This is a genomic window from Marinobacter sp. HL-58, assembly GCF_001314605.1.
Lineage (GTDB): Bacteria > Pseudomonadota > Gammaproteobacteria > Pseudomonadales > Oleiphilaceae > Marinobacter.
The window spans coordinates 56,183-284,033 of record NZ_LIHP01000010.1; the positions used below are offsets into that span (position 1 = coordinate 56,183).

A 227,851-nucleotide genomic window follows, 5' to 3' on the forward strand; every position below is an offset into this window, starting at 1 on the left:
CCCCTGTCGAAACTGGCGGATCTTTATATCGACACCACCGGGCTGTCCATGTACGAGCTGCGGGACATGGTCAAGCAGCGTGTGGCCGGCAGGCGTCATCAGGAACTGGCATTGCTTTTCCAGTCCTTCGGCTTCAAACACGGCGTGCCACTGGACTCGGATTACGTATTCGACGTGCGCTGCCTGCCCAATCCCTACTGGGATACCAGCCTGCGCCAGTTTGTGGGAACCGACCAGCCGGTCATCGACTTTCTGGAGAAAGAACCGCTGAGCCGGAAAATGGTGGACGACCTGACCCATTTCCTGGAAACCTGGCTGCCCTCTTTTGCCGACAGCAACCGCAGCTACATGACCATTTCCATCGGCTGCACCGGGGGCCAGCATCGTTCGGTCTATATCTGCGAACAGCTAGGCCGGCACTTCTCGGGGAAATACACCAACGTACAGGTACGTCACACCGAACTGCCGCACCTGCAGAGCCGGGAAGGCTGAACCTTTTATGATTCGCCGCCCCATCACCATCATCAACAAGCTCGGCCTTCACGCCCGGGCCGCGGCCAAATTGGTTGCCACGGCTTCGGAATTCGAGAGCAGCGTGCATATCAGCCGTAACGACCGCAAGGTGGATGCGAAAAGCATCATGCCTGTGATGATGCTGGCCGCCAGCCAGGGTACAGAGGTAGAACTGATAGCAGACGGGCCTGATGAAGCCGAGGCCATTGAAGCGCTGGTCGAGCTGATCAACAATTATTTCGGCGAAGGCGAGTAACTGTCGGCCCGGGGGCAGCCCTTCTACGACATTCACCTATAACTCTTTCTCACCGGTGGCACCTAACTCCGCTATAATACAAGAGTTTTCTGACTGTGGGTGATCCATGACCGATATTCTGGAGAAAAGCCAGGCTCGCCAACGCCTTCGCTCCCTGAGCGAAGCGCTGGACAGTGGCGCCCTGAAACAGGTCGCCCGCATTCTCAATGGCGGCCTGAGCCCCAGCGATATCGCGCACCTGCTGGAATCCTCGCCTCCCCGTCAGCGGGCGTTACTCTGGAACCTGGTCGACAAACAACTGGAAGGCGAAGTCCTCCAGTACCTCAATGATGATATTCGGGGCTATTTCCTGAGCCAGCTGAATGCCCAGGAACTCGCGGACATCATTGAGGATTTCGAGTCGGACGACCTTGCCGACTTGCTGCAACAGCTGCCGGATACGGTAATCCAGGAAGTCCTGGATACCATGGATGAACAGGACCGCCAGCGGGTTGAAGAAGTGCTCTCCTACCCGGAGGACACCGCCGGCGGCCTGATGAACACGGACACCATCACGGTGCGCCCGGATATCAGTATCGATGTGGTCCTGCGCTACCTGCGCCGTCACCGCAACCTGCCACCCATGACGGACAGCCTGATCGTGGTGAGCCGGCGGGATGAATTCATCGGCATGCTGCCAATTACCAAAATGCTGGTGTCGAATCCCGCGGCGACCGTACGGGAGGTGATGGACACGGATATCGAGCCGATACCGGTTGCCCTGTCCGACGCCAAGGTGGCCACCCTGTTCGAGCGCTACGACCTGATTTCGGCACCGGTGGTCAACGAGGAAGGCAGGCTCCTCGGCCGCATCACCATCGATGACGTGGTTGACGTTATTCGTGAGGACGCCGACCACTCCCTTATGAGCATGGCTGGCCTGGATGAAGATGAGGATACCTTTGCCCCCATTTTCAAGACCACCCGGCGCCGGGCTGTCTGGCTGGGTATCAACCTGATTACTGCCTTTACCGCCTCCGCGGTGATCGGCCTCTTTGAAGCCACCATCGAGAAAGTGGTGGCGCTGGCCGTGCTGATGCCTATCGTGGCTTCCATGGGCGGTATCGCCGGCAGCCAGACCCTGACCCTGGTCATTCGCGGCATGGCCGTCGGGCAGATCAGCGGCGCCAACGTGGGCTGGCTGCTGAACCGTGAATTTGTGGCAGGCGCCCTGAATGGTCTGCTCTGGGCAGTGGTGGTGGCCTCCGCCGCGACACTGTGGTTCAAGGATATAATGATCGGGGCCATTATAGCCGCGGCGCTCATTATCAACCTGATTGCCGCCGCGCTGGTGGGCACCGTGTTGCCACTGTTCCTGAAATCCCGGAACATTGATCCTGCGCTGGCGGGGAGCGTTATACTGACGACGGTGACAGATGTGGTCGGATTTATGGCGTTTCTTGGCCTGGCTACGATATTTTATGGATGACAGGTCTGTCGGATTACGCCTTCGGCTAGTCCGACCTACGGGTCGGCCACTTAATTTAATGTAGGTCGGATTAGGCGAAGCCGTCATCCGACAAAACGGACACTTCATGAACGATATTCAAGACGACCGCCCCGAATACTCCGGCCCCAGCAAATCCCAGCTCAAACGGGAGATGCACCAGCTTCAGGACCTGGGCAAGCGCATGCTGGACCTGAGTAATGATCAGCTCGACACCCTGCCCATCAGCGGGACCCTGCGTGCGGCCATTGAGGAATCCCGTCGCATTCGTCAGAACGAAGCCCGCCGGCGGCATTTGCAGTATATCGGCAAGATCATTCGCCAGGAGGATGACACGGAAGGCCTGACCCGTGCCATTGATGCCTTCGATGCCGGCAGCGAGGAACACACCCGCCGGCATCACCTGGCAGAGCGCTGGCGCGACCGGATGATCGAGGAGGGCGACTCGGCCGTGGGAGAATTCCTGAACTATTGCACCACCGCCGATATCCAGCATCTGCGCAACCTGGCCCGTAATGCCCGCCGGGATGTACAGAAAGAGAAAAACACCGGCCAGCCGCGAAAGCTGTTCCGCTACCTGCGGGAGTGCATTGACGACGCGGAGTCCGCCGGCGGCTGACCGGCGGTTTACCTAGAGCTTCCGGTGCTCCCAGACCGGCATGCGCGCCCGTATCTCGCGGAGCCGCTCCTGGTCCAGATCTGCGGTGACCACCCCCGGCCCTTCGCCAATCTCCGACACCACCCGGCCCCAGGGATCGACGATCATGCTGTGGCCGTAGGTCCGCCGCCGCTCACTGTTCTGGCCACCCTGCCCCGGCGCCACCATCCAGATCTGGTTCTCGATGGCCCTGGCCCGCAGCAGCGGGTGCCAGTGGGCATCACCGGTGTTCCAGGTGAAAGCACTGGGCAGGGACACCCACTCGGCGCCCTGCTCCCGTAACTTGCGGAACAGCTCGGGAAAACGCAGGTCGTAGCAGATTGCCAGTCCAAGCCGGCCGGCGGGGGTGTCGACCACAACCACGTCTTCACCGGGCTCAAAGGTATCAGATTCCCGGTACTGGCCCTGGGCGTCTTCCACAGTGGCATCGAACAAATGGATCTTGTCGTATCGGGCAACTTCCTCGCCCTCGCTGTTGTAGACAAGGCAACAGGCCCTGACACGATCCCTGACTGTGGAGCCGTCAGGCCGGGAGGCGATGGGCAGTGAGCCGCCGACAATCCAGATACCCAGCCGGGCGGACTGCTCGGCCAGGAAATGGCGTATCAGGTTATCCGGGTCAGCCTCGCGACGGCCACACCCGATCATCTGCTTTGTCGCCAGAACGGCAAAATTTTCCGGCAGTACCGCCATGCCGGCCCCCGATGCCGCTGCCTCGGCCAGCAAACGCTCGGCCTCCCTGAGGTTGCCGGCAATGTCATGGGTGCTCACCATCTGAATGGCCGAAACCCTGTTTGCCTGCCTGTCCACTGCCTGATTCACCTGCGCTGACATCGATTGTCCTCCGGATCACTATTACTGGCCGGTATCAAATACCCGCCTGAGCCGAACCTCGGGTTCGTCCCAGTTTCCACTGACACTATAGGTTGCACTGGTCAGTTTACTCAATGGGTCGCCCAATACTTTGTCCAGGACAAAGAGAGCGCCACCGATGGGGGCACCGGCGCCCATCAGCAATGCGGCCAGTGGCAGGTTCTGTGTCAGCGGCAGCACCACCACCATATTCATGTCGAGGGTTTCCTCAATCATGTTGGTTGTGCCGGTAAGCTTGAAAGCGCCGGATGGGCCGACAACCTGGAGCTCGGGATCAAGGGTCAACAGGCCGTTGACCATACTCGCCTTTCCAGAGATTGCATCAAACGCCACCCCGGCCTCGTACAGGTCCGAGAAATCCAGCTGCAACCGGCGCCAGAGGGTGTCGGAGTTCAGCAGATTGAACACCCGGAACAGTTGTGCCGTATTGTTGCCCTCGAGGATAACGCCATCGTCGAAGCGCGCACTCACCGAACCGCTGAGCGCGGACAGATCAAACTCATTGGGTCGCCCCGACCAGTCAATATCCATATTGACCGCCGTGTTCTCGCTGCGGAACGGTATCTCTGTGCCGAACAGATTGCCCAGATCCGCCAGGGACTCGCCGCTGATGTCGCCCAGGAACCGCGTGGTTTCACGATTGCCGGCGATACTCCAGGTCAGCTCTCCGCCCAGGGTCAGAGACTTCAGCGTTCCGGCGATATCCTGTACCCGGAGCTGGGTGGCCTCCGGGCGGATTCCAAGGGACCAGGTTCCCGCATCATCATCGTCCAGCTGAAGACTGGCAATTCGAAGGTCAATATCCGGCCAGTTTTCCATTCCCAGTTCCCGGAAAGCGCGTATCTGTTCTTCCGAATCCGGCAACAACGGTATCTCCTCGTCCGCCCTGTCGTCACCCCGGGCGAGCTTCAGCCGGGCAAGATCAACAGTGATCGGTCTGTCGTCGGGCGGCCAGTTAAGGGTTCCGGCAAGCCATTCAGACTCTGTGTCAACGGACCAGAATCCGTTGTCCCGGCGGGCGGAAACGTCAATATCGGTCAGCTTCTGGTCCCCCAGAAACAGAGTGTCCAGGGCCAACTCCAGGTTATCCGGCTGCCAGAACAGATCCAGTTTCAGGCGATCCGGCCAGTCAACAGACACATTCACTCCAGTGTCATCTCCCGGCTCTATTCGTGCACTGATGGGTGCTTCCGCGTCGGCTTCCTTGGCCAGGGGTTCGGGCCAGCCGACGGCGAGTCCGGACAGATCCGAATACACTTTGACGGCCGAAGTCCTGCCCGGCGAAACATCCAGGGTTGCCTGGTAGCCAAAATCGCCACTCAGCCCCAGGTCCATTCCCTCGGGAAGCGCGCTCCCGGCCACAAGGTTACTGATACCGAGACGGCCGTACTGGCGGATATTCAAGGCGTTACCTGAATCGCCCCGGCGCAACAACACGGTCACCGGAGACCCCATGAAGTTCGCCCGCACGGGCTGGTCAGAGAATCCGTCCTCTGTACTGTATGAGAGTTCCCCGTTGATCTGCGTCCACTGCAGATCGGCCGGGGTGTAACTCAATGAACCTTCATTGGCCTGTACGGTGGCCCGGATGTCAGCTGGCGAGTCTGAATCCAGTGGCAGTCCCAGCCCGAGGTCAAGGTAATAGTTACCCTCCAGCCGTATACTCCTGCCGGCCTCCCCGGCCATCTCCCCCAGCGGACTGTTTTCCAGCCAGTACGCGACCGCCTCACCGGGAACCGGCGCCGCGGCATCCACATAGACAAGGACATCCTCTTCGCCGGGCTCGACCCTAACCTGCCCCGGCTCGAGTTCAAGTCCTCCGGTACGGCCGGATGCCACATCCACCCGGGTCTGACCATTCTGGACGTGGACCGTGCCGGAGGCGTCTGTGACCTCAGGCCACCGTTCATCGTATTCAACGGTGCCGTTCTCGAAGTGGTAGACCATGGAGGACACAAAAGAGCCCCTCGGGGCATCCCGATTGATCAGCCCATGGCCGAAGTATTCACCACTGGTTACATCGGCCTCTTTGATGGCAGTTGTCAGCCACTCGTACAGCCCCGGGTCGACGGCCCTGACCGGCACAAAGTCTGCCAGCATGTCGGCGGTTCCGTCGCGGACGCCCACTCTCAGGCCAAGGTTGTCTTCGCCCTGCCGGTCCATACGCAGGTCAAACGCACCTGTCAGGCCAGTATTACCTCCATAAACCATGCTGATATCATCCGAGAAGACTCGCAGAATATCCCCCTCGGATTGCCACGCCACACCGGCGTGGAAATCTTCCAGTTCCCAGAACCCCCGGAACAGATCGGGAAAACCCAGTGTCAGCTCATCACTCCGGGCATCGACAAAGCCTCCCTCATTGTTCATGACAAAGCGGCCATCGAGGCCTGACACTCCCGGCGCACCGCCATAGGCACGGATATCCACATCGTTCAGCAACGCCGTCAGTTCAAACCGTCCTTTCCCGTCCGGTGGCAGATCGAGCATCAGCTGGTTGAGCTTGCCGGCCGGCCGATAGTTCCCGAGTGCCCTGCTGGCCCCGTCCGGCAGCAGGCCAAGACCGGACACCAGGTGGCGCAGCGGCTGGAGCGGAAGTTCGTCGGCGATGATTCTGGGGCCTGCCTCGCCATGCCGGAAACGTACGCTGAACGGAGGAACCGGCTCACCGTTCCACTGCCATTGCAGATTCCTGAGGTGGAACGCGCCGGTGGTATACCAGGGTCTGTCGGCTGGCTCACCCTCCGGGCCGCCGGGTGCATCCTGCCTGCGCCAGCCAAAACTGGCCCGGATGTCCTCCAGTGGCGCCAGGGATTCGCTGCCGGCGCCGATCTGCAGGTAAGGTGTCGCAACGTTACCGCTGACTTGCTCCATCAGGCCGTCGCGGAATGTCAGCCACACCTGGCCACCCAGATCAAAGCCTTCCACCCGGATATCCTGCCAGGCGTATTCTTCGACCAGCCCGTCAAACAGGCGCCCGGAGTTGATGTCAGCGTATATCTGGCCGGTAAAATCACCCCGGAAGAAGTGCCTGCCAACCAGACCGAAACTGGCCAGCTGCTCAGTAGTGCCCGGGCGCATGGCCCGGCCAGAGGCATGGAAAAGTCCCCGCTGGTAAACCAGATCCAGCTGCGGAATTTCCACGTGTCGCAACTGGTCGTTATTATCCCGGACCCCCAGATCCAGACGGGTTATTTTGACAGAAGGGTCAGACAGCCATTTGCCTGCCAGATCCAGCCAGACCTCGATATCGTTGGCCACAGGTTCGGGGATATCGACCCCCTCGACCATTACCTCGCCTCGGCGGGTCTGGTTGACCGTCAGTTCAAGGCCATCGGCTTCAAAGTTGGCAAACACGATGCGCTGGCGTGCCATGGATGCCAGGAAATCCAGGCCGATCCGGACACTTTGCAGGGAACCTGCCACGTCATTACCCTCGCCATCAGACAGTACGACGATTTCACGGGCGATAATTGTCGGGTTCAGCCAGTTCCAGCTGGACGACAGGGAGCCGATTCGGATTTCCTGGCCAAGCTCCGATGACAGCCGCTGCTCGATAACAGCACGGTAATCGTTGATATTCTGCGTGAGTTGCCGGCCAAGCCCGGCGTATAAGGCGAGCAGGACAATCACCACCAGCAGCAACCACCAGATCAGGCTGGCGAGGCGGGATAATAATCGCACAAAGAAAGGTCCGGATTCTGGATCAGCCACTCGGGATGTCATCAGTCACAACCGCCACGCCTAGTCAATGCCTGTCGTTTCGGCGTTACAACAGCACCACATCATACTGCTCCTGACTGTAGAATGGCTCAACCTGGAAGCGAATGGTTTTACTGATGAAGGTTTCGAGATCCGCAACGTTATCGGATTCCTCATCCAGCAAACGGTCCACCACGCTCTGGGAAGCCATGACAAGATAGCTTTCCGCATCATAGGCGCGATTCACCCGCAGAATTTCCCGGAACACTTCGTAGCAGACGGTTTCCGTGGTTTTAAGGAAACCGCGGCCATCGCAGATCGGGCAGGGTTCACAGAGGATCTGGCCCAGGCTTTCGGTGGTGCGTTTGCGGGTCATTTCCACCAGGCCCAGCTCCGAGACTCCGGTAATCTTGGTTTTGGCATGATCCCGTTCCAGCATCTTTTCCAGCATGCGGTGCACCTGGCGTTGATGCTCGGAATCGTCCATATCAATAAAGTCGATGATGATAATACCGCCAAGGTTACGCAACCGAAGCTGGCGGCTGATGGCCCGGGCCGCCTCCAGGTTGGTCTTGAAGATGGTTTCCTCGAGGTTGCGATGGCCCACAAACGCGCCGGTGTTGATATCGATGGTGGTCATCGCCTCGGTCTGGTCGATGATGACGTAACCACCCGACTTCAGCTGAACTTTCCGGCTGAGGGCCTTCTGGATTTCATCCTCTACGGAATACAGGTCGAAAATCGGCCTTTCTCCGGGGTAATACTCGACCTTATCGGAAAACTCGGTGACAAATTCGTTCACAAACTCCATGACCCGCTGGTGACTTTCCCGGCTGTCGATGCGCACTTTTTCTGTCTGGGGACGAATCAGGTCACGAATGGTGCGGATAAACAGGGGTAGGTCCTGATAGACCACCGCCGGTGCCTGGCTGCGGGAAAGGCGCTCCTCGATCGCCTGATTGAGGCGATGCAGGTAGTTCATATCACCCAGCAGATCCTCCGCCGAGGCTGCTTCTGCCGCGGTACGGATGATATAACCCCCGCTCACCTCCGGGTCCGCCGCTGCACCCTCTTCCACCAGGGATTTCAGCCGCGAGCGCTCGTTTTCATCCTCGATGCGCTGGGAAATACCCACATGACTGACACCGGGCATAAACACCAGGTAGCGAGAGGGGATGGATAACTGGGTGGTCAGCCGCGCGCCCTTGGTTCCGATAGGGTCCTTGGTAACCTGTACCACGAGGGATTGCCCTTCCCGGAGCAGTGTACGGATGTCCGGGACGGTTTTCGGGGCATCGGCGGGCTCATTGGGCGGTTGCTGAACCGGCACCACATCGGATGCATGAATAAAGGCGGCCCTTTCGAGACCGATATCAACAAACGCCGCTTCCATACCGGGCAGCACGCGAACCACCTTGCCCTTGTAGATGTTGCCAACGATCCCCTTGCGGCTGGTGCGCTCAATGTAGGCCTCCTGGAGCATGCCGTTCTCCACGAGAGCCACCCGGGTTTCCACCGGCGTAACATTGATCAGGATTTCTTCACTCATTGCGGCTCTCCTGCCTGCTGTTCCAGGTTTCCCATACCGGGTATCCGGCGTCGGCAAGTAATTCTGCGGTTTCCCGCAGGGGCAGACCCACTACAGCGCTGTAGCTGCCCCGGAGTTCTTCTACAAAAATACCACCCCGGCCCTGAATACCATAGCCGCCGGCCTTGTCCATTGGCTCACCGGTGGCCACGTAGGCGTCTATCTCCTCGTCTGACAACCACCGGAAGCGAACATCCGTAACGGCCACCAATGAATCACAGGCATTCTTGTGAGCAATGGCAACGGCGGTCATAACCTCATGGCTGGCGCCAGACAGTTGCCGCAGCATGTCAGCGGCGTCCTGTCTGTCGGCGGGCTTGCCCAGAATACGACCATCAAGGACTACGGAAGTATCCGAGCCGATAACAATGGCGCCGGGCTCTGCTGCCTGAACCGCCAACGCCTTTCCCCGAGCCAGCCGCTCCACATAATGGCGCGCCGACTCCCCGGCAGCCGGTGTTTCATCTATGTCGGCCGCGCAGACCCGGAATGACAGCCCGATCTGCCTGAGCAGTTCGGCCCTGCGCGGCGAGGCGGAGGCAAGAACAATCGATGCCATGAATAGTCCGGGCCTCCGCTATCCCAGTTTCCGGTTCAGGTTATCCAGCAGCACGCAAACAATCGGCCAGAGAAGGGCGCTGGTCAGAGCCGGCCACAGGTAGCTGAACCCCGAGTCATCTGCCCCGAGGGTCTGCTTTATGAAATGCACTAGCATCTGGTTGATGCCCAGCAGCAGGAATACCATCAGGCATTGTTGGGGTAAGGGGTACATGCGCAGCCGCTGATGGATCGTCAGCACCAGGAATGCAATGACCCCCATGGCCAGGGCATTCACGCCCAGAGGCGTTGCTTCCAGGACATCCAGCAACAGGCCAAGGCACCAGGCCAGCAGAATGCCAAACTGGCCAGGGGCCCGGAATGTCCAGTAGAACACCATCAGACCCAGCCACTCCGGGCGGAATTCGAACCAGTCCACCGGAAACAGGGAACTACTCAGCACCAGCGCCAGTATAATGCTCAGCGCGAAAACGGGATAACTGATCACTGACAGCATCAGCGCACCTCATCCTGTTCCGCCGGACCCATTTCAGTGGCAGGGGCTGCCTCCCCGGCTTCGTCATTGGCATCCTGCTCGGGTGAGAATACAACCAGAACGAGCCGACTCTTGTTCAGTTCCGCCAGGGGGGTGGCCTCAATTTTCACAAAGGGTTCGCCCTGTTCCTTGGTAATACTGCCGACTTTTGCAACCGGGTAGCCTTTCGGGAAGCGCCCGCCGAGGCCGGAGCTGACCAGCAAATCCTCCTCCCGGATATCCGCTGTATCCGGCACATGCACCAGTTCCAGGGCACTGGCATCGCCATTACCCAGAAGAACGGCCCGCAAGCCATTACGAACCACTTCCACCGGCACCGCGTGGCTGCTGTCCGACACCAGCAATACCCTGGAGGTAAAACTGCTGGTCTGTTCAACCTGCCCCATCAGGCCATTGGCATCCAGAATCGCCTGACCGACTTCCACGCCATCACGGCTACCCTTGTTGATAACAATTTCATGGGAGAAGGGATCCGGAGAGACCGCCACCACTTCACCGACAATCACGCGGTCGTCCAGGACTTCAGAGGAATTCATCAGCTTGCGCAGTTCGTTGTTCTCGGACGCCAGGGCAGCGTATTTCAGGGCCCGACGCTCCAGTATCAGCAGCCGGGCACGAAGGGCCTCGTTTTCTTCCTGGAGATCTTCCTTGCTGGTAAACAGGCTCGCGACCCACTCATTGAATTGGGAGGGAGCATTGCCCAACCAGTGGATCGGGGCAAGACCCGTGCCGATTGCGCTGCGAACCTGGGTGAGTTGATCAAAGCGGCTGTCCGCTACAATCAACACCACCGACAGCACAATAACCAGCAGCAGCCTGAATCCGGGAACGGGGCTTTGTACGAAAATGGTTTTAATGGCACAACCTCCCGCAGGACCGGCAGGAGTCCATACGACAACCGCCGCCGTGAGGTTTCACGAGCGGCGGCCGGGTTGAGGCGATGTCGGGGCGCAAAGCCGGGGTCAAGGTCAGCCCTCCTGGGAGAACATTCCGATTCCACCGCGGTCAATCACTTCCAGCGCCTTGCCGCCGCCACGGGCGACACAGGTGAGCGGGTCTTCGGCGATAATAACCGGCAGGCCGGTTTCCTCACTGATCAGTTTGTCCAGGCCCCGCAGCAGGGCACCGCCGCCGGTCAGCACAATGCCACGTTCGGCAATGTCGGACGCCAGTTCAGGCGGCGACTGTTCCAGGGCACTCTTGACCGTCTGGACAATCTGGGCCAGGGATTCCTGGAGTGCGTCGAGGATTTCCTCGCTGTTCAGGGTAAACGCCCTGGGCACGCCCTCGGCCAGGTTGCGACCCCGTACGTCGATCTCGCGGATCTCCAGGCCTTCATAGGCACAGCCGATTTCATGCTTGATGCGCTCTGCGGTGGAATCACCAATGAGGCTGCCATAGTTGCGGCGCACATAGGTAACAATGGCTTCGTCGAACTTATCACCCCCGGTGCGAACCGATTCGGCGTAAACGATGCCGTTGAGGGAGATAATGGCAATCTCTGTGGTACCACCGCCGATGTCAACGATCATGGAGCCGCTGGCTTCTTCCACCGGCAGGCCGGCACCAATGGCGGCGGCCATGGGCTCTTCAATCAGGAAGACTTCCCTTGCACCGGCACCGAGGGCAGATTCACGGATGGCCTTGCGCTCTACCTGGGTGGATTTGCTGGGCACGCAGACCAGAACCCGGGGGCTCGGTGTGATAAAGCTGTTCTCGTGCACTTTGTGGATGAAGTGCTGGAGCATTTTCTCGGTAACGACAAAATCTGCGATAACGCCGTCTTTCATCGGGCGAATGGCAGTAATGTTGCCTGGGGTACGGCCCAGCATGCGCTTGGCTTCGGCGCCGACGGCGGCAACCATCTTCTGGGATCCGGATGTGCGTATGGCTACTACGGAGGGCTCGTTGAGTACAATGCCGCGCTCGCGTACGTAGATAAGGGTGTTGGCGGTGCCCAGGTCGATGGACAGGTCGCTGGAAAATAAACCTCGGAGTCTTTTAATCAACATTCGTGTAGTTTCAACCTGAGAGTTGCAGTCGCAGAAATGATGCGGCAACTTTAGCAGCGAGGCCCCCTGCAGGCAAGGCACCATCGGGGCTCCCGAGGGGCCTTTCACGCTTTTCCCCTTTGTTTTGGCCCCTCCCGCGATTGTTCGAATCTGTTACCATAGCTCTTTTGTTCCTGACTTGGGTGCAGGGGCGCCTGGGAGACTGCTTTCCAAAACACGCTCGAGCACATCCATGTGGCGCTTGAGCTCCGCCATCCATGGCTCCGCACAGTTTTGGAAAGCAGTCTCCCAGGCACCCCCATACCTCGTAATACCTGATACAAGTTCCAGCAACTGGCCACCGGTTCGTCGGGCTTGTAAATTACCCAAACTTCATATTACTGGGAGGCAATGTGACCATTTCCCGTAAAGATATTGAAAAAGTCGCTGTTCTTGCCCGCATTCGGGTGGATGACCAGCAGGTTTCGGCGCTGGAGAAGGATCTGGGCAATATTCTGGATCTGGTGGATCAGTTGAGTGCCGCGGATACGGATTCGGTAGAGCCCATGGCCCACCCACTGAATGCCGTCCAGCGCCTGCGCCCGGATGAGGTGACGGAGAGCAATCAGCGGGAGGCGTTCCAGGCGATTGCGCCGGCTACCGAGAATGGCCTTTATCTCGTGCCGCGCGTTATTGAGTGAACTGACGAACAGAGACTTAATCAGGAAGGATCATGCATAACAAGTCCGTAGCAGAGCTTTCCCGCGAGCTGGAAAGCGGCAAGATTTCCAGTGTGGAGCTGACCCGGGAGTACCTGGGCCGTCTCAGGAAAGAAGACGAGCAACTCAACAGTTTTATCTCCATTACCGAAGACCAGGCCCTGGCGGATGCCCGTGCGGCGGACGAGCAGCGGGCGGCGGGCAAGGCCACGCCGTGGACCGGCGTGCCGTTTGCCCACAAGGACATTTTCTGCACCAACGGTGTGGCGACGACCTGTGGCTCCAAGATGCTGGCCAATTTTGTGCCGCCATACGACGCCACGGTAACGTCCAACTTCCGCAACGCCGGCGCGGTTTGTCTTGGCAAGACCAACATGGACGAGTTCGCCATGGGTTCGTCCACTGAATCCAGTTACTTTGGTGCCACCACCAATCCCTGGGGGCTCAGCCGCGGTGAGAAGCGGGTTCCGGGTGGTTCGTCCGGCGGTTCGGCGGCTGCGGTTGCGGCGCGGCTGGTGCCGGCGGCTACGGCTACGGATACCGGCGGCTCAATCCGCCAGCCGGCAGCCCTGTGTGGCGTGACCGGGCTGAAGCCGACCTACGGCCGGGTATCCCGTTACGGCATGATTGCCTTTGCCTCCAGCCTGGACCAGGGCGGCACCATGGCCCGCACGGCGGAAGACAATGCGTTGATGCTGAACGTAATGGCCGGCTTTGATCCGAAGGATTCAACCTCCATAGACCGTGAGGTTCCTGACTATACCGCCACGCTCGACGAACCTCTTAAAGGCCTGAAGATCGGTTTGCCGAAGGAATACTTTACCGGCAATCTCAGTGCGGCCATGGAGGAGCAGGTTCGCGGTGCGATCCGGGAGTATGAAAAGCTGGGCGCCACGGTGAAGGAAGTCTCCCTGCCCCATGCCGACCTGGCCATTGCCGCCTATTATGTGATTGCGCCGGCGGAGGCCTCCGCCAACCTGTCCCGATTTGATGGCGCCCGCTACGGCTACCGCTGCAAAGACCCGAAAGATCTCCTGGACATGTACACCCGCACCCGGGCCGAGGGTTTTGGTGAGGAGGTCAAGCGGCGGATTCTGGTGGGCACCTATGCCCTCTCAGCCGGCTATTTCGATGCCTATTACCTCAAGGCCCAGAAGGTGCGCCGGCTGATCCAGCAGGATTTCATCAATGCTTTCAAGGAAGTGGATGTGCTGATGAGCCCGACCACGCCGTCACCGGCGTTCGTCCAGGGCGAGAAAACCAGTGACCCGGTCACCATGTACCTGGAAGACGTGTTCACCATTGCCATCAATCTGGCGGGTATTCCGGCCATGTCGGTGCCGGCCGGTTTCGTGGACGGCCTGCCGGTGGGTCTGCAGATTATCGGGGACTACTTTTCCGAAGCCCGGCTGCTTAACGCCGCCCATCAATTCCAGCAGGTGACCGACTGGCACCAGCGCGAGCCGCAATAAGCCCGAAAGAGGCCCCATACAGAGGAGAGAGCAACTATGCAGTGGGACATTGTGATCGGGCTGGAAATTCACGTTCAGCTCGCCACCAGGACCAAGATTTTTTCCGGCTCCAGCACCGCCTACGGCGCCGAGCCCAACACCCAGGCCAATGCCGTTGACCTGGCCATGCCCGGCACCCTGCCCGTACCCAACGAGCAGGCATTCCGCTATGCGGTGATGTTCGGCCTGGCGGTCAATGCGGAGATTGAGCGCCGCTCGGTGTTCGAACGCAAGAACTACTTCTACCCGGACCTGCCCAAAGGCTACCAGACCACCCAGCTGGAACGGCCCATCGTGGGCCCGGGCTACGTGGATATTGACCTGGCCAATGGTGAAACCAAACGGGTACGAATTCATCATGCCCACCTGGAAGAGGACGCTGGCAAGTCCTTGCATGAAGACTTCCACGGCATGACCGGTATCGACCTGAACCGCGCCGGCACCCCATTGATCGAGGTAGTGACCGAGCCGGACATGACCAACGCCGATGAGGCGGTCGCCTTTGCCAAAAAGCTTCACGGTATCGTGACCTCGCTGGGCATCTGCGACGGCGACATGTCCCAGGGTTCCATGCGCTTCGACGTCAACATATCTCTCAAGCCCAAGGGCTCCGAAACGCTGGGCACGCGCACCGAGACCAAGAACCTGAACTCCTTCCGCTTCATGGAGCAGGCCATCGCCCACGAAGTGGAGCGGCAGATGGATATCCTGGAAGACGGCGGTACTATCGTGCAGGAAACCCGCCTGTACAACGGCGACCGGGACGAGTCCCGCTCCATGCGCACCAAGGAAGAAGCCAACGACTACCGCTACTTCCCCTGCCCGGACCTGCTGCCGGTGGAAATCGACGACGCCTTCATCGACGAGGCCCGCAACAGCCTCCCGGAGCTGCCGGACGCCCGCAAGGCCCGCTTCATGGACCAGTACGGCCTGAACGACTACGACGCCGGCCTGTTGGCCGGCGACTCGAAGCTGGCTGCTTTCTTTGAAGCCGCTGCAGAGCGCGGAAAAGATGCCAAGCTGGCCTCCAACTGGGTCCAGGGCGAGTTCTCGGCGCGTCTGAATGCGGAGGAGAAGTCGGTTGCCCAGTCGCCGATCACTGGCGCCCAGCTGGGTGATTTGGTGGTGCGCATTGCTGATAACACCATTTCCTCGGCGGGCGCCAAGAAGGTATTCGAAGCTCTCTGGAGCGGTGAAAACGACAATGTGGACGCCATCATCGACGCCAAGGGCCTGAAGCAGGTGTCGGATACCGGCGAGCTGGAAAAGATGGTGGACGAAGTGCTCGCCTCCATGCCGGACCAGGTGGCCCAGTATCAGCAGGAGTCCGACCCCAAGAAGCAGAAGAAGATGCTCGGCGGGTTTATGGGGCCGCTGATGAAGGCCTCCAAGGGCCAGGGGAATCCGAAGCTGTTTAACGAGATACTGGTTCGGAAGCTTGGGGGGTAACCCTCGGGCTTTGGGCTTGGGCCCTAGCCTGGTTGTTTCGGAGTTCACGGCACGTGGCTGGAAGGGGGTTCCAAAACACGCTCCTTCGGCACATCCATGTGACGCTTGGGCTCCGCCATCCCTGGCTCCGCACAGTTTTGGAACCCCCTTCCAGCCCCGCGCCTGTTCGGCCTCGGAGTTATACCCGTAGGTCGGATTAGCGAAGCGTAATCCGACACCGCGTTAACGGTCGACCCCATTTGTCGGATTACGGCTTCGCCTAATCCGACCTACGTTCTACGCTCTAGGCGTTAACTCGGAGATAGACGGCGTTGGCGGATGCCCCCTCCCAAAAATGTGCGGAGCCATGGATGGCGGAGCCCAAGCGCCCATGGATGGGCTTGTAGCGTTTTTTGGGAGGGGGCATCCGCCAACGCCCTCCCCCGCAACAACCAGGCTAGAAAACCAGCACAAGGCCAATCACACAAGCCGGCCCCAAAGATCATGCTCATCCGCATGCTCAACCACCGCCTGGACAATCTGCCCGGGAACCAGGTCGGTTTCGTCGTTGAGGTAGACCATGCCGTCAATCTCCGGGGCATCCGCCTTGGAACGGCCGATGGCGCCCTCTTCGTCGACTTCGTCGATCAGCACATCAATGGTCTGGCCGATTTTCGCCTGCAGACGGGCGGCTGAGATCTCGGCCTGTTTTGCCATGAAACGGGCCAGGCGCTCCTCCTTGACCTCTTCCGGCACCGCACCTTCCAGCTCGTTGGCCTTCGCGCCTTCCACCGGGCTGTACTTGAACGCACCCACACGATCCAGCTGGGCCTCGTCCAGCCAGTCCAGCAGGTACTGGAAGTCTTCCTCGGTTTCACCCGGGAAGCCCACAATAAAGGTGGAACGGATAGTCAGTTCCGGGCAGATATCCCGCCACTTACGGATGCGCTCCAGGGTTTTGCTGTCATGGGCCGGGCGCTTCATGGCCTTGAGGACTCTCGGGCTGGCGTGCTGGAACGGGATATCCAGGTAAGGCAGGATCTTGCCTTCGGCCATCAGGGGGATGATGTCGTCCACGTGGGGATAGGGGTAAACATAGTGCAACCGCACCCACACGCCCATCTCACCCAGCGCCTCGCAAAGGGACTGCATCTTTGTTTTCAACGGGCGGCCCTGCCAGAAGCCGGTGCGGTATTTGGTATCCACACCATAGGCCGAGGTGTCCTGGGAAATCACCAGCAACTCCTTCACGCCGGCGTCCACCAGGCGCTGGGCTTCGTCCATCACATCGCCGATGGGACGGCTGACCAGGTCTCCCCTCATGGAAGGGATGATGCAGAAAGTGCAGCGGTGATTGCAGCCCTCGGAGATTTTCAAGTAGGCATAATGCCGGGGCGTCAGCTTGATGCCCTGGGGTGGAACCAGGTCGGTGAAGGGGTCGTGTTGCTTTTTCGGCGGCACAAACTGGTGCACCGCGCCGACGACTTCCTCATAGGCATGGGGGCCGGAAACGGCCAGTACGCCAGGATGGGTATCGCGGATCTTGTCAGCTTCAACGCCCATACAGCCGGTGACGATTACCTTGCCGTTTTCATTGATCGCTTCACCAATGGCATCGAGGGACTCCTGTTTGGCCGCATCAATAAAGCCGCAGGTATTGACCACAACAATGTCCGCATCGTTGTAGGTTGGTACCACGTCGTAACCATCCAGCCGAAGCTGGGTAAGGATGCGCTCTGAATCAACGAGCGCCTTGGGGCAGCCAAGGCTGATAAAGCCTACTTTGCCGCCACCCTGGGGAACGGTAGAAATTTTGTCTGTCATAACCTGCACGGAATCATGGCGCCGGCATCGGCTCCAGGTGAATGTTGGCGAGTAGTTTACCTCAGCCAGACCGCTGCCGTCAGTGACGTTGAGATGCAGAAGCCGGACATCGCGAACTGACATACATCAACATTGGTGACGCTTTGTTCACATTCAGTTCACAAAACTGACAGCTTTGGCGACAGGCAACTTGCTGATCACCGAACAAACAACTAGACTTTCAGGAAGTTAAGACCGAAACAATAAACGCTTGTTGTCAGCCCGCATCCGTCTTGTTACGAAATGATGACACTGTGCGGGATTTTATCGTGTATTTAATCAGCACAGCAGCGAGTATAAAAAGGACTGAACGATGGGTAAGGCAGCCTCCTTTGAAACCAGAGATGCCAGAAGAGTCACTATGAAACCAGTTGCCGCCAAGCCAAACCTTCGCAATCAGCAACGTGTTGATGTTGCCACTGAAGTCAGAATCGAAAAAAGCGATGGCAGCTGTCTTACCTGCGAAGTCTCCAACATCTCCCGAACCGGAATCATGATCCTTTGCGGGCAGGAAGCCGTGAAAAAGCTGGTCCCCGGCCAGAAAACACCGGCACCCGGCAACTGGATATCCGTTACCGCCACGTTCTCAGTCCCGGTGGTTGCCCAGCAACCGGTTTCCGTAATGGCCACCGGTCATATCGTCCATATGCGCCGCATTGCCCGCGACCAGTTCCAGCTGGGTATCCAGTTCGCGGAATTTGAAGGCAACGGATTCGACTACGTTAACAACTACGTCAGCAAACTGCTTGCCACCTCGGCGCCCTGAGCCTTTAAGCACTGCCCACCGCACTACCTCGCCGCTATATTGTTATAGCAGCAAACTCTAGTTACCCGTCTTCTTATGCCATGGCCTGATCTGGTATCATTACGGCATTCACACGCCCAGCCTCGATCTGACGCCAGAGGCACGCAAACGCGGTAACAGGATACGATGACCACTTACAACCTGACGCATCTCAAACAGCTGGAAGCTGAAAGCATCCACATCATCCGGGAAGTCGCAGCCGAATTCGACAACCCGGTCATGCTCTACTCCATTGGCAAGGACTCCGCGGTGATGCTGCACCTTGCCCGCAAGGCCTTCTATCCGGGCAAGCTACCTTTTCCCCTGATGCACATAGACACCACCTGGAAGTTCCGGGAAATGATCGAGTTCCGGGACCGCAAGGCCAAAGAGTACGGACTGGACCTGATCGTCCACAAAAACGAAGACGGTATCAAACAGGGCATCGGCCCCTTCACTCACGGCAGCGCCAAACACACTGACGTGATGAAAACCCAGGCCCTCAAGCAGGCCCTTACCAAGTACAAGTTCGATGCAGCCTTCGGTGGCGCGCGCCGGGATGAGGAAAAGTCCCGCGCCAAGGAACGGGTGTATTCCTTCCGCGACGAATACCATCGCTGGGATCCGAAAAACCAGCGCCCTGAGCTGTGGAACATCTATAACGGCAAGATCAACAAGGGCGAAAGCATCCGGGTTTTCCCGCTGTCCAACTGGACCGAGCTGGATATCTGGCAGTACATCTACCTGGAAAACATCGAGATCGTACCCCTGTACTACGCCGCCAAGCGCCCGGTGGTGGAGCGTGACGGCACGCTGATCATGGTGGACGACGACCGCATGCCTTTGAAGGAAGGCGAGAAGCCGGAGATGAAATACATCCGCTTCCGCACCCTGGGCTGCTACCCGCTGACCGGCGCCATTGAATCCGAGGCGGACACCCTGCCGGAGATCATCCAGGAAATGCTGCTGGCCACCAGCTCCGAACGTCAGGGCCGCGTGATTGACCACGACTCGGCCGGCTCCATGGAACAGAAAAAGCGGGAAGGGTACTTCTAAGATGTCACACCAGTCTGATCTGATTGCCGAAGATATTCAGGCCTACCTGAAGCAACACGAGAACAAGGAACTGCTGCGCCTGCTGACCTGCGGCAGCGTGGACGATGGCAAGAGCACCCTGATTGGCCGCCTGTTGCACGACACCAAGATGATCTACGAAGATCATATGGCGAGCCTCAAGACCGACAGCGCGAAGATGGGCACCACTGGCGAAAAGCTGGACCTGGCCCTGCTGGTGGACGGTCTGCAGGCGGAACGGGAACAGGGCATCACGATTGACGTGGCCTACCGCTATTTCTCTACCGACAAGCGCAAGTTCATCATTGCCGACACCCCGGGGCATGAGCAGTACACCCGCAACATGGCAACCGGCGCCTCGACTGCCCAGGTGGCGATCCTGATGATCGATGCCCGCCACGGGGTGCTCACACAGACCCGTCGTCATTCCTACATCGCGTCCCTGCTGGGCATCCGCCACATTGTGGTGGCCATCAACAAGATGGACCTGGTGGACTACAGCGAAGAGCGCTTCAACGAAATCAAGGACGACTACCTGGCCTTTGCCAACAAGCTGGGTCTGAAGGATATCCGCTTTGTGCCGATTTCCGCACTTGAGGGTGACAATGTCGTCAACAAGAGCGAGCACACGCCCTGGTTCACCGGCCAGCCGTTGATGGAAATCCTGGAGACGGTGGAAGTTTCCCACGACAAGAATCTGGAGCACTTCCGCTTCCCGGTGCAGTATGTGACCCGCCCGAACCTTAACTTTCGCGGGTTCTGCGGTACCATCGCCTCCGGCGTTGTGCGCCCCGGCGACAAGGTCATGGCCCTGCCCTCCCGTCGCACCAGTACCGTCAAGGAAGTGGTGACATTCGACGGCAATCTGGACGAGGCCTACATTGACCAGGCGGTCACCCTGACCCTGGCCGACGAGATCGACGTCAGCCGTGGCGACATGCTGGTCAAGGCCGAGGACGAGCCGGAAGTGGGTAACCGCTTTACCGCCAATATCGTGTGGATGACCGACGGGCCGCTGGAAACCGGCCGCCTCTATGACATCAAGCTCGGCCCCACGTTTACCTCCGGTACGGTGAAGAGGATCCTCCACCAGACCGATGTGAACACCCTGGAGAAGAACGACAATCCCTCTGCCCTGCAGCTGAACGAGATTGGCCTCTGCGAGCTGACACTGAGCCAGCCCATTGCCTTTGACGCCTATCCGCGCAATCACGCCACCGGCAGCTTTATCGTGATCGACCGGCTGACCAACGTGACCATTGGCGCGGGCATGATTGCCGGCACGGCCGGTACCGTTGAGTCTCTGGATCCGGTGACCAGCGAGGAGCGTGAGCGCCGTCTGGCCCAGAAGCCGGCGATTATTGCCTGTAACGGCAAGCAGGCTACGGCGCTGGCTTTGGCGGTGGAACGGGCGCTGTTTGATCAAGGCAAGACGTCTGTGGTTCTGACCGAGGACAACACCGGTAATGCCGACGACCGTCGCCGCTCGGCGCAGGTTATCAGCGCCCATGGTCTGATTGCCATTGTGGTGAACCTGGGTACCGATGTGGCTTCGGCGTCTGTTTCCGCCGATGACGATCAGCAGATTACCGATGCTGTTCAATCGCTGATTCAGGATCTGATGCGTAACAAACGGGTTTAAGACCGGGTTCTGGATTGCCCCTATGGCCTGAGAGTCTGGGGGCTGGTCCGGGGGTGGGGGTACCTTTTCTTTGGAAAAAGAACTCGCTGCGCTCAGACACCTTTTTCTGGCAGAAAAGGTACCCCCACCCCCAAACCGATCACACTGAATTCGGATGCTCCCCACGGTAAACCGTAGGTCGGATTAGGCCCAAAGGGCCGTAATCCGACAAACCCGTTTCGCCCCACACAAAGCCCCAACCTTCCCCAAAACCCCAAAAAATCCATTACAATCCCACCCCCTGAAGGTTTACCCTCACACCTCTTACGTTCTACCAACCAAGGGACCGATGACTCCATGGCCATCAAACACCTCCGCACCCTCTTTGCCAGCCAGCTTCAGCCCGGACAACCCGCCCAGGTTCGCCCCGGTGAGCCCCTGGCCGAGCCAGGCGGCGATTATGAGGCCCTCCACAAGCAGATGAAGCGCCTGTTCAACAGCAAACCGGGCAAGAAGTACGGTCGTTTCTCCGAGGACATTGGCGAATCACCTTTCAGCGCCTGGCTGAAGGATTACCTGGAGGACAAGCAGAGCTTCGCGTCCCTGACCGACCGGATTTTTGGCCAGTGGCAGGACCTGTTGAACGGCAGCCAGGAAGAACATCAGGGGCATCTGATGCTGGTGCACGAGGCGTTGGCGGATGGCGAGGTGATGTATCTGCTGGTGCTGGAGAGCGACAGTGCGTTGCGGTTTGACGGCCAGCAGTCTCTAGACACCACGGATGTGCTGAATCTTTCCCGGCTGAATCTGGCGGTGCGTATCGAGCTGGAGGACTGGCAGGGTGACAATGCCGGGGAGAATTACCTGACGCTGGTTCATGCCCGTGGTGCGGGGGAGCCCGGTGAGCTGTTTATCCGGCTTTGTGGTTTTACCAATCAGGTGGATGTGGAGAAGGAAACGCTGACGTTCATGGATGCGGTGGAGGCGTTTGCCAGGTCGTCCGAGCCGGAGGAAGCCGGCAAGATCCGGGCACGGGCCTATGAGTTCTCGAAAGAGCAGCATGCTTTGGGTGAGCCGGTGGCGATTGAGGCGCTGTCCGGCTATCTGGATGAGGATCAGCCCCAGCGGTTCAAGGAGTTTGCCAGCGAGACCGCCGAGTTGCCAGAGAGCGGGGTGCTGCATCCGGATCATCGCAAGGTCAAGAAGCTGGTGAGAATTGCGGGTTCTGGTGGCGGTATGAGTGTGTCGTTTTCGTCCGATCTGGTGAATCAGGCGGTCTACTATGACCGCGACAACGATGCGTTGACTATTACCAAGCTGCCCAAGGCTTTGCGGGAGCAGTTGCAGCGGTATCTTGAAGGCCGCGAGGAATAAACTTTCGGCCTGTTAAGTTAGGGGGCTGGCCCCGCCGCGGGGTAGCATTTTCTTCTGGAAAAAGAACTCGCTGCGCTCGGACACCTTTTTCCGGCAGAAAATGCTACCCCACACCGGGGCCGAGCACGCCACGAGTTATCTGGTCTATCAGGATTCCGTTGTTTCCGTGGAGACCTGATCGTCCCACCGGGGGCGGTTTGCCCGTAGTTTTCGGACTTCCCTCATCCAGCCAACGCCATCAACCAACTCACCGGTGTCCGGATCAATGGGCGGATATGGCAGGTTGCGGTCGTCGCAGTAGCGTTTGACCACCGGTTGGCACCAGCGGAACAGCAAGCGGTTGTATTCGTCGTCCGGCAGCCTCCGATAATCATACAGCCCCGCCAGTTTCCTCTGCCGCTGCGCCTCGGCGAGGATGATCGCGCAAGCTGAAGAGACGTTCAGGGACTCCACCATGCCCATCATGGGGATCACGATGTGTTCATCCGCCTGTTCGGCGGCGCTGTCGCTGACGCCGTCCACCTCATTGCCCATGATCACCGTGCAGGGCACGGTGAAGTCCGCATCCCGGTAGTCGATGGCCCGGTCTGACAGCTGCGCCGCATAGAGTTTGTGCCCCTGTCCTTTCAGCGAGGCCACCGCATCGTCCATGGAGGGATGGGTATGGGTGGTGACCCAGTGGTAGCTGCCGCCAGCGGTTTTCCGGAACGCCCGGAAGCCTTCCCGCGGCCACACCACGTGCATGTTGGCCAGGCCGAAGGCATCGCAGGAGCGGATGATGGCCGACAGATTGCGGGGCTTGTGGACCTGGTCGCTGAGGACGCTGAGGTCGGGTTGGCGGGTGTTGAGGGTTTGTTTGATTCTGGCCAGGCGTTCGGGGGTCATGGTTGATATTTTTTGTCGGATTACGGCTTCGCCTAATCCGACCTACGGATCAGGTTTGGCACATCGGTTCGGGAAGGGGTTGGGTGGGGCCTTTTGAAAACCGTGGAGGGCCATGGATGGCCCGACCGAGCCTACATGGACGTATTCACGGCGTGTTTTCAAAAGGCCCCACCCAACCCCTTCGTGCTCCAAAAACAAGAATAATACCACAAGCGATTTAGAGGATTGCCGAGACAAAGGTGGTTGCGGATTGATCACCCCGTTATAATGTGCGACTAAATTTTTTTCAGCGCCACTCCCAACCTCCCGGCGCAAACCATACACCACCGTCCACCAGACACGTTGAGAAACATGGCCAAGAAGCTGTACATCAAGACCCATGGCTGCCAGATGAACGAGTACGACTCATCCAGAATGGCAGACCTGCTGCGCACCGGGGAAACCGTCGAAATGACCGACTCCCCGGACGACGCCGACATCCTGCTGCTGAACACCTGCTCCATCCGCGAAAAAGCCCAGGAAAAAGTGTTCCACCAGCTGGGTCGCTGGAAAGGCCTGAAAAGCAAGAAGCCGGACCTGATTATCGGCGTGGGCGGCTGCGTGGCGAGCCAGGAAGGCCAGGCCATAATCGACCGTGCACCCTACGTGGACATGGTCTTCGGACCGCAGACTCTCCACCGCCTGCCGGACATGATTACCGAGGTGCGCGCCAAGGGTAACGGCGTCGGCGTGGTGGATGTGAGTTTCCCGGAGATCGAAAAGTTCGACAACCTCCCCGACCCCGGTGCCGACGGCCCTTCCGCGTTTGTCTCCATCATGGAAGGCTGCAGCAAGTACTGCACCTTCTGCGTGGTGCCCTACACCCGTGGCGAGGAAGTCAGCCGGCCAGTGGATGACGTCATTGCCGAAGTCGCGCATTTGGCAAGCCAGGGCGTGCGGGAAGTGAACCTGCTGGGCCAGAACGTGAACGCCTACCGTGGTGAAACCCACGATGGCGACACCATGGACATGGCCGAACTGGTCACCCTGATCGCCACCATCGACGGTATCGACCGTATCCGTTACACCACCTCCCACCCGGTGGAGTTCTCGGACTCGCTCATCGAGGCCTATGAACAGGTACCGGAGCTGGTCAGCCATCTCCACCTGCCGGTCCAGAGCGGCTCCGACCGCATCCTGGCTGCCATGAAGCGGGGCCACACGGCACTGGAGTATAAATCCAAGCTCCGCCGCCTGCGCAAGATCCGCCCGGACATCAGTTTCTCTTCGGACTTTATCATCGGCTTCCCGGGGGAAACCGAGAAGGACTTTGAAGACACCATGAAACTGATCAACGATATCGGCTTCGATGTGTCCTTCAGCTTCATCTACAGCGCCCGGCCGGGGACGCCGGCGGCGGATCTGCCGGACGATACGCCGATGGAGGTGAAGAAGCAGCGCCTGAGCATCCTGCAGCAGCGGATCAACCAGCAGGCTATGGACATCAGCCGCAAGATGGTGGGTACGACCCAGCGCATTCTGGTAACGGGCCTTTCCAAGAAAGACCCTGGCGAATATGCGGGCCGCACCGAGAACAACCGCATCGTGAACTTCCGGCATGAGAATCCGGAGGTGGTCGGGCACTTTATTGACGTGGAGATTCGGGAGGCTATGCCTAATTCTCTGCGCGGTGTGCCTGTTAATTCTGAGATGTATTAGAGCTGGGATCGTATGGGTCCGGGGTTGGTGCTTGGCGAGTGGTGGGGACACCCTCCCAAAAAACGCTTCAAGCACATCCCTGTGCGCTTGGGCTCCGCCATCCATGGCTCCGCACATTTTTGGGAGGGTGTCCCCACCACTCTTCGCAAACTCTGTTCGTGTCTACGGTCCAAACGGGATAAACGTAGGTTGGATTAAGCGAAGCGCAATCCAACACTAGCCGAGAACACGCAAATGGCCCGATATCTGTCGGATTACGACTTCGTCTAATCCGACCTACTTGTATTTGTGCATGCGGGCCTGCAAATAGATTGAAAAGGGCGCTGGCCGGAGGGGCTTTCCAAAAACGTGGAGCGCCAGGGATGGCGCGACCGAGCCCCCCATGGATGGGTTCACGGGCGTTTTTTGGAAAGCCCCTCCGGCCAGCGCCCGACAGCACCAAACATGATATGCGAACTCTCCTGAAACCAGGGGAGTCATCGAAACGGAGCACTTTTGAACGCCAACGACTCAAGACAATTCGACCTGCACCCGGTGGACCAGCACCGGCTGACCACCCTCTGCGGCCAGTTTGATGAGCACCTGAAGCACATCGAGCGGCGTATGAACGTGAAGATTGGTCGCCGCGGGCATCATTTCCGGGTGGAGGGTGAAACCGAGCATGTGGCCGCAGCCACGGAGGTTATCCGGCACCTGTACCGGGAAACCGAGGCCAACGATGATATCTCGCCGGATATGGTTCACCTGTTTATCCGGGAGACCGGTTTCGAGCGGCTGCCGGATGATGTTCCGTACAATGGCGCGGTCACGGTCATCAAAACGCCGAAGCTGCAGGCCAAGCCCCGGGGCGAGAACCAGCAGAAGTACGTGCACAACATCCGCACCCACGACGTGAACTTTGGCATTGGCCCGGCCGGTACCGGCAAGACCTGGCTTGCGGTGGCCTGTGCGGTGGAGGCACTGAAAGACGAGCAGGTGAAGCGCATCCTGCTGGTCCGGCCTGCCGTGGAGGCCGGCGAGAAGCTCGGCTTCCTGCCCGGTGATCTGGCCCAGAAGGTGGATCCCTATCTTCGCCCGCTGTACGACGCCCTTTACGAAATGCTGGGCTTCGATCATGTCACCCGGCTGATCGAGAAAAGCGTGATCGAGATCGCGCCGCTGGCGTTCATGCGGGGCCGTACCCTCAATAATTCGTTTATCATTCTGGACGAAAGCCAGAACACCACCCGTGAGCAGATGAAGATGTTTCTGACGCGGATCGGCTTCGGTTCCACCGCGGTGATTACCGGCGATACCACCCAGGTGGACCTGCCCCGGGGCCAGAATTCCGGCCTGATCCATGCTGCGGGGGTGCTGAGCAAGGTAGCCGGTATCGGCTTCACACGTTTCGAGGCCCGGGATGTGGTCCGTCATCCGCTGGTTCAGCGGATTGTAGAAGCTTATGATTCCCTGGATGATGGGAGTGCCACAGGCCAGTGAGCAAGTTGACAGTGGATTTGCAGAGGGTCGTTGAGGCCCCGGGTGTACCGGACGACACCGACTTTGAACGCTGGGCACAGGCGGCATGGCAGGGCGAGGATCCGTCCGAAGTGACCATACGTATCGTTTCCAGCGATGAGAGTGCCGGGATGAACCGTCAGTATCGCGGGAAATCAGGGCCAACCAATGTCCTGTCCTTCCCATTTGAAGCGCCAGCCGGTATAACAGTTCCGTTGGCGGGTGATCTGATTATCTGTGCCCCGGTGGTGGAGAAAGAAGCCACGGAACAGCACAAGACACTGAAGGAACACTGGGCCCATATGGTGGTGCACGGCATGTTGCACCTCCAGGGCTACGACCATATAGACAATGATGATGCCGAGGTCATGGAAGCCCTCGAGATCCGGTTGCTCCGGCAACTCGGGTTCAGCAATCCCTACGAGACAGAGGAAACGGAAACAGACTCATGAACGACGATCAGTCGAGTCGCAGTCAGGGCGGCAACAAGTCCTGGCTGGAGCGTATATCACAGGCCTTCTCCAGCGGGCCTGAGTCCGTTGAGGACGTGCTGGAAATCCTGCGGGACGCCGAGTCCCAGAACATCATCGACACCGATGCCATGAGCATCATCGAGGGTGCCATGCAGGTGATCGACATGCGGGTGGATGAGATCATGATCCCCCGCTCCCAGATGGTCACCGTCAAGGCATCCCAGGACCCGAAAGAATTCCTGGGCGAAATCATCTCCTCTGCCCACAGCCGGTTTCCGGTTATCGGCGACAGCCAGGACGATGTAATTGGCGTGCTGCTCGCCAAGGATCTGCTCCCCCTGGCCCTGAACAATGACCTCAACTGGAACCGCATCCGGGAGATTCTGCGTCCGCCCACGTTTGTGCCGGAAAGCAAGCGTCTCAACCAGTTGCTGAAAGAATTCAAGGAAACCCGCAATCACATGGCCATCGTGGTGGATGAGTATGGTGGCACCGCTGGCCTGATTACCATTGAGGATGTGCTGGAACAGATCGTGGGCGAGATTGAAGACGAGCACGATTTCGACGAGGAAACCCATATCAAGGCCCGGGGTGACGGTACCTACGCCGTCAAGGCAGTAACACCGGTGGACGATTTCAACGAATTCTTTGAAACCGAACTGGACGAGGAAGAGTTCGACACCATCGGTGGTGTGGTGCTCAAGGAGTTCGGCCACCTGCCCAGACGGGGCGAATCCGTGGAGTTTGGCGGCTTGCAGTTTACCATCGCCAATGCCGATAACCGTGTCATCCGTCTGTTGCAGGTAACCCGCGGCGATGACCAGTAGCACCACAACCGGTAACACCCTGCCCACATCGATCCTTTCAGAACAGCCCTGGTTGCGGGCCGTGGCTCTGCTGGTTGCCGGCGCCATGCAGACCCTGACCTTCTCGCCATTCAACTGGTGGTGGCTGGGGCCGTTGTCCATCGCCCTGATACTGCTGTGCTGCCTGCCGCTTGCACCAAAAAAGCTGTTCCGGTCAGGCTGGCTCGTGGGGCTGGGCTTGTTCGGGACCGGCGCCAGCTGGGTCTATATCAGTATCAGTGAACACGGCAATACGTCGGTACCACTGGCCATTGTTCTCACCATTATTTTTGTGGCGGGACTGGCGCTGTTCCATGGCCTGGCATTCTGGGCCTGGGGCAAGCTGGCCAAAGACAGTGCCGTCAGGCGCCTGTTACTGTTTCCGGCGGTCTGGATACTGGCAGACTGGGTTCGGGGCTGGTTGCTGACAGGTTTCCCCTGGCTCTACCTGGGTACGGCACACGTGGACGGCCCCCTGGGCGGATTTGCGCCTGTGGTGGGGGTTCATGGAGTGACTTTCTGGGTCCTTGCCACCGGGGTCGCGATGATCGCCTGTTGGTGGTTGGCCAGAAACACACGCTTTACCAGCGCTGCCATCGTCGCGGTCGTGGCTCTCCTGCCCTGGATCACCGGCCCGGCGGCCTCCGGCGCAAACTGGACCACGCTTGACGAGGAACCCACCACCTTTGCCTCCATGCAGGGCAATATTCCCCAGCAGATCAAGTGGGATCCCGATTTCCTCCGGGACCAGATTGTCGCCTATCTGGATCTGACGGAAGATCACTGGAACACTGACCTGATCCTGTGGCCTGAAACCGCCATCCCCATCCCCCAGGATCAGGCCGGAAAGGTGATTGACCGCATTGGTGAAGAGCTCGGTGATAACAGTACTTTGATTACCGGCATTCCCTGGTATGGCTTCAGTGACCGCATTGAAGACTTCACTTTTCACAACAGCATCATGGCCATAGGCAATGGTGACGGCATCTACCATAAACAGAAACTGGTGCCTTTTGGCGAGTACGTACCACTGCAGCAATGGCTCCGGGGCCTGATCGGTTTCTTTGACCTGCCCATGTCCAGCTTCAGCCGAGGCCCCTCCAACCAGGCACCTCTTGATGCCAACGGCACCAACATCATGCCTTTCATCTGCTATGAAGTGGCTTATCCGGATTTCGTGGCCACGAACGCCCGCGACTCCGGCCTGCTACTGACCATCAGCAACGACGGCTGGTTCGGCGACTCCATCGGGCCGTTGCAGCACCTGCAGATCGCCCGCATGCGGGCACTGGAAACCGGCCGATACATGCTGCGGGGCACCAACAACGGTGTCACCGCCATCATCGATCACAAGGGCCAGCTCCGGGAAACCATTCCCCAGTTCGAGCGTGCGGTGCTTACGGGTGAGGTCCATGCGGCCGAAGGAAGCACGCCATACATGCAGTCCGGCTCGTGGCCGGTGCTGACGCTGGCGGCCATCCTTATTGTGTTTGTTCGGGAGCGTGTGATTCCCAGGAACTGATCCCGGTTATCGTCCGGGTAGACTGGAGGTGAGTGCCTGGCCATGGGGTGGGGGTTCCCACCCCATGGCCGCTCTGGCTCGGTACTGAACTCCGTAGGTCGGATTAGCGAAGCGTAATCTGACAGATGGTGTCCCGTCTCTGGCTGGGTGTCGGATTACGACTTCGTCTAATCCGACCTACGCCAACTAATCCGACCTACAGCTACGCCTACTCCGATTTCCGGGGCCAACGGCTGGTGACCCGTTCGTAGTAATGGGATCCACAGGCGTCGCAGGGTTCCAGGTGGCTGGTTGCCGTCAGGCAACGCATGTGGCCGCAGTTGAGGCACTTGAACATGCCGGCGGTGGCCACTTCGCCACTGATGTACTGGCTGGCCTCATGGTTTTCAAGTTTCTGGTTCAGCTCCAGGGTATCGAGCCTGGTCTTGTCCGCCACCGAGAACAGCATGTCCGCCAGCTGGTGTTCCAGCAGCGAGATATCCAGTTGCAACCATTCCTTCAGGCCTTCGCCGGTCTCCTCCACGAAGTGCAGCAGGTGCTCAAGGTCCCGTTGGAGGTAGGCACCCAGCAGGTCTGCCTCCTCGCGGGTCATTTCTTCCAGTTCGTACTCGAACTCTACCGCCCGTTCAATTTCTTCCTGCAGGGTATCGCGGGTGGTTTCCTGCATTTCACTGAGCCGGGCCTGAACCCTTTCCAGCATTCGGTCATACGCTTCAAGGGCTTTGCCTGAGAGGTGATTGCGTTCTGGTTCGGTCATGGCCGCTCCCTATGGTGTACGGTGATAGTGGGGATAGCTGATCAGGGCACGCTGTGAATACGTCCATGTACGCTTGACAAAAACATCCCTGTTTTTGACATCCCTGATCAGCTATCCCCACTCTCCCCTATACCTGACTGTTTTGAAAACCTGCTACAAGAGTCCGGGCGGGCAGGTACGGGTGACCGGGACCGTAAAAAACATGGATGTTTTTTACGAGCCTACAGGGACGTATTCACGGCGTGTCCCGGTCACCCGTACCTGCCTGCCTTCACCACTAAGTCTGGCACAGGATGGAAAAATTGGCAGACTACCTGTTAAGCCTTGTGTGCGTTAGAATGTCCGGCCGCTTCGCACATCTTTTCTGATACAGGGTAACTTTGGTAATGGCAGGAATGGACCAGCAATACAATCCCCGCGATGTTGAACAGCAAGCCCGCACCTATTGGGAAGAAAATAACACCTTCACGGTGAAGGAAGAACCGGGCAAACCCAAATACTACTGCCTGTCCATGTTCCCCTACCCCAGCGGTAAACTCCACATGGGGCACGTACGCAATTACACCATCGGCGACGTGATCTCCCGTTACCAGCGCATGCAGGGCAAGAACGTGATGCAGCCCATGGGCTGGGATGCCTTCGGCCTGCCCGCTGAAAATGCTGCCATTGCCAACAAGACGGCGCCCGCGAAGTGGACTCACGCCAATATTGCCTACATGAAAAACCAGCTCAAACAACTGGGCTTCGGTTACGACTGGAACCGGGAGCTGGCCACCTGCAAGCCGGATTATTACCGCTGGGAACAGTGGTTTTTCGCACGCCTTTACGAGAAAGGCCTGGTTTACAAGAAGATGTCCACGGTGAACTGGGACCCGGTGGACCAGACGGTTCTGGCCAATGAGCAGGTGGTGGACGGCCGCGGCTGGCGTTCCGGGGCCCTGGTGGAGCAGAAAAAGATTCCCCAGTGGTTTATCCGCATTACCGACTACGCCGAAGAGTTGCTGAACGACCTCGACGAGCTGGAGGACTGGCCCGAGCAGGTCAAGACCATGCAGCGTAACTGGATCGGCAAGTCCGTGGGTACCGAACTGACGTTCCCGCTGAAAGGCCGTGATGACGCGCTGGATGTCTATACCACCCGCCCCGACACCCTGATGGGCGTGACCTACATGGCGGTGGCAGCCGAGCACCCCATCGCCAGGGCGGCGGCTGAGCGCTACCGGGAAGTTGCTGAATTCGTGGAGCAATGCCGCAACAGCAAGGTTGCCGAGGCGGATATGGCAACCATGGAAAAGAAAGGGATCGATACCGGCTACAAGGCGATTCACCCGCTGACCCAGGAAGAAATCCCAGTCTATGTCGCCAACTTTGTGCTGATGGAATACGGCACTGGCGCCCTCATGGCCGTGCCCGCCCATGACGATCGTGACCACGAGTTTGCACTCAAGTATCGGCTGCCCATCAAGCAGGTGATCGCGCCAAAGGAAAACCGGGAAGTGGACGTACAGGAAGAGGCCTTTACCGAAAAGGGCATCCTGGTGTCTTCCGGAAAGTACAACGGTCTGACCAGCGAAGATGCCTTCGAAGCGATCGCCGACTATCTGGAAGAGAATGGCATCGGCAAACGCACGGTCAATTATCGCCTCCGCGACTGGGGCGTTTCGCGCCAGCGGTACTGGGGCGCGCCGATTCCCATGATGACACTGGAAGATGGCACTGAGCGCCCGGTACCGGACGACCAGCTGCCGGTGACACTCCCGGAAGACGTCACCATGGATGGCGTCCAGTCGCCGATCAAGGCAGACCCGGAATGGGCAAAGACCAGCTATAAAGGCCAACCCGCCACACTGGAAACCGATACCTTCGACACCTTCATGGAATCGTCCTGGTATTACGCCCGGTTCTGCAGCCCCAACTACGACAAGGGCATGCTCGACCCCGCCGCTGCCAACTACTGGCTTCCGGTGGATCAGTACATTGGCGGTATAGAGCACGCCATTCTTCACCTCCTGTACGCCCGCTTCTTCCACAAACTGTTGCGGGACGTGGGGCTGGTCAACAGTTCCGAGCCGTTCAACCGTCTGTTGTGCCAGGGCATGGTGCTGGCGGAAACCTATTACCGGGAAGACGACAACGGCGGCAAGGTCTGGATCTCTCCGGCGGATGTGATTACCGAGAAAGACGAGAAAGGCCAGGTTATCCGGGCGGTGCACAAGGACGACGGGCAACCGGTGGTGGCCGGTGGCGTTACCAAGATGTCGAAGTCCAAGAACAACGGCATTGACCCCCAGGCGATCATCGACGAGCACGGCGCCGACACCGTACGCCTGTTCATGATGTTTGCGGCGCCCCCGGAACAGTCCCTGGAGTGGTCCGACAGCGGCGTAGAGGGCGCCCACCGCTTCCTCAAACGTCTGTGGCGCATGGTCAGCGAGCATGTTGAAAACGGGGCTGCCCCTGCCCTGGACAGTGCCAGCCTGAATGACAGCCAACGCAATCTTCGCCGCAAGACCCATGAAACCATCGCCAAGGTCAGTGACGATATCAGTCGCCGGCTGACGTTCAATACCTCGATTGCGGCGGTCATGGAGCTTCTCAATGAAGTCGGCAAGCTCGGCGATAACGAGCCACAAAGCCTGGCGGTTCGCCAGGAAGCGCTGGATACCGCCGTGCTGATGCTGTCGCCCATCGTTCCCCACATCTGTCACCGGTTGTGGCAGGCCCTGGGGCACGACGAACCGGTTGTGGATGCCCCCTGGCCCACGGCTGACAAAGACGCGATGGTTCGCAGCGAAATCCAGATCGTGCTTCAGGTTAACGGCAAGGTGCGCGCCAAGGCGGACGTTCCCGCCAATATTGAAAAAGACGCCCTGGAAGCGCTCGCCCTGGAAAACGAGAACGTGGTGCGCTTTACCGAAGGCAAAACCGTTCGCAAGGTTATCGTTGTACCCGGCAAACTGGTTAACGTGGTGGCCAACTGATATGAAAACGGCGGCGGGCTCCCTGTTTCGTCCCCTGGTGGCGGTGATCCTGTCCCTGCTGATGGCGGGGTGCGGGTTTCAGCTAAGAGGTGCTCCGCCAGTGTCGTCAGCGCTGCAGCCACTGGCTGTGGACTGTTCGGAAAATGTTCCGGGGCAACTGTGCGACGCCGTGCAGGAACAACTGGAGCTGGGCCGAATTCAGCTGAAGCCCGTTGAAGAAGCGGATTACGTGCTCAGGATTGGTAATTTCCGCCAGGAACGCCGGGCCAGCGCCATTACTTTGCGAGCAGCGGCAGCGGAATATACACTGAGGCATTCGGTGGATATCGAAGTGATCACCGCCGACAGGATTCCCCTCATAGAACCGACCGACCTCAACAGCAGTGAAACCTTCCGTTACGATGAATCCAACGTGCTTGCCAAGCAGCGGGAAGAAGACGCCCTGAGAGAACAGCTCCATGATCGCCTGGCACAACAGATCATCTTCCGCCTGGCCCCGCTCACCGAAGAACGCATAGAACGATTCAGGCAGGAAGCGGAAGAATCCCGGGAAGAGTCGCGTAAAGAAGACTCTGAGCCGTCGTCATGAAGACACAACCCCATCAGCTACCCCAACTGCTGCAGAAAGGCCTTTCCCCGGTCTATCTGATATCCGGTGACGAACCACTGCTGGTTCAGGAATGCTGCGACCAGATTCGCGCAGCCGCCCGCGAGGCAGGCTTTGAAGACCGGATTACCTTTCACGCGGATCAGCAGCTGGACTGGAACAGTGTCGGCGAGGAGTTTGGCGCGCTTTCCCTGTTCGCTGAAAAACGCCGCATCGAGATACGGCTTCCCACGGGCAAGCTCGGTGATGGCCGCAGTGTCCTGGAAACCGTGCTGCAGAATCCACCGGAAGACATCATCCTGTTGCTGATCAGCGCCCGCCTGGACGCGGCGGAAACCCGCCGCAAGTGGTACAAGGAGCTACAGAACAAAGGTGTGCATGTGCCGGTCTGGCCCATTGATGCGGACAAGTTTCCGGGATGGCTGCAGCAACGTGCCCGTAACCAGGGGCTGAGCCTGACCCGTGGTGCCCTGGATATCCTTGCCGAGCGGCTGGAAGGCAATCTGCTGGCAGCCAGCCAGGAGCTGGATCGTCTGGCACTGCTGGGTTCCGGCACCACTATCGATGAGGAAACCGTGGAACAGGCGGTTCAGGACAGCTCCCGGTTTAACGGCTTTGAACTGGTCACGGAACTGCTTGCCGGCAGGGCGGCCCATGCAAGAAAAATCATCGGTGTGCTGCAGCAGGAAGGCGAAAACCCGCTGGGCCTTCTGACTGTACTGTCCCGGGACCTGAACCTGACCATGGAACTGAACAGCGCATCAGCCAGGCGGGAAAACACCACCGGTTTCCTGAAAAAACGGGGAGTTTTCCAGCCCCAGCGTGCCCGGGCCGTGGAACAGGCGGCCAGACGGCTGAGCCGTCGCCAGCTGCTGACTGCCCTGGAACTTTGCAGCGCCACCGACCGTGCCGCCAAGGGCTTCGACAGCCTGTCGCCCTGGCATCACCTGCAGGACATGATCACCCTGCTTGCCCGCCCGGCCTGATCCATATCAAATCGTTTTCAATCCCCTGCTTTGCCACTTGACAGTTTTTCAGCTTCGGGAGCATGGTATAGCTGTCAACCATCAAAGGAGGTGTCTGATATGAGTTTCCAGGATGAACTTAAACAGTTGTCAGAAAAGATAAAACAGTATCGTGATGAAGCCCGTGTCCAGATGCATCTGGCCAGGGAAGACGTCAAGGACGAGTGGGATGATCTTGAAAAGGACTGGGAGCGGTTTCGCAACAAGCTCGATGGAGTTCTGCATGATTCCGAAGACGCAACCAAAGAAGCACGTCAGACTGCCCAGAAGCTTGGTGAAGACCTGAAGTCGGGCTACCAGAATATCCGTAGCCGATTGAAATAAAGTGTTAACCGGTTAACAGAATTCTACAAATACCCACCAAGAGGCTCTTTTCCGCAAGAGCCTCTGTGCCATACTTCTCATTATAAGTGAATGAAGCGTCATTTTTCTGTCTGGTACGGCCGCCGTTGTTTCATTCATGGCCCCATCAGCCAGTGCGCTTCTGAGCACTGAGAGGTATAAATGGCCTATGAGAACTCTGATTGTCTTTCTGATAGCATTGCCTGTATTTCTCCTTTCTACCCTGGCCAGTAGCCAGAATACCCGCTTCAGCGACCCGGACACGGTGGTCGAGAACGAATTCTGGGGCAAGCTTTATGCTCAGGGTGGAACCTCCTTCTTCTGCGAAACCCCCTTCACCAGCAAAGGCTTTCTGCTCACGGACGGTTATATCTACCCGCTGGCCCAGGTTCGCAGTGCCCTGGATTGCGGCACATCCAGCCAGTGCGCCAATGATAACCGGTACCGGCAAATCGCCTCGGACCTCCATAACATCGTACCGGTCCGCAGCCGCACGGAAATGAGACGGCGTAACGCACTGTATGAGGAGCTTGGCACGGCCAGCAAGGCTGATGAATGTGGTATCCGCGAAAGTGCCCAGTTCTTCGAGCCCCCTGAGAAGGTGAAAGGTGATATAGCCCGAACCGTAGCCTATATGGTGGATACCTATGACCTGCCCTGGGCGGGCGCGACGAGGGTTTTCAAGAGCTGGAACCGGATGGATCCCCCGGATGACCGGGAACTGACCCGTCATCGGCAGATTGCGGAGATTCAGGGCAACGAAAATCCCTTCGTACTCGATCCTGGCAAACTGGACAACCTTTAGCCACTGACGTCTCACCTACAAAAAAGGCAGGCCCACGGGCCTGCCTTTTCATATTACACGAGGAGGATCAGAACTCCTCGGCAGTCAGCGCCATCATTGAGGCGCTGCCGCTGCGGATGCCCTCGGCCAGTGCAACCGTCTTTGGCAACAGACGATCGAAATAGAAGCGTGCAGTCTTCACTTTGCCACTGTAGAAACCGGAAGTATCCCCCTCGGCTTTCGGAGCGGCCGCCTTTACCATTTTCGCCCACATGTACCCGAGGGCCGTGAGACCAAACAGATCGAGGTAATCAACCGACGCCGCGCCGACCGCATCGGGATTGTCAGCGGCCTGATTGATCACATGCTCGGTCACATCGGACAAACGCTCGAAGGCGGCAGCCAGCGGCTCTAGATAGAGGCGCAGATGCTCATCATCGCTGTTTGCCTCGATGAACCCGGCCACATCCTCGGCAAACAGTTCGTACAGTTTACCCTGGCTACCAACCACCTTACGGCCCATCAGATCCAGTGCCTGGATGCCATTGGTACCCTCGTAGATCTGGGTGATACGACAGTCACGAACCAGTTGCTCCTGGCCCCACTCCCGGATAAAGCCATGGCCACCAAACACCTGCTGCCCCATGATGCAGGCATCCAGGCCACGATCGGTCAGGAAGGCTTTTGCGACCGGCGTCAGCAACGCCACCATGCCCTCGGCATGCTTGCGGCGTTCTTCGTCGTCGGAGTACTTGGAAATATCCAGCCACTGCGCCACGTAAGTGGAGAAGGCACGGCCACCTTCCACATAACCCTTCATGGTCAGCAGCATACGGCGCACATCCGGGTGAACCAGGATCGGGTCAGCGGCTTTTTCAGGCTGCTGGGCACCAGTGGGTGCGCGACTCTGGATACGCTCCAGGGCGTATTCACGGGCACTCTGCAGAGACGCCTCCGCAGCTCCGATACCCTGAATGCCCACACCCAGGCGCTCGTAGTTCATCATGGTGAACATGGCCGCCAGGCCTTTGTTCTCTTCGCCAACCAGCCAGCCTTTGGCGCCGTCGAAGTTCATCACACAGGTAGCGGAGCCCTTGATGCCCATTTTCTTCTCGAGGGAACCACAGCTCAGGCTGTTGCGCTCGCCCAGTGAGCCATCTTCATTGACGTCAAACTTGGGCACCAGGAACAGGGAAATACCCTTGGGGCCCTTGGGCGCATCCGGCAGTTTCGCCAGCACCAGGTGGATGATATTCTCCGCCATATCGTGCTCGCCCCAGGTGATGAAAATCTTGGTGCCGGTCACGCTGAAGGAGCCGTCGCCATTGGGCTCGGCTTTGGTGCGGATAATGCCGAGGTCGGTACCGGCATGGGGCTCGGTCAGGTCCATGGCGCCGGACCAGACACCGGCATACATATTGGGCAGGTATTTTTCCTTCAGCTCCTGGCTGCCATGGGCATCCAGGGCCAGGCAGGCACCCGCTGTCAGCATCGGAGCCAGACCAAAGGCCATGTTGGCGGCCTGCATCATTTCCTCGAACTGGGCCACCAGGGTTTTCGGCATGCCCATACCACCGAATTCCGGGTTACCGCCGAGGCCGTTCCAGCCCCCTTCAACAATGGTCTGGTAGGCTTCGCGGAAGCCTTCCGGAGTAGACACTTCACCGTCATTCCACTTGCAGCCCTGCTCATCACCCTCGCGGTTCAGGGGCGCCAGTACGCCACTGGTAATCTTGCCGGCTTCTTCCAGAATGGCGTCGGCGGTGTCCGGGTCTACGTTCTCCGCCACTTTCGGCAGGGAAGCCCACAGGGCCGGCGCATCAAATACTTCATTCAGGACAAAGCGCATGTCACGTAAAGGTGCCTGATAATCAGCCATCTAAGATCTCTCCACAATTCCACAATTCGGTCAGTCTGCGAAGTGAACAAATACGGACCTTCGGTCCTGCTCACTTCCTCGGCTATGTGTCCGCTCAGGTTATTTTTATGGTGGCCCATTCTACCCTAATGACGCCCCCAACTCATGAGGTCCCGGCGGCCATTTCATGAAAAAAGCCCGCCTCCGGGGAGAGCGGGCTTTTTCGGTTCCTGAAACCCGCCTTAGAGGGCGAAGGCTTCTTCCGGCATATCCATCAGGCTGTCGGCACCAGCCAGCATACTTTCAGCATGCCCCCTGGCGCGCGGCAGCATACGCTTGAAGTAGAAGCGTGCTGTCTGGATCTTGGCGTTGTAGAACATTTCTTCGGTGGTACCTTCCACCATCTTGTCCAGCGCGACCTTGGCCATACGGGCCCAGAGGTAGGCAAACACGGCGTAACCGGAGTACATCAGGTAGTCCACGGAGGCGGCACCGACTTCCTCGCGGTTCTTCATGGCGGTCATGCCGATCTTCATGGTCAGATCGCCCCATTCCTTGTTCAGCGCGGCCAACGGTTCGATGAATTCCTTGAGCTGTTCGTTGTCGGCATTTTCCTTACAGAATACGTGCACCTGCTTGGTAAAGCCTTTCAGGGACTCGCCCTGGGTCATCAGCACCTTGCGGCCCAGCAGGTCCAGCGCCTGGATACCGGTTGTGCCTTCGTAAATCATGCCGATGCGGGCGTCACGAACGTTCTGCTCCATGCCCCACTCGGAGATGAAACCGTGACCACCGAATACCTGCATGCCCAGGTTGGCTGCTTCGTAGCCGATCTCGGTGAGGAAAGCCTTGGCGATCGGGGTGAGGAAACCGAGTGCTTCGTCCGCTGCCTTACGCTCTTCTTCAGTCTTGCCACTGTGAACAATATCAGCCTGCTGGGCAGTCAGATAGATCAGTGCACGTGCGCCTTCGGCAACCGCTTTCTGGGTCAGCAGCATGCGGCGGACATCCGGGTGAACGATGATCGGGTCGGCAATGCCTTCCGGATTCTTGGCGCCACTCAGGGAGCGCATGGCCAGACGCTCCTTGGCGTAGGCCAGGGATCCCTGGAAACCCAGCTCGGCAGCACCCAGACCCTGGATAGCGGTACCGATACGGGCGGTGTTCATGAAGGTGAACATGCAGTTCAGGCCCTTGTTCTCCGGACCGATCAGCCAGCCCCTGGCGCCGTCGAAGTTCATCACACAGGTGGCATTACCGTGGATACCCATCTTGTGTTCGATGGAGCCACAGGAAACCGCATTGCGCTCGCCGGAAGACCCGTCTTCGTTGGGCAGGTTCTTGGGCACGATAAACAGGGAGATACCCTTGGTGCCTTCAGGAGCACCCGGCAGGCGGGCCAGAACGATGTGGACAATATTCTCCGCCATGTCGTGCTCGCCGGCAGAGATAAAGATCTTGGTACCGGTGATGGAGTATGTACCGTCGGCGTTCGGCTCGGCCTTGGTACGCAGGGTACCCAGGTCTGAACCGCAGTGAGGCTCGGTCAGACACATGGTGCCGGTCCACTCGCCGCTGATCAGCTTGGTGAGGTAAGTCTGCTTCTGTTCTTCGGTGCCATGGGCCTCGATGGTGTTGGTAGCCCCATGGCTCAGGCCCGGGTACATGCCCCAGGACCAGTTGGCGGTACCAACCATTTCGCTCATCACCAGACCGAGGGAGTGCGGCAGGCCCTGGCCGCCGTAATTGGGGTCTGCAGTCATGGAGGGCCAGCCGCCTTCCACATACTGTTGATAGGCTTCCTTGAAGCCAGTCGGCGTTTTCACACCATCTTCACTCCAGGTACAGCCTTCGGTATCACCAACCTGGTTCAGCGGAGACAGCACCTGCTCACAGAATTTGGCACCTTCCCCGATAATGGCGTCGACCATGTCCGGAGTGGCGTCTTCGGCACCTTCCAGATTGGCGTAGTGCTGCTCGCTGTCCAGCAGCTCGGTCATTACGAATTTAATGTCACGCAGGGGCGCTTTGTATTCAGGCATGGGATCCACCTCAGGTTTTCGGTCACAGCTGCGAAACGGTCACAGCACTTTGCCTCGGGGTTTGAACATACGGCACAGCCAAGCAGGCTCTGCCGCAAATTAAACACTTGTTTGAAACATACGTTTAGAGGTACAGAATTGTCAATAGCCATGCTCAAAATTTGTGTTGCATTTTGTGGTGTGGTTTTACTGGAAAGGCGGAAAAATCAGCAGAAGCAGAACGGCAAAGGGATGGGTTATCAGGCAGTTGCCGCGAAACGGCGGGAGGTTTCTTCGGTGACAGCGGCAGACTCGCCGAGGCCGGAGATGGTTTGATAGGCACCGGCTGCACTGCGAGACTCCCGCGAATCCGTTTGACGATCACCCTCAGGCCCGGATTCCGCAGCTTCGGACTGACCGGGCTCCGAAGACAACTCCGAACGGGCCTGCAGCATCAGCTGCATTGCCTCGGCTGCCACCGCCCTGTCCTGGGGGGACGGTTCCGCCGGAGCAAGCGCCGCCGCCCTGACCACCCGCATCTTTTCGATGGTTGCCTGCGGATTCCCCTGAACCGGTGAGGTGTCGATGGAGACTTCCCCGCCCACTGCGTATTGAGCGCCATCAGGGCCACGTGCGTAGACATAGGAAATGGATCCGGCATACTGCCCGCCGACGGCCTGATGGGCTGCTTCGTGGGCTCGGACTTCCCGGTCACGGGCCTTCAGGTCAGCCAGTTCCTGCAGCTCTGCCTCTTCCAGACCCTGGGGGTTTTCAGGTTCCGAGCGTTGCGGGCGCGTACTCTCGCTGTCATTTCTGTCGCCATCGGCGACTCGGGTTGTGGTTTCCCGGTCGGAATCAGAAGAGGAAGGAGTAAGGCCGGAAACCCGGGCCGCGCCAGAGCCCCCGCCACCCGGGAGTGGATAAACTGGCGCCAGGGACGGAAGTGAACCGGAAATCATCATGTCGGCGATTCAGAAATAGCGGAAAACGACCGGACAGCCGCTCACCTGCAGTGTCAGGCCCGGATATCCAGCAGTGTGCCCAGGGTTTCATCGGCGGATTTCACAACCTGGGCCGAGGCTTCCACACTGCGCTCGTAGAACTTGAGATCGATAATGGGCTCAACCAGGCCACCGGAACCTTCAGCAGTACCCTGAGGGCCATCAGCGCCCCCGCGGGCAATACGGCGCGCGGCATTTTCCATGCCCTGCATGCCATCCTGAATACCCTGGATGCCGACTCCCAACGTGTTGTTGATCATAACTGCGCTGCCCAATGACCATTAATTGACTCAAGTAAGCCACATTTCTGGTCAATTTTCAAACAAACAATTCACGTTCAGGTGGGCCGACAGCACTTTGGGGTCTGCCTGCACCTGCCAGGGCAGGACGCCCATGCAGGGGGCGCCCAGGTGATTCACCAGGTAGTCCAGGGTTTCCTGCTCACAATCCATAACTGCTTCTGTCGGGCGGTTCGCAACCCAACCGGCCACGGCCAGGCCATCGCGGCGGATCGCTTCGGCGGACAACAGGGCATGATTGATGCATCCAAGTTTCAGTGGCACGACCAGTATCACAGGCATTTGCAGTGCTCCCGGCATGGCTGCATAGGTTTCGCGGTCATTGAGAGGCACCCGCCAGCCTCCGGCACCCTCAACCAGAAGCAGGTCTGCAGGCCGCATCTGCAGGCCACGGCAGAAGCCCACCAGGCGCTCGGCCGAAATGGTCCGGCCAGCCTGGACCGCCGCTACATGGGGAGCAATGGCCGGCTTCAGGGCGATGGGGTTGACCTGATCATAGCCCAGTGACTCCGACATGGCGGCCATCAGTATCAGTGCATCTTCATTGCGCAGGCCTTCCGGCGTCTCGTCGCATCCGGAAGCCACCGGCTTCATGGCCAGAGTGCGCTTTCCCATTGCCGCTGCCGCCTCGAGAATGGCTGCCGATACGATGGTTTTGCCAACCCCTGTGTCTGTCCCCGTCACGAAAAAACTTTTTCTGGCCATTGCCCGGTGAATTCCCATATCAGTCCGGCAGTTGGCACGTCAGCCATGCTGCCCGGTAAGTTGCATAAACCAGCCCATCATCCGCTTTCGGGTAATGATGGCACATGGCCCGTAAACGGCCCGGCGCCGTGGCCTTGCGCCGACGCGACGAACCCTTGAAACCGGCCCCGATGGCTTTCAGTTCTGCCAGCAAAGCCAGTGGTGAAGGATAATCCAGGACTATTGATTCGGTGGTGATCACCGGTGCCGGCAGTACCTCCCGGGCCTGCCGGCGAAAAGCGGCTTCACGGTCAAAGCGGTTCACATGTTCGTGCTCCGGGTCGGCTTGATGCCAGGCGTCTCTCAATTCCTCCAGGGTCCCGTCCAGCAGGGTGGATATGAACAGCTGCCCACCGGGCCGCAGAACCCGCCGGCACTCCGCCAGTACCGCGGCTGAATGACTGCACCACTGAATCATCAGGTTACTGAAAACCACGTCCAGACTGTTATCGTCCAGCGGCAGTGCCTCAGCATCCGCAACAAGCCAGCGTATCCCGGGGGCACCCGCTGCCCGCGCATACTCGAGCATACCCGGCGACAGGTCGGCCCCGGTTACCGTACCACCGGATCTGGCCGCCAGCCCTGCCAGCTGCCCGGTAAACCAGCCCGTGCCGCACCCCAGGTCAAGCAGTTGCCAGTCAGCCCCGGCTTGCGACCGGGGAGCCTGCTCCTGCAGCCAGTCAACCATCACCTGCCCCATGTAACGCTGTAACCGGGCAGCCGGATTGTAGGTTTTCGATGCGGCCCCGAAATCCCGCGCGATGGCGGATTTCAAAGGAGCGCGTGCCGGGATCCCGGTCAGATCAGCCATGAATTCCCCTTACAGAAAACAAACCGGCGAATCGCCGCCCGGCACAGCCGGGCCGCATGGCCCCGGGGCCAGTGAGTCATACCCGGTATCGAGACGGTTTCCGAGGTTTCCGACGGGATAAAGGTTTCCACCCAGGAACGGACTATAGCGTCATGTTCCGCCTGAAGATGGAGCGTGGGCACCCTGACTTGCTGCCACAAGCCGAGCTGGTCTTCCATCTCCAACCAGTCAAGGCCACGGATCAGGTTGGCCGGGGCTACCGAAGCACCCTGTTCCAGCCATGGCACCAGGTCCTTCCGGGCCTGCAACCGGTCATCACAGCCATGAATCAGTAACTGTTGGAATCGGCGCCATGCCTGGGGCGCCGTCGCCTCGCTGGCCACATCAGCCCTGAAACGGTTGAAAGTGTTAGCCGCCATGCCGACCGGCCAATCCGGTGAAGCCAAAAACCGGGGAAAGCCCGCCAGTGTAATCAGCCTGGATACCTGCACAGCGCTTTGTGAGGCGGCGGCCATGGCCACCTGCGCGCCCTGGGACCAGCCGGCCCAGACTGCAGGGCACGGATAACGGTCCAGAAGGTAGGCAGCAACTGCAGAAATCGAGCCACAGCGGGTCATGATCGAATCGTTCAGTGAAACCATGTGAATTTCACCCGGCCAGTTGTCGAACAGGGGCAACAACATGGCGGCATCGACGCCCCAGCCGCCGATCACAACCAACGGGGTCTGGTGAGCAACCTGACTCATACGGCCTCGGCGGACGACCCTTTCAGCAAATGCCGGCAGTCCGCAAGCGCGGTCAGCAGCGTCTCCAGATCCGCCTTTGAATGCGCGGCACTGAAGGTTACCCGCAATCGGGATTCACCTTCCGGCACCGTGGGCGGCCGGATGGCCGTCACCATCAGACCCTTCTGCTCCAGAGCGTGGCTCAGGGCGAGGGCGGTCCAGTTGTCACCAATCATGATTGGTTGTATGGGGGTGCGGGATGGCATCAGTTCATAACCCAGCAAGGAGGCCTGTCGCCGGAAGTCACGGATCAGCGATTGCAGATGGCTGCGGCGACAGTCCTGCCGTTCAATCAGATCAAGGCTGGTACAGGTGGCCAGGGCAAGAGCCGGAGGCATGGCGGTTGTGTAGATATAGGTACGGGCCTTCTGCACCAGATAGTCCATCAGCAGTGCGGGGCCGGCAACAAAGGCCCCGCTGGTGCCGACTGCCTTGCCAAGGGTTCCTATCAGCACCGGGACATCCTCTTCGCTCAGGCCCGACTCAGCCACGGTACCCCGCCCCTGGGGGCCAACAACCCCCACACCGTGGGCATCGTCTACCACAAGAAGGGCATCGTGGGCCCGGCAAAGGGCTGCGAGCTCCTTCAGGGGTGCGATGTCGCCATCCATGCTGAACACGCCGTCTGTCACCACCAGTTTGTGGCCGCCGGTTGTCGCGAGCATGTCTGCCAGAGTGTCCATATCCCCGTGGGGGTAGCGCCGGACCCGGGCACGGCTGAGGATGCAGCCGTCGATGATGGAGGCATGGTTGAGACGATCGGAAAAGATGGTGTCACCACGACCGGCCAGCGCGGATATCACCCCCATATTGGCCATGTAACCGGTGGAAAAAAACAGTGCTGAACTGCGGCGGGTAAACTCCGCCAGCCTGACTTCCAACTGGTGATGGCCCTGGTGATGACCGCAGATCAGGTGGGAGGCCGCACCGCCCAGGCCGGTATAGGGCATGGCATCGGTCGCGGCACGAATTATATCAGGATGGCTGGCCAACCCCAGGTAGTCGTTGCTGCAAAAACACAACAACGGCACACCGTCGGAAACCAGTTCCGGCTGCTGGGGGCCACTGATCAGCCGGCGGGTGCGGTAAAGCCCCGACTGCTTCCGGTCCTCAAGCTCGGCCGCGAAATCACGCATGATCAGTTCTCACCCACCGTGACTGGTTATGCGGATTCGCGGGTGGCGTCGTAGAACATATGACGGGTCTGCTCGTATTCCACCGCCTCGGCGATGGCTTCTTCCGCTGCCTCCTCGCTGCAGGCCTGCTCACGCATCTCCGGGCGAATACCCAGGCGATTGAACAGCTCGCGGTCCGCATCGGCTTCCGGGTTGGCGGTGGTCAGCAGCTTCTCACCATAGAAAATCGAGTTGGCACCGGCCAGGAAACACAGGGACTGCATCTGCTCGTTCATGTTCTCCCGGCCCGCAGACAGGCGTACGTGGGAGGCCGGCATCATGATCCGCGCCACTGCGATGGTACGGATGAAATCGAACGGATCCAGATCTTCCACGTCCTCCATGGGCGTGCCCGCTACCTTGACCAGCATGTTGACCGGCACACTCTCCGGGTGATGGGGCAGATTGGCCAGCTGGACCAGCAGACCGACCCGGTCGTCGGGATCTTCCCCCATACCCACAATCCCGCCACAACAGACTTTCATACCGGCGTTACGGACATTTTCAAGGGTATCCAGCCGATCCTGGTAGGTGCGGGTGGTGATGATGTGGCTGTAGTACTTTTCCGAGGTATCCAGGTTATGGTTGTAGTAATCCAGACCGGCTTCGGCCAGTTCGTCGGCCTGCTCCTGCTGCAACATGCCCAGGGTCATGCAGGTTTCCAGGCCCAGGGATTTCACCTGGCGGACCATATCCACAACGTACCCCATGTCTTTCTTCGAGGGGCTGCGCCAGGCGGCACCCATGCAGAAGCGGGAGGCACCCTTTGCTTTCGCGGCCTTCGCTTCGGCCACCACCTTTTCAATTTCCAGCAGCTTTTCCTTTTCCAGGCCGGTGTTGTAGTGACCGCTCTGGGGACAATACTTGCAGTCCTCCGGGCAGGCGCCGGTCTTGATGGACAGCAACGTGCTGATCTGCACCTCGTTGGGATCGAAATGCTCCCGGTGGACACTCTGGGCGCGGAAGATCAGATCATTGAATGGCAGCTCGAACAGAGCGCGGGCTTCCTGCATGGTCCAGTCGTGACGGGGTGCAGTATCGGGTGCGGTGGCAGTCATCGTTCAGTCCTGTTAACTTTACCGGGATTCTGGTTTACGGATTGAACAGATGATAAAGGGACTGAGATCGCTGTCAACCTTGTTAATGCCAAAGGTTAACGGCAAGGAACGGATTCACACATCACTGCGGGGCATCCGCAACCTTCTGTCTGCCGACGGCGGCCAGTGTGTCGCCTGTCTCGCGCCGGATGCCCGGTTCGGGCTTTGCGATCCCTGCCGCCATGATCTGCCGGTCAATCACTGGCATTGTCGCTGCTGCGCCCTGCCGCTGGCATTTGCAGCCGAGGACACTCTCTGCGGCCAATGCCTGCAGGCTCCACCCCCGTTCAGCAGGGTTATTGCGCCTTGGCGCTACCGCTTCCCGGTCGACGGCATGATCCAGCGTTACAAATACAACGGTCAGCGGGCCTTTGCCCGCCCCCTGATCCACGATCTGGCAGAGCGTGTTGCAAACAACCTCGAAGCAGCGCCGGATCAGCGGCCGGACCTGCTGGTGGCCAGCCCCATGCATCCGGCCCGCCTGCGCAGGCGCGGGTTCAATCAGGCAGCGGATATTGCCGAGCAGGTCAGCAAGCACGCAGGCATTCCCTGGACCACCCGCCTGGTCACAAGAAACCGTCGTACCCGGCCCCAGCGCGGACTTGACCGTGAACAACGGCTCGCCAATCTCAGGGGTATCTTTCAGGTCAACGCTACCCCACCCCCAAGGCTGGCCATCATCGATGATGTGGTGACCACCGGTGCCACGGCCCGAAGCCTGACCGAAGCCCTGATCAAAGCGGGAGCAGAGGATGTCCAGGTATGGGCTTTGGCGAGAACCCCCGGTTGACGGAGGCGTCAGTTGCCCAGCTTTCCGGCCACGTCGTCGGCAATTGCCAGGCAGGCGGTCAGGCCCGGCGACTCGATACCAAACAGGTTAACCAGCCCGGAAATGCCATGCTCCGCCTCGCCATCAATACGGAAATCCGCAAATCCGCCATCGGGGCCCGCCAGCTTGGGGCGGATGCCCGCGTAGGCCGGTTGCAGGCGGGTTTCATCCAGTCCTGGCCACCAGCGCCGGATACCGTCAGCAAACCCGTGCACCCGCCCCGGGTCCACTGAAAAATCCACCCGGTCTACCCATTCCACATCGGGGCCGAAGCGCGCCTGGCCGGCAAGATCCAGGGTCAGGTGCACGCCCAGTCCACCGGGCTCCGGCACCGGATAGATCAGCGAACGGAACGGGTGGCCAGCGGAATAGCTGAAATAGACGCCACGGGCCAGAAACTGTGGCGGTACCATCTGTTCGGGCATTCCGTCCCAGCAAGATGCCAGGGGAATTGCATTGAGGCCAGCAGCGTTCACCACCCGCCTGGCCACCAGCTCGCATGGTGCCTGCCCGCCAATCCAGAGCCGATGACGTCCCCCCTGGGTTGCAGCCCGCTCCACCGGGGCATGACAGACCAGCTGGCCACCATGGTCCTCCAGCTCTCCCAGTAATGAGAGCATTACCCCGTGACTGTCCACGATGCCGGTTTCCGGCGAATACAGGGCTTCATCGGCGACCACTCCAGGCAGTGCCTGCTGCAGGCCCCGGCGGTTTACGCTCTCCAGCACAACACCGTTACGCTCGGCCTGCCCGGCTATACCGCCAAGTTTATCCCTCTGTTCCGGGCCACAGGCGACAATCCATTTTCCGGTTTTACGGTGGCCCAGATGGCGCTGACGACAGAAATCATAAAGCATCTGTCTGCCGCGAACGCACAACCTGGCTTTTGCCGAGCCTTCGGGGTAATAGATGCCGGCATGGATCACCTCGCTGTTACGGGACGACAGTCCCTCGCCGAAATGCGCGCCGGCTTCCAGCACCAGCACTTCCCTGCCCTCCATGGCCAGGCGCCGGGCGGTGGCGAGGCCGACAATGCCGGCACCGATCACCACAGTATCCGTCTGGAGTGTTTCCCTGTCTGTCATGGGGTTCCACTGACCTCTGCCTGCCTGTATGAAATTGCCCGCCCTGCTTGCGCCCCCTGGTGAAAAAGCGGGAAGCGCATTACGGTAGCGGCCCTGAAACGTTATACTTGCCCCAGAAAACCAGTGCACGGAGCAGGTAAACGATGTCTGACAGGAAGCAGTTTATAATCGTAATGATGGTGGCCGCCATATTTGTTGGCTGGCTCGGGTGGCGCGGCTTTGAAGTGATCAGCCTGAACCAGGACCTCAAGGCCGATGACATGGTCGCCAACTATCCCTATCAGCACAGGGTGTTGAGGGTGGAGGGAAGCACCGCCATCATGAGCTCCCTGCGCTCGCACCGGACATCCACTCACGATGCACTGACCACCATTTTCCCCAGCATGCGCAACCTGGGTGACAACCACCGGGACTGGCAGCGCGCGGAACGTGAGCTGGCCCAGGTTCAGGCCAGGGCCGGCGACATAGTGCTCAATGCCAGCGGGGTAGACCGGGTTCGCTGGGAACTGGACGAAAACTGGTACCACCTTGCCGGAATGCAAGCCAAACAAAGCTCGAGGCGCTAGCACCTGTTTATGACCGAAATCTCCAGCCATCCCTACGACGCCTTAAAGCCGGACAAGATTCTTGACGCCATGGAGGATGCGGGATTCACCGTCAACGGTCGGCTTTTTGCCCTCAACAGCTATGAAAATCGCGTCTACCAGATCGGTATCGAAGACAAACCGCCGGTAATCACCAAGTTCTACCGCCCGGGGCGTTGGACTGAAGCCCAGATCCGCGAAGAACACGAGTTCACCGCACAACTGCTGGCGGCAGACATTCCGGTCGTGGCACCCCTGGTGATGCCATCCGGCGATACCCTTGGCCATTGCGACGACTTCCTGTTTGCGGTTTTCCCCCAGCGGGGTGGGCAGGCGCCGGATACCAGTGTCACTGATACCCTCTATCGCCTTGGCCAGTGGCTGGGCCAGCTCCACAATATTGGCGACACCGCCAGCTTCAGTCACCGCCCGGTGATGTCGGTGCTCGACGGCATTGAAGAAAACAACCGGTTCCTGACGGAAAACCGCTGGGTTCCCGATGATCTTCGCCCGGCCTGGGACTCCCTGATCCCTGATCTTGTGGACCATTGCGCCCGCCGGATTGACGACGCCGGCGACGTTCACACCCTCAGACTGCACGGCGACTGCCATGCCGGCAATATCCTCTGCCGCGAGGAACAGATGTTGTTCGTGGACCTGGACGATTGCCGCACCGGGCCGGCCATCCAGGACCTCTGGCTGCTGCTGAACGGTGATGACATTGAGCGCGGGCAACAATTCGGGGAGCTGCTGGAAGGTTATGAGATGTTCCGGGACTTCAACCGCCGTGAGCGACACCTGATTGAACCCCTGCGCTGTTATCGCCAGATTTCCCACTGTGCCTGGCTGGCAAAACGCTGGGATGATCCCGCCTTTCCGCGGTTCTTCCCCTGGTTTGCACAGCCGCGCTTCTGGTCCGACCAGATTCTGTCTTTGCGGGAGCAACTCGCCGCACTGCAAGCCCCTTCCATTAATGTTCCCGGCCAGTATTGAGGCCGGAACCCCAAGACCGGAGATTTCCTGATGAGCCAGAGTGAGGCCAGATTCACCATACGCAGCCTGATCGCGACAGCCATTGGCACTATTATTATGACCGTTCTTGTACTGGAGGCCAGCGGCAGGATCGATCACTCGGACAACAAGGACCATGTGCCAGTGGGTGAATTCGAGGCGGTTCACGTCACACCGGATGAGGAATTCCGCATGTCGCCCAAATCCTCGGAGCTTCATGCCGTATGCGAACAGGGCTACCTGGCCATTGCCGCCGATACCGATCCGGATTTTCGCGGCATACTCGTCGATTACAAGAACCGTGGTGTGCGATGCGCCCGCAACCCTGGCACGGGGAGCAATCCGCCGGCCGGGGAAGAACAGGAGCCGGCGGATAATGAGTGACAGCGACAGAAAACCGGGGCAGGCGCTGGACCGGCTGTTTGCCAGCGAGCGTGAAACCGAAGACTTCCGTTTCGACGCCTCGGTAGCACGGGTATTCCCGGACATGATCCGCCGTTCCGTGCCGGGCTACACCACCATCATCCCCATGATCGAGGTGATTACCGAACAGTACGCCCGACCCGGCAGCCACTGCTTTGACCTTGGCTGCTCCCTGGGCGCCTCGACCCTGGCGATGCGCCATGGCATCGGTGACCGGGACTGCACGCTGACCGGTGTCGACAACTCGGCTGCCATGATCGAACGCTGCGAGCACTACATTGCGCTGGATGACCATCCGTTGCCCGTGTCGCTGCGCTGCGAGGACATTCTGGATACCTACATCGACAACGCTTCGGTCACCACGCTGAATTTCACTCTGCAGTTCGTCGCCCCTGAGCGGCGGGCGGAGCTGATGAAGCGTATTGCCGATGCCACCCTGCCCGGCGGCGTACTGATACTGTCCGAGAAAATCCGTTTCGAATCCGATGCGGAACAGGCAATTCAGACGCAGCTCCATCACGAGTTCAAGCGGGCCAACGGCTACTCCGACCTGGAAATCAGCCAGAAACGCTCGGCCCTGGAGCAGGTTCTGATTCCCGAAACCCTGGCAGCGCACCGGCAACGGCTGACAGACGCCGGTTTTGGTCAGGTGCTGGTCTGGTACCAGTGCTTCAACTTTGTCTCCATGCTTGCCATCAAACAGCCCTGAAACGGAGCCCTCATGACGACTTTCGACTGGCAGGGGTGCTTTGCCCCGCTGTTCGATGACCTGGACAGCCGTGGTCTGCAACACTGGCGGATCCTGCTACAGCAACAACTGCACAAACGCTTCGATGAAAACCCTCATGGTGATATCGCCCGCTGGCTGCGGGCACTGAATACCTTGCCCGACCTCACCGGCGTGGAATCGAAGCTGAATCGCTCCGCCATTACCCTGAAAACAGGTCACCCACTGTCACAGGAGGATGCCGAAAAGCTCGAGCAGGGGCTGCGCGGGCTGATGCCCTGGCGCAAGGGGCCGTTCGATTTCTTCGGCACCTACATTGATACCGAGTGGCGCTCGGACTGGAAATGGGACCGGGTATCGCCCTACCTCTCGGATCTTGGTGGCCGGCAGATACTGGATGTGGGGTGTGGTTCCGGCTATCACTGCTGGCGTATGCTGGGGGAAGGCGCAGGGCGGGTCATTGGCATTGACCCCGGGCTGCTGTTCCTGTTCCAGTTCCTGAGCGTCAAACACTATGTGGGCGCAAAGAACCGCATTGATCTGCTGCCGGTGCGAATGGAAGACCTGCCAGCGAAACTGGAAGCCTTCGATACCACCTTCTCCATGGGGGTGCTGTACCATCGCCGCTCGCCGCTGGATCACCTTCTGGAGCTGAAAGACACCCTTCGCCCGGGTGGCGAACTGGTGCTGGAAACGCTGATCGCAGAGGGGCCGGAAGGCTACAGCCTGATGCCGGAAGACCGCTACGGCCAGATGAGGAATGTCTGGTTCCTGCCCAGTTGTGACACATTGTTGCGATGGCTGGACCGGACCGGTTTCCGGAATGCCCGCGTGGTGGATGTAACCGAAACCACCGTCGAGGAACAGCGCAGCACGGACTGGATGCGATTCCAGTCGCTGCAGGACTTTCTGGACCCGGACGACCCCTCCAAAACCGTGGAAGGCTATCCGGGTCCCAGAAGGGCGACGGTAATCGCCGACAAACCCTGAGGTTCGCCGGGATCACCGTCAGCGGTTACGCGCCGAAGGGGTGGCGGAGGACGATGGTTTCGACCCGATCGGGGCCGGTGGATATGATGTCGATGGGCGCCTCGATCTGCTCCTCCAGGAAACGGATATAGGCTTTGGCGTTTTCCGGCAACTGGTCAAGGCCGGTCAGCCCAACGGTGCTCTCCTGCCAGCCCGGCAGCTCCGCATAGACCGGCTCGATATCCTTGTAGGTATCGCAGCCGATAGGGGGTCGGGTGATTTCGCCATTGGGTGTTTTATAGCCAACGCACACTTTCACGGTGTCCATACCGTCCAGGACGTCCAGCTTGGTGAGGCAGATACCGGACACACTGTTGATCTGGATGGCGTGACGCAGTGCCACCGCATCGAACCAGCCACAGCGGCGTGAACGACCTGTGGTGGTGCCAACTTCGTTACCCTTCACAGCCAGGTGCTGCCCCATGTCATCAAACAGCTCCGTGGGGAACGGGCCTGAGCCGACCCGGGTGGTGTAGGCCTTGGTAATACCCAGAACGTAGTCGAGGAACAGTGGCCCGAAACCGGAACCGGTGGCCGTGCCACCTGCGGTGGTATTGGAGGATGTAACGTAGGGATAGGTGCCCAGGTCAATATCCAGCAGCGAGCCCTGCGCGCCCTCGAACAGGATAGGTTCGCCTCGCTTGCGCAGATCATGGAGAATATCCGTTACGTCGGCGGACATTGGCAGAATCTCTTCGCCCATGGACATCAGTTCGGCGAACGCCTGGTCGATGTCTTCCGGCTCTTCCCGGAAGTACTCGGTCAGTACGAAGTTGTGGTAGGACATGATTTCACGAAGCTTCTCCTTGAAGCTTTCCGGGTCACACAGATCGCCTACGCGAACGCCCCGGCGGGAAACCTTGTCCTCATAGGCCGGGCCAATGCCCCGGCCGGTTGTGCCGATCTTGTCCACGCCCCGGGCCCGTTCGCGGGCCTGATCAATGCGAACGTGGGTCTTGAGGATGATGGGGCAGGCAAGGCTGATCCTGAGCCGGTCCCGCACCGCTACCCCGTTACCCTCGAGCTCCCGGACTTCCTTCAGCAGTGCTTCCGGAGAGAGAACCACGCCGTTGCCAATCAGACACTGGACATCCTTGCGCAGGATGCCGGAGGGAATCAGGTGCAGCGCGGTTTTCTTCCCTTCAATGACCAGGGTGTGGCCGGCGTTATGGCCGCCCTGAAAGCGCACCACGGCGGCGACCTTGTCTGTCAGCAGATCAACAATCTTGCCCTTTCCTTCGTCACCCCATTGGGTGCCCAGCACTACAACGTTTTTACCCATGACTCTCTCTCAGTGCGGTGTCACCAGGCGGCGACATATCCGCGGATTTACCTGTAAATGAGTGACCTGATACCTGTCGGCTGTCAGCCCAGCTGCTCCACGACCCATTGGCCGTCACGTTTTACCAGAACCCGGTCGCAATTGCGGGAACGGGGGTCCACGCCTTCGTCCTCCGGCAAAGCCCTGATAACGGTTTCCGTCATCCGCAGACCGGATATAACACCGCCAAGAGCGGGATCCTGCTCCGCGGGGGCCCAGATTGATTTGCCCGTTGCCCGGGCACGCTGGCCCAGGGACACCAGGGCGCGAATATCCAGGCTGAACCCGGTAGCCGGACGTGCCCGGCCAAAATCACTGCCGATGGCGTCGTAACGCCCGCCCTTGGCCACTGCATCTCCATGGCCAGGTACATAGGCCGCAAACACAAGGCCCGTGTGGTAGTTGTATCCGCGAAGCTCACAGAAGTCGAAACCGAAGCTTACCTCGGGATAGTTCGCGGCGAGCATGTCGGCTACCCGCTCCAGCTGATCCAGTGCCTGTACCAGCGGTGCCGGTGCACCTTCAAGAATGCGCCGGGCTTCAGTCAGTGCCTCCCGGCCCCCACTGACACGGGCCAGTTCCCTGAGCATGGCTCCGGAGGACCCTGCCGCGCAATCACCCAGCAGTTCGTCCAGTTCCGGTACCGATTTCCGGGCCATGGCATCGAAAATGGTCGCTCCGGTATCCCGGTCGAATCCGGCCTCGCCTACCAGGGTTTCATAGATGGCTACATGGGCCAGGTCCAGATGAATCCGTGGCAGACCGGACACTCGCAGGGTTTCCAGCATCAGGCTGATGACTTCCATATCCGCCGCTTCGGAACCACTGCCGAACAGCTCACAGCCGGCCTGTATAGGGGTGCGGCCCGTCAGCATGTGTCGTGGCCGCGTGTGCAACACATGGCCGGCGTAACACAGCCGGGTAATACCTTCCTGCCCCAGGGTATGGGCGTCGATCCGGGCGGCCTGGGGTGTCATGTCGGCCCGCAGCCCCATCATCCGGCCGGTCAGTTGATCGGTCAGCTTGAAGGTCTGGAGTTCCAGGTCATGCCCGGTACCGGTAAACAGAGACTCCAGGTATTCGATCAGCGGTGGAATAACCAGCTGGTAACCCCAGCGCTGGCAGGTATCCATTACGTCCCGGCGCAGGGATTCAATCTGTCCAGCCAGGGGCGGAAGAATATCTTCCACGCCATCCGGCAGCAGCCAGCGATCAGATACTGTCATGAGATTCGGTTGTCCGTTCTGCCCCGGAGCAAATACAAAAGCCCCGGGAGTGCACAGGATTTAGGGCGATGTTCGGTACCAGATAAAAACCCGAACCAAAACCGGCAGAATTTTACACTGTTGGCAGGCACAAAAAAACCGGAATACCGAGGTATTCCGGTTTTGTCAGCGTACCGACGTGGGTTATCGATCGCCCTGGGGATCCTTCAGGAACCTCAGGAAATCGCTGTCGGTATCGATAACCATGATATCGTCCTTGCTGGAGAAGGTTTCACCATAGGCTTCCAGGCTGCGGTAGAAGCTGTAAAACTCGCCGTTGGTGTCGTACGCGTCCGCGTAAATACGTGCGGCCTCGGAATCACCCTCACCACGCATTTCCTCAGCTGCGGCAAACGCCTCTGCCAGGATAACTGTCCGCTGACGGTCCGCATCGGCGCGGATACCCTCTGCCAGTTCCTGACCACGGGAACGGAATTCCTGGGCCAGCTTCTCGCGCTCGGTTGCCATGCGGCGGAAAACGTTATCGCTCACCTGGCCGGGGAATTCAATGGCCTTGACGCGGATATCCACCACATCTATACCGAATTCCTTCACCGCGGTTTCGTTTACACGCTCCCGCAACTGCGTCATCAGCTCGTCCCGCTGGCCGGATACGACTTCCACCATGGTACGGACACCAAATTCGTCACGCAGGCCGTTATCGACCCGCGAAAGCAGCAACTCGGATGCACGGTACTCATCACCACCGGTGGCACGGTAGAACTGGTCTACGTCACGTATTTTCCAGGCGATGTAGGAGTCCACGTCAAGAGGCTTCTTCTCGATGGTCAGGTACTGACGTGACGGAAGATCCGTTGTCAGCAGCCGGATATCGAATTCACGCACCTGATCAATGACCGGTACCTTGAAGTGAAGCCCTGACGGGATGTCAGTCTCGATCAATTCACCGAAACGCAACAGCACGCCACGATGGGTTTCAGGAATGATGTACACGCTGGACAGCGTCACGAGCACTATGATCAGGGCGCCTGCAAGGCCCACAATACCTTTGGGTCCCATAATTATCTACTCCTCCGAACGCCTGAATCCTGCCTGCCACGCAGTTCCTGAATAACCTGATCCGACAGGGTCTTGATGTCTATATCGCTGCTGCCTGAGCTACCCGAGCTGTTCTGGTTGCCGGTATTCCCGCCTGAGCGATTGGTCAGCCTGTCCAGAGGCAGATACATCATGTTGTCGCTGCTCTTGGTGTCCACCAGTACCTTGCTGGTACTGGACAGAACACCTTCAAGCGCCTGGATATACATGCGCTCGCGGGTCACCTCGGGCGATTGCTGATATACATCAAGAACGGCGAGGAAGCGCGAGGTCTCACCACGGGCACGCTCTATCACCTCCTGTTTGTAGGCTGCGGCCTCCTCGGTCAGACGCTGGGCCCGGCCACGGGCTTCGGGAACCACCTTGTTGCGATAGGTTTCCGCCTGTTCCTTGACTTGCTGCTCGTCCTCACGTGCACGCTGCACCTCACGGAAGGCGTCCTGAACGGCATCCGGTGGCTGGGTGCTCTCAACGTTCACCCTGACAATCGACAGGCCGGTGCCATATTCCTGCAGGAAATTCTGCAGGCGCTGCTCGACCCGGACCGCCAGCTCGGCACGACCTTCTGTCAGCACTTCGTCCAGAACCGAGCTTCCCACTTCATGGCGCAGAGCACTGTCGGTTGCGAAAGCAAGAGCCTGGTTGGAATCACGCACGTTCAGAACATAAGCCTTGGCATCACCGACGCGATACTGGACCTGAAGGTCAACCGACACGAGGTTTTCATCCTGAGTCAGCATCTGTCCGCTTGACTGGGCATTTCTCACGTTGGTGACCCGAACCAGGCGGACGCTGTCGATGAGCGGGACCTTGAAACGAAGACCGGGGTTTTCGGTGCGGCTGTATTCACCAAACCTCAACACAACCGCTCGCTCCTGCTCGTCCACGGTGTAAAAAGACTGGAAAATCACATAGCCGACAAAAATGATGGCCGCCAGGGCAAGAATTGCACCTATACCGCCGGCACTGCCCCCTCCGGAGGAAGAGCCACCATCGCCGCCGGATTTCTTGCCTTTACCACCGAGCAACTTGTTCAGTTTGTCCAGGCCCTTTTTCAGCGCCTCATCAAGATCTGGTGGCCCCTGATCATTGCCGCCACGACCACCGCCGGTGCCCCAGGGATCATTGTCATTGCGGTTTCCACCCGGTTCATTCCAGGCCATAGTGCTCTCCGTTCCATAACTAGTCGAATGGCTGCAAATACTAGGGATTTCTGGGCGCCCCGGCAATAGCACAGCCTGTCTATATACGTCGTTCCTCGAACTTTACGTCTTTTTCCTGCATTCCGGCGCGGCTGAGAAGCTGCGACCAGTCACGGTACTGAAGCCGGACCTCAACGACCGAATCGCCGTTATCACGGTGATCCTCGCTGAGCACGGAGCCTGCCTGATGCAGCAGCGCACGCAGCTTGCCATCTGCAGGGCCGAGCACCACGAAATGGTGAATGACGTCTTCCGCGAGTCGCTCCACGATGGTGTCAAAAAGCCCGTCAAGACCAGCACCTGTCACGGCGGAAACCCACACCCTCACCGGTACACCGTCTTCATTGCGTTCGATCCGGGGCTCGAAATTGTCCAGCAGGTCAATCTTGTTGAATACCTGAAGCACAGGAATCTCGTCTGCCCCTATTTCCGCCAACACCTCCTCAACCTGCTCCATGTTCTCTTCGCGCCGGTCGTCATGGCAGTCAATGATGTGGAGCAGAAGGGAGGCTTCCGTGGTTTCTTCCAGTGTGGCGCGGAAGGCTTCAACCAGTTTGTGGGGCAGATGACGGATAAACCCCACGGTGTCGGCCATTACGACCGGTCCGATATCCGGAAGTTCCAACCGTCTCAGTGTGGGGTCCAGCGTAGCAAACAGCTGATCAGCCGCATACACGGTGGAGGAGGTAATCCGATTGAAGAGCGTGGACTTGCCTGCATTGGTGTATCCCACCAGCGAAACCGTGGGGATGTCAGCGCGCTTGCGGGCTCTGCGCCCCTGATTGCGCTGTTTACGAACCTTTTCCAGCCTGCGATGGATCGACTTGATCCGCTCCCTCAGCAGGCGCCTGTCGGTCTCCAGCTGGGTTTCACCCGGCCCGCGCAGCCCGATACCACCCTTTTGCCGCTCCAGGTGGGTCCAGCCCCGAACCAGGCGCGTGGACATATGCTCCAGCTGGGCCAGCTCAACCTGCAGCTTACCTTCATGGGTACGGGCACGCTGGGCAAAAATATCCAGGATCACACCGGTACGGTCAAGCACCCGGCACTGGAGCTCTCGCTCGATATTGCGCTCCTGACTGGGGCTGAGGGCATGATTGAACAGAACCACGTCAGCCTCGTTAGCGGCAACCGCATCACGAATTTCTTCCAGTTTGCCCTCGCCCACGAACAGTCTCGGACTGGGCTGTTTCCGGGAACCGGTAACCACCCCCACCGGCTCAACTCCCGCTGACCAGACCAGTTCGCGAAATTCGCCCAGGTCCTCGGACTCTTCATGGGAGGAAAACTCAATGTGAACGAGAATCGCCCGCTCACCAACATCGGGACGCTCAAACAAGTAGTAGAAACTCCGGATCAATCAGGTGGTAACAGACGGCAACACCAGCACAACAAACACCCGCGGCCCTCAGGGCCGGTTCAGGCCCATCGGGAGCGCGGGTGGTAACACCGGCATTACCGGGTAAATCAGTCCTCAGATTCTTCCCCACCTGGCGCCTGTGGCGGAATGCGGACATTCCGGGCAGGAACCACTGTGGAAATGGCGTGCTTGTAGACCATCTGGCTGACAGTGTTTTTCAGCAAAATCACGAACTGGTCGAAAGACTCAATCTGGCCCTGAAGCTTGATGCCATTGACCAGAAAGATGGAAACCGGAATGCGTTCCTTGCGCAATGCATTGAGGTAAGGGTCTTGTAGAGAGTGCCCTTTTGACATGTGTTTTCTCCTGTTGATAAGTAAAGGCAGATCGTCATTTACAATGTCTAAATGTGGTGCGATGTTCAATAATTTTCAAGGCAGTGTCTGACATAAGTTTGTCACCACTGTCCAGCCAGTCCAGACCGGACCATTTCCGCAACCAGGTCAGCTGCCGCTTGGCAAGCTGTCGGGTGGCGGCAGAGCCCTTTTCCACCAGGGTGCTGTAATCATATTCACCCGCCAGATGGGCCCAGGCCTGTCGGTACCCGACACAACGCATGGAGGGCAGGCCGGGATGCAGATCGCCTCTGGCCATCAATGCCCTGACCTCATCAAGAAAACCGGCATCCAGCATTGACCGGAATCGCCGGTTAATTCTTTCATGAAGTATCCGCCTGTCGGCGGGAGCCATCGAAAGCTGCACTACAGTATACGGAACAGACGGCGATTCGTCTGCCTGCCATTGAGTAAAATAGGTGTAATCCTCGACCCCGTCCCGGCTACCTCCCGGTGCCTCCGGCTCACGGCCGGTTTTATCCTGCCATATTTCGGAGATCGGGCGCCCGGTAATACGGATCACCTCAAGTGCACGGATCAGTCTTTGCCGATTGTTCTTGTGAATAAGCCCGGCTGCAACCGGGTCCAGCCGTTCCAGCTCGCGATGCAGAGCGCCCCAGCCGCTTTCCTCCGCCTCGTGCTCCAGGGCCCGCCGGATGTCCGCATCGGCAGAAGGCAGGTTCGACATGCCATGAAGCAGGGCCTTGAAATACATCATGGTACCGCCAACCAGCAGCGGAATCCGGCCTGCCGACGCGATTGCCGCCATTTCCTTCAGGGCATCACGGCGAAAGTCCGCGGCGGAATAGGTCTCAGCGGGATCACAGATGTCAATCAGGCGGTGGGGCGCCCGGGCAAGCTCCGCCGGCGACGGTTTCGCGGTACCAATATCCATACCCCGGTAGATCATTGCCGAATCAACACTGACAATATCGCAGGGCAGTCGCCGGCACAGCTCTATTGCCAGATCGGTTTTCCCGGAGGCAGTGGGCCCCATAAGAAATATGGCAGGAGGCTTCGCGCCCGCACCCTTTGTGATGGTCATAACGGTGTCACCGACCCCGCAGGAACAGCTTGTCCAGCTCGGACAGAGTGACAACCGTCCAGGTGGGACGGCCATGGTTGCACTGACCGCTGCGCTCTGTCGCCTCCATGTCCCTCAACAGGGTGTTCATTTCGGGTATGGTCAACTGCCGGTTGGCTCTCACAGAGCCGTGGCAGGCCATGGTTCCGAGCAGTTCATGAGTCACCGCCTCGACACGGTCACTCTCGCCATTTTCGATCAGGTCCGACAATACGTCCCTCACCAATTGTTCGGTGTCGGCGCCCCGCAACAGTGCCGGCACCTGGCGTACGGCCAGGGTTTCCGGGCCAATACGCTCAACACGGAGGCCCAGTTGAAAAAGCTCTTCTCCATGGGTTTCAGCCAATGCGGCTTCCTTCTGACTGACGGCAAGGGACACCGGCACGAGCAGCGGCTGGCTTTTCAGGTCCTGCGCCTCCAGAGCCCGCTTCATACGCTCATAGGTAATGCGCTCATGTGCCGCATGCATATCAACCACAATCATGCCCTGGCGGCTCTGGGCAAGGATATAGATGCCATGCAACTGGGCGATGGCATAACCCAGCGGTGGTTCGTCGGCGCTGTCCTGTGGCGGTGTGGGGGCCGCTACCGTTATATCCCCGGTTTCGGCCACGGCTGCCTGGCCACCGACACCGCCCCCCTGATTCAGTGACTGGTAGAACGCCATCTGGTCACGGGCCTGCCATTCGTGCTGTGCCGGCGGCTGCCCCCCGGAATAGCCAGTCGGCGACTGACCGGCTGACGCCGCAAACGGATCAGGCGCCGGCCGGGGATTCACACCGGACATCGCGAACTGGGCTCCGTAGCCATCAGACATGCCACCGGATTCACGCCCGTGGGACTGGGCCACCGCTCCCCTGAGATGATCGTCCGGCCGCACATCGGCCAGTGCCTTGTGAAGCGTACGGAAGATAAAATCATGGACCAGTCGCCCGTCACGGAACCGCACCTCGTGTTTGGTGGGGTGAACATTCACATCCACATTGGCGGGATCCACTTCCAGGTACAGCACGAAGGCCGGGTGCCGGTTATTGTAGAGCACATCACGATAGGCCTGGCGTACGGCATGGGCCACCAGCCGGTCACGAATCACACGCCCGTTGACGAAAAAATACTGCAGGTCGGCCTGGCTGCGGGAAAAGGTTGGTAACGCCACCCAGCCCCAGAGCTTCAGCCCCGTTGCTTCGGCGTCAATCACAACGGCATTGTCGATAAACTGCTGGCCACAGAGGGAACCGATCCGGCGCTCACGGTCCAGGGGATTTTCCGCCGGCCGGAGGCTCTGGACCACGCGCTGGTTGTGGCGGAGCGTGAACCCGGTATCAAAACGGCTCAGGGCCTGACGCCGCACACACTCGTCCACATGATTGAACTCGGTTTTTTCAGTGCGAAGAAACTTGCGGCGGGCCGGGGTGTTGAAGAACAGGTCCCGTACCTCGACCGTGGTTCCTACCGGATGGGCCGCTGGCGAGATGCTGGCATCCATATCGCGCCCTTCCACCTCGACCCTCGAAGCAGCTTCCTGGCTTTCTGTACGAGAGGTCAGCGCCAGACGGGAAACCGAACTGATACTCGCCAGGGCCTCACCCCGGAACCCCAGGGACGCAACCGCTTCAAGATCATCCAGGTTTTCGATCTTGCTGGTTGCATGTCGGCTCAGGGCCAGCGGCAGGTCCGCCTCATCGATACCGCTGCCGTCATCGCGGACCCGGATCAGCTTGACCCCACCCTGCTCGATTTCAATGTCGACCCGGCGGGCACCGGCGTCCAGCGCATTTTCTACCAGTTCCTTCACGACCGAAGCCGGACGCTCAACCACCTCGCCGGCAGCAATCTGGTTAGCCAGGCGCGGAGTCAGTAATCGAATGGGGGGCATGCTACCAGAAGACCTCGTTTCAGGATGCAGGAATACGAATGGTTTGCCCTACCATAACACGGTCATCATTGAGGCCGTTAAACTGCATCAGTTCACTGACGCTTGTCTGATTTTCCTTGGCGACTCCAGAGAGGGTATCCCCACTGCGTATCCGATACTGGCTGACGCTGCCGACATCCTGCCGGTTCTGCTTCTGCCATGCCAGCAGGGTTCCCGGCGGCGGTGTTTTCTGGAAATAGTCGTCAATACCTTCGAAAACCGCCCGGGAGAGCTTGTCTCGGTACCAGGCACTGGACAGATTCTGTTCTTCCTTGGGGTTGGATATGAATCCCGCCTCAACCAGGATTGAGGGAATATCCGGCGATTTCAACACGGCGAATGCAGCCTGCTCAACCCCTCGCTTGTGGAGCTTGGCAACATCCCCGAGCCTGCCGAGGATGGAATCCCCGACACCAAGGCTCGAATTGATACTGGCGGTCATTGAAAGATCCAGCAGAACACCCGCCAGCATCTCGTCACGGCCGTCCAATGATACGCCGCCAGCACCGCCAATCAGGTCTGAACGGTTTTCACTCTTGGCAAGCCAGCGGGCTGTCTCACTGGTGGCGCCCCGTTGCGACAGCGCGAATACGGAAGCGCCCCGGGGTTGCGGGGTGCGGAATGCATCCGCGTGAACGGAAACAAACAGATCCGCGTTGTGCTTGCGGGCCAGCAAGGTGCGGCTGCGCAAGTCGATGTAATAGTCACCGTTACGGGTGAGCTTGGCGGTGTAACCGGGCTTGGACTCAATCAGCTTCGCCAGGGTTTTCGCCATATCCAGCACCACGTCCTTTTCCCGTGTGCCCCGGGGACCGGTGGCACCGGGGTCTTCACCCCCATGGCCGGCATCCACGACCACGATAATGTCGCGTTTGCCGTTACTGTTCTCCGACACGGTCGGCTTGGAGGGCTTCCGGGCTTTCAGTCCGCCCTCGTCGATCAGGTCCACCACCAGCCTGTGACCATACTGCTGATTAGGCTCCAGCTGGAAACTCCGGGGTTTGATGTCGCTCTTCAGGTCCAGAACCACTCGCAGGTCATTCCCATTCCTGGTGGCACTGCGAATACGGCTGACCGGGCTGTCGGACAGATCAAGCTTTTCGAGGTCGGCTTTCAGACTGACGTTTTTCAGGTCTATTACCAGCCGGGACGGGCCCGAGAGGGCAAACACCTTGTGCTCGACCTTGTCACCGATATCCAGCACCAGGCGTGTGTGATCCGGAGCCGGCCAGATCCGGGCACTTTCCACACTGACGCCCGCCATCGCCGCCAGCGGAAATGTCAGTAACGCCAGGCCTGCGGCAAAAAACCATCCGGAGAATTTTCTTATAATCGTCATCCTGCACACCTGCACTGATCACTCACAATTAATGTCCCTGTTGCGGCTGCCATTGCCTGCCAACCCGGGCCAGCAGACTGCCACCCCGGGTTGTAGGCGCCGACAGCCTGGCATCCCGCCCGTCACCACGACTCCCCAGACGAATCCGCAAATCCGGATCGGGAAGGATACCCTGGCCCCGCTCAGGCCACTCGATAACGCACAGATTCTGGCCCTGGAAATAATCCCGGATGCCCATGTATTCAAGTTCTTCCGCATCCCCCAGCCGGTAGAGATCGAAGTGATAGGCCGGTGGATTCAGGTGCTCATAGGGCTCAACAATGGTGTATGTCGGGCTTTTGACAGCACCCTGGTGACCAAGACCGCGCATAACCCCCCGGCTCAGGGTGGTCTTGCCCATACCGAGGTCCCCCTCCAGAAATATCACCAGCCCCTGGCCGCTCTCGCTGACCAGCCCCGCCAGGATATGTCCAAGTTTTTCCGTTTCCAGCTCATCGCTTAAATACAGGGTGAGCTCGTCAGTTGCAATATTCATTATTCTCCGGCCACCCCTTTCATGTTCCCGCCAACCGCGGCCGCTTGCTCTGATTCCATCAGCACCTGCGGCAGGGCGTCTATTACATCCATGGGCAGCAGCCCCATGTAGCCCCTGGTTCCGGATGCCCGGTTTGCGGCTTCCAGGTGAAGGGCCGCGGCTGCCGAAGCGGAAAGCCGGGCATTTCCAAACTGTGCGTAAAAGCTGCCGAGTATGCCGGACAGGACATCTCCCATACCACCGGTTGCCATTCCGGGGTTGCTGCCACTGATAATATCCGGCAACACACCTCCTGAGGCCACAATAGTGCCGGCGCCCTTGAGCAGGACCACCCCGCCGAAGAGCTCGTGAATCTGTTCCGCCGCCCGAATCCGGTCACTTTCAATATCCGCCACCGTACACTCCAGCAGCCGGGCCGCCTCGCCGGGATGCGGTGTCAGGATGTGGTTGTCTGCCGGCTGCGCAACCCTTGACGCCATCAGGTTCAGGGCGTCTGCATCCAGCACCCGCGGTTTGCCACTGGCCACCACCTGCTGCAACATCTGCTGCCCCCAGGCGCCCTGACCGATGCCGGGGCCGCAGACAATCACATCAGCTGCGCTGATCAACGGCGGCAGTTCAGACCCATGTATCAGCCCCTGCACCATAACCGATGGACAACGGGCCAGTGCCGGCGCCACGTATTCCGGGCGTGTGGCCAGCGTTACCATGCCGGCACCGGACCTGGAAGCGGCCTCAGCTGCCATCATGCCGGCACCACCCAGCCCACGGTCTCCGGCGACGATCAGCACATGCCCGAAACGGCCCTTGTGGGCGGCCTTCGGGCGCCGGGGTAAAGAGCTATGGAGTCGCGACCAGTCCACCCGGTGGGCCAGGGGCTGCTGCCCACTTTCCGAGGCCCAGTCGTCAGTATCCAGGGACTCGAAGACCACATCACCGGCAAATTCCGCCCCCTGGCCGGTAAAAAGCCCCGCCTTGAGGCCGATAAAGGTTACCGTCACATCCGCCCGGACTGCGTCCCCCGCCACGGTTCCCGTGGAGGCATTCAACCCTGAGGGCAGATCAATGCCCAGCACTGGCGCAGCAGCGCCGTTGCAGTGGCGAATCATGGCCGCAAAGGGTTCCCGGGGAGCCCCCGTAACGCCGGTGCCCAGCATGGCATCGACAATCAGCCCGGCGCTGGCAATCGATTCACTGACCTCACTGTCAGAAAGGTCCGCCAACGCCTTCACTGGAACCCCGTCCGCCACAGATTTTTTCCATGCCTTGCGGGCGTCGCCAGACAGCTTTTCAGTGGGTGCCACGGCAATGCAATCCACACTCAAGCCATGACGGACTGCGTTGGCAGCGACCAGATAACCATCGCCACCGTTATTACCGGCACCGCACAAAACAAGAATCCTGCCCGGTTCCGGCCAGTAGCGAACCAGCCTCCGGAATGCACTGGCGGCTGCAGCCTGCATCAACTCGAAACCGTCAACCCCTTGCTGATCAATTACATAGCGGTCAATCTCCCGCACGGCGTCGGCGGAATAGAGGTCTTCTGGTAAACTGTGACCACCAGACAGGGGCATGAACGTCCGCTCCCGTTACAGAATTCGGATTAAGAAAAACGGCCAGATACCTGTAAAGAATAGCAAAACAGTGGAAAAGGTCATAACTTAATCAAATTAAACTTCCTTACTGGCATTCGATGACAGATCCGACCGATCAAATACTGCAAGATCTGCCCCGCCAGATCCGCGCCTGGGCCCTTGAACTGGGCTTCAGTGACGCCGGTATCACGCTGCCGGATACCGGCATTCACGGTGAACGCCTGAACAACTGGCTCAAGGAAGGCTTGCATGGCGAGATGTCATACATGGCCGACCATGGCGACAAACGCTATACCCCCACATCCCTTGTGGAGGGAACACGGCGGGTCATCTCCGTCCGGCTGGACTACCTGCCGGCACCTGATAATCCGGGGCGGGTGCTCACTAACCGGGAGAAGGCCTATGTCACCCGGTATGCGGTGGGGCGCGACTACCACAAACTGATGCGCAAACGGCTGGCAACCCTGGCAAAAAGAATTGATAGCGCTGTATCGGGCTACGATTACCGGGCTTTCGTGGACAGCGCCCCGGTTCTGGAGCGCGCTTTGGCGCAGCGCGCCGGGCTTGGCTGGATCGGCAAGAACAACATGCTGATTCACCCCAGGGCCGGCTCGTTTTTCTTTCTCGGGGAGATTTTTACCAGCGCACCACTGCCACTCGATGAACCTTTCGAGAAGGAGCACTGTGGCAGCTGCGCCGCCTGCCTGAATATTTGCCCCACGGACGCTTTCGAAGGCCCCCACAAGCTGGATGCCCGCAAATGCATCAGCTACCTCACCATCGAACTGAAGGGAAGCATTCCGGAGGAATTGCGTTCAAAGATGGGCAACCGCGTCTTTGGCTGCGACGATTGCCAGCTGGTCTGCCCCTGGAACAAGTTCAGCAAACCGACTGCAGAAAAAGATTTCCAGCCCCGCCATGGCCTGGACAACAGCGAACTGGCCACTCTTTTCCTGTGGACCGAGGAGGAATTCCTCAAACGCACCGAAGGCTCCGCCATCCGCCGCACCGGCTATGAAGGCTGGCTGCGGAACCTGGCGGTGGGCCTGGGCAACGCCCCCTCCACCATCCCGGTGATCGAAGCCCTGAAACAGCGGGCGGACCATCCATCGGACATGGTCCGGGAGCATGTGCACTGGGCCCTGCAGCGCCACGGCTTATAACCGGAAGAAATGCTCACGGTAATGGCGTAACTCGTTGATGGAGTCGCGGATATCGTCCAGCGCCAGATGACTACCCTTTTTCTTGACCCCCTCCAACACATCCGGCCGCCAGCGCCGGGCCAGCTCCTTGATGGTACTGACATCCAGATTGCGGTAATGGAAAAAGGCTTCCAGCTCAGGCATGTACTTCACAAGGAAACGCCGGTCCTGGCCAATGCTGTTGCCACACAGTGGTGACTGCCCCGGCTCAAGATAACGCTGGAGAAACTCCAGTGTTTTCTGCTCAGCATCGATTTCACTGAACTTGCTGTCTTTTACTCGCTGGGTGAGCCCGCTTTCACCATGTGTTCGGGTACACCACTCATCCATCTCGCTGAGCAGTTTGTCGGATTGGTGGACAGCAATAACCGGCCCCTCTTCGATGGTATTCAGCTCAGAATCGGTAACGATCGTCGCTATCTCGATAATGCGCTCTTTCTCCGGGTCCAGCCCGGTCATCTCCAGGTCAATCCAGACGAGGTAATTGGCTTCTGGCATTCATTAACTCCCAGCCTTCTGTTACGTGCATGGGCAGCCGGTTATTGCTTCCCGGGATACGCTACAAGCACATCCCTGTGCGCTCGACTGAAACCATCCCTGGTTTCAGACGATCCCGGGAAGCAATAACCGGCTGCCCTCATAATATTGGTAATATATCGGCCCGCAATGCAATAACTAACAGGCCCTGAGGACATCATTCCCGTATGATGTTACAGCAATCATCATTCTCCAGCAGGAAATAAACGACCCGGTATATGGCTAAACGTCGACTCAATAAACAGCAGCAATGGCGCATCAAGAAAATACAGCAGGAGCGGGCCACCCGGGCGGCCAGGAAAGAAGAGTCCATTGGTGAAAAACTGGACGCCGGGGATCTGGGGCCGGAACAGCAGGGACTGGTGATTGCCCATTACGGCCAGCAACTGGACGTGGAAGCCCTGGAAGGGGAAGACACCGGCAAGGTATTACGCTGCTTTGTCAGGGCCAATATCGACAGCCTGGTGACCGGTGACAAGGTCATCTGGCGGCCCGGAAGCGACGGAACCGGGGTAATTGTCGCCCGCTGTGACCGCAACTCACTCCTGCAGCGGCCGGACAACTTTGGTGCTCTCAAGCCCGTTGCTGCCAACATCGACCATATCATCCTGGTGATTGCGCCGGAGCCGGAACCCCACGACAACCTGATTGATCGCTATCTGGTGGCGGCAGAAAGCACCGACATTCCGGTGATTATCCTGCTGAACAAGACCGACCTGATCAATGACCAGAACCGGGAATCCATCGACAACCTGCTGGCCCGCTATGAAAAACTAGGCTATCGCACGGAGCGAACCTCAGCGAAGACTCTTGAAGGCGAGCAGGCGGTTCGGGTGGAGGATCTGGTAAAGGACCAGACCAGTGTCTTCGTGGGTCAGTCCGGAGTTGGCAAGTCGTCCATTATCCAGACACTGCTCCCGGACGAGGCCATACGGGTTGGCGCCATATCGGAAAGCACCGGCAAGGGCATTCATACCACCACCACCGCGAAACTGTTCCACCTCGATTGCGGCGGCGATCTGATTGACTCACCGGGTATCCGGGAATTCGGCCTCTGGCACATGACGCCCCAGGAAATCGAGTACGGCTTCCGGGAAATCCGTGACCTGATCGGCCACTGCAAATTCCGCAATTGCAGCCATATGGGCGAACCGGGCTGCGCAATCGCCCAGGCTGCCGCGGACGGCCGCATCAGTGTGGAACGGATGAAGAGTTTCAAGCGGATCCTGCAGGATATGGCCGAACAGAATGCCCGGGGGCTGAAAGCCGATTAAACGGCCTACCAGTTAAGTTCCCCTTCCCCGGGCTCTTCCTGTTCTTCAGCCCAGTCACCTTCCTCCAGACGCTCCATGGCTTCCTGCTGTTCCTCTTCAGAAGGCGCGGTCAGATCGATGAGGGGCTCATTTGACCGGCTGGCGTTGCTCTGGATGCCCTCCGCCGTCTTCTTGTTCAATACGATGATGGAAATACGGCGATTGACCGGGGCCTGTGGGTCGTCCTGATCGAACAGGACGGAATCGCTCAGGCCCACAACCCGCCCGATCTGCTCTTGCCTGACGCCACCGGCCACCAGTGCACGGCGGGCGGTGTTGGCGCGATCCGCTGACAGTTCCCAGTTGGTATAGCCGGGGCGGCCACTGAAGGGGGTGGAGTCGGTATGACCGGTGATGCTGAGCTTGTTGTTAACGGTGCCCAGTGTTTTGGCCAGCTCGAACAGGATGTCCTGGGAATAGTACTTGAGCTCGGCACGGCCGCTGTCGAACATCGGGCGCTGGGAACGGTCAACAATCTGGATTCGCAGGCCCTCGCTGGTGATGTCGATTAACAGCTGGTCCTTGAACTCCTGCAGGGTTTCGTTCTGCTCGATACGCTCTTTCAGATCCTGAAACAGCTCTTCCATCTGTTGCTGTTCCAGGGTCTGGGACAGTTCCTCAACCACCTGATCTTCAATCTGGATATCGCTGCTCTCGATATCCTCGCTGCTTTCGTTGATGACTGATGCACTGCCTTCCAGGTCGACAGGATTGGGAGACCCGCCCTCGGTAAAGCCGACAGGGTCCTTGAAGTACCCCTCGACCGCCAGCTTCTGCTCCGGGGAGGCCGTGGCAGTCAGCCAGAGCACGAGGAAAAACGCCATCATGGCGGTGGCAAAGTCGGCGAACGCCACTTTCCAGGACCCACCGTGATGCCCGGCGACAACCTTCCTTTTTCGTTTTACGATGATTGGCTGTTCTTCCAAGAAACTGCTCCAGACGGCTCTTATTCAGATTATTTCGAACGCACGTGGTCGTTCAGTTCTTGGAACCCCGGTCGCTTATCCGACGGCAGGGATTTGCGGCCAAACTCGATGGCCATTTGCGGCGCCTGGCCCGACACTGTGGCCACTATCGCCGATTTCACACACTCGTAGGCCTTGAGCTCGTAGCGGGCCGAATGTTCCATGGCGATGGAAACGGGCCCGACAAAGCCATAGCCCATCCAGATGCCCAGGAAGGTACCGACCAGCGCAGCGGCAACGCTAAGGCCGATTTTTTCAGGCCCTTCGGTGAGAAAGTTCATGGTGATGACGATACCGAGAACAGCGGCGACGATCCCCAGGCCCGGTAGCGCATCCGCGATCTTGTTCACCGCATGGGCCGGCTCTTCCAGTTCGTGCTGGCGGCTTTCAATCTCGTTCTCCATCATGCCTTCCAGTTCATGGGTTGCCATATTCCCAGAGCTTATAATGCGCAGGTAATCGGTAATAAAGGCGAGCAGATACTTTGATTTCATGATCGCCGGATAACGGCTGAAAATCTGGCTGTCCTGAGGATTGTCGATGTCCTCCTCTATGGCCATGACGCCCTGTTTTCGGGATTTATCGAAAACCTCATACATCAGGCTGAGCAGGTCCATGTAAAAGGACTTGTTATAGGGCGAACCGGTCAACTGGTTGAGAATGCCCTTGCCGACTTCCTTCACCGTGTGCATGGGATTCGCTATCACGAATGAACCCACTGCGGCACCGCCAATGATCAGGATTTCCGTAGGCTGCCATAACACCATGAGATTACCGCCATGGAGAACATACCCCCCCAGGACGCTTGCAATTACAACAACTGCACCGATTATGAGTAGCATGGAAAGAGAACAAACCTTCTGTGATTGTTATCGGGAAACCGCGACTGAAGCCAGGCTGTCATTCCGCTTTGCACAGATAATAGCAAGCACCGGTCAGAACCGCGAAGGTGTGAAACAATTTCTATACACGCGGCACGGTTTGGTAGACTTTGCTCCTTTGAGCGCCAAGGATCACCCCTGATGTACGACAAGCTTTTTGTAACGGGCCAATACGTAGCACCGCAACTGGCCATTTCCCGCCTTGCCGGCCGCCTCGCAGACAACGAAAGCGTTCCGGCGCTCAAAAATCGCGTTATAAACTGGTTTATCGGCCGCTATGGCGTAGACATGAGCGAAGCACTTGAATCGGATCCTGCCGCCTACCCCAGTTTCAATGCCTTTTTTACCCGTGCCCTGAAACCGGGCCTGCGGCCAGTGGACACACGTGAGTCTGTACTGGTGAGCCCTGTGGACGGCGCCATCAGCCAGTTGGGCAGCATCACCGGCGGCCGGATTTTCCAGGCCAAAGGCCAGTCCTTCAACCTGAATGAATTGCTCGGGGGCGAACAGCAACGGGCCGGCGTTTTTGAAAACGGAGAGTTTGCGACCATCTACCTCGCTCCAAAGGACTATCATCGCATTCATATGCCGCTGGCCGGCACCCTGCGAGAAATGGTCTACGTGCCCGGCAAGCTGTTTTCCGTCAACCCGACAACGGCAGAAAACGTGCCCAATCTGTTTGCGCGGAATGAGCGGGTTGTCTGTATTTTCGACACTGCGGCGGGGCCGATGGCCCTGGTACTGGTGGGAGCCATGATTGTCGGCAGCGTTGAAACCACCTGGGCCGGCATTGTGGCGCCGGGCCAACGCCAGGTTGACGTCACCCGCTACGATGGCCTCCAGAAGCCCATTCGCTTTGAAAAAGGCGAGGAAATGGGACGGTTCCGCCTGGGATCAACGGTGATCATGGTCATGCCCAGGGGCTCGGTTACCTGGAACGGGGACCAGGTCGCTGGTGGCAGAGTGCAGATGGGAGAGGCATTCGGAGAAATCACGCCCGGTCGGCAGGAAACGCAATAACGCCGGCCAGACTCTCCAGCCCCAGTTTCAGCATCAGCAACCGGTCAAGGCCCAGCGCCACCCCTGAGCAGTCCGGCACGCCTGAATCCAATGCTGCCAGAAATGCCTGATCAACGGGCATTTCCGGCTTGCCGGCAGCAAGTCGCGCCTGATTGTCCGCAACAAACCGACGCCGCTGCTCTTCCCCGTCCGTGAGCTCCCAGTATCCGTTACACAACTCTATCCCCTGCACATACAGCTCGAAGCGGTGCGCCTGCAGCAACCCGTCCTGCTCCGACACACGGGCCAGGGCCGCCTGGGACTTCGGGTATCCGGTAACAAACACCGGCCCGAAGTCAGCCAGTGCCGGCTCAACCTGGTAACTCATCAGCAAGTCGAGACAATCGTCCCGGGTAAATGCCTGCAATTGAGCCGGCTCCAGCCACTGCTCACAGGCGGCAGACAGCTCCCTGTCACTGGCCAGAAACGGATCAATGCCGGCAAAACGCAGGAATGCCTCCCGGTAACGTAATCTGCCAGGTGTCTCACAACCCAGCCAGCCGCATACCAGTTCGCTCACTTCCGCCATCAGATCGTCGTCAGTGAACCCGGGGCGATACCATTCAAGGAGGGAAAATTCCGGGTTGTGTCGCCGGCCGAATTCGCCATCCCGGAACACCCGCGCCACCTGATAGATGGGCCCGGAGCCCGCCGCCAGCAGGCGCTTCATGTGATATTCGGGAGAGGTCTGGAGCCAGGCGCCTGTGGAGCTGCCCGCAACCGGCGCCGGGCTGGCAGCGATACTTTCAATATTGGTATCGGTCACGCCGTAACGGCCCAATACCGGCGTTTCGACTTCCATCACGCCCCGTTGTGCAAAAAAACCGCGCACCCAGGCCAGCTGGTGTGCACGGCTTTCGAGGGCAGCCAGGGATGCGGCAGGCTGCCAGCCAGATGTATTGGTTACTCCGGTAGCCAATCAGCCACCTTTGACACGGCTGACGTATTCACCGGAACGGGTGTCCACCTTGAGCACCTCGCCAATGGTGATAAACAGGGGTACGTTCACCACGGCACCAGTGGAAAGTGTCGCCGGCTTGGATCCACCCTGGGCGGTGTCACCTTTCATGCCAGGATCGGTATCCACGACTTCCAGTTCAACAAAATTCGGAGGCGTTACCGTCAGCGGCGCACCGTTGTAGAGTGTTACGGTGTAAACGTCCTGCTCTTTCAGCCACTTGAGGGCATCACCAACGGCCTTGGCGTCCGCCGCGTACTGCTCGAACGAACCGTCGGTTTTCATGAAGTGCCAGAACTCGCCGTCTGTGTAGAGATATTCCATTTCCAGATCGATGACGTCAGCGGCTTCGAGGCTTTCACCGGACTTGAAAGTGCGCTCCCACTGGCGATTGGTCATCAGGTTGCGCAACTTGACCCGATTGAATGCCTGGCCTTTGCCGGGCTTTACGAATTCGTTCTCGAGAATGATACAGGGGTCGCCGTCCAGCAAAACCTTAAGACCGCCGCGGAATTCGTTGGTAGAATATGAAGCCATGAAATTATCACCTGAAAAGATGCGTATAAAAATTCGAAGGTCGCTATGATACAGCGAACCGCCACCCGTATAGAAGCCCGCCCAATCGATCACGACACGCGCAGTTGGCAACAGCTGCTGTCAGCCTCGGTTACAAGCCCGGAAGTTCTGCTCGAGCGGCTGCAGCTTGACCCGGCCACATGGCTTTCCGGTGCCCGGGAAGGTGACCGCCTGTTTCAGTTGCGGGTGCCGGAACCCTACCTGCAGCGAATCGTCCCGGGTGACCCGGCAGATCCCTTGTTACGCCAGATTCTGCCGCTCTCCGCTGAGGCCGACAAGCGGCCCGGTTTTGTTCGCGACCCGCTGCAGGAAAGCGGCGCCATACCGATTGCAGGGTTGATCCGAAAATACCAGAGCCGCGCCCTGCTGATGGTCACCGGGCAATGTGCCATAAACTGCCGCTACTGTTTTCGCCGGCATTTTCCCTATGACGAGAACCGGCTGTCGCCCCGGGACCGGGCGGACGTATTGTCGTCCCTGACTGACGACACCCGCATCAACGAGGTGATTTTCAGCGGCGGTGATCCGCTGGTGGCCAGTGACCGGCTGCTGTCGTCCTGGGCCGAATCCCTGGCGGACATCCCGCACATACGCCGCCTGAGGATTCATACCCGGCTGCCGGTGGTAATCCCCCAGAGGGTTTGTGGCTCGCTTCTCGAGTGGCTTTCCTCAAGCCGGCTGCAGATGGTCATGGTCCTCCATGTGAACCACCCGGCGGAACTGGACAACCACACCCGGCACGCCCTCGGGCGCCTGAAGGCGGCGGGTGTCACCCTGCTGAACCAGAGCGTGCTACTCAGAGGCGTCAATGACACAGCGGACGTACTGGCCGACCTGAGTGAGCGACTGTTTGACTGTGGTGTGCTGCCTTATTACCTCCACGCATTTGATCCGGTAGAGGGCGCTCATCATTTCGATGTCAGTGATGACAGGGCAAGGGAGCTGGTCCGGCAGCTTATCGGCACCCTTCCGGGCTTCCTTGTGCCGAAGCTCGTCCGGGAGGTGCCCGACAAGCCAGGAAAGACCCCCCTGGACCTGTTTGCGTGACACATTTGGCAAATTTGGCCCCAAATTACTTGTTAAACATTGTCAACTCGTGCTTTTCTCGCTTTTTGTTGTGCGTTTGCTATTTTAGAGTGCAAAGAGTGATAACAATAAAAAGCTGTAATTGCAGCGTTTTCCATCTAATACACGCAGGTGCTTGCAGTTCCGGCCTGTGGTTCGTGGTGCAACCCGGAGTACCAACCGTGGTCCAGACAATTGGCGTGAACTCATGGAAGGCATGATCCTGAAACCCGATCTCCGTGTTCCTGAACAGAAAACGGCGAGTCTCTCTTTTTGCCAGACTTCACCTAAAGCCTTCAGGGACTGGGTCAACCAGTTACCCATGGCCAATATTGGCGAGGCCTCGCGACAGCTCTATCACGCCATTATTGAACTCAACCAGCTGTTTATCTCACCCCAGCAACGCCTGCAATTGCTGGAACTGATTCGCCCGAAAATACACTTTGTCTGCTCCGAGCTTTCCAGGCATTACCTGGGCATGGCCGTGGCACTGCCCGAAAAGCAACGCAAGATTGCCAACCTGTCCCAGGCCCTCCAGCTGCACGCCGCCAGTGGTTACAAGCTCTGTGTACTGGAGTTCCTCGATAATGGCGGGCTCGACAAGAACCGCAAAGCCGTGGCTACGGCCATTCACCGGGCAATCTCGGAACTGGCGGCCACGATTGTGCGGTCACACCAGTTGTATTGTCCCAGCCCGGCGCAGAGCTGGCTGGAGTGTCACCGACTGTTCCGGTTTGCCCATCGCAACAAACTTAACGGAATATCTGTCGATGATGAAACCCTGAACCACCGTCGCAACAGTACGGTTGAGGACAGCTACAAACGCATTCTTCTGCTTGGCTGCGCCCGGCCAAACCAGTTGCGCCAGGCAGAACTGGCTCAGGTCTATGAGTTGTTTGAAAACTGGACCCACCTCGTTTCCTGCGGCCCGGATACGGACGACGACAGCCTGTTCGTGGTCAATATGGAACGGGACACCGCGCCCATCTACCGCAGCCTGCTGGAGCAGAAGCCCGGCAACGACAGTTACAACTTCGATACCCGCGAATTGTCGGAACAGATTACCGAATCACTGCATACCCGGAACCAGAAAGATGGCCAGAATGGCAGCCAGCTGGAGCTTCCCTCCCGGGTCAGTGATACCCTGCTGACTCATCTGAGCCAGGCGCTGGGCATTCTGGCGAAGCGCAATTTCAACCGCATCGCCAGCCAGGGAACCCTGGAAATATGCGTGGGGCTGACAGCTACCCACTATTACGTAGCCGGTAACAAGACATTCAACGAGTTCGTCAGTGGCAATGACAATGGCCGGCACGAACAGGACAACCAGTTTCTCCGATCGTCCCGTCGCAGAGAGGATGCCTGGGCCGGTGCCCACGATGCAGGCCCCAATGATGACCCGATTCAGTCTGCGGACACGCCCATCAACTTCCGCAACAGCATTGGCGCCACCCCCGACAGCGAATACGACCGCAGGCGACCCCAGTCTCATCATGCCCTGCTTATCAATACCAGCCCGGGCGGCTACTGTGTCGGCTGGGAAACCAACGTGCCGGCTTCGCTCCAGGCCGGGGAAGTCCTTGGTGTTCGTGAGCAGTCCAATCATCCCTGGAGCATTGCCGTCGTGCGCTGGATACGTCAGGTTCGCAATCAGGGTACCCAGGTGGGCATTGAATTACTGGCCCCCAGTGCTGCGCCTTGCGGCGTAAGGCTGATCCAGAAAGTGGGTAACAGCAGCGAATACCTGCGTGGTCTGCTGTTACCGGAAATCAGTGTGGTTAACCAGGCTGCAACGCTGATTACACCACGGCTGCCGTTTCAGTCCGGGAGCCGGATATCCCTGCTCCATGACGGCCGGGAGGATCAGGGCACCCTCTCCCGCAAGATCTCGGCGACCGGAAGCATCAGCCAGTTCGAACTCAAGCTCCAGAACGGCGGAACGACAACCGTGAGCCACTCGGCGCCTGCAACGGGCACCAGCGAGGATGAGTTCGATTCCCTGTGGCCGTCACTTTAAGGTTTGATTTCAGACAATCCCAAGCGCCACGACCGGCGCCAAGGGTTGTTATTGAACAGTAACCCCTGCATCATTCAGCGTTAGTGGAAGACCGGCTCTACACTCATTAAACCGGCCGGCACAGACAACGCGCATCACGAGACACCTGACGAATGCAGAAAAAGAACGCAACCGTACACCTGCTGATCCTCGACCCCTCACAAAATGACGCTGAAACCCTCGTCAGCCTGCTCCGGAACTCGGGCAAGGCCACGAGGGCCCACCGTATTACCTCCGAGGAAGACCTTGAGGAGACTCTGAAGGCGGGCAACTGGGATCTGTTACTGGCACGGGACGAAGCTGACCAGGAATTCGGACCGGATGGCGCGCTGGCAATGATTCGCCGGATGGACAAGGATATTCCGTTCATTCTGCTGACCACGGAATTCAGCCGTGAGCGCACCGTTGCCATAATGAAAGCCGGTGCCCAGGATACGGTGCCATTCGAGAATACGGATCAGCTTGTGCTCGTGGTTAACCGGGAACTGAGTGCCCTGGAGGACCGCCGGAGACGCAGAACCCTCGAATCCCACCTGAGGGAGGCAGAGCAGCGTTGCCAGTTGCTGCTGGAAAGTTCCAAGGACGCCATTGCCTACATCAACGATGGCATGCACATCTACGCCAACCAGTCCTACATGGAGTTCCTTGGCTACGACGACATTGACGACCTGATCTGCATACCGGTACTGGATACCCTGACGCCGGAAAGCCAGGAAAAATACAAGGAGTTCATGAAGTCCTTCGCCGAAAGCGGTGAAGACGGCGTGACCATGAACTGCGTGGCCCGCCGCAGCGATGACCAGGAACTCAATGTCACCATGTCTGTGTCTGCAGCCACCTATGATGGCGAGACCTGCACCCAGATCGTGATCCAGCCGGAACACAGTGACGCTGAACTTGAAGAAAAGATCCGCCAGATCAGCAGCCAGGATCTGCTGACCGGCCTGTACAACCGTCAGTACCTGATGGATGCCCTGGGTCAGGCGATAGCGACAGCCGGCAAGGACAACCAGACCGGCGCACTGGCCTACATCGCGCTTGATAATTTCATGAGTCTGAAGGGCCAGGTGGGCATAACCGGCGCTGATCTCATGCTGGGTGACCTGGCAACCCTGCTCAAGGAGCAGACGCCTGAGAACATGATCCTTGCCCGTCTGAGTGACGACGCTTTCTGCCTGCTGTGCCAGCCCTGCGAAGAAAAAACCATGGCTGAGCTGTGTGAGACCCTGTGCAAGAAGGTGGAGGATCACCTCTTTGACATCAACGGTCGCACCGTTCAGCTGACACTGAGTATTGGTGTGGCAGCCATCACGGAAAACGCCCCCAAGGCCCCTGACCTTATGGGACGGGCCCATACCGCGTCTTCGGAGCTCAAGAAGAAAGAGGGCCATGAACAGGGCAACGGCGTACTGGTCTACAACCCGGCCGATTATGAATCCCTGGATGAAAGCAACTCGGCCGACGCCATACAGAAAGCGCTGGACGATAACCGTTTCAAGCTGCTGTTCCAGCCCATTATCAACCTCCGGGGCGAGGGGGAAGAACACTACGAGGCCTTCGTCCGGATGCTGAACAAGGATAACGAGGAAGTATCCCCCTACGACTTCCTGCCCCCGGTCGGGCCCTCGGAAATGGCCATCAAGATCGACCGCTGGGTTATCCTGCAGACCATCAAGCAGCTGTCCAGCCACCGTTCAAGGGGCCATGACACCCGGCTGTTCCTGAACGTGACAGCAGAGACCCTGGAAGACAAGACATTCACCCCCTGGCTGAGCGTGGCGCTGAAGGCGGCTCGCCTGCCGGGAGATTCGCTGATTTTCCAGATTCGCGAAGGCGACGCCAACAACTACATGAAACAGGCCAAGGATTTTGCCAAGGCGGTTCATGAGTTACACGCCAAGGTCTCCATCTGCCAGTTCGGGTGCGCACTGAATCCGTTCAATACACTCAAACACATTGATGTGGATTACGTGAAAATTGATGGTTCGTTTACCGAAGAGGTTCAGAAAAAGGACGAAGCCAAAGAGGAGGTCAAGGAAATGATCAAGAGCCTGCAAAGCGCCGGCAAGCTGACCATCGTACCGCTGGTAGAGAATGCCGGCGTACTGGCTACCCTGTGGCAGGCCGGCGTGAACTACATCCAGGGCTACTACCTGCAGGCACCGGTACCGGAAATGAACTACGATTTCGGCGACCAATAGGAAATACGCAGGTTCATGGGCCGACCTACTGGCCGGCCCATGCAGACAACTACTCCCCTATCTGAAGGCTGTCACTTTCCCTGAACCCGATCAGATAGAGTATGGCATCCAGCCCCAGGGTCGAGATGGAATGCCGGGCTGACTCCTTGACCACGGGCTTTGCCCGGAAGGCAACGCCCAGCCCGGCCTGGCTCAGCATGGGCAGGTCATTGGCACCATCACCCACTGCGATCACCTGCTCACGTGAAATGTGTTCACGTTCGGCAATCTCCAGAAGCAATTCAGCCTTGCGCTTGCCATCAACAATCTGGCCAGCAACGCGGCCGGTTACCTTGCCGTTTTCAATCTCCAGCTCGTTGGCATAAACGTAATCAATACCCAGTTTCTGCTGGAGATGACGGGCAAAATAAGTGAAACCGCCGGACAGGATCGCCGTGCGGTAACCCAGGGACTTCAGGCTTAGGATCAGGTGCTCCGCACCCTCGGTGAGCCGAAGACGAGCGGCGATGCCTTCCAGTACTGATTCGTCCAGTCCCTTCAGCAATGCCAGACGCTCGGCAAAGCTCTGGCTGAAATCCAGCTCTCCCTGCATGGCACGTTCGGTGATCCCTGCCACCTGCTCACCCACGCCGGCTTCCAGTGCCAGCTCGTCAATCACCTCCGCGTCGATCAGTGTGGAATCCATGTCGAATACCACCAGCCGGCGGTTGCGGCGGAAAATCGAGTCCTCCTGGAAGGCAATGTCCACGTTCATCTCACCGGCGATGTGCAGGAAATCAGACCGCAACTGCTCCAGGTCGGAGGGCGTTCCCCGCACGGAAAATTCCACACAGGCAATGCGGTTCTCCGCGGGGTTGAGAGACGGCCGGGCGGAAAGCCGGCTGATGTTGTCTATATTGAGACCGTGGCGGGCCGTGATGGCCGAGACCCGCGCAATCTGCTCGGCCTTGATATCCCGCGACAGCAGGGTAACGATGTAGCAGGCCCGGTTGCGCCCCTCCGCCCACTGCTGATACTCCTCGATGGTAATAGGGGCAAAGCGCACCTGCAGGTCCAGGGCATGCAGCCGGAACAACAGGTCGCGGATAACCGGTGAGGATTTGGACTCATCGGGAATCTCGATCAGGATTCCCCAGGTCAGGTGGTCGCGTATCACCGCCTGGCCAATATCCAGAATCCGCACATCGTACTGCCCCATGATGCCGGTAATTTCCGACGTCAGGCCGGGCTTGTCGCGCCCGGATACGTTGATCAGAACCAGCTCACTCACTGTCAGGCTGCTCCTCTGCACTGGCCGCGCCCTCGGCGTTTGCCGCTTCGGCCGCGTTGCTGGCCGACTGAATCACATCAATGGCATCCACACGCTGAAGCCCCCGGGGCAGTTTATGGCCACGACGGCCGCGCTCGCCCAGGTAATGTTCCAGGTCGCTGAACTGCAATCCCATCTTGCGCTTGCCGGCTCGTATCTCCAACTGGTCGTCCTCGGCGAACACCGCAATGGCAACCACGTACTCTTCCCGGCTCTGTACCCTGGCCGAGGGAATACTGATGATCTTGTTACCCTTGCCCTTGGCCAGCTCCGGCAACTCACTCAGGGGGAACACCAGCATCCGGCCCTCATTGGAAATAGCCCCCAGGTAAAGCGGCTTGTCGGAATCCGGCACCACCACCGGGGCCATGATTCTGGCCCCTTTGGGCACCGACACTACCGCTTTGCCGTTCCGGTTCTTGCTGATCATGTCATTGAGGGAAGTAACGAAACCGTAGCCTCCGTCGGTAACCAGCAATACCTTGCGGGCCGGGTCTCCCATCAGAAGCCCGGAGAAAGTGGCCCCGGAAGGCGGGTTGATACGACCGCTCAGCGGTTCACCCTGCCCCCGTGCTGATGGGAGCGAGTGGGCAACCAGGGAATAGGCGCGCCCGGTGGAATCCAGGAACACCGCCTGCTGGTTATTACGACCCTTCGCGGCCATGGCAAACTTGTCACCGGCCTTGTAGCTGAGCCCTTCCGGTTCTATATCGTGACCCTTGGCGGCCCTCACCCAGCCTTTCTCGGACAGCACCACGGTCACCGGGTCGTTCGATACCAGTTCGGTCTCGCTGAAGGCCCTGGCTTCCCGGCGCTCCACGATGGGCGAGCGGCGATCATCGCCAAAGGTTTCCGCATCCGCCAGCAACTCGTCCTTGATCAGTTCCCGCAGCCGGTCCTCTGAACCCAGGATAGCCTGAAGCTCATCCCGTTCCGCCGACAGCTCATCCTGCTCGCCCCGGATTTTCATTTCCTCCAGCTTGGCCAGGTGACGCAGCTTCAACTCGAGGATGGCTTCGGCCTGCTCTTCCGACAGCCCGAAACGAGACATCAATTCCACCTTGGGCTTGTCTTCATAGCGGATGATGGCGATGACTTCATCAATGTTCAGGTAGGCCACCAACAGGCCTTCAAGGATATGAAGGCGGGCCAGCACCTTGTCCAGCCGATGCTGCAGGCGCCGGGTCACCGTGGTACGGCGGAAGCTGAGCCACTCGGTCAGCATTTCCCGCAAGCCCTTGACCCCCGGGCGGCCATCGTTTCCGATAACGTTGATATTGACCCGGTAGGTTTTCTCCAGATCGGTGCTGGCAAACAGATGAGCCATCAGCCCATCGAGGTCCACCCGGTTGGAACGGGGAACAATCACCAGACGGGTCGGGTTCTCATGATCCGACTCATCCCGCAGGTCTGCCACCATGGGCAGCTTTTTCGCCTGCATCTGCTGGGCTATCTGCTCCAGCACCCGGTTACCTGATACCTGGTGAGGCAAATCCGTCACCACGATCTCGCCACCGTCATTGATCCAGCGGGCACGCATTCTCAGCGAACCCTTGCCGGTTTCGTACATCTGCCGGATGTCCTTGCGGGGTGTAATGATCTCCGCACAGGTGGGGAAATCCGGGCCTTTGACATGTTCGCACAGGTCGTCGGTGGTGGCCTCGGGCTGGTCAAGAAGCCGTACACAGGCCGCTGTAATCTCCCGGACATTGTGGGGCGGGATATCGGTTGCCATACCCACTGCAATACCGGTGGTGCCGTTCAGCAGAACGTGGGGCAGCCGTGCCGGCAACACCGATGGCTCATCCATGGTGCCATCAAAGTTCGGCACCCAGTCCACCGTGCCCTGCCCCAGTTCACTGAGAAGGACATCGGCAAACCTGGCCAGGCGGGATTCCGTGTAACGCATCGCGGCAAAAGACTTGGGATCGTCTGGCGCACCCCAGTTTCCCTGGCCGTCCACCAGCGGATACCGGTACGAGAAAGGCTGGGCCATCAGAACCATGGCCTCATAACACGCGCTGTCACCATGGGGGTGGAACTTACCCAGAACGTCACCTACCGTGCGGGCCGACTTCTTGTACTTGGACGTGGACTTGAGCCCGAGCTCGGACATGGCGTAGATGATCCGGCGCTGCACCGGCTTCAGGCCATCACCCACGTTGGGCAAAGCCCTGTCGAGAATGACGTACATGGAGTAATCGAGGTAGGCCTTTTCGGTGTAGTCCCTCAATGAAACCCGCTCAAAGCCTTCATCCGTGGTCTGAAACTCTGGCATGGATGCCCCTTTGTTGCGTGATATGAATGTTGCCTGAAGACAGTTCTTGTGATTACCCGGCCAGCAGCCGGAGGGCACATTATATGGAGGCGGGGGCAGATACACCAATACCGTGTCGGATTTCCAATAGCGGAATTCCCGCATGGAGAGAGTGTAACCCGCACCGTATGCTCTCCTTCAGTAAGGCAACGACCCGTTTCACGACATCCGAGAGTGGAGAACTATGAGACCCAACCTGAAAGCCTGCGGGCAGGCATTGATGACGGCTGTGGTGAATGCTGTTCTTGCTCTGGCTTTGATGTTGCTGGTGGAGTTCGCCATAAGCGGAACATTCCAGCTTGCAGAGCCCTATATCTGGGCGGGACTTCTGATCGGCATGGTGATTTTCTTTGGCCAGTTCTGGCGCCAACGCCATCTTTGTCGTAACAACAACCCTTCAGGACATTCCAGCGACGCACTCTGACAGCGCAAATCGATCAATAGACAATCACCCTACTACGCTGCACTACGAAAACCCCGGCCTCCCGGCGAACCGGAAGGCCGGAATAATCCGGCTTACTGACGAATCCCTTCCACCGAGATAATCAGCTCAACGGTTTCAGAGGCTTTGCCCAGGTCCATGGGAATGCCGAAATCCGACAGTTTCAACTCGGTTTCAGCCTCAAAACCCATGCGGTAGCCTCCCCAGGGGTCATCGCCATGGCCCAGCATTTCCGCATCCAGGGTGACCTCTTTGGTGACGCCACGGAGGGTCAGGTCGCCAACGATTTCCGCCTCACCTTCTTCATCCACTACCACTTTGGTGCTCTTGAAGGTGGCCTCGGGGTATTCGCTGACATAGAGGAAGTCTTCCTCACGCAGGTGCTTGTCGCGCTCACCGTGATTTGAGTCAACGCTGGACGTGTCGACCGTTACTTCAACGGAGCTGTTCTCCGGATTCTCGGCATCGTAGACAAACTGGCCGTCGAATTCATTGAACCGGCCATAGAGCCAGCTGTAGCCCAGGTGGGAAATCTTGAAGTTAATGAACTGGTGGTCGCCCTCGGTGTCAAAATCGTAGGTTCCACTGTGCTCGGAAGCGTGAAGTGGGCCAACGGCCGCGAATGTAACAGCTGAAGCCAGCAGCAGTTTTTTCATAATAATCTCCTTGTTGAAACAGCCCGAAGGCGCGATTGCAAAACGATGTTCAGGTTACTGCTTACGTCGGTCCGTACCTAACATACGCCGCAGCGTATCATCCCGGTCAATAAAGTGGTGCTTGACAGCCGCCAGGGAATGTAAGCCCGCGAGAACCACCAATGCCCAGGTTGACCAGTAGTGCACAACACCTGCGGTGTCTTCCAGCCCCTTCACCTGGCCGGTCATCGATGGCACCTGAAACCAGTCAAACACACTGACGGATGACCCGTCCGCGGAGGAAATGAGGTAGCCACTGATCATTGCGACGAAGACCAGAAGGTACAACACAAGGTGTGCGGCATGGGCTGCCAATACTTCAAACCGGGTATGGTTCGGCAGCGGCCCTGGTACGGGGTTAGCTAAACGCCAGGCCAGCCTGAGCCCCATGGCTGCGAACAGCAGGATGCCAATGCTGCGATGAATGTCTGGCCCGGTGCGGTACCAGTCATCGTAATAACTCAGGTCGACCATCCAGAATCCGAGACCAAACAGTCCAAATACCGCAATAGCGACAAGCCAGTGAAGACTGATGCTGACCACGCCGAACCGATTGGCTGTGTTGCGTACCTGCATGGAAATCTCCGTTGTGGCCTGCCCTGATCTCTGAGCAGTGTAGAAACGCAGGCCGTGAAAACCAATCAAAATGTTTTGCATACATAGGTCAGAAATTCTGACCAAGCAACCTGCCAGTGCCCAGCAGGTACTTTCCCTTATACCTTTGGTCTGATACGGGTTATACGGATTGTAGAAAATCATGGCCCGAATAGAATTTACGTATATCTTGAATACCCGGTTAGGGTCACTCATTGAACGAGAGGAAAAAACATGGAAATTGAATTCGACGAATCCGTTGCCGTGCCCAGCAACAACTAATTTCTGGCGGCTCCCCACGAGCCGTCCATACCTTCCTTTCCAACGCATTCCTGTGCGCTGTTACCCGAAGTTGCCTGTTTTTACATGAAATAGTGGCAATAATCGGCAGGTTTTGGCACTCTTCTGTCTGCAGTGATAATCCTATGCGTCCTGGCTGAATTTTTCACCAAAATCAGCAGGCTGTGGCAGGAATTGACAGATCGGATGGCCACCGTGGCATTTCCGATGTTTTCGTTTATCCGGAATCCGAAGGCCTATGTCGCGAACCCTCCCAGAAGAGATGACCGCACCGGAATTGGATTTGCTGTCGCCTATGCTAACGAGGGACGGGGATTCGTGGACAGCAGATTTCCATGGCCTGACACTGCGCACTGCACTGCAACCCATATTCAGCATTTCCCATAAACGCATCGTGGGCTACGAGGCACTGATCCGCGCCTTTGATAACGATAACGCGGCTGTGCTCCCCCTGCACCTGTTTGAACTGCCAACAACGGAAGCGGAAAACCTCCTGCTGGACCGCCTCTGCCGCTACCTGCACATTCGCAACTATTCGGGCTTCAAAGACCAACTCAACTGGCTGTTCCTGAACGTCTCGCCCCGGGTGGTATCGGCAGGAAGCCGGGCAGACTCGTTTTTTGGCGAGCTGCTGAAGAAAACCGGCCTGCCCCCTCACCGTATTGTGATGGAAATTGTTGAGCAGCCGACCGATGACGCCGAAAGACTGCGGGAAACCGTCGCTTACTATCAGGACCTGGGTTGCCTGACCGCCATCGATGATTTTGGTGCCGGCCACTCCAATTTTGAACGTATCTGGAACCTGTCACCGGATATTGTGAAACTCGACCGCAAGTTGCTGACCCGCGCTACCGATGACCGCAAGGCCCGACAGATTCTCAATGGCATTGTGTCACTGCTGCACCAGTCAGGCTGCCTGGTGCTCCTGGAGGGCGTTGAGACCCATGACCAGGCCATGATTGCCATTGATGCCGGTGTGGATTTTGTACAGGGATTCTATTTCCGCAAGCCGAGCACTTCGCTGGCAGACATCCCCACTGAGATGACAGATCTGGATGGCCTGCTGAAAGACTACAAGAGCAAAAACCGGGTAACACAGGACCCGAGCCAGCAGCTGACAGCCTTTTTTGAAGGTTTTTTCCGCAATGCGGTGGACCGGCTCAGCCAGGGCATGATGATGCGGGAGGCCTGCAGTACCCTGCTGAACCATCCGGCGGTGTCACGGTGCTACCTGGTGGATGAAACCGGTGTACAGATCGACGACACCCTGGTTTCCGATGCCATGGCGAGCAGCCTTGACCCCCGTTTCCGACCACTGGAAAGTACCACCAGTGCCGACTGGTACCGCCAGCAGTACCTGCGCCAGGCCATTGCCCAGCCGGGTTATCTGCAGGTAACAGCACCCTATCTCTGCATTACCGGTGCCTATATGTGTGTCACCCTGTCCCTGGGCTATTTTCACAATGGCCAGCTCAGGGTGCTTTGCTGCGATATTCTCGCCAATCCCACCGAGACCGCTGTCAGGAAAGGTTGATCCCGTATACCAGGGAAATCACGCCTACCGTCACCAGCCCGATAAACAGATTCATCGGCAAGCCTACCTTTACGAAATCCATGAACCGGTAACCGCCGGGGCCGAACACCATCATGTTGGTCTGATAACCCAACGGTGTGGCAAAACTGGCTGAAGCGGCCATCATCACCGCAATCACGTAGGGTTCCGAGCTGATTCCCAGAGACGTAGTCATGGACAGCACGATGGGTAATACCAACACCGCGGCGGCATTATTGGTGATCACTTCCGTCAGCACTGAAACCGCGAAGTACACCAGCAAAACGGTGAGCAGCGGATGGCCACTGCTGACACTCAGTATTCCCTCAGCGACATAGGCCGCTGCGCCGGTTTCCTGGAGTGCTGCCCCCAGGGCGAACGACGCCCCGATGGTCAGCATCACTGGCACATCCACCGCCTTTTGCGCCTGGCCGACCGAGCAGCAGCCGCTGAGGACCATCAGTGCCGCACCCAGCAGTGCCGCATTGAGCATACTCAGGACACCCAGGGCTGCCGCAACCACCAGCACCAGCAGGATGCCCCAGGACAGATAGGCCCGGTCATGACGGGGCGTCTCGGTCTCCAGGTCATTGATCAGCAGGAAATCCTTGGCATACCGCTGGCGGCTGACAAACGCTGGCCGCGCTTCCAGCAGCAGCACATCCCCGGTTTTCAGACGGATATTGCCGAGATTGCCGGAGACCCGCTCACCGCCCCGTGCCACCGCCAGAACCACGGCACCATAGCGATCCCGGAAACGGGCGTCACGGATGGTATGCCCAAGTACTTCCGACTGGGGCGACAGGGCCGCCTCGACCAGACGGCGCTCTGCACGGTCTTTACTCAGGCTGGGTTCGTCATCATGAACCGAAGGCACAATGCCGTTGATGCGCAGAAGGTCCGAGATAGCCTGGGTATCACCGGCGAATACCAACCGGTCCCCTCCCCGCAATCGCTCCTCTGAGGGCACGGCGGTTACCACACTGCCATCCCGCTCGATCTCTACCAGATAAAGCCGCTCCAACTCACGCAATCCGGCTTCGCCAACACTTTTGCCCACCAGCGGGCCATCGAAGGCAACAGCCACCTCCAGGGTGAACTCCCGCATGGAGCCAAACTTCTGCTGATCCTTGCGGTCAGGCAGGAACCGGGGCAGCAACAGCAGCATGGCCCCCAGCCCGATAATCGCCACCGGCAAGCCAACCGCTGTGATGGAGAATATCGAGAACCCTTCATCTCCGGTCAGTTGCTGATACTGGCCGTTGACCACCAGGTTGGTGCTGGTACCGATCAACGTCAGGGTGCCGCCGAGGATGGCGGAGTAGCTGAGGGGGATCATCAGCTTGGAGGGTGATATACCAATCTTCCGCGACCAGGCGTGAACCGCCGGGATCATGGTGGCGACAACGGGGGTGTTATTCAGAAAGCCACTGAGGAGGGCTACCGGGAATGCTATGCGTGCCTGGGCAGAACGCACCGTGCGCGGCGACCGCAACAGGTGATGAACCACCAGGTCGACGCCGCCGGAATGGTGAATACCGGCAGCCACTACAAACATGGCCACCACCGTGATCAGGCCGCTGTTACTGAACCCCGCCAGGGCCTGGTTGGAGTTGATAATGCCACTGGCGCTGAGCACAATCAGCACGCCAAGCATGACGAGATGGGGACCAAAACGCCCAACGCTCATCAACAGCAATGCCAAGCCCGCGAGGCTTAATACTATCCAGCCCTGCCAGTCCATCGAGTGATCCCTTGAATAAAAGGGGCAGGATAGCGACTTTAATGAAGACTTAGAAAGAATAAAGGATGCTTTTTAAAGCACTGTCAGGCATATAGCTGCAATTTCTACCAACCCTCAGTGGGCACACCATGCTCTTCAAGGTAATCACCGTGCTGCTCCAGGTAGCTTTCTGTTCCGGCGACAAAGTCATCGGGATCGCCTTCTGCCTCCGTGGCCTGCATGCGCATCACTTCAATTTCATTGCCAATCTGGTTCAAAATCCAGACCACCACTGTGCCGCCGGGTGCCAGGCCGATGGTCATGGTATTTCGCGGCCCAGCCCGTACGTTGCCTTCGGTTTTGTATGGCGCAGGCTGACGCATACGATCCAGAAGATCCTCGGGTACGCGGATGATTTTGGCGTAGTATTTTTGCTCCGCGAAGGAGAACCAGCGCAGGCCTATCAGTTCCGGAAATGGATCTGCCCTTCCGCCTTTCCCTGACGGTCCGTAGGAACCAGCCCAGCAGCAGCCGACTGTACCCACCGGCTCACGCCAACTACGTTCCCCAGGTTTTTCCAAAAACATATCAACAACCCACACTTCGTAGTGCTTGGGCGCGGCTACCGATACTCGCCAATAATCTTCTTCTTTTTCCATTGACGCACAACTACTTACCAGCAGTGCCAGACTGAACAATCCAATCATTCTCAAGATCATTTATCCTCCTGTTGCGGGTATACAAGACGCTCGCCAGAGGACACAGGCGTGTGAGGCCGCAGAAAACGGAATAGCCTGATTCTGGCCGGCAAGCCGGCCAACAGGGTTTCGAAACTGTTGTAATGTGCTGAGTAATGTATGTAGCGCTGGAGAAGCATTTCCAGGTCATCGCTGGCAAGTGAGGGTGAGTCATCTCCAGCAAGGACCTGATCTATCAATCGGCGATTAATTTCAGACAGCTCCCGAGGCAACTCGAAATCAGGCCGATCGGGAATGTTCTTAAGTGGTAAGCCGGCTTCCACTGCCAACCGATGCATTAGTCTCAGTGGAACCCTTGAGTACTCTCCTCTTATCTGTCTTACCATTCGTACAGCGAGGTCGACCTGTCCGTCGGGCACCGGATGCTCTTGGCGATGCGTAAAGATCTCAAGAACCGGTTTGCCTTCGGGCCCCAGTTCCGAAGGGCGCGCGTACAACTCAGTGGACTGCCGAACCGGTAAACTGTGTTTTCCAATCCAACCTTCCGCATCTACATCCTTGCGAAGCAGCTCCAGCCTGTCCCATTCCATGGTCTGGTCAGGTCGGGACAACCGGGCCCGGTTTACAGGAAGCATGGGACTGACCAACACCTCCTCCCGCTGAGTCTCGCTGTATCCACCACCAATATCAGAGTGTGCCCCGGGGAGTGCAATTTCCCGAAAGTTGGCAGGTAACCCCCCTTCCTTGTCGCGCAAGCTGTTCAGGGCAAAGTTCTTACGGCGCTCATGGATCGCGGTCAGATGTACCGCCTGGCCAATCTCATCGCTCTCAAGGTAAAGCTTAACCGGGCTATTTTTGTCATTGTGAGCAAAAAGGTCACCAGCAGGCCAGTTGGCGATTCCAGCAACACAATCAAACAGCCCAACAAACCGGATACGCACATTATCCGGCCACGAAATCTCCTTCTTATCAAAAGCTTTTCCAAGCTCACCGGAACGCCCCAGTATAATTTCGTGGGCTGCATGTCGCGCGGCAGCTGCACCTCGACTGAAGCCAAAAAGGTCAATAGTCATCTGTTCAACGGGCCTGCCCTGAGCATCCATTAGCACCTGTTGGGATAGTTCCGAGAAGGCCTTTTCAACTTGCCTGATAATACCTGTATCTCCCAGCCCGGTCGCAGCCCCATACACATTGTCATCATTCCCCGTTTTAGACCCGACTCCCGGTTCATAGATGGCATATCGATATTTGACAATATCGTCCGACACCACATTATCTGTGATGTAGAGGTCTCTGAGTTTCGCCACATTACTGGGCTCATTTGTATAACTTGCCCCGGCCATCAGCCCTATTCGACGCTCGCACTCCTCCTGACTAAACTCGTCGTTTTCAAAGGGAATGAGACATTCTTTTTCCAGGTACTCGATAAAGCCACGGGTATTCGCTGCATTATTCAAGGTCCCATCCGTAAAGATGCCAACCTCCAGATGTATACCTGGCGATTCCTTCGACTTGCTGTTGTCGGTTGCCACGCCGGACGTGCCAGAAAGCGGCATGACCGAAGCAGAAGCCCCCAGGGGCAGGCTTAGTGGCTTTTCATTTGAGGACTGGCTCCGGCGCCTTTCAGCATTACGCCGAATCTGCATTTCCGTGCCGAAGGTCCGGCTCGGAAATCCTCCTATGCCCGCGGGATGACTGTTACGCAACTGTTCCGGCGTAACCGCCCATTCGTTCAGTTTTGCCACGTCATTTTCAAGAAACGCACCGACAATTAACGTATTTACCGTCCACTGCCCGCCGCCAGGCAGATGCTCGCCTTCCTGCCAGGTAACCACCGGGGACACTGGTATGCCATCCAAGGGGCCGTGAACCAGTAGCAGCTCACCGTTACGAACCTGTTTCTCGAGGGAGCCGGGATAATCGTTGCGCCCATAGGGGCTGTGGGTACTGTCGTGGGGAAGCCGCAATGCGGTCACCGGCCCGGACAGCAATTGCCTGACCTTGCCGGCGGCCAGAAAAGGACTTTCTATACGGGGAAGATCATATACGGTCAGATCCCTTGACCAGACAAGTTTCATCGTCACCACTCCTTGCTGACGTTGTTAAATCTGCTGCGGACAAAAACTTTACCCGGATCTGCCCGCCGGATAAAGGCCACCCTGGCCGTTACCCGGGGACTCCATCACACTTCTATGTCGGCCATATTGCCGTAGGTCTCCAGCCAGACACGACGATCAGACGCCCGCTTCTTGCCCAGCAGCATGTCCATGCGGCTGTCGGTGTCGTCGCCATCTTCGATGGTAAGCATGACCAGGCGACGGGTATCCGGAGCCATGGTGGTCTCACGGAGCTGGAGCGGGTTCATCTCGCCCAGGCCCTTGAAGCGGGTGACCGAGATTTTTCCGCGACGGTTTTCGGCCGCCAGGCGGTCCAGGATGCCCTGCTTCTCGTGCTCATCCAGCGCGTAGAAGGTTTCCTTGCCCAGGTCCACACGGTACAGCGGCGGCATGGCAACAAAAACGTGGCCGGCAGCCACCAGCGGGCGGAAGTGCTTGACGAAGAGTGCGCACAGCAGGGTGGCAATGTGCAGGCCGTCGGAGTCGGCGTCGGCGAGAATGCAGATCTTGTTGTAGCGCAGGCCTTCGAGCTTGTCGGAGCCCGGGTCCACCCCGATGGCAACCGCAATGTCGTGGACTTCCTGGGAAGCGAGGATCTCGCCGGAGTCCACCTCCCAGGTATTGAGTATCTTGCCCCGCAACGGCATCACTGCCTGGAATTCCCGGTCCCGGGCCTGCTTGGCGGAACCTCCAGCGGAATCCCCCTCCACCAGGAAGAGTTCGGAGCGGTTGCTGTCGCTGCCGGAACAGTCCGCCAGTTTGCCGGGCAATGCCGGGCCCGAAGTGACCCTCTTGCGGGCCACTTTCTTGCTGGCTTTCAGGCGGCGCTGGGCATTGCTGATAAACAACTCGGCGAGGGCCTCGGCAATATCGGTGTGCTGGTTCAGCCAAAGGCTGAAGGCATCCTTGACCACACCGGATATAAAGGCAGCCGCTTCCCGTGACGACAGACGCTCCTTGGTCTGTCCCGAGAACTGTGGCTCCTGCATCTTGAATGACAGCACATAGGCACAGCGCTCCCAGATATCTTCCGGGGACAGTTTCACGCCACGCGGCAGCAAGTTGCGGAAGTCGCAGAATTCCCGCATGGCCTCCAGCAGCCCCGTTCGCAAACCATTTACATGGGTGCCGCCCTGTGCGGTGGGGATCAGGTTGACGTAGCTTTCCATCACCGCTTCGCCACCTTCCGGCAACCACTGAATTGCCCAGTCCACCGCTTCCTTGTTACCGGAGAAGCTGCCGGTAAACGGCTCCAGCGGCACCGCTTCGATATCTGCCAGCTCCGTGCGCAGGTAATCACGCAGCCCGCCTTCGTAGCACCACTCGTCCTTGTCGCCGGTCTGTTCCTGCAGGAAGGTGACAACCAGCCCCGGGCACAGCACGGCCTTGGCCCGCAGATTATGGCGCAAACGGCTTACCGAGAATTTCGGGCTGTCAAAATAGCTGGGGTCCGGCGTGAATTTGAGGCGGGTACCGGTGTTTCGCTTGCCGACGGTGTCGATCACCGCCAACTCGGTTTGCTTGTCGCCGTTGGCAAAGGTCATCTGGTGCAGCTGGCCATCGCGTTTGATGGTCACCTCCAGATGCGTCGACAGGGCGTTGACGACAGAAACCCCCACCCCGTGCAGGCCGCCGGAGAAATTGTAATTGCCCTGGGAGAATTTGCCACCGGCGTGAAGGCGGGTAAGGATCAGCTCCACTCCCGGCACACCATGTTCCTTGTGGATATCCACCGGCATACCCCGGCCATCGTCCTCGACACTGAGAGAGCCGTCACTGTGAAGAATGACATCAATTCGGCGGGCATGGCCTGCCAGCGCTTCGTCGACGCTGTTATCGATGACTTCCTGGGCCAGATGGTTGGGCCGACTGGTGTCGGTGTACATGCCCGGGCGTTTGCGCACCGGGTCCAGACCACTCAGAACTTCAATGGCATCGGCGTTGTACTGTTTCTGGCTCATGGGAAGAAAGCGACTCCACGGGTTTGTTATTAAACTGGCCCATAGCTTAGGGATTCGCGGGGAAAGATCAACGGTTGATTTGTGCAGGTGAGGATCGGCGCAGCCACCGCGCCGCTATCGCTCTCGTGTGATGGTGTCCAGGCCCTCGCCGGATACTCTGAGCTGTTTCCAGTCATCAGGGCTTATGGCGATCACCGCGCAGGGTGTGGTCAGCGCCTGGGAAACCATGGCGTCCTCTGCGGGCTCCCGGGCTTTCAGCGACAGCTCCAGCACATCGTCGACGATTTCAGCGGATTCCAGCGTCAGGCCATATCCTCCGGTGGGCTTCTGCCCCAGGCCAACGAGCAGCAGGTGTTCCTTTTGCAGATCAAGGGCCCGGAGCTGGTTCATCGAGAGGTTTCCCGATGGCAACTGCTCCAGCCTGTCCAGTTCCGCGGCATTGTTGATGTAGACAAGGCCAGGCGCGGTCAGGCCACAATGGTCGGATTCCGTTACCTGCCGCGCCAGAGGGGCGCCATCGGCCGTTGCGGAGCGATTGACGGCGCAGCCTGCCACCACGGTGATGGCCAGGGCCAGGGCTGTTATGTGCATAAACCGCATACTCAAGGTTCATTCTCCACACTGCGAACCGGTGTACCGCCCTGCCCCTCATCGTTCCCTGATTTCAGGCGATAACCCTCAAACCCTACCCGGGGCAGGCCCAGAGCAGAAACAGTGGGCCGGCGGAAACTGGTGCTTAACCTTACCCCGCCAAGCGGCTCGTCGCCAATTACGATCTTCTCAGGAAGGCCATTGACCGGATACTCGGCACAGGCTTCACCGTTCTCACAGATCAGGCCATTGTTGTCCGTGTCCGTTCCGGCCACCAGGAAATACTCTCCCGGCTCCACATCGTCAAAGGCAAATCGGTAATGTCCGTCGCTCGCGGAAACCACCACCTGTTCGAGGGTATCCCTGTCATCATCGGTACTGACCAGCAGTACATAGTGCCTGCCTGCATCCCGGTCGTCCGCCGCTGTGCCCAGGCGCAGGGAAACGGGGATTGCAAGAGACTCGCCACTGGAGTCATTTGTGTTGTATGTGACAACCATTTCGGTCGTGTAGCGTTGATTATCTTCAAGCCCGGCAGTATCCACTGAGACAGAAAGCGCCAGTGGCGCTTCAGAAGATATTTCGTCAAGATTTTCAATATTCAGCCAGTCCGCTCCGGTAGTCACACCGGTTATGTTGACAGTTTCATCCTCCGGATAGACAGAAAGATCAACCTCCTCACTCAGAACCGCGGAGTTAAATTGCAGTGCCGATGGGGAGGCACCCAGAGTAACGGGAAAGCTACCACCCAACGCAGCATCCATGGCGGCAAGGGCGTCGATCAGGCCGGCACCGTATTCGAAAGAAGGCCCCACTGCTTCGGTCAGGTTGCCATTCCTGAGCAGGCTGTGGAACTCGCCGGGTGTTAAATCGGGCACCTCGGCCTTCATCAGGGCATAAACACCTGCCACATGGGGTGCTGCCATGGACGTGCCCTGCAAAGGGGCATACCCGGGCTCAAAGTCGACACTGTCATCACGACCCCAGGTGCTGATGATCAAGTCAGCAACCTCATCCTGATTGGCGTCCCGGCTGGCATCGCCACCGGGCGCCACAACATCTACCGATTCACCCACGTTGGAGTAGGACGCCCGTACACGGGCGCCGTCTACTGCACCTACGCCGATCACGTTGGCAAAAGCTGCCGGATAGGTGGGTTCATCGGTGCCCTGGTTGCCCGCTGCGGCAACGATCAGTTTTCCCTCGCCGCCAGCCCAGGCCGCATCAATAGCTTCTTTGAGAGAATCGCTCGGGCCAAGACCACCAAGACTGAGATTGATTACGTCAATTTCGCTGCGGCCCGCGGCCCAGTTCAGCGCAGCAATCAGGTCTGCAGAGGAACCCACACCGTCGCGGCCCAGCACCCGGACAGGATAAATCGTCGCGCCGGGTGCCATACCCACAATACCAATTGAGTTATCCGCTGCGGCAGCAATACCGGCTACGTGGGTGCCATGGAAATTACTGCTCCGGTCCTTACCGTCACCCGGGTCGGCGGGATTGTTGTCCCGCTTGCCGTCATCTTCCTTATCAATATCCAGGTCACCAAGGACATAATCCATGATCTCTCTGGGAATCAGCTCGACATTGGCGTCCAGATCGGGGTGCCAGTTCCCACCGGAAGTCGGGGTGGAACTGAACATCCCTGTGTCCATCACCGCGATACCGATATCCTCACCCACTTTCGGGGCAGCCTGCCATGCCATCGGAGCCCTCGTCAGTGGTAGATTCCACTGCTGGTCGTAAAGTGGGTCATTATCCGGCGATACCTGCTGAGACGAATACAGGTAGTTGGGCTCTGCAGATCTCACACCTGGCTGCTTTCGAAGTTCCCGGACCCACTCGAGGGTTTCTTTACGGGCATCCTGTACCTGGCTGGCCGCCATGACGGCCGGATTTCGCGCTCCATCCCTGCGCATCAGCCAGGCTCCCCGGCCCAGATCCCGGCGCTCCGACACAGACATCGCAGCAGCCATGGCATTACCGTCCTGCTCTGACTCAAAACTTACGACGGCCTCGTCCACCATGAAAGACGGGGTGGCATATTGGGTGTTCATGACACTGCCGGATGCCTGGTCAGCCAAAGTGAGCACATAACGGAAGGGAATGCCGCCAGTGGTCGCCACCTCTATCAGGTAGGAGCCGGACTCAAAGGTATCCGGTAGTGTGACTATCAACGAATCAAGGTTGCCGGAGGCACTATCACTTTCAATCTCAACCAGATCTCCGTCTTGCTGCTTCAGGATGCGCAGGCTTCGATCCGGCAGTGGCGACCCTTGATCTGGTGAGCGGAAAGCCTGGACAGCAATACGGTCGCCGCCCGACAACTGCGTGACGTAAAGATCGACAGGATCTGAAAAAAAGCTGAACAATCCTGTGCTTTCGGTGCTATAGGTACCGTCATCAACGCTGAGATAACCGCCTGCCGTAGCCCCCGGAGGCAGGGCCTGAGCCGATCTGGGCTCATCATTCTCTATTGCTTCATCAAGACGGATATCATCGGCGGTGTCAGCATCCACCCGCGTTCCGCTTTCTATGTCAATAACGCCAGCCAGGTCAGGCGGATCTTCAGCACTGCCACCAGACCCCCCACCACCGCAGCCAGCCAATAGCAGCACACAGGAGATCAAACCAGCAGTCGGAGGTACAATCCGGATCATAATGAATTCACCAGGGTGGAATTATGGATACTCTAGAACAACTCCTTTTTATTCTCAGTATGGTATCCAACCAATGTTAACAAATTCGCATACGTTCCAAACTTTTCATCAGATGCAAAAAAACCGCCTGCGGTTTCCTGCAGGCGGTTTTGTTTTGTAGCCCAAGGTTACAACGCGTAGAACAGCAAAGGCACAAACGCGGTGATCAGCAGCGTCGGCCCCATCACCACCAGTGGCAGCAACAGCCGTTCATACCGATGCCAGAATGAGCCTGTGCGCTCGGCGGCCAGCACTTCGGTTTCGCCCACCACCTGTCGTGTCAGCAGGTGGTTCAGTGCCACCGGCGGGCTCAGGTAGCCCAGCTCGAAGGCCACCAGGCACACAATCCAGAAATGCAGCGGATCAATACCCAACTGAATCGCCGGCTGTGCAATAGTGGCGGACACCAGGATAACAGCGCCGAACGGGTCCATGACCATTCCAATAACGGTGAGCATCACCACGATCACCACCATGGCAACCCAGGGGCTGGTCAGGTTTTCCGGGAACAGGGCGTGAACCACATCAGAGCGCTCCAGGATGCCGCCGAGGCAGATGGAGAAGCCGATCAGCGCCAACAGGGCACCGATATGCACCGCCGAATCGCTGGCAGCCGCTGTCGTTCGCATCCAGAAGGCCCGCCCTCTGGATTGGCCCTGCTCACCGGGGTCCTTGCCGGCATCCAGATACACCAGGGCCAGCATCACCAGGGGCAGAATCATCGGCGCGCTGTACTCGTCGAAGCCGAGGCCCAGTACCAGCCAGATGGCCAGAATGACGACAGCGGTCACCACCGCATACGGTGCCAGCGGCCGCAGTTGCGCCAGGGATTTCCGGAAGGCGCCCGGTGCCGGGCGGGGTTTCCAGTTACCCTGGGTTTTGCAGACCACGACGGAAAACAGGGTTGCCGACATGATGAACACCCAGAAGCCCCAGCCGTATAGCTCGGACGTGGTCACTTCCTTGTTCAGCGCGGCCACCACCACGATCAGCAGACAGGGGTTGAGAACCACCCCCAGACTGCCGGACATGGCCGTGGTGGCCAGGGACAGTTGGCGGCCTGCCCCGCTCTTGCGCATCTCGTCATAGATAACGCCGCCCACGGCCAGGATGAAAATCCCCGAGGCGCCGGTGAAGGCCGTGGGGAAGGCCGTGGCGAAGATCATCACCGAGGCCAGCATGGGCGCCGGCAGATGATAGGGCTTGATCACGTTCAGCAGCAGCTCCGGAATACGGGTCTGCTTCAGCGCCATGCCCACCAGGACATAAAGGCCGATATTGATGAACATGGACGACAGGTTGGTCATCATGCCGAAGTAAATGGCCAGGCCAGAGGAGTAGCCGTCAATAAAGAAGAAGTAACTCATGGCAATCAGGCCCATGGCGCAGTACAGAGGCAGAACCAGGCCCGAAGAGGCTGCCAGCCCGCCGGGCTTCATGCGCTCCGGCACCGCCAGGAACCGCACGGTATTGATCACCATAAACAGCCCGAAAACCGCTGCCCAGGCGTACTGGAGCGAGGCGGTGTCTTCCGAGCCGGGGGAAGACGACAACCTGTCCACATAGGAAAACAGCGAATACACCATCAGCCCGTTAACCACGAACTGCATGCCCTGGCTAAGGCGCCATTCGGCCCGGTTGCGGGGCAGCCTCAGGGCAATATGGTCGGCATCCAGTGCTGAAATCGCCGCGGCCATGGCGAACATGGCAATAAACATGAACTTGGTCAGCGCGATGTTATCCAGCAGAAAATGCGCGAATCCCTGCTCGACCGTTTTAAAGAGCGCCAGTGCCTTGGTGCCATGCTCCTGGTTTTCCTGGTAACGGAAGTGTTTTTTCTGGCACAGGGCCAGGTTTTTCTCCAGCGACTGGCGAACCGAGTCCTCGTCCGGGGGCGAGTCAAAAAGCTCGTCCGGGTCGGGCTCGTAATCGTCGATACGCTTCTTCACTTCGGCATCGATATCCACGATCAGCGGACAGTCCGGCTCCGTGGCGTCCGGGTCCAGCAGATAATAGTTCGGCCAGGTCTGCTCGCCCACCCACAGCATGCGTGAGTGAAGCGAGTTCCCCATACCCAGAAGAAGCGTAAAAATAAGGAGCAGCAGGAGTATCACCCCGTGCGTCCGATGCACGGGATACAGCGTTTTTGAGCCTGCGGCTGATAATGCTCGCCAGTTCATGGAAATTCAGCCCTTTATTCGCGGTCAGACGCTGTGCACTCGGAGGCTCCGGGATTGCTGGAGCAGCGGATTTTGCTCAACAGGCTCATCATCTTGGGGTGATAGACCTTGTCGGCACCGTCAGTGCCATCCTTCAGCTGCAGACGGTTCTCACGGAACATCTCCTGGTAGCCCTCGATGTCATCCTCGGGAATCCGCACCCACTTTTCCTCGGGAATGGCTGATTCCTGGCGCTCAATCAGGTCCATGGCCTGGTCATACATGCCCCAGGCAACCTCTCGGGATTTCTGGGCGGTTTCCTCATCCAGCACACCTTCACGGGCGACGACCTGGATAGTGAGCTGCGCCAGCGGGTAATCCACAATACCGCCGTCGTCACCGATACCCTTGTAGAGTTCCAGTGCCTCGTAGGCAAAGGCAGGCGCGTAGGCGGTGTCCACGGAGCCGTTGTTGAACTTGCCAGCAAAGTTGGTGATATCGGAGGGCACCACGGTCGCCTTTACATGGTTCACCATGTGGATTGCGTCTTTCTGGTAATCCAGTGTTGCCATGCGCTTGCCGGCAAGCTCGCCGGCGGTATCGATCTCGCGATCATCGACGAACAGATAGCCGGCGCCGGCAGGGACAATACCCAGCACCTCATACTTGCCCTCTTTCATCAGCGAGGCGGCCTTGGGCTGGGCCAGGGTAGCCAGGACGGTCTTCAGGTCGTCATAGGTGGGAATAGCCCCCACCGCACTGATGCTGCCGGTAAACTGGTTGAACGGACGGGTGCGCAGGTCCGTTGCGGCAACGGCATCGCATTGGCCAGAATTGAAGTCACCCACGGCAACACCTTCATCCGTATAGGGGCGAAGCTTGAACTCGACTCCGTGAGACTTCATCTCCAACGCGTAGTCCTTGACCATGTTGTACATGTCGCCGTTGGCGCCGATAACGTCAAAGACACACATTTTTATGGGTTCGGCCGTCGCGAAGGGGGCAGCGGCTACCAGGGACAGGGCAACAAGGGATTTGCGGATCATAAATGACCTCCGGGTTCTTGTGTTTGTTGAATGTGTTCAGGCTTTTGGACGCCTGCTAGAGCAGGTCGTCCAGATCCATGGTTTCCGGCTCTTCGCCCTCGCGTTCAGGGCTCATCCGGCCAAAATGGGTTCGTGGAGTGCGATAGCCGTAATTGGCTGTCCAGTGCTTGTCCGAGGAAAACTGGATAACGTCGCGGGCCACCTCGTCCACGAGCTGGAACTCACTCCAGACAACAATGGTGTCTTCGGCCTCGGCAAAGCGCGCAACCACATCCTCAAGTACGTCCGGGCGCCCGAAGGTTTCTGCTGCCACAGCCTCAATCGCCATGGACGCACGGATGCCGGCGGCTACCCCCAGACGGGAGCTGTCCTCAAGCACTTCCCAGGGGTCCGGTGACAGGCTCGGGCGGGTATCCGGCAGCAACAGCCAGACCAGGCTGCGGATAGCGTTTGGCAGACCGCCCCACTTTTCGTTGTCCACGCATTCGGCCGCACGCTCGGTCCGTGGCGCAATGTTGCGGGGAACGCCGGCCATGGCGCCGGAGTTGGCGTCATTCACGATGGCCTGCATTCCCGTCAGCAGGCCCAGCAGGAAGGTGAGCTCCTCCTGCTCATCAAACAGGAAAGGACACTCGAACTCTTCAGCCGCCGGGTCGAAATCGTAAGCTGCCATGGCGCGCTGGTAGGCTACATACCGTCGCTTGGCAGTTTCTGCGTTCAGTCGCTTGGCTTTTTCGCGGGCATCCTTGGCCGCTGGAACATCGCCGGAAAAGTCCGCACGCAGGTAATCCAGTTCCGCTTCCCAGGCAAGGTACTCGGAGCAGTTGCCCGCCAGCAGCATCAACAGGGAACCCGTGCTTTCGGGTGCATCGGTGACTCTGGAGAAGGAGTACAGCAGTGGGTCCACGCCTTCACCCAGCGCGCAGGCCATTTCCGGATCGGACATCTGCATCACGTAGGGGGTCGCTTCCCCCTCCGAGTAGTTGGAGAGGACCATTCCGGTAGTCGAATAAATGGGATTGGCAGAACAGCCGGCAAGTAGCATCAAGGCCAGAATGGCAAGGCAGCTGTTTCGAAAGTGCCCGAAGGATTTCACCAGTGAGGAGTTCATAGTTCGTCCTGTCTTACATTGTTTTTATAGGTCGGGGATGACAGGGCGTATTATCGCTGTCTGAATTGCAGATACCGTGACGGATAACCCGCAATCGCATCCCCGCTCGCATTTGACGACACCAAGAATGCTGCGAATCTTGTCAGACAAAAATGGCTGGAATGCCGGTCCGGTTATGCCGATCAGGCCAATGGCCCGCAGAGACGGGAAGAAAAATAAAGGATCTTGATTTAAAACAATGACTTCCTGAATTCATTACAGTTGAGACATTTGTACAAGAAAATAATTTTCTGGCCCTGACTCAGGTTCCTGGCCCCTTCACCCCCATCATGGCGACCACCTGATCCGTCAGATCGTCCAGTGTCAGTCCACCATCCGGCCGGTACCAGGTTACCGTCCAGCTCAGTGCGCCGGTCAGCATTCTGCGCACGACAAATGGGTCCGCGGCCAACACGCCATCCCTGTGCAGGGCACCCAACACATCCAGCCACAGTTGCTCATAGATATCCCTGAGCTCAAGCACGTAGGCCCGGGATTCCTCCGACAGGCTGCGCCACTCGAACACCAGTACTGCCATGGCCTCGCCGGTCTGGCCGTTGATGGATTCCAGCTCGGCACGGATCAGTGCCCGTAACTTCTCCCGGCTGGAATCAGCTGACTCCACCGCAGCCTGCATCAGCGCCGTGTTCAGACGGATGGTCTCCACCATAACGGCCTTGAGGATCTCTTCCTTGGTACGGAAGTGATGGAACAGGCTGCCGGACTGGATACCCACCGCCGCCGCCAGATCCCTGACCGTGGTGCGCTCATAACCCTTGTCGCGGAATAGCCTCGCCGCCTCACGAAGCAGTCGGCCACGGGCACCGGAGGGATCGGAAACCAGGTTGTCAGCAACCAGTGAGCGCAGGATAGAGTCTTGATTCACAGTATTTTCCAGCCAGGGAACAGAAGAACGTTAATTCTATCCTGATTTTGCCTGTTTACAAACCAAGCGCTTGCTTGGTATTGTCTTTTGCAATGCTGACAGATTCCGCAAACAGCCCTGCTGTGGCGGCTACCGCGGCCTCTTTATGACAAGGTGAAGACATGCCAGATTCCGATATCTCCAGGCCAGACACCATCCGCATCGGCTGCTCCGCCGCCTTCTGGGGCGACACCGAAACCGCCGCGGCGCAGCTGGTTCACAAGGGCAATATCGATTACCTGGTGGCGGACTATCTTGCGGAAATCACCATGTCCATCATGGCCGGCCAGAAAATGAAGGACCCCGGCCAGGGCTACGCCCGGGATTTTGTGCAAACCGTGATGGGGCCTCTGCTGAGTGAGATAAAAAACAAAGGCATCCGGGTGCTGGCCAACGCCGGTGGGGTGAATCCGGTGGCCTGCCGTGATGCCCTGCAGGCACTGTGCGACAAAGCGGGCGTGGAGATGAAGATCGCCCTGGTACTGGGTGATGATTTATTGCCCAGGAAGAAGCAGCTGGCAGAAAGCGGCATCACCGAGATGACCACCGGCCAGCCCATGCCGCCGATGATGGTGAGCCTGAACGCCTACCTCGGTGCTCCGGGTTTGGTGACCGCACTGGAACAGGGTGCGGATATTGTGATCACCGGGCGGGTTGCCGACAGCGCCCTGGTGCTGGCGCCACTGGTGCATGAGTTCGGATGGAACTGGAGCGATTACGACAAGCTGGCCCAGGGCAGCCTGGCCGGCCACCTGCTTGAATGTGGCGCCCAGTCCACCGGCGGGAACTTCACCGACTGGGAAGAGGTTGCCGACGGCTATGCTGATATGGGCTTTCCCATTGCGGAGGTTTCCCGAAACGGCGAGTTCATTATGACCAAGCCGGAGGGTACCGGTGGCAAGGTGTCCCGGGGTACGGTGGCGGAACAGTTGGTGTACGAAATTGGCGACCCCAGGGCTTATCTACTGCCGGATGTAACCTGTGATTTTACCAACGTCACCCTCGAGGAGGTGGGCGCTGACCAGGTGCGTGTGAATGGAGCAAGGGGCCTGCCACCCACAGACAGCTACAAGGTGTCCGGCACCTGGCCGGATGGTTTCAAGTGCACAGTCACGTTTCTGTTGGCCGGGATGGATGCCATGGCCAAGGCACAGCGGGTGGCCGAGGCCATTCTGGCAAAAACCTCACGGATGTTCAGCGAGCGGGGCCTTGGGACCTACACCGAGACCAGCATTGAGTTGCTGGGCACCGAGGCCACTTATGGTGACCATGGCCGCATGGGAGACTGCCGGGAGGTGGTGGTGAAGATCAGCACCGCCCATCCGAAGAAAGAGGCACTGGTGCTGTTTTCCCGGGAGATCGCCCAGGCGGCGACGGGAATGGCGCCGGGGATTACCGGTATCGTGGGTGGCCGTCCGACAGTCTGGCCGAAGATTCGTTTGTATTCCTGCCTGGTTCCCAAGACGGAAGTTGCCGTTGCGGTGGATCTTGGTGGCAACAGGCAGGCGGTGGATGTGGCAACGGATGGCGGGTTCGAGCCGGGTCAGCTTGCCAGGCAGCCTGTCAGCGGTGCGGAACCGGCGACGGATACCACTGTGCCGCTGATCCGGCTGGCGTGGGCGCGCAGTGGTGACAAGGGGGATCACACCAATATCGGGGTGATTGCCCGCAAGCCGGAATTTGTGCCGTTTATTGAGGCGGCGTTGACGGAGCTTGCAGTGGCTGAGTGGATGGCTCACACGCTGGATCCGGAGCATGGTCGGGTTACCCGTTGGGCGTTGCCCGGGTTCCATGCCTTTAATTTTCTGCTGGAGCACAGTCTTGGTGGGGGCGGCGTGGCCAGCTTGCGCATTGACCCTCAGGGCAAGGCGTTTGCCCAGCAGTTGCTGGAGTTTCCTGTGCCTATCAAGGCTGAGTTGCTTGACGCTTGATACCTACAAATTTGGTGCATGCACTCCACCGGGGAGGCTGTTCCGGGACACGCTGTGAATACGTCCATGTACGCTCGACAAAAACATCCATGTTTTTGACGGTCCCGGAACAGCCTCCCCGGTGGAGCGCCCTGAACTTTATTGAGGACTTCTGAGATGAGTTATCGATCGGTTTTTCACCCTGACCTTTTTAAGGGCCAGGTATTTATTGTGACCGGGGGTGGTTCCGGGATTGGGCGTTGTACTGCCCATGAGCTGGCTTCCCTTGGGGCCCGGGTTGCGCTTGTTGGGCGCAAGGCTGAGAAGGTTGAGGCGGTTAAAGCTGAGATTATTGAAGACGGGGGAATCGCGTCGGCTCATGTGTGCGACATTCGTGAGGAAGAACCGGTGAAAGCCACGGTCAAGGCCATTATTGAGGAACATGGTGGCCTCAATGGGCTGGTCAATAACGCCGGGGGGCAGTTTCAGGCTCCGTTGGCGAGTATTAACCAGAAAGGTTGGGAGACGGTGGTTCGTACCAATCTGACCGGTGGGTTTCTGATGGCGCGGGAGGCTTATACCCAGGCGCTGTCGAAGACCGGTGGGGCGATTGTGAATATTGTGGCGGATATGTGGGGCGGCATGCCCGGCATGGGGCATTCCGGCGCGGCGCGGGCGGGTATGGTGAATTTTACCCAGACGGCTGCGGTGGAATGGGGCTGTTCCGGGGTGCGGGTGAATGCGGTGGCGCCGGGGTGGATTGCGTCCAGTGGTATGGATAACTACCCCGAGCATATGAAGCAGTGGATTCGCAGCCTGGGCGATAACGTGCCTATCAAGCGGATGGGGACGGAATCGGAGGTCAGTGGGGCGATCTGTTTCCTGCTGAGCCCGGCGGCGGCGTTTATCAGTGGGGATTGCCTGCGGATTGACGGCGCGGCGTCCCAGGGTGGCCGGGTGTGGCCGTTTGCGAAGGCGAAGAACAATGAACCTTTCAACGGCTTCCATCGGGCGGTGACGCCCAGGGTGTTGAGCGACGACTGAGGAGAGCCCGATGCAGGTACTGGAATCCACGGTTAACCCCCAGTCCGATGACTTTCGCGCCAACGCGGAGGTGATGGAGGCCCATATTGCCACCTTCCGGGAGGTGGAGCAGAAGGTGCTGGACCTGGCGGAGGCGGCGCGGGAGAAGTTCACCAGGCGCGGCAAGCTGCTGCCCCGGGATCGTATCAACCGTTTGCTGGATCGCGGCACGCCGTTTCTGGAGCTGTGCTCCCTGGCCGGCTACAAGATGCACGATGACAAGGACGGCAGCATGGCCGGCGGTGCCATTATTGCCGGCATTGGCACGGTCAGTGGCGTGCGCTGCCTGGTGGTGGCCAGTAACAGTGCCATCAAGGGCGGCACCATCACGCCGGCGGGGCTTGACAAGACCCTGCGACTGCAGCAGATCGCCATGGAGAACAAGCTGCCGGTGGTGTCGCTGTCTGAAAGCGGCGGCGCGAACCTGAACTACGCCACGGATATTTTTGTACTCGGCGCCCGGGGCTTTGCCAACCAGGCCCGCATGTCCGCTGCGGGCATTCCCCAGGTAACGGTGGTCCACGGCAACGCCACGGCGGGCGGTGCCTATCAGCCGGGGCTGTCGGATTACGTGATCGTGGTGCGGGAACAGGCCAAGATGTTCCTGGCCGGCCCGCCCCTGCTGAAAGCCGCCACCGGCGAAGTGGCCACCGACGAGGAACTCGGCGGCGCCCAGATGCACGCGGAAGTGGCCGGAACGGCGGAGTACCTGGCGGAAGACGACGCCGACGGCATCCGCCACGCCCGTAATGTGCTCGAGGCCCTGCCCTGGAACGAACAGCTGCCCCCCGCGCGGGAGCCGGAGTGGGAAGAGCCCCTCTACCCCGCCGAGGAACTGCTCGGGGTGATCCCCAGCGACGCCAAAAAGCCCTACGACGTCCGCGAGATCCTGGCCCGCATCGCCGACGGCTCGAAGTTCATGGACTTCAAGAACGGCTACGACGACCAGACGGTGTGCGGCACCATCCGCATCGAGGGTCATTCGGTGGGCATCATCGGCAACAACGGCCCCATCACCCCGGCCGGCGCCACCAAGGCCGCCCAGTTCATCCAGCTCTGCGACCAGGCCGGCACGCCTTTGCTGTTCCTGCACAACACCACCGGTTTCATGGTGGGCACCCATTCGGAGCAGAACGGCATCATCAAACACGGGTCAAAGATGATTCAGGCGGTGGCGAATTGTCGGGTGCCGAAGGTCGCAATTGTCATCGGTGGTTCCTATGGTGCAGGTAACTATGCCATGTGTGGCCGCGGTCTGGATCCGAGATTCATCTTCGCCTGGCCCAACAGCCGCACCGCGGTCATGGGTCCTGCGCAGGCGGGCAAGGTGATGCGCATTGTGGCCGAAGACAAACAGCGCCGGGGCGGTATGGAGCCGGATCCGAAGACCCTGGATTTCCTGGAACAGGCCACGGCGAAGAAACTGGAAGACGGCTCCACTGCCCTGTTTGGCACGGCCCGCCTGTGGGACGACGGGCTGATCGACCCGCGCGATACCCGGCGGGTTCTGGCTTTGGTGCTTTCGGTTTGCCGCGAGGCTGAGGTTCGGCAGTTGCGGCCTAATTCTTTTGGTGTGGCCCGTTTGTAGGCGGTCTTTGTGATGGTGTTTGGCCCCGGAGCGAAAGACCTCCCAAAAAACGCCCGTGAATACGTCCCTGTAGGGCTCGGTCGCGCCATCCCTGGCGCTCCACGTTTTTGGGAAGCCCTCCGCCCCGGTTCTGGTGGACCACCAGTTACCGCTTTTGGCGAGCATGCTTATCCGGGTAACTGGTGGTGATGACGCTGGATTGGTTTGTCGGATTACGCCTGCGGCTAATCCGACCTACAGGAGTCGCGGGCCCGGAAACGTAGGTCGGATTAGCGAAGCGTAATCCGACAAATAAAGAACAGGAAGCAACGGACTTACAGACAACAGCACCTGTGGGGTACCTGCTTCAGAAACTGTGGAGGGCCAGGGATGGCCCGACCGAGCCTACACGGACGTACTTGCGGCGTGTTTCTGAAGCAGGTACCCCACAGGTGCAGCCCAAGCTAGAGAACGTGCATCTGAATCAACAGGCACGGACTTCATATAAGTCAGGAGAACAAGAACGTGAAATTCACAGCCGAACACGAAGCCCTGAGAAAAACCGTCCGCGATTTCGTGGAGAAGGAGATCAATCCCCACTGCGACGAATGGGAAGCCGCCGGCGAATTCCCCATTCACGAACTCTTCAAGAAACTCGGCAACCTCGGCCTGCTCGGCATCCAGAAGCCGGAGGAATACGGCGGCATGGGGCTGGATTACAGCTACAACCTGGTGGCAGCGGAAGAACTCGGCACTGCCCACTGTGGCGGCGTGCCCCTGGCTGTGGGGGTTCAGACCGACATGTGCACGCCGGCCATCTCACGTTTTGGCTCCGATGAGCTCAAACGCACCTTCCTGGCCCCGGCCATTGCCGGCGACATGGTGGGCTGTATCGGCGTGAGCGAAGTGGCTGCCGGTTCCGACGTGGCGGGGATGAAAACCACCGCCAGGCAGGACGGCGATGACTATGTCATCAACGGCTCGAAGATGTGGATCACCAACAGCCCCAAGGCCGATTTCATCTGCCTGCTGGCCAACACCTCCGACGACAAGCCCCACAAGAACAAGTCGCTGATTGTGGTGCCCATGAACACTCCGGGTATTTCCTTCAGTCCGCACCTGAACAAGCTGGGCATGCGGTCGTCCGAGACAGCGCAGATTTTCTTTGATGATGTAAGGGTTCCACAGCGCTACCGCATCGGCGCCGAGGGCACCGGTTTCATGATGCAGATGCTGCAGTTCCAGGAGGAGCGGCTATGGGGCGCGGCCAATGTGATCAAGGCGCTGGAGCACTGCATCAACAAGACCATCGAGTACTGCCGCGAGCGCAAGACCTTCGGCCAGCCGCTGATCAACAATCAGGTGATTCATTTCCGTCTTGCGGAGCTGCAGACCGAGGTGGAGGCCCTGCGTGCCCTGACCTATCAGGCCTGTGAGCTGCACGTAGAAGGCAAGGATGTAACCAGGCTGGCGTCCATGGCCAAGCTGAAGGCGGGGCGGCTTGGGCGAGAGGTGACGGATAGCTGTCTGCAGTATTGGGGAGGCAATGGTTACATGTGGGAGAACCCGGTGTCCCGTGCCTTCCGGGATGTGCGGCTGGTGTCCATTGGCGGCGGTGCCGACGAAATCATGTTGGGGATTATTTGCAAGATGATGGGGACCCTTCCAGGTAAACAGCGGGATTGACCTCTGACACCCCAACTTTCGAGTAAGAACTGGTAGGCAGGTAGGGCCATTTCGGGACACGCTGTGAATACGTCCCTGTACGCTCGACAAAAACATCCATGTTTTTGACGGTCCCGAAATGGCCCTACCTGCCCACCAGTCCCCGGACAACGGTATTGGAGTCGTTCTTATGGAAAATATGCCTCACTGCGAGACACTTCTTTTAGAGAAACAGGGCCCTGCCCTGCACGTGACCATCAACCGGCCGGACGTTCGGAACGCCATGAGCCTGCAGATGGTGGCGGAGCTTTCGACGGTGTTCAGTCTGGTGGCGGGCAATAACAGCATCCGGGCTGTGGTTCTGCGCGGTGCCGGTGGGCACTTCTGTGCCGGAGGGGACATCAAAGATATGGCCGGTGCCCGGGGGCAGAAGCCGGCCGAGGGTGAGGAGGACCCGTTTTACCGTTTGAACCGGGCATTCGGGCAGATGATTCAGCAGGTGAATGAGTCGTCGAAGGTGGTGATTGCGGTTATCGAAGGCGCGGTGATGGGCGGTGGTTTTGGGCTGGCCTGCGTGTCGGATGTGGCCATTGCCGGGCCGACGGCGAAGTTTGGTATGCCGGAGACAACCCTGGGGGTGATTCCGGCTCAGATTGCGCCGTTTGTGGTGGAGCGGATCGGGCTGACCCAGGCGCGGCGGTTGGCGTTGCTGGGGTTGCGGGTTGACGCGAATGAGGCTTGCCGGCTGGGGATTGTGCATCAGGTTGCGGAGTCTGAGGTTGAGATCGATGAGTTGCTGGGCGAGGCGGTGGATCGTGTCCGGCAGTGTGCACCGAATGCCACGGCCGAGACCAAGGCGTTGCTTCATCGCGTTGGTCACGAGTCCATGAGCGGTGTTCTGGACAGTGCGGCAGAGAAGTTTGCCCAGGCCATTCGCAGTAACGAGGGCTCTGAGGGGACTCTTGCGTTTATGCAGAAGCGCCCGGCCTCTTGGGCCGCCTCTGAATGATGGCTTCCGGCTGATGGTGGCAGGCTGAGGCGGGCATGGCTTTTCGGGACACGCGGTGAATACGTCCCTGTACGCTCGACAAAAACATCCATGTTTTTGACGGTCCCGAAAAGCCATGCCCGCCCCAGCCCCAGACCATGTGCAAACCGCCATAAAAACAGGCATGCAGTTACAAAAGTTGGAAGGAGCTTTGGTGGGAAGGAGGCCCTGGTTCAGGACCGTAAAAAACATGGATGTTTTTTACGAGCCTACAGGGATGTATTCACGGCGTGTCCTGAACCAGGGCCTCCTTCCCACCAAAGCGATCAGCCACCCAAGCAAGAGACCACCAAAATGCTAAAAAAACTCTTAATCGCCAACCGGGGTGAGATCGCAGTCAGAATAATCAAGACGGCAAAGTCACTGGGATACCGGACCGTGGCAGTTTACTCAGAGGCAGACGCCAAAGCACTCCATGTGGAAATGGCCGACGAGGCGGTGTGTATCGGCCCGGCTCAGGTATCGGCTTCGTATCTGAAGGGCGCGGCGATTATCGCGGCGGCGTTGAAGACCGGGGCGGATTGCGTGCATCCGGGGTATGGGTTCCTGTCGGAGAATTCCGGGTTTGCCAGGGACTGTAAAGACGCCGGGCTGGTGTTTGTGGGGCCGCCGGAGGCGGCTATTGAGCTGATGGGTAGCAAGCGGCGGTCGAAGATTGCCATGCAGCAAGCCGGGGTGCCGGTGGTGCCGGGTTTTGAGGGAGATAACGCCAGCGATGAAGAGCTGATCAAGGCCGCCAAGGCTATTGGCTACCCGTTGATGATCAAGGCCTCCGCCGGCGGCGGTGGCCGGGGTATGCGACTGGTGGAGAAGGAAGAAGAGCTGGCAGACAACATCCAGCGGGCGCGGTCGGAGGCACAACAGGCCTTTGGGGATGGTGAGCTGATCCTGGAAAAGGCGGTGATTGAGCCCCGCCATATCGAAATCCAGGTGTTTGCCGACCAGCACGGCAACGCCGTTTACTTGGGAGAGCGGGACTGTTCGGTTCAGCGGCGGCACCAAAAAGTGGTCGAGGAAGCGCCCTCACCGTTCGTCACACCTGAACTGCGCAAAGCCATGGGTGAAGCAGCAGTGAAGGCTGCACTGGCTTGCGGCTACGAAGGTGCCGGCACCGTCGAGTTCCTGGTGGACAAGGATCGTAACTTCTACTTTCTGGAAATGAACACCCGGCTGCAGGTGGAACACCCGGTGACCGAGCTGATCACCGGGCAGGACCTGGTGGCCTGGCAGCTTTCCGTGGCCGAGGGTTTACCCCTGCCGCTGGCACAGAACGAAATACAGCTGAATGGCCATGCCATCGAAGTGCGCCTCTACGCGGAAGACCCGGCCAACGGCTTTACGCCGCAAACCGGACCCCTGCACCAGTTCCGGCCGGCAGAAGGCGAAGGCCTGCGGTTCGATACCGGCGTTCGCTCCGGCGATTCGGTCACGCCCCACTACGACCCCATGCTGGCCAAGGTAATTGCCTGGGGCGAGAACCGCAACGAAGCCCGGCGCCGGTTGCTCAGGGCCCTGGAAGACACCACCGTGTTCGGTGTCACCACCAACCGCTACTTCCTCAGCCGGATTATCGGCAACGACACCTTCGGGGCCGGCGAGGCCACCACGGCATTCCTGCAACAGGCGTTCCGAGACGACCCGTCGATGGCCCCGGCGGACATCAGCCTTCAGGAACTGGCACTGGCCGCCTGTGTATTCAGCCATGGCATTTCAGGCCCCGGTGCCGCCCATGGGAACCTGAACACTTCCTGGAGCAATGCCCCTGCCACGGTCACACCCATGAAACTGGAAACCGGTGAGCAAACCGCGGAATTGCTGGTGCGCCGCGCTGGTAACCACTTCACGGTGACCCGTGGTGAGGAACAACACGAGCTCGACCTTGAAAGCATGAGCGACGGCCTGTTATGCATTATCGACAACGGCGTACGTCAGCATTGCCAATATCACCGCCGGGGCGATCACCTATATTTGCAGACGTCCGGACAGGCGGTGGCAGTGCACGACGTCACCCACCAGCCGGCCAGCGGTTCGGCTGCCAGCGGCAGTGGCCGTATCAAGGCCACCATGGATGGCGCCATTATCGATGTCCTGGTTCAGGCTGGTCAGGCGGTCAGACAGGGCGATACCCTGGTAATTCTGGAAGCCATGAAGATGGAGCATCCGGTAAAGGCAGACCGCGATGGCACCGTGGGTGAGGTTCTTGCCGCCAAAGGCGACCAGGTAAAACGAAGCCAGTTACTGGTAGACATTACTGCCGGAGAAGCCACTGCTGAGGAAGCCGGACAATGAGCGCAATGAAGAACAGAACCGTTTTTATCACTGGTGGCAGCCGGGGCATCGGCCGGGCCATTGCCCTCGCCTGCGCCCGGGAAGGCGCGAATGTGGTGATTGCGGCGAAATCCGACAAGCCACATCCCAAGCTGCCGGGCACGATTCACAGTGTGGCGGAAGAAATACAGGACGCCGGAGGCCAGGCACTGCCGCTGGTGCTGGACGTCCGGGATGAAAAACTGGTGCGCCAACGGGTGGAGGAAGCCGCGACTCATTTTGGCGGCATTGACGCCCTGGTGAACAACGCCGGCGCCATCAAACTGACCGGTGTGGAAAACCTCAAGGTCAGTCGTTACGACCTGATGCACCAGGTCAACGCCCGTGCGGTTTTCGTGTGCAGCCAGGCGGTGCTGCCCTGGCTGAAGGAGTCGGACCAGGCCCACATCCTGAGCCTGTCGCCGCCCCTGAACCTGGACACCCGGTGGTTCGCCCAATATGGGCCCTACACCACCACAAAATACGCCATGACCATGTTGAGCATGGGCATGGCCGAGGAGTTTCGCCGGTATGGCATTGCAGTCAACACGCTGTGGCCGAAAACACTGATCGCCACCGCCGCCATCGAGTTCGAGGTGGGTGGCCCGCAGATGATGGCCCAGGGCCGCAAGCCGGACATCATGGCGGATGCCGCCCTGAGCATCCTCAGCCGGCCCGCAGACAGGATGACCGGTCAGTCGCTGATTGACGAGGATGTGCTTAGAGCCGACGGCGTAACGGATTTCGAACACTACCGGTACCAGGCTGGTGACAAACCGCTGATGCCGGATCTGTTCCTGGATTAGGCCTGGAGCCCAAACGGATGACCCTATGACCCAACAGAACGTTTCCGCCCGTGACATCGTGCGCAGCCTGCCGGGCATTTTCCGGCGCTTCCCCAGTATCGCCAAAGGCTATTACTACTACTCGGTCAAAAACGACAACAAGGAACTGACCCTTGGCACCCTGGTGGAGCGCAACGCTGAAAAACACGGCCACCGCCCTGCCATCCTGTTTGAAGACCGTAGCATTACCTGGCAGGAGTTCAACGGCTGGGCCAATCGCATTGCCGGCTTCCTGAAGGCTGAAGGCCTTACCAGGGGCGATGCCATTGCCGTGTTCCTGGAAAACCGCCCGGAACTGCTGGCCGTGGTGGCCGGCGCCGCCAAGATCGGCGTGGCCTGCGCCATGCTCAACACCTCCCAGAAAGGCCGGGTACTGGAACACAGCATCAACCTGATCAGCCCCAGGATGATCGTGGTGGGCGAAGAACTGGTGGATACCTTTGACGGCGTGAAAGCGGATATCCAGACCAGTCACCCCAACCCCTTCCTGTTCCTGGCCGACACCAATACCACGAATATCTTTGGCGAGGCACCGGATGGCTATCTCAACATGGCGGCAAAAGTCAGCGCCCACCGGAACGAGGCGCCCAAACCGGCCGACCCACCCACCCTGGGCGACACCGCCATCTATCTGTTCACCTCCGGCACCACCGGCCTGCCCAAGGCCGCGCCGGGGAGCCATCGCAAGTTCATGAAGGCCTATGGCGGCTTCGGCAAGATGTCCCTCGACATGAAACCGGACGATGTCCTGTACTGCACCCTGCCCCTCTACCACGGCACCGCTTTGCTGGTGTGCTGGGGCTCGGTACTGGCCGGCGGCTCCGCCATCGCCCTGCGCCGCAAGTTCTCCGCCAGCGCCTTCTGGGACGACGTGCGCTACTTCAATGCCACCACCTTCGGTTACGTGGGCGAGCTCTGCCGCTACCTGCTCAACCAGCCCCCCAGCGACCAGGACCGCAACCACAACCTCACCAAGATGATCGGCAACGGCCTGCGCCCGTCCATCTGGAAGGAGTTCAAGGAACGCTTTGGCATCGAAACCGTGGCGGAACTTTACGCTTCCAGCGAGGGCAACATTGGTTTCAGCAACTTCTTCAACCTGGACAACACCGTGGGCTTCTCAACAGCGCCCTACAAACTGGTGAAATTCCACGACGGCACCCGCGACCCGATCCGCGATGAGAAAGGCTTTATGCAGGAAGTGGAAAAAGGCGAGCCGGGACTGCTGATCGGAGAGATCACCAAAAAGTGGTCATTCGAGGGCTACACCCAGAAAGACGCCACGGAAAAATCCATCCTGCGGGACGCTTTCAAGAAAGGCGACCAGTGGTTCAACACCGGCGACGTGCTGAAGGACATCGGCTGCGGCCACTTGCAGTTCGTGGATCGCATGGGCGATACCTTCCGCTGGAAGGGCGAGAACGTATCCACCACGGAGGTGGAGAACATCATCGACGGCTCCGATATGGTGGAGGAAGCCATCGTATATGGCGTTGAGATCCCGGGCACCAACGGCAAGGCCGGCATGGTCACCCTGGTGCGCCGCTCCAACGGCAGTGAGTTTGATGTGAACAAGCTGTTCCGCTACCTGAACGACAACCTACCGCCCTATGCGGTTCCGGTATTCGTGCGGGTAACCGGCTCCATCGAGAAAACGGGAACGTTCAAATACCGGAAGGTGGACATCCAGAAAGCCGGCTATTCCATCGACCAACCCGGGGAGGAGGTTTATGCCTGGCTGCCCGGGACTGACGGTTATACCCGGTTGACTTCTGAGCTGGTTGATCGGATTGATGCTGGGGATGTTCGGTTCTGAGTTTACCTGGGGCTATGGGGGCAGATTCGGCTTCGGGCCCAGCCTGATTGTTTTGGTGGCTGCACCGATGGGAACACCCTCCCAAAAAACGCTTCAAGCACATCCATGTGCGCTTGGGCTCCGCCATCCATGGCTCCGCACATTTTTGCGAGGGTGTTCCCACCGGTGCCGGCAAAGCATGGGAGTTATCGCCCCGTAGGTCGGATTAGCGAAGCGTAATCCGACAAATGGAGGTAACGCCACGAAAAGAGTCGGATTACGCTTCGCTAATCCGACCTACATAAATATTCGGTTTGGATATATCTCCCAGGTATTCGGGCCGGGGCTGAGGGGCCCTCCACAAAATGTCTCCGGCCAGGGACGGCCGGAGTCAAGCGCACATGGATGTGCTCGTAGCGTTTTTGTGGAGGGCCCCTCAGCCCCGGCCACACACCAAACCAAGCAGGCTAGGGCCGAAGCCACAGGCCAGCACAAGGCCAGACCTCAGGAACCAACCTTCAAGACAATCTTCCCGGTAGCCGTCCGCCCGGTCAGCGCACCGAGCGCCTTTTCGTAATCCTCGAAGTCATAGACCTCGCTGATTCGCGGGTTGATCTTGCCCTCGGCGAACAGCTTCAGCAGCTCCATCATGTTCTGGGCGCTGGTCTGCGGCTCGCGTTGGGTGAAGCTGCCCCAGAACACACCGACCACAGAACAGCCCTTAAGCAGAGTCAGGTTTGCCGGGATTTTCGGAATGTCGCCGGCGGCGAAGCCGATGATCAGGTGGCGGCCGTTCCAGGCCATGGCCCGCAGGGCCTGTTCGGTGAAGTCGCCACCGACCGGGTCGTAGATCACATCCACGCCCTTGCTGTTGGTCAGGCGCTTTACCGCATCTTTCAGGGGTTCTTCGGTGTAGTTGATCAGCTCATCGGCGCCGGCTTCTTTCGCTACCGCCAGCTTCTCCGACGTGCTGGCCGCCGCGATCACGTGGGCGCCCATGGCCTTGCCCAGCTCCACGGTTGCCAGGCCAACGCCGCCGCTGGCACCCAGCACCAGCAGGGTTTCGCCCGGCTGGATGTTGGCCCGCTGCTTGAGCGCGTAATAGGAAGTGCCGTACACCATGGAGAAAGCCGCCGCCTTCTCGTCAGACATGGATTCCGGGATCGGCAGGATGTTCTGTTCGGGAACCACCACTTCCTCGGCAAAGGCACCGTATCCGGTGAGGCCGGCCACCCGGTCGCCCGGCTTGAAGCGGGTCACTTTCTCGCCCACTTCGATCACCTCACCGGCCATCTCGCCACCCGGTGAGAAGGGCATGGTGGGTTTTAGCTGGTATTTGCCCTCGATGATCAGGGTATCCGGGAAGTTGAGGCCGGCAGCCTTGACCCGGACTTTGACGCCGTGGCCTTTCACCACCGGGCGGGCGACATCTTCGATGACCAGCTTGTCCGCAGGGCCATATTCCTTGCAGAGAATCGCTTTCATTATGTGACTCCGTTTATCGACGGTCGATACAGGATGACTGCAGTTGATGGTTATCAACCTAAACAGAGTCGTGTCATGAAGCAAATAAAGAAATCTTATCCCAATGCATAAATCAGGCTTATGTAACCATGTTTACCCGTTACAGCATGGTACTGACATATATCATCGCACCCACCAGGCCCAGCGCCGCCACAATGAGCCCGATACGAATGCCCCCGGGAATAACATCCGGCCGGTTACGGCTTCTGCTCACACCATCGTGGCTTACCACCCGCCCGTCCTGGCTGGAATCCCGAATCAGCCTGATCATTTCCTCACACTGATTGCGGTTGAACTCTGAAGGGATGAACGCCTCCATCCCGTTATTGTCCAGAAATCGATTCACATCCGACGACAGAGGCACATACTTCATGGACCAGTTGGTAAAACTCCTGGCCGTGATCGGTTCCTCCAAAAGCGTGATCACGTTTCGATGACGCTTGTCCCTGGAAATACGCTCATACAACTTGTGAACCGCCTCTTCGTCGCCTTCCAGGTACTGAAAAAACCGGTTATCGCCGTAGTACAGTCCTCCCACGATCTCGTCTTTGGCGTTATTACGGCGGGACTCCATCAGAATCCGGGCGACGTTGGGCTCGACACCCTTCTCCACGGGCTTGGCCTCAAAGGTGGCTTCACTGGCATAAGCCAGACGCATCAGGGACATAGCATTCACTCCGTACTACGGGAAACGGTTAAGGTGAACCTCAAATACGCCTGAAACGCCGTAGATGGATCACAGACCTGTGTATGCCCCTGCTCCGGGAACCTCTCTGCCCGTCGACAAAATGCTACATTGATACACCTTCCCCGGGATGAAACCGGTGCTGTTTTCGGCTATTCTGCGCGCACTGTAACCGGGCCAGCCCCTTCCTTGGATTCCCTTCAGGGCCAGATATGTTCGATATTATCTACCTGCTTGAAATGATCGGTGTGGTTGCGTTTGCGATCTCCGGCATGATTGTGGCGCGATCCAAGAATATGGATCCGGTGGGTATTTTCACCATTGGTTTCGTGACCGCCCTTGGTGGCGGTACCCTGCGCGATCTGATCATGGACAACCATCCGCTCTACTGGATCAAGCACCAGGAGCAGCCAATCCTGATACTGGCTATCGCGGTTGTTTACAGCTATTGGCACCGGGCCGAACGCATTCGCGCCTCGCGAATTGTGTTCCCGGATGCTATCGGCCTGGGTATTTTCTCCATCCTCGGCGCCCAGCTGGCCCTGGATCTTGGCCATTCATGGTTTATCGCCTCCCTGCTTGGCGTGATGACGGGCACCTTTGGCGGCGCTCTGCGGGACACCCTGTGCAATGAAGTGCCCTATATTTTCCGCAAGGACCATATCTACGCGTCCATATCGTTCGCAGGATGCTGGCTCTACTTCGTATGCCAGTGGCTACTGGAAAACGAGACCCTGGCCCTGACCATCGGGCTGCTGTTTATCGTGATCATCCGTATGCTGGCGGTCCGCTTTGATATACGCCTGCAGCGGCCCCGGCAACATGGCTGAACACGCCACCGATTAACAATCATCCCTTGGCGTTTGCAGCTTCAGCCGGTAACATTGCCGTTTTTTTACGCAACTCCTGAACCCGATTCATTCAATCCCCATTCAGCATCCTGTGAGGCAGGCACCCGTCATGCTCGAACGACTATTCAAGCTCCAGTCCCATGGCACCACCGTTCGTAGAGAGGTGATTGCGGGCTTTACCACCTTCCTGACCATGGCTTACATCATCGTGGTCAATCCCAGCATTCTCTCGGAAACCGGTATGGATTTCGGTGCCGTGTTCGTTGCCACCTGCCTGGCAGCCACCATCGGCACGCTGATCATGGGTTTGTGGGCCAATTACCCCATCGCCCTGGCCCCGGGTATGGGCCTGAACGCCTTCTTCTCGTTCACTGTTGTCGGCAGCATGGGGTATAGCTGGCAGGTCGCCCTCGGGGCGGTTTTCATTTCCGGTTTCATCTTTTTCCTGCTGAGTATCTTCAAGATCAGGGAATGGATCATCAACAGTATCCCGCTGTCCCTGCGCTACGGCATTTCCGCCGGCATCGGGTTTTTCCTGGCACTGATCGCCCTGAAAAATGCCGGCATCGTTGTTGATAACCCCGCCACCCTGGTTGGCCTCGGCGATATCAAGGTGGCGGAAAGCCTGCTGTTCTTCGGGGGTTTCGTACTGATCTGCGCCCTGTCGTTCCGCCAGATCACCGGTGCGGTCATGATAGGCATCATTGCCGTGACGGCCGCTGCGATGGCGCTGGGCATGGTGGAGTACGAGGGCTTTGCTTCCGCGCCACCGAGCCTGGCGCCCACCTTCATGCAGCTGGATCTGGCCGGCGCACTGAACGTAGGCATGATCAGCGTGATTTTCGCTTTCCTGTTCGTGGACCTGTTTGACACCTCCGGCACCCTGATCGGCGCTGCCCAGCGCGGTGGCCTGCTGGACAAGGATGGCAAACTACCGCGGCTGGGGCGGGCACTGATGTCCGATTCCGTAGCCACCATGTCTGGCGCCGCCCTGGGCACCTCCACCACCACCAGCTATATCGAATCCACCGCCGGCATTACCGCAGGCGGCCGCACCGGCCTGACAGCGGTTGTGGTCGCAGTGCTGTTTCTGGCCTGCCTGCTGCTGTCTCCCATTGCCAGTATCATTCCGGCCTATGCAACAGCACCCGCCCTGCTTTATGTTGCTGTTCTGATGGCCAGTGGCCTCAAACTGATTGACTGGGACGACGTAACCGAAGCGGCTCCGGCAGTAGTAACCGCCCTGATGATGCCACTGACCTTTTCCATCGCCAACGGCATCGCCCTCGGATTTATCACCTACGCTGTCCTGAAAGCACTCAGCGGCCGCTGGACGGAACTGAATGCCAGTGTCGCGATCATTGCCATCGTCTTCATTCTGAAATTCACTTTCCTGGACGCAGCGTAAGCTGCGTTTTCAGAGCCCGGATACGCTATGGACTACTTTGCAGAAAGCATCAAGAAAGCCATTCGCACGGTGCCTGACTGGCCCAAGCCAGGAGTCGCCTTTCGCGATATCACCACCGTGCTTCAGGACCGCACCGCGTTCCGCAAGCTCATTGATGCCTTTGTTCACCGCTACCACGGCCACAAGATTGATGCCGTTGCTGCGGTAGATGCCCGTGGTTTCATCATCGGTTCGGCGCTGGCCTACGAACTGAATGCGTCACTGGTGCTGGTGCGCAAGAAGGGCAAGCTGCCGTTCGACACACTGGTGGAAGATTACGAGCTGGAATACGGCACCGCTTCGGTGGAACTGCACAAAGATGCCTTCAAACCCGGTGACAACGTGGTGCTGGTGGATGACCTGATCGCCACTGGCGGCACCATGCTGGCCGCATCGCGCCTGATTCGTCGCATTGGCGCAGAGATCGTGGAGGTTGCCGCGATGATCGACCTTCCGGACCTCGGCGGCTCACGCAAGCTGCAGGAAGAAGGGCTGAAGGTTTATACTGTGTGCTCATTCGAGGGTGACTAGAGAGCCGCATTGGCGGCTCTGTTCAATAAGGGAGCGGCCATGCCTGATTATCAGCACCACTGGAAAGACGGGACACCGGTACATCTGCCATTGGGCAAGATTGTCTGCATCGGCCGCAACTATGCCGAGCACGCGAGGGAATTGAACAATCCGGTGCCGGATGAGCCTCTGCTGTTTATCAAGCCGGCAACCTCCGCCGTACACATTACCCGCCCCCTGGATTTTCCCCGTGACCGCGGCGCGGTTCACTTCGAGGCGGAACTGGCCGTGCTGATTGGCCGGCCACTGACCAATGCCTCCGCCAGCGAGGTGGAAGGTGCCATTCTTGGCTACGGCCTGGCCCTGGACCTGACACTTCGGGATCTACAGGCGCAACTCAAGGAGAAAGGCCATCCCTGGGAACGTGCAAAAGCCTTTGACGGCGCCTGCCCGCTGTCCCCCTTCGTATCCGTAGACCGCCTCCGCCGCGACCACCTTACCTTCACCCTGGACATCAATCGTGAGCGCCAGCAGACCGGCGATACCCGGGAAATGCTGAACCCGATCGTGCCATTGATCGTACACATGAGCAGCCAGTTCACTCTGATGCCCGGCGATGTCGTTCTTACCGGTACACCCAAGGGTGTCGGGCCGCTGGAATCAGGGCAGATATTATCCCTGGAACTGGAAGACGCCTTGTTTGTAGAGACCACCGTGCTCTAGTGTGGTGACACGAGACTGGGCTCAACGCCAGGTCCATTGGCTTTTCAGGACGACTATCAGGCATGGCAAAGAAACCGGTTACGACCCGTAGCGGACGATTCTTCAGACTGGCAGGCATGACGGCTTCTGTAGCGGGCCAATATGCCGGCCAACGTGCCCGCCGGATATTCCGCAGCGAGGAAGACAACGAAGGCGCCCGTTCGGAAAGCTACACCCGTATGGCAGACCAGATCGTCGATACCCTGGGTGAGCTGAAGGGCGCGGTGATGAAGGTGGGCCAGATTGCCTCCCAGACCCAGGACTTCCTGCCCCGGGAGTTCTCCGATGCGCTGCAGCGGCTGCAGAAAGAAGCCCCGCCCATGCCCTTCGAGGTCATTGTGGGCCAGGTGGAGAACGAGCTTGGCAAGCCGGTGTCGGAACTGTTCGAGTACCTGCAGGAAACACCCTACGCCGCTGCCTCCATCGGCCAGGTTCACCGGGCCCGCCTTCATGACGGAACGGACGTTATCATCAAGGTGCAGTACCCGGGCGTGGACGAATCCTGCGACAGCGACCTGAAACAATTGCGGCTGGCCCTGAAACTGGGTGGCCTGCTGAAAATGCCCAAGGAACATGTGGACCAGTTGTTCGGCGAGATCCGGGTCAGGCTCAAGGAAGAGCTGGACTACGAGAACGAAGCCCGCAACCTGGAAGAATTCCAGGCCTTTCACGCCAAGGACGACTGGATCGTTATCCCGAAGGTATTCGGGAGCCATTCCTCACGGCGGGTACTGACCATGGAACTGGTGGAGGGGGATCACATCAGTGAGGTGACACCGGAAAGGTACAGCCAGGACACCATAAACCTGATCGGCCACCGCATCTTCACCATGATGGCGGACCAGCTGTTCCGCTTCCAGTGCATCCACGGCGACCCCCACGCCGGCAACTTCGCCTATCGCCCGGACGGCACCATTATCCTGTATGACTTTGGCTGCGTAAAAAAACTGAAGCCGGAGATTGTGGAATCCTACCGCAAGGCCCTGATATCCGCCCTGGAAGAGGACTACGCCGCGCTGGACCAGCACCTGATCGCACTCGGCGCCCGGGTGGAATCCCAGCCGGCCGTGGACGAAGCCTATTACGCCATGTGGCGGGATATCCTGATCCAGCCTTTCGAGGGCGACACCCCCTACGATTTTGCCCGGTCCGAACTTCACAAGGACGTCGCCGCCAAGACCACCACGGTGTTCAAGTACCTGGACTACTTCAAGCCGCCGGTAGAGAGCATTTTCATCGACCGCATGATCGCCGGGCATTACTGGATGATGAAGCGGCTGGGGGTGCAGGCGGCGTTTCGGGACGAGCTGGAGACCTATCTCCGGAATGCGTCGGACTGACCCTCGTTTCCGTGCAGCCCGACGATCCGAACGAAATAACTACTCGGGTTTCTGTTTCAGCAAATCCCGGATCTCCATCAACAACTGCTCCTGTGCCGATGGCGCAGGCGGGGCCGCCGGGGTTTCCGCTTCCTTCTTACGCATGCTGTTCAGGGCCCTGACGGCGATGAACACGGCAAAGGCGACGATCAGGAAATCAAACACCGCCTGGATAAACATTCCATAGCGGAGAGTGACCGCTTCGACGCCCTCTTCGGCGGCTTTGAGGGTAACAACGAGATTGGAGAAGTCGACACCACCGATGAGTAAACCGATGGGTGGCATCATGACGTCAGCGACAAATGACGAAACGATTTTGCCGAATGCGACACCAATGATGATGCCCACCGCCATGTCCACGACGTTGCCCTTGACAGCAAATTCCTTGAATTCCTTTACGATGCTCATCGCACATAACTCCTTGTATGCCAGACCCGGTTGGCCCCGAAAACAGCGGAGGGCGCACCCACTTGAACGCCATTCAATTGTAGCGGAGTTTTCGGAATATACTGCCAGATAACGATGAAAAAACATCTTGGATGCGGGTTCAGGACCGATGGCGCGCGAACCGTTCAGCGGCCCACTCGGCAACCCCCTCGCAGGCCCCCTTGCGAATCACCCTGGCCCGGGAAAGGCTGGCAGGCTCTCCGGGGTCAATCACCGTCACCGGCACATCAACATCCACCAGGTCCACCAACCCTGCGGCGGGATAGACCTGAAGCGACGTACCCACAATCAGCAGATGATCCGCCGTGGGCACAATCTCCGCAGCGGCCTCGATCATCGGCACTTCCTCGCCAAACCAGACAATATGAGGCCGCAGCTGGGCGCCGCGTTCGCAGGTATCGCCGGGATTGATATCCCTGAAGCCTATGTCGTAGACCAGTTCCGGATGCCGGGAACTGCGGGCCTTGGTGAGTTCGCCGTGGAGGTGGATCACGTCGCTTGAGCCGCCACGCTCATGCAGATTGTCCACGTTCTGGGTGATGATGGTCACGCGGTAATGCTGTTCCAGCTTCGCCAGCAGACGGTGGGCTTCATTCGGCTGTGCCGATTCCAGCTGGCGTCGGCGCTCGTTGTAGAACCGCAGCACCAGCTCCTGGTTTCTGGCGAAAGCCTCCGGTGTGGCGACATCGTAAACGCTGTGCTGTTCCCACAGGCCGCCGTTGTCGCGGAAGGTTGAGAGGCCACTTTCGGCGCTCATACCGGCTCCGGTGAGTACCACGATGTGATCTTTCATAGGGCAACGCTTTCTTCAGGTGTATGACTCTGTGGGCTGGTCAGAACCAGAGCTTTTCCGGCCTGCGCCGTTTTTCGATTCTGAGCCCGTGTTTCTCAAGGATAGCAACCAGTTCCTCGGTGTCATCCATATTGAGAAAGGGTGCCAGGGAAATTTCTTCCCCACGGAACTGCAGGTGCAGCTTGGGAGGCGTCCAGGGATGGCGGGGCACGTCCTGCCATACCCGGGTATACTGGCGGGGCAGCTCCCACTCGCTTTCCTTGCGGATCATGCCTTTTTCGAGACGGATCAGGTCCGGGGCAAAGGTAAGCACCTCCCGTTTCTGGCATTTGCGTGAGGTGTAATAGAAGGCGGCGGCCAGGGCCGTCAGCTCAAGCCCGGCGAACGGCAACACCGGCCATGCCCCGATCAGGAGCATGCCGATGGAAATTGCCAGGGAAAGACACAGGGCTGCCAGCCAGATGCGGATATTGCCCTTCCAGCTCATGGAGCGGTTGGGGGTCAGGAGAAAACTGTCACCTTCACATTCGGAAAGCTTTTCCACCATGTCGGTTGCTCCCGGGAACCACCCGCACCTCTCGAGCCCTTTCAGTCAAATATCTTGCCGGGGTTCATCACCCGGTTGGGATCGAAGACCTGTTTGATGCCTCTCAGATAGGCAATTTCAGCTGCGCTGCGGGTGTACTCCAGATACGGCTTCTTGGTCATGCCAACGCCATGTTCGGCCGATACGCTGCCCTCATAGCGTTGGACAATCTCGAAAACCCACTTGTTCACCTTTTGGCATTTCTCAAAGAAATCCTCTTTCGCCATGTCTTCCGGCTTGAGGATATTCAGGTGCAGATTGCCGTCGCCAATGTGACCAAACCAGATAATCTCGAAATCCGGATAGTGCTCGATCACCACCGCGTCGATTTCCTGCAGGAATCCCGGCACCTTGGAAACCACCACAGAGATATCGTTCTTATACGGCGTCCGTGGCGCAATGGACTCGGAGATACGTTCACGCAGTTGCCACAGGTTGTTCGCCTGGGTTTCACTCTGGCTGATCACGCCATCGAGTACCCATCCGTTCTCCACGCACTGTTCGAACAGGGTCATGGCATCGTCCATCACCTGGTCGGACACGGCTTCGAACTCCAGCAACGCATAGTATGGCGCTTCCGTCTCAAACGGCGCCTGCACCTGGCCGTGGGCCAGCACATGCCCCATGGCCTGATGGGAGAAGAACTCGTAGGCGGTGAGATCGATCTGTTTCTGGAAGGTCTGCAGCACATCCATGGTGTTGGTCAGGTCATTCAGGCCCAGCACCAGCACGGTCAGGTTGTCCGGCTTGCGGGACAGCTTCATGGTCGCTTCGGTGATGAAACCGAGTGTGCCTTCCGCACCGATAAACAGATGCCGCAGGTCGTAACCGGTGTTGTTCTTTTCCAGATCCTTGTTCAGATCAAGAATATCCCCCTTGCCGGTAACCACTTTCAGGCCGGCAACCCAGTCACGGCTCATGCCGTAGCGGATCACCTTGATGCCGCCCGCGTTGGTGGACAGGTTGCCTCCCAACTGGCTGGAACCCGCCGATGCGAAATCCACCGGGTAATACAGGCCGTTTTCCTCGGCAAAATTCTGCAGCTGTTCGGTAACCACGCCGGCCTGGCACCGCACGGTGCGGTCACTGGCGCTGAACTCCAGGATCTGGTTCATATTGTCGAAGGCGACAACGACCTCGCCATTGGCGGCCACGGCACCGGCGCTCAGACCTGTGCGGCCACCGGAAGGCACCAGAGCCACCTGGTTCTCGTTGGCGAACTTCACCAGTGCCTGCACCTGCTCCGTGGTTTTGGGCAGAACAATGGCCATCGGCTTTGGTGGGTAAATCTTTGTCCAGTCCTTGCCGTAGTTTTCCAGGTCGGCCGGGTCAGTCAGCACTTTTCCGGGGGTCTGGCCCGCTTCCATCAGGGCCTTGAGGGAGGCAACAATCTGTTCAGGGTTCATGGATAGTCCGGTCTCGCAAAGGGTTAGTCAGGGCGTCCGCGGAAAGAGTTGATTCAGGTAACCTGACGCGCTGTGAAAATCTGCGTTTATGGTATCATACCGCCCCTGTTCTGTGAGCCCGCCCGCCAATAGCGGCGTTCACGGGTCATTTCATGTGACGAAAGGTTCGGAAGCAAGCCCATGTCAAATACGTCTCTTGAAAAGAGCAAAATCCGCATCCTGCTGCTGGAAGGCGTGCATCAGTCCGCCATTGATACACTCAATGCGGCAGGTTATACAAACATTGAATACCTGACTCATTCGCTGGCCGAAGAAGAGCTGATCGAGAAAATCACCGACGCTCACTTCGTGGGCATTCGTTCCCGTACCCAGCTCACAGAGAAAGTGTTCGACGCTGCCCAGAAACTGGTGGCGGTGGGCTGTTTCTGCATTGGCACCAACCAGGTCGATCTTCAGGCGGCAACCCGTCGTGGCATCGCCGTTTTTAACGCGCCCTTCTCCAATACGCGCAGTGTGGCGGAACTGGTTCTTGCCCAGGCCATTCTTCTGCTGCGCGGTGTGCCCGAGAAGAATGCCAAGGCTCACCGTGGTGAGTGGCTGAAGTCCGCCAAGGACAGCTATGAAATCCGTGGCAAGAAGCTGGGCATCATCGGTTACGGCAACATCGGCACCCAGTTCAGTGTGTTGGCCGAAGGCCTGGGCATGGACGTGTATTTCTACGATGTGGTGTCGAAGCTGTCCATCGGCAACGCCACCCAGGTGGGCACGCTGCAGGAACTTCTGAACACCTGCGACGTGATCAGCCTGCACGTACCGGAAACGCCGGCCACCAAGTACATGTTCAAGGCCGAGCAGTTCGCCCAGATGAAGCCGGGCAGCATCCTGATGAACGCCTCACGGGGCACGGTCGTCGACATTGATGCCCTGGCGGATTCCCTGCGCAGCGGCAAGCTCCTGGGCGCTGCCATTGACGTTTTCCCGGTGGAGCCCAAGTCCAACGACGAGGAGTTTATCTCGCCACTGCGGGAGTTCGACAACGTTATCCTCACGCCCCACGTGGGTGGTTCCACCATTGAAGCTCAGGAAAATATCGGCCGCGAAGTGGCGGAAAAACTGGCCATGTACAGTGACAACGGCACCTCCGTGTCCTCTGTCAACTTCCCGGAAGTGGCCCTGCCCTCGCATCCGAACCAGCACCGATTGCTGCACATCCATGAGAACGTGCCTGGCGTGATGTCTGAAATCAACCAGGTGTTCTCGGATAACGGCATCAACGTCTGTGGCCAGTACCTGCAGACCACGGAGAACATTGGTTACGTGGTCATTGATGTAGACAAGGAGTACGGCGAACTGGCTCTGGAGAAACTCCTGAAAGTGAAAGGCACCATCCGCTGCCGGGTCCTGTTCTGATTCACAGGTACATGAGCATCCTGAAAGCCGGGGCCGACAGCCCCGGCTTTTTTTATGGCGGATCGGGCCAACTCCCGGAGATGACACCCTGTTAACGTGCTTTTCCCACGTTTGCCCTTGAGATGTCACCAGTTGCAGCCATGATTCATGTGAAGGCTTTGCAATCACATCAAATAGTCACTTCGAGGAGCATCCCATGTCACTGAAGGAATCATTGCAGAAAAAACTGGAGACCCAGACCGAATACTGGAGCAAACAGATCGAAAGCCTGCAGGCTGATGCTGAAGAGAAGATGGCGAAAGCCAGGGATGAACAGGCAGAAGCCGAGATCCAGAAAGAGTTCTCCGAACGCATTCAGGCTCTTGAAGACAGGGTAGAAGAGGCACGCAGGAAAATCTCGGAAATCCGGGATTCAGGGGAGGATCAACTGAGAGACCTGAAAGCCAGAATTGAGGAGTGGTTGCCAGGAGGTAAAAACTGAGCAGCCGGAACGAGAGGCCGGAGCACTGACGCTCCGGCCTTATGACGTTACTGGGGCACTCTCAGCAGAATGTTGGGCGAACCTTCCCGGATATCGTCCAGTACATTCCGGGTCGCGAAGTCTTCCAGCCGGGTATCCACTGCCGCCGGGGAGAGCCCGGGCTCGGCACCGAGCAAGATAGCAGCACCTCCGGCCACGTGGGGCGACGCCATGGAAGTACCGCTGATGGTGTTCACTTCATCGTCTTCCTGGTACCAGGCGGCCGTTATATCTGACCCCGGAGCGAAGAGATCCAGGCACTCTCCATGGTTTGAAAACGACGACCGCTGGTCTTCCCGGTTGGTGCTTCCTACCGTGATTGCCGGCTCGACCCGGTTCGGGGAACCGGAGCAGGCGTCGGCATCGCTGTTGCCCGCTGCCACCACGAAGGTCACACCCTGCTCAATGGCACCACGTACCGCGTTGTCCAGGGCATCGGAGTTTCCACCACCCAGGGACATGTTCGCCACGGCCGGTGCCTGATGGTTTTCCGCCACCCAATCCACACCTGCGATAACATCCGCGTTCGAGCCGGCACCGGAACAGTCCAGAACCCGGACCGCGGAAACCGATGCACTTTTTGCCACCCCATAGACGGTTCCTGCGGCCGTGCTGGCCACGTGAGTGCCATGGCCATTGCAGTCCGTTGTATCTTCCGGATCAGTGTCGCCGCCTATATTGACGATCGGGCCAATCAACGGCAGACCGCCCAGGCCCAGCAAGCCGGCATCGTTGACGGCAAAATTGCGGCCTTCGATCACTCGCCCGGCAAACTCATCATGGGTATCCCGCAACCCGGTGTCGATAATGTAAACACTGACACCGTTACCGGCCGATGCCGGATAGCTGTACTGCTCATCCAGCGGCAAGGCAGCCTGATCGATCCGGTCCAGCCCCCAGGTTGCGCCATCCTGGGTTTCGGCGCTGGCGGCCACCATCTGGTCGGGCTCGACCGCCAGAACACCCGGTAACGAGGACAGTAACGTCGCCTGTTGCTCTGTCATGGTGACAGCCGCTCCGGTCATGGCGGTACGGTAAAGATGCAGGACTTCTCCGCCGCCAACGGCAACCAGAAGGGACTCAACACTTGCCTGCAGATCAGCCAGCCCAAGCATGTCGGGAATGGCCGCATCGAGGGTCAGAATATAGCGCCCGGGCAGGCTGTCTCCGGGCTGAAGCGTGTTATCCGATGATTCCTCAGAATCCGTCAGACTGCCGTCATTCAGCAGATCTGCCAGGGCCGGGGCAGCGGCAAGAAAACAGACAGTCATACCAATTGTTGCTGTGATTCTTGTTGTCAAAGCACGTCCTCCATTTGCTTGTTTTCGGAACCGAGACCCACCGGGAACGGACAGCAAGGAGCCTCAGACCCTCCCCACGGGGTTGCCCGGTACACGGTTCCATGAAAGGGGCATCAAATCAGGTCAGAAGGGGCCAATCCGATCTTTATGGATGACTTGTAATATCGGGAAGGAACGGCAGAAAGGAGTCGGAAACGACAGGTGTGGCCCCGGACTGGATGATCACCCGGAGCCACCAGAGAGTGAGGCGGGGCTGTTACTCCATGGGAACCAGCGTCAGCTCGACGCGGCGGTTCTGCTCACGACCAGACGATGTATCGTTGGAGGCAACGGGGTAACGGGGCCCATAGCCGGTAGCACGGGTTCGCCCGGACTCGATGCCCTGGTTCAGCAGGAAGTCACGCACAGACGAGGCACGGCGCTCACTCAGCAACTGGTTATAGTCACGGGAACCGGTGCTGTCGGTGTGGCCTTCAATCTGGATGATGGTTTTGTCGTACTCTTTCAGTACAAGCGCCACCGACTCCAGGGTGTCACTGAAAGAAGGTTTGATGGTGGACTCGTTCACATCAAAGGTGATGTTGCCCGGCATGACCAGCTCAATCTCGTCACCGTTACGCACCACACGAACACCAGAGCCTTCAAGCTTGCGACGCAGCTCGGCTTCCTGCTTGTCCATGTAATAGCCGATACCGCCACCCACTGCAGCGCCGGAAGCAGCACCAATAAGCGCACCCTTGCCCCGGTCGCTCTTGCTGGAAGTAGCCGCGCCAACAGCCGCACCACCGATGGCTCCAATGATGCTGCCCTTGGTGGCGCTAGAGGTCTTTTCTTCCCCGGTGTACGGGTCGTATGTCATACAGCCGCCCAAACCAACAGTGGCGACAGCAAAAGCAACAATTGTTTTTTTCACGGCATTCTCCAGAGTCATTCCAGGGTATTTCTGATAGCGGCACATTTCCGCTCTGTGTTGTTACTAACAGGCTTCCGAAAGGAAGCTGTCATGGTCGCCTTCAAAGGTATCCACAATGGTATTGAATACCGTTGCCTGCAAATCCTGGGCTTCATTTACCAAGTGATGACGTCCGTCCGGTATCCGGAGTTCCTCAACGGCGGCAAATTTATTTCGGATAATCCGCAGATTATGCTGCCAGTCGACCGTCAGGTCTTTTTCTCCCTGCACCACGGTAATCGGGAAATCAACCGGACGGGCAGACTCGATGTGTGGCACCCACTGCCTCAGCGCCGACACCCAGTCTACGTGGACAGCCCTTGCCTGAAGCGGATCGTGTTCCTTCAGAAACGTCAGAAACCGTGAATTCCCGCTGTTGGCAGCAAACACCCGGGCCCACCGTGATACAAACGGCTTGACCAGACTGTGGAGAATCTTGGCACCCAGCCAGCCCATGGGCCGTATCAAAGGAGCCAGCAACACCACCCGCCGGAAGTCGGATGTCTCGGGGTTGTGGTGATTGCTCAGCAGGTAATCAATCAGAATCGCACCCCCGGTGCTCTGGCCCACCGCATACCACGGCGCCCTGACCTTGCCCCTGACCCTGGCCATTACATCTGTCAGCACCGCCTGATACTCCAGGAAACTGCCAATCGCCGCCGGCGTTCCACTGGACAGTCCGTGGCCGGGCTGGTCGTAGGCCAGAACATCAAACCCCGCTCCCAGGCAACGGTCGATCAACTGACTGTAAAGGCCAACATGATCGAAGTAACCATGCAGGATAAACACCGTGCCCTTGGGCCGTTGCCTTTCAGGCAGCCTGAAATAATGCACCATCACCTGGTGCCTGTCCGCCACAACGTAGCCCTGATGGTAGGCAACATCCGGGTGTTCCACCCACAGATCCAGCCCGTAGAATCGGCAATAGGCAACCATATCCTCGGCCAGCGGTTCCCGGCGCTCAGGATCGAATGGCTCCAGCCTTTCAAGCAGTGAGGCCCGGTTCCAGTCCGGAATTTCTATGGTATCTGTTTTCCAGTACACGTAGAGTTAAACGCCTGTCATCAATAGGTACAGAATGGCACGGTAGCCGAAAACGGCCATGCCGTTAGGTTAGCACACCATGGCGCTTTTTAGGCCGTTAAAGGCTCGTCACCCAGGCTATTGCCGTCACGGTTCTATCCGCCTATGTTATCCAGGTCAACCCAGCCCCGGAGTAGATAATGATACAAGCCGCCCTGGAAACCGGACTGCGCCAGACCATGACCCGACTGGTTCGGCCGCTCCTGCACCCCGCTGTTCCGGTGGGCATTCAGCGTCGTCTGGTGAGCAAGGCCTATCTGACCTCCATCCCGCCACGGGGAACCCGCTTTGAAGACTTCACGGCAGAAGGGCTCGCCATGACCCGTGTATGTCACAGCGACAGCCCGCACGGGGTAGTACTGTATTTCCATGGTGGTGGTTACATCATCGGTTCGCCGCGAACCCACCGGGGAATCACCGGGCACCTGGCGAAAGCCAGCGGTGCCATGGTCATCGTCCCGGACTACCGCCTGGCTCCGGAAAACCCTTACCCGGCTGCACTGGACGACGCGGAAACCGTCTATCTTGCTCTGCTGGATGAAGGGCATCCACCGGAAACACTCAGCCTCGCCGGCGACTCTGCCGGCGGCGGGCTGGCTGTTGCACTTGCAATGCGCCTGCGGGACAAAGGATTACCCCTGCCCTCATCGCTGATGGTCATGTCCCCCTGGACGGATCTCTCCAATGCCCAACTGTATTCTCCTGAATGCGAACCGGTACTGCAGCGCAGCTGGATCGATAAAGCCGCCCGGCTCTATTGCGGCAGTGAGCCTGTGTCCAATCCCTATATATCGCCGGTTTACGGAGACCTTTCCGGCCTGCCCCCCCTGCTGATTCAGGCCGGCAGCCAGGAAATCCTGCTGAATGACGCCCAACGCCTTGCGAATGCCGCCAGCCGGGACAGCGTTGATGCCCGGCTGGAAATCTATAACAGCCTCTGGCATGTATTCCAGGTCCATGCGGGGCAACTGGGCAGGGCCACGGAGGCGCTCGAAACCGCCGGACAGTTTATTCGCCGGCATTTCCCCTCCTGATACAGAGCCGTTGCACAGCCTTTTATTGTCCGGGATCCATCTCCCCTGCCGGGTCCGGCAGGGGTAGCTCGCCACTGACCAACGCCTCTTTGTGCCTGCGTGGCCAGCGCTTGATCTGATACTCCAGTTTCGAGGCGGTCGCCCGGTTCAGGGCAGGGGCAGAAAAGACCAGCTCAAGGGGCCCCTTTCCCCGCAGGCTTCTGGCTCCCTTCGGGGCACCGGCCTGATGTTCGGAGAAACGACGGGCCACGTCCGTTGTTATCCCCGTATAAAGCGCTCCCCCGGCTGTGCGCACCATATAGACAAACCATTGGCTCATACTGACGATGCCCTCACCATTTTCTCCCTCGCTTTGTGCTGTTGAATCCACAATCCCGCCACAATCAGTACCAGGCCGATGTAGGTGGAAGGCAATATGGTTTCGCCAAGGATAAAATAGATGAACACCAGGGACAGGAACGGGGAGATGAAGATCAGATTGCTTACCCGGGAGGTATTCTCGGCCTTTTTCATGGCGTAGGACCACAGAACAAAAGCGATGCCCATCTCAAACACACCCACATAGACAGCGGCACTAAGCCCGGTGCCCGGACTGATATCGAAACCCGCCGTCAGGGCACAGGCAACCACAATCACCGGCAGGCCACACAGGAAATTCAGAAACAGCCCCACCACCGGATCGCGGGTATCCCGCGTGGCAATGATCCAGTAGGACGCCCACACCAGCGTGCTGCCAATCGCAAACGCCACCCCGAGCGGGTCGGAAAACGTCAGCGACAGAACATCGCCCCGGGTCGCAATCACCACCACGCCGCTGTAACAGACCAGCCCGGCAATAATATCCGCACGCCTTAACCGCTGCCCCAGAAAGGGCACTGACAGGTAGGCCAGTACCAGTGCCCAGGTGTAGTTAAGGGGCTGCGCCTCCTGCGCGGGCAGGCGGTCAAAGGCGCCAAACAGCAGGAAATAATAGAGGCAGGGATTGATCAGCCCCATGCCGATGGACTGCAGGTACTGGCGCCTGCTGAGCTGGAACACCATATGCCAGCGCCCCTGGATCACAAGCACCAGGGCCATCACCAGCACCGAGGCGGAACAGGCCACCACCAGCATCTGTATCGGTGTCAGCTCCCGCAGGGACAGTTTGAAAGCCGTAGCAACCGTGGACCACAACAGCACCGTCCCCAGGCCATACAGCATGGCCTGTTTCTGGTCAGTCATTGGCCTCGTCCTTTTCACTGTCCAGCCAGCGATAAAGAGTCCGGCGATTAACGCCCAGTATCTGGGCAGCCCGGCGCTTGTTGCCATCCACGGCATTGATCACGCGCCCGACATAATCCTGCTGGACCTGTTCCAGGGTGGGCCAGTCCGCAAGATTGCCCGCCGGCAGCCCGGGCCTTGCTTCCGGGGTGTCGGTCTGGCGCTTGCGGATTCGGGCCGGCAGGTGCTCGGGAAGAATCAAATCGCCATCGCAGAAGGTGACAGCCCGCTCGATGGCACTGCCCAGCTCCCGCACATTACCGGGGAAGGGGTAGTCAGCCAGGATCTGCGAGGCCACCTCACTCAACTGCAGGAACCCCCGGTTGTGCCGTTTCGCCGAATCCCTCAGGAAATGCATGGCGAGAAGATCCACGTCGTCTCCACGCTCCCTCAGGGGAGGCACCACCAATGTCAGGGTCTCCAGTCGGTAGTACAGATCCTCCCGGAAATTCCCCTGCTCTACAGCCTTGATCAGGTCCTGGTGGGTTGCCGCAATAATACGGACATCCACCTTCTCTTCCTGGTCAGCTCCCACGGGCTTGATAGTGCCTTCCTGCAACACCCGCAATAACTTCGCCTGCAGCGCCAGGGGCATTTCCCCGATTTCGTCCAATAGCAGCGTGCCTCCGTCGGCCTCTGCAAAAAGCCCCGGACGGGCAGACTTCGCGCCGGTGAAAGCACCCGCTTCATGGCCGAAGAACTCACTTTCCATCAACTCCTGGGGAATGCCCGCACAATTTACCGGGATAAACGGCCGGTCACGGCGGTCACTTTCGCGGTGAATTGCGCGGGCAACGAGCTCCTTGCCGGTGCCGCTTTCGCCACTGATCAGAACCGCCGCATGGCTTCTGGCCACCTGCTTGATTTCATTCCTCAGTTGTATGATGGCCCGGCTCTCACCCACCAGCCCCATTGACGTGTCGTCGGTTGCCTGTGATTTATAGCGGGCCAGTTCGCTGGTAATGGCCGCATGGGCCAGCAGGCGTTTTATCTTCAATCTCAGGTGATCGGTGGAAAGTGGCTTGGTGAGGAAGTCATCTGCGCCGGCCTTGAGGGCTTCCACCGCCTGGTCAACAGTACCGAACGCGGTAATGATGATAAAAGGAACCGACTGCCCCTCAGACTGAAGTTGCCGCAGGATTGAAAGCCCGTCACCATCCGGAAGCCGGAGATCAGAAACGATCAGGTCAGGCCCGCTACCCAGGGCAAGCCTGGCCCCTTCATCCGCCGTTCCCGCGCAGCTTACCCGGTAACCATCCACTTCGAGTTCCTCCGCCAGCAGGGTTCGCAGGCTGGCATCATCTTCCACCAACAGGATAGAGGACGATTTACTGGTCATGACTGACCTCCTCGCGGTTGTCATTCTGTTCGAAAGCCGGCCAGAGCGTGGACATCCTGCATCCACCCTCCGGACTGGAACCTACTTCTATCCGGCCGCTATGCTCCTTGAGAACGCTGCCCACAACGGCCAGTCCCAGGCCGGTGCCTTCACCTGCGGCGCGGGTGCTGTAGAAGGGTTCGAAGATTCGCTCACGCATGGCTTCATCAACCCCTGGCCCGTCGTCGTCCACCCGCAGTTCCCAAAGGCCGTCATGGTCTGCAAGTGTGACAGTCACCACCGAGCGGGCTGCCTGGCAGGCATTACGGATGATATTCAGGCAGGCCATTTCCAGACGTGTTGGCTCTGCCAGTATGTAGGCCTCGCTGAAGGGAATCTCGGAGCGGATCTCCACGCCCTGGCATCGGGGTTCTTCACGGATGCGGTCAAGTAACTCCCGGGCAGTTGCCGCCAGGTTCGTCTTGCGGCGGGAATCGGGCACATGCCGGAAACAGTCCAGTAACTGCTGGATAATAAGCGTCATGCGCTCAACCTGATGTTCAATATCCTTCAGATGCCGCCTTTCGCCTTCGGCCAGATCACCCCGCCCCAATATGTTGGCACGGCCCTGGATAACACTCAGTGGTGCACCCAGTTCATGGGCGACGCCACCCGCAACTCGGCCGATCATGGCAACCTTTTCCTGGTATTCCAGCTGTTCAGCGAGCTCCCGTTCGCGCTCCACACTCTCTCTGATTTCCGTTTCCGCATGCATCATGCGCTCGCCCATATCACGCAGGCCTTCATGGATCTGCCGAAGCTCACGGGGGCCGGCCGGCTCCTCATCGACCCGCCAGTGCCCGGGGGCCATCCGCTCCATGATTTCCAGCAGCCGGCTCACATGGCGCCCGACCGCGCCATAGTGGCCGAGCACCACAACCAGAATCACCATCAGAGACACCACTGACCAGATGCCCACGGCCCAGATTCGGCTGGACGCTACCAGTTCATGAAAATCACTGCGTTTACGGGTCACCTGAAGCAGGCCCTGAATCCGGCCGTCGGCTGCAAACAGCGGTGTGAACTGAGAGAAAACAGAAACCCCGTCAACCTGGCGAAAAGCGCCATCCAGTTCACCACTGGAAATCACCCGCTCGGCACTGACACTGCGGGTAACATCGGTATCGGCCACGCCCAGGCTGGCAACCTGACGGCCATCTTCATCAAATACAGATGCGCCGAATACGCGGCCGATCCTGAATATGGACTTCAGTGACTCACCCATCACGATTTCATCACCATCGGACATGGCCTGTGAAAGGGGCCCACTGACAGCCCGGGCCACCAGCTCCAGGTCTTCCCTCAGGCGGTCATTGAGGTTTTCCTCAACCGCGCCCAGTCCCAGATAAATAGCGACCCCACTGAACACCATAAGCGGGACAACAATGCTCAGCAGAAGGGTCAGGCGTAATGAACGAAACATTTCACGGGCGTTGAGCACCGGCCTTTTCATAATGATCTCCGCCAAAGTGTCACACAGGTATGCCACATGTGGCATTTCGCCACAACAAATATTACACACCGGTAACTGGGAAGAATATGTAACCTACTGGTTTTTATGTGCTTAATCAGCTTGTAAAGAGTTGGCACAGGGTTTGAAAGTACCTGACGAGCGTTGGACAAACGAGCCTGTGAAGAAAGCAGGTGACGACCTACAAGAACAGGAGAAATTCATGAACAAGCTTCTCGTTTCACTGACCGCATCCCTGGCCCTGCTTGCTACCAGCCCCGTGCTTGCCCAGGAAAGCCAGCAAAACCAGGAATCAGCTGACACCGAAGAGGACTACAGCGACCAGGCAACTTCAGGTTCCCAGGACACCAACTTTTCTGACGAGGAACTGAAGCAGTTCGTAGAAGCCCAGGAAGGCATTAACGAAATCCGTGACAAGTACATGGAGAAAATCGAGGCTGCCGATTCCCAGCAAGAGGCCCAGGAACTGCAGATGGAAGCCAACGACGAGATGGTTACCGTGATTGAGGACGCCGGTATGGATATTCCGACCTACAACTCTATCGCAACCGCTTACAACAGCGAGCCGGAAGTACGGGATCGTATTGACGCACTGATGTAAACGACACCCTGCGATCGTGTCGTTTCTGGCCCCGCTCATGCGGGGTCTTTTTGTTATGGCCGGGTAAACGCTGCAGGCCAATACGCCGGCGTATTGTGGTACCTTTCCTACGAGGATCAGCTCACAACAGCCGGAGACAGGAAATGCGACACCTTTGCCATTGGCGATCCCCATTGTTTGCAATGGTTATCCTGCTATTGGCAGGCTGCTCGGAAAGCCCGTCCCCAACCAGCACCAGCGACGATGACAGCGAACGGCCCACCTACCCTGTTACCTGGCGGTTCGCCCTGGAAGAAATCGAAGGCAGCGTCCAGCACCGGTATGCGGAAGAACTGAAAGAACGCATCGAGAGTATTTCAGACGGCAATATCCTGATCGACATTTTCCCTTACGGGTCTATCGGAACCTCCATTCAACTGACCGACCTGGCACGGGAAGGCTCGGTACACCTGGCTTTTGCATCCCCCGGGCACCTGGCCGACCTCATCCCTGAAACCGGTGTATTCACCCTCCACTTCCTGCTATCCGACAACGAGGACGTAAACCGCGACATCCTGGCCAGTGATGAACTGATGCAAGTGTTCACCGAGCCCTACGCTGAAAATGGCCTTCAACTACTCGGTTTCGTTCCCGAGGGCTGGATGGTATGGACGGCCAATAAACCCCTGAGAACACCTGCGGATTTCAACGGGCTCGCCATCCGCACCATGACGTCGGAGATTGCCGCTGAAGCGTACAAGGCCTACGGGGCCACCCCCACCCCTACACCTTATTCCCAGGTCTACAGCGACCTGCAACTACGCCGTATTGACGGGCAGGCAAATCCGGTATTTGCCATTGAAGAGATGGGATTCTACGAAGTCCAGAACACCATGACCTTCGCAAGGCCCGCCCAGTTTGTCACTTCGGTCGTTTCCAACAGGGAATGGTTTGAGGCCCTCCCTGACGACCAGAAACGCTGGCTGGAAGAAGCACTGGACGAAGTGACACCCCTTGCCTACGAGGTGCAGGCGGAACTGAATGCCAGGCGCCTTGAAACCATTATGGAAAACAGCAACACCCGTATTGTCGAACTGTCGGAAGAAGAGCGCGAGCAGTTCCGCGAAGCCAGCCTGCCAGTTCGCGAAACCTATGCCCGCACGGCCGGCGAACGGGGAGAAGCAATTCTTGAGCAGCTCATGGAGATGGTTGACGAGGCGGAATCTGAAACTCCGGACAGCTAGCTGACTCTCCGGCTATTGCGTTCTATTCAGGGACCAGCCAATCCATCGCCGCGGTTGTGCCGAGACAGGAACTGGAGGATACCGCGTCCATCATTGCTGTGAGCCTGCTATCGAACCCCCAGGGCGGGTTGACCACCAGTATTCCGGAACCGGACATACCCCGTTCCGGAGGCCGTTCAAGCATGATCTCGTGACACAGCACCTTGCGGATCGGGCTTTCCGATAATGCATTTTTGAGCCGCTCGTGAGGCCTTCCCGCCAGTACCGGATACCAGACCAGGAAAACCCCGTGCCTGCACTTCTGCCATGCCTTCACCAGGGTGTCGGCCACGTCTTCATACTCGCTTTTCACCTCATAGGAGGGGTCCGTCAGCACCAGAAGCCTCGGTTGCCTGGGCGGCAAAAAACGCAATAACCCTTTCAGACCGTCCTCCTGGCAGACTCTCACGCCGGACCGGCCAGCGCCCCACCGACCCAGGGTTTCCCCCTCCGCCGGATGCAGCTCGAAAGCGGTCAGGCTGTCCTGCTCCCGCAGGAACCGGTAAAACCAGTGTGGCGACCCGGGGTAACGCTCCAGCGTGCCGCCAGCACCGGCCCCGGATGCCAGCTCATCCATTAACACCTGCCAGTCACTTGACTGCAGTTGCTCCCTGCACTGCCAGACTCTCTGAATACCGGACTGCGCCTCACCGGTTTTCAGTGCCCGGTCTCCAAGCAGATTGTAACTGGCACTGCCGGCGTGGGTATCAAAGCAGGCGATGCCCGAGGATTTGGCCTGCATCATTCGCAGGGCCAGTACCAACGCTGCATGTTTCTGAACGTCTGCGAAATTGCCGGCGTGAAAGGCATGGAGGTAACTCAGCATCATCAGGGCTCCGGATTGGCGGAAAGGTATTAGGCACCAGTGAAACAGGACAGGCAAGCGCCTGTCACCTGCAGGGACATGAAAATGCGAGGATTTCAGAACCGGGTCCTGACTGATATCCTTGAGCCCTGCCTGCCCTGAGGACACGGATTTGCCAAACCCGAAACACAGTACCGCCGACCGCCTGTACAGCCTGATTGCCAACGAAGAAGATGCCCGGATCTGCACGGATATTCCGGAGGAAGCCTGCCGTGAAGTTCCCCGCAACTTTTTCCTGATCCTGGCCAGCAACGTGCTGACCAAACTGGGTGACCTTCTGATCAGCCCGAAAACCGTCCTGGCCTGGCTGCTGAGCGCCATCGGCGCACCGGCTCTGGTCGCCTGGCTGGTACCCATCCGCGAATCCGGCTCAATGATTCCGCAACTGTTGATCGGAGCCTGGATGAGGCGAAAGCCAGTGCGCAAATGGTTCTGGACCCTGGGCAGCTTTGGCCAGGCCCTCAGCGTGATGGCCATGGCTGCAAGCGTCTGGTTTCTGGAAGGTTACGCCGCCGGAACAGGCGTGGTGGCGGCACTGATACTGTTTTCCCTGGCGCGGGGGTTCTGCTCCGTGTCCATGAAAGACGTACAGGGAAAATGCATTCCCAAAACACGCCGGGGCCGCCTTTCTGGTCTGGCCTCCACCATTGGCGGATCAGCGACCGTTGCATTGACCGTCCTGCTGTTCTGGGACCGCGGGGACCCCAGCCTGCTCTTTTACACCTTGCTGCTCTCGCTGGCCGCCGCCCTCTGGGTAATCGCAGGTCTGCTTTTTGCGTCCGTGGACGAGCAGGCGGGCGAAACCGGTGGTGGGGGTAATGCCCTCGGGGAAGCGGTCAAAAGTCTGTCACTGCTACGGGATGATCCGCCGTTCCGGCATTTCGTGATTACCCGTGCGTTGTTGCTGTGTTCTGCCCTGGCGTCACCCTATTTTGTGGTGCTGGCGCAAAAAAGCACCGACAGTGGATGGCTTCTGGGGGTCTTTTTGCTGGCGAGCAGCCTGGCCAGTTCGGTCAGCGCCAGCGTATGGGGCTGGATGGCCGACACATCCAGCCGCAACGTCATGATCCGGGGCGCGGCCATGGCCAGCGGTGTATGCCTGCTGGTCGGTGCTACTGCAATGATCGGCGGCAGCGACACGGGCGGGATCTGGTTCTACCCGGTTGCATTCTTCGTTCTGAGTATTGCCCACGCCGGTGTCCGGCTGGGCAGGAAAACCTATCTGGTGGATATGGCCGGTGGCAACAAACGAACCGACTATACCGCAGTCAGCAACACCATCATCGGCGTCCTGCTGCTGGTTACCGGCGGCCTCACGGCACTGATCTCCATGATATCCGACGTGGCGGTGATTATTGTATTGGGCCTTATGGGGCTCGCTGGCATGGTCAGCGCATTGCGACTGCAGGAGGTGACTTCAGATTGACCCCCGCGTCTGGGACCTCCGTCACAAAAAGCAATGCAGTTGGAACCAAATTGGTGCACCTTACGTGAAGTGTCATAACCTTCACCACGGAACCTGGTATCGGGATAAAACAGGGACGTGTCGTTCCACTGCGCAGTCGCTACAAACAGAGGCAGACCAATGCGAGCAGACACACCAATACCCAGTGAACACCAGGACAGATTGATTCATACGCTATACGGTTGGTATGCACTGACCCGTGAACAGTCCGACCTCGGCCCCTTCGACACTGCGGAAAGAGCTTCCCGGGCCTTAAGCCGGCACATCAAGGTCTACCGGGGCATTAACCCCCGCACTCCGGGAACCCCGCAACGGATGCATCTCCATGACGCGGATCAGTGCACGAGAACCAATTGCGGCCTGTGCGTGGAGGCCAGAATTCTCCGGCACTCACTGATGCTGGCGGCATCATGACGGGCAGGCAGGAACCCGAAACGGTTCACCACAACAGTCTGGTGCCACCCCATCGCCGTGCCCGGGTGGTACTCACGTTCGTTTTCCTTGCCGCGAGCCTGTCTTTCCTGAGCTACGTCAGCGTTCTCTGAGCCCACACCAGTTCTGCCCTAGAGCGGCGCTTTTCCGTCGTTCAGGGCCAGCGCCCCTTTGACAATGCGGTAGATGATCCAGATGGAAATCCCCAGCAACACAAACCACCCGATGATCAGGGGCGTGGTTACGATACCAATAACAGTCCACAGCAGACCGATCCAGAAGGTGCGGATCTGCCAGTGGAAATGCGGTTCTATCCAGGTGTTCCGGATGTCATCAAGCTTGACGTAGTTGATGATAACGCCGACAAGGCCGGTTATACCGCCAACAAAAAATGACAGTGCCTGCAGGATATAAACCAGCACAGCCAGATTGCGGCCCGGCTCCGCGCGGCGGGCCAGGGGATCTTCATCGGCAGGAATGTATTCAGGCTCGGACAAGGGTTTCTCCTTTTGCTGCGTATGGAAAGTCTATCACAGCAACCGGGCCTGATAGCGGCGAGACGTCAGTGGCTGTCGGGCTTGTAACCCAGCCGGAAACCGCCCCAGTGTTTGCCATTCACATAAATGGGCACAGACAGATCGTGCATGATTTCCCCGGTGTCCCGGCGATACGTCTGCAACAGCATAGCCTGGGTATGGCTGCCACAGCGGGCGCCGGTGCGGTCGTTGAACAGGCGCTTGCTGCGGCTCTTGAGCAGGTCAACGTCCGGGTCACCGGTCGGGGCATGGGCAAAGTCCCGGTTATGGGTCGGCACATAGCCGTCGGGCGCTATCGCAATTGCATATACCATCGCCGGATGAGCTGACTTGACGGCTTCCTGCACCGCAGGCAGTTGCTGGTCGGTAAAGCGGTCGAAACTGCTGGAGTATTTCTGGGGATTGGTATTCGGTATCGGCTCTCTTTTCTTGTCGAAGAGAGCGGCCTCTGACAACTGGCCGTCACGCACCGCCTGCTCGAAGATCTTGCCAATCCGGTCTGCCCCCTGCCGGGCCTGGTCAAAAAAGGCGCGATGATAACTTTCATCGCTATTGAGGGCGAAGGCAGCATTGGCCTCTTCCGCAAGCTCCATCAGGGTTGCCGCCTGCTGGGCCAGGGAAGCGACACTGGAGTCACTCTCCGTGATCTGGTCGCGAACCGTTTCTATAGCGCCAGACACCTGCTGCAGGCTCTGTTCGTTGTTCTGGTCAATCTCGGCGATTCGGGCCACTTGCTGCTGGACCCGGTCCGATTGATCGCGTATCTGGTCCAGACGCTCACCAACACTCTCAACCGATTCCAGGCCGGCCTCGACGCTTTTGGCAAGATCCTCAATTCTTGAAACGATCAGTGACGTATCAGACCTTATTTCCTGAAGCGTTTCGGCAACTTCACCGGTTGCCTGCGCGGTCCGGCCGGCCAGTTGTCTGACCTCATCAGCAACCACTGCAAACCCGCGACCCTGGTCACCTGCACGGGCAGCTTCTATGGCCGCGTTCAGGGCCAGCAGATTGGTTTGCTCGGCAATACCCTGGATGGTGGTGGTCACCCCCTGGATCTTGTTGGACTTCTCATTCAGTTCCTGGATCAGCCTCAGGTTCTCACTGGACTGCTCGTGCACGGCCCGCACGCTGGCAATTGCGGAGGTCAGCGCCTCACGTCCTTCCGTACTTACCTGACGATTCTGCAGGGCCATGGTGGCGGCATCGGTGGCCTGCTGGGCGGATTCACGGACACTTTCCGTAATCTGCCCGGCATAATCCGCCATCTGCGCGGTTTCAGTGACCTGGCGATCCAGACGAATCTTCAACTGGTCGGCGGCATAAGATACCTGAGCGGCGGAAATGGCACTCTTGTCGGCACTGCCCGACAGAGCCTCGATCAGAGCGCGCCCGGCTTTAGCCTCGGCAAGAAGGCCCGCACACTGTTTGCCCAAAGGGCTGTCATCAGACAACTCACCGGCATTGAGCTGTTTCACCGAACGCTCTACCGGTTCCAACACCCGCAGAACCAGATAAGCAGTTGCGATGACCAACCCGAGAACCAGGCCCGCCAGCACAGACGACGCATCCAGCCCAGTCAACGGCGCCACCAGAACGGCCACGATGGCTGCAATAACCGCGACCGACACCCCCACAAATACAACAGGTCGACTGAGAAACCCCATAGCCACCTCTTTATTATCATTATTCGTGAATACATCTTTATTGAATATCACTCGAGAGAGTAATGAATTGATCTGTATTAATAACTGCTACTTTAGTTGATCACTGATTGTTTTTCGGCAGGTTGCTACAAATCTGAAACAAAAAAACGCAACCCGCAGCCTCCCAGGCGGAGGACTCCGGATTGCGTGGCAGGTCAGCCTGGCTTTCCCGGGCTGTCAGGCGCCGATAACGCCCCCGTCGTCGCGGGTGACAATGACTGTCGCATCACGGGGACGATCCTCGGAGGGGTCTGGCCAGTTCCCCCGGGGATGCTGGATATTCACAAACATGGTTTTTACATCTGGCGTAGTCACAACACCTGTCACTTCGCAATTCCGGGGCCCGACAAAGAACCGCTTGATTTCACGGGTGACCGGGTTGGCGGCCAGCATCATGTTGTTCTGGTACGGTGGTGCCCAGCTACCATCAGTCTGAATCCAGAGGCGTCCGTTGTAGTCAAACCAGAGGCCGTCCGGGCTGTTGAAGATATTGGTATCGTCCAGCGTGACGGCCGCTTCTCCGTCAACGACGGTTTCTGTCCCCTGCTCGCCGGCGAATACGAATATGTCCCACTCGAAACTGGTCGCTGCATGGTCACCTCCGGCTTCCGCCCAGCGAATGATATGGCCGGTGGCATTTTCAACGATCGGGTTGGCGGCATTTACATCGTCATAGCCTTCCTTGCCACGATTACTGTTATTGGTCAGCGTAAAGTAGACATCGCCGGTTTTCGGATCAACAGCACCCCACTCCGGGCGATCCATCGTGGTAGCACCGGCAATATCGGCGGCCAGGCGGGTATTTACCAGAACGTCGGCCTGGTTCTCGAATCCGTCAAACCGGATTTCGCCCACCATGGTGCCCTCAGCTGCGGCAACCTTGCCAGCAAAGTCTGCATTCTCCAGATCCAGTGCCAGCCAGTCACCCGAACCGTCGTCGTTGAAGCGGGCCACATACAGCGTACCCTCATCCAACAGATAGCCACCGGCCGTTGCGGCATTGTAGGGCCTGGAAGATACAAATTTATAAATGTACTCAAAGCGAGCATCATCACCGGAGTAGCACACCACCGGTTCACCTTCTCGGGCAGGCGCAAAGATGACACCCTCATGGCCGAAACGCCCCAGAGCAGTCCGCTTCTGAGGCTTGCTCTCGGGAGTGAAAGGATCTATCTCAACCATATAGCCATAGGTATTCGCTTCGTTCCGATAATCATCGGTTGCAGAAGCACCAATGGTTGAAACGTTGAAGCGCATGTATTCGTCGGCGTCTGTATCAGCCAGCTCCCAGTCATAGCGAGAGCTGTCAGTTACTCCATGGCGCACGTATTCACGGGGGCGCTCGGTATCGGAAGTTGCAAAGTAACCATGCCAGTTCTCCTCTGCCGCCAGGTAGGTGCCCCATGGTGTCGGGCCCATCGCACAATTATTCAGGGTACCGCGGGTTTCGGTACCACTCGGACTGAAAGCAGTCGCCAGCTTGCTATAGCCACGCACCGGACCACGAATATCCATTTCGGTATTACCAGTGATTCGTCGGTTGAACGGACTTCGAGACACAATATCCCATGTTCCGTCGGTGGCACGCCTGATGTGAATCACGGAAACACCGTGCGCGGCGATTTCCTTACGGACTTCGTCTACCGGCCGAACACCATCGTTATCAGCGGGTTTCGTCGGGCCATTGGCATGCAATGCGCTCTGGTTGATGTACTCATGGTTCATCACAAGCAGGCCTTCCGTGGAGCTGTTGCCCCCGGTTTTCTGGTCAATCGGGAAAAAGTGCACACCATCATGATGCATGCCAACCTGGCTTTCCTGATCAGCGCCGGTGTTAGTACCGTCAGACCGGTATTCCGGATGATTTCCGGTGATGGGAGTTCCCCAGGGGACGAAGCTTCGGGCCGAATAACCTTCCGGAACCACAACACGGTTTTCGTTGGAAACCGCAACCGGCTTGAATCCGAGCTCCGTACCCGACTGGGCCCCGCCGCCCGTTCTGCTGTCATCGCTATCATCAGTGAAGGAACAGCCAGCAATACCCATCCCCATGACGCTGGCCAGGGCTGCACCAACACTTCCTTTCATCAGCGTGCGTCGCTGCATCCGTGCCTGCAGCACATGGGCAAAGGAAGCGTTGCCAGAGTGGTTTACAACCGGTTCGTAATTGGGATCCAGATAGTTCGGATCCAGATCATGCTTGGCCATGGTCCTGTCTCTCTCGGGTAGTTGATGGGTATATCCGAGAGCTTATTGTCGGTGGCATGAGTGACAGGATGCGGACATTCAGGAGGCAGTTTCTTTAAGCTTTCTTTACAAACAATAAAAAAGCCCGCTCCCCAAGGGGCAGGCTCTTTATATTCGGCCAGATGCGGCTTTGAAAGCAGCCGGGTGACCTTACTGCATGGAGTCGCCCGCCTCTTCGGCAGCTTCCCCGGTTTCTTCACCGGCTTCTTCCAATGCTTCGCCGGTTTCCTCGCCAGCATCTTCAGCCGCATCCTTGGTTTCATCCCAGGCGCTGTCATTCTGGCCGGTGGCGTCCTCATAGGTTTCCTCGGCCGCATCGCCAGCATCGTCCGCCATGTCTTCGACGTTATCACCGGCTTCCTCGAGATCTGCACCTTCGTTGTCGTCCTGACTACAAGCAGCGAGGCCCAGCGTCATCAGCAATGCCAGTGCGCTCAGTGTCAACTTGTTCATATCCATGTCCCTTTGTTGGCGTGTGAAACAACAGCGGGAAGTCTACGGCCATGGCCAAGCCGGCACAATTACCTTCTGATTACGTTTTTGTTAGCGATGACAATAAGTTAGGAAAAGCAATAACCTGAGAGAATCAATTCGTAGAAGCCACCGCCGTACCATCGAGCGTCAGAACATGGTCCAGCCTGACCATGTGTCCGCGACCCAGGAAAACGAACTCCTGACCCGCCCGGCTGAACAGATCACGGATGATGTCGTGGGTGGTCTGGATCTGGCCGGCGTCGTCACGATAGACAATTTCCGCAAGCCGGGCAGACGTCAGGTATTCCCGGAGCATACGGTGAATTTCACACCGTACCGGCTGGTAGGCATTAGAGGCGTTTCCCGACGTCATGGCAGACTTTCCCTGTGGATAAGGACAACACGGAAAATGCCCCGGCGGCGCCAATTTCAGCGGGGAACCGGGGCATGCCATACAGTCTGGTTCAGATTGGGTCAGTCTGCCAGTATCAGAACCACTCCGGCTTCATATTCATACAGGTGTCGTCCTGATTCCTCAGCAGTACCAGATCCTGGGCCACCGTGGGCAACTCCCAGTGGAAAAAGTACTGGGCAGCCTGCAGTTTGCCCTGGTAGAAGCTGCGCTCGTCATCACTGTTGGCCGAGCCCAGTGACTTGGCGGCCGCATTGGCCTGACGCAGCCACATCCAGGACACGATGATGTGACCGAACAGGTGCAGATAGCATGAGGCATTGGCCAGAACCCGGTCGGGATCTTCCGACATCAGGGACTTGCCCAGGCTCTGGGTCACTTTCACCGCCTGCTGCAGGGTTTCACTCAGGGACAGGGCCCACTGCTGGCAGCGCTCGGTGGTGGCGGCTTCCAGGTCCACCTGCATTTCCTGCATCAGTAATTGCAGGCCATGGCTCTGGTCCTGCCAGATTTTGCGCCCCAGCAGGTCCAGTGCCTGAATGCCATTGGTACCTTCGTGGATGGGGTTGAGCCGGTTATCCCGCCAGCATTGTTCCACCGGGTATTCCCGCGTGTAACCGGCGCCACCATAAACCTGGATGGCCAGATCGTTGGCCTTCGGGCCGAACTCCGACGGCCAGGCCTTGATGACCGGGGTCAGCAGGTCCAGTAATTTTCCGGCTTCCAGCCGCTTCTGCTCGTCCGGATGGGTGTGTTGGTCGTCCATCAGGCGGGCGCCATACAGGCACAGCGCCAGGCCACCTTCGCTGTAGGCCTTCTGGGCCAGCAGCATGCGGCGTACGTCCGCGTGCTCGATGATGGGTACCTGGGGTGCTTCCGGGTTCTTTTCCGAGGGCTTGCGGCCCTGCAGGCGGTTTTTCGCGTACTCCAGGCTGTGCATGTAGCCACGGTAACCGATCACGGCGGCGCCAAAGCCTACGCCTACCCGGGCTTCGTTCATCATCTGGAACATGTATTTCAGGCCCTGATGGGGCTCGCCTACCAGGTAGCCATGGCAGGGGGCGTCATCACCAAAACTGAGCGCGGTGGAGGTGGTACCGCGGTAGCCCAGCTTGTGGATCAGGCCCGCCAGGTTGACGCCGTTGCGCTCCCTGGGGTTGCCGTCTTCATCAACAATGAACTTGGGCACGATGAACAGGGAGATACCCTTCACGCCAGCCGGTGCGCCCTTTATCTTGGCCAGAACCATGTGAACGATGTTTTCGGTGATGGACTGCTCGCCGCCGGAGATGTAGATCTTGGCGCCCTTGATCAGGTAATGACCTTCATCCGTCGGTGAAGCGGACGTGCGAATATCTGCCAGGGAGGAGCCGGCATGGGGCTCGGTGAGCGCCATGGTGCCGCTGAAGCGGCCGCTGAGCATATGGGGCAGGAAAGTGTTTTTCTGCTGGTCGTTGCCGAATACGCGGATCAGGTTGGCGGCGGCGGTGGTCAGGAACGGGTAGCCGGCGGTGCCCGGGTTGGCGGCGGTGAAGAAGCCGTTGCAGGCGGCCATGACGGATTCCGGTAACTGCATGCCACCCAGCTCGTAATCATAGCGGCCGGCGATGAAGCCTGCGTCGGCGTAGGCGTCGAAGGCTTCCTTGACCTGGGGCAGCATTTCCACCTGGCCGTTGACGAATTTTGGCTCGTCCTTGTCGGCGGCGCTGTTGTGGGTGGCGAATTTGTCCCGGGCGATCTTGTCGGCGGTTTCGATGACGGCGTCGAAGGTGTCGCGGCTGTGTTCGCTGAAGCGCTCGCGCTGGCTGAGGCTTTCGGTGTCGAGTACTTCGTAGAGTTGGAACGCCAGGTCGCGGCGGTCGATCAGGGTGTCGGTCATGTCTGGTCTCCTGTTTATGGCGTATAGCCTCTCATACGGTTGTTTTTGTTGGAACCGGCGTTAATGACATAATCATGGCCGATATCGCCATGCTTCGATTCCAGGCGGCCGGGCAATCACGGGGGAAGGTTGTCCGGGACACGCTGTTAATACGTCCATGTAAGCTTGACGGCAGCATCCCTGCTGCCGACAGTCCCGGACAACCTTCCCCCGCAATTACCCTACATCGGAGCAAGCATGCGAACGGTTTCTGTTATCGGGTTTGATGGGGCGCTTGCTAGCGCGATTACCGGCATTGTTGATCTGTTCCGTCTGGCAGGTGTGACCTGGGCGCGGATTAATGATTTGCCGCCGGAGCAGGAGTTTACAACCCGGCTTTTGACCCATGGCGGCAGGCCGTGCCGGTGTATTAACGGTATGACCCTGCTTGCGGACGGCGACTGGCAAGACTACCCTGCCGGCAGTTCTCAGGCGGATCTGGTGATTGTGCCGACCATTGGGGCTCCGATTGCCCGGGTACTGGAAGCCAATCCTGGCCTGGTGGAATGGCTCGGTGGGTTTCGTGATGCATCGTCCGGTCAGGTTCGGGTGGCCAGTAACTGTACCGGGGCGTTTCTGCTGGCCGAGGCAGGTTTGCTGAACGGCCGGCAGGCGACGACTCACTGGGGGTTCAGCAATCAGTTCCGGGAGCGTTTTCCGGCGGTGGATCTGCAGCCCGACAAGTTGATTACGGTGGACGGGCATATTGCCTGTGCCGGTGGTGGCATGGCCTGGTGGGATCTGGGGGTTTACCTGGTGGAGCGTTATGCCGGGGCCCAGATGGCGCGGGAGTTGGCGAAGGCGTTTGTGATTGATGCCGGGCGGACGAGTCAGGCGCCCTATGGGGCGCTTCAGGCCAGGAGGTACCACTCCGATGCGGCGATTCTGAAGCTGCAGGACTGGCTGGATGCGAACTATACCGAACCGGTGACACTGCAAGGGCTTGCCAGGCTGGCGGGATTGACGGAGCGTTCCCTGATTCGCCGGTTCAAGGCGGCAACCGGGGATACGCCAACGGGCTACCTGCAGATTCTGCGAATCGAGGCGGCCCGTCAGCACCTGGAGAATTCCCGTCTGGCGGTGGAAGAGGTGACCCGATTGGTGGGTTATGAGGATGTCAGTTCGTTCAGCCGACTGTTCCGGAAACATACCGGCGTGGCACCGGGGGTTTACCGGGCCCGGTTTGGTCGCTAGCGCACCGACGCAGCAGATTGGCCCGGGTTATGCTTGGTTATCAATACAAGGCCATGAGCCGGGGCCAAACGTAAAGAATATCGACACAGGTTATTTCCCGCGGAGGGCAATACCATGACAGCACTACAAAGAAACCAGCAATCCGATCTGCTCAGCCGCCTCTATGACATGAAGCAGAAACAGCTGCTGCAGGCCAGCCAGCAGGCAGACAGCCTGCGTTACCGGGTACTCTCAGCCGAGGCCGATGCCATCAGCCAGGCCCTGAAAGCCATTCGATAAGGGCAGTCGGCAACCGTAACGGCAACCGACTGCCAGCTTTACCAGACTGATCAAGGCGATCACTTTGTGACCAAATTTGTCGCCTCCACCCGTATCGTCACCCTCAGATTCCTGCAGCCACCTCTGTACCCTGGCGGATCGCCCGCTTGGCATCCAGCTCTTCCGCAACATCCGCACCACCGATCAGATGGGTCTTGATCCCGCGGTTCACCAAATCATCAAATAACGCTCGGAATGGCTCCTGGCCTGCGCAAATGATGACATTATCCACCGCCAGCACCTTGCTCTCCGTTACCTTTCCATCCTTGTCTGACAGGGTGATGTGCAGGCCGTCATCGTCAATTTTCTCGTAGCTGCAGCCGCGCAGCATTTCCACGTCCCGGTGTTTGAGGCTGTTGCGGTGTACCCACCCGGAGGTTTTTCCGAGGCCGCCACCCACCTTGCTGGTCTTGCGCTGCATCAGGTAGATCTTGCGTGGTGACGATGTGGGCTTGCGCTCCGCCAGCCCGCCCGGGCCTTCAAACTGCGGATCAACGCCCCACTCCGCCTGCCACTCGGCGACGCTGACCTGCTCCCCCTCCGGGTGATGACCGAAGTCATGGGTCAGGAACTCGCTGACATCAAAGCCGATGCCGCCGGCGCCGATCACTGCCACGGACTGGCCCACAGGCTTGTTGTGGCGTAGCACATCCAGATAGCCCAGCACCTTGGGGTGATCGATACCCTCAATCTTCGGTGTGCGGGGCTTCACGCCCGTGGCGATTATCACGTCATCGAAGCCGGCTTCACTGACTGAATCCGAATCCACCCGGGTATTGAGCCTGAGATCAATACCCAGGATTTCAATCTGGCGCTGGTAGTAACGCAAGGTCTCGTAGAACTCTTCTTTGCCCGGGATTCGTTTGGCGTAGTTGAACTGCCCGCCAATTTTGTCGTCGGCTTCAAACAGGGTGACCTTGTGTCCCCGTTTGGCAGCGGTGGTGGCTGCGGCCAGCCCCGCCGGGCCCGCGCCCACCACCGCAACGCGGCGGCTGACCGGGGCTACCGTAAGCACCAGTTCGGTTTCGTGACAGGCCCGGGGGTTGACCAGGCAGGATGCACGCTTGAGCAGGAACACGTGGTCGAGACAGGCCTGGTTGCAAGCGATACAGGTATTGATTTCGTCGCTTCGGTTCTGCTCCGCCTTGCGGACAAACTCCGAATCCGCCAGCAGTGGCCGGGCCATGGACACCATGTCCGCCTTGCCCGCGGCCAGAATTTCCTCGCCCTTCTCAGGGGTATTGATGCGGTTGGTGGTACACACGGGAATATCCACCTCGCCATAGAACTTGGCGGTGACATCCGCAAAGCCTCCGCGGGGCACGGAGGTTACGATGGTGGGCACCCGCGCTTCGTGCCAACCGATGCCGGTATTGATGATGGTGGCACCGGCCTTTTCGATAGCCTTGCCGAGCTGGACCACCTGATCCCAGGTCTGGCCACCTTCCACCAGATCCAGCATGGACAACCGGTAGATGATAATAAATTCCGGGCCAACCGCTTCACGCATCCGGCGGACAATTTCCACTGGCAGCTGCATGCGGTTTTCGAAGGGGCCGCCCCATTTGTCGGTGCGTTTGTTGGTTCGCTCACACAGAAACTGGTTGATGAAATAACCTTCCGAGCCCATCACCTCGACGCCATCATAGCGGGCAAGTTTCGCCAGCTTTGCGGCATTCACGAAATCGTCAATCTGCTTGTCGACGCCTTTGGTGGACAGCGCCCGGGCCTTGAAGGGCGTAATGGGCGCCTTGGTGGCAGATGCGGAGACACTGAAAGGCTGGTAACCATAACGGCCGGCGTGCAGCAACTGCAGGCAGATCTTGCCGCCGGCATCGTGAACCTCACTGGTGACATGGCGGTGAAGCAGCGCGGTGCCGCGATGGTTCATGGTGGATGCCAGGGGTGAAAGCTGGCCCACGAAGTTGGGGGAGAAACCGCCGGTGACCATGAGCCCCACGCCACCCTCTGCACGTTCGGCGAAATAGCGGGCCAGTTTGTGGATGTTCCAGAAACGATCCTCCAGGCCCGTGTGCATGGAGCCCATGAGCACGCGGTTTTTCAGCTCGGTGAAGCCCAGGTCCAGGGGTTTGAGCAGGTTCGGGTATGCTTGGGTCATGTGGTCTCTCTTTCTCAATCTCTGCCATTCGTGGGCGTTTTCATCAGGAGGCAACATGGTAGCATAGCGGCCTACGACTAACGTATGACATGGAACCAACCCTATGAGCGCACGTGATTCTGACCGGGTATTGATCAGTATCGAGGATGGCATCGCCACGGTAACCCTCAACCGGCCTGATAAATACAATGGCCTGGACATGCCCATGTTCGAAGCGATTACCCGGGCAGCCAGAACCCTGAAGAAAGACCGCAGTGTGCGCGCCATTATTCTGCGGGGTGCAGGGGAAGCCTTCTGCTCCGGACTGGATGTCAAAACCGTGTCGAAGAATCCGGTCAACTTTCTGAAACTGCTGATCAAACCGGGCCGCAGGATCAGCAACCTGGCACAGGACGTGGGCTACCTCTGGCGGGATGTGCCGGCACCGGTCATTGCGGTTACCCATGGCTACTGCTTCGGCGGCGGCTTCCAGGTGGCACTGGGGGCAGACTTCCGGTTCTCCACCGCCGACTGCGAGTTTTCCATCATGGAGAGCAAGTGGGGCCTGATTCCGGACATGAGCCTGACCGTGACCCTGCGTGAACTGATACCCATCGACCTGGCCAAGGAACTCACCATGACCGCCCGGCGTTTTACCGGCACGGAAGCCAAGGCCATGGGGCTGGTCAGCCGCGTCAGCGATGATCCGATGGCAGAAGCCATGGCCTTCGCAAAGGAACTGGCTAGCCGCTCACCGGATGCCGTGGCCGCCAGCAAGCTGCTGTTCAACCGCAGCTGGAACGCAAGCGACAAGGCCGCGCTGGACTGGGAAACCCGGCTGCAGAAGAAAGTGCTCGGCCGGGCAAACCAGCGTATCGCGGTAGCCCGGAACTCCGGTTCCCCGGAAAAACCCTACCAGGACCGCCGTGATTTCTGACCACCATCAATGTTAGCGTGATAGCCCGGTGGTCTGACCACTCTGCAAAGCCGTATGAGACGTCTGTCTTTCTCAGAACTCTGAGGGCCTGCAACCTGTCTTGCCTTTAATCAAGGTGTCGGATAGTCTCTCAGGCGTCTGAATACAGGGTAATGATTAACATTCCCTGCGGATCCGCCTCTAGCCCCGGAGCGATCCAGCCAACTTTCACGGGCCTGACTACTGGACTCACGCAAACACGCCTTCAATACTCACGTAGAAAAAAACCAATAACGAGGTTGCGATGTCGCTACCGCTGGTTGTTTTACTGCCTTTTCTGGGTGCCATAGCTGCACCCCTGTTCGCCCAGGGCGGCAGAACGGCAATTGCCGTTGCGTCTTCTGTACCCGCGCTGATTGCGCTCGCAGCCCTGTTCCCCCATTGGGAAACCCTCGCCAATGGCGGCGTGGTACTGCACAGCTATGAATGGTTGCCGGCCCTCGGCCTCTCCTTGAGTTTCCGGCTGGATGGGCTATCTCTGCTGTTCGCTCTGCTGATCCTGATTATTGGACTGCTGATCATTCTCTACGCGCGCTACTATCTGAAGGCCTATGAGAACATTGGCAAGTTCTACGCCCTGCTGCTCTGTTTCAAGGGCTCCATGCTGGGCATTGTGCTCTCCAGCAACCTGCTGTTGATGATGATTTTCTGGGAACTGACTAGTCTGACCTCATTCCTGCTGATCGGCTTCTGGAGCCACAAACAGGACGCACGCCGGGGCGCCCGGATGGCGCTGGCGGTAACCGGCGGCGGTGGCCTCGCGCTGCTCGCGGGTATTCTGATTATTGGCAACATTGTTGGCAGCTTTGAACTCGATGACGTGCTTGCAGCCGGCGACCAAATCAAAGCACATGCCATGTACCCGGTCGCCCTGACCCTGGTGCTGCTCGGCGCTTTTACCAAATCAGCCCAGTTCCCGTTCCATTTCTGGCTACCCCATGCCATGCAGGCGCCCACACCAGTATCGGCCTACCTGCACTCGGCTACGATGGTGAAAGCCGGCATTTTCCTGATGGCCAGGCTTTACCCGGCGCTGGCGGGCACCGAACAATGGTTCTATATGGTCAGCTTTACCGGGATGGCCACCCTGCTCATTGGCGCCTATGTCGCCATGTTCAAGCATGACCTCAAGGGACTTCTGGCCCATTCAACAGTGAGCCACCTGGGCCTGATCACCCTGCTGTTCGGTATGGGCACGCAGCTTGCCGCCGTGGCGGCAGTCTTCCACGTGATCAACCACGCCACCTTTAAAGCCTCCCTCTTTATGGCGGCAGGGATTATCGATCACGAAACCGGCACTCGGGATATGCGCCGCATCAATGGCCTCTGGCGCTTCATGCCACACACCGCAACCCTCGCCATGGTGGCCGCTTCATCCATGGCTGGCGTACCACTGCTGAACGGCTTCCTGAGCAAGGAAATGTTCTTTGCCGAATCCCTGGAGCTGAATCTACCAGGGCTTCTGGCCTGGCTACCTCCGACCGTTGCGACCCTGGCCGGGATATTCGCCGTGGCGTATTCGGCCCGCTTTATCCATGACGTTTTCTTCAACGGCAAACCGGTGAATCTTCCGATTTACCCACCCCATGAACCGCCTCGCTACATGAAGTTCCCAGTGGAAATCCTGGTGTTCGCCTGCATCATGGTTGGCCTGTTCCCTGCGGTGTCCGTGGGCCCGCTACTCTTCATGGCCGCCTCGGCAACGCTTGGTGGTGAGGTACCCGATTACACCCTGACGATCTTCCATGGTTTCAATCTTCCGCTGTTAATGAGTTTTGTCGCATTCCTTGGCGGCCTGCTCATGTACAGCCAACGCCGGCGCTTTTTCGATTTTCACGCACGCTTCAGGGAAATCGATGAAAAAGCCGTGTTCGAGAGCACTGTTTCGCGGATAGTAGACTTTGCCAACAGCGTGACATCTCGCGTGGAGAACGGCTCGCTGCAGCGCTATGCTCTGCTGCTGCTTGTCAGTGTGATCGCTGTTGCAGCCATGCCATTGCTTGACCTGGGGGTCTTTGTCGGCGAGAACGGCTTGAGCGCTGTGGATGCGCCAACGGCGATTGCGGCCGCTGTACTGATACTCTGTGCTTTTGCAACCGCGGGACTGCACCGACAGCGTTTCTATGCACTGGTTCTGTTAAGCGTTGTGGGGCTGGTCGTGGCTTTGGCCTTCGCCCGCTTTTCGGCACCGGACCTGGCGATGACCCAGCTCTCTGTAGAGGTGGTCACCATCGTTCTGCTGATGCTCGCAATCTATTACATGCGGCCCTGGACGCCCATCGAAACGTCACTGAGACGCCGTGTCCGGGATACGGCTATTGCAGCGGTCGCGGGTATTGGCATGACGCTGGTAACGCTTGCCATGCTGACCCAGCCATTCAGTTCGATCTCTGAGTTCTTCCTGGAGAACAGCAAGCCCGGCGGTGGCGGTACCAACGTGGTCAACGTCATTCTTGTAGACTTCCGGGGCTTCGATACTCTGGGCGAGATCGCGGTCCTGGCCATTGCCGCCCTGGGCATCCACGCCATGCTCAAAGACACAGCGCTGACCCCACCGCCAGGCGATGGCGCAGGCCACGCGTGGGCCCGGGATGCGCACCCGTTGATGTTGAGCCTGATTGCACGGCCGATGCTGCCGCTTGCCCTGATGGTGTCCGCCTTCATTTTCCTCCGTGGCCACAACCTGCCGGGCGGCGGCTTTATTGCCGGTCTCATCACCTCCGTTGCTCTGATTCTTCAATACGTTGCCAGCGGCATGGAGTGGACAGAGGATCGAATCCGTCTGCGCTATCACAATGTCATTGGTTTGGGCCTGCTGTTCGCAACGATTGCCGGGGTCGGCAGTTTCGCGTTCGGCTACCCGTTCCTTACATCCACCTTCGATTACATAACCTGGCCGGTGGTAGGCAAGTTCGAAGTAGCCTCGGCCCTGATCTTTGATCTCGGCGTCTACCTGGCGGTCATCGGTGCCACGCTGCTCTCGCTGGTAACTGTCGGCCGGTTGTCTCCTCACTCCGCCATAAAAAGTATCAAGGAGGATGCGTAATGGAGCTTGTTTTCGCATTGGTTATCGGCGCACTGACGGCATCCGGCGTGTATCTGATTCTGCGCGCCCGCACCTTCCCTGTGGTAGTCGGCCTGACCCTGTTGTCGTACGGCGTCAACCTGTTTCTTTTCGCAAGTGGTCGCCTGGCTACCGGCCAGCAACCGATTATCGGCACCGCAGGCAGTTATTCTGACCCCCTGCCACAGGCGCTTGTGCTCACGGCTATTGTGATTGGCTTTGCAATGACTGCGTTCGTGGTCGTGCTGTCCCTGCGCAACCTGGCCGACAACGAGGATGACCACGTGGACGGCAAACAACCCTACAAAACACCCGCACCTGAGGAAGAATCGGAGGTTAACGGTAAATGAACCATTGGCTTACCGCTCCAATTCTTATTCCCCTGCTCGGCGGCATTCTCCAGATTTTTATGGGCTACGCGCCTATCAGCCTGCGGCGCACGCTCGCGTTGGGCACCACTGTTCTGATGCTGGTATCCGCCATCGTTCTACTGATAATGGCAAACGATGGCAGTTATCGGATCTATGCATTCGGCAACTGGCAGCCCCCATTCGGAATTGTGCTGGTGCTGGATCGATTGGCCGCCCTGATGCTCATCATGACTGCCATTCTGGCCTTTCTCTGTCACCTCTTTTCGATCGGCGGCGCTGATGAGGGTAACCGTCAGTTCCATGGCCTGTTCCTGTTCCAGCTAATGGGACTGAACATTGCCTTCCTGACCGGCGACCTGTTCAACCTGTTTGTTGCCTTCGAGGTTCTGCTGATCGCCTCATATGGCCTGCTGATGCATGGCGGCGGGACAGTCAGAACCGTTCCGGGCCTGCACTATGTCGTGCTGAACCTGATCGGTTCTGCGGTGTTCCTGATCAGTGTCGGGATGATCTATAGCGTCACCGGCACACTGAATATGGCAGATCTGGCAGTCAAGGTTCCACAAGTCTCCGGAGAAGGTCTGAACATCGTCAAGGCCGGCGGCATGATGCTGCTGGTGGTCTTCGGCCTCAAAGCAGCCATTCTGCCCCTCTGCTTCTGGCTGCCACGGGCCTATTCAAAAGCGACGGCGCCGGTTGCTGCACTGTTCGCGGTTATGACCAAGGTTGGCATTTACGCCATTCTGCGGGTCTACCTGCTGATTTTCGGCGACGATGCGGGCAAGCTCGCCAATCTCGGCATGGACTGGCTGTTCCCGATTGCCCTTGCCACACTCGCCATGGGCGTTATTGGCGCACTGGGTTCTGGCACTTTGAAGACATTGGTCGCCTGGCAGGTCATCATTTCAGTAGGCACTTTGCTGGCTCCAATCGCACTTGGTTCCGAAGCCGGACTATCTGCAGCACTGTTTTACCTGCTAAGCACCACCTGGACGGTGGGCGGTCTGTTCCTTGTTTCTCAGCTGGTCGCTAACCAGCGCGGTTCGGTCAAAGACCGCATTGTTACTGCGCCCAAAATGCACAGCCGCACCTTCCTCAGTGTCCTGTTCCTCGTGGGTGCCGTGGCTGCGGCCGGCCTGCCGCCCCTGAGCGGCTTCTTTGGCAAGGTACTGATTCTGAAATCTGTTGAATCCGGAGCCGAAATGGCCTGGCTGTGGTCCATACTGCTGCTCGGCAGCTTCCTCACTCTCATCGCCTACAGCCGCGCCGGCAGCATCGTGTTCTGGCGTACGGTGGATGGTCATCTGGAAAAAAAGGATCCGCTTAACGGCCGGGTTTCCGTGGCAGCCGGAGCACTCACTGCCCTGGCAATCGTGATGGTTGTTCTGGCTGGCCCCATAATGAACTATACCGACGCAACGGCGGCGCAACTGCACAACAGTGACGCCTATATCGAAATCTTGCAGACCCCCATGGTCGGGGAGGACAGCTAATGCTCGATCGCCTCAGTTTTCCTCAGCCCTGGCTAAGCCTGACCCTGTTCTTCACCTGGCAATTTCTGAGTGACGGCATAAGCGGTGGCAGTGTCGTACTGGGCATTATACTTGCCTGGGGAATACCACAGATGACCCGGAGGTTCTGGCCTGACCCTCCCGCTGTAATGAGGGGTTGGCGGGCGCCAGCATACGCGTTGCGAGTCCTCTGGGATATTGTTGTTGCCAGCGTTGAAGTGGCAAAACTCATTCTCAGCCCCCGACAGCCGCGCCCCATGTTCATCTGTTATCCTCTGGAACTGGATCACCCCCTGGCGATCAGCATACTGGTCAGCACTATCTCACTGACACCTGGAACGGTTGGTGCCGATGTCAGCGACGACAACAAACTGATTCTCATCCATTCACTGGATGCAGAGGATGAGCAGGAAATTATCGACACCATTCGAGCCCGCTATGAGAAGCCACTGCTGGAGATGTTCCGATGATTCTGATTGCGCTCTACATCACCATCGCCATGGTCACGCTGGCAGCCTTACTGAACGTGTATCGCGTGATCAAGGGCCCGGATGCGCCCGATAGGGTACTGGCGCTCGACACTCTCTACGTCAACGCCATCGCACTTATCGTTCTGCTCGGTATCGCGCTACAAACTCGTATGTACCTCGAATCCGCCCTGCTCATTGCGGTGATGGGATTCGTCGGAACGGTTGCAATGGCAAAATACCTCAAGCGCGGCAGCGTCATTGAATAACCCGGAGGAAACCCGATGAGCACGTTCGCCGAAATTGCCATTTCCGTTTTGCTGCTTGTAGGTGGCGCCTTCACCCTGATCGGGGCCATTGGGCTGGCCCGCCTACCGGATTTTTACACCCGCTTGCATGGTCCAACCAAAGCAACCACGGTCGGCGTGGGCGCCATCGTCGTCAGCTCCGTGATTTATTTCAGTACCCTCGGCAGGGGCATCGGTGTTGAAGAGATCCTGGTCACTGTGTTTCTCTTCATGACAGCGCCCGTCAGCGCCAACTTCCTGGCCAAGGCCGCCATGCACCTGGAGGTCAAAACCACAGAAAACACCCGCGGCCAGACCTGGGATCAATAGGGCGTCCACTCCCATGGGTTGTTGTGTCCATTGCCGTTTAGCAGCGTATGATCATGGTGCAAGGGCTAAAATATGATAACCGCAGAACCTGAGAACCGGGTTTTAACGGAGTACCCTTAAATGATGTTACTGGCTGTACTGTCAGGCTTTTTACTGGCTTTTGCCGTACCGGTGCTCTGCCGTTTGGCTGGCAGTTATGTCGGCTGGCTACTGGCACTTCTACCCGCTTCGCTCACGGTATACTTTGCCAGCCTGATTCCCGCGATCAGCGGTGGCGAAACGCTTCTGTTCGAGCACCAGTGGTTGCCGGGCCTCGGGATAACCCTCGATTTCATGGTCGACGGCCTCTCTCTGGTGTTTGCGTTGCTGATCAGTGGCATTGGCACCTTCATCCTGATCTACGCCGGCGCCTACCTGGCCGGCCACAGGTACCTGGCACGCTTCTACGTGATCATGCTCTCCTTCATGGCGTCCATGCTGGGGCTGGTGCTTTCCGACAACCTGATTACCCTGTTCGTGTTCTGGGAGCTGACCAGCATAACCTCCTACTTGCTGATCGGTTTCAACCATGAAGACATGGAAGCGCGCAAATGCGCTCTGCAGGGCCTGTTCGTTACTGTAGCCGGGGGTCTCGCGTTGATGGCCGGCCTGGTGCTTCTGGCCATCATGAGTGGCAGCTATTCGCTGTCTGAAATTCTGTCTTCTGACATGGCTCTGCACGAGCATGCCTTTTACACAGCTGCCGTTATCTGCATTCTGGCGGGCACGTTCACCAAATCGGCCCAGGTTCCGTTCCACTTCTGGCTGCCCAATGCCATGGCGGCGCCCACGCCGGTGTCCGCTTTCCTGCATTCAGCCACCATGGTCAAGGCCGGTGTTTATCTGATGGCCCGCCTGAACCCTTCCCTCGGCGAGGGTGAGCTCTGGAGCCAGGCACTGATGGCGTTTGGTGCCGCCACCATGCTCACCGGTGCCTACCTGGCTTTCAGCAGCACCGGTATCAAGAAGGTTCTGGCCTTCTCCACCATCATGGCCCTGGGCACCCTGACCATGCTGATAGGGGTGGGCACCGAACTGGCCCTGACCGCCTTTATCTGCTTCCTGGTTGCGCATTCCCTGTACAAGGGTGCGCTGTTCATGATTGCCGGCGCCCTGGATCACGAAACCGGCACCAAGGACATTACCCGTATGGGCGGCCTCCGGAAGGCGATGCCGTTGACGGCTGCCATTGCCTGTCTGGCGGCACTGTCGCTGGCAGGCCTGCCGCCTCTGTTCGGATTTATCGCCAAGGAACTGCTGTTCGAATCGCTGCTGGACTCACCGCTGTGGTCCGCCGCCCTGACCACTGTGGCGGTCGCCGCGGCGGTGCTGATTGTTGGCGTTGCGGGCCTGGTGGCCATCAAGCCTTTCTTCGGCAAGGTCGGAAATACCCCGAAATCACCCCACGAAGCTCCTTTCGGAATGCTGGTAGGCCCCGCGGCACTGTCGGTGATTGCCCTGATATTCGGCCTGGCGCCCTTCCTGCCAGAAGGAGCCCTGCTCCAGTCTGCGGTCAGCAGCGTTAATGGTGCATCGGTAGAAACCCATCTGGCGCTGTGGCACGGCGTCAATGTACCGCTGATACTGTCAATCGGCAGCCTGGTACTGGGCCTGAGCCTGCTTTCTGGCTGGAACCGGCTGCAGCCATCCATTTACGCCATCAATACCACTGCCGCCCGGTTTGGCCCGGAGGCGGGTTACTTCCGCTTTATGGAAGGTATCACCATCGTCGCCGCCTGGCAGACCCGGATCCTTCAGAACGGAGTACTCGGACTGTATCTGCTGCTGCTCGTTGCGGTAACTTTCGGCCTGACGGGGTTCACCCTGCTGACCCACCACGGGATCACCCTGACGCTGGACCTGACCGACAGTCACTTCTACGAATGGGGCATAGCACTGCTGCTGATCGTGGCGGCCATTTTCGCCAGTGCCACCCAATCGCGCCTGGGCTCGGTTGCATCCATGGGTGTTCTCGGTTTCGGTGTCGCCCTCACCTTTATTCTGTTCAGCGCACCGGATCTGGGTATTACCCAGCTGCTGGTAGAGACCCTGACAGTCATTCTGCTGGTGCTGGTGCTGTTCAGACTGCCGGAATTCGTCAATCTCTCCTCACCTTTCGAGCGCTACCGGGACCTTGCGGTAGCCGCCTTTGCCGGCGTGGTGATGACACTGCTGATTCTGGCCGCCCAGGACGTCCAGTACTTTGAGAGTATCTCGAGCTACTACATCGAGAACAGCGCGCCGCTGGCTTATGGCCGCAACATCGTCAATGTGATCCTGGTGGACTTCCGGGCGCTGGATACCCTGGGCGAGATCTTCGTTCTGTCCCTTGCGGCACTCGGTGTGCTGTCGATGATCAAACTGAAGGCGGAGGATCAGTACAAGCCATGAAGTCCAACACCCTGATTCTTCACACTGCCGCGCTGTTCATCATGCCATTGCAGCTGATGTTCTCGGTTTTCCTGTTGTTCCGCGGCCATGACGAGCCAGGCGGGGGGTTCATCGGCGGACTGGTTGCTTCTGGCGCTTTTGTCCTTTATGCCTTTGCCTTTGGCTCGGAGGCCACGCGGCGAATCCTGCGGGTAGCCCCCAGGGATCTTCTGTCCGCCGGACTGCTGTTTGCCCTCGCCTCCACCATTCCGGCGTTTCTGGCCGGCCAGCCTATGCTGACGGCACACTGGTGGGAGTTGCCATTGCCCGGCGACGGTTATCTCAAACTATCCACGCCGCTGATATTCGACATCGGTGTCTATGCCGCAGTCCTCGGCACCATCATGACATTTGTCATCAGCCTGATGGAGTCCGACGAATGACACCGCTACCCGAATCTTACTGCTTCAACCCGGAAGGAGGGCCGTTATGGAGAGCCTGATGGCCTATGTCGTCGGTATCCTGTTCGCGGCAGCCATCTACATGATGCTGCGCCGCTCCATCGTCAAGCTGGTTATCGGCCTGATGATTCTGAGCAACGCCGCCAATCTGCTTATCTTTGTGGTATCGGGCATGACCCGGGGTGCGCCACCGCTGCTGCCCGAAGGTGCCGAGGCACCGGCAGGAGCCATTGCCGACCCGCTGCCCCAGGCGCTGATACTTACTGCGATTGTTATTGCCTTTGGCGTTCTGGCCTTTGCCGTAGTTCTCATACGCAGAGCGTATGAAGTTGTAGGAACCGACGACCTTGACCAGATGAAGGATACGGACACTTGAACCCGGAACTTGCATTACCGATTCTGATACCGCTGGTTTCCGGCGCTGTTTCCGTTGCCTTATGGCGTTCGGTTCGCTATCAGCGCATCCTTGCGGTGGTCGCGACGGCTCTGCTACTGGCAGCCAGCATCTGGTTGCTGCGCTCAACCATGGACCAGGGCTTCCTGGTCATGGAAATGGGCGGCTGGCCGGCGCCGTTCAGCATTGTATTCGTCTCGGATATCCTCAGCGCCATCATGATCGTGCTTACAGGCATCATCGGCCTGGCTATTGCCATCTATTCCCTGGCATCCACACCCAAGGGGCACGAGAAGTTCGGCTATTATCCGCTGATGCATCTGTTGCTGGCAGGAGTGGCAGGTTCTTTTCTGACCGGTGACATCTTCAACCTGTTTGTATGGTTCGAGGTCATGCTGCTGGCCTCTTTCGCCCTGCTCACCCTGGGCGGTGAACGGGCGCAGATGGAAGGCGCCATCAAATACGTTACCCTGAACCTGTTTTCTTCGGCAATTTTCCTGTCAGCGGTGGGGCTGCTTTACGGCACCGTCGGCACGCTCAACATGGCGGATATCGCCCAGAAAGTCGCGACGCTGGAAGACCCTGGCATGGTCACCGTCATCTCGATGATGTTCATGGTGTCCTTCGGCATCAAGGCAGCGGCCTTCCCGCTGTTCTTCTGGTTGCCCGCCTCCTACCATACCCCGCAGGTGGCAGTATCCGCCCTGTTTGCCGGGCTGCTGACCAAGGTAGGGGTGTACGCCCTGTACCGGGTATTCACCCTGATCTTCACCCAGGACGTGGATTACACCCACACGATCCTGCTGTGGGCCGCTGCTTTGACAATGCTGACGGGGGTTCTGGGGGCCGCAGCCCAGTTCGAGTTCCGCCGCATCCTGTCTTTCCATATTGTCAGCCAGATCGGCTACATGATTCTCGGGCTTGCCCTGTTTACGCCGCTGGCCATCATTGGCGGGGTGTTCTACATCATGCACCACATCATTGTTAAGACGAACCTGTTCCTGGTCAGTGGCATTGTCTACCGCTTGCAGGGCAGTTACGAACTGAAGGACCTTGGGGGTGTCTACAAGGAAAAACCCATACTGGCCCTGCTGTTCCTGATACCGGCGTTGTCCCTGGCCGGCATACCGCCACTGTCCGGATTCTTCGCCAAATTCGTCGTCATCCGTGCCGGCCTGGAAGCCGAAGCCTATGTGGTCACCGGCATCGCCCTGCTGGTCGGCCTTCTGACCCTGTATTCCATGATCAAGATCTGGGCCGAAGTGTTCTGGAAAAAAACGCCGGAACACGTCAAGTCAATGAGCCTGCTGAAAGGCGACGTGAAAAAAAGCCACAGCTGGGCCTATCATATTCCGGTAGTCGGCCTTGCGGTCTGCACCCTGTTCATCGGCCTTAACGGGCAGCCCATCTATGAACTGGCAGAGATGGCCGCAGATCAGTTGATGAACCCCGAACTCTATATAGAAGCGGTTCTGGGAGGTGCGCAACAATGATCGGTTTCTTCTGGAACATCATGCTGGCACTTGCCTGGGTGGCACTGAGCGGTAACTTCTCGGCCATGAACTTCTTCGCGGGCTTCTTCTTCGCTTATCTGGCCCTGATGGTGCTCCAGCGCCAGGTGCCGGTGTTGAAGGGTTATTCAAGGCGTATTCCCCGGGTGGTCGCGTTTCTGGTGTTCTTTATCAAGGAACTGGTCAAGGCCAACTTCCGCGTTGCCTATGACGTTGCCACCCCGGTCTGGTACATGAGGCCCGGCGTGATTGCGTTCCGCCTGGAAGCCCGTACGGATGTCGAGATCATGTTTCTGAGCAGCGTAATCTCCCTGACACCGGGTACACTGAGCCTGGACGTGTCTGATGACCGCCAGGTGCTGTTCATACACGCCATGTTTCTTCAGGATGAAGACCAGTTGCGGGAGGAACTCAGGGAACTTGAGCGCCGAATCCTGAAGATCTTGCGCTGAGGAGCCAAGCACGTGATTCCGTTTGTTATCAACATTGTCTATTTCATGCTCTCGCTGGCGCTTCTGTTCGCGTTCATTCGCCTGACCAAGGGGCCGTCTCTGCCTGACAGGGTTGTCGCACTGGAACTGGTAGCGTCGATCGTGGTGGGCTATGTAGGGGTTCATGCGATTGATACCGGTGTATCAAGCCTGCTGGATGTCGCGATCGTTATTGCTCTGACTGCCTTCCTGGCGGCCATCGGTTTTGCACGTTTCCTGGAGCGGGGGGGACGCAAGAATGATTGATATCATCATATCGATTCTGCTTCTTGCAGGAGCATCCTTCATGCTGCTTGCAGCCATTGGCATTCTCCGGCTGCCGGACCTGCCCACCCGCATGCACGCCTCAACAAAGGCCGGCGCCATGGGGGCCATGTTCACCATGGGCGGCGTGGCCTTCTACTTTGGTGACAGCGTGGTGTTTGCCCGGGCCTTCGCTATCGTGGTGTTCATTCTCATAACCTCCCCGATTGCGGCCCATGTTATCGGGCGCGCAGGCTATTTCACGGGCACCACCCTGTGGGATGGCACCGTGAAAGACGAACTGAGAGAGAACTACGACCCCGACACCCACAAGCTCAGCAGCGGCTATGAGGGCAGCCCCGAGAGTGTCACCCCGCCCCCGGAGCCGGAATCACCCGAAGACCGCTGAACTCCCCGCCCATGGGGCCACAGCTACCTTTTTCATAACACGGCAACACAATTTCACGTATAGTGCGCCCAACCGATTTTGAGGAGATGCTTTCATGTTAAAAGTGAATGAGTACTTTGATGGAAAAGCCAAGTCCATCGCATTCCAGACCTCCACACTGCCCGCCACTGTGGGCGTTATCAGCCCGGGTGAGTACGAGTTTGGTACCAGCAAGAAAGAAACCATGACCGTTATCAGCGGCGCCCTTACCGTGCTCCTGCCCGGCATGGAAGAGTGGATGACCTACGGTTCCGGCGAGTTTTTTGAAGTAGCCGGCCAGGCCAGCTTCAAAGCCCGAACCGACATAGACACCGCCTATCTCTGCACTTACGAGTAGGCCTGAATACCGCACCCCCCATAAGTGGGCCATAATTTACCGGCCCGCTTATGCCCCTCTCTTTTTTTGATCCACAAAGGTTTCCGTCAGCGTAAAACTGTGTCAGATTTAGGACCTTCTCGTTATAAATTAAACAATTGAGAAAGAGGTACCGAGTTATGGCACAGACCCGCATCCTGGCACCGGCAGAAAACGCCTATCAGTATCCACTGCTGATCAAGCAACTCCTGCTATCCGGTCCCCGCTATAACCCGGATCAGGAAATCGTTTACTCCAACCGCAGCAAGTACACCTATACCGACCTTGTTGATCGTATTCACCGCCTGGCCAACGCCTTGACCGATGCAGGCGTCAAACCGGGTGACACCGTTGCGGTGATGGACTGGGACACACCTCGTTATCTGGAGTGTTTCTTTGCCATCCCGATGATCGGAGCCATTCTGCACACCGTCAATGTCCGGCTGTCTCCCGAGCAGATCGTTTACACCATGAACCACGCCGAAGATGACGCTGTTCTGGTACACGACGATTTCCTCCCGATCATCGAAGGTGTAAAAGACGAAATCAAAACCGTCAAAACCTGGATACAGCTGACCGACAGCGACACAGCAAAGGCAGCGCCTGTCGATACCATCGGTGAATATGAAGCTTTGCTGGCCAAAGCGGACAACCAGTTCGACTTTCCCGACTTTGACGAGAACAGCGTAGCGACCACTTTCTATACCACCGGCACCACTGGCAACCCGAAGGGCGTTTACTTCAGCCACCGACAACTGGTGCTGCACACCCTCGCCATGACAGGAACCATCGCAGCATTCGATGAAATGCCCTTGCTCCGTTCCTCATCGGTTTACATGCCTTTGACGCCAATGTTTCACGTTCATGCCTGGGGCGTGCCCTACGCTGCCACCATGATGGGCGTCAAACAGGTCTATCCCGGCCGTTATGAACCCGAACTGCTGGTGGACCTGCTGAAGGAACACAAAGTCACCTTCTCACACTGCGTACCGACGATCATGCAGATGATGATGGCTACCGAATCCATCAAGACGGCAGATCTGAGTAACTGGCACGTGCTGATCGGTGGCAGTGCCCTGACAAAGGGACTTTGCAACGCCGGAGCGAAGCTTGGCATCAAGATGTATACCGCCTACGGCATGTCTGAAACCTGCCCGTTGCTCAGTGCATCTCACCTCAAGCCGGAAGACATGGAGTTGCCGCTGGAGCAGCAGACGTCCATCAGGGTTAAGACCGGTATTGCCGCGCCAATGGTGGAACTGGAGATTGTGGACCCGCAAGGCAAACCTGTGCCCCATGACGGCGAAGCCAAGGGCGAAGTAGTTGCCCGCGCCCCATGGCTGACCCAGGGTTACTTCAAACAGCCCGAGAAAGGCGAGGAGCTCTGGGAAGGTGGCTGGCTGCATACCGGCGACGTCGCCAGCATGGAGCCTGATCATACCCTCACCATCAAGGACCGCATCAAGGACGTGATCAAAACCGGCGGTGAATGGCTGTCCTCACTTGATCTGGAGAACCTGATCAGCCAGCATCCGGCCGTCGCCGGTGCTGCGGTCGTCGGTGTTCCGGATGAGAAATGGGGTGAGCGCCCTCATGCCCTCGTCACTCTGAAGCCCGGTGAAGACGCTTCCCTGGAGGACATCCAGAACCACCTCAGGCAGTTCGTCGATTCGGGCGAAATCAACAAGTGGGCCATCCCCAACCAGATTGATTTCGTTGAGGATATTCCGAAAACCAGTGTAGGCAAGATCAACAAGAAGCTGATTCGGGATCAGTTGCAGTAACATCTTCTTCGATCAGCCCCACACACATCGCGTCAGGTGTGTGGGGCGCCTTCCCTCCTTATTGCCGACCTCCGTCAAAGCCCGGTAAACGCAAAGTCCACATCCGGTTTCCGCCCCGCCACGATATCCGCCAGCGCGGCAGCAGAACCGCAGGAGTGGGTCCACCCAAGGGTTCCATGGCCGGTATTCAGGTACAGGTTGCCGAAATGGCTCTTGCCGATATAGGGCACATTGGAGGGCGTGGCCGGCCGTAACCCGGCCCAGAACTCGGCTTGCTCCCAGTGCCCGGCCTCTGGCATCAGTTCAGCAGTGCGCCTGACGATCGACCGGCACCGGGTCAGGTTCAGTTCCCGGCCGTAGCCGCTCAGCTCCGCGGTGCCGGCAACACGAATGCGGTCACCAAGTCGTGAGAAGACCAGCTTGTATTCATCATCAATGAGGCTGACATTGAATGCCGCATCCTCATTCTTCACCGGCACCGTTATGGAGTAGCCCTTGGCCGGGTAGATGTTCAGGGAAAGGCCGAGCTTCCGGGCCAGGATGGCACTGAAGCTGCCGAGGCTCAGTACATAGCTGTCGGCGCGCAGGGTCTGATGCCTGCCTTCACGGATGACATTCACTCCGAGAACCCTGTCCCGGGTATTTTCGAAACCCAGAATCTCGGTACCGTACAGAAACTCCACGCCGGCTTTCCGAGCCTTCAAGGCCAGCGCCTGGGTAAACCTGCGGGCATCACCGGACTCGTCTTCCGCGGTAAAGGTTGCTCCGGCAATCCGGTGTCTGACCGGAGACAGTGCCGGTTCCAGCTCAACCGCGCGGTCCGCATCAATCACCTGACGATCACATCCCAGATCCCGCATGATGCGGGCCGGCTCCAGTGCCGATTCAAACTCCCGGGGATCGGTGTATAAATGCAGAATACCCTTCTCAAGGTGGTCGTACTCGATCCCGGTATCTTTGCGCAGGGCCTGCAGACACTCACGGCTGTAGATGCCAAGGTGCACTATCTCGCGCATGTTGCGGGCAGCCCTGGCCGACGTGCATTCCCGCAGGAATGCGATGCCCCAGCGCCATTGCGCAGGATCCATACGGGGGCGAAATAACAGGGGGGCATCCGGCCGGGCAAGCCATTTGAGAACCTTCAGGGGCGTTGAGGGATTAGCCCAGGGTTCGGCGTGTGATACGGAAATCTGCCCGCCGTTGGCGAAGCTGGTTTCGGTGCCTGCATTGTTCTGCCGGTCCACAACCGTGACGTCGTAGCCTTGCTGCCTCAAAAACCATGCGGTAGTAACACCAACGACACCTGCACCGAGCACCAGTATGTGCATTCAAGTCCTCTCCTGGTCTGCAACTGAATCGGGGCACTATTGTAGCGCCCTGGTTAACAGATTACGTGTCAGACCATTTGCCACTTTCGGGGAGAACCATGCTCAGCCGCCGGCCTTTTTCACCGTCCAGCCTTTCTCCTGCAGCAGCGGCACCAGAATATCCCGCTGGTCCCCCTGAATTTCCACCACGCCGTTCTTGACGGTACCCCCGGTTCCACACCGGGCTTTGAGCACCTTGGCGAAGGCTTTCAGTTCCTTTTCGTTCAGGGGTATACCGGTCACCAGGGTAACACCCTTGCCCTTGCGCCCCTTGGTTTCCCGGCTTACGCGCACGATGCCGTCACCGGCAGGGGGCGAAGACGACCCACACTCACAATCATCAACGGGTTGTCGACAACCGGGGCACATGCGCCCCTGTTCCGTGGAAAAAACCAGCCCACCAGAACGGTTCTTCATAATGTCCTCTTTATTGATTCGTGGATCGACCCTGTGCCTCAGACTCCGGGGGGATATTTTTCAAACATGTCCGCCACAATTTCATCGATCAGCTCGCGCCGTGTGTCGGATGACTGGTTTTCGTTCAGGTAACGCCGGCTGGCGGCGCGCCAGACTACGCGGTCGGTATCTGTGTCGACCAGTTCAAGCACCAGCTTACCTTCCTCAATTTCCCGGACCGGCGGCGCCGACGCCAGCCCCCAGCCAAAGTTGCCACTACCAAAACCAAAACCGAGCCCTACCCCGGTTTGCTCAAGACGCTCTTCCTCCACAATCTCCCAGGCAACGAGCAGATCAGCCTCGTCTGCCGGTACTTTGTTCATGGCCTTGCGATTCAGCTCCCGCTCTACAGCACTCTCGATACGACCGCCATCAAGGGAGGTAAAGCTTTCGCCGTCCTTCTTGGGCGCAAATGCCCAGGACGCATAATTACCGAAGACTGTGCCGGAATCATAATCTGTTACAACATTACTGGCACACCCGCTCAGCACCAGAACCAACAGCGATACAAGGAAAACTCTCATGATGACAACTGCCCCTCTTTATGCGGTTTATCACCCAGTATACGCACAGTAGACGAACGGAGTTTCGGTAAACGTTCCCTAACTTTCAAAACTGTAATGCATGGCCCTGGCCTCGCAAAAAGCGGCCAGGGCGTCACACTCTTCTTCGGGCAGGCTAACCGTCATCGTCACACCGGCACCGTATTCCACATGAACCACCATGGCGCCGTTCTGATCGCACCAGTGCCTGACCGGCTGCTCATCGGCGAACGTCATGGTGATTGTCACTTCCCCCATCGGCTTCTGGATCTCGCGATCAACCGCGGAAAGCACCGACTCGGCAGCACCGGCGTAAGCCCTTACCAGACCACCAGCCCCGAGCTTGATGCCACCAAAATACCGGATCACCATTACCAGCACATCACCCATGTCCTTGTGCTGAATCACGCTGAGGATGGGTTTCCCGGCGGTACCCGAGGGCTCCCCATCGTCATTCATGGCCGCTTCCGCAGCAGCACCCGGACGCCCGATCTGATAGGCCCAGCAGATGTGCCGGGCATCCGGGTGATCTTCGTGGGCCTGATCAAGCCAGCCCCTGACTTCATCCCTCGATGAAACAGGCGCAATGCGGGCGATAAACCGGCTTTTCCTGACGATGGTTTCCCGTTCCAGAAAACCTGCCGGTATGGGATAATCCTTTGACATGGATAATTCCTGATGCTGATTTATCCGACGGTTAGATGTATGTGCGGCAGCAAGCCATGGTCAGATGCCTCCGGTAAATACAGGCAGGCGTATCGACACCACCAGGCCACCCCGCTCTCCGTTGAAGGCCCTGATATCACCATCGTGAATCGATACGATGTCTTTCGTGATGGCCAGGCCAAGCCCCCAACCCTGGCCACCCCGGGACCTGTCAGCGCGATAGAAGGGCTCGAACAGGTGGGGCAACACGTCTTCCTGCACTCCCGGCCCCTCGTCATGGACTTCGAGGATGAGCTGTTGCCGCTCGGCCCGCAACGTAACGTGCACGTTCTTGCCCGGGGGCGTGTGGTCCAGGGCATTCTGTACCACATTGTCGAACGCCCGTTGCAGCAAGCCTCTATCCCCCAGTACCGAAGCATTCCGGCACTCCGGTCCGACGGTGAGCTGGCAGTCAACTCCCCTGTGTTCGGCGTAATCGGCAGCATCCCTGAGTACATCGTTGATCACAAGGATCGGCTGGACAGCCTCGCGCTCAATGTCCTCACCCTGCTCAGACACCCGGTACAGGGTCAGAATCTGGGAGGTCATGGCCTCCAGCCGTTCGTTCTGGCGCAGGATCGAGGCCATCAGGTCCTCATCCACACCTCCCTCGCTGGCCAGCTCGATCGCTATACGCTGCCGCATAAGCGGCGTGCGGAGATCATGGGAAATATCCCTCAGCAAACGGGTCTGGCGATCCAGCAAGCTGCACAACTGCTCGGTCATTGCGTTGAAAGCCGTTGCCAATGCGCCCACTTCGTCCCTGCGCCTGGTGATGCGATCGCCCACACGCAGGGAATTGTCGCCGCCGGCAATCGCCCGCGCTGTCGACTCCATGTGTTTCAAGGGTCGTGACACCAGGCGGGCCACCCAGGCACAAGCGAGGGTAATGATTACAAAAGCCAGGGCCAGTTCCACCCACTGAAAAACCCGGGGATTCAGCCAGGCCTCGCCGCTCAGGCGTGGCCAGGCCACGAGCCGGTATCCTTCCGCCACTTCAATAACAGCCGGCCGCTGACGGTACCAGCCGCCGGATTCCATGCGCTCCCGGATGGATTCCGGCAGACTGCCATCATTGTGGTCTGCCTCGATCAGGAACAGATGCAGGTCCAGTTCGCTGCCCCGCTCTTTCAGAAACCGCCAGGCATCGCCCCGGCCCTGGTTCTCACGCACGGCCAACGCTTCCATGGCGAGTTCCTGCAACCCGGCCTGGCGCTCGATAGCCTCACGCTCCCGGTCTTTCAGGGTATGGGTCACCAGGCTACCGACAATCATGGTGAGGGCCATGGCAAGCCAGATGGAAATGAATATCCTCCAGAACAGAGAAAACCTCAGCCCCCCGCTCATGTCGGCACCCGATAGCTGTACCCCAGCCCCCGAACCGTCTCAATGCGGGGAGGGTCATCGTTACCCAGTTTTTTCCGCAGGTTGCTGATGTGCATATCCAGCGTACGGTCATACGCTTCCAGACGGCGCCCCAGGGCCCACTGCATCAGGTCCGTCTTGCGTACCACACTGCCGGCATGAGCCAGGAGCACCTGCAGAACCTCGTACTCGGTGGCGGTCAGGTCCAGCGCTGCATCGTTCTGGTAAATTCGGCGGTGTACCGGCTCAACCCTCAGGTCGCCATAGGTTCGGGATTCATCCAGGCCCACTTCCTGGTCCCAGGCCACACGTCGCAGCAGCGCCTGAAGCCGGGCAATGAGTTCCCGCGGATTGCAGGGCTTGGGAATGTAATCATCCGCGCCAACTTCAAAGCCGACAATACGGTCGGTTTCATCGCCACGGGCCGTCAGAAGAACCACAGGAAGGTGGGTTTTTGCCCGCAACTGGCGCAACACTTCCAGGCCGCTGATATCCGGCAGCATGATATCCAGCACCACTATGTCACAGTGCTGGCCCATCGCCAGTGACAGCCCGTCATGGCCGTTGGCGGCCTCGCGCACGGTAAAACCCTGGTTAGCCAGATAGCGGGCCAGCAATTCCCGCAGTTCCTCATCGTCTTCAACCAACAGCACCCGGTTCTGCATGGCAATCCTCCGTTGTTACAGACGGCAGTCTATCACGACACTCAAACAACACTGTTTTGTATCATTTTTCTTTGCATAACCTTTACATGGTGATCATCTGACGGATTCTGGCGTATGGTAAGAGTAAATCACGGAGAGCCCCATACCATGCCAGATTCCGGCACCCCTGAACTGAAGATCCGTACCGTTCAATTCATTGGTGATATCAGCCCAGACCACTGGCATCAATGCAGCGGCACTGACAGCCCGTTCCTGCGCCACGAGTTTTTACTGGCTTTGGAGCAATCCGGCTGCACAACGGCCGCCACGGGCTGGCGCCCGGCCCACCTGCTGTTCTATCTGAACGATCAGCTCGCCGGTGTTGCACCTGCGTATCTGAAGACCCACTCCATGGGCGAGTACGTTTTTGACTGGGCCTGGGCTGATGCCTACCAGCGCCATGGCATGAATTACTATCCCAAGCTGCTGATTGCCATACCGTTCACTCCCTGCCAGGGGCCGCGTCTGTTATTTTCGCCACAGCTTCGGGAGTGGATGACCCCGGAGCGGCTGCACCAGGCGCTGGCGTCTGTCACCGAAGAGCTTGGCGGCCATTCCTGGCACCTGCTGTTTCCCGACTCTGGCGACCAGCAACTGCTGGGCACCCGGGATGAACTTCACCGTATCGGTTGTCAGTTCCACTGGTATAACCGGGGTTACACCACATTCGATGATTTCCTTGCGACATTAACCTCGCGGAAACGCAAATCCATCCGCAGGGAACGGAGACAGGTAGCCGATCAGGGCATTACATTCCGGCATTTTTCCGGTAAGGATATGCCCGATCACATACTCCAGGCATTTTATGTGTTCTACCAGGCTACCTATCTGAAACGGGGACAAAGGCCCTATCTGAACAGTGAATTCTTTCATGAGTTGAGAGCGCGACTGCCGGATCAGCTTCAGATCATCATGGCTGTCAAAGACGACCAGCTGATTGCCGGTGCCCTGTTTCTTGCAGGCGGTGACACCCTTTACGGTCGTTACTGGGGCTGCCTGGAGGAATTCGACCATCTGCATTTTGAAACCTGTTACTATCAGGGCATTGAGCTGGCCATCAAGCAGGCGCTTACGCGATTTGACGCCGGAGCGCAGGGGGAGCATAAACTGGTTCGGGGGTTTGAGCCGGTTATCACCCACTCGTGGCATGGCATACTGCACCCCGGCTTTCGCGAGGCCATTGCCAGGTTTACCCGGGAAGAGGCGGAGCATGTCATGGCTTATGCAAGGGACGCCGAGAATGCCCTGCCATACAGGACGACAGCACCGGAAAAGTAGCGGACTTCAGGTTCTTACAGACATTATACGGAGCGGGCAGCCATGGAAGCGGACACTCTTTTTGACCTTGTGGGCAGCGACCACTTCGTTCTGCTGATCGCGGTTGCTGCGCTGGTGGTGGCAGTGATTGCCATCTTATCCGGAACCGCCAGCCGGCGGAAACTCTCAACCCAGAACGACACCGTGAAACAACGGGTCGACAGCCTCTGGGCAGAGATGGACGAATTACGGGTTTCCCAGTTCAATAGCCCCGGAGCCTCCGCCGGCAACGACGCTACCGGCAGTGAGCGGTTCGCGGCAGAAAAAGCCGCTTACGAGGCCATCTGGCCGGTGGTCTGGTCGCTGCACGACAAGCTCGGAATGTTTCTTCGTGCTGTTGAGGCCGATGACCAGGCCGGCGAACTCCGGCTTGAGGCCCGCAATGCAGCGCTGACAGCCCGCAGCACGCTGAACCGGGTGCGCCCCTTCTGCCACGGCGACATCGACCAGCTGATCACCCAACTGATCGATAATCACATCAAGGCGCACCTGGCCGCCTGCCATTACATGGACCTGCGCAAAGACTCCCTGTCATCCAGCTCCAACCATGACAGGGCCGTTCAGAAAGAGAAATTCCATATGCTCTACGACGGCCAGGCCAAGGAAATGCTGGACCAGCTGGTGACCCTCATCAGGAACAGGATGCTCAAGTAGCCCACACCCGGCTTTATCAGCCCCTGGCGACCTTAACCAGCGCCTCCCGCTGTAATGCCCGGAGAAAGTCACTGATGACAACCGGTACTTCACCGATGGGATCCAGTGAACGATATCTCGCTGGCAGCGTATCAACGGCCTTGCCGGCCGAACGGACCCGCTCGTCCAGTGGGGCAATGGCACCGTCGACTATCCGGCCGAACTTCATCACCGGTTTCAGTAACGGGCTGCCGTCAAACACTTCGTCTCTGCCCGCAACCACATCCTGCACGATGCAACCGTCTGGCCCCAGCCGCCGGAATATCTGTTTTGGCCCGGGGAACGACTGTTTTCCCGGTGAATTTTTCATGCGGGGAAGGCTGGCGTATTCCGTCAGTTTGAAAGCGAGCTCCAGTGCTGGCTCATCCTTTGAGACGCCAATGGCTGTGCCCACGCCAAACCCGTCTATGGGCGCTCCGGAGGATACCAGTTCCGCAATCCGGTACTCATCCAGTCCACCGCTGGCCATGATACTGATGTCGGTCAGGCCGGCCTCATCCAGCATTTGCCGGCAGTCCCGTGCTTCTGCCGCAAGGTCGCCGGAATCCAGGCGGATCCCTCCGATACTCACATCCGGATTCTGCTCCAGCCAGTTGATGATTCGCTGGACCGCCGTGCGGGTGTCATAGGTATCCACCAGCAGCGTTGTACCCGGGTACAGATCGGCATACACCCTGAACGCATCCAGTTCGTTCGTACACGCCTGCACGAAACTGTGGGCCATGGTGCCATAGACGGGCAGGTTGAAATCCATGCCCGCCAGCACATTGCTGGTACCCGTCAGCCCGGCCAGGCGATAAGCCCTTACCGCACGATGAGCGGCGTCCAGGCCATGAGTCCTGCGCATGCCGAAATCAACAACCGACCGGCCCTGTGCTGCAAACTTCAAACGAACGGCCTTGGAGGCCAGAACGGACTCCAGGTGCACGTAGTTCATCACCAGGCTTTCCAGCAACTGAACCTCGGCAATCGGCCCTTCAATTTCCAGCATGGGTTCCTGGGGGAACAGCGGCGTGCCCTCTGCAACCGCATAAATGGAACCACTGAACCGGAAGTCCCTCAACCAGCCCAGGAATTCGGGCCTGAACCGATTCAGGGATTCCAGGCGTTCAATATGTTCGTCGGTAAACCTGAGTGATTCAATGACGGACACCACGCTCTGTTGCCCGCAGGCAAGAATGAAGTTCCGGTTGGCCGGCAGTTCCCGGAAGAACAGGCTGAACACCGCCGTATCATCCATGCCCGAAGTCCAGTAAGCCTGGGCCATGGCCAGTTCATACAGGTCCACCATCAAGGGAAGATCGCTCTCTCTGACCAGTGGAGGTTGTGTCAGCACAGGTTCACCTCAATCCTGGAAACTAAAATGGTCTACCGTGTGCCAGTCTGAGTTGGCAATAATCGGCCAGTAACAAAGCATTCAACCCATTTACCCATAGTAGAACCTCCCATAGTTCTGTTACCGGTTCATTCAGTTTGCCGGATATCAGCTGCCTTCGATCCTGAAACCGATTTTAAGCACAACCTGATAGTGACCGACCTTGCCATCAACAACATGGCCCCGGGTTTCCTGCACTTCAAACCACTCGATGTTGCGGAGGTTCTTGCTGCATTCGGCAATCGCGTTTTCAATGGCGTCTTCAATGCTTTTCCTTGAAGACCCAACCACTTCCACCTTCTTGTAAACATGATGGTCGGACATGACTCCTCCTGCGTTATAGGCCGTATATTGTCAGGCAAGTTCCTCGAATACCTGTATTTTCAGCCTATACCAGTAAACTCTGACCAGCAAACACCTGGCCATGTTCGGCGGGGGAACTTCAACGAATGACTGAACTCTGGTGCTTCTCCATCGTAAACTGTTGACCACACATCGCGCCCCGGATACCCATGAAAAAGATAAAACAGTGTTTGATCGGCCTTACCCTGACACTGGCGGTGCTGCTGGCAGGGCCACTGTTACTGGCCGCATGCGCCGGATTCCAGGATTCCGGAAGCTGGCGGACAGCAGACCGCTCCAGTGCCGGCCTGGCACCCACCCCGGAACAGGAGCAAAAAGCGGTGGTGCAGGTCTACGGCGCCCGTGCCTACAACTGGCGCGGCTACTTTTCCCTGCACACCTGGATCAGCACCAAGGAGGCGGGGGCCGACAGCTACTATGTGCATGAGGTCACCGGGTGGCGTCACTACGTCGTCCAGTCCAGGCGCGACGACCCGGACCGGGCCTGGTACGGCGCGCCACCGCAATTGATTGCCGATATCCGCGGTGAACAGGCGGAGCAGATTATCGCGCAACTTGGGGACGTGATCGATGAGTACCCCTACCCCACTGAGTACGAAGCCTGGCCCGGGCCCAACAGCAATACCTTTGTCGCCTGGGTGATCCGCCGGATTCCCGAGATGGATGTAGCCCTGCCCAACCATGCCATTGGCAAGGACTACCTGGACAACGGCATTGTTTCTGAAGTTCCCGGCGGGGCCGGTTACCAACTGTCTCTGGGCGGTTATTTCGGCGTTCTTGCAGGGGTCCGCGAGGGGGTGGAACTCAACATACTGGGATTATCACTTGGAATTAACCCTCTGGCACTCGGCATCAAACTACCTGGAATTGGAGAGCTGGCACTGCGCAACACAAACCCGATGTCTGATTCCACGCATTAGCTTGGGGGCCCGGGCGGGCAGGCCCTCCCAAAAATGTGCGGTGCCATGGAGACGGTCGGAGCAGGCAAGGCCTCCCAAAAAACGCTGTAAATACGTCCATGTACGCTTGGGCTCTGCCATCCATGGCTCCGCACATTTTTGGGAGGCCTTGCCTGCTCCGACCTGCTTCGGCGGTTAGCGCTAAAAAACGGTAAATCCTACGTAACGAACCAGACCGGCAGCTGCCATGCCCGCCGCAATAGCGGGAAGTGGCTTCTTTAGCGTCAGCATAAGGATGGCAGTTACCACCAGGGCTGCCAACGCACCGACGTCACCGCTGAACGCCATGGGTACGATGATGGCGATCAGCACCGAGCTGGCCATGGTGTTGATAAAACTCTCGATACGAGGGTTGATGGTCACGAAGGACATCAGGAATACGCCGCCGAAGCGGGTCACCAGAGTGACAGCCGTCATCACAGCGATCAGCCCCAGAATGCCGGCGGTAGTGGTTTCGACGGTCATGACGAGCCCTCCCCTTCGGCATTGGCGTTACCGGTATTGTTATGGGGTTTCTTTTCCAGCCAGAAGAAACCGACAGCACCGCCGGCCAGGGCGCCGACCACCACATGGGTGTGTGGAGGCAGCCATTTCCAGGCCGCCAGCGAGGAGACGGCAGCTATGGTCCAGGCGACCAGGATGCGGGGCGACTTGTTGCCGCCCAGCGCCATGGCCAGCAGGAAACAGCCCAGCACCATATCCAGGCCCAGGGATTTGGGATCCTGTAGCAGTCCGCCAAAATAGACCCCCAGCCAGGTCCCGAAAATCCACGCCAGCCAGATTGCAAGGCCGCCACCCAGAATGACTTCCAGGTTGTGTTTGCCGCTCTGGTATTCCTGTGCAGATACCGCCCAGTTGGCGTCGGTCAGAAACAGCAGCAGGCCATAACGGCGACCCGGGGGCATCTCCCGGAGCATGGGGTAGAGCGAAGCACCCATCAGCAAATGCCGGGAATTAATGGCGAAGACCACCGCCATCAGCGGAATCAGGGAGACTTCGCTTCCCCACATGTCGACAGCGGCAAACTGCGAGGCACCGGCAAACACGGTGGTACTCATGAGAATGGCCTGCAGGGGTTCAAGGCCTTTTTGCACGGCGGCCAGACCGAAGGCAGCACCGAACGCCACCACGAATAACGAGATGGGAAGCAACCGAAAAAATTCGTAGCGAACCTTGCCCGGCTGGAATCGGTAGGAGTATGTAGTAACGTTCATCTAAGCAAGCTAATGAAACCGGCGAGGGAAGCGTATAAGTAGATGCCGAAGCCAGAACACGCGTTGCCGGACAGTGACTGCCTTCCGGTGACCCTCAGAGCTGGCTGAGGGATACCGCCAGCGTTTTGCTGATGTCTGAGTTCAGTTTCAGATCCACCAGGGAGTCGGCACGGGTACGGCCCAGATTCAGTGTCGCCATGGGCTTGCCCCATTCCCGGGCATAACGGCAGAACCGGAAACCGGAGTACACCATCAGCGACGACCCGATCACCAGCAGGCCATCGCTGGCCTTGAGGGTATCCAGCGCCGAGTGCACACGGCCCTTCGGCACATAGTCCCCGAAGAACACCACATCCGGCTTGAGAATTCCGTCGCAGCATGGACAGTCGGCAATCCGGAAACCGGAGAAATCCACCTCAAGATCCGCATCACCATCCGGTGCGACACCCGCCGAAAACTGTTCGAACCCCGGATTCATATCCGCGCAGCGTTCATGGACCTCATCACGCGCGCAACGGTAACCGCAGCTCATGCAGATAACCTCATCCGCCCTGCCGTGCAGATCCGTCACCGAACGGCTACCAGCCTGCTGATGCAGCCGATCCACATTCTGGGTGACCAACAGGCGGCTGTGATTGCGCAACTCCAGCTCGGCAATATGGTGGTGGGCGGTATTGGGCCTGGCATTCCTTATGACCGGCCAGCCAATAAGGCTGCGGCCCCAGTAACGCTGCCGGACTTCCCGGCTGGTCATGAAGTCCTGGTGCTGCACTGGCTGCTTGCGCTTCCAGGCCCCGTCACCATCCCGGTAATCAGGAATACCGGAATCGGTACTGACACCGGCACCAGTCAGTATCATCAGGCCCGGATGCCGGTGGATAAACTCCGCCAGCATGGCTCCGGCCTCTTCCGGTTCGTGCAGCGCCAGCGGCTGATCGCCGACGGGCATGGTAACGCCTTTGGCAGGCTGTCGGATTGCAGACATCACACTCTCACCCGTTGATACAACGCTCTACTTTAGGGAGCGAACAGGGCCCTGCCAATAGCCGTCACCGGAAAACATGACAAAAGGCATCACCACCAATGGAAATATAGATTGAGCGCATTATCTGTGTGCAATTAAAAATTCGTGAGGCAACTGAACAGAACCGGTAAATCGAACCCAGAAGAGGAAGTGCATCCAATTTATGCAATCGTTTGCAATAATCCTGCATATGACCTATAAGAATAAAGCTGGCAGTGACACACCATGACGACACTCAATGAGGATTTTCAGACAGGCTTGTTGAACTATGGCGCAAACAACGGTTTCCCGCTCCTGCTTCCCGAACAGATACTTCTCCTGGCTTAATCTATTCAGCCCCACTCTTGTGAGTCGTCTCAGCCTGGGTTTTGGACTCGTCGGGCTGGGGGTTATCGGGATACTTCTGGCAAGCCTGTTCAGCCTGCAACGGTCCAGCCAGGGACTGGACGCTCTGGTCACTGAAGCCTTACCGGCAAAACAGGCCCTCGCGGATGCCCGCCTTACCCTCAAGGACATCAGCACCAGTGCTGCAGAGCATTACAATGCGCGAGACACACGGGCGCTCACAGACATTCGCTCAAAGGTCACTGCTGACATCGACACCTTCAACGACATGTCGGCAAAACTCCAGAAAAACTATCCTCTTCTCAATGAGGTGCCTGGGCTGCAGTCACAACTGGAACAGCACGCTTTGGAGGCACAGGAGCAGTTCAAGCTGGTCACCAGGAATATGAACAGCCATGAGCGGTCAATCGATGCGGAAGCACGTATCACCGAGCTTCGTGAAGAAATCAGTGCTCTCAGAGAAGAAGCGGCGCCCATTTTCGAGCGCAATCTGGGGAATATGGAGCAGGTGGATGCCATCGCCCTCGCCTATCAGCTCCAGGGACTTTTCGACACTGCCTGCCTGCTTGCAGTCAATGCCTCACTGGCTGACAGCCTGGGTGTTATAAACGACGTCCAGACAGACCTGAGAGACACCCTCGACGGTGTCGCCCGGCTGGCATTCGACATTCTTGACCAGGTCGACGCGGATCCCGCATTTGCGGACTACCACGAGGAAATGGAACCGTTATTCGATGAAGTAGAAAGCCTCACAACCTCGAATGATGGCCTGATCGCGCAGCAGAAAAACCTGTTTGCGGAAATCCGCAGTGTTCTGCCGGAGAGAGTCGAAGGCGTTCAGGCCACTCTTGCCGAGACCGGGGGCGGGTTTCAGGAACTTTCAAAACAGGTGGACGAAGCCGTTGTGGGCATCAGCGACCAGGCACTGGAACAGACCGATGTTGGCCTCAGGATTGTCGTCGTTGTCACCGGCCTCATACTGCTACTCTGCCTCATTGTCTCCTGGCTCGTTGTACGCAGCGTGCGGCGCCCCATCCATCGACTCAATCAATACATGAAGCAGGTCGGCAGTGGCGACTTCAGCGGTGAGGTGGGCCATTATGCCCGGGACGAAATTGGCGAAATTGCCAGATCAACCGAGCAACTGGTTCACAACATCAAAGCCATGATCGCGCGGATTGCCGAACTGAACCGCGATATCAATACGATTTCCAGGGATTCCGCAGAAGCCACAAAATCCGTCCGCAGCCGCCTGAATGATCAGAGCCAGGAGCTGATGTCAGTGGCAACGGCCGCCACCCAGATGACCGCCAATGTCAAAGAGGTTGCACAGAACACCCGCGAAGCCGATGACGAAGTAAAACACAGCGAAACCCAGGCTCACGACATCGAAACCGCCGTCAATACGGCCGTAAGCGCTAACAACGCACTGCGCGAAGCCATGCAGTCCGCCAGCCAGGTGATTGAAACCCTGGACCGGGAAGTGGTCGGCATTGAACAGATTCTCGATGTCATCCGCGGCATTGCCGAGCAGACCAATCTGCTGGCCCTGAACGCCGCCATAGAGGCGGCGAGAGCCGGCGAGCAGGGAAGAGGATTTGCTGTGGTTGCTGATGAAGTCCGGACTCTGGCGAGCCGGACGCAATCAAGCACCGAAGAAATTCGCCAGAAAGTGGACTCCGTTATGGCAGGATCCCGCAATGCCGTCGATTCCATTTCCTCCAGCGTAGAGAACGCCGGAGACATTTCCGATCGCGTCGATCACATCCACCAGGCTTTCCAGGAATACCTGAACCGCATCACCAGGATCAGCGAGCTCAACACCCAGGTTTCGGCATCCACGGAAGAACAGAAGGAAGTTGCTGAACAGATTACCGGGCGCACCCACGCCACCAGCGATAGCGTCGCCGATGTCGCTGCTGATTTCGAATTAACGGCCAGGAGAGCGGCTGAACTTGACGAAATTGCCCACCAACTGGACGAAGAGATCAAGAGATTCAAGCTGTAAGAGTGCCTGAAGGCCCTGTTGCGCTCTAACGCAACCTGGAAAGCCGCTGGCGCATCTCATCAGCGCCCAACTCTTCCATCAAGGCAATGTTGCGCCGGGGAATAGCCTCCGGGTCTGGGTGAGAGTCCACCGCCCTGGCAACGCTGTCTTCCCGCAGCAGGTGAAGCATGGGAAAGGGTGACCGGTTGGTGTAGTTTTCCGCATCGCCGTCGCCGGTACCCGCGAAGCGGTAGTCCGGGTGGAAGCTGGCAACCTGATAGACACCGTCAAGCTCAAGCAGTTCAAGCAGGCCATCGGCTGCAGCCAGGAACTCGTTGTAGTCGTCAAACTCCGACAGGACTCCGGGATGAACCAGCAGTGTGGTTTCAACCTCCGGGTGCTCATCCAGAAACAGGAATTCGGCCTGCAAATCCCCCAGAAGCTCTTCTTCAGACTCCGCCGGGGAGACCACAAACCGGACCCGGTTATTGACCAGTTCCTTGCGGGCAAAGGGACACAGGTTCAGGCCAATCACCACCTCTTCCAGCCATTGCTGGGTGGCCTGTTCGATTGTTGACGTTTCCAAACTAACTCCTTCAATCTAACTGAAACATGGCCCACAGGACCAGCAAAGCCATGGTATGTTAAGCAAGCTTACAATAATTCCGTGACCAACACCGGAGACAGCCATGGACGTACTGAGAACACCGGACGAACGATTCGAGCGCCTGCTGGATTACCCCTTTGACCCCCACTACGTGGAAGTCGATGGCCTGCGCATGCATTATGTGGATGAAGGCCCGTCCGACGCAAAACCGGTGCTGATGATGCACGGCGAGCCATCCTGGTCCTACCTCTACCGCCATATGATACCCATCTGTGCCGCCGACGGGCGACCAGCCGGTGCCCAGGGCGTTTCAGCTGTGGAAGAACTTTGCACTGCACAGCCCCTGGTTTCCCATTGCCCGCATCATCAACACCGGCAGCTTCCGCACGCTGGGGCCGGATGAACGCCGCGCCTACGATGCCCCGTTTCCCGGCAAGAAATACAAGGCCGGTGCCCGCGCCTTCCCGAAACTGGTGCCGGTGAAGCCGGACGATCCCGCCAGCGAAGCCAATCGCGCCGCCTGGAAGGTACTGGAACAGTGGCAAAAACCGTTCCTGACCACCTTCAGCAATGGCGACCCCATAACCCGCGGAGGCGACAAATACGTTCAGGACCTGGTACCGGGCGCCAAAGGCCAGCCCCACGTCACTCTGACCGGCGGCCACTTCCTGCAGGAAGACTCACCGGTACAGTTTGCAAATGCGGTGAACGGACTGATCAGGCAAATGGATGGCGGCTAAGTGTAGCGCACAAATCAGTAAGGAGGCAGGCCGAGGCAAGATGGCCTTTTAAACAAGAGCGAACATTCGAGTCAGCCCTTTTATGAGTTGCAGGGACGCAGGTTTGCCAGAAGCGGACAACCTGTTGCTGGGTCCTGTAACAGGTCACAGTGAACACCGTACAACTCTTTAACTAGCTCTGGCGTGACAATATCTGCCGGGGTGCCCTCCTCGATAATGGTTCCGCTTTTCATGGCGACCATGTGGTCGGCATAGCGGCAGGCATTGACCAGATCGTGCACCACCATGGCTATGGTTTTGCCCTGGCGACTGAGAGCCCGAATAAGCTCGAATACCTCGATCTGGTGGCCCAGATCCAATGCCGAGGTGGGTTCATCCAACAGTAACAAGGGCGTTTGTTGGGCAACGGCCATGGCAATCCATGCCCGCTGTCTCTGGCCGCCAGAGAGGGTGTCCAGAGCTCGCCCGGACAAATCGGCCACATCGGCTGCCAATACCGCCTGATTAATGGCTTGTTGATCCTCTTTGGACCACTGCGTCATCCAACCCTGATGGGGCTGACGGCCAAACCGCACCAGGTCTGCCACAGTCAGACCTTCTGGTGCCGTATTGTCCTGGGGCAGCAGCGCCAGCTTCCGCGCTACCTCTTTGGACGGCAGTCGATGGATGTCTTTGCCGTCCAGCAACACTGAGCCTTCGCGGGGGGCGTGAATCCGGGCCAGTCCGTTCAGCAAAGTCGACTTTCCGCAGCCGTTGGGTCCCACAATCGCAGTGACTTTGCCAGTAGGCAGCGAAAGACTCAGATTTTCCGCGACGATGAACTGGCGATGGGCAAGCGTAATGGATTCAGCCTTCAGGGTCGCGGTTTTAGTATGGCTCATGTCAGGCTCCGTGGCGAAGGTCTAAGCAGAATCCAGAGTAAGTAGGGGCTGCCGACGATGGCGGTAATGATGCCCACCGGAATTTCCAGCGGTGCGAGCAGGATTCGCCCCAGCAGGTCAGCAACAAGCATGAAACTGGCACCGGCCAGGGCCGCTGCGGTCAGAGGGATCTTTCCCGGTCGACAGAGTGCCCGCGCCAACTCTGGTGCGAGAAGTGCTATAAGCCCAACCGGGCCACATACCGACACGGCCAGACCGGTCAGCATCACCGATAATCCTAGCCCCAGAATCCGGACGGCTCTCAGGCGGGTACCGAGGGCAATGGCCACAGCATCTGAGAACTGCAAGGTGTTGAGTGCCCGCGTGACGCACATCAGGATCAGGTAACCGGCCGCAACCCCGATGCCCAGTATGAGCACACTTCGGTTGTCGCGTGCATTCAGGCTGCCTACGGTCCAGGGATACGCGGCATTGGCGGTGTCAATGGCCACCCGGCTGAGCATCAGCTGAGTAACGGCGCCGGCGATGGCTCCAATCCCGATGCCGGCGACAATGAAACGATAGCCCCGGGTGCCGTTGGCGCCAGCTAGGCCGAAAGCAATGGCGGTGGCGGCGGCTGCTCCGGCCAGTGCCATCGCCGACGGTGCCAGCGATAATCCAACGCCAACCACAGACGCCACCGCGAACGCGGTGGCAGCGTTATCAATGCCGATAATGCCGGGTGTGGCAAGGCGATTGCGGGCGAGGGTCTGCATCAGGCAGCCGGCCATGGCCAGTGCTGCGCCACTCAATGAACCGGCTACGACACGGCTCAAGCGCAGCTCGTTGACTACGAAATCGGTCATCGGGTCTGCATTGCCGACCACGGCACTCACGGTGTCGGATAGCGATATTTGCACAGTGCCTGTCGAGAGAGAGGTTAACAGGATCAGAACCATCAGACCGAACAGTGCAAGATTGACCAGGGTGTTACGGGTATCGGGCATCGTGATTTCTGAGCTCATAAAGAAGGCATCCGGCCTGCGCGTACAATGGCCAGCAACACAGGTGCGCCGATCAGGGCGGTAACCACACCCAGAGGCATCTCCGAGGGCGTTGCAATCAGGCGGGAAACCACGTCAGCCCCCAGCACCACTGCTGGACCAATAGGCACGCACAGCCAAAGCGTCTTCCGTATGTCCGGGCCGGAAAAGGCCCGTGCAATAAACGGCACCACCAACCCGACAAAAATCAGCGGTCCGGCCAGGGCGGTGGCGGAACCGACCAGCAGGGCAACGGTTACAGTAATCAGAAACCGGATCCGCCCCGGATGATGGCCGAGGCCGACCGCCGCTTTTTCACCTAGGGCCATGGCTGCCAACGGCCGAGCCAGGATGCCGATCAACGCGAGCCCGACCAGAATGAAAGGCAGGGTTGCCCAAAGCATGGATAGCGATTTACCAGCCACGCTGCCAGTGATCCAGAAGCGGATCTCGTCCGCGGCACGCTGGTCCATCAGCATCAGCATGGAGGTCAGCGCCATCAGAAGGCTGGAGAGGGTCGCGCCGGCCAGCACCAGTCGTACCGGATCGTTGCCCAGGCCCTGAACCCGGGTGGCGGCAATAACCAGCGCACATCCTGCCAGCGCGCCTAGCTGGGCCACCATGGTGGTAATGGTGGCTGTGCTGGCACCCCAAAGTATGGCTAAGGCAACGGCAAACCCGCTGCCTGCGCTAACCCCCAGCAATCCGGGCTCGGCCAAGGGGTTGCGGGTCATCGACTGCAGAATGGCCCCTGCCAAGCCAAGTGCCAGGCCGGTTATCAGTGCAATGATGGTGCGTGGCAACCGAAGTTCGGTAACGACGAAAAACGCTTCCCCGGTGCCGGCTCCCATCAGTGCCGCCATAACGTCGATGGCAGATACCGGGCCGGCGCCATTGAGCAGACTGGCCAGTATCACCATGAGCAGGAATAATCCCGCAGCCAGAAGCGGTGGGATAAAGGCGCGAGACGCAACCAGACGATGTTGGTGCTGACGCTCCACCATTGGCTTCTTCAGAGCTGTCTGGCGGTGATTGCCGTCTCGATCTGGTCGAGGATGGCCAGCACAGCCAAGGGGCCGGATGCGCTGGTCCAGAGCTGTCCATTTACGGTTATCACCCGGTCATTCTCGACTGCGTTGAGCCGGGAAAAAGTCGGGGACTGGCGGGCCGCCGTCAGCGCTTTATCGCCATCCTCATTAAGGGTCGCCAGGAATACCCAGGTCTGGTCCATGCGGGACAGGTTTTCCAGACTTAGTGGTTCGCTATGAGGGCGCCCTTCCTTGACCAGATTGTTGTTGTCTATCTGGAAACCCACCGCCTGAAGAATCGATGCAGAGAACAGGCCGGCTGACATCACCAGAGGGCCCTGGGGCATCCAGCGAACGAGGCTGGCGTCGCGCTGAGCTTCGGGAATGCGGGCCTGCACCAGGTCGGCAACCTCGGCTATGCGGGATTCCACCCGCGCAATAACCTGTTCGGCAGCGTCCTCCCGGCCCAGAGCCTTGGCGAACAATCGGGTCTGCTGTTCCCAGCTATCCGGCTGGAACAGGGGCGCGCCTGATACGATGACCGGTGCAATTCGGGACAGCAGCTGATACTGCTGCTCACTGGTGCGCGGGGCCGCCAGAATCAGATCGGGTCGGGCGGCAATCACCGCTTCAATGTTGGTTTCGGCTGGCGAACCGACAATGGGGATATCGCCGGCTCTGGCCTTGATGTAATCAGCAACGTCGCTACCGCCACGGGTAATCACAGCGCCTACAGCATTGGCCTGAACCGCCAGGGTTGTGTCCAACGCGCCCTCGTAAAGTGTCACCACCCGCTCTGGTTGGCCGTAGACGGGTACCGGACCATAAGCCGTGTCAACGGAGCGAGGGTCAGCCTGGAGGATGCCTGGCCCAACAACGCTGAGCATCAGCGCTGTAATTGTGTTTCGAAAGCTTTTTCCCGAGGCTTGGGTACAGCGATTCATGGTCAAGGGGGCTCCGTCGGGCAGGCGTTAGGAAATCAGCCAATATTTACGAAAGATAATGATAATGGTTCTTGTTTGGTTTTTGAAGTGATAAATTAGAACGGTTAGTTGCAAATAGTGGAACCTATTCATGTATGACTTGCAGGAACTGGAAGCCTTTGTAGCGGTGGTGCGAACGGGTAACCTGACGGCTAGCACTCGCGATCTGGGATTGCCCAAGTCCACCCTTAGCCGGAGGATTCGGCAATTGGAGGAGAGAGTTGGTCAGCCCCTTCTGCTCCGACAATCCCGGAAGATTGTGCCCAATGATGCCGGGCGTGTGTTCTATCGTTATTGCAACGACATTCTTGAGCTGGTTGCGCAGGGCCGAGAGGCCCTGGATGAACTGAAAGCCGAGGTGACCGGAAAGCTGGAACTCCGCTGTCATGAATCCTTTGTGCGCGGTTGGTTCTCCCGTGTGGTTGAGTCCTTCATGAGCGAACACAAAGATCTCCGTGTCACGATTCATACCCAAAGAAAACTGCCAGAAACCGCTGAAGACGGTATTTGTATCTGGTTGGGCGAGACCGGTGAGACAGGTCTGCGCCAAGAAGTTCTGGGAGTGCTCGAACAGGGGGTTTATGGAAGTCCAGAGTATTTTCGTGAGCATGGGACGCCAGCAACCCCCGGCGAGCTTGCTCGCCACTCCTGGGCGGATCTTCTGGGGGCAGGAAATACGGAGGTTAACCTGCGTCATTCACGACAGGGAAAATACCCGCTTTCATTGCCTGATCGCCGCCTAACGGTCGACCAGTTGACGGTACAGGGCGACGCCATTGCGGCGGGCCGGGGCCTGGGCTTGATGCCGATCTGGCTGGCTGAACGCAGGCTTCGGGCTCATCCCGATAGCTTCCAGCGCTGTTTGCCAGAATGGTATGGGCCGGCTTTGCCGGTCACTCTGCTTTACCCCCATGGGATTCTGCCGCGCAGGGTCAGAGCCTTCATCGCTCATTTGCGGACCTGTATTCCCGACGGGTGGGCCGGTAATGTCAGGACCTCGGCGAGCACTGTTCCGGAAATTGGAACATATCCTTCCAGTACCTGAGCCCTTACGGTGTGGTAATGTTTACGCGACTGATAATGATTCGCAAATGCGAAAAGTGACAGATTGTAAACGTTGCCCAACCTAAGGAGTTATTCATGCGCAACCGTTCTACCCTGATGGCTTCAGCTATTGCGATAGCTGGCGCCACCTCCGCGATCCAGGTACAGGCTGATGCGGTTGAACTTGACGAGATTGTTGTTTCTGCAACGGGCCATAAGCAGGAGATTCTCCAGGCTCCGGCTTCCATTGGGGTAATTAGCCGGTCGGACATTGAAAACCGCTCTTACCGTGATGTTACCGATGTCATCGAGGACCTGCCGGGTATCGTGGTATCCGGTGGAGGCTCGCGCAAAGACATCACCATTCGCGGTCTGCCTGCCCAATATACGCTATTGATGGTTGATGGGCGGAAAGTATCCGGTCGGGAATCTCAGCCAAATGGAAGCAGTGGTCTTGAGCAGGGTTGGCTGCCCCCTCTGGAAACCATCGAATATCGAGGTTATCCGGGGCCCTATGTCGACTCTGTACGGCTCTGATGCCGTTGGTGGCGTGATCAACATCATTACTCGTAAGTCCAGTGACAGTTGGCGAGGAACCCTGCGTGCAGAAACGGTTGTTCAAGAAAACTCCGATTCGGGTGATGAATACCGTACTCAGGTGAATGCATCAGGCCCGCTTGTGGATGGGCTGCTGGGGCTTCAGATTTCGGCGGCGTATTTTGACCGAGGTGAAGATGATATCGAGCGAGGCTTCAGTGGCAATGAACTCTCCAACTACCAAGCTGCTCTGGACCTTACCCCAACAGAGAACGATACCTTCACTCTGACGTACGCCGGATACCAACAGGAAAGAACGTTCACCTCGGGTAAATCCCTGCCGGTTAGAAGCAATAGTGGCGAAACCATCAATAATCGCCAAGCCATGTCATTGGATCATTCAGGCTCGTACAGTTCATTCACCACGGATTCGTTTTTCCAGAACGAATCTATCGAAAATGAAGGCCGAGACATTACGATCGAAAACCGCACCGCAAGCAGCCAGGTGTCACTTCCAGTGGGGTTCCATCTCCTCTCTCTCGGTGTGGGCTACGAAGACAACGAGCTGCAGGATGAAACCACGCATTCGGGTAGCGTTACCCGGATCAACAATGAACAATGGTCCGTCTTTGCTGAAGATGAATGGTTGGTCTCAGATAGCTTTACCTTGACTATGGGAGCCCGTCTGGACGACAACGAGCAATATGCCAGTCACATTAGCCCCCGTGTCTATGGCGTATGGAATATCAACGAGGCGTGGACACTCAAGTCTGGCGTATCAACCGGATACCGAACGCCAGACCTCAGGGAACTTTCACCGAACTGGGTTCAGGAGAGTCGGGGTGGCGATATTTACGGCAACCCGGATCTGGAACCGGAAACCTCGGTTAATACAGAATTGGGCTTCTATTACCGGCCATCCGACCGCTTTCAGGCCAATATGACCGTCTTTCATAATTCGTTTGAAGACAAACTGATGGTCGTTGCCTGTCCTCAGAGCCTCTGCGGGCCTGCTACTGCTCGATACAATATTAACGTCGATACCGCTGAGACACGAGGTGTGGAGCTGGGCGTCAGCGCGGAGCTGCTGCCAAGCGTGACCTTGGATGCCAGCCTGACCAACACCCGATCCAAGCAGACCTCCGGGGAAAATGAAGGGCAACCACTGACCCAGATCCCAGAGCATCTCCTAGTTCTCAATGCCCGTTGGCAGATCAATCAGGCCACCAGAAGCTGGGTAAAAGTCAACCATCGTGGCAAAGAGAGTGAGCCGTCAAATCTTCAAGCCAGGAACACCAATCAATCGCCGGCAACGACCCTGACGGATATTGGAGGCTCTTGGCAGGCGACCGAGAATGTCAAAGTGCATGCGGGCATCTACAACATATTCGACGAGCCGCAAACCTTCGATGAATTCGGTTATGTGGGCGATGGCAGGCGTTACTGGCTTGGCCTGAACATTGGTTTTGGAGCATTTTAAGGGATGATTATGATACGCACGATCTTTGTTCTGTTCGTCCTGGCCTGCGCGACGGCCCTGCCTGTAGCAGTCTCGGCGGAGAACCTGACCGCCCACGAAATGGCAGCGAGGGGCCTGGAGCATGCCGAGGATTTCCCCGGCCTTATCAGTATTTGCAACATCGATGAGCCGATACGCGATGCCGCTGAAAAACGTTCGGAGGGTGAAAAGAAGCAGGACCGCTCCGGTAGGCGCTCGGAGCATCTGGCACCCACCCAGGTCTTTGACAATCTTTACTACGTAGGCACTGGCGGAGTGGCCAGTTGGGTGCTCGAAACATCAGAAGGTTTGATCATCATCGACGCGTTGAACAATAACGCTGAAGCGGAAAAGTATATTGTCGATGGTCTGGAAACTCTCGGACTTGATCCAAACGAATTGCAGTATTTGGTTATCACACACGGCCATGGTGACCACTATGGTGGCCAGGAATTGCTGGTGTCCAGATACCAGCCGAAAGTTGTAATGAGTGATATTGAGTGGACCATTCTGGAGCAACCTGTTCTGGATTTCAGCAGTCCTCGCTGGGGTGAGCGTCCGAAGCGGGATATCTCCATTAACGATGGAGACACCATTACACTTGGAGAGACGACTGTCCAGCTGCATGTAACGCCGGGCCATACGCCGGGTACTGTGTCGCTGATCTTCCCGGTCTACGACAACGGCGAGCGTCACATGGCCGCACTGTGGGGCGGCACGGGGCTTAACTATGGTCCCGTTGAGGACCGTATCCAGTCCTATTCCGAGGCAGCCGAACGATTCCGCCAGGAAGCGAAGGCCGCCAATGTCGACGTGTTTATCTCCAATCACCCTACGCGAGACGGCTCTGCAAAGCGCATTAAGGCCTTGGCAGAACGTCAGCAAGGCGAGAAGCACCCGTTTGTAATCGGCAATGGGACAGCACTGGGGGCGTTAGAAATGTTGAGGGACTGTACTCAGGCGCAGGTTCTGCGAATAAGGGAAGGAAACGAATGAGAAGCTAAACTGCCGTTCGCAATGGCAGTATAGGCGCGATGCCTTCGATGCGAATCACATGGACGATATTCTGGTTTAGATAATCGCAGCAGTCGTTGGTGCCAAGGGGAGGCTTGCAATTAGGGGAGCCTCCCAAGCTCCTCTGCCAGATAATCAATCATGGCCCGCACTTTGAGAGGCAAGCGCTGGCCCGGAGGGAACATAACGTACACCCCTCCAATCTCCAGCGGTGGATGATCGAGTTCCAGTGCGACCAGTTCACCGCTGGCCAAGGCTTCCGAAACGATGAAATGAGGCTGGTAGATAATTCCTTGGCTATGCAACGCGGCAGAAAGCAGGGCATCTCCGTTGTTTGCTTTGAGGTTACCTTTGATTGGCACTTGAATATCGCCTTTCCGTCCAAAAGCCCAGGTGCCGTTAGCTTGCTGTGGTGACAGGGTGTAACTCAGGCAATTGTGACCGGACAGCTCTGAAATACGCCTCGGGGTGCCGTGGCGGGCCAGGTAGGCCGGTGCTGCGCAAATGACCATTGGGCAGTCACCTATTCGCCGAGCTCTCAATTCACTGTTTTCCAAATGCCCAATGCGGATGAGCAGATCCCAGCCGTCTTTCAGCAGGTCTTGGCGAGTATCATTCAGGTCCAGCTCTACTTCGACCATTGGATACTGATGGGTAAAAGTAGGAATGAGTGGTGCAATGAAGCGCAGCCCGAATGATAGTGGAGCATTCATCCGTAATAGGCCGGTGGCTTCGTGTCGTTGAGCTGAGACATCGGACTCTACCTCATCCAGCTCCCGCAAAATGCGCTGGCACGCGCCCAGGTATTCGCGGCCGGTGTCCGTGAGCGTCAGCTGACGGGTGGTCCGATGCAGTAGCTTTACTCCCAGCCTCACCTCCAGAGTATCTACGTGTTTGGTGGCCATGGCTGGTGACATATGTAGCTTTCGACCAGCGCCAGACAGACTGCCTTCAGCTGCGGCCCGAACAAATACGCGCATGCTTGTAAAACGATCCAGCATCTATTTCACACTCTCGGTTAAAGCTCTTGGTGATAAAAAGCATATTCTCACACTTTTTTGTGTTGGTTATAGTGCGTTCATTATTTATGAAAGTTTAAGGAAGCGGCCGTGAGCACATCTTCGACACCCGCAGCGAGGCAGCCGGTTTATTTTATTCCGCACGGCGCCGGCCCCTGTTTTTTTATGGACTGGAACCCGGTGGACACCTGGGATGACATGGCAGCCTTCCTGAAGGCCATCGAGGGTGAACTGCCGGAGCGGCCCAAAGCAATTCTGATAGTTTCCGCGCACTGGTTGGCCCCGGAGTTTTCGGTCACCGCTGGCCAGGCCCCGGAGGTGATCCACGACTATTACGGCTTTCCCGAGCATACCTACGAGCTTACATACCCAGCGCCGGGCCATCCGAAACTGGCGAAGCAGGTGATCGACTTACTGGAAAATGCAGGCCTGGCGGCCCGGGAGGAAGCGGTGAGAGGGTTTGACCACGGTATGTTTATCCCGTTGAAACTGATGTTTCCGCAGGCGGATATTCCGGTCGTGCAGCTATCACTGGGTATGGACTTAGACCCCAACGCCCATCTAGCTGCTGGTAAAGCGCTGACTTCGTTGCGTGACCAGGGGATTCTGATCGTCGGCAGCGGTATGAGCTTCCATAACATGCGCGGCTACGGCGACTACCGTTACACGGCTCCGTCAGAAGAGTTTGATCGCTGGCTTAGCGATACAGTCGAATCAGGCGGTGAGGAGCGAACTCGACGCCTAGGCAACTGGATGGACGCGCCGCACGCGTTGGACTGCCACCCGCGCGGGCATGAAGAACATCTGATCCCGCTGATGGTAGCTGCCGGCGCGGCCGGTGACTCCGCCGGTCAACGGGTCTACACACAACAGGTGATGAAAACACAACTGTCTGGCTTCCGCTTCGGTTAAGCCCCAATTTAGCAAGGAGAAAATGATGATCAATGATTCGAAACAACGCTATGGCTCGGTTAGTAAATTACTACATTGGGGCATGGCTTTGCTCGTGATATGGCAACTGCTCAAATTCGGGGACCGTATTAACGAGGGCGAGCACTGGGTGGGCCAGACACTGGTGCCATTTCATATTTCCATTGGCTCTCTGATCCTGGTGCTGATTGTTGTGCGCCTGTTTTGGGCAACCACCCAGCGGGGGCAGCGCCCGGAACAGGACCCGGCGATCGCCACGCTGATAAAAACCGGCCACGGCCTGTTGTATCTGGGGCTGTTGCTAATGCCGGTGACTGGCATGCTGTTTATGGTGGGCAATGGCTACGGCGTTTCGGCTTTCGGTATCAATATTTTCGCCAAGGGTGATGACATCGCCTGGGCCGCCATGCTGGGCCAATTGCACTCACCGTTGGCCTGGGCCCTGACAGCACTGATTGTTGGTCACGTCGGTATGGCGCTGATCCACCATTTTGTGAAGCGGGACGACACCCTTAAACGCATGCTTTAGGGAAGAGTCGGCCCACAAACCGACCCGGTCAATCGGTTCAAACGATTTCGCAGAGTGCCATGAAAGATCTTGCCACCAGCGACAGTTCTCCCCCTACCTGAACGTTCGCTTTGCGACCAGAGCCAATTTATGCCCCCTCGTTCGCAATGCGGGAGTATCGACCGGCTTGGCGCGCAGGCCGAACGGAAAAGGACTCATTGACCGCGTATCCCGGAAAGCCCTGTCCGCCCGTTACTGCACAGAAACCCGCCATCCTCAGAAGTACCCCTGACTGCGAAGATAATCATCGTAGCTGCCACTGAAGTCAGTAAGGCCATCGGCACTCAGCTCCACAATGCGGGTGGCCAGGGACGACACGAACTCCCGGTCATGGCTGACAAACACCAGCGTGCCCGGGTAGTTTTCCAGGGCCAGGTTCAGGGCCTCGATGGATTCCATGTCCAGGTGGTTGGTGGGCTCGTCCATCAGCATGACGTTGGGTTTCTCCAGGATCAGCTTGCCGAACAACATACGGCCCTGCTCGCCACCTGAAATCACTTTCACCGACTTGCCGATATCATCCCCCGAGAACAGCATGCGGCCCAGGGTGCCCCGCACCAGTTGCTCCCCACCGGTGGTCCACTGCGACATCCAGTCGGTCAGGTTCATATCCTCGTCGAAATCGGCGGTGTGGTCCTGGGCGTAATAGCCTACCTGGGCACTGTCGGTCCACTTCACCTCGCCACTGTCCGGCGTCATGTTGCCCGCCATGCACTGCATCAGGGTGGTTTTACCGATGCCGTTGGGGCCGATAATGGCCACCCGCTCCCCTGCTTCAATCTTCAGGTTAAGCTTGTCGAACAGGATTTCATTATCGAAGCCCTTGGTCAGGTCTTTCAGGGTGACGGCCTGCCTGTGCAGCTTCTTGGTCTGCTCGAAGCGGATGAACGGGCTGACGCGGCTGGAGGGTTTGACTTCCTCAAGCTGGATCTTGTCGATCTGGCGGGCCCGGGAAGTCGCCTGCTTGGCCTTGGAGGCATTGGCGGAGAAGCGGCTGACAAACTGCTGCAGCTCGGCAATCTGGGCCTTTTTCTTGGCGTTATCCGACAGCATGCGCTCGCGAGCCTGGGTGGCGGCGGTCATGTATTCGTCGTAGTTACCCGGGAACAGACGCAGCTCGCCGTAATCCAGATCCGCCATGTGGGTGCACACACTGTTCAGGAAGTGGCGGTCGTGGGAGATAATAATCATGGTGCTGTTACGGGCCACCAGGATGTTTTCCAGCCAGCGAATGGTGTTGATGTCCAGGTGGTTGGTGGGCTCGTCCAGCAGCAGGATATCCGGGTCGGAAAACAGGGCCTGTGCCAGCAATACCCGCAGCTTCCAGCCCGGCGCCATGGCACTCATGGGGCCATTGTGCTGGTCCAGGGGAATGTCCAGGCCCAGCAGTAATTCGCCGGCACGGGATTCAGCGGTATAACCGTCCATTTCGGCGAACTGAACCTCCAGGTCCGCCACGGCCATGCCGTCTTCCTCGCTCATTTCCGCCAGTGAATAGATCCGGTCCCGCTCCGCCTTCACCCGCCAGAGCTCTTCGTGGCCCATGATGACCGTATCGATTACCGTGCAGTCCTCGAACGCGAACTGATCCTGGCGGAGTTTGCCCAGGCGCTGGTTCTGGTCCACCATGACCTGGCCCGCGGAGGGTTCCAGATCGCCCCCGAGGATTTTCATGAACGTGGACTTGCCGCAGCCGTTGGCGCCGATCAGGCCGTAACGGTTGCCATTGCCAAATTTGACGGAAACGTTTTCAAACAGGGGCTTGGCCCCGAACTGCATGGTAATGTTTGCGGTGGAAATCAAGGAGGAAACCTATCTACAGTGAGTGCCGGTACAGGCCGGTCAAGAAAAGCCGGCATTGTACAGGTTTGTGTGCAAAACCGTGAGACAGCAGAAACACGGATAAAAAGCGCTTGCCTCGGCGGCCCCGGGCGGGCAGCATTTCAGCCTCGGATATATCAAACCACGCGAAACAAAGGAATCAGACACATGACACAGGCAACCGCACGCCACATCCTGGTAGACAGCGAAGCGAAATGTGAAGAGCTCAAGAAGGCCATCGAAGGCGGCCAGGATTTTGCGGAAGTGGCGAAGCAGCACTCTTCCTGCCCTTCAAGCCGCAATGGCGGTGACCTGGGCTCCTTCGGCCCCGGCCAGATGGTTCCGGAATTCGACAAGGTGGTTTTCAGCGGTGAAGTGAACAAGGTTCTCGGCCCGGTGAAGACCCAGTTCGGCTACCACCTGCTGGAAGTTACCAGCCGGAGCTGATGGGCCCGAACCTGCCAGCAGACAACCCCGCCCGCAAGACCAGGAAGTGGCAATATCTGGCGCTTGCGGGCGTCATTCTGATAACCCCCTTCTTCTTCATTGGCGGCCCCGGATGGACTGACGGACCACTGTACAAGTCTGCCTGGAATCTCGGCCATACCCTGTTTTTTGCCCTGCTGACCATCGCCATACAGCCCTGGCGGTTCCGGACCGGCTGGAGGCTTTGGGGGCTTTCCACCCTCGCTGTGCTTTTCATAGGCCTGGGCATTGAGCTCCTTCAGTATGGGGCCAGCCGCGACATGGACTGGCGCGATGTCTACCGCAATCTGGTGGGCGTCTGGGCCGTACTGGCCTTTTACCCGCGAACGCCGAACACCGGGATCCCGCGGCTCGAGATCTGGTCTTTGCGAATCATCGTGGTGTCGATGTTGATCCTTGAAGCGGGGCAAACCGCGAGGGTAGCCATCCAGCAATACCAGGTAAGCCAGTTACTGCCGGCACTCTACGATTTCAGCCAGCCCGACCCGTCATCGTTCTGGAAAGGCCCCGTCGAGCCGGTTTCAGACGATGCAGCAGGCAACCGCCCTGATGCTCTCAGGATATCTTTCTCCACCAGCCGCTATTCCGGTGTTTCTCTTCACAATTTCCCCGGAGATTGGCGAGACTACAGCCAACTGGTGATTGTTCTTTATAACCCTCAGGATCACCCTCTGCCCCTGACCCTGCGAATCAACGACGTTGCTCATGATCTGGGCGACAATGCCTACAATGACCGCTTCAACACCCGCCTTGTGCTGTCACCCGGACAAAACCGCTTCAGGCTGGATCTGGATCGGATCAGGAACGCCCCTGCCGGTCGCAGCATGGATATGGAGTCGGTCCGGCGGCTGGGTATCTTCACCTCCAGTATGACGGAACCGAAAACCGCCTACCTGCGTGTTATCAGGTTGGAATGACGTATCGCCGCATTTGATCTACTATTGTCAACAATCGTATTCTGAAGACGCCTTCCGTTTACCGTGCAGTTTTCTCTTCCGTAGGCATTTGAATGAAGTTGGTAATCGCGCAAATGGTTGCGCTGATATTTCTGGGATCGGCTCCTGCATTCGCGGAGGATAGTGAGCGGCAACTGAGTATCAGCGTTGGTGACTGGCCTCCCTTTTTCGTTGAGGATGAGCCCGGGCAGGGTAACGTCGCCAGGCTGGTGAAGGACATCTTTGCAGAACAGGGTTATGAGGTAGAGTTTCACTTTCTGCCCTGGAAGCGCGCCTACCGGGAAGCGGCCGCCGGTAAACATGATGCAACCGCCATCTGGATGCGCGCAGCTGACCGGGAACAGGATTTTGTCTACAGCGACCCGGTCATGAACGAACGCTTTGTGCTATTCCACCGCAAGAATGCCCCTTTTGAATGGAGCCGCATGGCCGATCTTTCGGATCTCCGGCTCGGTGGCAGTATCGGTTACAGTTATGGATCAGATTTCGACAGGGCCGTGGAAAACGACGTCCTGAATGTGGAATGGGTGGCCTCCACAGAGCTCAATTTCCGAAGACTGTTGTTTGGACGTATTGATGCCTTTCCCGAGGAAATCAACGTTGGCTACTATATTCTTCGCAGGGAACTGGAGCCGGAAGAGGCGCGAAAGATTACGCATCACCCCAAGCCGGTTTCCGAAAATCAGAGCTTTCTGCTGTTCCCGGTGGATGAACCGGAAACGAAGCAGCTCCGGAAAGCGTTTAACCGGGGCCTGAAAGCATTTCGGGAAGACGGCCGCTACAATGCCTATTTCGACACCCGGCCCCAGGCTTCACTTTCGGAACCAAACCGATAGCAAGGTCGCTCAGTCCAATTGCCAGGGGTTGGAGGTCAAGGGTTCTGCTCCGCTTTCTCCCACCAGAACCGTATCGCTGCAGCCGATACCCCATAATCCGGGAATGCGCAGGCAAATGGGCAGATGGAAGACCATCCCCTGCCGGAACTCGGTAGTTTCACCACGGGCAATAAAGCCGGACCCTTCCACCCATGACGGAGGAAACTGCGCACCCACGGTATAGCCGAATACCCCGGAGAAAAACACCTCACCAGCCAGCGGGGCCATGGCCTGCTCGGCAGCACGGGCGGCTGAATCAAACGTCCTGCCCGGCACCATCGCCCCTTTCAAGGCATCCACAACCCGGCGGCAGCCATCGAATACGGAGCGCATCCGCGCAGTGGGCTCACCCGCCACTACGGTACGCATCATGGGCGCGGTATAACGCTGCCAGACAGCGCCGAATTCCAGGAATACCGGATCGCCATCCTCCACCCGACAGCGCTTGTGGTTGGTATGAATCACACTGCTTCGCTGCCCCACGGTTACGATGGGCTGCATACTCATGAACTCACTGCCACCCGCCAACAGAGCCTGCGCCCCCACTGCCGCGATGTCGTTGTCTGTCATCCCCGGCTGCACCGCGTTTGCCGCGGCTTGTATCCCCTGCCTGGTTATCTGGGCACTTTGCCTGAGGCAGTCAATTTCCGCGGCGGATTTTACAATGCGGATGGGTTTCAGCAGAGTGGAGGCATCTGCAAATTGTATGTCCGGTAATCGCTGTTTGAGCCCCGCCAGAACCCCCTGGCGCAGGGATCCGTGCCAGTAGTCCACCCCCACCACGGTGCCCTGCCCGCGCAGAGCCTGCGCCAGTGGGTCCAGTACATCGGCAATCCCCTCCCAGCGGTAACCGAGGACATTATCAACCCGGGTAGTGATCATGGCGGGGCCGGTTTCAATGGAGGGCACCTGCAGCGTCAGGGCATCGGCGGTTACCACCAGCGCCACGTGCACAGACACCTCGAAGGTGCTGTAACCCGTCAGGTAGAAAAGATCGGACGGGTCCGTCAGCAGCAATGCGCCGACACCATCTTCAGCCATCCTGGTTCGGAGCTGTTCGAGCCGTTGGTCGTATTCACTCCGGGGAAACGGGCATTCCCGACCCCTGAGCTCTCTGGCCAGGGTTTTCTGGTAGGCATTAAAATCCATTGGACAGTCTCCGAGCGGAGGAAAGGGTACTACTGGAGACTGGACCCAAACCGGCAGGTTTTCAAACCCGACCGGTTTTATCCTGGATTGAAAAACCGCACCAGCTGGCTGCCAACCGATTCAACGGGCTCGGTAATGGAGCGCTGGATGCTGTTGGTGACCACCCGGGTAAACGCTGAACCGGCGTCACTCTCAAGAAACTCAATGTAGTCCTTGAGCTCGGAATTGCTCAGCTGCTGATAGGTATAGAGGTAACCGGTGTAGACCTGCTGCGCAACCATGCCCCGCAGCATGCCTCTCTGACTCTCAATCTTCTGCTGTAGCTGCTCGAAGGAGGCGCCTTTGTTGCCGTTGAATGCGGCCATGGCCGAGGCCAGGCCCAGCTGGACCGCAACCGTGGTATCAACGGTGCTCTCGGTGGCGCGGGCTGCCCTGTCGAAACGCTCGAACAGCGTCTCCCGTTCGCTGCCTTCGTATTTCTCCTGCAGGCCCGCTGCGGCGGCCTCGACTTGTTTCCAGGCAGCCGGCCTGGAGGCCGCAACTTCCATACGGGATATCTTCTCGGCCAGGGGTGTTTCGTACCAGGAAAGCACTGAATTCAACTGCTGATCATCCAGGCCCTGATCCAGGTCCTCAACCACCTGGGCACGAATTTCCTCGGGACTGAATGCGTTACTGACAACACTGCTGACCGTATTGGCAACAAACGGCTCCACGCGGCCACTCTGCTTCAGCCCCTCACGAACGCCCTGGCTCATCATTGCCGGATACTGGGCAACGATCTCGTCAATGGGTGATGCCCGGAGCACTGAATCGGCCAGGGGGCCCGCCGTGGCGGAACCACACACCAGCAAAAGAAAAAGTAATGCCGGTTTAACTTGGGATAGTGCGCGCATGAACCTAGTATCCTCTGAGATCGAAGGCTTGTTATGCCACGGGGCCATTGCCCCCTGCAAGCAAACCTGGCCGGCGTTTGATGACCATTTCGTAGTGTGGAGAAAGAGAGCCCTGACCTGCTCATGAAGAAACGTCGTAACCAACTGAAAATCTGGAAGTCGCGGCTTCAATGGTACGGACTTCCATCGCTTGGCCTGACCATTGCGATTGTCGCCACCCTGCGGTTCAGCCTGCTGGAACCCGACCCGCCGGCCAACTCGGAAAACGTCTGTGAGATTTTCCGGGAGCACCCGGTCTGGTACGACTATGCCAGCCGCTCGAAAGAACGGTGGGGAACACCCATTGCCACCCAGCTGGCTTTCGTTTACTACGAATCGTCCTTTCGCAGCCATGCCCGGCCGCCCCGCATCCGGCTGTTCGGTTTCATTCCCTGGAGCCGCCCGACATCCGCCTATGGTTACGCCCAGGCGCTGGACCCGGCCTGGAGCGAATACCTGGAGGCAAATGGCGACGGACTGTCTGTGGTGCGTACCAATATGAAACATGCGCTGGACTTCGTGGGCTGGTACAACCACCTGACCCACCGTGAGGTGGGTATTCCCCTGACCAGCCCTGAGAAACTCTACCTCGCCTATCATGAAGGCCGAACCGGCTACCAACGGCAAAGCTACCTGGCCAAGCCGGCGGTGATGTCGCTGGCCGAGCGGGTGGAAAACCGGGCTTTCCGTTACCACCGCCAACTCCAGACCTGCGAGGAAGAATTCCAGTGCTGGCGTTTCTATCAGTTCTGGCCGTTCTGTGGCGACTGGTAGCTAGTGGTAACTCAGGCTGATTCGCCTTCCACACGCGGTGAAAGCTTTTCCAGCCGGGTGGTCAGGAACTCTTTAACGATCCGCACCCGTGCCATTTGCTGGGTTTCGTGATTGACCATCAGCCAGAGATCCACTCCCTCGCCCTCCAGAGGCGCAGACAGCCGTTTCAGCTCCCGGGTGCTGTCTCCCAGGTAACAGGGCAGCGCGGCAAGACCGGCCCCGGCTTTCGACAGTGCATGCATGGCCTGAAGGCTGTTACAGCGAATAATGGACGATGCGTTTTTCAGGTGTTTACGGTACCAGCGCCCCGTGGCCAGGTGGCTGAAGCTTTCATCCGGCAGAATCCAGAGTTGTTGCTCCGGTGCGTTGTCCAGATCCATGTCCGGATGAAGCTTGCAGTAGGCCGCCGAGCCGTAGATGGCAGACTCGATGGTGCCGATACGCTCGCCTTCCAAGGTCGCCTGGGGTTTGTTGACCGGGCGCAGTGTCAGGTCAGCCTCCCGGTGGCTGAGGTTCAGCACATCGTTGTCGGTGAGCACTTCCAGCTCGATATCCGGGTATTCCCTGACCAGGTCGGCAATCATTGGGCTGATCAGCGCATTGACCATGGTATCGGTTGCTGCAAGCCTGACCTTGCCCACCGGTGCCGAATCCTGGCCCACCAGCTGGCGTTCCAGATTTTCCATTTCACCCGTCAGCCTTTCAGCCGCGCGGAAAGCGGTTTCGCCCACTGGTGTCAGCTGTAATCCATCACGGTTGCGTTCAAAAAACTGAACGCCAAGCTGCTCTTCCATCTGGTCCAGGCGGCGAAGCACAGTTGTCTGGTGCACACCCAGTATGTCACCGGCCTTGGCGAGGGTTCCGCCGATTGCCAGTGCGTGTATGTAACGAAGATAATCCCAATCCATAACTACTGCATATTTGCAACATGAGTACGGAGTTTAACGTATTTAAGCTGCAAATAAGAAGCCGTATACTCATTTACATAGTCACCTAACCAATATTTTTCAATTCACTAGATAAGGAGGAAGGCGCTATGACTCAAGACCATATCGCAACCGTATACCCGCTGCCGTCCAGTATCCTCCACAACAGTACTGAGGTCAGGCGCCAATATACCCAGGCTGCTGCAAAGCAGGCCGTTCAGGTAATCAGCCGTAAAATAAGTTCCTGGAGAAAAAAGGCAGCATCCGCAGCGCCGGAGATGCCCCAGATGATGCAGGGCGAGCACTAAGCCCGCAGCTGTAAGCGAAGACAGATTTCATCAGCACCGGTGGCCCTGAATAGTCAGGCCCACCGGTGTTTTCGTTAGCGGGTTCAGAATTCCCAGATCACTTTCTGTTTCTTGCCGAACCACTCATCCATCTTGCGGTTGTAATAATCCTCGATCACATTCCGTTTGATCTTCATGGTCGGGGTCAGCATGCCGTTTTCCATGGTCCAGGGCTCTTTCACCACTACGACGAAAGCCAGTTTTTCATGGCCCTCGCATTCCCTGTTGACGGCGTCCAGTTCCGTGGCCAGTTCCTGCTCCAGCTCGTCGCGACTGCCACCGGCCTCCAGTTCTTGCCGCGCTTCTTCCGATAACAGCACCATCAGGCATGGCTGTGGCTGATTGGCCCCGGCCACACACACCACTTCGGCTTTCGGGTGGTTGAACCGGTTTTCTATCGGCACCGGTACCACGTACTTGCCCTTGGAGGTCTTGAACAGGTCTTTTACCCGGCCGGTAATGCGCAGGAAACCCTCGCTGTCGATCTCACCCATGTCGCCGGTTTTCAGGAAGCCATCTTCGGTGATGTCCTCGCGGGTTTTTTCCTCATTCTTGTAGTAGCCAAGCATTTGCCCGGGACTTTTTACCTGCACCTCATCACCCTCAGCCAGGCGATGCTCGACGCCCGGGTTGGTGACACCCACGGTACCGGGTTTCGCCGCACCGGGGCGATTGGCATGGGAATATCCGAAATTCTCGGACATGCCATACACTTCCAGCAGTTCCAGGCCCAGATTGCGGTACCAGGCGATGATTTCGCCAGACAGGGGGGCGGCGCCGGTCAGAGCCGCGCGGCAATGGTCGAGCCCCAGTTGCCTGAGCACTTTCTTCTTCACCAACCGGTTAAGCAGCGGGATCTTGAACAGCACTTTCTGTTTTTTGGGCGGCAGCTTGGCATTAACGCCGAGGTAGAATTTCATCCACAGCCGCGGCACCGAGAAGAACAGGGTCGGACGGGCCCGCTGCAGGTCTTCCTGGAAGGTTTCCAGGGAATTGGCGAAATAAAGATGGAACCCGTAATACAGCGACTGGGTTTCCACCGCCGCACGCTCCGCCACGTGGGCAAGCGGCAGATAGGAGAGCATGCGCTCCTCCTGGTTGACCGGGAAGATCTGCTGCAGACCATCGGCCACAGAAATCATGGTACGGAAACTGTGCATCACACCTTTCGGGCGGCCGGTACTGCCGGACGTGTAAACAATGGTTGCCAGGTCATCAGGGTGCGGCAGCTTTGGCTCCGCCGGCTCCTGGCTGGCGATGATATCCAGCCATTTGGGGGTATCATCACGGGGCGACAGTGGTAACGAGATGATCGGCAAGTCATCGGGAATGTGGTCCTTGATGTCATTCCAGCCATCGGCCGTGCCGTCCATCTTCCCCAGGAACAGCAACTTCGCCTCGCTGTGCTCGAGAACATAGGCTGCGGTGTCACCGTTGAGCGTCGGGTAAAGCGGAACCGAAACGTGCCCCGCTGCCCACGTCGCCAGGTCACACAGAATCCAGTGGGCGCTGTTCTTGCCGAGGATGGCGATGTTGCTCCGTTCCGGAATATCCAGGGTGGCAAGGTGTGCGGCCATCCGGGAAACCTGATCCGCCGCCTGCTTCCAGGTGATGTCCTCGGTGGTTCCATCCGGGAACGGCTGGGTCAGATAAACCTTGTCGGGGGTGTGCTCTGCCCAGTAGTAAAGGCAATGGAGGGAGGTTTGCTTTGCACTGTCTACAGCCATCAACGGCTCCTTATTGTTATAGTCTGGAAACGCTTTATTTTTATCAGACTAAAGCATAGTACCTGTATTTGTGGTTTCCTCAAGCTTCACACACCGCCAGCTCACGTTGCCGCCAATCCGGGCAAATGCGACACGCCGCACATTATTAGTCGTGACATATGTCAGTCATGGTCTAAAGTGTTCTGGTAGGCGTAAAGAACAACAACAAACGTGGTTACTCTGGAGGTAGCTGTGAGAACAACAACCCGCTCGTCACTGATCTTTCCCGCCTGGGCCGTTATCTGCACCGGTGCAGTCGCGTTCCTCTACTGCGCATCCGCAGGGCTCTTGACCGCCTGAGTGGCCCACCCGGACAAGCTCCGGGGCTTCCGCCAGGGCATCTTGCAGCGTACCCTTCCTTACCTCGTAAGCTAACAAGGAAGGGTTCCGCCCAATGCAAGATATCATTCTGTACCACTATGCCATGTCACCCTTCTCCGAAAAGGTTCGGGTGATGCTCGGCTATGCCGGCCTTTCCTGGCAATCCGTGACCGTAAAGGAAATGCCACCACGACCGGCGCTTTCCATTCTCGCGGGCGGTTATCGAAAGGTTCCGGTAGCCCAGAACGGTGCTGATGTCTTTTGTGACAGCCGGTCCATCGCGGATGAAATTGCGCGCCTGAGCGACAAGAACGAACTGAGCCTGGCGGGGCAGCCACAGGATGTTATCGACTTTGTGCGCACCACTGATCTGGATGTGTTTCTGGCCTGCGTCATCGCCGCCAGCGACGGCCGCATGCTGAAAAAGCTGATCAGGGACACGTCGCTGTTCCACGCACTCCGCTTTCTCAAGGACCGCATAACCATGGGCAGGAAGTCCCGGGTGAAGGCACTCCGCGGCCCCCAGGCCAAAGAGAAGGTTATCGGCCACATCAGCAACATGGAGTCCATGCTGGAAGCGGACTTCCTGTTCGGGAACAGCCCATGTATTGCGGATTTCTCCGCCTATCATGGCCTCTGGTTCGTGTGCGACCTGGCCGGCAAACCCTGGCTGCGGGACTATCCGAAAGTGCAGGCCTGGATGGGACGAATGAAAGCCTTCGGCCATGGAAAGCACCGGGAAATCACCGCCGACCAGGCCCTGGACATGGCACGCAATGCGGCCCCGAGGACCATCGAAGCCAGCGGTGGTGACCCGCTGGAAGGAAAGAACGTGGAGATAGCACCCGATGATTACGGGCGGGAACCGGTTAACGGGAAGCTGGTGTTTGCCGATAACCACACCCTGATACTTGAGCGCTCACACGCCCGCGTGGGCCAGGTGCATGTGCACTTTCCCAGGCAGGGGTTCACGGTCAACGCCGCCTGAACCTCCAGGCGGTGCCCGCATCAGGAACGTTCCGGTATCAGAACCAGATGGTTGGGCAACTCGTTCTTCTCGTGAGTGGCGGGCACCTGTTCACGGAGATGCTGGCCGCAGCTTTCGATGCATTCCAGGAAACCGGCCAGGGTGTCGCCACTGCGCACCCGGTCGGTGAAGGTTTTGACGATACCCCGCCACACCTCGTCGCCGATTTTCGCCGAGATCCCCTGATCCACCAGGATCTCCACGTAATGCTCGGCTTCCGACACGAAAATAAGCATCCCCATTCCGCCTTCGGTGTGGTGCAGATTCTGCTCCAGGAATTGCCTGCGGGCCATGTTGGAAGCCCGCCAGAACCTGACCTGCCGTGGAATCAGGTGATGCCCTACTCCCGGAAACCGGAATAACAGGCAAAGGGTAATGAAGGTTACCCATTGCGTCAGCAATAACCAGTCTGCACCCAGAGAACCGGTGAAGTAGTTGATGGAACCGGGTATCAATAAAGCGATAACGCCCGCCCATAGCAACGGAATGTAGGAGTAACTGTCGGACGCAGCCGCCAGAACGGTGACCAGTTCCGCGTCGGTTTCCCGCTCCACGTCAGAGATGGCTGCGGCCACCTGTTGTTGTTCCTTGTCTGTTAATAACGTCATGTTTGTTCCGGTATCGCTGATTCAGGGAATTCTGTGTTTGTTCTCCCGGGTGAATAACCGGGCTACCAGCCGCCGGAAGCTCCGCCACCGCCGAAGCCGCCGCCTCCGCCACCGAAGCCACCGCCGCCAAAGCCGCCTCCGCGACCACCGCCGAGCCCTCCGATAAGGGCGCCTGTCAGCAGGGCACTCCGGCCGCCACGGCCTCCACCAATGCCACCCCCGAAAAACGCCAGCAACACGATAACGAGAAACAGAATACCCAGTGCCGGGTGGGGTTTGTCGTCTTCGGCGCGGGAACTGCGGGACTCGGGTACCGCCAGGGGTTCACCACCCAGCACCTGGATCATGGCTTCGGTACCATTGGCAATGCCCGTGGCAAAATCACCCTCCCTGAACGCCGGGGTTATGATCTGGTTGATTATGGTCGCTGAAATGGCGTCGGTCAGACGGCCTTCCAGGCCATAACCCACTTCAATACGGATTCGTCGTTCATCCTCGGCGACAATCAGCAGGGCACCATTATCCTCGCCTTCCTGGCCGATACCCCAGTGCCGGCCCAGCTGGTAGCCATATTCCTCGATGGCCTGACCTTGCAAGTCCGGAAGCGTTACCACAACCACCTGCTCTGTCGTGGTTTGCTCATGGGCTTCCAGCATGCGGTCCAGGTTGGCCTCTACTTTTTCCGGCAGCATGTCGGCACGGTCTACCACACGGCCGGTCAGTTCGGGGAATTCGGGCGAGGACTGGGCCACGGCAGCCGTCTGGAAAACCAGCCCCAGAACCATCAGTACTGCTATCTGGCGAAACATACCCGGCATCAGAATTCCACCTCGGGTGCGTCTTCCGCGTCAGGGGTCGTTGCCTCGAAGTTGGCCCGCAGCTCCATGTCGCTGTACAGAAAACTGTGCCACAGCCGGCCCGGGAAGGTACGGATCTCGGTGTTGTAGCGCTCGACCGCCTGGATAAAGTCCCGCCTTGCCACCGCAATACGGTTCTCTGTGCCTTCCAGTTGGGATTGCAGCGCCAGGAAATTCTCGTTGGACTTCAGATCGGGATACCGCTCTGATATCGCCATCAACCGGCTTAATGCACTGCTCAGTTCACCCTGAACCTGCTGGAACTGTTGCAGCTTCTCAGGGTCGTTGAGAATACTTTCGTCCACCTGGATCGATGTGGCTTTGGAGCGGGCTTCGGTGACCGCTGTCAGGGTTTCACGCTCCTGTTCAGCGAATCCCTTCACGGTCTCGACCAGGTTCGGCACCAGGTCTGCCCGTCGCTGGTACTGGTTCTCCACCTGCGACCAGGCCGATTTTACCTGCTCATCATAAGTAGGGATGTTATTGATCCCGCATCCGGTCAGTACGAGGGCCAGCAGGGACATGGCCATCAATCGGAAGACAGTGCCGCCTGGCATGACAGTGTTCAGGTAGTGCATAGCGTATCGGTTCCTTGATATTTGACAGGGCCATTTGCCTGAAGCCTGTGACATTAACATACTTCCGCCGTCGCATCTGCCGGTCCTGCCACCACAACCGGGCCACCAGAAGCACTGTATACATATACAGACCCGTTCGATATACTCCCGTCGACTCAATGAACCCCACCAGACACGAAACCGTGCGGGAACACACTGGAGAACATCATGGCCGTACAAGCGCTGTATTACTCTGAGAGGGACGGACTGGAGATGGCACTGAAACACCCTGACACAATGCTCTTCTCTTCCAAGGCCGAGGCCGACGCCCGGGACAAGGTACTGGAACTGGCCGAGGAAATTACCCAGTTCCTGCAGGCAAGGGTTGAAGGGATGGACGAAGCCATGGCTGAAAAAGCGGCGCTGGCCATTGCCGAGGAGAAAGACCTGTTCGGCAAGGCGCTGAAGAAACCTTCTCTGTTGAATGAGAAGGCGCAACCGGATTCCGACTGATACCCTGCTGACCACTCAGCGGCGGAAACGGGTTTCCAGCACCACCGCTGAGTTGGTCCGCTCCACCCCCTCCAGATTACCAATCCTGTCCAGAACCACACTCAGCTCCTCCAGGGTCTGGGCCTGGACAATAGCGATCAGGTCATACTCTCCGCTGACCGAATACAACTGCGACACCTGGCTGATCTGCTCGAGGGCGGTATTGGTTCTGGCCGTCAGTTTCTGGAAGACCTTGATCGACACATGTGCCTCGACCTGGCTGGCCGAGTATTCCCCGCCGAGCTCCACTGAATAGCCACGAATAATGCCGCTGGCCTCGAGCCTTGCTATCCGGTTCTGCACCGTTGAGCGTGACAGACCCAGTGTGCGTGCCAGGTCCGAAATACTGGAACGGGCATTCTGACGCAGTCGCAACAGTAGTTGCTGATCCTGCTCACTGAGCATATTGGCACTCCTTCATGTCAAATTGATAAATAATCATATCAATTCAACAATTCTGCAACTACAAAATGACAACAAGCCCCATCATACTGACATTATCGATCATCGCCGTCAGGCAGCTGTTATCAATGAGGTTGTGTGTATGATTATCCGCCCGGTTGCCACCCGTGACCTCTCCGCACTCCAGCAGATTGCCGTGGAGTCCGGCCCCGGCTTTACCTCGCTGATTGATGACCGGGATTTCCTGGCCGCAAAAATCCGCCGTTCCCTGGAAAGCTTCAACCGGACGGCAAGAGCACCGGGCGATGAAAGTTACCTGTTCGTGCTGGAAGACCCGGAGACCTCCGAGATCATGGGAACCACCGGCATTGAGGCCTCCGTCGGCATCCGCAAGCCGCTCTATCACTATCAAGTGAGCCCGGTGATACATCAGTCACCCGGCCTTGATCTGCCGGGGCACATTAACGCGCTCAAACTGTGCAACCACTACACGGGTTGCAGTGAAATATGCACTCTGTTTCTGCGCCCGGAATTCCGCAGGGCACAGGCGGGAAAACTGCTCTCCCGCGTGCGCTTCCTGTTCATGGCTCAGCACCCCGAGCGGTTTGCCGGGGAAGTCATCGCCCAGATGCGGGGCGTTTGGGATGAAAATGGCCAGTCCCCGTTCTGGAACTGGTTACGCACGCATTCCGTGGATCTGGACTTCAATACGGTGACGCGCATGGCAGGTGCCGGCAACAACAGCGTTATCCCGGACCTGATGCCCCGACACCCACTTTATACCCACCTGATGGATGAAAGCGCCCGGGCAGTTATCGGGCAGGTACACCCGGACACCCGCCCTGCCCTGAACATGCTTGAAAGCGAAGGCTTCCGCCCGAACGGGTACGTTGACCCATTCGATGGCGGGCCCACCATTGAGGCAAATCTGGCGGATATCCGCTCGGTGTCGGCTTCCACAGCCTGTCGCATCGAGGTTGTTGATGATGATGGCAGCCAGGGCCGGGCTTTTGCCATTACCAACACTGGTACAGGCGATTTCCGCGCCACCGTCACCCACGCTGCCAGGTACCTGCCCACGCGCAACCTGTTGCAGGTGCCGGCCACACTGGCAAAGGCGCTTCACCTGCGTAACCATGGACAGGCCCGGTTTATGGAACTGGGAAATTCCGCCGCGGGCAGACAACCGGCGGCTATTCCACTACGCGATCAACAGGAGGCCCTGCATGCATACCGATAGAGACGCACTGTTCCGGGGGCTGTGGAACACGTATTGCGAAGTGACGCCATCCGCACTGGATATCCACCGCCTGCTGGACGACACCCAGGGTGGTGATATCGTGAACGATCATATCGCCCTGCGCACCTACAACCTCGAAGAGGTGAAGCTGGACAGACTGGCTGCGCACTTTCTTGCGCTGGGTTACCACGAGGGTGGTGAATACCACTTTGACGCCAAGAAACTCTATGCCAGGCATTATGAACACCCGGACCCTCTCGCACCCAAGGTGTTTATCTCCGAGTTGCTGGTAGACCAGTGCTCGGAGCCATTACAGACGATTGTCCGGAAACTGGTAAACCAGATGGACCCGGCGGCCGTGACCGCCGATGACTTCCTGTATTCCGGCCGGCAATGGGACATCGACTACAGAACCTATGAGGCCTTGCTGGAAGAAAGCGAGTACGCTGCCTGGGTAGCGGCCTGGGGTTTCCGCGCCAACCATTTTACCGTGAGTATCAATGCACTCAGTCGCTTCAACTCGGTGGCGGAGATCAACCAGGTGCTCAAGGACAATGGTTACCGGGTGAACAGCTCGGGAGGGGAAATCAAGGGGTCTCCGGACGAGTTGCTGGAACAGTCCTCCACAATGGCAGACCGCGCCGAAGTGCAGTTTTCTGACCGGGCGGAAACCATACCCAGCTGTTTCTACGAGTTCGCTCTCCGGTATCCGAAACCTGACGGAGAACTCTATAGCGGATTTGTCGCAGCGTCGGCGGACAAGATTTTCGAAAGCACGGACAGCCGGCGCTAATGCTCCGTGGTGACCAGTTCCTGGCAGATTACTTTGAGGCAGGCTGGCCTGCAGTGAACAGAAAGGGGGGTATTCCCGGCGATATCCCCGTCCATGGTGACCGTTTTCGGTGAACCGGTAATAATCTTCACGGCCGTGCTCTTGAGGTGCACCACCGTGCTGGTCCGCTCCGGCGAATTACAGCTCAGACGAACCGTGAGAAACGTCAGCAATAGCTGGAGCAATGATCGGGGGCGCACGGCAATCACGTCCAGCTGCCCGTCAGCTGCCGAGGCCTGGGGAATCTCATTACCGCCGCCAAAAAAGGCCCCTGAGGACACAGCTATGGTCAGCCAGCGGCCGGCCACCTTGCCCTTGTCGGTTTCAATAATTCCGCGGAACCCGCGGTAATCGGCCAGCTTCTGCAATAGCGCCACCCCATAACTGAAACGACCGAGAAAACGTTTGGTTTCCCCGGAGGATTTCCTCACAGGTAGCGTGCCCAGGCCAATATGGGCAACGTTCAGAAACATCCCTTGCCTGGCAACGGCAACATCGACCCTATGAGTCCTGCCGGCGGACACCAGATCACAGATCTGCCGGGGATCTTCCGGAAGCCCGAGATTACGGGCGAAATCATTCGCCGTACCGGATGGGAGCACCGCCAGGGTGGCACCGGATTCGACACAGAATCCCGCCGCTGCATTCACCGAACCATCCCCACCAGCCGCCAGCACCACGTCGCGGGCATCGATCTCGCTTGTCCAGGCAGTATCATCAAGGCTGCAGTCCCGGATACCGGAAATGCCGGCAGCTTCCAGATGCTCACGCCAGAAATCCGCACCGCCACTGCCTCGCTCCCCTGCATCAGGGTTCGCCATTAACCAGTAGACCATGACATTCCATTGCTCCCTGTGCCAGCACACGTTAACCGCCGTACACAGGTGTAAATCAGAAACCGGGAACCTGCCATGAACATGGTGAAGGTTTAATCTGCCACACTCGGCTAACCCGGGAGCATCACCTTTATCATTCCGATGCTGCTCACGATCAGCAGCACCACGCCAAGTACCCGGAAAAATACCGGTGTCTCCGCCCTCAGCATACGGTCGTGGATATAAAGGCCAATCACGTGGCCCACTGCGGCACAGGGCAGCAGCCAGAGGTGGTGAATCAACTGCAGGTCAACCCCGACCCAGATAAAGGCCGCCATTTTGATGACCACGAGAATGAACCAGAGCGCAAAGAGCGTATCCCGCAACTTTTCCTTCGGCAGATGTTGAGCAGCCACGGCAATAATCAGTGGCGCCCCGATAAGCGAGGTACCGCTGACATATCCGCCAACCATCAGGAAAACCGTGTCAACAGCGGTGCTGCCGCTGCGAAAGGGCCTGTCGATAATATAGGAGACCGAGTACAGCGCCACGATGACAAAGATGATGGAGCTCATGACATTCGACGGCAGGGTAATAAGACCGAATACACCAATCAGCTTGGGCACGATCATGATGGCGAGAATCCGCCACAGGTAGTTCCAATCCACCGTGCCGGCGGATGTCCGCCCCTGGTCATCCGTTCTTGCCGATTTTCGGTTGTTCATCCAGATGGTGAGTGACGAGAACACCAGCAGATGTACGGCGATGATGGGCAGGAAAACCAGCGGTTCATCCAGAACCAGCAGCAGGAACGGCAATGACAGGACCGCCCCGCCAAATCCCAGGCCGGAACGGACAAAACCGCTCCACACAAAGATCAGCCCAATCAGCACATACTGGTAAAACGCCAGTTCAGACATGGTCAGTTCCGGATCCCGGCAGGTAAGTTCGCGAATGCAAAGGCGTAAGAGGATACCCGTCAACGCCCCATTACTTCCAGTAACAAAGGGGCTACTTTTCTACAACGGAAGAAAGTCCCGATAGCGCCTAGTTTTTAATCAACGGTTCCGGCGCTGTGCTGTCGGGAATTGATGACAAAAACAACAAACAGGCAGGGGGCATCACTCCGGCTCCTGCTCGTGGTGAAGGGAGAATAACGATGTCAGCAGCGGTTGAACACCTTGACGAACGGCTTCAGGACGGCAGTGAGCTACTTGAAGAAATCATGCCTTCTGCCATCACTCTGGCCATGATGCTTCGCCAGCGAACCATGGCCGCCTGGATGCGAACGGAATTCGACGGCTACGGCGACCCCTCGGCACTACCTCCTTACCGACGTGATGTACCCGGCCACATCGTTGCCCGTTCGCCCCAGTACGGCTGGATTCCGGCACCGGTCGACGACCAGCAGAAGCAGGACTTCGGGCACCGGGATATGCCGGAAGGCATCAAGTCCCTGGAGAAAACCTGCCTCAGCTGCAAGAAGGGTACCGGTAACCGTATCGTCTTCAACCAGGAAGAAATGGCCACATTGCAGTCCCAGATCAATCTCACTGCGGAACTGGCAATCACTGTCAGCAGAGACAGCTACTGCAAACTGCTCCGGGTAATCCGCTGCGCGCTCTACCTCTGGTGCCAGGAACTGATGGAACTGGGCATTGGTGGTGACCATAACTCCTACAGCCAGGACGAGCGCAAAAAAGTGGCGCACCTGGATGACCCCGAACGATTCTGGCGCAAGGCGCTGGAAAGCAATGGTGACCTGCCGGTTCCGGATGTACGGGAGGCAGGCTTTTTCGAGCGGGTTTTCGGTCGAGCCGGCTGAGTTTTCTACCGGTCGGTGAGCTTGAATTCGATACGGCGGTTCCTCTGTAACGCGTCCGGGGAACTGCCTTCGTCCACCGGGAAGAACTCACCGAACCCGGCGGCTACCATGCGGGTCTGGGGCACGCCTTCCGATGCCAGGTAACGCACCACGGCAACCGCCCTGGCAGTGGAGAGTTCCCAGTTTGAGGGAAACTCCTCGGTATTGATGGGAATACGGTCGGTGTGGCCATCAACACGCAGAATCCACTCAATATCATCAGGAATGGCAGAGGCAACATCCAGCAGTACCCCTGCCAGCTTATCCAATTCCTGCTCTCCCTGCTCACCCAGGCTGGCCGAACCAGAGGCAAAAAGCAGTTCAGAGGGAAACAGGAAGCGATCACCGACAATGCGGATGTTCTCGTTATCCTGGAGAATATCCCGTAACCGGCCAAAAAATTCGGACTGGTAACGTTCCAGTTCGTTGACCCGTTCCGCCAGCAACGTATTCAGCCGCTTTCCCACCTCTTCCAGTTCTGCTTCCTTTTCGGCGGTGAGGTCTTCCTGCAGTCGCAATGCAGCTGTAATGCGGCTCAACTGGTCCTGCAGGGCTGAAATCTGATTCGACAACTGCTGAATGATCGCGCGCTGGGTATCGGTCAGCTTTTCTTCGTCTTCCAGTTTCGCCTCAGCGCTGGACACAGCCTGCTGCAAATCCTCGACGCGAAGGGCCTGGGCCTCTGCATTATATTGCTGCGCCAGCCGTTGCTCTTCCTTCTCATCAAGTTCTTCCCGAAGCTCGTCATTCAGCGCAAGACTTTCACTGTAGCTGCTCTGCACGTCCGCCATTTCTTCTTCAAGCGCAGCGGTCTGATCCTGCTCCAGTGCCAGAAGCCGGGAAATCTCCTCCAGCCGGCTGTTGAGCCTGGCCAGTTCCGAATCGCGATCTGACAGGGTCTGCGAGAGGTAGAGCTGGCTGACCACATAGATCAGCAACATGAAGATAATCAGCATCAACAATGCCGACAGGGCATCCACGTAGCCTGGCCATACATTGATGGTGGTGCGGGTGCGACGTCTGGAACCGATCATGGCGCCGCCCTGTTATTCGGGTGCATCTTCAACCCGGTCCACCAGATTAGTTACGCCGGTCAGCCACTCCTCCAGGCCGTCGTAAAAACGGTTCTGGGCATGCCCCGCCTGAATGTCCAGAAAGCCAAGCACAAGGGAGCCACCAAGCCCCAGCAGGGACGAACTGAAGGCCGTCCCCATTCCTTCCAGGGGTTTAAGCAGCCCCGACTGAAGCCCGGCAAACACCTCACCGAAGTCCTCCTGCCCCATATCCAGATTGACGATGACCTCACCCACCGAGTTGATGGTGCCGAGCAGCCCCCAGAAGGTTCCCAGCAGGCCCAGGAAAATAAGCAGGCTGATGAAATAGCGGGTAATTTCGCGCTGTTCGTCCATCCGGCTGTGAATGGCGTCCAGCACGGTGCGCAGCGACATGGTAGACAGGGAGAAACGATCACGCTTGGAATCGTCGTCAAGCTGGCGAGCCAGTGGTTTGAGTAACCGTGGCTCCTGCAGCACCGAGAGCCCGGCATGTCCGGTACGGAACTGCGCAACCCAGCGCAGTTCCGGGAACAGCACAAACACCTGGCGATAAGTGATGGCAATACCGATCAGCAGCACACATACGATCAGCAGGTTGAACACCCAGTTCGCCATGAACGCTTCCTGCAGTGGCTTGTAGATCAGGGCACAAACCACGACCACCACTGACAGGAACAGGGTCATCCAGAAAAGGGTATGCTTGGGATTGCTCATTAACGCCACCGCTTTTATCGGGAAACACGTTAAAAGCTAGCACAAGCCCGGAAGACCTGCTGAACAGAACCCGCTTTGGCCGATTAAGTATTTGTTACCCTGCCGGCCTCAGGGCTGGTAGCGACTGATAATCCCGTCCAGGTCGCCACTGTCACGGGCCTCATCCAGCCCTTGCTGGAGATCTTCCACGATGTCGGGGTCGGTTTCTGTGCTGACCGCCAGGTACATCGGTGTTTCCCGGAAGACCAGAACCGGCTTCAGGCCGGTGATGTCATGTTCTTCCTCAGCCACCAGCGGGCCCACCAGCCCGTCGGTCACCCAGAGATCAGCCTGCCCCAGTGCCAGCCTGCGTGGATTCTGTTCGCCAGATACACTCATAATGACGTCAAAACCTTCACTCACCAGGTAATCCGACATGACATCGCCTTTGTACCCGGCAATTTTGTACTGCTTGGCATCCTCGAGGGAGTCGAGTTCAATATCCGAGTCCGGTGCGGCGAACAGTGTCCACTTGATGGGCGCAAGCGGCCCCACCCACTGGAACTGATCCTCCCGCTCATCCGTTCTGGCTGTGCAGAACAGACCATGGTTTTCCCGCCCCTGGACCCACTGGTAAGCCCGGCTCCAGTCCCGCATCTTCATGATGTACTCATAGTCCACCCGTTCCATCATCTGTTTCACCATATCGGTGCAGATGCCGGCAATATCATCAGCATTGTGAGCAAAACCTTGGCCAGTGGTGGAGCTATTGTAGGGGGGATAGTTCTCGGTGAAGAAGTACAGCTTCTCCTCAGCAACGGCCGCTGGCATCAAAGCCAGCAGCAACAGACCTTGGGCAATACGTTTGACGGATCTCAGGGGAGCTGGAACTCCGGGGCCTGGTATGGCTGGCATTCTTCTATCCTCACAGCGATGGGTCGTTATTCTGGTATTTAAGGCTAATTACTTTGAGCACTTTTGCCAATACGACCATCATTACGGTTCTGGCGCAAAATTTCAGTGACAAAACGTATCCGCATCCTGATTCATGATACAGATCAAAAACCCTTCGGCGTCGCGGGGAGCAAGAAGATGACATAATGCGCCGGGGTTGGCAGCTTTTTACCAGGATCTGATCTACGTTTACCGTGTGAACATGTAAACTATGAACACAGGTTCAATGCATCAATAAAGCTGGTAGAGACAGGGAAGAGCAAATGACAGTCGATTCCACAACACAGACCGGTTGCAGCCGGCGAGCACTGATAGTGACCCGCGGACATTCTCCCTGCGCCTGTTTCATCAAGGCGGCAACGGGTAACGCCGACACCCTTGCTTTTACCCTGGCTGATCTGACATCACCGGCCATGAGCGATCACCTTTCCCGGTCCAGAGACACGCCCGCGTCGCTGTTCCTGTTCAATGGCGGAGCTGTCACCCGGCTGACCGGCACAACGGAACCGCTGGATACAGGATATCTGCGACTGACCTGTGATCCGTCAACGTCTGGCATTGCAAGTCTTCGTAAAGCCGTAACAGAGGGCCAATTTGCTAGCGAAGCCCCGGATATGCTTGTGCCCCTGCGCGACGTGTACCTGAGGCACACCCGCCGGCTACTGGACACACTGGTCACGGAATTTATCGCACACGCCTGCGACCGCATCAGTGACGAACTGGAAAACGCGGCGGAAATTCGGGAAATTACCCGCCTCAAGGACATGCGTTTTATTTTCAGCAGCCGGCAGGAACAGATACACCGGGATTTCACGTTGCAATTCCGGGCGTTTGAACACCAGCTCAACCCCGGCCCGGGAGGAGAACCCGCGGGCGAACTCAGGGTCGTGGACCAACATGTGTTCGAAGACTGGCTGGAGCTTCAGATGGTGGCGACTGCGCTCACCAGTGAACACGCCAATACACTGTTTACGCTCAACCAGATGCTGAACCAGCTTTTCCGCGCCGACATCAACGACCGCACCAACCCACTGGCCCCCCTGGCGCTCTGTACCTGCCTGCAGTTCACCATTGACCGATTGGGCATAGCCCGTCCCCACCGGCGCGTGTTGTATCTGGCGTTTGAAGCGGTACTGACGGATATCTGGCCGAAAGCAGCCCAGGCGCTGAACCGTGACCTGTCCACCGGAGGGTTGCGAGCCATTGATCTGACCAGTATGCCTGCCAGCTGGAAAGCCAGAGAGGCAGAAGAACCTCACGACACCCCGAGATCAGATCAGGACGGTGACACGCCAGCCCCGCAACAGACAGACCATGATCCTGCGCGGGCTCCGGGCCGCTCAATCCTGAGACTGATGGGACTGCAGGAAAATGACGGTTCAGCCCCGGATACCTGGCCCCGTTCCGACCCCAGACTGGCGGCCGAGTTGCGTCCGCACAAAGAAGACCTGCGTGAAGCGCTTTCCGGGCCGGGCCCCAGTATGGCAGCCGCCATGCGACGTCTGGCGTCATCCAATCCCGAGCTGGAACAGGCTCTGGACCAGGGCACCTGGGAGAAAGTAAAGCTTGTCGATCGTCTCTTTGAGCCGTTGGAGCACGAGCCGGGTTTGAATGGAACATTGCGGGACCAGCTTGAACAGTTAAGGCTTCCTGTATTCGAGGTGTTACTCGAAACATCAGAATTCCTCGATCAGGAAAATCACCCCGCCCGCACCATTATCAACGACCTTATGCGCTTATGCGTGGCCGAGCGGAGTTCCAGTCGCAATCTGGAAAAAACCGTAACCGCTATCATTGATGAGCTCATTCAGGCCGACGAGCGGGACGAGTCGCTTTATCGATCCGTTGGCACGAAACTGCGAAAACTTGTGGAACGTCAGGAACAGTCCTTTCAACGCAACTCGGAGCGCATCGCAAAAACCCTGGAAGGCAAGGAGCGCCTGCGCCAGACCCGACTTGGCGTGCAACGTCGCCTGAACATGTTGCTGGCCGGAAAACCGGTTCCCGGCGTGGTGCTTGAATTGCTGGAGGCGGGCTGGGAGCAGTTGATCGTGCTCGCTGTGCTGCGCGAGGGTCCGGAAAGCCAGACCGCCACCAGCTTCATCAATATCGTCGACCAGATCCGGCTGTGGCTGTCAGGAGGCGAGGCAGACAAGGATCTTGCCTTCGAAAAAGAACTCGAGAGCGACGCACTGGTCCAGCTCATTGACCGTGAGCTTAGAACCGTAGGCGATGTCTCCTCGGTTCGGACTGTCGTGGCGCGGCTTTCCAGAGAGCTACATCAGCACCAGGCAGTTGAATCCGACGTGCTGCCATCGTACCCCATCAATACCGACATGCCGGAGGAAGATGTCAGCCCGGTGCAGGCAGACAGCCGATGGGCAAGGCGGGCCCGGGAGATCGACGTCGGCGACTGGGTGGAAATAGCCCTGGAAAACGGCGAGAAGCGGCGCATGCGGTTGGTGTGGGGCGGCCCCGATGTGTTCCGGTTCGTCTTTCTTTCGCCCCAGGGACTGGGTGAAGCCAGCTACGATTATGGCGAGTTCATCGACAAGCTGGCCAGTGGTGACGCCTGGTTGATCAGTCAGGGTGAAATCCCCTTCGTTGACCAGAGTCTGTTCGACATTGTGCAGAGTGTTTACAAGAAACTGAATTTTGAAGCTACCCACGATGCGCTGACCGGCTGCCTGCACCGCCACGACTTCGAAAAACAGCTTGCACAGGTGCTTGCTACCCTGGCTGACTCACCGGATCGCCATAGCCTGATGGTTTTCGACATTGATGAATTCAACATCATCAACACCACCTACGGAACCCACACCGGCGATGAACTGCTGAGGTATTTTGCGCAACTGTTGCAGGAGCATGGCAAACGGCACCACGGGGAATGCTATATTGGCCGCCTGGGCGGCAATGAGTTTGCCCTGCTCGCCAGCAATATGCCCGTCGAGGAAGCTCTGGACTTCACGGAGCGACTCAGAACGGAGTTCAGAAAGACATCCCACGCAGTCGGTGAGGCGGAACTCTCCGCCACCCTGAGTGCCAGTGTCTGCCCATTTGATGACACATCGCTTAATGCCGGCTCATTGATCAACCAGGCCAACCTGGCTCTCAAAGCTGCCAAGCGCCGAGGCGGCGACAGCGTCGAGATGGTGAGGACCCAGGCCAGCGAGACAGCGACAACCGGCCCCCAATGGGTACCCGAGATAGATCGCAGCATTCGTGATGGCAGCCTTTATCTGAGAGCCCAGAAAATCATCCCTCTCGGCGGAGGCAAGGAGGGAGAAATTTACGAGCTGCTGTTGGGCCTGCAGGATTCATCTGGCCAGGAAATCTCACCGCAAAACTACATTGAAGCAGCAGAGCAGTTCCGCCGCAGTTCCCGGGTCGATCTATGGGTTGTCGATGAAGCATTGGGCTGGATGGAGCGTAATCCACACACCATTGCCAACATTAACACTCTCAACGTCAATCTCTCCGGTGCATCGCTGAGTGACGATGCCTTTCTCCTGGAACTGGAAGCCCGTCTGAAGCAACACCGAAGCCTGACAGACAAACTTTGCTTTGAAGTCACCGAAACGTCGGCCGTCAGCAACCTTCACTATGCCGCGGATTTCATGAAGGAGATGAAACGCCTGGGGTGTCGTTTCGCACTCGATGATTTCGGCACCGGCCTCTCCTCCTATGCCTACCTTCAGAAACTACCGGTTGATTACGTGAAGGTGGATGGTGTGTTCGTCCGTAACATGGCGACCAACCTGACCAACTACGCACTGGTGAGGTCCATCACAGAGCTCTGTCACTTCCTCGACATCAAGGCCATTGCCGAATATGTCGAAGACATGGAAACCCTGGAACTGCTGAAGGAGATCCAGGTCGATTATGGCCAGGGCTTCTGCATTGCCAAACCTCGCCGCCTCGATAGCCTGAAAGGCGCAGCCAGGGCTGGAAATCCCTCAGTTAGCTAGTGCAGAAACGCCGTAACTCCGCGATTACTTCAGCAGGACTCTCCTCGGGCAGAAAATGCCCGCAATCCAGTATCCTGCCCTCGACCCTGTCAGCATAACCGCGCCAAACCGCCAAGACATCGTAGGTACGGTTTACAAAGCCCTTGCTGCCCCACAGCACCAGCAGCGGGCACTCTATCCGGCGGTTTCGGTCATGGGCGTCGTGGTCAAGGTCGATCGTGGCGGCAGCACGGTAATCCTCGCAGGAAGCGTGTATTACCCCGGGGTCACGGAAACAGCGCCGGTATTCCGCAACGGCATCCGGATCAAAATGTGCATCCGGCCCGCTCCAGCGACGGAGCTTTTCCATCAGGAAATAATCGGGATCGGCCCCAATCATGTGCTCGGGCAAACCACCCGGCTGAATCAGGAAGAACCAGTGGTAGTAACCGGTGGCAAAATTCTGGTCGGTGTGCCGGAACATGTGCAGGGTCGGCGCAATATCCATCACACAGGCGCGAGCCACCCGCTGCGGATGATCAAGCGCCATGCGGTGCGCTACCCGTGCGCCCCGGTCATGACCGGCCACCGAAAACTGCTGATAGCCCAGATGCGTCATCACTTCCACCATGTCCTGGGCCATTGCCCGCTTGGAATAGGCGCTGTGGCTGTCATCGGTTGGCGGCCGCGAGCTGTCCCCGTATCCCCGCAGGTCCGGGCAGATCACGTGGAAGTCCCTGGCCAGGTCTGGTGCTACCCGGTGCCACATCACGTGGGTCTGGGGGTAGCCGTGGAGTAATAGCAGGGGTGGTCCGTTGCCACCGTGGACGAGGTTGATTTCGGCACCTGAGGTCCGGATGCGCTCGGTGATGAATCCAGCACCAAAATCCATGTTACAACTCCGTTGATTGCCCGTTAACCGGTTGTGGGGATAGTGTAGCCAACACCAGGTGTGTTTCCAGCAGGCGATTTCCCGCAGTTTTTTTCACGTTTGCCTTAGACATTGGTTTCGTTGCATCTTGCTGCAGAGGGCTTTTAAGGCCACTATCGTACCCATCCATATTTGCGAAAACGAAAAGGCACCGCATGTTTCTCGAACGCTACCACTCAATCCAGGACGGACACGTGCTGATCAGCGCCATCCAGGCCAGCCGCTTTGCCAAGGAAGTGGCAGGGGATTTCAACCCCATTCACAACCCCGACGCCCGGCGGTTCTGTGTTCCCGGGGACCTGCTTTTTGCCTTGCTGGTGTCTCACTTCGGCCTGTCCCGCAACATGACGTTCCATTTTCGCAGCCTGCTCGGCGAGAAGGTTCCACTGGAGTTCCGGGAAGACAGCGATGGCCTGATCCGGGTCTATGACGACAAGGGTAAGGTCTATATCGAGGTCGAGCGGAGCGGCGAAAGCACCCATGACAAAACGGTTATAGAGAACTTTATCCGCTGTTATGTCGCCGCCTCGGGCAAGAACTTCCCCCATACCCTCAAGCCATTGATGGAAAGTGAGGGGGTGATGTTCAACCCGGACCGGCCGATGATCATGTATCAAAGCATGAGCCTCACCATGAACACCCTGGATGCCCCCTCCCCTGCGCTTGAGCTGTACAATGCCGAGCTGAAGCCGGAAGGAAAGCGGGGCAATGTTTCACTGGACTACCGACTGATATCCGACGGCAAGACCGCTGGTGAAGTCTCCAAGAAACTGGTGGTCAGCGGCCTGCGGGACTACGATGCCCACGCCATGGACGCCGTTGTGGAAGAATTCTACCGGCTCAAGAACAAGTCCTGGGACTGACAGGAAAGCCGCTATGGCAACACCGGCAAGCCGCGAAGCCCAACAGGCAGCACTGGCACGCCTGGACCGGTTCAGCCGGATGGCTGACAACGCCATTGCCATCCCGTTTACCCGATTCCGGATAGGCCTTGAGCCGATCATCGGCCTGGTTCCAGTGCTTGGTGATTTTGCCGGCCTGGTGATGTCCTCCTACGTGCTTCTGGAGGCGCATCGGGCCGGTGCCAGTGCAAGTGTTAAAAGGCAGATGATCCGGAATATGGCGATCGACTTTTTCGGTGGCCTTGTTCCCGTCTTCGGAGATGCCTTCGATTTCGCCTGGAAAGCCAACGCCCGCAATGCAAAGCTGCTTCGTGACTACCTTGAAACCGAACTGCAGGCTGAAGCCAGACCGGTATTTCCCTGGAAGCCGCTCCTGGTGATTCTCGGCATCCTCTCTGCGCTGACGGCGCTTGTGGTTCTGCTGGCCCTCTGAATCGGCATCAATACGGATTGGTGCCGGGCTGGCACCGGGATGACCCCGCTAACCCGGCCGGGGACACGACCAAGACAAGCCCCTGACCTCACGCCATGTTCCGGGATTTCAACTATTATTTCCACAGGGTCGATTACGCCCTGGCAGCGCCGAAAATTCCTGGCGGCCTACTTCAAGAATCAGAACAAGAACAGGTAAAACACCCATGAGTGATGGAACAACCAATATTGCCTGGGACTATCTGGTCCAGGGCGCCAAGGTCTTCGATGGCAGCGGCGAACTGCCCGTTTACGAAGATATTGCAATCAGCGATGGAAAAGTGGCCGCGCGGGGTGCCAGTCTCGACCCGCAGAAAGCGCGCAAAATCATTGATGGCAGCGATTGCTGGGCAATGCCGGGGCTCTTTGATATCCACACCCATTACGACCTGGAACTGGAGGTTGCCCCCGGCCTGCCGGAATCGGTCCGTCACGGTACCACCACGGTCGTGATCGCCAATTGCAGCCTCGGACTGGCTTTCGGCTCCCAGCGTAAAAACGGCGCAGACCCGATCGTGGACTGCTACGCCCGCGTTGAAAACATTCCCAAGGATGTGCTCCGGGCCACCGCCGACCGTGTGGACTGGCAGAATCCGAAGGAATACATCCAGCACCTGAACAGGCTCAGCCTTGGCCCCAATCTGGTCACCCTGGTTCCCCACTCCATGCTGCGCATCGAAGTGATGGGATTCGAAGCGAGCATCTCCCGGGATCCCACGGAGGACGAACTCCGGGCAATGGAATCCCTGCTGGAACAGGCACTGGATGACGGCTACGCGGGCTTTTCCACCGACGCCCTGCCGTTTCACTACCTGGCCAACCAGCCCAACACCCGCAAGACCATACCCACCCAGTTCGCCAGGTACCCGGAAATCAAACGGCTGACGGATGTGGTTCGACGCAAGGGCGGGGTCTGGCAGGCTACGCCACCAAAAGACAGCACCATCGGAACCATAAAGACCTTCCTGCTCAGTTGTGGCCGGCTCCATGGCAAGCCCCTGAAGACCACTGTGGTGGCCGCCCTCGATGTGCACAGCAACCGCAAGATTGTGCGCCTTGCACGCCTGCTGGCCAGGGTACTCAATTCCCGCCTGATGAAGGGGGACTTCCACCTGCAGGCACTGGCGGCACCCTTCAAGGTATGGTCCGATGGCGCGGTAACGCCACTGTCGGAAGAGATCGAAGAGCTGCGCATTCTCAATGAAACCGAGCTTGAGGATCGTGAAGGCAGGCTGAAAATCCTCAATGATCCCGACTACATCAGGCAATTCAAGGCTATGTGGATGAGCGGCAAGACCGGCTTTGGACTCAAACGCCTGAAACGCCTGGTTCGGCTTGAAGATTATGCGTTTAACCGAAGCCCCGGAGATATGACCATCGATGTCTGCCCCCTGAAAGACTGGGAGGGCAAAACCTTTGCCGATGTCTTTGCCCGCGTCAGGGCCTTCAATGCAGGAAAGCGTCTTGAAACCAGTGCTGCCGAACAGGCCCTGCTGAATGAACACTTTGCCCGGGTGAAAGATGAAGGCGACTTCGTGCTGGCCATGCTGCGGGCGTTCGACCGCGACCTGAGCTGGTACACCGTCTCGGCCAACCGCGACGAGCGCGTGGTGCGCAACCTGTTGATGGACCATCAGCTACTGCCGGGCTTCAATGACAGCGGTGCCCATCTGTCCAACATGGCATTCTACGATGGCAACCTGCGGGCACTGAAACTGGCGTCAGACGGTGGTGATACGGATGTGGCCTACATGGTCCGCCGCCTTACCCGGGACCCCGCCCGGGTATTTGGTGTAAAGGGAGGTCGCATCGAGGTAGGCGACCAGGCCGATCTGATCCTGGTCAACCCGTCGGCGCTTCGGCGCATGGACCACAACAACACCGTAAAACGCCAGTACCGGGAGGAGTTCCGGCACGAGCAACTGGTCAACCGCACCGACGGCGTCGTGCCTCTGGTGATGATCGCCGGTCATCCGGCCTGGCACGGAACAGACTTCGACCCGTCCCTGGGGCAGACCAGAATGGGTACTGTGCTGGACACTAGCCAAAGAACCAGTAGCACACAAGAATAGCCGTCAGCATACCCGCAAAATCCGCCAGCAGGGCGCAGCCCAGGCCATGGCGGATTTTGCGGATGCCGACAGCACCGAAATAGACCGCCAGCACATAGAAGGTGGTTTCAGTGCTGCCTTGCATGGTGGCCGCCAGTAAGGCAGGAAAACTGTCCACCCCGAAGGTATCCATGGTCTCGATCATCATGGCCCTGGCACCGCTGCCGGACAGAGGCTTCATAAAGGCAGTAGGCAGGGCCTCGATAAACCCGGTATCCCATCCCAGCCCCTCTATCACCCAGCGCACACCGCCAAGGGCTGCATCCAGAACCCCACTGGCCCGAAGAACGCCGATCGCCACTAGCATTGCCACCAGGAACGGCAACAATGAGATGGTGAAACTGAAACCCTCCTTGGCCCCCTCGATAAACGTATCGTAAACATTCACTTTCCGCAGGGCACCGATCAGCAGGAAGCTGATCACAATGCCGAACAGTGTGAGATTGCCCACCAGCGTTGAGGTGGCTGCCAGGGCCTGCGCCGACATCCCTGCCAGTGTCGCCAGCAACAATCCCAATGCCGCGGCACCAGCAACGAGATAGGCCAGCACTACCGGATGCCAGAGTTTCAGCCGCTGCATCAGGGCCACGCTCAGCAGGCCCACCAGACTGGACGCGGTCGTTGCCAGCAGAATGGGCAGGAATACCGCAGTGGGCTCTGCCGCCCCCTGTTGTGCGCGGTACATGAAGATGGTCACCGGCAGCAATGTAAGTGACGACGTATTGAGAACCAGAAACAGGATCTGTGCGTTACTGGCCGTATCCCGGCTCGGATTCAGTTCCTGCAGCGAGTGCATGGCCTTGATACCAATGGGCGTAGCGGCGTTATCCAGCCCCAGGATATTGGCAGCGAAGTTCATGGTGATATGTCCCTGCGCCGGATGGCCGCTGGGCACTTCCGGCATCAGCCGGCGAAACAGGGGGTCAAGCACCCTTGCCATCAGTTGTATCAGGCCGGCCTTCTCCGCGATGGCGAGAAAACCCAGCCACAGGGTCATGGTGCCCACCAGCACCAGTATGATTTCCACGCTCAGCTCGGCCATATCGAACATGGCTGCAACCAGGCGGCTGAACACCTCCGTGTCGCCCATACCCAGCCATTGCCAGAGCGCCGACACAAAGGCCACCAGGAAAAAACCCAGCCAGATTCCGTTTAGCATTTTTTGATCCGCTTCCCTGACCTGTGAATAACGGGTTCGTTTACGGGGCACAGCCCTTCGGCGTGCACCAAATTGAACCACACCTGCTTGTGCAAACGCGCCTCTGTATCCGCAGCGGCATACCCATTCATCAGCAAAGTGCCCTTACCATCATGATATTAAATGACTTTTCGACAACACGCGTATTCAGGCACGGGTATTGCGTTGGAACAGTCGACATTAACCAGCGATTGTCGGGCCATGTCAGGCCCGGAACATCGAACACTACCCGGACAACGGCGTCCTCACAAACCTGACTTTCAGGCTTTGTGTGGGCGGTTTCTGCATGCTGTACCTGATGGGCTTTGACCTTCTGACCGGTGTCTTCATGCTGACCCCTCTCGCCCTGCTGGACAGACGTCCCGGGGTTTCTGTAAATACCATCCTGAGAAACTGGGGGCTGGTTTTTGTCGGTAACTTTGCCGGCGCATTGCTGGTTGCCTTCATGATGGCCTTTATTTTTACCTACGGCTTCAATGCTGAGCCGGGGGCTGTCGCCGACAGGATTGCCAGTATTGGCAAGGATCGCACCCTCGGATATGCCGAATGGGGAGCCGCTGGCTGGTTCACCATTTTCATTCGCGGCATGCTGTGCAACTGGATGGTGTCCATGGGTGTGGTGGGTGCCATGATTTCCACTACCGTGGGTGGCAAGGTCCTGGCCATGTGGATGCCGATCATGCTGTTCTTCTTCATGGGTTTCGAACACTCCATTGTAAACATGTTCCTGTTCCCCTTCGGAATCATTGTCGGGGGTGAATTCTCGATTATGGATTACATGATCTGGAACGAAATCCCCACCGTGCTGGGCAACCTGGTCGGTGGTATCGCCTTTACCGGCCTGACTCTCTATACCACCCACATCCGCACCGCACCCAAGCACAACGCCGTTGCCCGCGCCCCGGCCGAACGTGTACCGGCCTGATATCGTGGAGCCCGGGGCCCAGGCGCCAGAGGTGCCCGGGCTTCCGGACGTTGCAATGAACCGCTACCTGAAAGTCTCCACCGGACAACATTCCGATAAGGGCCGCAAGCCGTCCAATCAGGATTTTCATGGCTGCACCATGCCCGCCGGGCCACGCCTTGGCATGAAGGGCATGGCCTTTGCCATGGCTGACGGCATCAGCAGCAGCGACGTCAGCCATATCGCCAGCGAAACCGCGGTAAAAAGCTTCCTGGATGACTATTTCTGCACGTCCGAGGCCTGGTCGGTGCGCAAATCCGCCGAGCGGGTGCTGACCGCCACCAATTCCTGGCTGTATACCCAGACGCGAAACAGCCCCTGTCGCTATGACACGGACAGAGGGTATGTCTGTACCCTGAGCGCCCTGGTTATCAAGGCGTCTACGGCCTATCTCTTCCACGTGGGCGACACCCGTATCTACCGCCTGCGCAATAGCGCTCTGGAACAGCTCACCAATGACCACCGGTTGTGGGTTTCAAAGGACGAAAACTATCTGAGCCGTGCACTGGGTGTGGATTCGCTGCTGGAGATTGACCATCAGTCACTACCCCTGCGAAACGGCGATATGTTCGTCCTGGCAACCGATGGTGTCTACGAACACATCAATGCCGAGCAGCTTATCGGCACCATTCACCAGCACCGGGAAAACCTGGATGCTGCCGCAAGGGCCATCATCGAAGCCGCTATTAACAACGGCAGTGATGACAACCTCAGCATCCAGATTGTTCGTGTGGATCAGTTGCCCGAAAAGCGATCCGGAGAAATTCAGCAGCAGATGGAGGAACTGCCCTTCCCACCGATCCTGGAACCGCGGCAAACCTTCGATGGCTACACCATACTCCGGGAAATACACGCCACCAGCCGCAGCCACGTCTACCTGGCCGTTGAGAATGAAACCGGAACCCGGGTGGTTCTGAAAACCCCCTCTATCGACCTGAGGGGTGACCCGGGATACCTGGAACGATTCCTGATGGAAGAGTGGATTGCCAGGAGGGTCAATAGCGCCCATGTACTCAAGGCCGGGCTACAGGACAGGCCCAGGAATTACCTGTACACCGTGACCGAGTACATCCAGGGCCAGACCCTGAAGCAGTGGCTTATTGATAACCCGGAACCCGACCTGGAAACCGTGCGCGGCATAGTGGTCCAGATTGCCAGGGGGCTGTATGCCCTCCACCGTATGGAAATTCTCCACCAGGATATCCGGCCCGACAACATCATGATTGACGACAACGGTACGGTGAAAATCATCGATTTCGGCTCGGCCAGGGTGGCAGGAATCGTGGAAGCGACCACTCTGGAACCTAATGAAATCCCCGGAACAGCCCTCTACATGGCTCCGGAATACTTCCTGGGAGAGCCCGGCACCACCTGTTCGGACCTCTACTCGCTGGGAGTGCTGACCCATCACATGCTGTCGGGCAGATTTCCCTACGGCAACCAGGTCGCCAAAAACCGAACGGCCTCTGCCATGCGCAGGCTCAAATACACGTCGGTGCTGGATGACGACCGGGAAATCCCGGCCTGGATTGATGAAACCATCAGAAAAGCCGTGCATCCGAACCCGGACAGGCGTTACCGGGAACTGTCCGAGTTTACATTCGACCTCCGCCACCCCAACCAGAAATTCCTTAACAAAACCCGCCCGCCTTTGCTGGAGCGCAATCCTGTTGCCTTCTGGCAGGGCACATCCGCCTTGCTGGCGTGTGTGGTGGTTTATTTGCTTACCATATAAAACATTACAGACATCATTTTCATCCCGGTCTGCGCGGTAATCGGCTGGCCTTTGTTAAAGCAGGAGGGGAGAAACCGCACTACACTGTACTCCACTGATATGGTCCAAAACGGTTGAGTCGCAATGAGCAGCACAACACCCCGAATGGGTTTTCTCTACCCTGGCCATGCCGCCGAAGATGACTATCCCAGACTCGCCAGGATGTACAAACCGGTAGCGGACGTGATTGTGGTTCATACAGAGTTCGATGAAGATGCCCACACGGTAGAGGCCCTGAGGGAGATGGGGAGCCCTGGACGCCTGATTGAAGGCGCCCGGCATCTTGCAGACAAAAACCTGGAAGCCGTGCTGTGGACATCCACCAGCGCCAGCTTTGTTCGGGGCATCGACGGCATCCGGGAACAGATCGAAACACTGGAAAACCAGCTCCACGTGCCCGCATCCACCACGGCCATGGGGTTTGCACGGGCAATTGCCGCCATCAATGCAAAACGCGTCGCCATTGCAGCCACCTACCCGGAGAATGTTGCTCTGCTGTTTACGGCATTTCTGGAGCATTTTGATATCGACGTCGTACGCATGACCAGCCACGGCATTGTCACCGCCGCAGAAGTCGGCACACTGGAGCGAGAGACGGTCATCAGGTTTGCAACCGATAACAACCATCCGGACGCCGATGCGTTGCTGGTGCCCGATACCGCGCTGCATTCCGCCGCCTGGCTGGAAGACCTGGAAATGGCGGCCGGCAAACCGGTACTGACGGCCAACCAGGTCAGTTTCTGGGAAGGGCTGAGATTGTGCGGCAAGCTGACCCCTCAAGCGGGCCTTGGCACTCTGTTCCGGGTAGACCCATGGAATTAAGACGTTGACCTGCGCTGGGTGACCACCAGGGCAACCCCGGTTATGGAAATTGCACCGCCAATCATCGCCAGTGCACCCAGCCTTTCATCGAAAAGCCAGAATGCCTGCAGGGCGGTGATCGGCGGCACGAGATAGAACAGGCTTGCCACCTGTGAGGCAGCACCGCGGCGAATCAGCCACATCAGCAGCAGGATAGCACCTATGGAAACACCGAAGACCAGCCAAACCATGGACAGGATCAGCGGCAGTGCCCATTCCACCTCGCGGGTTTCCAGTGTGAAGGCGCCAATGGCAAAAACCGTTGCCGCCGCGGTGAACTGGATGAAGGTACCGGCAACCAGATCCGCCTGAGTCCCATTCCGCTTCTGGTATACAGTGCCAAGGGAAATACCCGCCAGGGACAGCCCGGCAAAGATCAGCGTCCAGAGCGGGAAATCCGACGTACCAATACCATCGCCGAACTTCTCCAGCAGCACCAGGGTCACACCCACCAGGCCTAGCGCCAGGCCCACCCACTGGCGGGCGGACACACTCTCTTTCAGCACCAGAATAGCGGCCGCCGATGTCACCAGCGGCTGCAAACCAACAATCAGAGAGACAATGCCGGCTGGCATGCCGCCCTGGATCGCGTAATAGACGCCACCCAGATAGCAACCATGCACCAGCAACCCCGTCACCGCCAGGTGACCGGCACCGCGCCAGCCGGGCCAACGGGTTTTCATTATCCAGGCAAGTACACTGAGCAGCGCCAGTGTGAACAGCATCCGAATCAGCAGGAGGGTGAATGGCTCCGCATACGGCAAACCGTATTTGGCACCGATAAAGCCCGTACTCCACAACCAGACAAACAAGGCCGGTACAAAAAACGAGTAGAAAATCGGGGGCATAGGGATAGTCGCAGGACAGACAAAGATGAATATGCTTACTGTAGTCTGTCACCGGCAATCAGGACAGGCACAATAAGCAGGATTGACAACCAATACAGTCAGCCATCGTCAGGGTAACGTCAGGTCAGCGGGTACCTTAGCAAAGCTTAATTAACCGACAATATATCAACTCTCTACTGAAATCAGTTGGTTGAGTGCATGCAGCCATACCCGCCGGCTTTTACTGACATTCGCCATTTGAGCAGAACCAATCCATGTGCCACGTTTAAACACGAAGCCATCTGATAGGAGAAAGGATATGCTCTATTGGGCTGTCGTGTGTCTCATCGTCGCGATTATCGCCGGTGTACTCGGATTTGGCGGTATCGCGGGAACAGCTGCGGGGTTTGCCAAAATTCTGTTCTTTATCTTCCTCGTCCTGCTTGTTATCTCTCTTGTTGCCAATGCCATGAAAGGTAGGGGGCCATAGCTCTGGTGTCTGCATGCCCGGGGGGCGGAGGATTTCAACGAGTCTCCCGGGCCAACGCCGCCACCACAGCGTCGCATACCTCATCATGATCCTTACCGACACAATCAATCGTTATATCGGCTGCACGGGAATAGAGCTCATAGCGCTCATGGAACAGGTCGTTCAATGACTGGTCAGGACGACGGGAAATTCCCCTCGCGCTGTAATCACCAATACGCTCAAGAACGATGTCCAGTGGAATATCGAGAAAGACCACAACCGCATTGGCTTTCAGATGCTCCATAGCGGGTTCACTGTAAACCGCACTGCCGCCAGTGGATATTACCTGGTGCTGCACATCCAGCGTCAACAACACCTGTTCCTCAATTTGCCTGAGCGCCTGGTACCCATCACCATCGACAATGGCCTGCAGGGTTCGCCCGGTTTTCTGCTGTATCAACAGGTCGGTGTCAATGAAGCCCAGCCCCAGCCGCTTGGCCAGCAGCACCCCCACCGTGCTTTTCCCGCTACCGGGCATACCGATGAGTACGACGTTGCTTCGATGGGTATCCAGGGGCATGAATGCCTCCAACATCCTTAAAAAATGAGAACTGGCCGGCTATCCTGAAAAAGTAACATTTTTCCGACAAACCTGGCGGTTTCTTCCGCCAGACAAGGCCGTATAATCAGTTGATATTCTAGGGCATGTATCCCGGCCTCGCCTGTTTCGCAGTTCAAGAGTGGACAATGACAAGCATTAAAACCTACTTTGCGTCATCAATGGCAATCCTGGTGCTGGGCCTGGCAGCACCGGTGCTCGCTGACAGCGTAAAGCGTGTCGTTCACCCGGACGGAACAGTGGAATATACCAACGTAGACAGCGGCAATGACAAGCGGGCGTCGAGCAAGGACGAAGTGGTCTACCGCTACCGGGATGACAACGGTGTTATGGCCTATAGTGGTGTCCAGCCGTCGGGGGAAGACTTCGACGTTATCCGCTTTGAATGTTACGCCTGCGACCCGGACTCTGACATTGACTGGCGCAAGACGCCGCTGTATCTCAAGCCCTATCGTGACGAAATAAAAACCGCCGCCAATGAATTCAAGGTAGACCCTGCGCTGGTTAGGGCGGTCATTCATGCCGAGTCGGCCTTTAACGCCAAGGCACTTTCTCCCAAAGGCGCCCAGGGCCTGATGCAGCTAATGCCAGGCACCGCAAAAGAGCTGGGAGTCAGTAATGCCATGGCTGCCCCGGAAAACATCCGTGGCGGCGTGAATTACCTGGCGCGCATGCTCAAGCGCTTTGACGGTGACATCAAACTGGCGACGGCCGCCTACAATGCCGGCCCGGGAGCAGTTGGTCGTCATGGCGGCATTCCCCCCTACGCCGAAACCCGGGCTTATGTGGAGCGGGTTGGCATTCTTCATGAGCGGTACGCAAGTAACTGACCAACGGCAGCACCGGACTCTCATATCGTGGGGATCAAAGCATTCAGTTATACAGGCCGTGCAGATAACGCAACCCGGAAAGCTGTGCCATCTGCCCGCGAATCCACGCCACCCGCTCCCAGACATAGCCAGAGGGGTTAGCAGCACTGAGCGCTTTGGGGTTGGGAAGAACCGCTGCAAGCTGTGCCGACCGGGTTTGCGACAACTGACTGGCAGGAATGCCGAAATAGAGCTGGCTGGCCGCCTCAACGCCATAGACTCCGTCACCAAACTCGGCGATATTCAGATACACCTCAATAATCCGCCGCTTGGGCCAGAGCCCATCAATGCCCAAAGCCAGTCCCGCCTCCAGCGCCTTGCGGATAAAACTGCGCCCGTTCCACAGAAACAGGTTTTTCGCAGTCTGTTGTGTGATCGTGCTGGCGCCCCGCAAACCCTGCCCCGCCTGGTATTCCGACAAAGCTTTACGGATGGCGCCGAAGTCCACGCCGTGGTGTTGGGGGAAACGCTGATCCTCACTGGCCACTACCGCCAGCGGCATCCAGGGCGAGATATCATCCAGGCTCACCCATTCCTGGCGAATTTCCTGGCCAGAGCCAGACAGCTGGT

The 227,851-nt window shown here is 58.2% G+C and carries 211 protein-coding genes and 1 pseudogene (2 of these 212 cut by a window edge); 105 read left to right on the forward strand and 107 right to left on the reverse strand.

Features of this window, described 5'->3' with window-relative positions:
- The 4 genes from rapZ to yjgA form a co-directional block, all read left to right on the forward strand.
- Positions 1-492, forward strand: the 3' portion of a protein-coding gene (gene rapZ / locus HLUCCO03_RS07500; RefSeq protein WP_027832687.1) for an RNase adapter RapZ. Its footprint begins 390 nt before the window's first position; the window shows 492 of its 882 coding nt (coding positions 391-882); the start codon falls outside the window, past its left edge; the stop codon is at positions 490-492.
- 7 nt (positions 493-499) lie between these two features.
- A complete protein-coding gene (locus HLUCCO03_RS07505; RefSeq protein WP_027832688.1) occupies positions 500-769 on the forward strand; it encodes an HPr family phosphocarrier protein in 270 nt (89 codons plus the stop codon).
- A 106-nt stretch (positions 770-875) separates the two neighbouring features.
- On the forward strand, positions 876-2,237 hold the full coding sequence (gene mgtE / locus HLUCCO03_RS07510; RefSeq protein ID WP_027832689.1) for a magnesium transporter: 1,362 nt from the start codon (positions 876-878) through the stop codon (positions 2,235-2,237).
- A gap of 106 nt (positions 2,238-2,343) precedes the next feature.
- Entirely contained in the window at positions 2,344-2,874 is a 531-nt protein-coding gene (gene yjgA, locus HLUCCO03_RS07515) for a ribosome biogenesis factor YjgA (RefSeq protein WP_027832690.1), read from the forward strand.
- Between the two features lie 12 nt (positions 2,875-2,886).
- Here yjgA and HLUCCO03_RS07520 read toward each other — a convergent pair whose 3' ends face one another.
- From HLUCCO03_RS07520 to HLUCCO03_RS07550, 7 genes are all read right to left on the reverse strand, one after another.
- Positions 2,887-3,747: a carbon-nitrogen hydrolase family protein gene (locus tag HLUCCO03_RS07520; RefSeq protein ID WP_036197629.1), complete on the reverse strand. Its 861-nt coding sequence runs from the start codon at positions 3,745-3,747 to the stop codon at positions 2,887-2,889.
- Positions 3,748-3,768: 21 nt separating this feature from the next.
- On the reverse strand, positions 3,769-7,470 hold the full coding sequence (locus HLUCCO03_RS07525) for an AsmA-like C-terminal region-containing protein (RefSeq protein WP_292016652.1): 3,702 nt from the start codon (positions 7,468-7,470) through the stop codon (positions 3,769-3,771).
- An 85-nt stretch (positions 7,471-7,555) separates the two neighbouring features.
- The gene (gene rng / locus HLUCCO03_RS07530; protein WP_027832693.1) at positions 7,556-9,037 is read right to left on the reverse strand and encodes a ribonuclease G; all 1,482 of its coding nucleotides are present in this window, start codon (positions 9,035-9,037) and stop codon (positions 7,556-7,558) included.
- Positions 9,030-9,635 (reverse strand): nucleoside triphosphate pyrophosphatase, encoded by a 606-nt coding sequence (locus tag HLUCCO03_RS07535; protein WP_027832694.1) that lies wholly within the window; start codon positions 9,633-9,635, stop codon positions 9,030-9,032. Before HLUCCO03_RS07535 ends, rng begins: the two co-directional genes overlap by 8 nt.
- An 18-nt stretch (positions 9,636-9,653) precedes the next feature.
- Positions 9,654-10,130 (reverse strand): rod shape-determining protein MreD, encoded by a 477-nt coding sequence (gene mreD, locus HLUCCO03_RS07540; protein WP_027832695.1) that lies wholly within the window; start codon positions 10,128-10,130, stop codon positions 9,654-9,656.
- The gene (mreC, locus tag HLUCCO03_RS07545; protein ID WP_081813577.1) at positions 10,130-11,017 is read right to left on the reverse strand and encodes a rod shape-determining protein MreC; all 888 of its coding nucleotides are present in this window, start codon (positions 11,015-11,017) and stop codon (positions 10,130-10,132) included. The genes mreD and mreC overlap by 1 nt, the downstream gene beginning before the upstream one ends.
- 120 nt (positions 11,018-11,137) lie before the next feature.
- Entirely contained in the window at positions 11,138-12,178 is a 1,041-nt protein-coding gene (locus HLUCCO03_RS07550) for a rod shape-determining protein (protein WP_027832696.1), read from the reverse strand.
- Positions 12,179-12,573: 395 nt separating this feature from the next.
- Here HLUCCO03_RS07550 and gatC point away from each other — a divergent pair, with 395 nt between their 5' ends.
- From gatC to gatB, 3 genes are read left to right on the forward strand one after another with little or no spacing between them, the layout of a single operon-like run.
- Positions 12,574-12,861, forward strand: a complete 288-nt coding sequence (gene gatC / locus HLUCCO03_RS07555; protein ID WP_027832697.1) for an Asp-tRNA(Asn)/Glu-tRNA(Gln) amidotransferase subunit GatC — start codon at positions 12,574-12,576, stop codon at positions 12,859-12,861.
- A gap of 32 nt (positions 12,862-12,893) precedes the next feature.
- Positions 12,894-14,351: an Asp-tRNA(Asn)/Glu-tRNA(Gln) amidotransferase subunit GatA gene (gene gatA, locus HLUCCO03_RS07560; RefSeq protein WP_027832698.1), complete on the forward strand. Its 1,458-nt coding sequence runs from the start codon at positions 12,894-12,896 to the stop codon at positions 14,349-14,351.
- 36 nt (positions 14,352-14,387) lie between these two features.
- Positions 14,388-15,839 (forward strand): Asp-tRNA(Asn)/Glu-tRNA(Gln) amidotransferase subunit GatB, encoded by a 1,452-nt coding sequence (gene gatB / locus HLUCCO03_RS07565; RefSeq protein ID WP_027832699.1) that lies wholly within the window; start codon positions 14,388-14,390, stop codon positions 15,837-15,839.
- Between the two features lie 459 nt (positions 15,840-16,298).
- Here the strand turns inward: gatB and rimO are convergent, their stop codons facing one another.
- The gene (rimO, locus tag HLUCCO03_RS07570) at positions 16,299-17,642 is read right to left on the reverse strand and encodes a 30S ribosomal protein S12 methylthiotransferase RimO (protein ID WP_027832700.1); all 1,344 of its coding nucleotides are present in this window, start codon (positions 17,640-17,642) and stop codon (positions 16,299-16,301) included.
- Positions 17,643-18,042: 400 nt separating this feature from the next.
- Between rimO and HLUCCO03_RS07575 the strand changes: the two genes are divergently transcribed.
- From HLUCCO03_RS07575 to HLUCCO03_RS07590, 4 genes are all read left to right on the forward strand, one after another.
- Complete coding sequence (locus HLUCCO03_RS07575) at positions 18,043-18,447, forward strand: PilZ domain-containing protein (protein ID WP_027832701.1); 405 nt, start codon at positions 18,043-18,045, stop codon at positions 18,445-18,447.
- 165 nt (positions 18,448-18,612) lie between these two features.
- Entirely contained in the window at positions 18,613-19,521 is a 909-nt protein-coding gene (gene cysD, locus HLUCCO03_RS07580; protein WP_027832702.1) for a sulfate adenylyltransferase subunit CysD, read from the forward strand.
- 1 nt (position 19,522) lies between these two features.
- Entirely contained in the window at positions 19,523-21,181 is a 1,659-nt protein-coding gene (gene cysN / locus HLUCCO03_RS07585; RefSeq protein ID WP_027832703.1) for a sulfate adenylyltransferase subunit CysN, read from the forward strand.
- Between the two features lie 336 nt (positions 21,182-21,517).
- Positions 21,518-22,534: a nucleoid-associated protein gene (locus tag HLUCCO03_RS07590; RefSeq protein WP_027832704.1), complete on the forward strand. Its 1,017-nt coding sequence runs from the start codon at positions 21,518-21,520 to the stop codon at positions 22,532-22,534.
- Between the two features lie 147 nt (positions 22,535-22,681).
- Here HLUCCO03_RS07590 and trmH read toward each other — a convergent pair whose 3' ends face one another.
- On the reverse strand, positions 22,682-23,419 hold the full coding sequence (gene trmH, locus HLUCCO03_RS07595) for a tRNA (guanosine(18)-2'-O)-methyltransferase TrmH (RefSeq protein ID WP_027832705.1): 738 nt from the start codon (positions 23,417-23,419) through the stop codon (positions 22,682-22,684).
- Positions 23,420-23,770: 351 nt separating this feature from the next.
- On the opposite strand from trmH, the gene miaB reads away from it, so the two are divergent.
- From miaB to lnt, 5 genes are all read left to right on the forward strand, one after another.
- Positions 23,771-25,117 carry a tRNA (N6-isopentenyl adenosine(37)-C2)-methylthiotransferase MiaB gene (gene miaB, locus HLUCCO03_RS07600; RefSeq protein WP_027832706.1) on the forward strand — a complete coding sequence of 449 codons (1,347 nt, stop codon included), beginning with the start codon at positions 23,771-23,773 and terminating at the stop codon, positions 25,115-25,117.
- A 495-nt stretch (positions 25,118-25,612) separates the two neighbouring features.
- On the forward strand, positions 25,613-26,596 hold the full coding sequence (locus HLUCCO03_RS07605; RefSeq protein WP_027832707.1) for a PhoH family protein: 984 nt from the start codon (positions 25,613-25,615) through the stop codon (positions 26,594-26,596).
- Entirely contained in the window at positions 26,593-27,066 is a 474-nt protein-coding gene (gene ybeY / locus HLUCCO03_RS07610) for an rRNA maturation RNase YbeY (RefSeq protein ID WP_027832708.1), read from the forward strand. Before HLUCCO03_RS07605 ends, ybeY begins: the two co-directional genes overlap by 4 nt.
- Positions 27,063-27,914, forward strand: coding sequence for an HlyC/CorC family transporter (locus HLUCCO03_RS07615; protein ID WP_027832709.1), 852 nt, complete (start codon positions 27,063-27,065; stop codon positions 27,912-27,914). The genes ybeY and HLUCCO03_RS07615 overlap by 4 nt, the downstream gene beginning before the upstream one ends.
- Positions 27,904-29,454 (forward strand): apolipoprotein N-acyltransferase, encoded by a 1,551-nt coding sequence (lnt, locus tag HLUCCO03_RS07620; protein ID WP_051603902.1) that lies wholly within the window; start codon positions 27,904-27,906, stop codon positions 29,452-29,454. Before HLUCCO03_RS07615 ends, lnt begins: the two co-directional genes overlap by 11 nt.
- 208 nt (positions 29,455-29,662) lie before the next feature.
- Here the strand turns inward: lnt and HLUCCO03_RS07625 are convergent, their stop codons facing one another.
- Complete coding sequence (locus HLUCCO03_RS07625; RefSeq protein ID WP_027832711.1) at positions 29,663-30,211, reverse strand: zinc ribbon-containing protein; 549 nt, start codon at positions 30,209-30,211, stop codon at positions 29,663-29,665.
- Between the two features lie 395 nt (positions 30,212-30,606).
- Here HLUCCO03_RS07625 and leuS point away from each other — a divergent pair, with 395 nt between their 5' ends.
- The 5 genes from leuS to HLUCCO03_RS07650 all read left to right on the forward strand — a co-directional run bounded on the left by leuS (position 30,607) and on the right by HLUCCO03_RS07650 (position 35,971).
- Complete coding sequence (leuS, locus tag HLUCCO03_RS07630) at positions 30,607-33,192, forward strand: leucine--tRNA ligase (RefSeq protein ID WP_027832712.1); 2,586 nt, start codon at positions 30,607-30,609, stop codon at positions 33,190-33,192.
- Between the two features lies 1 nt (position 33,193).
- The gene (gene lptE / locus HLUCCO03_RS07635) at positions 33,194-33,781 is read left to right on the forward strand and encodes an LPS assembly lipoprotein LptE (protein ID WP_027832713.1); all 588 of its coding nucleotides are present in this window, start codon (positions 33,194-33,196) and stop codon (positions 33,779-33,781) included.
- Positions 33,778-34,785, forward strand: coding sequence for a DNA polymerase III subunit delta (holA, locus tag HLUCCO03_RS07640; RefSeq protein ID WP_027832714.1), 1,008 nt, complete (start codon positions 33,778-33,780; stop codon positions 34,783-34,785). The genes lptE and holA overlap by 4 nt, the downstream gene beginning before the upstream one ends.
- Before the next feature lie 99 nt (positions 34,786-34,884).
- A complete protein-coding gene (locus HLUCCO03_RS07645; RefSeq protein WP_027832715.1) occupies positions 34,885-35,148 on the forward strand; it encodes a hypothetical protein in 264 nt (87 codons plus the stop codon).
- A 187-nt stretch (positions 35,149-35,335) separates the two neighbouring features.
- Positions 35,336-35,971, forward strand: coding sequence for an endonuclease (locus HLUCCO03_RS07650; RefSeq protein ID WP_027832716.1), 636 nt, complete (start codon positions 35,336-35,338; stop codon positions 35,969-35,971).
- Between the two features lie 67 nt (positions 35,972-36,038).
- Here the strand turns inward: HLUCCO03_RS07650 and HLUCCO03_RS07655 are convergent, their stop codons facing one another.
- The 9 genes from HLUCCO03_RS07655 to bioB all read right to left on the reverse strand — a co-directional run bounded on the left by HLUCCO03_RS07655 (position 36,039) and on the right by bioB (position 45,702).
- The gene (locus tag HLUCCO03_RS07655; RefSeq protein WP_027832717.1) at positions 36,039-37,829 is read right to left on the reverse strand and encodes an acyl-CoA dehydrogenase C-terminal domain-containing protein; all 1,791 of its coding nucleotides are present in this window, start codon (positions 37,827-37,829) and stop codon (positions 36,039-36,041) included.
- A gap of 221 nt (positions 37,830-38,050) precedes the next feature.
- A complete protein-coding gene (locus HLUCCO03_RS07660) occupies positions 38,051-39,850 on the reverse strand; it encodes an acyl-CoA dehydrogenase C-terminal domain-containing protein (protein ID WP_027832718.1) in 1,800 nt (599 codons plus the stop codon).
- A gap of 239 nt (positions 39,851-40,089) precedes the next feature.
- Positions 40,090-40,791 carry a putative metalloprotease CJM1_0395 family protein gene (locus tag HLUCCO03_RS07665; RefSeq protein WP_027832719.1) on the reverse strand — a complete coding sequence of 234 codons (702 nt, stop codon included), beginning with the start codon at positions 40,789-40,791 and terminating at the stop codon, positions 40,090-40,092.
- A gap of 53 nt (positions 40,792-40,844) precedes the next feature.
- Entirely contained in the window at positions 40,845-41,090 is a 246-nt protein-coding gene (locus HLUCCO03_RS07670) for a flagellar hook protein FlgE (RefSeq protein ID WP_027832720.1), read from the reverse strand.
- 51 nt (positions 41,091-41,141) lie between these two features.
- Complete coding sequence (gene bioD / locus HLUCCO03_RS07675; protein ID WP_027832721.1) at positions 41,142-41,834, reverse strand: dethiobiotin synthase; 693 nt, start codon at positions 41,832-41,834, stop codon at positions 41,142-41,144.
- Between the two features lie 19 nt (positions 41,835-41,853).
- The gene (locus HLUCCO03_RS07680) at positions 41,854-42,684 is read right to left on the reverse strand and encodes a methyltransferase domain-containing protein (protein WP_051603903.1); all 831 of its coding nucleotides are present in this window, start codon (positions 42,682-42,684) and stop codon (positions 41,854-41,856) included.
- Positions 42,672-43,430: an alpha/beta fold hydrolase gene (locus HLUCCO03_RS07685; RefSeq protein WP_027832723.1), complete on the reverse strand. Its 759-nt coding sequence runs from the start codon at positions 43,428-43,430 to the stop codon at positions 42,672-42,674. The genes HLUCCO03_RS07680 and HLUCCO03_RS07685 overlap by 13 nt, the downstream gene beginning before the upstream one ends.
- Positions 43,427-44,605 (reverse strand): 8-amino-7-oxononanoate synthase, encoded by a 1,179-nt coding sequence (bioF, locus tag HLUCCO03_RS07690; RefSeq protein ID WP_027832724.1) that lies wholly within the window; start codon positions 44,603-44,605, stop codon positions 43,427-43,429. The genes HLUCCO03_RS07685 and bioF overlap by 4 nt, the downstream gene beginning before the upstream one ends.
- A 26-nt stretch (positions 44,606-44,631) precedes the next feature.
- The gene (gene bioB / locus HLUCCO03_RS07695; RefSeq protein ID WP_027832725.1) at positions 44,632-45,702 is read right to left on the reverse strand and encodes a biotin synthase BioB; all 1,071 of its coding nucleotides are present in this window, start codon (positions 45,700-45,702) and stop codon (positions 44,632-44,634) included.
- Between the two features lie 85 nt (positions 45,703-45,787).
- On the opposite strand from bioB, the gene HLUCCO03_RS07700 reads away from it, so the two are divergent.
- Complete coding sequence (locus tag HLUCCO03_RS07700) at positions 45,788-46,531, forward strand: ComF family protein (RefSeq protein ID WP_292016653.1); 744 nt, start codon at positions 45,788-45,790, stop codon at positions 46,529-46,531.
- Positions 46,532-46,539: 8 nt separating this feature from the next.
- Here HLUCCO03_RS07700 and HLUCCO03_RS07705 read toward each other — a convergent pair whose 3' ends face one another.
- Positions 46,540-47,655, reverse strand: coding sequence for an NAD(P)/FAD-dependent oxidoreductase (locus HLUCCO03_RS07705; RefSeq protein WP_027832727.1), 1,116 nt, complete (start codon positions 47,653-47,655; stop codon positions 46,540-46,542).
- 143 nt (positions 47,656-47,798) lie between these two features.
- Here HLUCCO03_RS07705 and HLUCCO03_RS07710 point away from each other — a divergent pair, with 143 nt between their 5' ends.
- The 5 genes from HLUCCO03_RS07710 to cmoB are packed head-to-tail and all read left to right on the forward strand — an operon-like array spanning position 47,799 to position 51,390.
- Entirely contained in the window at positions 47,799-48,221 is a 423-nt protein-coding gene (locus tag HLUCCO03_RS07710; protein ID WP_027832728.1) for a hypothetical protein, read from the forward strand.
- Positions 48,222-48,230: 9 nt separating this feature from the next.
- Complete coding sequence (locus tag HLUCCO03_RS07715) at positions 48,231-49,232, forward strand: serine/threonine protein kinase (RefSeq protein WP_027832729.1); 1,002 nt, start codon at positions 48,231-48,233, stop codon at positions 49,230-49,232.
- 30 nt (positions 49,233-49,262) lie between these two features.
- Positions 49,263-49,634: a hypothetical protein gene (locus HLUCCO03_RS07720; RefSeq protein WP_027832730.1), complete on the forward strand. Its 372-nt coding sequence runs from the start codon at positions 49,263-49,265 to the stop codon at positions 49,632-49,634.
- Entirely contained in the window at positions 49,627-50,382 is a 756-nt protein-coding gene (cmoA, locus tag HLUCCO03_RS07725; protein WP_027832731.1) for a carboxy-S-adenosyl-L-methionine synthase CmoA, read from the forward strand. The genes HLUCCO03_RS07720 and cmoA overlap by 8 nt, the downstream gene beginning before the upstream one ends.
- Before the next feature lie 12 nt (positions 50,383-50,394).
- Complete coding sequence (gene cmoB, locus HLUCCO03_RS07730) at positions 50,395-51,390, forward strand: tRNA 5-methoxyuridine(34)/uridine 5-oxyacetic acid(34) synthase CmoB (RefSeq protein WP_027832732.1); 996 nt, start codon at positions 50,395-50,397, stop codon at positions 51,388-51,390.
- Between the two features lie 25 nt (positions 51,391-51,415).
- Here the strand turns inward: cmoB and HLUCCO03_RS07735 are convergent, their stop codons facing one another.
- The 11 genes from HLUCCO03_RS07735 to HLUCCO03_RS07785 form a co-directional block, all read right to left on the reverse strand.
- A complete protein-coding gene (locus HLUCCO03_RS07735; protein ID WP_027832733.1) occupies positions 51,416-52,711 on the reverse strand; it encodes an adenylosuccinate synthase in 1,296 nt (431 codons plus the stop codon).
- Positions 52,712-52,794: 83 nt separating this feature from the next.
- Positions 52,795-53,976: an ATP phosphoribosyltransferase regulatory subunit gene (locus HLUCCO03_RS07740; protein WP_027832734.1), complete on the reverse strand. Its 1,182-nt coding sequence runs from the start codon at positions 53,974-53,976 to the stop codon at positions 52,795-52,797.
- Between the two features lie 183 nt (positions 53,977-54,159).
- A complete protein-coding gene (gene hflC / locus HLUCCO03_RS07745; protein ID WP_027832735.1) occupies positions 54,160-55,035 on the reverse strand; it encodes a protease modulator HflC in 876 nt (291 codons plus the stop codon).
- Positions 55,036-55,037: 2 nt separating this feature from the next.
- Positions 55,038-56,237 carry an FtsH protease activity modulator HflK gene (gene hflK / locus HLUCCO03_RS07750; protein WP_027832736.1) on the reverse strand — a complete coding sequence of 400 codons (1,200 nt, stop codon included), beginning with the start codon at positions 56,235-56,237 and terminating at the stop codon, positions 55,038-55,040.
- A 79-nt stretch (positions 56,238-56,316) separates the two neighbouring features.
- Positions 56,317-57,615: a ribosome rescue GTPase HflX gene (gene hflX, locus HLUCCO03_RS07755; protein ID WP_027832737.1), complete on the reverse strand. Its 1,299-nt coding sequence runs from the start codon at positions 57,613-57,615 to the stop codon at positions 56,317-56,319.
- 128 nt (positions 57,616-57,743) lie between these two features.
- Complete coding sequence (hfq, locus tag HLUCCO03_RS07760; protein WP_007154829.1) at positions 57,744-57,992, reverse strand: RNA chaperone Hfq; 249 nt, start codon at positions 57,990-57,992, stop codon at positions 57,744-57,746.
- 34 nt (positions 57,993-58,026) lie between these two features.
- Complete coding sequence (miaA, locus tag HLUCCO03_RS07765) at positions 58,027-59,076, reverse strand: tRNA (adenosine(37)-N6)-dimethylallyltransferase MiaA (protein ID WP_027832738.1); 1,050 nt, start codon at positions 59,074-59,076, stop codon at positions 58,027-58,029.
- Positions 59,077-59,083: 7 nt separating this feature from the next.
- Entirely contained in the window at positions 59,084-60,991 is a 1,908-nt protein-coding gene (mutL, locus tag HLUCCO03_RS07770) for a DNA mismatch repair endonuclease MutL (protein ID WP_027832739.1), read from the reverse strand.
- Between the two features lie 19 nt (positions 60,992-61,010).
- Positions 61,011-62,294, reverse strand: a complete 1,284-nt coding sequence (locus HLUCCO03_RS07775) for an N-acetylmuramoyl-L-alanine amidase (protein WP_292016676.1) — start codon at positions 62,292-62,294, stop codon at positions 61,011-61,013.
- A gap of 103 nt (positions 62,295-62,397) precedes the next feature.
- The gene (gene tsaE / locus HLUCCO03_RS07780; RefSeq protein WP_027832741.1) at positions 62,398-62,904 is read right to left on the reverse strand and encodes a tRNA (adenosine(37)-N6)-threonylcarbamoyltransferase complex ATPase subunit type 1 TsaE; all 507 of its coding nucleotides are present in this window, start codon (positions 62,902-62,904) and stop codon (positions 62,398-62,400) included.
- Complete coding sequence (locus tag HLUCCO03_RS07785) at positions 62,904-64,478, reverse strand: bifunctional ADP-dependent NAD(P)H-hydrate dehydratase/NAD(P)H-hydrate epimerase (RefSeq protein ID WP_027832742.1); 1,575 nt, start codon at positions 64,476-64,478, stop codon at positions 62,904-62,906. The genes tsaE and HLUCCO03_RS07785 overlap by 1 nt, the downstream gene beginning before the upstream one ends.
- 119 nt (positions 64,479-64,597) lie before the next feature.
- On the opposite strand from HLUCCO03_RS07785, the gene queG reads away from it, so the two are divergent.
- The gene (gene queG, locus HLUCCO03_RS07790; RefSeq protein ID WP_027832743.1) at positions 64,598-65,662 is read left to right on the forward strand and encodes a tRNA epoxyqueuosine(34) reductase QueG; all 1,065 of its coding nucleotides are present in this window, start codon (positions 64,598-64,600) and stop codon (positions 65,660-65,662) included.
- On the opposite strand, the gene orn is transcribed toward queG, so the two are convergent.
- On the reverse strand, positions 65,657-66,199 hold the full coding sequence (orn, locus tag HLUCCO03_RS07795; RefSeq protein WP_027832744.1) for an oligoribonuclease: 543 nt from the start codon (positions 66,197-66,199) through the stop codon (positions 65,657-65,659). The two genes, queG and orn, sit on opposite strands and share 6 nt — an antisense overlap.
- 257 nt (positions 66,200-66,456) lie before the next feature.
- Between orn and rsgA the strand changes: the two genes are divergently transcribed.
- The gene (gene rsgA, locus HLUCCO03_RS07800) at positions 66,457-67,512 is read left to right on the forward strand and encodes a small ribosomal subunit biogenesis GTPase RsgA (protein ID WP_027832745.1); all 1,056 of its coding nucleotides are present in this window, start codon (positions 66,457-66,459) and stop codon (positions 67,510-67,512) included.
- A 5-nt stretch (positions 67,513-67,517) separates the two neighbouring features.
- On the opposite strand, the gene motB is transcribed toward rsgA, so the two are convergent.
- Both motB and motA read right to left on the reverse strand, forming a co-directional pair.
- The gene (motB, locus tag HLUCCO03_RS07805; protein WP_027832746.1) at positions 67,518-68,477 is read right to left on the reverse strand and encodes a flagellar motor protein MotB; all 960 of its coding nucleotides are present in this window, start codon (positions 68,475-68,477) and stop codon (positions 67,518-67,520) included.
- Positions 68,478-68,506: 29 nt separating this feature from the next.
- A complete protein-coding gene (gene motA, locus HLUCCO03_RS07810; protein WP_027832747.1) occupies positions 68,507-69,358 on the reverse strand; it encodes a flagellar motor stator protein MotA in 852 nt (283 codons plus the stop codon).
- 180 nt (positions 69,359-69,538) lie between these two features.
- Here motA and asd point away from each other — a divergent pair, with 180 nt between their 5' ends.
- A complete protein-coding gene (asd, locus tag HLUCCO03_RS07815; RefSeq protein WP_027832748.1) occupies positions 69,539-70,417 on the forward strand; it encodes an archaetidylserine decarboxylase in 879 nt (292 codons plus the stop codon).
- On the opposite strand, the gene epmA is transcribed toward asd, so the two are convergent.
- Together epmA and efp are read right to left on the reverse strand one after the other, a co-directional pair.
- Complete coding sequence (epmA, locus tag HLUCCO03_RS07820) at positions 70,389-71,375, reverse strand: EF-P lysine aminoacylase EpmA (protein ID WP_027832749.1); 987 nt, start codon at positions 71,373-71,375, stop codon at positions 70,389-70,391. The genes asd and epmA overlap by 29 nt on opposite strands.
- Positions 71,376-71,951 (reverse strand): elongation factor P, encoded by a 576-nt coding sequence (gene efp, locus HLUCCO03_RS07825; RefSeq protein WP_027832750.1) that lies wholly within the window; start codon positions 71,949-71,951, stop codon positions 71,376-71,378.
- Positions 71,952-71,996: 45 nt separating this feature from the next.
- Here efp and epmB point away from each other — a divergent pair, with 45 nt between their 5' ends.
- The 3 genes from epmB (at position 71,997) to HLUCCO03_RS07840 (ending at position 77,312) form a co-directional block, all read left to right on the forward strand.
- Positions 71,997-73,037, forward strand: coding sequence for an EF-P beta-lysylation protein EpmB (gene epmB, locus HLUCCO03_RS07830; protein WP_027832751.1), 1,041 nt, complete (start codon positions 71,997-71,999; stop codon positions 73,035-73,037).
- A gap of 226 nt (positions 73,038-73,263) precedes the next feature.
- Entirely contained in the window at positions 73,264-75,072 is a 1,809-nt protein-coding gene (locus HLUCCO03_RS07835) for a hypothetical protein (protein ID WP_027832752.1), read from the forward strand.
- A 152-nt stretch (positions 75,073-75,224) separates the two neighbouring features.
- A complete protein-coding gene (locus HLUCCO03_RS07840; protein ID WP_027832753.1) occupies positions 75,225-77,312 on the forward strand; it encodes an EAL domain-containing protein in 2,088 nt (695 codons plus the stop codon).
- A 49-nt stretch (positions 77,313-77,361) separates the two neighbouring features.
- Here HLUCCO03_RS07840 and serB read toward each other — a convergent pair whose 3' ends face one another.
- Complete coding sequence (serB, locus tag HLUCCO03_RS07845) at positions 77,362-78,582, reverse strand: phosphoserine phosphatase SerB (RefSeq protein WP_027832754.1); 1,221 nt, start codon at positions 78,580-78,582, stop codon at positions 77,362-77,364.
- Positions 78,575-80,899, reverse strand: a complete 2,325-nt coding sequence (gene parC, locus HLUCCO03_RS07850; RefSeq protein WP_027832755.1) for a DNA topoisomerase IV subunit A — start codon at positions 80,897-80,899, stop codon at positions 78,575-78,577. The genes serB and parC overlap by 8 nt, the downstream gene beginning before the upstream one ends.
- A 223-nt stretch (positions 80,900-81,122) precedes the next feature.
- Between parC and HLUCCO03_RS07855 the strand changes: the two genes are divergently transcribed.
- A complete protein-coding gene (locus HLUCCO03_RS07855; protein WP_027832756.1) occupies positions 81,123-81,362 on the forward strand; it encodes a hypothetical protein in 240 nt (79 codons plus the stop codon).
- A 92-nt stretch (positions 81,363-81,454) separates the two neighbouring features.
- On the opposite strand, the gene HLUCCO03_RS07860 is transcribed toward HLUCCO03_RS07855, so the two are convergent.
- Positions 81,455-82,036, reverse strand: a complete 582-nt coding sequence (locus tag HLUCCO03_RS07860) for a YceI family protein (RefSeq protein WP_027832757.1) — start codon at positions 82,034-82,036, stop codon at positions 81,455-81,457.
- 54 nt (positions 82,037-82,090) lie between these two features.
- Entirely contained in the window at positions 82,091-82,651 is a 561-nt protein-coding gene (locus HLUCCO03_RS07865; RefSeq protein WP_027832758.1) for a cytochrome b, read from the reverse strand.
- A 556-nt stretch (positions 82,652-83,207) separates the two neighbouring features.
- On the opposite strand from HLUCCO03_RS07865, the gene HLUCCO03_RS07870 reads away from it, so the two are divergent.
- Positions 83,208-84,503 (forward strand): EAL domain-containing protein, encoded by a 1,296-nt coding sequence (locus HLUCCO03_RS07870; RefSeq protein ID WP_027832759.1) that lies wholly within the window; start codon positions 83,208-83,210, stop codon positions 84,501-84,503.
- Here the strand turns inward: HLUCCO03_RS07870 and HLUCCO03_RS07875 are convergent.
- The 10 genes from HLUCCO03_RS07875 to HLUCCO03_RS07920 all read right to left on the reverse strand — a co-directional run bounded on the left by HLUCCO03_RS07875 (position 84,490) and on the right by HLUCCO03_RS07920 (position 99,551).
- Positions 84,490-86,265, reverse strand: a complete 1,776-nt coding sequence (locus HLUCCO03_RS07875; protein ID WP_027832760.1) for an SLC13 family permease — start codon at positions 86,263-86,265, stop codon at positions 84,490-84,492. The two genes, HLUCCO03_RS07870 and HLUCCO03_RS07875, sit on opposite strands and share 14 nt — an antisense overlap.
- A gap of 104 nt (positions 86,266-86,369) precedes the next feature.
- Positions 86,370-86,963, reverse strand: coding sequence for a DUF2931 family protein (locus HLUCCO03_RS07880; protein ID WP_027832761.1), 594 nt, complete (start codon positions 86,961-86,963; stop codon positions 86,370-86,372).
- Positions 86,960-89,020, reverse strand: a complete 2,061-nt coding sequence (locus HLUCCO03_RS07885) for a DUF2235 domain-containing protein (RefSeq protein WP_027832762.1) — start codon at positions 89,018-89,020, stop codon at positions 86,960-86,962. Before HLUCCO03_RS07885 ends, HLUCCO03_RS07880 begins: the two co-directional genes overlap by 4 nt.
- A gap of 104 nt (positions 89,021-89,124) precedes the next feature.
- Positions 89,125-91,020, reverse strand: a complete 1,896-nt coding sequence (gene parE, locus HLUCCO03_RS07890; protein ID WP_027832763.1) for a DNA topoisomerase IV subunit B — start codon at positions 91,018-91,020, stop codon at positions 89,125-89,127.
- A 114-nt stretch (positions 91,021-91,134) separates the two neighbouring features.
- Positions 91,135-91,620, reverse strand: coding sequence for a protease complex subunit PrcB family protein (locus tag HLUCCO03_RS07895; RefSeq protein ID WP_051603904.1), 486 nt, complete (start codon positions 91,618-91,620; stop codon positions 91,135-91,137).
- Between the two features lie 2 nt (positions 91,621-91,622).
- Positions 91,623-94,271, reverse strand: coding sequence for a S8 family peptidase (locus HLUCCO03_RS07900; protein ID WP_027832764.1), 2,649 nt, complete (start codon positions 94,269-94,271; stop codon positions 91,623-91,625).
- Positions 94,272-94,438: 167 nt separating this feature from the next.
- Complete coding sequence (locus HLUCCO03_RS07905; protein ID WP_027832765.1) at positions 94,439-96,490, reverse strand: TRAP transporter large permease subunit; 2,052 nt, start codon at positions 96,488-96,490, stop codon at positions 94,439-94,441.
- 14 nt (positions 96,491-96,504) lie between these two features.
- Positions 96,505-97,515 carry a putative solute-binding protein gene (locus HLUCCO03_RS07910; RefSeq protein WP_027832766.1) on the reverse strand — a complete coding sequence of 337 codons (1,011 nt, stop codon included), beginning with the start codon at positions 97,513-97,515 and terminating at the stop codon, positions 96,505-96,507.
- Between the two features lie 55 nt (positions 97,516-97,570).
- Positions 97,571-98,626, reverse strand: coding sequence for a hypothetical protein (locus HLUCCO03_RS07915; RefSeq protein ID WP_027832767.1), 1,056 nt, complete (start codon positions 98,624-98,626; stop codon positions 97,571-97,573).
- Between the two features lie 301 nt (positions 98,627-98,927).
- Positions 98,928-99,551 carry a TetR/AcrR family transcriptional regulator gene (locus tag HLUCCO03_RS07920; protein WP_027832768.1) on the reverse strand — a complete coding sequence of 208 codons (624 nt, stop codon included), beginning with the start codon at positions 99,549-99,551 and terminating at the stop codon, positions 98,928-98,930.
- A gap of 161 nt (positions 99,552-99,712) precedes the next feature.
- Here HLUCCO03_RS07920 and HLUCCO03_RS07925 point away from each other — a divergent pair, with 161 nt between their 5' ends.
- From HLUCCO03_RS07925 to HLUCCO03_RS07960, 8 genes are all read left to right on the forward strand, one after another.
- Complete coding sequence (locus HLUCCO03_RS07925) at positions 99,713-101,521, forward strand: acyclic terpene utilization AtuA family protein (protein ID WP_027832769.1); 1,809 nt, start codon at positions 99,713-99,715, stop codon at positions 101,519-101,521.
- Positions 101,522-101,677: 156 nt separating this feature from the next.
- Complete coding sequence (locus tag HLUCCO03_RS07930) at positions 101,678-102,544, forward strand: SDR family oxidoreductase (RefSeq protein ID WP_027832770.1); 867 nt, start codon at positions 101,678-101,680, stop codon at positions 102,542-102,544.
- Between the two features lie 10 nt (positions 102,545-102,554).
- The gene (locus tag HLUCCO03_RS07935) at positions 102,555-104,171 is read left to right on the forward strand and encodes an acyl-CoA carboxylase subunit beta (protein WP_027832771.1); all 1,617 of its coding nucleotides are present in this window, start codon (positions 102,555-102,557) and stop codon (positions 104,169-104,171) included.
- A 504-nt stretch (positions 104,172-104,675) separates the two neighbouring features.
- Positions 104,676-105,836, forward strand: coding sequence for a citronellyl-CoA dehydrogenase (gene atuD / locus HLUCCO03_RS07940; RefSeq protein WP_027832772.1), 1,161 nt, complete (start codon positions 104,676-104,678; stop codon positions 105,834-105,836).
- A gap of 169 nt (positions 105,837-106,005) precedes the next feature.
- Complete coding sequence (locus HLUCCO03_RS07945; RefSeq protein WP_027832773.1) at positions 106,006-106,824, forward strand: enoyl-CoA hydratase-related protein; 819 nt, start codon at positions 106,006-106,008, stop codon at positions 106,822-106,824.
- 333 nt (positions 106,825-107,157) lie between these two features.
- Positions 107,158-109,152: an acetyl/propionyl/methylcrotonyl-CoA carboxylase subunit alpha gene (locus HLUCCO03_RS07950; RefSeq protein WP_027832774.1), complete on the forward strand. Its 1,995-nt coding sequence runs from the start codon at positions 107,158-107,160 to the stop codon at positions 109,150-109,152.
- On the forward strand, positions 109,149-109,976 hold the full coding sequence (locus tag HLUCCO03_RS07955) for an NAD(P)-dependent oxidoreductase (RefSeq protein ID WP_027832775.1): 828 nt from the start codon (positions 109,149-109,151) through the stop codon (positions 109,974-109,976). Before HLUCCO03_RS07950 ends, HLUCCO03_RS07955 begins: the two co-directional genes overlap by 4 nt.
- Positions 109,977-110,001: 25 nt before the next feature.
- Entirely contained in the window at positions 110,002-111,831 is a 1,830-nt protein-coding gene (locus HLUCCO03_RS07960; RefSeq protein ID WP_027832776.1) for a long-chain-acyl-CoA synthetase, read from the forward strand.
- 483 nt (positions 111,832-112,314) lie between these two features.
- On the opposite strand, the gene HLUCCO03_RS07965 is transcribed toward HLUCCO03_RS07960, so the two are convergent.
- Both HLUCCO03_RS07965 and HLUCCO03_RS07970 read right to left on the reverse strand, forming a co-directional pair.
- Positions 112,315-113,295, reverse strand: a complete 981-nt coding sequence (locus HLUCCO03_RS07965) for an NADPH:quinone oxidoreductase family protein (protein ID WP_027832777.1) — start codon at positions 113,293-113,295, stop codon at positions 112,315-112,317.
- A 139-nt stretch (positions 113,296-113,434) separates the two neighbouring features.
- Positions 113,435-114,001 carry a BLUF domain-containing protein gene (locus HLUCCO03_RS07970; RefSeq protein ID WP_027832778.1) on the reverse strand — a complete coding sequence of 189 codons (567 nt, stop codon included), beginning with the start codon at positions 113,999-114,001 and terminating at the stop codon, positions 113,435-113,437.
- 230 nt (positions 114,002-114,231) lie between these two features.
- Here HLUCCO03_RS07970 and HLUCCO03_RS07975 point away from each other — a divergent pair, with 230 nt between their 5' ends.
- The 5 genes from HLUCCO03_RS07975 (at position 114,232) to HLUCCO03_RS07995 (ending at position 118,929) form a co-directional block, all read left to right on the forward strand.
- Positions 114,232-114,849, forward strand: a complete 618-nt coding sequence (locus HLUCCO03_RS07975) for a trimeric intracellular cation channel family protein (RefSeq protein ID WP_027832779.1) — start codon at positions 114,232-114,234, stop codon at positions 114,847-114,849.
- Positions 114,850-114,979: 130 nt separating this feature from the next.
- The gene (locus tag HLUCCO03_RS07980; RefSeq protein WP_027832780.1) at positions 114,980-116,278 is read left to right on the forward strand and encodes an NCS2 family permease; all 1,299 of its coding nucleotides are present in this window, start codon (positions 114,980-114,982) and stop codon (positions 116,276-116,278) included.
- 27 nt (positions 116,279-116,305) lie between these two features.
- Positions 116,306-116,848 (forward strand): adenine phosphoribosyltransferase, encoded by a 543-nt coding sequence (locus tag HLUCCO03_RS07985; RefSeq protein ID WP_292016654.1) that lies wholly within the window; start codon positions 116,306-116,308, stop codon positions 116,846-116,848.
- A gap of 39 nt (positions 116,849-116,887) precedes the next feature.
- Complete coding sequence (locus tag HLUCCO03_RS07990) at positions 116,888-117,550, forward strand: fumarylacetoacetate hydrolase family protein (RefSeq protein ID WP_027832782.1); 663 nt, start codon at positions 116,888-116,890, stop codon at positions 117,548-117,550.
- Positions 117,551-117,612: 62 nt separating this feature from the next.
- Complete coding sequence (locus HLUCCO03_RS07995; protein ID WP_027832783.1) at positions 117,613-118,929, forward strand: AarF/ABC1/UbiB kinase family protein; 1,317 nt, start codon at positions 117,613-117,615, stop codon at positions 118,927-118,929.
- Between the two features lie 39 nt (positions 118,930-118,968).
- Here HLUCCO03_RS07995 and mscL read toward each other — a convergent pair whose 3' ends face one another.
- The 4 genes from mscL to HLUCCO03_RS08015 all read right to left on the reverse strand — a co-directional run bounded on the left by mscL (position 118,969) and on the right by HLUCCO03_RS08015 (position 122,200).
- Positions 118,969-119,376: a large-conductance mechanosensitive channel protein MscL gene (gene mscL / locus HLUCCO03_RS08000; RefSeq protein ID WP_027832784.1), complete on the reverse strand. Its 408-nt coding sequence runs from the start codon at positions 119,374-119,376 to the stop codon at positions 118,969-118,971.
- A 139-nt stretch (positions 119,377-119,515) separates the two neighbouring features.
- Positions 119,516-120,208: a Sir2 family NAD-dependent protein deacetylase gene (locus HLUCCO03_RS08005; RefSeq protein ID WP_027832785.1), complete on the reverse strand. Its 693-nt coding sequence runs from the start codon at positions 120,206-120,208 to the stop codon at positions 119,516-119,518.
- Positions 120,209-120,248: 40 nt separating this feature from the next.
- Positions 120,249-120,755 carry a DUF2244 domain-containing protein gene (locus HLUCCO03_RS08010; RefSeq protein ID WP_027832786.1) on the reverse strand — a complete coding sequence of 169 codons (507 nt, stop codon included), beginning with the start codon at positions 120,753-120,755 and terminating at the stop codon, positions 120,249-120,251.
- A 41-nt stretch (positions 120,756-120,796) separates the two neighbouring features.
- On the reverse strand, positions 120,797-122,200 hold the full coding sequence (locus HLUCCO03_RS08015) for an FAD-binding oxidoreductase (RefSeq protein WP_027832787.1): 1,404 nt from the start codon (positions 122,198-122,200) through the stop codon (positions 120,797-120,799).
- Between the two features lie 180 nt (positions 122,201-122,380).
- Between HLUCCO03_RS08015 and serA the strand changes: the two genes are divergently transcribed.
- Positions 122,381-123,610: a phosphoglycerate dehydrogenase gene (gene serA / locus HLUCCO03_RS08020; RefSeq protein WP_027832788.1), complete on the forward strand. Its 1,230-nt coding sequence runs from the start codon at positions 122,381-122,383 to the stop codon at positions 123,608-123,610.
- Between the two features lie 196 nt (positions 123,611-123,806).
- On the forward strand, positions 123,807-124,091 hold the full coding sequence (locus HLUCCO03_RS08025; protein ID WP_027832789.1) for a hypothetical protein: 285 nt from the start codon (positions 123,807-123,809) through the stop codon (positions 124,089-124,091).
- Positions 124,092-124,138: 47 nt separating this feature from the next.
- Here HLUCCO03_RS08025 and HLUCCO03_RS08030 read toward each other — a convergent pair whose 3' ends face one another.
- From HLUCCO03_RS08030 to HLUCCO03_RS08040, 3 genes are all read right to left on the reverse strand, one after another.
- A complete protein-coding gene (locus tag HLUCCO03_RS08030) occupies positions 124,139-125,401 on the reverse strand; it encodes a S8 family peptidase (RefSeq protein ID WP_051603905.1) in 1,263 nt (420 codons plus the stop codon).
- A gap of 286 nt (positions 125,402-125,687) precedes the next feature.
- Entirely contained in the window at positions 125,688-126,344 is a 657-nt protein-coding gene (locus tag HLUCCO03_RS08035; protein WP_027832790.1) for an OmpA family protein, read from the reverse strand.
- Positions 126,345-126,407: 63 nt separating this feature from the next.
- Positions 126,408-127,427 (reverse strand): alpha/beta hydrolase, encoded by a 1,020-nt coding sequence (locus HLUCCO03_RS08040; RefSeq protein ID WP_051603906.1) that lies wholly within the window; start codon positions 127,425-127,427, stop codon positions 126,408-126,410.
- Between the two features lie 179 nt (positions 127,428-127,606).
- Here HLUCCO03_RS08040 and HLUCCO03_RS08045 point away from each other — a divergent pair, with 179 nt between their 5' ends.
- Complete coding sequence (locus HLUCCO03_RS08045; protein ID WP_027832791.1) at positions 127,607-128,500, forward strand: alpha/beta hydrolase; 894 nt, start codon at positions 127,607-127,609, stop codon at positions 128,498-128,500.
- Positions 128,501-128,522: 22 nt separating this feature from the next.
- Here HLUCCO03_RS08045 and HLUCCO03_RS08050 read toward each other — a convergent pair whose 3' ends face one another.
- The 4 genes from HLUCCO03_RS08050 to HLUCCO03_RS08065 are packed head-to-tail and all read right to left on the reverse strand — an operon-like array spanning position 128,523 to position 132,591.
- The gene (locus HLUCCO03_RS08050) at positions 128,523-128,819 is read right to left on the reverse strand and encodes a GIY-YIG nuclease family protein (RefSeq protein ID WP_027832792.1); all 297 of its coding nucleotides are present in this window, start codon (positions 128,817-128,819) and stop codon (positions 128,523-128,525) included.
- Positions 128,816-129,721, reverse strand: coding sequence for a DMT family transporter (locus HLUCCO03_RS08055; RefSeq protein WP_027832793.1), 906 nt, complete (start codon positions 129,719-129,721; stop codon positions 128,816-128,818). Before HLUCCO03_RS08055 ends, HLUCCO03_RS08050 begins: the two co-directional genes overlap by 4 nt.
- Positions 129,714-131,099 (reverse strand): sigma-54 dependent transcriptional regulator, encoded by a 1,386-nt coding sequence (locus tag HLUCCO03_RS08060; protein ID WP_027832794.1) that lies wholly within the window; start codon positions 131,097-131,099, stop codon positions 129,714-129,716. Before HLUCCO03_RS08060 ends, HLUCCO03_RS08055 begins: the two co-directional genes overlap by 8 nt.
- The gene (locus HLUCCO03_RS08065; protein ID WP_292016655.1) at positions 131,089-132,591 is read right to left on the reverse strand and encodes an ATP-binding protein; all 1,503 of its coding nucleotides are present in this window, start codon (positions 132,589-132,591) and stop codon (positions 131,089-131,091) included. Before HLUCCO03_RS08065 ends, HLUCCO03_RS08060 begins: the two co-directional genes overlap by 11 nt.
- 220 nt (positions 132,592-132,811) lie before the next feature.
- Here HLUCCO03_RS08065 and HLUCCO03_RS08070 point away from each other — a divergent pair, with 220 nt between their 5' ends.
- The gene (locus HLUCCO03_RS08070; protein WP_027832795.1) at positions 132,812-133,210 is read left to right on the forward strand and encodes a DUF4168 domain-containing protein; all 399 of its coding nucleotides are present in this window, start codon (positions 132,812-132,814) and stop codon (positions 133,208-133,210) included.
- Between the two features lie 143 nt (positions 133,211-133,353).
- Positions 133,354-134,433 (forward strand): TRAP transporter substrate-binding protein DctP, encoded by a 1,080-nt coding sequence (gene dctP, locus HLUCCO03_RS08075; protein WP_027832796.1) that lies wholly within the window; start codon positions 133,354-133,356, stop codon positions 134,431-134,433.
- A 22-nt stretch (positions 134,434-134,455) separates the two neighbouring features.
- On the opposite strand, the gene HLUCCO03_RS08080 is transcribed toward dctP, so the two are convergent.
- The gene (locus HLUCCO03_RS08080) at positions 134,456-135,298 is read right to left on the reverse strand and encodes a 23S rRNA (adenine(2030)-N(6))-methyltransferase RlmJ (protein ID WP_027832797.1); all 843 of its coding nucleotides are present in this window, start codon (positions 135,296-135,298) and stop codon (positions 134,456-134,458) included.
- Between the two features lie 151 nt (positions 135,299-135,449).
- On the opposite strand from HLUCCO03_RS08080, the gene HLUCCO03_RS08085 reads away from it, so the two are divergent.
- The 3 genes from HLUCCO03_RS08085 (at position 135,450) to HLUCCO03_RS08095 (ending at position 137,347) form a co-directional block, all read left to right on the forward strand.
- Positions 135,450-136,763, forward strand: coding sequence for an MFS transporter (locus tag HLUCCO03_RS08085; protein WP_292016656.1), 1,314 nt, complete (start codon positions 135,450-135,452; stop codon positions 136,761-136,763).
- 159 nt (positions 136,764-136,922) lie between these two features.
- The gene (locus HLUCCO03_RS08090; RefSeq protein WP_155939970.1) at positions 136,923-137,216 is read left to right on the forward strand and encodes a DUF6316 family protein; all 294 of its coding nucleotides are present in this window, start codon (positions 136,923-136,925) and stop codon (positions 137,214-137,216) included.
- Positions 137,213-137,347, forward strand: coding sequence for a hypothetical protein (locus HLUCCO03_RS08095; RefSeq protein ID WP_292016657.1), 135 nt, complete (start codon positions 137,213-137,215; stop codon positions 137,345-137,347). Before HLUCCO03_RS08090 ends, HLUCCO03_RS08095 begins: the two co-directional genes overlap by 4 nt.
- A gap of 18 nt (positions 137,348-137,365) precedes the next feature.
- Here the strand turns inward: HLUCCO03_RS08095 and HLUCCO03_RS08100 are convergent, their stop codons facing one another.
- The 6 genes from HLUCCO03_RS08100 to HLUCCO03_RS08125 all read right to left on the reverse strand — a co-directional run bounded on the left by HLUCCO03_RS08100 (position 137,366) and on the right by HLUCCO03_RS08125 (position 144,488).
- A complete protein-coding gene (locus HLUCCO03_RS08100) occupies positions 137,366-137,731 on the reverse strand; it encodes a membrane protein (protein ID WP_027832799.1) in 366 nt (121 codons plus the stop codon).
- Between the two features lie 65 nt (positions 137,732-137,796).
- Positions 137,797-139,437, reverse strand: coding sequence for a methyl-accepting chemotaxis protein (locus HLUCCO03_RS08105; protein ID WP_027832800.1), 1,641 nt, complete (start codon positions 139,435-139,437; stop codon positions 137,797-137,799).
- Positions 139,438-139,653: 216 nt separating this feature from the next.
- Positions 139,654-141,684, reverse strand: a complete 2,031-nt coding sequence (locus HLUCCO03_RS08110; RefSeq protein WP_027832801.1) for a PhoX family phosphatase — start codon at positions 141,682-141,684, stop codon at positions 139,654-139,656.
- Positions 141,685-141,873: 189 nt separating this feature from the next.
- Positions 141,874-142,176: a hypothetical protein gene (locus HLUCCO03_RS08115; RefSeq protein WP_027832802.1), complete on the reverse strand. Its 303-nt coding sequence runs from the start codon at positions 142,174-142,176 to the stop codon at positions 141,874-141,876.
- Positions 142,177-142,309: 133 nt separating this feature from the next.
- On the reverse strand, positions 142,310-142,570 hold the full coding sequence (locus HLUCCO03_RS08120) for a hypothetical protein (RefSeq protein ID WP_027832803.1): 261 nt from the start codon (positions 142,568-142,570) through the stop codon (positions 142,310-142,312).
- A gap of 115 nt (positions 142,571-142,685) precedes the next feature.
- Positions 142,686-144,488: an acyl-CoA dehydrogenase gene (locus tag HLUCCO03_RS08125; protein WP_027832804.1), complete on the reverse strand. Its 1,803-nt coding sequence runs from the start codon at positions 144,486-144,488 to the stop codon at positions 142,686-142,688.
- A 237-nt stretch (positions 144,489-144,725) separates the two neighbouring features.
- Here HLUCCO03_RS08125 and HLUCCO03_RS08130 point away from each other — a divergent pair, with 237 nt between their 5' ends.
- Both HLUCCO03_RS08130 and HLUCCO03_RS08135 read left to right on the forward strand, forming a co-directional pair.
- Positions 144,726-145,721 carry a GlxA family transcriptional regulator gene (locus tag HLUCCO03_RS08130; RefSeq protein ID WP_027832805.1) on the forward strand — a complete coding sequence of 332 codons (996 nt, stop codon included), beginning with the start codon at positions 144,726-144,728 and terminating at the stop codon, positions 145,719-145,721.
- Positions 145,722-145,835: 114 nt separating this feature from the next.
- The gene (locus tag HLUCCO03_RS08135; protein WP_197025686.1) at positions 145,836-146,000 is read left to right on the forward strand and encodes a hypothetical protein; all 165 of its coding nucleotides are present in this window, start codon (positions 145,836-145,838) and stop codon (positions 145,998-146,000) included.
- A gap of 103 nt (positions 146,001-146,103) precedes the next feature.
- Here the strand turns inward: HLUCCO03_RS08135 and HLUCCO03_RS08140 are convergent, their stop codons facing one another.
- Complete coding sequence (locus tag HLUCCO03_RS08140) at positions 146,104-148,158, reverse strand: NADPH-dependent 2,4-dienoyl-CoA reductase (protein WP_027832806.1); 2,055 nt, start codon at positions 148,156-148,158, stop codon at positions 146,104-146,106.
- A gap of 103 nt (positions 148,159-148,261) precedes the next feature.
- On the opposite strand from HLUCCO03_RS08140, the gene HLUCCO03_RS08145 reads away from it, so the two are divergent.
- From HLUCCO03_RS08145 to HLUCCO03_RS08220, 16 genes are all read left to right on the forward strand, one after another.
- A complete protein-coding gene (locus tag HLUCCO03_RS08145; protein ID WP_027832807.1) occupies positions 148,262-149,074 on the forward strand; it encodes a crotonase/enoyl-CoA hydratase family protein in 813 nt (270 codons plus the stop codon).
- A 283-nt stretch (positions 149,075-149,357) separates the two neighbouring features.
- Complete coding sequence (locus HLUCCO03_RS08150; RefSeq protein ID WP_027832808.1) at positions 149,358-152,159, forward strand: monovalent cation/H+ antiporter subunit A; 2,802 nt, start codon at positions 149,358-149,360, stop codon at positions 152,157-152,159.
- Positions 152,159-152,527, forward strand: coding sequence for a Na+/H+ antiporter subunit C (locus HLUCCO03_RS08155; protein ID WP_027832809.1), 369 nt, complete (start codon positions 152,159-152,161; stop codon positions 152,525-152,527). Before HLUCCO03_RS08150 ends, HLUCCO03_RS08155 begins: the two co-directional genes overlap by 1 nt.
- A complete protein-coding gene (locus HLUCCO03_RS08160) occupies positions 152,524-154,041 on the forward strand; it encodes a monovalent cation/H+ antiporter subunit D (RefSeq protein WP_027832810.1) in 1,518 nt (505 codons plus the stop codon). Before HLUCCO03_RS08155 ends, HLUCCO03_RS08160 begins: the two co-directional genes overlap by 4 nt.
- Positions 154,041-154,529: a Na+/H+ antiporter subunit E gene (locus HLUCCO03_RS08165; protein WP_027832811.1), complete on the forward strand. Its 489-nt coding sequence runs from the start codon at positions 154,041-154,043 to the stop codon at positions 154,527-154,529. The genes HLUCCO03_RS08160 and HLUCCO03_RS08165 overlap by 1 nt, the downstream gene beginning before the upstream one ends.
- Positions 154,526-154,795 (forward strand): K+/H+ antiporter subunit F, encoded by a 270-nt coding sequence (locus HLUCCO03_RS08170; protein WP_027832812.1) that lies wholly within the window; start codon positions 154,526-154,528, stop codon positions 154,793-154,795. The genes HLUCCO03_RS08165 and HLUCCO03_RS08170 overlap by 4 nt, the downstream gene beginning before the upstream one ends.
- A gap of 15 nt (positions 154,796-154,810) precedes the next feature.
- The gene (locus HLUCCO03_RS08175) at positions 154,811-155,143 is read left to right on the forward strand and encodes a Na+/H+ antiporter subunit G (RefSeq protein ID WP_027832813.1); all 333 of its coding nucleotides are present in this window, start codon (positions 154,811-154,813) and stop codon (positions 155,141-155,143) included.
- Between the two features lie 120 nt (positions 155,144-155,263).
- Positions 155,264-157,573: a putative monovalent cation/H+ antiporter subunit A gene (locus tag HLUCCO03_RS08180; protein ID WP_027832814.1), complete on the forward strand. Its 2,310-nt coding sequence runs from the start codon at positions 155,264-155,266 to the stop codon at positions 157,571-157,573.
- A complete protein-coding gene (locus HLUCCO03_RS08185; protein ID WP_027832815.1) occupies positions 157,570-157,995 on the forward strand; it encodes a Na+/H+ antiporter subunit B in 426 nt (141 codons plus the stop codon). The genes HLUCCO03_RS08180 and HLUCCO03_RS08185 overlap by 4 nt, the downstream gene beginning before the upstream one ends.
- A 46-nt stretch (positions 157,996-158,041) precedes the next feature.
- Positions 158,042-158,389: a Na+/H+ antiporter subunit C gene (locus HLUCCO03_RS08190; RefSeq protein ID WP_027832816.1), complete on the forward strand. Its 348-nt coding sequence runs from the start codon at positions 158,042-158,044 to the stop codon at positions 158,387-158,389.
- The gene (locus tag HLUCCO03_RS08195; RefSeq protein ID WP_027832817.1) at positions 158,386-159,900 is read left to right on the forward strand and encodes a Na+/H+ antiporter subunit D; all 1,515 of its coding nucleotides are present in this window, start codon (positions 158,386-158,388) and stop codon (positions 159,898-159,900) included. Before HLUCCO03_RS08190 ends, HLUCCO03_RS08195 begins: the two co-directional genes overlap by 4 nt.
- The gene (locus tag HLUCCO03_RS08200) at positions 159,897-160,370 is read left to right on the forward strand and encodes a Na+/H+ antiporter subunit E (RefSeq protein WP_027832818.1); all 474 of its coding nucleotides are present in this window, start codon (positions 159,897-159,899) and stop codon (positions 160,368-160,370) included. Before HLUCCO03_RS08195 ends, HLUCCO03_RS08200 begins: the two co-directional genes overlap by 4 nt.
- Before the next feature lie 12 nt (positions 160,371-160,382).
- Positions 160,383-160,655: a monovalent cation/H+ antiporter complex subunit F gene (locus HLUCCO03_RS08205; RefSeq protein ID WP_027832819.1), complete on the forward strand. Its 273-nt coding sequence runs from the start codon at positions 160,383-160,385 to the stop codon at positions 160,653-160,655.
- Complete coding sequence (gene mnhG / locus HLUCCO03_RS08210; RefSeq protein ID WP_292016658.1) at positions 160,648-161,061, forward strand: monovalent cation/H(+) antiporter subunit G; 414 nt, start codon at positions 160,648-160,650, stop codon at positions 161,059-161,061. The genes HLUCCO03_RS08205 and mnhG overlap by 8 nt, the downstream gene beginning before the upstream one ends.
- Before the next feature lie 94 nt (positions 161,062-161,155).
- Positions 161,156-161,437 carry a pyrimidine/purine nucleoside phosphorylase gene (locus HLUCCO03_RS08215; protein WP_027832820.1) on the forward strand — a complete coding sequence of 94 codons (282 nt, stop codon included), beginning with the start codon at positions 161,156-161,158 and terminating at the stop codon, positions 161,435-161,437.
- A gap of 158 nt (positions 161,438-161,595) precedes the next feature.
- A complete protein-coding gene (locus HLUCCO03_RS08220) occupies positions 161,596-163,239 on the forward strand; it encodes a fatty acid--CoA ligase (protein ID WP_027832821.1) in 1,644 nt (547 codons plus the stop codon).
- Between the two features lie 74 nt (positions 163,240-163,313).
- On the opposite strand, the gene HLUCCO03_RS08225 is transcribed toward HLUCCO03_RS08220, so the two are convergent.
- The 6 genes from HLUCCO03_RS08225 to HLUCCO03_RS08250 all read right to left on the reverse strand — a co-directional run bounded on the left by HLUCCO03_RS08225 (position 163,314) and on the right by HLUCCO03_RS08250 (position 168,339).
- Positions 163,314-164,567, reverse strand: a complete 1,254-nt coding sequence (locus tag HLUCCO03_RS08225) for a D-amino acid dehydrogenase (protein WP_027832822.1) — start codon at positions 164,565-164,567, stop codon at positions 163,314-163,316.
- A 102-nt stretch (positions 164,568-164,669) separates the two neighbouring features.
- Entirely contained in the window at positions 164,670-165,023 is a 354-nt protein-coding gene (locus HLUCCO03_RS08230; RefSeq protein ID WP_027832823.1) for a translation initiation factor Sui1, read from the reverse strand.
- Between the two features lie 38 nt (positions 165,024-165,061).
- The gene (locus tag HLUCCO03_RS08235) at positions 165,062-165,586 is read right to left on the reverse strand and encodes a DUF4136 domain-containing protein (RefSeq protein WP_027832824.1); all 525 of its coding nucleotides are present in this window, start codon (positions 165,584-165,586) and stop codon (positions 165,062-165,064) included.
- A 78-nt stretch (positions 165,587-165,664) separates the two neighbouring features.
- Complete coding sequence (locus HLUCCO03_RS08240) at positions 165,665-166,270, reverse strand: YigZ family protein (protein WP_027832825.1); 606 nt, start codon at positions 166,268-166,270, stop codon at positions 165,665-165,667.
- Positions 166,271-166,330: 60 nt separating this feature from the next.
- Positions 166,331-167,656 (reverse strand): HAMP domain-containing sensor histidine kinase, encoded by a 1,326-nt coding sequence (locus HLUCCO03_RS08245; protein WP_027832826.1) that lies wholly within the window; start codon positions 167,654-167,656, stop codon positions 166,331-166,333.
- Positions 167,653-168,339 (reverse strand): response regulator transcription factor, encoded by a 687-nt coding sequence (locus HLUCCO03_RS08250; RefSeq protein WP_027832827.1) that lies wholly within the window; start codon positions 168,337-168,339, stop codon positions 167,653-167,655. Before HLUCCO03_RS08250 ends, HLUCCO03_RS08245 begins: the two co-directional genes overlap by 4 nt.
- A gap of 147 nt (positions 168,340-168,486) precedes the next feature.
- Here HLUCCO03_RS08250 and HLUCCO03_RS08255 point away from each other — a divergent pair, with 147 nt between their 5' ends.
- Positions 168,487-169,656: a GNAT family N-acetyltransferase gene (locus tag HLUCCO03_RS08255; RefSeq protein ID WP_027832828.1), complete on the forward strand. Its 1,170-nt coding sequence runs from the start codon at positions 168,487-168,489 to the stop codon at positions 169,654-169,656.
- 42 nt (positions 169,657-169,698) lie between these two features.
- Positions 169,699-170,349: a hypothetical protein gene (locus tag HLUCCO03_RS08260; RefSeq protein ID WP_027832829.1), complete on the forward strand. Its 651-nt coding sequence runs from the start codon at positions 169,699-169,701 to the stop codon at positions 170,347-170,349.
- Positions 170,350-170,365: 16 nt separating this feature from the next.
- On the opposite strand, the gene HLUCCO03_RS08265 is transcribed toward HLUCCO03_RS08260, so the two are convergent.
- Together HLUCCO03_RS08265 and HLUCCO03_RS08270 are read right to left on the reverse strand one after the other, a co-directional pair.
- Complete coding sequence (locus HLUCCO03_RS08265; protein WP_292016659.1) at positions 170,366-171,724, reverse strand: nicotinate phosphoribosyltransferase; 1,359 nt, start codon at positions 171,722-171,724, stop codon at positions 170,366-170,368.
- Positions 171,725-171,871: 147 nt separating this feature from the next.
- Entirely contained in the window at positions 171,872-172,087 is a 216-nt protein-coding gene (locus tag HLUCCO03_RS08270; protein ID WP_027832831.1) for a dodecin, read from the reverse strand.
- Between the two features lie 188 nt (positions 172,088-172,275).
- Here HLUCCO03_RS08270 and HLUCCO03_RS08275 point away from each other — a divergent pair, with 188 nt between their 5' ends.
- Positions 172,276-173,046, forward strand: coding sequence for a DUF3750 domain-containing protein (locus HLUCCO03_RS08275; RefSeq protein WP_027832832.1), 771 nt, complete (start codon positions 172,276-172,278; stop codon positions 173,044-173,046).
- A 180-nt stretch (positions 173,047-173,226) separates the two neighbouring features.
- On the opposite strand, the gene HLUCCO03_RS08280 is transcribed toward HLUCCO03_RS08275, so the two are convergent.
- The 3 genes from HLUCCO03_RS08280 to HLUCCO03_RS08290 form a co-directional block, all read right to left on the reverse strand.
- Positions 173,227-173,550: an AzlD family protein gene (locus HLUCCO03_RS08280; protein ID WP_027832833.1), complete on the reverse strand. Its 324-nt coding sequence runs from the start codon at positions 173,548-173,550 to the stop codon at positions 173,227-173,229.
- The gene (locus HLUCCO03_RS08285) at positions 173,547-174,299 is read right to left on the reverse strand and encodes an AzlC family ABC transporter permease (protein WP_027832834.1); all 753 of its coding nucleotides are present in this window, start codon (positions 174,297-174,299) and stop codon (positions 173,547-173,549) included. The genes HLUCCO03_RS08280 and HLUCCO03_RS08285 overlap by 4 nt, the downstream gene beginning before the upstream one ends.
- 94 nt (positions 174,300-174,393) lie before the next feature.
- Positions 174,394-175,248 (reverse strand): NAD-dependent protein deacetylase, encoded by an 855-nt coding sequence (locus HLUCCO03_RS08290; RefSeq protein ID WP_197025729.1) that lies wholly within the window; start codon positions 175,246-175,248, stop codon positions 174,394-174,396.
- 421 nt (positions 175,249-175,669) lie between these two features.
- Between HLUCCO03_RS08290 and HLUCCO03_RS08295 the strand changes: the two genes are divergently transcribed.
- Positions 175,670-177,676 carry a methyl-accepting chemotaxis protein gene (locus HLUCCO03_RS08295; protein WP_036197639.1) on the forward strand — a complete coding sequence of 669 codons (2,007 nt, stop codon included), beginning with the start codon at positions 175,670-175,672 and terminating at the stop codon, positions 177,674-177,676.
- 25 nt (positions 177,677-177,701) lie between these two features.
- On the opposite strand, the gene HLUCCO03_RS08300 is transcribed toward HLUCCO03_RS08295, so the two are convergent.
- Positions 177,702-178,241: a DUF1415 domain-containing protein gene (locus HLUCCO03_RS08300; RefSeq protein WP_027832837.1), complete on the reverse strand. Its 540-nt coding sequence runs from the start codon at positions 178,239-178,241 to the stop codon at positions 177,702-177,704.
- Positions 178,242-178,344: 103 nt separating this feature from the next.
- Between HLUCCO03_RS08300 and HLUCCO03_RS08305 the strand changes: the two genes are divergently transcribed.
- Positions 178,345-178,665: a hypothetical protein gene (locus HLUCCO03_RS08305; RefSeq protein WP_292016660.1), complete on the forward strand. Its 321-nt coding sequence runs from the start codon at positions 178,345-178,347 to the stop codon at positions 178,663-178,665.
- A complete protein-coding gene (locus HLUCCO03_RS08310) occupies positions 178,559-179,002 on the forward strand; it encodes a hypothetical protein (protein ID WP_292016661.1) in 444 nt (147 codons plus the stop codon). The genes HLUCCO03_RS08305 and HLUCCO03_RS08310 overlap by 107 nt, the downstream gene beginning before the upstream one ends.
- Before the next feature lie 80 nt (positions 179,003-179,082).
- Here HLUCCO03_RS08310 and HLUCCO03_RS08315 read toward each other — a convergent pair whose 3' ends face one another.
- The 4 genes from HLUCCO03_RS08315 to HLUCCO03_RS08330 are packed head-to-tail and all read right to left on the reverse strand — an operon-like array spanning position 179,083 to position 182,820.
- Entirely contained in the window at positions 179,083-179,883 is an 801-nt protein-coding gene (locus HLUCCO03_RS08315; protein ID WP_027832838.1) for an ABC transporter ATP-binding protein, read from the reverse strand.
- Complete coding sequence (locus HLUCCO03_RS08320; protein WP_292016662.1) at positions 179,880-180,887, reverse strand: iron chelate uptake ABC transporter family permease subunit; 1,008 nt, start codon at positions 180,885-180,887, stop codon at positions 179,880-179,882. Before HLUCCO03_RS08320 ends, HLUCCO03_RS08315 begins: the two co-directional genes overlap by 4 nt.
- Positions 180,884-181,909 (reverse strand): iron ABC transporter permease, encoded by a 1,026-nt coding sequence (locus tag HLUCCO03_RS08325; RefSeq protein ID WP_036197641.1) that lies wholly within the window; start codon positions 181,907-181,909, stop codon positions 180,884-180,886. The genes HLUCCO03_RS08320 and HLUCCO03_RS08325 overlap by 4 nt, the downstream gene beginning before the upstream one ends.
- Before the next feature lie 8 nt (positions 181,910-181,917).
- Positions 181,918-182,820 (reverse strand): iron-siderophore ABC transporter substrate-binding protein, encoded by a 903-nt coding sequence (locus HLUCCO03_RS08330; protein WP_155939974.1) that lies wholly within the window; start codon positions 182,818-182,820, stop codon positions 181,918-181,920.
- Between the two features lie 187 nt (positions 182,821-183,007).
- Between HLUCCO03_RS08330 and HLUCCO03_RS08335 the strand changes: the two genes are divergently transcribed.
- The 4 genes from HLUCCO03_RS08335 to HLUCCO03_RS08350 all read left to right on the forward strand — a co-directional run bounded on the left by HLUCCO03_RS08335 (position 183,008) and on the right by HLUCCO03_RS08350 (position 186,991).
- A complete protein-coding gene (locus HLUCCO03_RS08335; RefSeq protein WP_081813580.1) occupies positions 183,008-183,961 on the forward strand; it encodes a LysR family transcriptional regulator in 954 nt (317 codons plus the stop codon).
- A gap of 95 nt (positions 183,962-184,056) precedes the next feature.
- Entirely contained in the window at positions 184,057-184,497 is a 441-nt protein-coding gene (locus HLUCCO03_RS08340) for a TonB-dependent receptor plug domain-containing protein (protein WP_292016663.1), read from the forward strand.
- Positions 184,475-185,977: a TonB-dependent receptor gene (locus tag HLUCCO03_RS08345; RefSeq protein WP_292016664.1), complete on the forward strand. Its 1,503-nt coding sequence runs from the start codon at positions 184,475-184,477 to the stop codon at positions 185,975-185,977. The genes HLUCCO03_RS08340 and HLUCCO03_RS08345 overlap by 23 nt, the downstream gene beginning before the upstream one ends.
- Before the next feature lie 9 nt (positions 185,978-185,986).
- A complete protein-coding gene (locus tag HLUCCO03_RS08350) occupies positions 185,987-186,991 on the forward strand; it encodes an MBL fold metallo-hydrolase (protein WP_292016665.1) in 1,005 nt (334 codons plus the stop codon).
- A 119-nt stretch (positions 186,992-187,110) separates the two neighbouring features.
- On the opposite strand, the gene HLUCCO03_RS08355 is transcribed toward HLUCCO03_RS08350, so the two are convergent.
- Entirely contained in the window at positions 187,111-188,010 is a 900-nt protein-coding gene (locus HLUCCO03_RS08355) for a LysR family transcriptional regulator (RefSeq protein WP_027832846.1), read from the reverse strand.
- 108 nt (positions 188,011-188,118) lie between these two features.
- Here HLUCCO03_RS08355 and HLUCCO03_RS08360 point away from each other — a divergent pair, with 108 nt between their 5' ends.
- Both HLUCCO03_RS08360 and HLUCCO03_RS08365 read left to right on the forward strand, forming a co-directional pair.
- Entirely contained in the window at positions 188,119-188,940 is an 822-nt protein-coding gene (locus HLUCCO03_RS08360) for a class III extradiol ring-cleavage dioxygenase (protein ID WP_027832847.1), read from the forward strand.
- A 25-nt stretch (positions 188,941-188,965) separates the two neighbouring features.
- On the forward strand, positions 188,966-189,487 hold the full coding sequence (locus tag HLUCCO03_RS08365) for a cytochrome b (protein ID WP_027832848.1): 522 nt from the start codon (positions 188,966-188,968) through the stop codon (positions 189,485-189,487).
- A gap of 255 nt (positions 189,488-189,742) precedes the next feature.
- On the opposite strand, the gene HLUCCO03_RS08370 is transcribed toward HLUCCO03_RS08365, so the two are convergent.
- Positions 189,743-191,329 (reverse strand): ABC-F family ATPase, encoded by a 1,587-nt coding sequence (locus HLUCCO03_RS08370; RefSeq protein ID WP_027832849.1) that lies wholly within the window; start codon positions 191,327-191,329, stop codon positions 189,743-189,745.
- A 186-nt stretch (positions 191,330-191,515) separates the two neighbouring features.
- Between HLUCCO03_RS08370 and HLUCCO03_RS08375 the strand changes: the two genes are divergently transcribed.
- The 3 genes from HLUCCO03_RS08375 (at position 191,516) to HLUCCO03_RS08385 (ending at position 193,625) form a co-directional block, all read left to right on the forward strand.
- A complete protein-coding gene (locus HLUCCO03_RS08375) occupies positions 191,516-191,794 on the forward strand; it encodes a peptidylprolyl isomerase (protein ID WP_027832850.1) in 279 nt (92 codons plus the stop codon).
- A complete protein-coding gene (locus tag HLUCCO03_RS08380; RefSeq protein WP_027832851.1) occupies positions 191,794-192,750 on the forward strand; it encodes a succinyl-CoA synthetase subunit beta in 957 nt (318 codons plus the stop codon). The genes HLUCCO03_RS08375 and HLUCCO03_RS08380 overlap by 1 nt, the downstream gene beginning before the upstream one ends.
- Positions 192,751-192,842: 92 nt before the next feature.
- A complete protein-coding gene (locus HLUCCO03_RS08385; protein WP_027832852.1) occupies positions 192,843-193,625 on the forward strand; it encodes an ABC transporter substrate-binding protein in 783 nt (260 codons plus the stop codon).
- Positions 193,626-193,634: 9 nt separating this feature from the next.
- On the opposite strand, the gene HLUCCO03_RS08390 is transcribed toward HLUCCO03_RS08385, so the two are convergent.
- Both HLUCCO03_RS08390 and HLUCCO03_RS08395 read right to left on the reverse strand, forming a co-directional pair.
- The gene (locus HLUCCO03_RS08390) at positions 193,635-194,813 is read right to left on the reverse strand and encodes a Xaa-Pro peptidase family protein (protein WP_027832853.1); all 1,179 of its coding nucleotides are present in this window, start codon (positions 194,811-194,813) and stop codon (positions 193,635-193,637) included.
- A gap of 77 nt (positions 194,814-194,890) precedes the next feature.
- Positions 194,891-195,709 carry a DUF2059 domain-containing protein gene (locus tag HLUCCO03_RS08395; protein WP_027832854.1) on the reverse strand — a complete coding sequence of 273 codons (819 nt, stop codon included), beginning with the start codon at positions 195,707-195,709 and terminating at the stop codon, positions 194,891-194,893.
- A 123-nt stretch (positions 195,710-195,832) separates the two neighbouring features.
- Here HLUCCO03_RS08395 and HLUCCO03_RS08400 point away from each other — a divergent pair, with 123 nt between their 5' ends.
- Positions 195,833-196,522: a hypothetical protein gene (locus HLUCCO03_RS08400; protein ID WP_027832855.1), complete on the forward strand. Its 690-nt coding sequence runs from the start codon at positions 195,833-195,835 to the stop codon at positions 196,520-196,522.
- Positions 196,523-196,533: 11 nt separating this feature from the next.
- Here the strand turns inward: HLUCCO03_RS08400 and HLUCCO03_RS08405 are convergent, their stop codons facing one another.
- Positions 196,534-197,430 (reverse strand): LysR family transcriptional regulator, encoded by an 897-nt coding sequence (locus HLUCCO03_RS08405; RefSeq protein ID WP_027832856.1) that lies wholly within the window; start codon positions 197,428-197,430, stop codon positions 196,534-196,536.
- Positions 197,431-197,558: 128 nt separating this feature from the next.
- Between HLUCCO03_RS08405 and HLUCCO03_RS08410 the strand changes: the two genes are divergently transcribed.
- Positions 197,559-197,756: a hypothetical protein gene (locus HLUCCO03_RS08410; RefSeq protein ID WP_027832857.1), complete on the forward strand. Its 198-nt coding sequence runs from the start codon at positions 197,559-197,561 to the stop codon at positions 197,754-197,756.
- An 83-nt stretch (positions 197,757-197,839) separates the two neighbouring features.
- On the opposite strand, the gene HLUCCO03_RS08415 is transcribed toward HLUCCO03_RS08410, so the two are convergent.
- Positions 197,840-199,522, reverse strand: coding sequence for an AMP-binding protein (locus HLUCCO03_RS08415; RefSeq protein WP_027832858.1), 1,683 nt, complete (start codon positions 199,520-199,522; stop codon positions 197,840-197,842).
- 433 nt (positions 199,523-199,955) lie between these two features.
- Between HLUCCO03_RS08415 and HLUCCO03_RS08420 the strand changes: the two genes are divergently transcribed.
- On the forward strand, positions 199,956-200,870 hold the full coding sequence (locus HLUCCO03_RS08420; protein WP_027832859.1) for a glutathione S-transferase family protein: 915 nt from the start codon (positions 199,956-199,958) through the stop codon (positions 200,868-200,870).
- 20 nt (positions 200,871-200,890) lie between these two features.
- On the opposite strand, the gene HLUCCO03_RS08425 is transcribed toward HLUCCO03_RS08420, so the two are convergent.
- From HLUCCO03_RS08425 to HLUCCO03_RS08435, 3 genes are all read right to left on the reverse strand, one after another.
- The gene (locus tag HLUCCO03_RS08425) at positions 200,891-201,517 is read right to left on the reverse strand and encodes a TPM domain-containing protein (protein WP_027832860.1); all 627 of its coding nucleotides are present in this window, start codon (positions 201,515-201,517) and stop codon (positions 200,891-200,893) included.
- Between the two features lie 62 nt (positions 201,518-201,579).
- Positions 201,580-202,326 carry a TPM domain-containing protein gene (locus tag HLUCCO03_RS08430; protein WP_036198227.1) on the reverse strand — a complete coding sequence of 249 codons (747 nt, stop codon included), beginning with the start codon at positions 202,324-202,326 and terminating at the stop codon, positions 201,580-201,582.
- Positions 202,327-202,334: 8 nt separating this feature from the next.
- Positions 202,335-202,931 carry a LemA family protein gene (locus tag HLUCCO03_RS08435; protein ID WP_036198228.1) on the reverse strand — a complete coding sequence of 199 codons (597 nt, stop codon included), beginning with the start codon at positions 202,929-202,931 and terminating at the stop codon, positions 202,335-202,337.
- A gap of 228 nt (positions 202,932-203,159) precedes the next feature.
- On the opposite strand from HLUCCO03_RS08435, the gene HLUCCO03_RS08440 reads away from it, so the two are divergent.
- Positions 203,160-203,444, forward strand: coding sequence for a YebG family protein (locus HLUCCO03_RS08440; RefSeq protein ID WP_027832863.1), 285 nt, complete (start codon positions 203,160-203,162; stop codon positions 203,442-203,444).
- A 15-nt stretch (positions 203,445-203,459) separates the two neighbouring features.
- Here HLUCCO03_RS08440 and HLUCCO03_RS08445 read toward each other — a convergent pair whose 3' ends face one another.
- The gene (locus HLUCCO03_RS08445) at positions 203,460-203,888 is read right to left on the reverse strand and encodes an Lrp/AsnC family transcriptional regulator (RefSeq protein ID WP_027832864.1); all 429 of its coding nucleotides are present in this window, start codon (positions 203,886-203,888) and stop codon (positions 203,460-203,462) included.
- A 139-nt stretch (positions 203,889-204,027) separates the two neighbouring features.
- Here HLUCCO03_RS08445 and HLUCCO03_RS08450 point away from each other — a divergent pair, with 139 nt between their 5' ends.
- Entirely contained in the window at positions 204,028-205,125 is a 1,098-nt protein-coding gene (locus tag HLUCCO03_RS08450; RefSeq protein ID WP_036197643.1) for an arginine N-succinyltransferase, read from the forward strand.
- A complete protein-coding gene (locus tag HLUCCO03_RS08455; RefSeq protein ID WP_027832866.1) occupies positions 205,112-205,918 on the forward strand; it encodes a DUF1338 domain-containing protein in 807 nt (268 codons plus the stop codon). The genes HLUCCO03_RS08450 and HLUCCO03_RS08455 overlap by 14 nt, the downstream gene beginning before the upstream one ends.
- Here the strand turns inward: HLUCCO03_RS08455 and HLUCCO03_RS08460 are convergent.
- On the reverse strand, positions 205,915-206,793 hold the full coding sequence (locus tag HLUCCO03_RS08460; RefSeq protein WP_027832867.1) for a diacylglycerol kinase family protein: 879 nt from the start codon (positions 206,791-206,793) through the stop codon (positions 205,915-205,917). The genes HLUCCO03_RS08455 and HLUCCO03_RS08460 overlap by 4 nt on opposite strands.
- A 110-nt stretch (positions 206,794-206,903) precedes the next feature.
- The gene (locus HLUCCO03_RS08465; RefSeq protein ID WP_027832868.1) at positions 206,904-207,692 is read right to left on the reverse strand and encodes a TSUP family transporter; all 789 of its coding nucleotides are present in this window, start codon (positions 207,690-207,692) and stop codon (positions 206,904-206,906) included.
- Between the two features lie 239 nt (positions 207,693-207,931).
- On the opposite strand from HLUCCO03_RS08465, the gene HLUCCO03_RS08470 reads away from it, so the two are divergent.
- Positions 207,932-208,597 carry a hypothetical protein gene (locus HLUCCO03_RS08470; protein WP_027832869.1) on the forward strand — a complete coding sequence of 222 codons (666 nt, stop codon included), beginning with the start codon at positions 207,932-207,934 and terminating at the stop codon, positions 208,595-208,597.
- A gap of 5 nt (positions 208,598-208,602) precedes the next feature.
- Here the strand turns inward: HLUCCO03_RS08470 and HLUCCO03_RS08475 are convergent, their stop codons facing one another.
- The 3 genes from HLUCCO03_RS08475 to HLUCCO03_RS08485 all read right to left on the reverse strand — a co-directional run bounded on the left by HLUCCO03_RS08475 (position 208,603) and on the right by HLUCCO03_RS08485 (position 211,299).
- The gene (locus tag HLUCCO03_RS08475; RefSeq protein ID WP_027832870.1) at positions 208,603-209,670 is read right to left on the reverse strand and encodes a peptidoglycan -binding protein; all 1,068 of its coding nucleotides are present in this window, start codon (positions 209,668-209,670) and stop codon (positions 208,603-208,605) included.
- 12 nt (positions 209,671-209,682) lie between these two features.
- Positions 209,683-210,405 (reverse strand): MotA/TolQ/ExbB proton channel family protein, encoded by a 723-nt coding sequence (locus HLUCCO03_RS08480; protein ID WP_027832871.1) that lies wholly within the window; start codon positions 210,403-210,405, stop codon positions 209,683-209,685.
- 108 nt (positions 210,406-210,513) lie between these two features.
- Positions 210,514-211,299, reverse strand: coding sequence for an ABC transporter substrate-binding protein (locus tag HLUCCO03_RS08485; protein WP_081813582.1), 786 nt, complete (start codon positions 211,297-211,299; stop codon positions 210,514-210,516).
- A gap of 302 nt (positions 211,300-211,601) precedes the next feature.
- On the opposite strand from HLUCCO03_RS08485, the gene HLUCCO03_RS08490 reads away from it, so the two are divergent.
- The gene (locus HLUCCO03_RS08490; protein ID WP_051603908.1) at positions 211,602-215,306 is read left to right on the forward strand and encodes a DUF1631 family protein; all 3,705 of its coding nucleotides are present in this window, start codon (positions 211,602-211,604) and stop codon (positions 215,304-215,306) included.
- On the opposite strand, the gene HLUCCO03_RS08495 is transcribed toward HLUCCO03_RS08490, so the two are convergent.
- The gene (locus HLUCCO03_RS08495; protein WP_027832873.1) at positions 215,299-216,177 is read right to left on the reverse strand and encodes an alpha/beta fold hydrolase; all 879 of its coding nucleotides are present in this window, start codon (positions 216,175-216,177) and stop codon (positions 215,299-215,301) included. The two genes, HLUCCO03_RS08490 and HLUCCO03_RS08495, sit on opposite strands and share 8 nt — an antisense overlap.
- 194 nt (positions 216,178-216,371) lie before the next feature.
- Here HLUCCO03_RS08495 and HLUCCO03_RS08500 point away from each other — a divergent pair, with 194 nt between their 5' ends.
- From HLUCCO03_RS08500 to HLUCCO03_RS08510, 3 genes are all read left to right on the forward strand, one after another.
- Positions 216,372-217,079, forward strand: coding sequence for a DUF3581 family protein (locus HLUCCO03_RS08500; protein WP_027832874.1), 708 nt, complete (start codon positions 216,372-216,374; stop codon positions 217,077-217,079).
- A 13-nt stretch (positions 217,080-217,092) separates the two neighbouring features.
- Entirely contained in the window at positions 217,093-217,551 is a 459-nt protein-coding gene (locus HLUCCO03_RS08505) for a DUF4112 domain-containing protein (RefSeq protein ID WP_027832875.1), read from the forward strand.
- Positions 217,552-217,756: 205 nt separating this feature from the next.
- Positions 217,757-219,661 (forward strand): amidohydrolase family protein, encoded by a 1,905-nt coding sequence (locus HLUCCO03_RS08510; RefSeq protein WP_036197645.1) that lies wholly within the window; start codon positions 217,757-217,759, stop codon positions 219,659-219,661.
- Here HLUCCO03_RS08510 and HLUCCO03_RS08515 read toward each other — a convergent pair.
- Positions 219,630-220,859, reverse strand: coding sequence for a nucleoside recognition domain-containing protein (locus tag HLUCCO03_RS08515; RefSeq protein WP_027832876.1), 1,230 nt, complete (start codon positions 220,857-220,859; stop codon positions 219,630-219,632). The genes HLUCCO03_RS08510 and HLUCCO03_RS08515 overlap by 32 nt on opposite strands.
- A 316-nt stretch (positions 220,860-221,175) precedes the next feature.
- On the opposite strand from HLUCCO03_RS08515, the pseudogene HLUCCO03_RS08520 reads away from it, so the two are divergent.
- From HLUCCO03_RS08520 to HLUCCO03_RS08530, 3 genes and pseudogenes are all read left to right on the forward strand, one after another.
- Positions 221,176-221,823, forward strand: a pseudogene (locus tag HLUCCO03_RS08520) (formate/nitrite transporter family protein); the annotation flags it as partial.
- Between the two features lie 55 nt (positions 221,824-221,878).
- Positions 221,879-223,597, forward strand: coding sequence for a bifunctional protein-serine/threonine kinase/phosphatase (locus HLUCCO03_RS08525; protein ID WP_027832877.1), 1,719 nt, complete (start codon positions 221,879-221,881; stop codon positions 223,595-223,597).
- Between the two features lie 123 nt (positions 223,598-223,720).
- Entirely contained in the window at positions 223,721-224,458 is a 738-nt protein-coding gene (locus HLUCCO03_RS08530) for a maleate cis-trans isomerase (protein WP_027832878.1), read from the forward strand.
- Here HLUCCO03_RS08530 and HLUCCO03_RS08535 read toward each other — a convergent pair.
- Positions 224,455-225,345 carry a DMT family transporter gene (locus tag HLUCCO03_RS08535; RefSeq protein WP_027832879.1) on the reverse strand — a complete coding sequence of 297 codons (891 nt, stop codon included), beginning with the start codon at positions 225,343-225,345 and terminating at the stop codon, positions 224,455-224,457. The genes HLUCCO03_RS08530 and HLUCCO03_RS08535 overlap by 4 nt on opposite strands.
- 298 nt (positions 225,346-225,643) lie before the next feature.
- Here HLUCCO03_RS08535 and HLUCCO03_RS08540 point away from each other — a divergent pair, with 298 nt between their 5' ends.
- Positions 225,644-225,814: a DUF1328 domain-containing protein gene (locus HLUCCO03_RS08540; RefSeq protein WP_027832880.1), complete on the forward strand. Its 171-nt coding sequence runs from the start codon at positions 225,644-225,646 to the stop codon at positions 225,812-225,814.
- A 34-nt stretch (positions 225,815-225,848) separates the two neighbouring features.
- On the opposite strand, the gene HLUCCO03_RS08545 is transcribed toward HLUCCO03_RS08540, so the two are convergent.
- Positions 225,849-226,373, reverse strand: coding sequence for a shikimate kinase (locus tag HLUCCO03_RS08545; RefSeq protein ID WP_036198240.1), 525 nt, complete (start codon positions 226,371-226,373; stop codon positions 225,849-225,851).
- Between the two features lie 200 nt (positions 226,374-226,573).
- On the opposite strand from HLUCCO03_RS08545, the gene HLUCCO03_RS08550 reads away from it, so the two are divergent.
- A complete protein-coding gene (locus HLUCCO03_RS08550; protein WP_292016677.1) occupies positions 226,574-227,242 on the forward strand; it encodes a lytic transglycosylase domain-containing protein in 669 nt (222 codons plus the stop codon).
- Between the two features lie 43 nt (positions 227,243-227,285).
- Here HLUCCO03_RS08550 and mtgA read toward each other — a convergent pair whose 3' ends face one another.
- On the reverse strand, positions 227,286-227,851 hold the 3' portion of the coding sequence (mtgA, locus tag HLUCCO03_RS08555; RefSeq protein ID WP_292016666.1) for a monofunctional biosynthetic peptidoglycan transglycosylase. 121 nt of this gene lie beyond the right edge of the window; the window shows 566 of its 687 coding nt (coding positions 122-687); its start codon lies beyond the right edge, outside the window; its stop codon occupies positions 227,286-227,288.

Excerpts from the sequence above, each read along its gene's own strand:
- gatB (WP_027832699.1), top strand. The coding sequence starts at position 14,388 with ATGCAGTGGGACATTGTGATCGGGCTGGAAATTCACGTTCAGCTCGCC.
- HLUCCO03_RS08545 (WP_036198240.1), bottom strand. The coding sequence starts at position 226,373 with ATGCCCCTGGATACCCATCGAAGCAACGTCGTACTCATCGGTATGCCC.
- HLUCCO03_RS08325 (WP_036197641.1), bottom strand. The coding sequence starts at position 181,909 with ATGGTGGAGCGTCAGCACCAACATCGTCTGGTTGCGTCTCGCGCCTTT.
- HLUCCO03_RS08145 (WP_027832807.1), top strand. The coding sequence starts at position 148,262 with ATGAGCGCACGTGATTCTGACCGGGTATTGATCAGTATCGAGGATGGC.
- cmoB (WP_027832732.1), top strand. The coding sequence starts at position 50,395 with ATGACGACTTTCGACTGGCAGGGGTGCTTTGCCCCGCTGTTCGATGAC.
- HLUCCO03_RS08070 (WP_027832795.1), top strand. The coding sequence starts at position 132,812 with ATGAACAAGCTTCTCGTTTCACTGACCGCATCCCTGGCCCTGCTTGCT.
- HLUCCO03_RS08240 (WP_027832825.1), bottom strand. The coding sequence starts at position 166,270 with ATGTCAAAGGATTATCCCATACCGGCAGGTTTTCTGGAACGGGAAACC.
- HLUCCO03_RS08525 (WP_027832877.1), top strand. The coding sequence starts at position 221,879 with ATGAACCGCTACCTGAAAGTCTCCACCGGACAACATTCCGATAAGGGC.
- HLUCCO03_RS07650 (WP_027832716.1), top strand. The coding sequence starts at position 35,336 with ATGAGAACTCTGATTGTCTTTCTGATAGCATTGCCTGTATTTCTCCTT.
- HLUCCO03_RS07840 (WP_027832753.1), top strand. The coding sequence starts at position 75,225 with ATGCAGAAAAAGAACGCAACCGTACACCTGCTGATCCTCGACCCCTCA.
- HLUCCO03_RS07685 (WP_027832723.1), bottom strand. The coding sequence starts at position 43,430 with ATGAGTCAGGTTGCTCACCAGACCCCGTTGGTTGTGATCGGCGGCTGG.
- HLUCCO03_RS08290 (WP_197025729.1), bottom strand. The coding sequence starts at position 175,248 with ATGCCCGTCGGCGATCAGCCGCTGGCGCTGCACGAACCGGAAGAGGCC.
- epmB (WP_027832751.1), top strand. The coding sequence starts at position 71,997 with ATGATACAGCGAACCGCCACCCGTATAGAAGCCCGCCCAATCGATCAC.
- HLUCCO03_RS08420 (WP_027832859.1), top strand. The coding sequence starts at position 199,956 with ATGCAAGATATCATTCTGTACCACTATGCCATGTCACCCTTCTCCGAA.
- HLUCCO03_RS08435 (WP_036198228.1), bottom strand. The coding sequence starts at position 202,931 with ATGCCAGGCGGCACTGTCTTCCGATTGATGGCCATGTCCCTGCTGGCC.
- cysN (WP_027832703.1), top strand. The coding sequence starts at position 19,523 with ATGTCACACCAGTCTGATCTGATTGCCGAAGATATTCAGGCCTACCTG.
- HLUCCO03_RS08080 (WP_027832797.1), bottom strand. The coding sequence starts at position 135,298 with ATGCTGAGTTACCTCCATGCCTTTCACGCCGGCAATTTCGCAGACGTT.
- HLUCCO03_RS08375 (WP_027832850.1), top strand. The coding sequence starts at position 191,516 with ATGACACAGGCAACCGCACGCCACATCCTGGTAGACAGCGAAGCGAAA.
- HLUCCO03_RS07970 (WP_027832778.1), bottom strand. The coding sequence starts at position 114,001 with ATGTCCCTGATGCGTCTGGCTTATGCCAGTGAAGCCACCTTTGAGGCC.
- lnt (WP_051603902.1), top strand. The coding sequence starts at position 27,904 with ATGACCAGTAGCACCACAACCGGTAACACCCTGCCCACATCGATCCTT.
- mscL (WP_027832784.1), bottom strand. The coding sequence starts at position 119,376 with ATGAGCATCGTAAAGGAATTCAAGGAATTTGCTGTCAAGGGCAACGTC.
- cysD (WP_027832702.1), top strand. The coding sequence starts at position 18,613 with ATGACCACTTACAACCTGACGCATCTCAAACAGCTGGAAGCTGAAAGC.
- bioD (WP_027832721.1), bottom strand. The coding sequence starts at position 41,834 with ATGGCCAGAAAAAGTTTTTTCGTGACGGGGACAGACACAGGGGTTGGC.
- HLUCCO03_RS08225 (WP_027832822.1), bottom strand. The coding sequence starts at position 164,567 with ATGCACATACTGGTGCTCGGTGCAGGTGTCGTTGGTGTTACTACCGCA.
- yjgA (WP_027832690.1), top strand. The coding sequence starts at position 2,344 with ATGAACGATATTCAAGACGACCGCCCCGAATACTCCGGCCCCAGCAAA.
- rng (WP_027832693.1), bottom strand. The coding sequence starts at position 9,037 with ATGAGTGAAGAAATCCTGATCAATGTTACGCCGGTGGAAACCCGGGTG.
- holA (WP_027832714.1), top strand. The coding sequence starts at position 33,778 with ATGAAGACACAACCCCATCAGCTACCCCAACTGCTGCAGAAAGGCCTT.
- HLUCCO03_RS08400 (WP_027832855.1), top strand. The coding sequence starts at position 195,833 with ATGAAGAAACGTCGTAACCAACTGAAAATCTGGAAGTCGCGGCTTCAA.
- HLUCCO03_RS07990 (WP_027832782.1), top strand. The coding sequence starts at position 116,888 with ATGCCTGATTATCAGCACCACTGGAAAGACGGGACACCGGTACATCTG.
- HLUCCO03_RS08490 (WP_051603908.1), top strand. The coding sequence starts at position 211,602 with ATGACAGTCGATTCCACAACACAGACCGGTTGCAGCCGGCGAGCACTG.
- HLUCCO03_RS07535 (WP_027832694.1), bottom strand. The coding sequence starts at position 9,635 with ATGGCATCGATTGTTCTTGCCTCCGCCTCGCCGCGCAGGGCCGAACTG.
- HLUCCO03_RS08260 (WP_027832829.1), top strand. The coding sequence starts at position 169,699 with ATGGAAGCGGACACTCTTTTTGACCTTGTGGGCAGCGACCACTTCGTT.
- mreD (WP_027832695.1), bottom strand. The coding sequence starts at position 10,130 with ATGCTGTCAGTGATCAGTTATCCCGTTTTCGCGCTGAGCATTATACTG.
- mgtE (WP_027832689.1), top strand. The coding sequence starts at position 876 with ATGACCGATATTCTGGAGAAAAGCCAGGCTCGCCAACGCCTTCGCTCC.
- HLUCCO03_RS07950 (WP_027832774.1), top strand. The coding sequence starts at position 107,158 with ATGCTAAAAAAACTCTTAATCGCCAACCGGGGTGAGATCGCAGTCAGA.
- HLUCCO03_RS08455 (WP_027832866.1), top strand. The coding sequence starts at position 205,112 with ATGCATACCGATAGAGACGCACTGTTCCGGGGGCTGTGGAACACGTAT.
- HLUCCO03_RS07965 (WP_027832777.1), bottom strand. The coding sequence starts at position 113,295 with ATGAAAGCGATTCTCTGCAAGGAATATGGCCCTGCGGACAAGCTGGTC.
- HLUCCO03_RS08030 (WP_051603905.1), bottom strand. The coding sequence starts at position 125,401 with ATGACTGTCTGTTTTCTTGCCGCTGCCCCGGCCCTGGCAGATCTGCTG.
- HLUCCO03_RS07715 (WP_027832729.1), top strand. The coding sequence starts at position 48,231 with ATGACCGAAATCTCCAGCCATCCCTACGACGCCTTAAAGCCGGACAAG.
- HLUCCO03_RS08055 (WP_027832793.1), bottom strand. The coding sequence starts at position 129,721 with ATGACTGACCAGAAACAGGCCATGCTGTATGGCCTGGGGACGGTGCTG.
- HLUCCO03_RS08390 (WP_027832853.1), bottom strand. The coding sequence starts at position 194,813 with ATGGATTTTAATGCCTACCAGAAAACCCTGGCCAGAGAGCTCAGGGGT.
- HLUCCO03_RS08430 (WP_036198227.1), bottom strand. The coding sequence starts at position 202,326 with ATGTTTCGCCAGATAGCAGTACTGATGGTTCTGGGGCTGGTTTTCCAG.
- HLUCCO03_RS07665 (WP_027832719.1), bottom strand. The coding sequence starts at position 40,791 with ATGATGATTTCCGGTTCACTTCCGTCCCTGGCGCCAGTTTATCCACTC.
- motA (WP_027832747.1), bottom strand. The coding sequence starts at position 69,358 with ATGCTACTCATAATCGGTGCAGTTGTTGTAATTGCAAGCGTCCTGGGG.
- HLUCCO03_RS08480 (WP_027832871.1), bottom strand. The coding sequence starts at position 210,405 with ATGAGCAATCCCAAGCATACCCTTTTCTGGATGACCCTGTTCCTGTCA.
- HLUCCO03_RS08155 (WP_027832809.1), top strand. The coding sequence starts at position 152,159 with ATGGAGCTTGTTTTCGCATTGGTTATCGGCGCACTGACGGCATCCGGC.
- HLUCCO03_RS08150 (WP_027832808.1), top strand. The coding sequence starts at position 149,358 with ATGTCGCTACCGCTGGTTGTTTTACTGCCTTTTCTGGGTGCCATAGCT.
- hflC (WP_027832735.1), bottom strand. The coding sequence starts at position 55,035 with ATGGGACCCAAAGGTATTGTGGGCCTTGCAGGCGCCCTGATCATAGTG.
- HLUCCO03_RS07670 (WP_027832720.1), bottom strand. The coding sequence starts at position 41,090 with ATGATCAACAACACGTTGGGAGTCGGCATCCAGGGTATTCAGGATGGC.
- asd (WP_027832748.1), top strand. The coding sequence starts at position 69,539 with ATGTACGACAAGCTTTTTGTAACGGGCCAATACGTAGCACCGCAACTG.
- HLUCCO03_RS07575 (WP_027832701.1), top strand. The coding sequence starts at position 18,043 with ATGAAACCAGTTGCCGCCAAGCCAAACCTTCGCAATCAGCAACGTGTT.
- HLUCCO03_RS08460 (WP_027832867.1), bottom strand. The coding sequence starts at position 206,793 with ATGGTCTACTGGTTAATGGCGAACCCTGATGCAGGGGAGCGAGGCAGT.
- HLUCCO03_RS08015 (WP_027832787.1), bottom strand. The coding sequence starts at position 122,200 with ATGAACCCTGAACAGATTGTTGCCTCCCTCAAGGCCCTGATGGAAGCG.
- HLUCCO03_RS07615 (WP_027832709.1), top strand. The coding sequence starts at position 27,063 with ATGAACGACGATCAGTCGAGTCGCAGTCAGGGCGGCAACAAGTCCTGG.
- HLUCCO03_RS08345 (WP_292016664.1), top strand. The coding sequence starts at position 184,475 with ATGTCGACTCTGTACGGCTCTGATGCCGTTGGTGGCGTGATCAACATC.
- rsgA (WP_027832745.1), top strand. The coding sequence starts at position 66,457 with ATGGCTAAACGTCGACTCAATAAACAGCAGCAATGGCGCATCAAGAAA.
- HLUCCO03_RS08475 (WP_027832870.1), bottom strand. The coding sequence starts at position 209,670 with ATGATCGGTTCCAGACGTCGCACCCGCACCACCATCAATGTATGGCCA.
- HLUCCO03_RS08165 (WP_027832811.1), top strand. The coding sequence starts at position 154,041 with ATGCTCGATCGCCTCAGTTTTCCTCAGCCCTGGCTAAGCCTGACCCTG.
- HLUCCO03_RS08200 (WP_027832818.1), top strand. The coding sequence starts at position 159,897 with ATGATCGGTTTCTTCTGGAACATCATGCTGGCACTTGCCTGGGTGGCA.
- HLUCCO03_RS08005 (WP_027832785.1), bottom strand. The coding sequence starts at position 120,208 with ATGAAAGATCACATCGTGGTACTCACCGGAGCCGGTATGAGCGCCGAA.
- HLUCCO03_RS07865 (WP_027832758.1), bottom strand. The coding sequence starts at position 82,651 with ATGCAGGTACGCAACACAGCCAATCGGTTCGGCGTGGTCAGCATCAGT.
- HLUCCO03_RS08465 (WP_027832868.1), bottom strand. The coding sequence starts at position 207,692 with ATGTCTGAACTGGCGTTTTACCAGTATGTGCTGATTGGGCTGATCTTT.
- HLUCCO03_RS08315 (WP_027832838.1), bottom strand. The coding sequence starts at position 179,883 with ATGAGCCATACTAAAACCGCGACCCTGAAGGCTGAATCCATTACGCTT.
- HLUCCO03_RS07915 (WP_027832767.1), bottom strand. The coding sequence starts at position 98,626 with ATGAACTCCTCACTGGTGAAATCCTTCGGGCACTTTCGAAACAGCTGC.
- HLUCCO03_RS07875 (WP_027832760.1), bottom strand. The coding sequence starts at position 86,265 with ATGGACTGGCAGGGCTGGATAGTATTAAGCCTCGCGGGCTTGGCATTG.
- HLUCCO03_RS08275 (WP_027832832.1), top strand. The coding sequence starts at position 172,276 with ATGAAAAAGATAAAACAGTGTTTGATCGGCCTTACCCTGACACTGGCG.
- HLUCCO03_RS07775 (WP_292016676.1), bottom strand. The coding sequence starts at position 62,294 with ATGGCGGGCGTCAGTGTGGAAAGTGCCCGGATCTGGCCGGCTCCGGAT.
- HLUCCO03_RS07945 (WP_027832773.1), top strand. The coding sequence starts at position 106,006 with ATGGAAAATATGCCTCACTGCGAGACACTTCTTTTAGAGAAACAGGGC.
- HLUCCO03_RS08125 (WP_027832804.1), bottom strand. The coding sequence starts at position 144,488 with ATGACCGACACCCTGATCGACCGCCGCGACCTGGCGTTCCAACTCTAC.
- HLUCCO03_RS07870 (WP_027832759.1), top strand. The coding sequence starts at position 83,208 with ATGTCGCGAACCCTCCCAGAAGAGATGACCGCACCGGAATTGGATTTG.
- bioB (WP_027832725.1), bottom strand. The coding sequence starts at position 45,702 with ATGACTGCCACCGCACCCGATACTGCACCCCGTCACGACTGGACCATG.
- HLUCCO03_RS08330 (WP_155939974.1), bottom strand. The coding sequence starts at position 182,820 with ATGCTCAGCGTTGTTGGGCCAGGCATCCTCCAGGCTGACCCTCGCTCC.
- efp (WP_027832750.1), bottom strand. The coding sequence starts at position 71,951 with ATGGCTTCATATTCTACCAACGAATTCCGCGGCGGTCTTAAGGTTTTG.
- HLUCCO03_RS08305 (WP_292016660.1), top strand. The coding sequence starts at position 178,345 with ATGGACGTACTGAGAACACCGGACGAACGATTCGAGCGCCTGCTGGAT.
- orn (WP_027832744.1), bottom strand. The coding sequence starts at position 66,199 with ATGCCAGAAGCCAATTACCTCGTCTGGATTGACCTGGAGATGACCGGG.
- HLUCCO03_RS07885 (WP_027832762.1), bottom strand. The coding sequence starts at position 89,020 with ATGAAACTTGTCTGGTCAAGGGATCTGACCGTATATGATCTTCCCCGT.
- HLUCCO03_RS07960 (WP_027832776.1), top strand. The coding sequence starts at position 110,002 with ATGACCCAACAGAACGTTTCCGCCCGTGACATCGTGCGCAGCCTGCCG.
- HLUCCO03_RS07710 (WP_027832728.1), top strand. The coding sequence starts at position 47,799 with ATGTCTGACAGGAAGCAGTTTATAATCGTAATGATGGTGGCCGCCATA.
- HLUCCO03_RS08340 (WP_292016663.1), top strand. The coding sequence starts at position 184,057 with ATGCGCAACCGTTCTACCCTGATGGCTTCAGCTATTGCGATAGCTGGC.
- HLUCCO03_RS07925 (WP_027832769.1), top strand. The coding sequence starts at position 99,713 with ATGCCAGATTCCGATATCTCCAGGCCAGACACCATCCGCATCGGCTGC.
- hflK (WP_027832736.1), bottom strand. The coding sequence starts at position 56,237 with ATGGCCTGGAATGAACCGGGTGGAAACCGCAATGACAATGATCCCTGG.
- HLUCCO03_RS08320 (WP_292016662.1), bottom strand. The coding sequence starts at position 180,887 with ATGAGCTCAGAAATCACGATGCCCGATACCCGTAACACCCTGGTCAAT.
- HLUCCO03_RS08415 (WP_027832858.1), bottom strand. The coding sequence starts at position 199,522 with ATGGCTGTAGACAGTGCAAAGCAAACCTCCCTCCATTGCCTTTACTAC.
- HLUCCO03_RS08285 (WP_027832834.1), bottom strand. The coding sequence starts at position 174,299 with ATGAACGTTACTACATACTCCTACCGATTCCAGCCGGGCAAGGTTCGC.
- HLUCCO03_RS08450 (WP_036197643.1), top strand. The coding sequence starts at position 204,028 with ATGATTATCCGCCCGGTTGCCACCCGTGACCTCTCCGCACTCCAGCAG.
- HLUCCO03_RS08505 (WP_027832875.1), top strand. The coding sequence starts at position 217,093 with ATGGCAACACCGGCAAGCCGCGAAGCCCAACAGGCAGCACTGGCACGC.
- HLUCCO03_RS08495 (WP_027832873.1), bottom strand. The coding sequence starts at position 216,177 with ATGGATTTTGGTGCTGGATTCATCACCGAGCGCATCCGGACCTCAGGT.
- HLUCCO03_RS07855 (WP_027832756.1), top strand. The coding sequence starts at position 81,123 with ATGAGACCCAACCTGAAAGCCTGCGGGCAGGCATTGATGACGGCTGTG.
- HLUCCO03_RS08130 (WP_027832805.1), top strand. The coding sequence starts at position 144,726 with ATGCGAACGGTTTCTGTTATCGGGTTTGATGGGGCGCTTGCTAGCGCG.
- cmoA (WP_027832731.1), top strand. The coding sequence starts at position 49,627 with ATGAGTGACAGCGACAGAAAACCGGGGCAGGCGCTGGACCGGCTGTTT.
- HLUCCO03_RS08140 (WP_027832806.1), bottom strand. The coding sequence starts at position 148,158 with ATGACCCAAGCATACCCGAACCTGCTCAAACCCCTGGACCTGGGCTTC.
- HLUCCO03_RS08470 (WP_027832869.1), top strand. The coding sequence starts at position 207,932 with ATGTCAGCAGCGGTTGAACACCTTGACGAACGGCTTCAGGACGGCAGT.
- HLUCCO03_RS08425 (WP_027832860.1), bottom strand. The coding sequence starts at position 201,517 with ATGACGTTATTAACAGACAAGGAACAACAACAGGTGGCCGCAGCCATC.
- HLUCCO03_RS07935 (WP_027832771.1), top strand. The coding sequence starts at position 102,555 with ATGCAGGTACTGGAATCCACGGTTAACCCCCAGTCCGATGACTTTCGC.
- hfq (WP_007154829.1), bottom strand. The coding sequence starts at position 57,992 with ATGTCAAAAGGGCACTCTCTACAAGACCCTTACCTCAATGCATTGCGC.
- gatA (WP_027832698.1), top strand. The coding sequence starts at position 12,894 with ATGCATAACAAGTCCGTAGCAGAGCTTTCCCGCGAGCTGGAAAGCGGC.
- HLUCCO03_RS08215 (WP_027832820.1), top strand. The coding sequence starts at position 161,156 with ATGTTAAAAGTGAATGAGTACTTTGATGGAAAAGCCAAGTCCATCGCA.
- HLUCCO03_RS08255 (WP_027832828.1), top strand. The coding sequence starts at position 168,487 with ATGCCAGATTCCGGCACCCCTGAACTGAAGATCCGTACCGTTCAATTC.
- HLUCCO03_RS08185 (WP_027832815.1), top strand. The coding sequence starts at position 157,570 with ATGAAGTCCAACACCCTGATTCTTCACACTGCCGCGCTGTTCATCATG.
- HLUCCO03_RS07735 (WP_027832733.1), bottom strand. The coding sequence starts at position 52,711 with ATGGGTAAAAACGTTGTAGTGCTGGGCACCCAATGGGGTGACGAAGGA.
- HLUCCO03_RS08380 (WP_027832851.1), top strand. The coding sequence starts at position 191,794 with ATGGGCCCGAACCTGCCAGCAGACAACCCCGCCCGCAAGACCAGGAAG.
- parE (WP_027832763.1), bottom strand. The coding sequence starts at position 91,020 with ATGAGCCAGAAACAGTACAACGCCGATGCCATTGAAGTTCTGAGTGGT.
- HLUCCO03_RS08135 (WP_197025686.1), top strand. The coding sequence starts at position 145,836 with ATGACAGCACTACAAAGAAACCAGCAATCCGATCTGCTCAGCCGCCTC.
- HLUCCO03_RS07930 (WP_027832770.1), top strand. The coding sequence starts at position 101,678 with ATGAGTTATCGATCGGTTTTTCACCCTGACCTTTTTAAGGGCCAGGTA.
- HLUCCO03_RS07900 (WP_027832764.1), bottom strand. The coding sequence starts at position 94,271 with ATGATCCGGATTGTACCTCCGACTGCTGGTTTGATCTCCTGTGTGCTG.
- HLUCCO03_RS07625 (WP_027832711.1), bottom strand. The coding sequence starts at position 30,211 with ATGACCGAACCAGAACGCAATCACCTCTCAGGCAAAGCCCTTGAAGCG.
- miaB (WP_027832706.1), top strand. The coding sequence starts at position 23,771 with ATGGCCAAGAAGCTGTACATCAAGACCCATGGCTGCCAGATGAACGAG.
- HLUCCO03_RS08010 (WP_027832786.1), bottom strand. The coding sequence starts at position 120,755 with ATGGTGGAAAAGCTTTCCGAATGTGAAGGTGACAGTTTTCTCCTGACC.
- HLUCCO03_RS08280 (WP_027832833.1), bottom strand. The coding sequence starts at position 173,550 with ATGACCGTCGAAACCACTACCGCCGGCATTCTGGGGCTGATCGCTGTG.
- HLUCCO03_RS07705 (WP_027832727.1), bottom strand. The coding sequence starts at position 47,655 with ATGACAGACAGGGAAACACTCCAGACGGATACTGTGGTGATCGGTGCC.
- HLUCCO03_RS08095 (WP_292016657.1), top strand. The coding sequence starts at position 137,213 with ATGACGGGCAGGCAGGAACCCGAAACGGTTCACCACAACAGTCTGGTG.
- HLUCCO03_RS08515 (WP_027832876.1), bottom strand. The coding sequence starts at position 220,859 with ATGCTAAACGGAATCTGGCTGGGTTTTTTCCTGGTGGCCTTTGTGTCG.
- HLUCCO03_RS08350 (WP_292016665.1), top strand. The coding sequence starts at position 185,987 with ATGATACGCACGATCTTTGTTCTGTTCGTCCTGGCCTGCGCGACGGCC.
- HLUCCO03_RS08405 (WP_027832856.1), bottom strand. The coding sequence starts at position 197,430 with ATGGATTGGGATTATCTTCGTTACATACACGCACTGGCAATCGGCGGA.
- miaA (WP_027832738.1), bottom strand. The coding sequence starts at position 59,076 with ATGACCATCACAAAGGGTGCGGGCGCGAAGCCTCCTGCCATATTTCTT.
- rimO (WP_027832700.1), bottom strand. The coding sequence starts at position 17,642 with ATGACAGACAAAATTTCTACCGTTCCCCAGGGTGGCGGCAAAGTAGGC.
- HLUCCO03_RS07590 (WP_027832704.1), top strand. The coding sequence starts at position 21,518 with ATGGCCATCAAACACCTCCGCACCCTCTTTGCCAGCCAGCTTCAGCCC.
- HLUCCO03_RS08115 (WP_027832802.1), bottom strand. The coding sequence starts at position 142,176 with ATGAACAAGTTGACACTGAGCGCACTGGCATTGCTGATGACGCTGGGC.
- HLUCCO03_RS08365 (WP_027832848.1), top strand. The coding sequence starts at position 188,966 with ATGATCAATGATTCGAAACAACGCTATGGCTCGGTTAGTAAATTACTA.
- HLUCCO03_RS07660 (WP_027832718.1), bottom strand. The coding sequence starts at position 39,850 with ATGCCTGAATACAAAGCGCCCCTGCGTGACATTAAATTCGTAATGACC.
- HLUCCO03_RS08190 (WP_027832816.1), top strand. The coding sequence starts at position 158,042 with ATGGAGAGCCTGATGGCCTATGTCGTCGGTATCCTGTTCGCGGCAGCC.
- HLUCCO03_RS07505 (WP_027832688.1), top strand. The coding sequence starts at position 500 with ATGATTCGCCGCCCCATCACCATCATCAACAAGCTCGGCCTTCACGCC.
- HLUCCO03_RS07720 (WP_027832730.1), top strand. The coding sequence starts at position 49,263 with ATGAGCCAGAGTGAGGCCAGATTCACCATACGCAGCCTGATCGCGACA.
- HLUCCO03_RS08445 (WP_027832864.1), bottom strand. The coding sequence starts at position 203,888 with ATGCTCAGTGAGCAGGATCAGCAACTACTGTTGCGACTGCGTCAGAAT.
- HLUCCO03_RS08120 (WP_027832803.1), bottom strand. The coding sequence starts at position 142,570 with ATGACGTCGGGAAACGCCTCTAATGCCTACCAGCCGGTACGGTGTGAA.
- HLUCCO03_RS07985 (WP_292016654.1), top strand. The coding sequence starts at position 116,306 with ATGGACTACTTTGCAGAAAGCATCAAGAAAGCCATTCGCACGGTGCCT.
- HLUCCO03_RS07980 (WP_027832780.1), top strand. The coding sequence starts at position 114,980 with ATGCTCGAACGACTATTCAAGCTCCAGTCCCATGGCACCACCGTTCGT.
- HLUCCO03_RS08270 (WP_027832831.1), bottom strand. The coding sequence starts at position 172,087 with ATGTCCGACCATCATGTTTACAAGAAGGTGGAAGTGGTTGGGTCTTCA.
- HLUCCO03_RS07975 (WP_027832779.1), top strand. The coding sequence starts at position 114,232 with ATGTTCGATATTATCTACCTGCTTGAAATGATCGGTGTGGTTGCGTTT.
- trmH (WP_027832705.1), bottom strand. The coding sequence starts at position 23,419 with ATGACCCCCGAACGCCTGGCCAGAATCAAACAAACCCTCAACACCCGC.
- HLUCCO03_RS08090 (WP_155939970.1), top strand. The coding sequence starts at position 136,923 with ATGCGAGCAGACACACCAATACCCAGTGAACACCAGGACAGATTGATT.
- HLUCCO03_RS08440 (WP_027832863.1), top strand. The coding sequence starts at position 203,160 with ATGGCCGTACAAGCGCTGTATTACTCTGAGAGGGACGGACTGGAGATG.
- HLUCCO03_RS08105 (WP_027832800.1), bottom strand. The coding sequence starts at position 139,437 with ATGGGGTTTCTCAGTCGACCTGTTGTATTTGTGGGGGTGTCGGTCGCG.
- HLUCCO03_RS08230 (WP_027832823.1), bottom strand. The coding sequence starts at position 165,023 with ATGAAGAACCGTTCTGGTGGGCTGGTTTTTTCCACGGAACAGGGGCGC.
- queG (WP_027832743.1), top strand. The coding sequence starts at position 64,598 with ATGACAGATCCGACCGATCAAATACTGCAAGATCTGCCCCGCCAGATC.
- HLUCCO03_RS08245 (WP_027832826.1), bottom strand. The coding sequence starts at position 167,656 with ATGAGCGGGGGGCTGAGGTTTTCTCTGTTCTGGAGGATATTCATTTCC.
- HLUCCO03_RS07880 (WP_027832761.1), bottom strand. The coding sequence starts at position 86,963 with ATGATCTTGAGAATGATTGGATTGTTCAGTCTGGCACTGCTGGTAAGT.
- lptE (WP_027832713.1), top strand. The coding sequence starts at position 33,194 with ATGAAAACGGCGGCGGGCTCCCTGTTTCGTCCCCTGGTGGCGGTGATC.
- HLUCCO03_RS08335 (WP_081813580.1), top strand. The coding sequence starts at position 183,008 with ATGTATGACTTGCAGGAACTGGAAGCCTTTGTAGCGGTGGTGCGAACG.
- bioF (WP_027832724.1), bottom strand. The coding sequence starts at position 44,605 with ATGCGTGATTTCGCGGCCGAGCTTGAGGACCGGAAGCAGTCGGGGCTT.
- HLUCCO03_RS08355 (WP_027832846.1), bottom strand. The coding sequence starts at position 188,010 with ATGCTGGATCGTTTTACAAGCATGCGCGTATTTGTTCGGGCCGCAGCT.
- HLUCCO03_RS08385 (WP_027832852.1), top strand. The coding sequence starts at position 192,843 with ATGAAGTTGGTAATCGCGCAAATGGTTGCGCTGATATTTCTGGGATCG.
- mutL (WP_027832739.1), bottom strand. The coding sequence starts at position 60,991 with ATGCCCCCCATTCGATTACTGACTCCGCGCCTGGCTAACCAGATTGCT.
- HLUCCO03_RS07860 (WP_027832757.1), bottom strand. The coding sequence starts at position 82,036 with ATGAAAAAACTGCTGCTGGCTTCAGCTGTTACATTCGCGGCCGTTGGC.
- HLUCCO03_RS08535 (WP_027832879.1), bottom strand. The coding sequence starts at position 225,345 with ATGCCCCCGATTTTCTACTCGTTTTTTGTACCGGCCTTGTTTGTCTGG.
- HLUCCO03_RS08170 (WP_027832812.1), top strand. The coding sequence starts at position 154,526 with ATGATTCTGATTGCGCTCTACATCACCATCGCCATGGTCACGCTGGCA.
- HLUCCO03_RS08175 (WP_027832813.1), top strand. The coding sequence starts at position 154,811 with ATGAGCACGTTCGCCGAAATTGCCATTTCCGTTTTGCTGCTTGTAGGT.
- HLUCCO03_RS07955 (WP_027832775.1), top strand. The coding sequence starts at position 109,149 with ATGAGCGCAATGAAGAACAGAACCGTTTTTATCACTGGTGGCAGCCGG.
- HLUCCO03_RS07785 (WP_027832742.1), bottom strand. The coding sequence starts at position 64,478 with ATGCCCCTGTCTGGTGGTCACAGTTTACCAGAAGACCTCTATTCCGCC.
- HLUCCO03_RS08025 (WP_027832789.1), top strand. The coding sequence starts at position 123,807 with ATGTCACTGAAGGAATCATTGCAGAAAAAACTGGAGACCCAGACCGAA.
- tsaE (WP_027832741.1), bottom strand. The coding sequence starts at position 62,904 with ATGAATATTGCAACTGACGAGCTCACCCTGTATTTAAGCGATGAGCTG.
- HLUCCO03_RS07520 (WP_036197629.1), bottom strand. The coding sequence starts at position 3,747 with ATGTCAGCGCAGGTGAATCAGGCAGTGGACAGGCAGGCAAACAGGGTT.
- HLUCCO03_RS07700 (WP_292016653.1), top strand. The coding sequence starts at position 45,788 with ATGCCAAAGGTTAACGGCAAGGAACGGATTCACACATCACTGCGGGGC.
- leuS (WP_027832712.1), top strand. The coding sequence starts at position 30,607 with ATGGACCAGCAATACAATCCCCGCGATGTTGAACAGCAAGCCCGCACC.
- HLUCCO03_RS08250 (WP_027832827.1), bottom strand. The coding sequence starts at position 168,339 with ATGCAGAACCGGGTGCTGTTGGTTGAAGACGATGAGGAACTGCGGGAA.
- HLUCCO03_RS08045 (WP_027832791.1), top strand. The coding sequence starts at position 127,607 with ATGATACAAGCCGCCCTGGAAACCGGACTGCGCCAGACCATGACCCGA.
- HLUCCO03_RS08180 (WP_027832814.1), top strand. The coding sequence starts at position 155,264 with ATGATGTTACTGGCTGTACTGTCAGGCTTTTTACTGGCTTTTGCCGTA.
- HLUCCO03_RS08220 (WP_027832821.1), top strand. The coding sequence starts at position 161,596 with ATGGCACAGACCCGCATCCTGGCACCGGCAGAAAACGCCTATCAGTAT.
- HLUCCO03_RS07995 (WP_027832783.1), top strand. The coding sequence starts at position 117,613 with ATGGCAAAGAAACCGGTTACGACCCGTAGCGGACGATTCTTCAGACTG.
- HLUCCO03_RS08540 (WP_027832880.1), top strand. The coding sequence starts at position 225,644 with ATGCTCTATTGGGCTGTCGTGTGTCTCATCGTCGCGATTATCGCCGGT.
- HLUCCO03_RS07655 (WP_027832717.1), bottom strand. The coding sequence starts at position 37,829 with ATGGCTGATTATCAGGCACCTTTACGTGACATGCGCTTTGTCCTGAAT.
- HLUCCO03_RS08235 (WP_027832824.1), bottom strand. The coding sequence starts at position 165,586 with ATGAGAGTTTTCCTTGTATCGCTGTTGGTTCTGGTGCTGAGCGGGTGT.
- HLUCCO03_RS08510 (WP_036197645.1), top strand. The coding sequence starts at position 217,757 with ATGAGTGATGGAACAACCAATATTGCCTGGGACTATCTGGTCCAGGGC.
- HLUCCO03_RS07680 (WP_051603903.1), bottom strand. The coding sequence starts at position 42,684 with ATGGCTGATCTGACCGGGATCCCGGCACGCGCTCCTTTGAAATCCGCC.
- HLUCCO03_RS07835 (WP_027832752.1), top strand. The coding sequence starts at position 73,264 with ATGGAAGGCATGATCCTGAAACCCGATCTCCGTGTTCCTGAACAGAAA.
- HLUCCO03_RS07895 (WP_051603904.1), bottom strand. The coding sequence starts at position 91,620 with ATGCGGTTTATGCACATAACAGCCCTGGCCCTGGCCATCACCGTGGTG.
- serA (WP_027832788.1), top strand. The coding sequence starts at position 122,381 with ATGTCAAATACGTCTCTTGAAAAGAGCAAAATCCGCATCCTGCTGCTG.
- HLUCCO03_RS08160 (WP_027832810.1), top strand. The coding sequence starts at position 152,524 with ATGAACCATTGGCTTACCGCTCCAATTCTTATTCCCCTGCTCGGCGGC.
- dctP (WP_027832796.1), top strand. The coding sequence starts at position 133,354 with ATGCGACACCTTTGCCATTGGCGATCCCCATTGTTTGCAATGGTTATC.
- HLUCCO03_RS08500 (WP_027832874.1), top strand. The coding sequence starts at position 216,372 with ATGTTTCTCGAACGCTACCACTCAATCCAGGACGGACACGTGCTGATC.
- HLUCCO03_RS08060 (WP_027832794.1), bottom strand. The coding sequence starts at position 131,099 with ATGACCAGTAAATCGTCCTCTATCCTGTTGGTGGAAGATGATGCCAGC.
- HLUCCO03_RS07910 (WP_027832766.1), bottom strand. The coding sequence starts at position 97,515 with ATGATCCGCAAATCCCTTGTTGCCCTGTCCCTGGTAGCCGCTGCCCCC.
- HLUCCO03_RS07905 (WP_027832765.1), bottom strand. The coding sequence starts at position 96,490 with ATGAACTGGCGAGCATTATCAGCCGCAGGCTCAAAAACGCTGTATCCC.
- HLUCCO03_RS08530 (WP_027832878.1), top strand. The coding sequence starts at position 223,721 with ATGAGCAGCACAACACCCCGAATGGGTTTTCTCTACCCTGGCCATGCC.
- HLUCCO03_RS08110 (WP_027832801.1), bottom strand. The coding sequence starts at position 141,684 with ATGGCCAAGCATGATCTGGATCCGAACTATCTGGATCCCAATTACGAA.
- HLUCCO03_RS08485 (WP_081813582.1), bottom strand. The coding sequence starts at position 211,299 with ATGCCAGCCATACCAGGCCCCGGAGTTCCAGCTCCCCTGAGATCCGTC.
- HLUCCO03_RS08550 (WP_292016677.1), top strand. The coding sequence starts at position 226,574 with ATGGCAATCCTGGTGCTGGGCCTGGCAGCACCGGTGCTCGCTGACAGC.
- mnhG (WP_292016658.1), top strand. The coding sequence starts at position 160,648 with ATGATTGATATCATCATATCGATTCTGCTTCTTGCAGGAGCATCCTTC.
- HLUCCO03_RS08395 (WP_027832854.1), bottom strand. The coding sequence starts at position 195,709 with ATGCGCGCACTATCCCAAGTTAAACCGGCATTACTTTTTCTTTTGCTG.
- HLUCCO03_RS08410 (WP_027832857.1), top strand. The coding sequence starts at position 197,559 with ATGACTCAAGACCATATCGCAACCGTATACCCGCTGCCGTCCAGTATC.
- parC (WP_027832755.1), bottom strand. The coding sequence starts at position 80,899 with ATGCCAGAGTTTCAGACCACGGATGAAGGCTTTGAGCGGGTTTCATTG.
- HLUCCO03_RS07740 (WP_027832734.1), bottom strand. The coding sequence starts at position 53,976 with ATGACAGTATCTGATCGCTGGCTGCTGCCGGATGGCGTGGAAGATATT.
- HLUCCO03_RS07645 (WP_027832715.1), top strand. The coding sequence starts at position 34,885 with ATGAGTTTCCAGGATGAACTTAAACAGTTGTCAGAAAAGATAAAACAG.
- HLUCCO03_RS08050 (WP_027832792.1), bottom strand. The coding sequence starts at position 128,819 with ATGAGCCAATGGTTTGTCTATATGGTGCGCACAGCCGGGGGAGCGCTT.
- HLUCCO03_RS08065 (WP_292016655.1), bottom strand. The coding sequence starts at position 132,591 with ATGAAAAGGCCGGTGCTCAACGCCCGTGAAATGTTTCGTTCATTACGC.